Below are 230686 nucleotides of genomic sequence, written 5' to 3'. Positions count from 1 at the left end.
CATGAATAAAAACTCGCTACGGAACAACCCTATTCCCGATGCACCGTTCTCCAATGCGAGCTCGGCCTCATCGGGCAATTCTATATTGGCGTGAAGGGTGATTTTCATGCCATCCAGCGTCTCAGCCTCAACATCTTTCAACAAAAGCAGTTCGGCGCGTTCATCAATAAAATCTTGCTGAAGTCTGCGATATTCTTGAAGTGCAACCTCGGATGGATTGACCAGAACAGTGCCATTAGCTCCGTCGACAATTATTCTGTCGCCATCGCGAACCAATGCGCGTATATGGCCCAACGCCACAACCGCAGGGACTCCCATGCTGCGCGCAACAATTGCCGTATGAGAAGTCGAGCCACCCAAGTCAGTAGCGAAACCGGCAAATCGGGCCCCACGTAGACGAATCATGTCCGCAGGCGAAATATCATGCGCGACAACGATCAATAACTCGTCACTATCAGACTCGTGATCCAATCGAAGTGCAGTTTTCGAACCGGATAACAGCACAAGCACCCGTTCAATTACCTGACGGACATCCGATCCTCTTTCTCGCAGATATTCGTCGTCCATTGCGGCGAATTGTTCACCGAGAAGCTGTCCTTGCGTGGTTAAGGCCCACTCTGCGTTGTAGTGCTTATCCTCGATCAGTGAAAGCGTCTCATCCGATATCAAAGGATCGGAAAGCAGCATTCGGTGCACCGTCAATAATGCTGCGAGTTCGCGCGGAGCATCATCCGGCAGGTTATCAGCCATCTCTTGCATTTCTTGCTGAGTTGCCTGCAACGCCTGAATTAACCTGTTTTTCTCAGACTGAACGGATTCAGGTGCAATGCGGTAGTGGGCAACCTCAAGGGCAGCAGCGCCCATGACAACAACCCGACCGATCGCATAACCGCGAGAAACGCCCTGCCCGTAAAGGCACATCGTCGGCCCAAGCACAGTACTTGCAACCAGCTTATTGACCTTCGCCGAATTTATCATTGAAAAGCGCCTGAATGTCAGTTAAAGCTTGGTCTTCACCATCACCAACTGCATCGACTGTTACCGTCGAACCTAAACCAGCAGCAAGCATCATGACGCCCATAATGCTCTTTGCATTGACACGTTTCGCACCCTTGGCAATATGAATATCGCATTTGAATTGGCCAGCCAATTGAGTCAACTTGGCTGCAGCTCGAGCGTGCAATCCTAACTTATTTGATATGACAATATCTATCTGTGGCATGGTGAGGTCAATTGAGAGGATGTTCAAACATACCTCAGTCTACACGCATAAGAGCACTATTTGCACCAGCTAGCGCGCAAGAAGCCACGTCCTCCAAATTTCCCTGACGATAATTGATGGCGCGCAGCAACATGGACGCGTTCACTCCGCCCAATACGCAACAGCTTACACCCGATTCTTGAGCGATGTGACATGCCCTGACGGCGATATTCGAGGGAGATGCCCCCGGTAAATCAGTCAACACCAAAATGCCATCCCCCCGATCGAGGGCCATCAATTGATCAGCGATTGTTGCAGCGCAATCTGCCGCACACTGATTCGGTTGAACATCGAAAAAATCGACATAAGGGTCATGCCCGAGAACATGTTTAGCACATTCCACCAATGCCGAAGCCAATGGAGTGTGTGCTATCACGGCAATCGAAATCATGATGTTTAGACTTGAGCTATGGCGAACTCGAGTGCCTCGACAAGTCTGTTTGCGACATTAAAACCGGTTTGCTCGGTAATTTCGACAAAACAGGTCGGGCTAGTCACATTGATTTCAGTGACATAATCTCCGATCACATCCAGACCGACAAGTAATAAACCTCTTTCAGCCAGCTTGGGAGCAATAGACCGGGCGATGAACCAGTCACGCTCTGAAAGTGGTTGAGCCACTCCCCTGCCGCCGGCGGCAAGATTGCCACGCGTTTCGCCAGCCAACGGTATACGGGCCAGGCAGTAAGGAACCGGTTCCCCGCCAATGAGCAATATACGCTTATCCCCTTTTGTAATTTCAGGAATATAACGTTGGGCCATGATTGTTTGAGATCCATCCTTAGTGAGAGTTTCAAGGATGGCATTCAAGTTTGGTTCATTGATTCCAAGCCTGAAAATACCTGTCCCACCCATTCCGTCCAGAGGTTTAACAATCACATCCCTATGCAAAGCATGGAAAGCTTTGAGCCTTTCCATATCGCGTGAAACTAGCGTAGGCGCGGTGAATTCCGGAAACTCGGTAATTGCGAGTTTTTCGGGATGATTGCGTATGGCATCTCCACCGTTGAAAACTTTGGCTCCCTGAGCTTGAGCGAACTCGAGCATATGGGTGGTGTAGACATATTCCATATCGAAAGGCGGATCCTTTCGCATCAGAATGGCACCAAAATCCTTAAGCAAAATGTCTTTTGGATTCGATACAACCTTCCACCAATTTTTCTGATGCAAATCCGCACCATGCACTAACTGAATTTCCGTCGCACGAGCAGAAACCTGTCCATCGAGGATGAACAGGTCGCTTTGCAGTGCGACACTGATGCGATGACCGCGAGACTCTAGTGCCTGCATCATCGCAACAGAACTATCCTTGTACGCGTTCAGCGCAGGAAGCGGATCCAGTATGAACAGGACATTCAACATTATGCAGTCGCTTCGGTTTTACCTGGCGCCTTTTTGCGTGGCGACAACACCATCACCATTTGACGACCTTCAAGTTTTGGCATCGCTTCAACAACGGCCATATCGGTCAAATCATCCCGGACACGTTCAAGCACACGCATGCCAAGTTCCTGGTGTGCCATTTCGCGACCACGAAAACGCAAAGTCACTTTCGCTTTGTCGCCCTCTTCAAGAAAACGTTTCAAATTGCGTAACTTGACCTGGTAATCACCTTCGTCGGTTGCCGGACGAAACTTGATTTCCTTGACTTGAATTATTTTTTGCTTTGAACGGGCTTCAGCCAGGCGCTTTTGCTCCTGATACTTGAATTTGCCGTAGTCCATGAGTCTGCAGACCGGCGGTTCGGCGTTGGGCGCGATTTCAACCAGATCCACTTCATTTTCTTCAGCCATTCGAATAGCGTCGAATGTCTTGACGATACCGAGTTGCTCACCTTCTGTACCTAGCAAACGCACTTCGGGAACTCGGATTTCACCGTTAATGCGATGGGCTTTTTCTGTTGCGATGTTGACGACTCCTAGTAAATTAAGCTGCCTGATGAGTAGGCGAGCTGGAATTGCGGCGTAAAGCCACGTCTTCTGACAAAAGTGTAGCGAATTCCCCTATGGGCATCACCCCTAGGTCTAATCCACCACGACCTCTTACTGCTACGGCTCCCGACTGGCGCTCTTTTTCTCCGACCACCAGAATGTAAGGAACCTTCTGCAAGCTGTGTTCACGAATTTTATAAGTGATTTTCTCGGCACGTAAATCTGATTCTACCCTAAAGCCTTGTTTTTTCAGGCTTTGTGTGATTTCTGCCGCATAATCGGCTGCCGGCTCAGAGATACAGCACACAACTGCCTGCACGGGCGCGAGCCATGCAGGCATTGCACCAGAGTGATTTTCTATCAGCATTCCGATAAAACGCTCAAGCGAACCAAGTATGGCTCGATGCAGCATAACCGGCGGTCGTCGTTGATCATTTTGATCAACAAACGCTGCGCCAAGCCGCTCAGGCATGGAAAAATCAACCTGAATCGTACCGCATTGCCAATGGCGACCGATCGCGTCCTTTAGCGTGTACTCGATTTTCGGGCCATAAAATGCGCCTTCACCTGGGGAAACCTCAAACTCACAGCCAGTGCGTTTGAGACTTTCCATCAAGGCGGATTCAGCCTTATCCCAAACCTCGTCGGACCCGATACGCTTTTCCGGACGGGTTGCGACTTTGTACAGAACTTCAGTAAATCCGAAATCAGAATAAACCTTTTGCAGCAATGAAGTGAATGCGGCACATTCATCCTGAAGCTGATCTTCAGTACAAAAAATATGCCCATCATCCTGCGTAAAGCCACGTACGCGCATCATTCCATGCAATGAGCCTGATGGCTCGTTTCGGTGACACTGACCGAATTCGCCGTAACGTAAAGGCAAATCACGGTAAGAATGCAAACCATGATTGAAAATCTGAACATGACCGGGACAGTTCATTGGTTTAAGGCCATAAACACGATTCTCGGACTCTGTCGTGAACATGTTTTCGCGATAGTTATCCCAGTGGCCTGTTTTTTTCCATAGTGAAATGTCTAGTATCTGCGGAGCCTTGACCTCTTTGTAGCCATTGTCCCTATAAACGGATCGCATGTACTGTTCCACCTGCTGCCAAATTGCCCAGCCTTTGGGATGCCAGAAAATCAGGCCCGGACCTTCTTCCTGAAAATGAAACAGATCAAGATCTCGACCAATCTTGCGATGATCGCGTCGCTCAGCTTCTTCGAGCATATGCAGATAAGCATCCTGATCTTCTTTAGTCGCCCAGGCTGTACCATACACTCGCTGAAGCATTTCATTGTTGCTATCGCCGCGCCAGTATGCGCCGGCTACCTTCATCAACTTGAAAACCTTGAGCTTTCCGGTGGAAGGCACATGTGGGCCGCGGCACAAGTCGATAAAGTCCCCTTCACGATACAGGCTAATTGTCTCGTTGCCTGGAATAGCCTCTATCAACTCGGCTTTGTAATCTTCACCGATTCCTTTGAAAAACTTGACCGCGTCATCCCGTAACCATTCTTCCCTCGTGACAACCTCATCTTTTTTTGCCAGTTCGGCCATCTTCTTTTCGATCGCAGTCAAATCCTCGGGCGTGAATGGACGTTTATAGGCGAAGTCATAGTAAAAACCATTTTCTATAACCGGACCAATGGTGACTTGGGCTTCAGGAAAAAGTGATTTGACTGCGTAAGCCAACAAATGGGCGGTCGAATGACGAATCATTTCGAGCCCATCAGCGTCTTTTGAGGTGATAATTGCCAAATTTACATTCGAATGAATTTGAAATGTCGAATCAACGAGTCGGGATTTTCCGTCGATAGTAATTCGACCGCCAAGGGTGGCACGCGCCAAACCGGCACCAATAGACTGGGCAACTTCGGCAACAGTAATGGGACCGGGGTATTCGCGCACGGAGCCATCAGGCAAAGTAATTGCAATCATTCTGAGTATCTTAAGCAAGAGAGTTAACCCTGCATTTTAACATCCGTTAGGACTCATTCAGTCGCTCCACAACAAGGCTCGCCCCGATCCCGATATGGCGTTTTCTCCCACGCAAGTCAAGTTCGGACTTGATAAGAGAGTTACATTGCCCGGACAGTGCATCATTCTGATACTTAAAAAGCTGGGACGTCTTTGATTCACCAGGTGTCACTCGGCCGCGCGCGGGAATCGCATGCGAACACGCATTCCAGGCTTGGCATCCTCAAGAAAAAGATCCCCATCGTGCAATTGAGTAAATGCAGCGACAATAGAAAGCCCTAACCCACTTCCCCTTTGATCTTTGTTTAGTCGATAGAAACGCTGCAAGACTTTATTGCTTTCAACTTTGGGAATCCCGAGTCCATTATCTTCCACAATAAGCGTGACAAAACTTTGGTCTTGAAACGCCTGAATGTGAATCGTCGCGCCATCGCCGGCATATTTGATCGAATTATCGAACAAATTAATCAAAATTCCAGTCAAGAGATCGCGGTCGCCAAGAATTTGAGGCGTCCCTTCGATCGAAGTTTTAAAGCGAATATCGTGATCTTCAGCCGCAGGCGCGTAAAGATCAATCAGGTCTTGAATCACTTCCCTGATCGAGACTGCACTAAATGGCTGGCGACGCGTGCCTGATTCCGCCTCCGCAATCTGCAAAAGCTTTTCAAGAACAACAATTAGATTATCTATACCTTCTATCGTGAACACTGATGCGGCTTCAAGGCTTTCCCTATCCGGATGAGTGCGCAAGACCTCCTCAAGCCTATTCCTGATTAGTCCCAGCGGTGTCCGCATATTGTGGGCAATCGTATTGGAAACATGACGAACACCATCCATCAAATGTTGCATTCTATCCAGCATCCGATTGATGTCTTCACTCAAGCGGTCGAACTCATCTGGTTTATTCGCAACCTTGATACGTCGCTCCAGGTTTCCGGCTTCAATATCGAGGGTTGTTTGTCTGATAGTCCAGATTCTTTTTTCAAGCTGACGCCTGAAAACATAAGTACCTACGATGGCAAGAATCAAGGCTAATATTCCGCCAACCGCAACAGCCTCGACAATCAGGATCCTGACTTCGCCGAGATCCCGCATATCACGTCCGACGACCATCAAAGCGCCATCATCGAATCGATGCAAGCGCATTCGAACATCCGATACCCCGGCTGGCCTGAGCAATTGCCGATTGAAATTTTTATCGACAGGCACAAATACATCCACCCAACCAGGTATGTTGCCTGCCAGTTTGATGCCTTGAGGATTCACAAGCAATAGAATTTCTACATCAGAATCAACCCCATCACTTAGACTTTTTTCGATTCTGCGTGCAACAGAAAGCAAACCATTTTGCTTTGCATCGTTAGAGAAATTCGTTGTGATCTCGGCAATTTTCGTATCGACATTGCGTTCCATCACGACAATCGTTCCGAAGTACAGCGCGCCGGAAATCAACAATACAGACAATACAACCAGACTGCCACAAATCAGGGCAAGTCGAAACGCGACCGAATGCCAAATTCTATTCACGAATACCAAACATGTAACCTGAACCGCGCACGGTGTGCAGCAAAGGCATAGCATGTCCCTTATCGATTTTGTTGCGCAGTCGACTGATTTGAACATCAATCACATTGGTGCCCGGGTCAAAGTGAAAGTCCCACACTGCCTCGAGAAGCATGGTTCGCGTGACCAGTTGTCCCTGGTTTCTGACAAGATACTCCAGCAATCTGAACTCGCGAGGCTGCAAAATGATTGGTTGTTCGGCTCTTTTAGCCTTTCGCGTGCGAAGGTCAAGAACCAGATCCGCCACTTTGAGTGTCCGGGTATTTTCTTCGGGATTGGATCTTCTTATCAAGGCTTCGATTCTTGCCAGCAACTCGACAAGAGCAAAGGGTTTAGTCAAGTAATCATCGCCCCCCTCGCGCAATCCGTGTATCCTCTCGTCAAGGCTGGATAAAGCGCTCAAGACCAGGACTGGACATTTTTCTCCAGATTGACGGATTTCTTTAATAATATCCAGACCTTCTTCATTGTCAGGCAACATGCGGTCGATAATCAGGGCGTCCCAATGATTAGAATTAGCCTGCATCAACCCGGATTTTGCATCCGAAGCATGCACAACTTCATAGCCGGCCTCTTGCAATCCATTTTGCAAGTATCTAGCCATTTCTGTTTCGTCTTCTATCAACAGAATGCGCATGATCGTGAACTAAAATTTAATTAGCATAAAAGAGCAATACCTTTGAAACATTTTAATGATCAAATGCGCGAATGTTACAGTTCATAAAAAGTGCATTTGCAAATGCATTCGTTGCGAATTCATTCATTTCAATCCTGAGCATCCTGGCATGCGGATTGAGTTCGTCAGCCTATGGTGAAGAAGAATTCGAACACTTTACCGCAAAAGTCCAATCGACCTGGATCTGGCAGAAACATCCTGGATTACGTTCACCTTACGCCGACTTTAGCAGCTTGAATCCAAACCAGGAGATAGGCTACTCATTGAGCGCAACTGCATTCCTTGGTGCCAGACCATGGAAAGGCACCGAGTTTTTTATTGATCCAGAAGCTGCGCAAGGCAATCCGTTTTCGGGATTACGCGGGTTTGGCGGAATGTCCAATGGTGAAGCACAAAAGGCCGGGGGATCCGATCCTTCGGGCTACTGGGCGAGAGCCTTCGTACGTCAGACCTTTGGCCTGGGTGGTGAATCAGAGAAACAACAAGCCGGATTCAATCAGTTTGCCGGTCAAATCGATAGCAGACGGCTCGTCATGACTGGTGGCATTTACGCCATAACGGATATTTTCGATCAAAATGCATTCTCACATGATCCTAAAACTCAGTTTTTGAACTGGGCAATGATGGACTACGGCGCCTGGGATATGCCTGCAGACGCTCGCGGTTATACGCGTGGGTTGGCCATTGAGTATTACCACGATGACTGGGCATTCAGGATAGGTAGAAATTTATTGCCCGTCCAGTCCAATGGACTACAGCTTAATGGTGATTTCTCAGGGTCTTATAGCGATAATCTGGAAGTTGAAAAAAGTTACCGTATCGGGGACCAGGCCGGTAAAGTGCGAGCGCTCGCATTCAGGAACCGAGCTAAATTTGGTAACTTCAACGATGCACTCGATCTTTCGAAACTGACAGGGTCGATGCCAGATGTAGCAAATACTCGCAAGGATCAAACAAAATACGGATTTGGCATGAGTCTGGAACACAATTTGACCGAAAGCATAGGCGCGTTTGCCCGGTTAAGCTGGAACAATGGACAGACAGAAGCCTACTCCTTTACCGAAATCAATAATTCAGTCCTTCTTGGTCTATCTGTAAAAGGACAGGCCTGGTCCAGACCGGATGATGTTTTCGGACTGGCCTTTGCGTCGAACGGACTGTCATCGCCAAATATTGAATATTTGAATGCGGGTGGACAGACGTTTTTTTGCGGCGACGGAAAAATCAACTACGGTCGCGAAGGGATTATAGAAACCTACTACAGTTTAAAACTGCATAAAACGCTATGGGCAACTGTAGACTATCAATTCATTGCGAGCCCTTGTTACAACAGGGATCGCGGTCCTGCACATGTATTTTCTTTCCGATTGCATTTTGAAATGTAAAGAATTTCAGATCGAAAATTGATTTCAAAATCTGTGGGAAAGATTCAGCGCGACTCCAAAACCTGTTTGATACTGATCGCTGTATGAATAACTATCATTATTATTCATCGCCTTCAGTCGACCGTTGACCAAGGCGGCAGCATATAAGTCTAAAAGTGTTCCGGAATCGAACCGATAGGATAGTCGTGCAAAAACAGGTATGAAACTGTTCTGACCAATACCGCCCGGCAGGACACCATCATCATTCAAACGAAAACGATAAGTACGGTAAGAGCCTCCACCGGCTAATGTCCATTTTTCTGTCAATGCATAGGCTAGTTCAAGCCCTGCTCCACCAGTTGGTCCAGCTGGCAAAGGGTTGCTTAACTTCCAGCGGTCATTGATTTTCCAGTTAACAACGAGATAAGGGAACACTTTTGTAGTGTCGAATTCTCTGAAGACACCTGCCCCCAGTCCAAGAGTTAAATCAGGTGAAAAACTTTTTGCAGCACTAAAGACAGCGCCATAGATGGCCGAATCGTTCGTACCAACCCCTGCTTCCCCGCTCCAGACAATGCTAGGATTGAACATGAGATGCCAATCAGGAGTGGGTGAATAAGTAAAATTCAATCCAACGCCGGGGGTGTTGATATTCTTCCAAGGCTGATGGCCTTCAAATGCACCCGGTGCACTCCAGGTCCAATTTTGATAGGCATACCGGAAATTAACACCCGCTCTAAATTGTGAGCTGAATTGTTGATTCAAGCTCACCACCGCTGCAGCTTCAGACCAGCCAAAGCTACCGCCTGAATCCAGACTGGTTCGAGATTGATTCAATCCAAATAGAGAAACGGAGGGAGTCAATCCAGAAGAAGGCATCTGGGAGAATGCTGTCGAAAAATGAAGGCTTCCAACTGCAGCTACGATTAATCCTGCTTTAAATAGTCTGGACATGCGCGGTTAGCCAAAAAGATCAAACAATTTATATCGACAATATACGTAAATATCTAGGCAAAGAATATCACTTTTGATTGCATAGTAGACGAGGCGCTGCTGCAATCTCAGGGCAATCCCGGGGCAATTAACGATCTTCCCAATCCTTCCATTCAATTGAGTGGGTTTCTATAAATTTTTTTACAGCGGCACCTACAGTCGGAAAAAAAGCATCATTACCGATTTGATCAAACAGTCCATATTTTTTAATTTTATCTTTGACAGGATCTTTCATTTCAGAGAAATGTAATTTGATTTTGGACTGTTTCAATATCTTAATCAGATCGCCTACGGTATCGGATGCTGTGACATCTACATTTGTAATTGGTTCAGCTGCCACCACCACCCATTTCACAGGTGATTGTGATGCGGCAACTGCCGCAAGCAATTTCTGTTGAAATAATTCAGCATTTGCAAAAAATAATGCAGCATCCCATCGAAACAACAAAAGTCCGGGAATTTGTTTTGCATTCTGATAACGCGTGATGTCATGGTATCCCTTTATGCCATCGACGCGCCCCAGAATCGCGAAATGCGGCCGCCAGCTTTGCCACAAGAAATCAATAATCGCAACGATGATTGCCAGAGTAATTCCCGTAATCACACCGAAGGTCACGACAGCGGCAAAGCAAAACATGGATAGCCAGAACTCGCCTTTTTGAATCCGATAAATTCTTTTTAAATCCGATACCTCGAACAAGCTCCAAGCCGCAATTAAAACAACAGCAGCTAACGCACTATCGGGCAAGTATTTGAGAGAATCGGGCGCCACAATCAAAAAAAGTGAAACAACAAAGGCGCCGATTAATCCAGTGACTTGCGTCTGTGCCCCTGCGACTTGCGCAATCGGAGTGCGAGAGGAGCTACTGCTGACTGCGAAACCTTGAAAAAAACCGGTTGCGATGTTGGCGGCTCCAAGCGCAATCATCTCCTGATTTTGGTCAACATAACCACCATGACGGACGGCATAACTGCGTGACAAAATACTTGTGTCAGCAAGTGATACAAGCGCAATGGCAAACCCGCCCATTAGCACCGGAACGACATCGCTCGCTTCAATCCAGGGTATTGAAAAATGTGGCAACCCCTGCGGAATGGATCCAAGAATCATTACCTGATGCGTAGATGATAAATCGAAGTAACCGACTATTACCGACACAACTAAAACAGCAATCAACAATCCCGGAAGTCTCTTATATGGCTTTGAAAGCAAAATAATGAAAATAGTCAAAAGACCAACAGCCAGCGTCATCCAGTTTGCTTGCAGTCTAATCACACTCGTTACTGTCTTATATAAACTAATAAGCGGCCCTTCCGTTGATGCCGGAAGACCGAATAACTTAGGTAACTGACTGATCATGACGGTGATGGCAATTCCATTCATATAACCATAACGAATCGGTTTGGAAAGCAAGTCCGTAACAAAACCCAGCCGAGTAATTCCAGCAAAAAGACATAACAATCCGGCAACAATTGCCATCATTCCGGCCAAGGTAAGTGCTTTAACAGGATCGCCGTCGGCATTGGACAATACAACTGCGAGAATAATGGCGGTTAAAGATGAATCTGGCCCAAGAACCAAAATACGGCTGGGACCAAGCAGCGCATATACAAGCAAAGGCACTATAGTTGCATATAGACCGTATATTCCGGGCAATCCGGAGGCAACTGCGTATGCAATACCTACGGGAACCAACATTGTTGCCAAGACAAAGCCAGCAAAAATATCACGATGAACCCATGAAGCTTTATATGTCTTGATAAGCGATAAGCCTGGAAACCAACGTTTGTAACCACGTTGTAATGGCTGCATGGATATACCTAAATCTTCAGTGCTTGGAGGCTGCATCATTTTGAAATGTATAAAACATTACAAATAAAGGGTAAGAAGGTTTAGTCTACATCCTGTGTGCGTATCGCAATGTAAAAAAATGGACAAGGACACCACACAAAAAAAATGTGCTGTGAGACCAGATCAGGGAAAGTGGGAAAGAGATGAAGGTATGGTGATGGTAGGCGGTATTGGAATCGAACCAACGACCTCCACGATGTCAACGTGGCGCTCTAACCAGCTGAGCTAACCGCCTAAAGACAAGAATTATATATGAATAGAAGTAAGCGTGTCAAAACCATTGAATTATGCATTCGCTGCACGAACAGCCGATACAAATTCGTTCATTTTCTGAGATGATTTAATGCCCGGGGCATCCTCAACTCCACTACTGACATCGACAGCCCAAGGGGACAATTGCCTAATAGCCTGAACAACATTCGATTGATTCAATCCACCCGACAACACTATAGGTCTGGCAACACGATTGGACGCATTCAGTTCAGACAAAAGCGAATAATCAAATCCCAATCCGCTTCCGCCATATGCAGGTGTGTAACTATCGAAGAGCCAACCTGCCGCATCGAAATACTGTGAACAAAAATGAGTAATCTTCAATGGTGAATCAAGTTCGGGCGCGCCAATTCGAAAAGCCTTCAAGTAAGGGATTCCGAATGAAGAGCAATATTCCCGTGACTCTTCCCCATGAAACTGCAGAAGGGATGGCCGCATGGTCTCAATCACATCCCGAACCTCTGTCTCGCTTGGGTTGACGAATAGTGCGACAGTACTAACAAAAGCCGGCATATTTTGCGTGAGTGTCCGGGCCTGAGTCGGTGAAACATAACGATTGCTGGGTGGATAAAACACAAAACCGATCGCATCGGCGCCAAATTTGGTTGCCGCGGCAATATCCTCAAGGCGGGTTAAACCGCAGATTTTGATGCGGGTGCGAGTAGATTGCATGTCTGAATCATTGTTGGTAAAGGTGATTCCATCTGGAATTGATACCCGGGGTAAGACACTCCCGTCAAGTAAAGTCCATCAGGTGAAAAAGTGGGTGCACCAGAGGTTCGATCACGAACCTCTAGTAGATGATCAATATATGTTACAGGCTCACGGCCTTGTCCAACCTGTAACAGCGCTCCCATGATGTTTCTGACCATGTGGTGTAAAAAAGCATTGGCGCGAAGCGAAACGACAGTGATGTCACCGAATCGAGCAAAGTCAATGCTATGCATTTTTCGAATCGGTGACTTAGCCTGACACTGTGAAGATCTGAAACTGCTGAAATCATGTTCGCCAATAAGCGATAGAGATGCCTTTTGCATGGCATCCAGATCGAGAGATTGGAATACCCATCCTGCCCGACGATCCCATAATGGCTGACGTATGCGACTATTCAGTAAAACGTATGAATATGATCGAGATGTCGCTGAAAATCTCGCATGAAAATCCCTGTCGACGCTATGTGCCCATTGAACTCCAATTGACCTGGGTAAAAGAGCGTTCAATCCACGGACCCACGACTCTGCTGTTCGAGTGATGTCCGTATCAAGGTGAACAACCTGCCCGGTGGCGTGCACTCCCGTATCAGTCCGCCCGGCGCAAACGGTATCAACACGAACTCTGAGAAAATTTTCGATTGCGTCTTCTAACTGGTCTTGTATCGTCAACCTATGGGGTTGCTTTTGCCACCCTTGCCAATCCTTACCATCATAAGAAATGCCAAGTGCTATCCGGGTCATGATTCAGACAATTGAAGGCAAGGAGTGCACCTAGGGCGCTTTAGTCAGCGTTGGAGGTGAATCAAGATTCAAATCGATTCCATCCAGTTTTTGACTGATATCCACCACTGGATCCGATTGAGGGCGACTTGTTGAAGATGCGATGAAATCATCGGAGTCTTCATCGAGTCTTTCGCCTGCACGTCTCATCACCCAAGCAATCACGAGGGCGCCAAAAGCGATTAATCCTGCAAGGGCAAAAACAATGTTTTCAGCAAGCACGTTTGTGAATGCATTCCACTTTCGGGCAATTTTAGATGCAAAGGTCGATTTATTTTCCGCAACCGGTGCCGTGGCCTTTACTGGTTGGGGCTCAGTAGGTGTCTTTTCGGTGATGGGTGATGCATTCTGTGTGCCAGTAGCAGGAGCAGAATTGGCAACAGCATTAGTGCTGGTGGCGGCATTCACTTCTGCGCCGGAGTTTGAAGCTGACTTGGTCACCACATCAGATTTGGAATCGCTAACAGGCTGAGGTTGCTGGGAGGTAGCTGTCTGTGTCGGTGATGGTGTTGTTACAGATTGTTTAACAGAAGAATCAGCGGTTGAGTTTTTCAACTGATCGACGTTTTCCTGCAAAATCTTGATACGGGCATTGATTTCGTTCGCTTCGTTCTTAGCAGCAGTTCGCGCATCTTCTTTTTGATCCGTTGGGCTGTTTGACGTTAAACGCAATTGATCCTGGGCTCCGTTGGCCTCTGCTCCAGAACCGGTTGTGCCAGATTTTGCTGGTTGGCTGGAGTTTCGGGCAAGCGCTGCTGCACGCGCAGCCTGCTTGGCGCGACGAATTTCATTAAATGCGCTGGCTTGTGTCTGAAAAAGCTTACGCGCTTTATTCTTATCGATTGACCTGACGGTATCCGCATCAGGTATCGAAAGAACAGCACCAGCCTTTAACAAATTCATGTTGCCCGAGATGAAAGCGTCCGGATTTGCTTCAAACAATGCCGCTAACATCTGATATACATCTGCCCCCGGCACTGCGTTCTTAAGTGCGATCGAATAAAGGGTCATACCAGGCTTGACAATGTTTTGTCCGGCGCCACCAGTGCGAGCAGAGGAAGATCCGCCTGCAGATGTCTGGGATTTCGCACTCAGATCCTCCGGCATCGTCACCAAATAGCTGGACTGGATCTGAGTGGCTCCAGAAGATGTCGTGATATCAATCAAAACATCAACAGGAGATTGTCTTGGTGGCATGGAAGAAGTGATCAACAATCTACGGGATCCGGCAATGAATCCGGGAACGACATCAACTTTCAGGCTATCCAATGCGGCGGGAGGCGTGAGTCCGGACTTTGTCCATGCATCTTCATTTGCAACCCGAGCTTGAAGTGAACTTGCTTCCTGGGCAGTCAGTTCAAGTAAAGGGATCGTAATTTGCAAAGGGGCGCCGATATCGGACAGCACGCTACCATGGCCGGGCTTGAATGCGAAGGAAGATGAGCTCGTCGCAGAAATCATCATGATCGATGCGATTTTTAGAGTCGTATTTAAAGAAAATTTCGCTATTTCCTTGCGCATGAATTTAGCCTTTTTTTGCTGTTAACTCTCAATGAATCAGAGCTCGCCCAATGCAATTCTCAACATGCGACGAAGTGGCTCAGCTGCCCCCCATAGCAATTGGTCGCCAATGGTGAAAGCACTCATGTATTGAGGGCCCATGGACAGTTTTCTCATTCTCCCGACCGGAATATCCAATGTGCCAGTTACAGAAACTGGAGATAAGGCTTTCAAAGTATCTTCTTTGTTGTTCGGTACGACTTTCGCCCAAGCGGTTCCTTTAGCGATGATGTCGGAAACTTCATCCATCGGAATATCGCGCTTGAGTTTGATTGTAAGAGCCTGGCTATGGCAACGCATCGCTCCGATTCGGACACACAATCCATCAATCGGCGTCGCAACGGTACCGAAAGATTCACCACGGCCTAAAATCTTGTTCGTTTCGGCTTCACCTTTCCATTCTTCACGAGACATTCCATTACCAAGATCTTTATCGATCCAGGGAATAAGGTTACCTGCCAAGGGGATACCGAATTGCTCGGTAGGTAAAGAACCGCTTTGCTGCAAAGATAAAACGCCTCGATCAATATCCAGAATAGCGCTGGCTGGATCATCAAGTCCGTTTTTAACCGCAGCGTTGATTAATCCGAACTGATTGAGTAACTCGCGCATGTGCTGTGCACCACCACCGGAAGCCGCCTGATAGGTCATGCTGGTCATCCATTCGATCAAATCATGATTAAACAGACCAGCCAACCCCATCAACATGCAGCTTACCGTGCAGTTACCACCGATGTAATCCTTAACACCACGCTTAAGCGCAGCATCAATCACCCCACGATTAACCGGATCCAACACAATAATGGCATCATCCTTCATCCTGAGCGTGCTTGCCGCATCAATCCAGATGCCCGACCAGCCGGCCGCACGCAACTTCGGATAGACCTCTGTCGTGTAATCACCACCTTGCGCAGTGACAATGATTGGAAGCTTTTTCAGCGTATCAATGTCAAAAGCGTTTTCCAGCGCAGTGGACCCTGCCCATTCGGGGGCGCGTCCACCAGCGTTACTCGTGGAGAAAAAAACCGGATTAATCAATGGAAAGTCATTCTCGTCACGCATACGCTGCATGAGAACCGAACCGACCATTCCGCGCCACCCGATGAAACCGACAGAGTTTTTCATTTTCAAACCAATACAAATTAATTAAGCCATATTTAAACGACAGCAGGTCGTAAAGACATGGTATTCAGGATTTTAAACCTAAGTTCCTATTAACCAAGCGCTTTAAGAACTGCATCTCCCATCTGGGAAGTACCAACTTTAGTGGTGCCTGCCTCAAAAATATCTGCAGTTCTGAGCCCCTGTTGCAACACCTTTTGCACCGCTTTCTCGATGCGATCAGCATGTGCCGCCTGGTTCAACGAATAACGCAACATCATTGCAGAAGACAAAATCGTGGCCAAGGGATTGGCGATGCCTTTACCTGCAATATCAGGGGCTGAACCATGACTAGGCTCGTACAAGCCCTGCCCCGAAGCGTTAAGCGATGCAGAAGGCAGCATGCCAATCGAACCGGTTAGCATTGCCGCTTCATCAGAAAGAATGTCGCCAAAAAGATTGCCGGTCACAATCACATCAAACTCGCGAGGCGCGCGCACAAGTTGCATCGCTGCATTATCCACATACATATGCGAGAGCTGTACGCCTGGATACTCTTTTGAGACATCAGTAACGATGTCGCGCCAAAGCTGTGACGTCTCAAGAACATTGGCCTTGTCAACGCTGCACAATTTTCCCTGACGCTTCATCGCAGCCTGAAATCCAATATGAGCGATTCGACGAATCTCGGGCTCCGCGTAACGCATCGTATCGAATCCCTCGCGTTGCCCCTTGAATGGGCCATCGGGTGCCTCACGAACGCCACGAGGCGTTCCGAAATAAATATCGCCAGTCAATTCACGCAAAATAAGAATATCCAGACCTGAAACGATTTCAGGTTTGAGAGAGGATGCATTGGCCAATTCAGGATAAAGTATGGCGGGACGCAGGTTTGCAAACAACCCCATCGCCTTGCGCAAACCGAGAATAGCTTGTTCCGGGCGATGCTCTCGCGGAAGTTTGTCGTACTTCCAGTCACCCACCGCACCAAAAAGAACGGCATTGGACTCCTGGGCCAACTTAAGCGTATCGGGGGGTAATGGATGGCCATGCAAATCATATGCAGTACCACCAACCGGCGCGTGATTAATTTCCAACGGCAAGTCGAGCGCTTTTAAAACACGTACTGCTTGCTCGACAATTTCCGGGCCGATTCCGTCACCGGGAAGAACTGCAATCTTTTGCGTCATGATCAAATTATCCGTAGAGCTATTAAATACTTTTACGCCATAAAACATCAGGGCCGGTCACCCGGCCCCGAACGCGCATTAACGTGTGCCGATTGGTTGAACATCCAGCCACGGATGCCGTGCAAGTCTTTCACTTTCAAATGCACGAATTTTGTCGGCATGCAATAGAGTCAAGCCGATTTCATCCAAACCATTCAAGAGACAATACTTGCGATATGGTGTGATATCGAATGCCATCTCACGTCCATCAGGCGCAATCACAACTTGCTTTTCGAGATCGATTGTCAATTGATAGCCGACAAAACCGCGAACCTCGTCAAACAGTCGAGCAATTTGCAGTTCAGACAAAACAATTGGCAAGAAACCGGTCTTGAAACTGTTGTTGAAAAAAATGTCTGCAAACGAAGGGGCAATCACTGCACGAAAACCATACTGAGCAAGTGCCCAGGGAGCATGTTCGCGACTCGAGCCACAACCGAAATTTTTACGTCCCAGCAATATCGAAGCACCTTGATAACGAGGCTGGTTCAATACGAAATCAGGATTCAGAGGACGCTTGGAATTATCCATCCCAGGCTCGCCGTGATCCAGATAACGCAACTCGTCGAATAAATTTGGTCCGAAACCGGTTCGTTTGATTGACTTCAAAAACTGCTTCGGAATAATCAAATCAGTGTCGACGTTTTCGCGATCCAGAGGGGCAACCAAGCCCTTGTGTGTAGTGAATTTATCCATGATCTTTACTTGAAGTTACGCACGTCGACAAAATGACCTGCAATCGCAGCAGCGGCAGCCATTGCGGGACTGACCAGATGGGTGCGTCCGCCCTGACCCTGACGACCCTCGAAGTTTCGATTTGAAGTCGAAGCGCAACGCTCCCCCGGCTCAAGGCGGTCTGCATTCATTGCCAAACACATTGAGCAACCGGGTTCACGCCATTCAAAACCCGCTTCGATAAAAATCTTATCGAGTCCTTCGCGCTCTGCCTGCGCCTTGACTAATCCGGAGCCCGGCACAACCATTGCTTGGCGCACATTGCTAGCAACATGCTTGCCACGGGCTACCACCGCCGCCGCACGTAAATCCTCTATTCTGGAATTAGTGCAAGAGCCAATGAAGACTCGATCAATCTTGATGTCTTGAATCGCCGTGTTTGGTTTAAGGCCCATGTATTCAAGGGCGCGCTCCATGCCGCTTCGGCGGATTTCGTCCTTTTCCTTGTCGGGATCGGGAACGCGACCGGTGACGGGCAGAACCATCTCGGGCGATGTCCCCCAGGTAACTTGAGGAACAATTTGACGCGCGTCGATTTCAACAACTCGATCGAAATGCGCTCCCTCGTCCGAATGGAGTGTCTTCCAATAAGCGACTGCCGAATCCCAAAGGGCCCCAGTTGGAGCAAAAGGACGATTCTTGAAATACTCGATCGTTTTTTCGTCGACGGCAACCATACCTGATCGGGCACCAGCTTCAATCGACATGTTGCACAAGGTCATGCGCCCTTCGACCGTTAATCCACGAATCGTAGAGCCGGCAAATTCGATCGCATGGCCGGTACCACCTGCGGTCCCAATGACACCAATAACATGAAGGATGACGTCTTTTGCTGTACAGCCGGCCGGTAATGCGCCTTCGACCCGTACAAGCATGTTCTTGTTCTTCTTGACCTGTAAAGTCTGCGTGGCCATGCAATGCTCGACCTCGGAGGTGCCAATGCCAAAGGCAAGAGCACCAATCGCTCCATGCGTACTCGTATGCGAATCGCCGCAAACAACAGTCATTCCCGGCAGAGTGGCACCCTGCTCCGGACCTATCACATGTACGATACCTTGACGCACATCATTCATCTTGAATTCAATGACATGATGCTTGTCGCAGTTGGCGTCAAGCGTATCGACCTGCAGTTTAGAGACAGGATCGGTAATACCCTGGGCACGATCAATAGTGGGAACGTTATGATCTGCTACCGCAAGGTTGGCATTCAAACGCCAGAGCGGACGACCTGCCAAATCCAGGCCTTCGAACGCCTGCGGACTCGTGACCTCATGCAAAAGATGGCGATCAATGTAAAGAATCGTGGTGCCATCGGGTTCTTCATGAACCACATGGGCGTCCCAAAGCTTGTCGTATAAAGTTTTTTTCATGACGCTGGAAATGCCTGATTACATGCGAAAAAGGGATAATTTTTGATTATGCCATAGCAAAAGCGTGTCTGAATCCAGCCGGTATCGCCATTCGCCAAGTGATCAGACGTTTACGACATCGGCACACTGGGCACGATGACGCAAAGCGTGGTCCGCAAGCACAATCGCGAGCAAAGCTTCGGCAATTGGGGTGGCACGGATCCCCACACAAGGATCATGACGACCCAGTGTCTGTACCATGACCGGCTGCCCTGAGCGGTCTATGGACTGCCTCTCGATTCGAATACTTGAAGTTGGTTTGATAGCCAAGCTCACTGTAATCGGCTGACCTGTGGAGATCCCCCCCAGAATTCCACCCGCATGGTTACTAAGGAATCCTTCCTTTGTGATTTCATCCCCGTGCTCGGAACCACGCTGGGTGACACTATTAAAACCGGCACCGATTTCAACCCCCTTGACGGCATTCAGGCCCATCATCGCATGCGCGATATCGGCATCAAGCCTGTCATAAATGGGCTCACCCCAACCTGCAGGCAGATTTTCGGCAACCACTTCGATTCTAGCCCCTACGGAATCGCCATCATGCCGCAGCTTATCCATATAAGCTTCTAAATCAGGCACTACGCCCTGGTTGGCAGAATAGAAAGGGTTATTGGGAACATGATCCCAACTTTCGAAAGGCATCGTGATCGGTCCAAGTTGACTCATGTACCCACGAATCAAGGTTCCGAAACGCCCGGCCAACCACTTTTTAGCAATCGCCCCAGCGGCGACCGTAGGGGCGGTCAACCTAGCCGAAGAACGCCCTCCACCCCTGGGATCGCGCTCGCCATATTTCTTGAAGTAAGTAAAGTCGGCATGGCCCGGTCGAAATGTGTCCGCGATGGCACTGTAATCCTTACTGCGCGCATCCGCGTTTCGGATGAGCAGGGCGATGGGGGTACCGGTCGTCTTGCCTTGATACACACCAGACAAGATTTCCACCTGATCGGGCTCCTGTCTTTGCGTGACATGGCGGGAAGTACCGGGACGGCGACGATCCAGATCGAATTGGATATCCGCTTCAGTCAATGGTATTCCAGGCGGACAACCGTCAACCACGCAGCCAATGGCCGGACCATGCGATTCACCAAAATTCGTGACGCAGAACAATTTACCGAGCGAATTACCAGACATATAGTGACAAACAAAAATAATAAAAAAACAGATTCGAATCTTGTCCGAAAATCATGGAAAGCACTACCAACTTCGGTCATTATTGCATCATGACGAACAACTTACCTCAATTTTAGATGCCCAGGCGGGTGGTAAAGCACTATACGCCTCGAAACCCGCCTTTGCCTCAAATGGATTTGCAAGAATAGTTAAAAGGCGCTCGATTTCGGAATTGTCCCCTTCCTGGGCAAATTCAATCGCTTGTTGGGCAAGATGGTTCCTCAACACATATAGCGGATTGCTGGCAAGCATCGATTGGATGCGTTCGTGATTAGTGGGACTTCCCTGCTGCGCGATGCGACGGCGATATCGATCCAACCAGGCAGAGGCATCATCCCGATCGATGAACAGATCGACAAATGGCTGGATAGACGCATTCACCGTCCCGCCAAGATCATGCTCGATTTGTACGGCAGAAGCATCGGTCAACCCTGAAACATGAGCCAACTGTCTAAAGGTCAGAGTGAAGTCGGCACGATTTCGATGCATCAAACTCCACAAGTCATCAATCAGAACATGATCCCCATCCTGCCAGTCGGTCAAACCAAGTTTTGACATCATTTTTTTCTGCATCGAACTCAAAAAGAACGTCTCGAAGGAATCCAAAGCTTGGCGAAGTGCATCCGCATCCGGGACAATCAAATGCAGACTGTTCGCCAGTTGATAAAGATTCCAATGGGCTACGGCAGGTTGAGCGTGCCAGGCATACCGCCCTTGCGAATCAGTATGGTTACAAATATGACCCGCATCGAAAGCGTCCATAAAACCAAACGGGCCATAATCCAGCGTCAAACCCAGAATCGACATATTGTCTGTATTCATTACCCCGTGACAAAACCCGTTTGCTTGCCAATCAGCCATCAGGTTTGCGGTACGTTGAACCACAATTTCTAGCAATCGAACATATTGATACGCATCCGAATCCTTGTGCTTATCAAACGCCTTACATTCAGGATAAAAATGATCGATGACGTAATCCGCTAATAACCGCATTAAATCCGGTCGCTGTTTAGCAGCCCAGTGCTGAAAAGATCCGAAGCGGACGAAGCTGGGGGCCATGCGGGCAACGACTGCCGTAGTCTCCATGGTTTCTCGCATGACACGATCCGCAGAAGCCACGATGGATAATGCTCTTGTGGTCGGCACACCTAACCCGACCATGGCATGACTTGCCAGATACTCCCTAACGGAAGATCGCAACACTGCTCGACCATCGCCCATTCTGGAATATGGGGTTTGACCTGCGCCTTTTAGCTGTAACTCCCAAAGTCCATCAGGTCCCTTCAGGCCTCCGAGCAGATGGGCTCTGCCATCACCAAGTTGACCTGCCCAAACTCCAAATTGATGACCGCTGTAGACAGCAGCCAAAGTATCCCCTCCAGGCAGTGCCACATTTCCACTGACCACATTTAAAAATACCGATTCAGAAAAGGCGGCGGGCGATAAACCTATCAGACGCGCGCTTTCGCTGCTTGCGTGCAACAACCTTGGTTGACTCAACGGCGTGGTTGGAAGTCGCGTATAAAAGTCATCCGGCAACGATGCAAAGGTATTGGACTTGGGAATCTGATCAAAATGAAGGTACATATACACACTGTCGCAATCAATTTCTTTTGCCGGCAGCCAATTTTGCCGCCTTCTTTGAAGGTTGAGCATAAAAAATCGCGCTCAAGAAGAATGTGGTCGATAGTACGATCTCAATCCACGAAAGTTTTACGCTGAGAGAAGACGGGGATGACATGACTCTGACAACGCCTTCCATTAAATAGAGCAAAATCAGCATGGATGCCCACTGAACGGTATAAAGGCTACCGCGCGAGACGCCTTTGAACGCAAATGCCAGTGGAAGCGCCTTGAGAAACCAGAGCGTGCCACCTGGCTTAAGCGGATCCAGCCAGATTTCCCATGCAATACACAATGCGAAGAGAGCAATCAGGCTGAATAAAGCGCTGTAGTGCAAATAAGGATTCAAGACCGGTTGTTTCATAATCGTTCCGTATCGTACGAGCTGGTATTATCGCTTGCACATTAGGTGAATATCATGAATGTCCCCACTCCGAACTCCGACCAGGCGAATACGCATCGATCCGGCCAGACCCGCGGTTTGGGAATCATTCAATACCTATGGCATTGTGCTGTTGAGATCAATCTGCTTCAAATCGCGTCGAACCTGACGTTCAATACCGTTTTGGCGATTGTGCCGCTGCTCGCTGTGGTACTGGCCTTGTTTACAGCTTTCCCACACTTTCAAGAATTCAGGGATGCCCTGCAAGGCTTTATGACTCAAAGCCTCATGCCGGTAGACCTGTCCAATAATGTCATGGCGCATCTGAATGAGTTTGCAGCCCAGGCAACTAAATTAACGACCATCGGAGGCGCATTTCTGGTGGTCACAGTCATGCTGTTGATCATGACGATTGATAGCGCACTGGCAACAATCTGGCATATCCGCAAACATCGCACTTTTGCGAACCGCCTGATCGTCTATTGGTCTCTGATCAGCCTTGGCCCGATTTTGATGGGGGCTAGCTTATGGGCGACAGCCATTATTGCGCGCGAGTCACTCGGCTTGGTGAATCAAATGCCGATTTTGCTGGAAATCACCCTCAAAGTGCTTCCGGCTGTCATTATTGGATTCGGATTATCGACATTATTTGTCATCGTACCTAGTTGCAAAGTCAGGTATACCGATGCATTAGTAGGTGGATTCCTGAGCGCACTCATTCTGGAGTTCATGAAATTTGCGTTCGCCTACTACGTTTCAAGCTTTACTTCCTACGCAGTCATTTACGGAGCGTTCGCCGCCTTGCCTGTTTTTCTGATCTGGGTATATCTTTCATGGCTGGGAGTATTGGTTGGCGCAATCTTAACGGCCTCGATGCCTGCAATCAGGCATAACAGAATCAACACTCAAATCCCCCCGGGATCAAAGTTTTTCAATGCGATATTAATTTTGCAGCTATTGGCCGAATCGCGCGGATCCATGCCCCCCGGCAGATCGGAATCCGAATTGATTGAAGCGACATCGCTCAGACCACAGGATCTAGGCGAAGTTCTCGATGCCCTTTCAAACCTTGGCTGGATAGCATGCACCAACGAGTCAAATGCGTTACGCTGGATACTTGCGTGCGATATCGCCAGTGCAAGATTTGGCATGCTTGTAGACAAAATGGTCCTGAACCGAAAAGCCTTGAATCTTGAAAGTCATCCCGAACTGGAAAAAGCCTTGGGTGTTCTTTTTACGCGTAAAAATGACCCGTTGTTGCAGGATGTGCTATTGCATCATGACAAGGTGAGTGGTCAACCGATACAATCCGCTAAATAGGCAGCACTCCGGAGACACATCATGCTTAAAGTAAGTGAAATCTTGCGCGTCAAAGGCAATACACTTTACACCGCCACACCTGATATGCCCGTTGTGTATGCAATTCAAACCATGAGCCATCACGACATCGGCTCGCTTGTCATCATGGATCACGGCACTCTGGCCGGAATGCTCACGTTTCGTGAAATTCTTCGTCATATGGATAAAAACAAGGGCGAAGTCGGATCCACAACAATTAGAAGCATCATGGATGACGCCCCGGTAAGCGTTTCGCCCAACACTGATGCGGATGAAGTACAGCGCCTCATGCTTGAAAAGCACGCTCGGTATATTCCGGTCATGGATGGCCCGACACTAATGGGTGTGATATCGTTTTATGACATGGCACAGGCTATTGTTGCGGCGCAACAATTTGAAAACTCAATGCTCAAGGCCTATATCCGCGATTGGCCTGATGATCAAGGCTCCGAAGCTAAGCCGGCATAGGATCATTTACCAACCGCTTTCCATGCCTCTCTTATAAGTTCGCCGTTCGCGTGATTTAATGATTTCTGATCGGAGAGCATGCGTCTCCATACACGAGAGTTAGGTCGCCCATTAAAAAGGCCAAGATAGGTGCGCACAACTATTCTTAATGGCACGCCTAAAGAAACCTGATGCGTTGCATATTCAGCCAAAGAATCGATCAATTGACTCTCTGACAAAACAGCTAATTCGGGCCACCAGGCCTCAGAAATATGTTTCAGGATAATCGGATCGTGCCAAGGCGCACGACCCAGCATCACGCCATCATAACGATCAATCTGCTCGTCGCAGTCACGAAGGGTTTTAAGCCCACCGTTCAATACAATAACTGCTTCCGGAAAATCCCTCTTCAGTTGGGCAGCATCACCGTAGCGCAAAGGCGGTACTTCACGATTTTCTTTAGGATTAAGGCCTTTCAGCACAGCATTTCGCGCATGAACAATAAAGACTCTGCAACCCGTTTCATAGAGCTTGCCAACAAAATCGCGAACAAAACCATAGTCCTCCGAATAATCGAGGCCTAAGCGATGTTTAACCGTTACGGGAATCGATACAGCATCTTGCATAGCTTTGACACAATCAGCCACCAGATCGGATTCGGCCATCAAACATGCGCCAAAGGCTCCCTTTTGAACTCGCTCTGAAGGACAACCACAGTTAAGATTGATTTCGTCAAAACCCCACTTTTCTCCGAGTTTTGAGCAATAAGCCAGCGCTTGCGGTTCGCTACCGCCAAGTTGCAGGGCAACCGGATGTTCTTGCGGATTAAAGTCAAGGTGTCGCGCGATATCCCCATGATGCAACGCCCCGGTTGTAATCATTTCGGTGTAAAGCCGTGCATGAGGAGCAAGCAAACGATGAAAGTAACGACAATGTCTATCCGTTACATCGATCATAGGCGCAACGCATAGTTTCCAACCGTCGGAGAATTGTGTTTTGGTAACCGACAAAGAATGAATCCGATCGAGAAAATATATAAGGATTGAATGTGTGAATTGCGTATTTTACCTGCAGGTCTGAAACCATAACGGTGGTACGCCGGAGGGATGGGCTAATGTTCCTTGCTAAAATCAAAATCAACATTAAACAAATAGCTCGAACTAAAACCCTATGGCTGTTTTTACCTCCGTCAGTGAAGACGAAGCACGTGAATTCCTCAAGCTTTATGATGTCGGAGAGTTGCTATCTCTTCGCGGCATTTCCTCAGGCATCGAAAACACCAATTATTTTCTGACGACGACAAAAGCAGAATACGTTCTGACACTTTTCGAAGTGTTAACACAGGCTCAGTTACCCTTTTACATTGAGCTCATGCATCATTTGGCAGACCGGAATATTCCGGTTCCGCATCCCCAAACCAGAAAAGACGGCGCACGACTATCGACTCTAAACGGCAAGCCGGCAGCCATAGTCACTAAACTGCCCGGCAGTTACGAACCCAATCCGGGCATCAGGCATTGCGAATTAGCGGGAACAACCTTGGCTCGGGCACATCTGGCCGGCAATGATTTTCCGATCAAACAGCCCAATTTGCGCGGTTATGCCTGGTGGGAGCAAACAGCACCGATTGTCATGCCGTTTTTGGACATTGAAAAAAGGGATTTATTGCAAAAATCTTTGATCGAACAACGCAACATCGTACAAACGCGCGAGTGGGCATCCTTACCCGCAGGTCCATCCCATTGCGACCTGTTTCGCGACAATGTTTTGTTCGCCGGGTCCCATAACTTGCCTGAAATGGGTGGTTTGATTGATTTCTATTTTGCAGGCTGGGATAAATGGATTTTCGATGTGGCAGTATGCGTCAACGATTGGTGCATTGATCACAAACAAGGCAAATTAATACCGGAACTCGTCCAGGCCTGGGTATCGGCCTACGCACATATCCGGCCATTCACGGATGAAGAAATCAAGCTTTGGCCTGTCGTGCTTCGCGCAGCCGCTCTGCGTTTCTGGCTATCCAGGTTATACGATTTTCATTTACCTCGTCCTGCGCAAACATTAAAGGCGCATGATCCTAGTCACTTTGAACGTGTTTTAAAAGCACGCTACGCAGATCCGATTCCGGCACTGCATAAGGATTACTGATGCAAGCCGTATCGCACCCGATTAGTGCAGGTTTTTACTGGATTCGTGACGGTTGGAAACTATTCCGTGTCCAGCCTATTACTTTTTTATCATGGGGAATGTTTCTTAGTCTTGTCCTCAAAGCAGCAGCGGTCATTCCTCCAATCGGTCCGATTTTATTTGTCGTATTCTTACCGTCAATCAATCTGATGACAATCACGGCCTGCAAACAGGAAGCTTCTGGCAACAGAATGCAGCTTGGAATGTGGCTTGCTCCATTGCGTGTCAAGGGAGTACTCGGCCGAATGATTCGTATGGGTGTGCTTTATTTCACCATCTGTCTCATTGTCGGTGCGGTGTCTCTGCTGCCTTTCATGGATTCCCTATCCCAAGCTGTCGATGCAGCCATGGAATCAAAGGACATTCTGCCGCTGCTTTCCGCTATTCGTGCCCCCCTAATACTTTTCGCAAGTTTATATGCCATTATTGCCAGCCTGTTCTGGTATGCACCCGTATTGTCGGGTTGGTATGACACTTCACTGATTCAATCCCTTTTTTATAGCTGGATAGCGTGCTGGCGCAACAAAGGCGCCTTCGTAATATATGGCTTACTCTGGTTAGGGATTTTTTTTGGAATTGATCTTTTAGCCGGATTAATGATTTCGGCAGGCATAAGTGAATCAATCGCACTGACGCTTCAAATGCCACTAAATATTGTTGGAGTAAGCGTACTTTATTGCAGTTTTTATCCGAATTTTGTTTCGGTATTCTCACAATCCGATCACCCGGCTGCTTGAGAATATTCCTGCATCACTCCCTCTATTGCTTTGATCTGTAGAATTAATTCGATAGCTGAAACGCTGCGCATTTCCAAAACCGAGAACGCCTTTAAGCAAATCGCGACTCGATTCGGTTTCAAGCATGGCAGACTTTTAATGATTCGCATGTTTTTATCCAAAAAATGAACAGCGATCGGATAAGGCATGCCAAATGTATGCACAGAATGGCAGGGCCTGAGCCACAATGCTTGATGGTGGTGTAATGGCTCCGATCCAAGCAAACCACGAAGTCGCGATAACCATGTATCCGCAATCTTGATTTCAAAGTACTCGAAGTCGATGAAATGTGGCTTAGGCGTTTGCATTTAGCTTAATCCAAGCGCTTGGGCAACCACCGGAAACCCAAGAATCAAAAATGTACACGGAAATATGCAAAATGCCAAAGGGAACAACATTTTTACGGGTGCCTGAAAAGCGAGTTTCTCAGCTCTCAATAGCCGCATCGTGCGTAACTGTTTTCCGTATTCGAGCACAGTTCTAGTGAGGCTTAAGCCCATGGACTCCCCTTGAATCAATGCGGCGACAAATTGTCTGACTACGGATATATCGATTCGATCACTCAGTTGTCTAAGTGCATGGGCACGACTAAACCCTGAGCGCACATCGAAAATGTACTTGCTCCATTCTCTTTTAAGTGGACCGTCATCCAGATGATTGAGCGTCAATTGCAAAGAGGACTGCAGGCTCATCCCTGCATTCAATCCCAATGACAACATGTCCATAAAAAACGGCAATGTCCGGAGAATTTCCTCTTGTCGTTTTTTTCCTTTTGAATTCAAAGAGACTCCGGGGATTAAAAATCCGGATATCCCGCTGAAAATTAACCATCCAAGATGGGAGAATGCAAAAATATTCATTTCCAATAAGTTAGTAAGGATGAATGTTGCAGACAATATAAAAATCAGACTTGACATCATCTGAATAAAGAAGAAATGTTGATGCTCCAAACTATTCACACCAGCTTGAGCAAGAGTACGGGATAAGCGTGTCCGGTGTGTCCAAGTCATCAATGGAAGACAAATCATGCCGCCACGTTCGAGTATCGGATTCAATCGCCTTGAATTGGACAACTGCAACAATGAGTCTTCAACCGATAACCCGTCAACTTGGTCGACCTCAGCAAAACGAAATAGTTGACCGACAAGATTAAAAAAAATCAAGAGCAGCACTGCCAGACACAAAGCCAGACATATAAGTGCGATGATCAGCATCAAATCACGGTCTGATTTTCAAGATGCGGCTTAGAAAAAAAATGCCACAAGATTCCAGTAAAAACACAATTAACAAAACAATCCTTCCCGGAATCGTTTCAAACAGCAAACGAGAGGATCCTGGATCTATCTGGCTCAGAACCGCAAGCAACAACATAGGCAAAGCTCCTACTACCCATGCTTGCATCTTTCCTTGCGAGGTCAAAACATCGATCTTCATGCAGATATGTAATCGTTCACGAAGCGTTTCTGATAATTTTTCGAGAAGATCCGCAAGTGAGCCTCCTGATGAACTAGCTACATTCATCAATGTAGTTGTCATTCTCACTCCCTCGAGCGGCATACGATCGTATAAATTATTCAATGCCTTCATCAAGGGAATCCCGACTCTTTGCTCACGCAACACAAGGGCAAACTCTTGTGAAAGCGGAGCCTCAATGTCTTGAATCAGATTGCCAAGCGCTAATCCCAAACTCGCCCCCGATCTTAACGAACTACTCAAAGCAAGTAACGCATCAGGTAACTGTGTTTCAAATTTCGCGATCCTCCTGCGGATCGCCCTTGCAATCAACCATCGCGGAAGAATAAGAATCATCAAACCAACGATTAAAACAAACACGATGTTCGATGTCATGAACCACACCATGACAGATCCGGATATCGAAATACATATCAGTAAGGGCCATAGTTTTGCGATGTCAACAAAGACGAACATGTCACGCAAGTCTTCCTGAGTTTCATCGGTTAAGTACGCGCGGTAACGTCCCAAGGATTGTATGAATAACTGCTGCCCCAGCCAGAAAGCAATCGTCATCGAAATCGCGGCCAAAAAAAGAGCAACATAGATCAACGCTGCACCATCCATTCATTATGGTTTGCTTTCAAAGCAAAGGGCTGCTCAGCGTCGATGAATGAGGGCGTAATTCCACTAAACTTAAACTCATTCAAAACGCGATCGTATTTCATCAAAGAATGCATTTGTATTACTCCGGTATCGATACCGGTCAATTCAACAATTTCACTCACCAAGCGGCGCCCACAGGAAAGTCTTGTTTGCTGAATGACAATTTGTACAGCCGAAGCGATTTGCTCGCGAATCGCAGCAAGCGGAAGTCCAAGATTAGCCATTAAGACCATAGTCTCGAGTCTTGCAATGGCATCTCTAGGGGTATTCGCATGAAGCGTCGTCATCGACCCTTCATGACCGGTATTCATTGCGATCAGCATATCAAGTGCTTCAGCTCCCCTGCACTCCCCGACAACGATTCGATCCGGGCGCATTCGCAATGCATTTTTAACAAGATCACGTATGGAAACTCTACCTTGACCTTCGATATTTTCAGGGCGGGCCTCAAGCGAAAGAACATGTTGATGATTGATTTGTAACTCAGCCGAATCCTCAATCGTGATGATTCGCTGTCCTTCTGGTATCAAACCACCCAATATATTCAGAAGAGTTGTTTTACCGGAACCTGTTCCACCGGCGACAAGCATATTCAATCTGCTCTGAACGCACAGGCCAAGCAGGTCGGCTGACTTTTTATCCAGCGACTGATTTGAAATTAACTGATCGATCGTCAATCGGTGAAGAGGAAATTTTCTGATTGTTAAAAAAGGACCAGTTCGTGAAATGGGTGAAATCACTGCATTGACACGCGATCCGTCTTTGAGCCTTGCATCCACCATGGGTGATGCTTCATCAATTCGTCTGCCCATTCCGAAAACAATTCTATCTATCACACTACGCAAGGCTTCTTCACAACTGAACCCAATTGGATATAAGGATAATTTTCCTTTCGACTCTATGAAAATTTCATCAAACCGATTCACCATAATTTCAGAAATGCTTGAATCCTTAAGAAGGATTTCCAAAACACCAAGACCGATCGCCTCATCGACGATTAACTGAAGTAAGCGATTTTTTTCATCCTCTGGCTCAATTCCCGGATAATTATTCAAGAGCGCGGATACACATGACTCAGCTTCAACGCGAAGCGCATGGTCGGACAGCGAAGAAACATCGCATCTTCTGAGATCAAACGCCTTGATCAACGATAAGCGGATATCTTGCCAAACATGTGCATACTTTCTACTCAACCCCATCGAATCGGAAACAATTGGCTTCTCAGCCATTTCAGCCGTTTGAAGCAAATCAATCGTCTGATGGCTTGTTATCGATGTCTCTGCGCACTTTAATGAAGTCACACCGGGCAATCGCACTTGTATGAGGCACGGACCGATTAAGACCTCATCTGATTGTTTAATAGGACCATGTCGGGAAATACGCCGTCCATTAACCCTAGTTCCGGATAATGATCCCAAATCTTCCAGATATATTCCATCGACAGCCTGTATCAGTTGAGCATGTCGTCGAGCTACCCGCCAATGCGGCACTTTCAACACACAATCATCATTGCGACCGATTAAAATCGGTGCATGATGCTCGAAATTTTCGTGACGTCCGTCTTCGTATTTAAGCGACAATTTGATCAAATTCATTCCTCCCATTGATCAAATGATTCATTCATTGATTTACCAGACAGAGGTCCGGGTAAATCATTCGTTATTCGAACCGCATCCTGGAAAGTATCCTTGAGTATCGCTTTGCCTTGATGCACTTTTGTTGACATGTAGGGATCGTCGGCATCCACAATGACCGGAGTCACAAAAATTGCAAGCTCGGTTTTCCTTGTCTGCTCGCGTTCGACTCCAAATAAACGACCAAGTATCGGAACATCCGACACCCCAGCGATACCATCCCGATCAACCGTGCGTTCCCGGGATAAAAAACCACCTATAACTATCGTCTGACCGGACCTGACGTTGAATTCTGTCGATGCCCGACGAATCTTCAACGCCGGCCCGCCTGGCACCGCTATTGTTGCGTCAACAGAACTCACTTCAATTTCAACTTTTGAGCGTATCGCACCCATACGATCTGCATGAGGGGTAATATTGAGAGACACACCATATTTTTTAAAAACAGTTGTGGATCGTCCATCTTTATCGACTGCAGCGTAAGGAACTTCACCGCCAGCCAAAAATGAAGCAGTCGAACCGTTACGCGCAAGTAATTGAGGTTGTGCCAAAATGACAGCCTCACCGCTTTTTGCCAATGCCGATACCCGCGCAAACAGCACCGCATTCAACCCCAGCGTTCCTGCTACACGTTTTGCAGTCTTGGCAACATCCATACCGGATTCGTCTGCCCGCTTGGCCGTCTCGTATGTGCCAGACTCCCATGCAACTCCAGTCTGCATCCCGCTAGTTGATGATGCATCCCATCGCACCCCAAGCTCTTGCATTCTCGTGGAGGGCAGTTCAATTACCTGCACATCAAGCATGACCATGCGATCCCATCCCTGATGATTCGTAAAATCAACGAGTTCAGGATACAAGTTAGACAAATTAGCAATCTTGTTACGATCCGAATCTGAAAGGTCCTCGCCTTGTATGACAATCCTGTCGCCTGCAACCACTGCCCGTGCATTTGGAATGCTTTTGAGAAGTAGATTCAGCTCGTCATATACACGTTTTAGACCTTCCGGACTGACAGCCACACGATAAGATTGGCGCTTGCCGTTTGCTAGCCAAATTTCAAGAGTGGTTGCGCCTTTCCCCTTTCCAAAAATAAGAACCTCTTTGCCATGAATGACAGTGGCCTGAACAATATTTCCATTGCCAACTGCAATTCGTTTTATGGATGGGGTTTGAATCACTGTCGATGATCCTGCCTCAATCTCAAGACGAATGGATTCCTTGGCATGCGTTTCACCATTCATTATCAACAGATATAACAAAACAAATCTTGCGAAATTCGATTTCAATATCGACTCGCGGAAGTCATGGCTGCCTGAATGGCCGGATCGGTTCCATCCTCTTGGAATTGAACCTGAGCTTCAGGGCGATCTCCATAGATAATCTGAATGTTTTCTTGTTGTACAGGCTCCAAACCGAGAAGTTTTGCAAGGTGTCCGCTAAGATGATTTGATCCGGGCTGAACCGAATCAGGCCTTATAGGCTGGCTCAATACTGCAGTAATCGTGCCTGACTGGCGAGCTGCAACCAACTTAACCGCCTGATCCGCTGTAGTGGCCAAGGTAACCGTCTCATAAAACGGCTGATCTTCCTTGTGCGTAACGATTCCACTAGTGTCCTGTCCAGTTGCGATGACCTCGATTGCGGTTAACAACGGGGAGGTGATGCGCTGGCCCAAATGATCAAATGTGACTAAAAGATCTATTCGATCGGTTGGTTTGAGAAGGCCGGACATAGAATTGATCTGATCCACAGGAATTGTGACTGCGCGCATGCCCGAATCAAGCTTGGCTACAAGATGATCCGAGGCCCTGTGAGCAACCAGATCCGAAAGTACCAGTTGCCCCTCCTGCACATCGTGAATCAACACTTTTCCGATCAAAATATCCACATCAGCCGGATCTACGGAAGAAAAACCACTCAAAGGATCATTGAATTCCCTAACTGCCAGGTTATCTAGCGTGAGAATCGAGCCTTTAGTGAGGTTTTTTGATGCAACGATTCGAGAAATGATCGGCAAACGTGACCTGTTTTCGATTTCATTGGCTTGATCTGTTAAGTAATTATTGATAGTCCAAGCCGAAAACCCGCCAAATATCAGCGCAACCGAAACAAGTATCCAATTTGAATTTAATTTATTTAAACGCATCAATAAGTTCTCATGATCAGTAAATTGGCGTAGATGGAATCCGGTAGTATGAAAATATTCAGCCGCTGCTGATCCAACACGGCTTCAATCGAGCTCCATGCATTCTGATAGGGAGATGTTGCATAGCGTTTTGAAATGACCCAACTACGGGAGTCAAGTTTTTCAGTAATGAATTTTGAAAGTTGCGATGCCGAAAGAATAGTTTGATACGCATGAATTTCAACCGAATTCGAACCAATGGATTGATCCTTGAACTTGAAAGAAACCTTTGAATCCTTCGGGATCAGAGTTGCAATGAAGTTGTCATCCGACGCTTGGAATTGAACGGAGGCAACTTGTTCTGAATTCAATTGAATTTCTGAATATGTTCCTTCGACAAGTTGATCCGATAACGATTTCAGTTCAATCAGATGAGAAATATTGTTTTCGATCCAACCAAATTGCAACACTCCATGCTTGGACGACAGAAGTGCGCCCTGTGGCACATCCATTGCCAAACGCTTAGTCAAATCCTCCAACGTCAAAGAGCTTTGAACCAATTGGATTCTCACGGGTAAACCTTGCCAAGAAACATTTTGAATGTATTGAATGACCTGAAAGTAGTCTGGCATGCTGAAATTTTGATTCACAAATGGCTTCGATCCGAATGACGGAAAAATAACAGCGATAGACAACATCATCGCGATTAATATCTTCATTTTCGAATCCGATTCAATTTCGATTCAGGCACTGAGCCTGACCAGCGGCTAAACCAGTCCGCATCGAGACTCGACCGACTCCATGGTTTATCCACTACAGCGGTCGTCATACCGATAGACTTGGTAATGGGGCGAGAAACAGAATAGGCTTGTTTCCAGATCAAATTTGATCTTGATATTTTCTGATAAACATTTCGATCCGAACTTGCATGCCCAGCGCCTGAATCAATGTATGTGAATCGATTGAACCTGATGGATTGGCCTTGATCGATATTTATGAAGGAGCCACTTTGTTTCACTTTCACTCGATCATGATTCATGCCTAACTCCTTGGAAATGACTTGCAGACGAATCGAAGGTGAGGAAACTTCGGCTGTAGAAGTTTGCAGATTTGATAATCCGCGCAGCTCAACCAACTGTTGAATTCGAGGTTGAGTTTGACGATCGCCCTTTGCGAATACAAATGCCTTATGTGTCGTATTCGCAAGCATTTGAATAGATTTCTCCTGCCAAATTCCCGTAGTGAGTGTGACGGCAATCATCAAAACCATGACCGTCAAAGTCAGCAATCCTTCCGCCACGGATTATTCCTCGTTCGTTAATCGTGCTTGCCAATATGGGTTGAATAAATTGGGTAACTCATCGTATCCATCTGGTCTTGTTTCAGGTCGCGCGTAATATGTTTCGGCAACACTGATCGCTTTTATCTCCTTGATCGGATATTTGGATCTTAAGAATTCGGCGTTTTGTTTGACTTCAATTCCAAACTTGATAGGTTTGGAAAAATCTCCCGTCATCGAGGCAAAATGTCTCGACCCCCTACTCTTCCAGCGAATCGTGTCCATGTACGCCCAGCCTTTTGCCAGGTAATTATTCGAGCCGGAAAAAATATTCCAGTTGGTGATTCCGCTAGAACTCACCCAGCGCCAGAACGGTTGTTGAGAAAAATTTCTGGGATGATGAATGCTTTCATCTGGATACATATCTTCGCGCTTGCCTGCTGTCAGTCGAGCCCAGCCCATCGGATATTCGCGGTGATAACAGCCAATGAGCTTATTGAATCTGATAGCATGGTAAGAAAGTGAATCGTTCGATTCCCAGTCACCATTTGCGTTATATGACACCGATCCGCGGCGTCTTAATTCGTTTTGACGGTGAGGACAACGAATGTTGATCGCCCAGTAGCTTCTGTGAATGAAATCACGCTCACTCAAATAACGATATGGCTCGAACGACTGTTTCAGCATGCTCTGCCAATCATTGTTCTTAGTCGTGAATGCCTTGACCCGTTGACCAAGATCATCTCGCGTGGTCCGAACCAAGATCCCCAGACTGGACAGAGATGTTCCTTTCATCGATGAGCCGTTATCTCCGATGTTGCTCAATAAAATACTTTCGAGGCTACTTTTTCTCATCACTTCAATATGTTTGATTTGATCGAGTCTAGACCTTTCGATGAATTGTCTGACCGTGTCATCATGCCGTTGAAAAGCGGTTTCCAATAGTTTCAATCCGGGCTCGGCTGTTGGCCCACCAACTTGTGACGCCTTATAGGCCATGCCGTATTGAGGTCCAAACAACGCACTGATTAGCAGTGCGGGCGGATTGCGTTGCATGGATCGGTTTGCTTGTGTTGCCCTGAATTTCTCGGCTGATGCCAACACCACCAAATGTTTCATTGCAACCAGATGCGCGATCTGAGCTCTATTCAGGTATGCGTGAAAGTTCAAAGCGCGAGCTTGCACCAATGCTGCGCTGTAAGCAGAGGCATCTGCCGCTCTTTTCAATGAATACTTGTCATGGACAAGTTGGCCGATATTCCAACTTGTCATCAGCGCAATCACACATGCACCAAGCAAGACCAATCCAAGTAAAAGTGCTTGCCCAGTCTGCGCCTGCGGATTAACGGGCAGCCGCATTGCCTGTAAAGGACTTAAGCGATTTATTCGTGGTTTCTTTAGCAGCTCCGTCTGAAGCCTTTTTTGCGTTACGGGCTTGAGCGGTTCCGTCTTCTCCCGCAAGCTCTTTTGCCATAGCTGCAGTCTGTGAACGCAAAACTTGACCGAAGAACTGATACACCGCAATCGCTGCAACCGAGACCAATGCAACGATAATGATGTATTCGGTCATGCCCTGTCCTAATTGTCTGGTGCGTGCCGAAATCTGTCGAAGCGGTGTATTAATGCATGTGCGTGTAAACATCTTGATCCCCTAAAAAGGGAGCAAGTATGAAAGTCACTCAAAGTGCGGGCAATTCGCAATAATCACACTGGGCATGATTGTCACGTGACTACCAGCCATAAAAGCGACTCCAAATCTCAGCTTGACCGTTGGCATCAACAGCGTGATATTCGGGAAATTGAGCGCCAGTGGCACAAGCATGATTAGGCAATATTCGCAACTGCGAACCGACCGGGAACTTTGTGACTACATTGATATCGGAATCCACTGCCGATGAAATAATTCCATGCTCCTGATTGGCTCCCGTGACGCAATAACCCGGAAGCGGAGAGCCATCCGCCAGGCAAACTTGGCCATAGCCGAAATCCTGACTTTGTTTTTGAGTGCCACGATCACGACTCATCGCCATCCAACCTGAATCGGTAATGATCCATCCCTTTTCCTCCTGATGGCCAATCACAGTGGTCAGAACGCTGAGGGCAATTTCATCCATTCTGCAGACGCCTACGTTATGCATCACAAGATCAAAAAATACATAAACACCTGCCCGAACCTCGGTAACCCCCTCTAACGATATGGCGGATAAGGCTGTCGGAGTGGATCCGACACTAACGATGGGACACGCGAATCCCGCTTCACGCAAGCGCGTTGCAGCCATGACACAACCTGATCGCTCCTGCTCAGCCATGGCGGCAAGGGCTTTGGGTGTATTCAGGTCGTAACTGGATCCGGCGTGTGTCAACACCCCGGCAATTCGTGCCCCCGGCAAGGCAAGTGAACGCGCAACTTCCAACAGCAAGTCAGATTCAGGTTTGATACCAGAGCGGTGATCATCCGTGTCGATTTCGATCAGTACATCGAATGTCAAACCATGCTCCAGACCATACTTGGATATTGCCAATGCAGACGCAACGCTATCTGTCAGTATTTTGAGATGACAACCTCGTTTGATTAACTGATGGACTTGAGGAAGTTTTACCGGAACGATTCCGACCGCGTAAACAATGTCCTTTATTCCGGCTTCAAAAAACTGTTCTGCTTCTTTAATCGTCGATACAGTAACGCCCTGCGCGCCCGCTTCGATCTGCATGCGCGTCACTTCGATGCACTTGGATGTTTTCACGTGGGGACGAAATTTTGGACCAAGCTCGTTAATGCGCTTTTGCATCCGATCAATATTTCGCTGCATGCACGGCAAATCTATCAGCGCAGCGGGAGTGATGATGTCCTGTGTGTTCATTTTCAAGGCGAATCAATTAAAGTTGGAATTGGGGCTTAAAATGCGCGTAATTTATGATCTTTTGCATATTTATGCGGACTTTAGAATAACCTGAGCCCTATGTTAAATAAATTTGGTCCGATTTTTGCCAGTGCCGTTTTCAAGTGCGTCGCTTTTCTGCCGTTGACCTTTGTCCAGCACATTGGAAAATTATGCGGTTGGTTAGTCTGGATATTACCCGGAAGTTACAAGCGCATGGCTCAGGCAAACTTGCAACAAGCTTTTCCCGGAAGCGATCGCAACCTTGTTCGCTCAGCGATGCTTAGCGTTGGACAACTATTTCTCGAAATGCCTTACTGGTGGGTCAAGCGTGATTCTGTACTTCTGAACACGAAAGTGCATTGCCATGATTGGAAACCATTCGAAGTTGCGCTCGCGAAAGGAAAAGGCGTCATTCTGCTCTCTCCACACGCCGGCTGCTTTGAGTTACTTGGTCCGATATACAGCAGCAGACATCAATCCACGGTGCTATTTCGCCCACCTCGTATGGCATGGTTGCAGGATTGGATCATTGAAATGCGATCGAGAAAACAACTCAAGATGGCACCTGCAAACGTACAAGGCGTTCGGGCATTGGTAAAAACGCTCTTGCGAGGCCAAACAGTCGGAATTTTGCCGGATCAAGTCCCTGTCAAAGGTGAAGGCGTCTGGGCTCCCTTTTTTGGTCGCCCTGCCTATACGATGACTCTTGTGAATAGATTGCAAAAATTATCGGGTGCGACGATATTCATCATGGGAGCCCGTCGCGAACCAATCGGCAAAGGCTATACCATTCTGTACAAGGAAATGACCGAGCCATTACCCGATGATGAGGTCGAGTCCGCAACCATCATCAATCGAGAAATGGAAGAGATGATCCGTCAAATGCCGGATCAATATCTCTGGGGCTATAACCGCTACAGGCAACCTAAAGATAAGCGACCCGATTGATCTGCTAGTGTTCAGCTGTTGAACGTCTTGCATGCGTGGTCATCACCTCAAGCACCTGACGTCCATTACTGCTGAGCACTTCAGTTCGGATGACTGCAGTCATTCGACCTCTGTGAATGACAGTCGATCTGGCCGAAATGGTTGTGCCTTCGCCAGGGCTGATGTAACTGGCTGTCACGCCCGTCAAGATCCATTGTTCAGACAGCGCTGCATTAGCGGTTGTCATCGCGAGCCCTAACGTAATCCCGCCCTGAACATGACCAACCCGATTGGAAATATGCGGTCCATTGGCTAGTTCGCAATAGGCACTTCTGTCGGCGGCATGCGGGTGAAATCCAAGAAAATGATTGATGAAATCATCACCACGCGAGATGCTTTTATGCAGTGATTGCTCGGTATGTTCGAGAATCCACTTTTCATCCTTTGATAGTGAATCCAAATCGATATCCAGGTCTTGAGGCGCGGCTTGATCGATCCAGGGTATCGGATGTAAAACGACGTTCGGAGGAGCGGGAAGAACCATGAAAGCCCCAGTCCCGTAGGCTAAAAGCTCATCACCCGCCGTGACTGTAGTTTGGCTCAGTCCCTGTTTGCCCAAAGTGTCATGCAAAAATCCATTCGACTGACTTGATGCGGTGATACGACCATTTCGCAAAGCTCCAGTCAACTGTAAGCTTAGCGAGACAGTGGCAAGCCTGGTGGATCGATCAAGTTTAGTCCGAATCCCTGTTGCCAGTCCCATGTCTGCAACCAAGGCAAATGCTGCCAGATTCATTTGACCGTCTTTGTCCCGGCTGTAATCTTGTGGATCAACATGCAAGATGGAGTGAGTAGGCGAGACTTCGGCAAAAATCAATCCGAAAAAGTTACCGCAAAAATGTAGTCCCGGTGTTCGATTCAGTGCGAGTGCGTGACGCACATGCTTCATGATCGGGTGCTGGCTTAAATCAAGCTTTTGCATTTTAGTGATTAGTTGAAGATCAATGATATGGTTTCAGCATAAAGGGCCGGACGTTCCTGCCCCTCAATTTCGATCGTGTTGGCAAAAGTCAGGCGCTTACCCTTTTCAAGATTTTCGAATTTGACGAGGGTTCGCTTCATCCTGACGCGATCCCCAGCTTTAACCGGCGAAGTGAATCTGACTTTGTCGGATCCATAGTTCAATATATTGACATGCTCAAGCACCGGAGAGATCTGTGCTGCAAATGGTGTGATCAAAGACAAGGTGAGAAATCCATGCGCAATGGTCTTGCCATCAGGAAGCTCTTTTGCCGCACGTTCTACATCAACATGAATCCAATGCTCGTCACCCGTTGCCCTTGCAAATTCGTCAATCCGTTTTTGATCGATCAAAAGCCAATCGCTGACGCCAAGTTCCTGACCAACATGTTTTTCCATGTCGGACACCGTATTAATTTGAATCATGCTGCACCCAGATGTTTTTAGCTGTCGTTTTGACTTCTATTCTTGAAATTTCGGTTGTAGAACTAGTTCGAAAGTGACCAATACGGGATTTTGTCCTCTTTCCAGCCTGCCCTCGGATAAACCGCCAGTGTAATCAACCATGCTGACATCAATTAAGGCCTGATGGCCGTAATTCTGTTTTTTAATGACTTGTCCGGATTTAATGAAAACTTCCGTCACAAAAGGATCCACGTTGCGACCGTCTTCAAAAACAGCACCGACTATACTGCCCACACCTCCCTTAATTTCGACATCATTTAGATGCAGTTCGGAACAAATAGATTCAATTGCATGGCAAACATCAATGTTTGGCGCCAATCTAACTGCGAACGCATGGCGACCATCTGTATTGATGGATTGCTTGTTTCGAGGCAAGAAGAGGGAAAAATTCGTTTCCGGGTCAGGTAAAACAGTAAAAACAGCCCCATCCAGCAAAGTCACTTCGGCGTGTACAGGCCGATCGATCCAATTGATATCCGGGATTAAATGACCGCAGCGGCGTTTTCCATCCGGCTCGATCCAGATAGCGTGGCAATGCAGCCATGGCTGGCCATCCCGTAAGCCGAATGTCACAGAAGCGGTTTCTAAGCGGACGGCTCCTTCAACATCATGACGATCACTGAAATAAACCGCGTATTCGGGCCTGGAGGACAGCGCCGGCATGTAGTAGCAAAAGCGGGACAACACTCCGCCTCTAAGCCTCAAAACAGCGCTTTGCGATCCGTGCGACTCTACCAACCCGCTTATCGCATCCAAAAGGCTTTTGCCGGGATGTAACTCAGCGGGAAAAGAATCGGTTCTGCATAAGACAGCTTCCCATTTAGGATCGACCGATGGTCCCGGATGTTGGATACGACGCATACCGATATGAAAAATGAGGGTTATAAAGCCGCCAGAGGGCGGAATATGTCAATTACGCAGAAAAATATAGAATATAAGAAAAATAACTCAGATCATACATTTCACGAGACAGTTCATCTGATTCTCTAATCAAGCAGCCGAGACAAACACTATGGATTTCAATCTCACACCGTACCAAAAAGAGCTTCAAGAGCGTACACGCCGTTTTATTGCGGAAAAGATCATTCCTTACGAGAAAGATCCACGCCTCACGCCTCACGGTCCAACCGAGGAACTTCGCAACGAACTGGTTGCGCTTGCCCGCGACGAGGGACTGCTCACGCCTCATGCTTCCAAGGAGCTGGGTGGGTTAGGTCTCTCGCATGTGGACAAAGCTATTGTCTTTGAGGAGGCAGGCTATTCAACGCTTGGGCCGACCGCGATGAACATCCATGCACCTGACGAGGGAAACATTCATCTGATGGAGGTGGTTGCTACCCCCGAACAGAAGGAGCGCTGGTTGCGTCCTCAGGTACAAGGACAATTTCGCTCATGTTTCGCAATGACTGAACCGGATCCAGGCGCGGGTGCCGATCCATCGATGATGCTGACTACCGCTGTCAAAGAAGGGGACGAATATGTGATTAATGGAACCAAATGGTTCATCACCGGTGCGCAAGGCGCATCCTACGTCATCATCATGGCGAAAATGGAGGATGGATCAGCCACTATGTTTTTGAGCGATATGGATCGCGAAGGCATTCGCATTGTCAGGCAAATGGATGCTATGGACACGTGTTTTACGGGTGGACATGCGGTCATGGAGTTCAAAAATGTCCGCATACCGGCTAAAGATGTGCTGGGGGAAATCGGTCGTGGCTTTAAATATGCTCAAGTCCGGCTCGCCCCAGCTAGACTAACGCATTGTATGCGTTGGCTTGGTCAAGCCCGCCGAGCCCACGACATCGCAATAGACTATGCACGCAAACGCGAAGCCTTCAAGCGTGTTCTGGCAAAGCACGAGGGAGTTGGTTTCATGCTTGCCGATAATGACATGGACCTGCAAACAGCGAGACTGCATATTCTGCATACAGCATGGTTGCTTGATCAGGGGCAAAACGGCAACTTCGAATCAAGCCGGGCCAAAGTAATTTGCTCTGAAGCCGAGTGGCGTGTTGTTGATCGTTGCGTTCAAATTCTGGGCGGACAGGGTGTGACGGGTGAAACAATTGTGATGCGTATTTTCACCGACATGCGTGCTTTCAGAATTTATGACGGTCCAAGCGAAGTGCATCGCTGGAGCATGGCTCGCAAGATTGTCGATGCGGCGGAGAATCGTCAATGAGCGCATCAAATCAGGTCTCGATTGCAAAGCAGCTTTCAGCTTTTAGCCTGAGCGGCAAAATCGCACTGGTAACCGGAGCATCTAGCGGAATCGGTCGGCATATGGCAATCACCCTTGCTAATGCGGGCGCCCAAGTCATCGCTGTGGCTCGTCGCGTAGACAAGCTCCAGGCTTTGGTGGACGAAATCAGGCAACAAGGTGCAATGGCCCACGCAGTTGCGATGGATGTGACTAGTGCCGAGAGCGTCAAAAATTGCTTCGACCAAATCGAATCCTTGACCGGCGCCCCCGATATCATTGTCAGCAACGCAGGAACAACAGTCGGCAAGCCCGCGCTGGATCAAACCGAAGCGGATTGGGATTTTGTCATCGACACGAACCTGAAAGGATGCTGGCTTGTCGATACTGAAGCAGCCCGCAGATTGGTGAAACACAAAAAACCAGGCAGCATCATCAATATTGCATCGATTCTGGGCGAACGTGTTGCTGGTGCTGTTGGTCCCTACTCCGCCTCTAAGGCAGGCGTCATACAGATGACCAAATCGCTTGCGCTTGAATTCGCACGTTATGGGATACGGGTCAATGCCATTTTGCCCGGATATGTCATGACAGATCTGAATAGCGAATTTTTGACTAGCGATGCCGGCAAAAGACTGGAGTCACGCGTACCGTTCAGACGTTTTGGTCAAATGGATGACATGGATGGGCCTTTGCTTCTTTTGGCCTCGGATGCCGGTCATGCTATGACAGGCACAGCCTTGCCTGTCGATTGGGGCCACTTGGTGAGTACTTTATGACGCTGCAACCCGGACATAGCGCAGGATTCGATCCGCGCACCCTGGCGCACTGGATGAAATCGCAGGGATTAATTGGTCAGGATAATATCCGAATCGAACCGTTAACCGGAGGGCAATCCAATCCGACGTTTCTACTTGAGAGTGGAACGAGTCGCATGGTACTTCGTAAAAAGCCACCCGGCCCGCTTTTGCCCTCCGCACATGCGGTCGATAGGGAATATCGCGTCATGAAGGCACTTCAGGATACGGATGTACCCGTCCCCAAGATGATCGTATTCAGTGACGACATCTCCGTCGTTGGCACGCCCTTCTACCTGATGGAGTTTCTGGACGGCCGTGTATTTGTCGATCAATCACTACCCGGCATGACGCGTAATGAGCGAAGTGAGATCTATGGTGAGATGAATCGAGTCATTTCCGCACTGCATCAAATCGATCCCGCCTTGGTCGGACTAAGCGATTTTGGTCGTGCAGGAAATTACTTCGCACGGCAGATCGCCCGTTGGAGCCGTCAGTACCAGGAGTCCAAAACCGAAGATATCGATGCGCTTAATGCGCTGATCGAGTGGCTACCCGAAAATATTCCTGAAGGCGAGCTGACATCGATCGTGCATGGGGATTATCGTCTGGACAATCTGGTGTTTCACCCAACCGAACCTAAGGCAATCGGATTGCTCGACTGGGAACTCTGTACGCTTGGACACCCGCTCGCCGATTTTGCCTATCACTGCATGAGCTGGCATATTCCAGCAAGCTTGTGGAGAGGGATCGGCGGACTGGACCTGGAAGGCCTGGGAATACCGACCGAGTCGTCCTACGTGCAACAGTACTCAGCGGCGACGGGATTTAGTGGTTTGGAGCACTGGGATTTTTATATCGCATATAACCTTTTCAGAATGGCTGCGATTCTCCAGGGAATCGCACGACGAGCAGTGGATGGTACTGCGGCGGCAAGCGATGCCATTGAAACGGGGAGCAAAGCGCGCCCACTGGCAGAAATCGGCTGGAAATATGCCCAACGCTACCAGTCCTCAAAGCGTTGATACTATGTAATCGATAAGAATTTTAGAGTCTCACAGGAGTAAGCTCATGCCACATCGTCCCTCCATTTCTGAATCAGGATTAGGTAACTGGCATGATGCGCCTGCCGTAGTCGGGGCGAGCGTCAATGCGATTGACACCCCTGCTCTCGTGCTCGATCTGGATGCCTTCGAGTCAAACATGGAAGAAGTCCATGCCATCGTTCAAACCGCAGGCATCAATATCAGGCCTCACGCAAAAGCTCATAAATGTCCGGATATATCACTCAGACAAATCCAGGCGGGCGCTATTGGAATCTGCGTACAAAAAGCCAGTGAGGCAGAGCCGTTTATCGAAGTAGGCATCAAAAACATCCTGATCACAAATGAAATCGTCGGTGTTCGTAAAGTCGAGCGTGTGGCCCGACTGGCTGCCCACGCGCACATGGGCTTATGCGTAGACAATATCGTACAAATTCAGCAGATAGGCGCAGCGGCGAGACGACACAGTGTCGCGATCGATGTCTATGTCGAAGTCGATGTTTATCACGGAAGGTGTGGTGTCACTTCACCACAAACAGTTCTTGAATTGGCCAAGGCGATTCAAGAATATCAACCCAATCTTGTGTTTGCCGGTTTACACGCTTACCGCGGATCAGCTCAACACTTGAGAACACCACTAGAGCGCGCCAATGCGATCGGCCAGGCGGTTGCTAGGGTTAAAGAAGTTATTTCCACACTAAAGCAAGCCGGTATCGAAGTCCAAACGGTCACGGGTGGTGGGACGGGCACCTTTGAAATTGAAGCAGAATCCGGTGTATACACCGAGGTTCAGCCAGGATCTTATGTATTGATGGATACGGATTACGCCGCTAACCAAACCGCACCGGATATGCCGGTTTTAATGCCGGCTTTGCAGGTCCTGTGTACTGTCATTAGCATCCATGGTGACCGGGCTGTTTTGGATGGCGGCTTGAAAGCCTTTGCGACTGACCACGGCATGCCGCAAATGGTTCTGCCCGGATGGCTGGTTACGTCTATTTCCGACGAACATACTGTCATAGAGAGACAATCCGATACTCCCCCACTAAAAGTGGGTGACAAAGTCAAACTGATCACTGGCCACTGTGATCCTACGGTTAATCTTCACGACTGGATCATTGCCGTTCGTGGCGATCAGGTCAAGGAAATTTGGCCTGTTTCGGCACGTGGCGCGTTGTTTTAAGATCAATCATGACTAAATCTCTTGGTTCAAAGATCGGTATCGGCGTCTGGCTACCGCTCACCTTGATGATTGCAGTGTGCCTGGTCGGTGCGCAAATCAATTATTTGCTTTTCCATACGATCGCCGAAATGCTGTCCATCGTGATCGCGTTCACGGCCATGATTGTTGCGGCGCAGTCCAGATCGTTCATCCAAAATACATTTGTTGTCTACATCGCTACTGTCATTGGATGGTGTGCCGGATTAGATTTGATTCATACCTTGATCTTCAAGGGGATGAATCTATTGCAATCAAATGATGCCAATCCAGCTACTCAACTCTGGATCGCAGCTAGGTCGCTACAGGCTGTCGCGTTTCTCGTTTCGCCGTGGATGTTGACCAGAAAAGTTCGGCTAGGCGCAATCAACGCTGTAGTGGGCTCCATTAGTGTCGTTCTTGTCCTAATGATTTATTTGGGTCAGTTTCCTGCAATGTACGTTGAAGGCAAAGGGCTTACGCCGCTAAAAATTTATGCCGAATATGTCATTATTTTTATACTGATTCTTACATTGATCGCCTACTGGCGCATGCGCGATTTAATGCCCAAACGGCTATTCATTTATCTTTGCCTGGCCTTGCTGACCGCCATCGGATCCGAATTCGCGTTTACCAAGTATGTCAGTGTTTATGCAACTGCCAATCTGGTTGGTCATTTATTGAAGATTTGCACCTACTGGTTTATCTATCTTGGTCTTGTGGAAACAACCCTTAAAGAACCTTTCACGCTTTTGTCTCGATCAAGTTCGTCCTTTGACTCTGTTCCGGATGCAACCATCATTACCTCAGCCGATGGCTTGATTTTGCAAGCCAATCTGGCAGCAGGCACACTTGTGGGCAAACCTGTCCTTTCAATTATTGATCAGTCATCTCATGCTTTATTTCATGATTCGGAAATCAACATCACCCAATGCCCTGTTTGTCAAAGAATGTCGACAGGTGAAGTTGGTTTCACCGAAATTATTCGGTTTAGCAAAGCCGATCAAATATACGAATACAACGTGGCACCTTTTATTTCGGAAGGTACTCATCTGGCATGCGTTCAAGTTATCCGCAACATAACGGAACGGGAACATGCGATAAAAGAAATCAGTGACCTAACTTATCTATATGAAATGCTGAGCGCAACAAATCGCTCGATTGTGCACAGCAATAGTCAGGAAGAGCTTCTTGCATCGATTTTCGAGGCAATGGTTAAAGGCAATGCATTTCCTTTTTTGTTTATTGCTTTCAAGGATCAGGCCCAAAGCCAACTTAGAATCGTTCATGCGCATGGGTTCTCGATCGACCATCTATCTGACCTGAATAATTCCCTCGCCAATCCGACAAGTCCGGTGTGCAATGCCATAAGAAACTTGAAATTCGGCATAGTCGAACATCTCGATCTTCCGGAAATCAAAGATCACGATGACTGGATCAATTACCTGAAAGATCAGGGCATCATCAGTCGTGCTTTCATGCCATTAAGCAGCGGCTCAGATCTAATGGGCGTAGTTGTTTTATACACAAGAGATAAGAGTATCTTTAATACAACTCAGTTAAAACTGCTTGAGCAAATGACTGCAGATATGTCATTTGCGCTTAACAGTATGCGTTCGCATCAACTCAGAATTGCCGCTGAAACAACTGCTGCAATTTCGGAAAGAAGATTTACCGAGATTTTTGAGAGTACGCCCGCTCCCTTGATGATTGTCGGTCAATCCGACCATCGTGTCATTAAGATCAACAAAGCGATGGAAAAATGGTTGGGATACCCAATCGAAGAAATACAGAATGAGAATGAATGGCTTGATCGCGTATGCACGACGGATGAGGAAAAAAAGTTTTTTACGGAAACCTTTGCGCATACGGTCAACAACTTAAACGAACATCCTCAGGAAAATACTTCGCCTGAACTCAAGCTTAAGGCAAAAGATGGCACGTATCGTATCGCGCAAGCCGCCATTACAGCCATTGAAGAAGAAATCGTCATCTCATGGGCCGACTTTACGGAAATACGCCGAAAAGATCAGGCATTAATCGAAAGCGAAAAGCACTTCCGCAGCATGATTGAGCAATCTGTTGCAGGGATTTATGTCAGAAGGGACGGTAAATTTATCTATTCCAACCCACGCTACGAAGAAATCACCGGCTGGAGTAAAGAGGATTTGAATAATCAAAATGTCTTGAATTTCACGACATCCGATCAAGCCAATATCGATATGATCCATCGAGCTTGGGACTCTCTTGAAAAGGGTCAGACGAGCGTGACCTACACAGTACCGTTCAAACATAAGAGCGGCCGCATCATCGAACTCGAACTGCATGCCAAAACGATTGACTGGGATGGGATGCCAGCGCAAATTGTGATGGCTGATGACATTACAGAGCGCAAATCACAACAAAACAAAATCAATGACTATGTAGCAAAACTTGAAGCATCGATGAAAGGAACACTAAGCGCTGTAGCCAATATGGTCGAAATGCGCGATCCATATACAGCAGGGCACGAGAGACGCGTCGGACTCATTGCCCGTGACATCGCTCTTGAAATGGGGTGGTCCGAAGAGCGGGCAAAATCTCTCGAGTTGATAGGCCTTGTGCATGACATCGGTAAGATCGCCATTCCGGCTGAAATTCTCGTCAAACCCAGTCGCCTTTCCCGACTGGAAATGGAGCTTGTCAAAGGACATGTCGATGCCGGATATGAGATTCTGAAAAATATCCCTTTTCCTTTACCTGTAGCGGATATCATCAGGCAGCACCACGAACGTATCGATGGAAGCGGCTATCCTCAAGGACTAAAAGACAAAGAAATACTTCCGGAAGCCAAGATCCTTGCGGTTGCAGATGTAATTGAATCCATGGCAACCCATCGTCCCTATCGTCCTGCCTTGGGACTCAATGTTGCGCTGGAAGAAATTCAAACTGAATCCGGTAAAAAATATGATCCGGAAGTTGCGCGCGCCGTGACGCACATGATCAAAGATAAGAGTTACAAGCTTCCGGGCTGAGTGTCATCTGTCACAAGTGTCGTGTCGCCCTCTCCTAGCTGTCGTTGCAACATAGCAGTATCTCGCCAGGCGCCAAATTTAAATCCAAAGGCTTTGAAAGTACCGGCAAGTTCAAAACCAAGCTGCTTGTGCAACTTGACTGAAGGTGGGCTGGCATCGCCAACCACCGCAAGCATTTGCCGATATCCTTGACGGGTACAGTGATCAATGACAGCCTGCAATAATGCTCTACCAATCCCTAGGCCATGCTTGCCCTGACGCACATAAACAGAATCCTCGACAGTGAATCTGTAGGCAGGTCTTGGACGATATGGCGTGGCATAGGCATAGCCAACAACTTCGCCATTAAGCTCGGCAACCAAGTAAGGCAGCCTTTTAGCCACCACCGCAGCTCTTCTTTCGCGCATTTCCTCAATGCTCGGAGGAGTGATCTCGAAGGACGCCGTACCGTTCAATACATGATACTGGTAGATGTCCTGTATGGTGGCAATATCCTTTTCGGTACTGTCGCGAACAATAACTGCAGTCTTGGCTTGATTCATTCAAATATATCCAACAACAACTTTAATCATTTTCTATCGACTCGAATCAGTCGAGTTTTACGTTACCATCTTTAATCACTTTTGCCCAATATTTGGTTTCGTCCGCCATCCATTTGCGCAACTCGGCAGGCGATCGCGTGTCAGGTGCGGAACCAAGATCAGCAAACTGTTTTTGCATGTCAGGCTGGCGAATGATTTTATTGATTTCGTTGTGAAGCTTCGCAATGACCGCAGGTGGTGTTGCCGCGGGAGCCATCATGCCCTGGAATGATCCGGTGACATAACCGGGGATTTTTTCAGCAATCGTCAAAGTATCCGGAATCGGTCCGAATCTGTTCGGGCTGGCAACTGCGATCATTTTAAAGTTGCCGCTTTTGACCATCGGGTATGTAGCCAGAAAACTGTTCATAGTCACGTCAATCTGTCCGCCGGCAAGATCGGATATGGCTTGAGCACCACCTTTGTATCCAATGAAGTTAAAAGGTATGCCCTGCTTTTGAGACAGTAGTACCCCGGCAAGATGGGGGGCGGCGCCAAGAGGAGCACCGAAATTCACTGGATTTTTTTGGCTCTTTGCGTAAGCGACAAACTCGTCGTACGTTTTGACGGGCAATTTATTCGCAACAACGAGTATATGAGGTGAATAGGCAATCACCGATACAGGCACCAGATCCTTTTCGGGGTTGTAAGTCAGAGTTGGCATCAAGGTCGGTGCCTGGGTCAATGCACTCAAATCGACTACGAGCAAGGTATAGCCGTCAGGATCTGACTTGGCAACCATTGCAGCACCAATCTGTGCGTTACCACCAGGTTTATTTTCGACCACAACCGGTTGTCCCCAGGATTCGGCTAATTTTTTACCGATGATTCTGGACAAAACATCAGAAGCTCCACCAGCAGCGAATGGAACAATGATCTTGATAGGCTTATTGGGATAACTTGCAGCCGCATCCTGTGCTTGAGCGACACCGGAACCAACTGAGAAAACAGCAATCGACACGAATGCGATTAGCTTTAAAAGGTGTTGCTTAGACTTGTGCATGGCACTTGCGATGCCATCTTTTATTATGAATGCGAATGACATAACCGGAGTCTCCTTTGAGTGACAAGATGTCGATAACGCATCCTGTTCAGTTATTTAACTCGGCTTAGAATACTGTCATTTACGTTGAATGTCTTTGCGCATTGCCGCAATGATGCAATCGTGACCTCGGATAAGGGAACACCCTTAGATCTTGCTGTAACGATATTGCGATCGGCTTGTTCGCCGGGCAATCTGACCGGAGCAGACGGATCAACCGGCTTGTTTGCATGACATGCATCAATTAAAAAATCCATTTGTTCGGTGAAAGCATCCAGGCCTGCAAATGCGTTCGGATCAATCAACTGGAGATAGACACTTGCACCCCATTTAGTCGGAGCGTCCTTGCGGCCAAAGCCGCTTAACCCTTGCGTGAGCGCTTCAACCATGAGCGCCATACCAAAACCTTTATGCCCTGCGTCCACGCCCCCCAAGAGCATTAATGACCCGCGAGGATCGGTTTTTTCAAGCACATTCGGGTCACGCGTAGGCTTGCCCTGAGCATCCAACAGCCACGGATGATCGAATAGCTCACCTGCATTCGCCTTTTCTCGTGTCATGGAGACAGTCGATATCGACGCCGACGTATCGATCAAAACGGGAAACGTACTGGAGGGAAATCCAATGCCGATAGGATTCGGGCTGAATAATCCTTCTGTCCCGCCATAAGGAGCGACATATTTGCCGTGAGGACCCGATGAAAGAAGCATTGCGTAGTACCCGCGATCGGTCGCCTGCTTAAGCAATGCTGCCAGACAACCGATGTGATGGCTGCGTCGAATAGAAAATGTGATCACCCCGTGTTGAGGTAAACGCTCGAAACCTATTTGCATTGCTTTTTCAACCAACCACAAACCTGGCAAGTATCCGCCATCCCAGACTATCGTCGAGCCGGTATCTTTAATGACACTGTAATCACCGGATGCTGGCATATCCTTGCGAACAATTTGATCCAGATAGTTTTTGCACTGTGCCAATCCATGTGTGAAACGTCCCATCATGTCGGTCAAAACAAGCAGTCTTGCCATCGACTCTGCGCGTTCTGCATTTAGACCTGCGGATTGAAATAAAGCTTGAGCAAATTGCGTTAAGGCAGCAGCATCGAAACGCGATAGAGAATTTGAAGCAGTAGAACTCATTTTGCTTTGTCCTGTTTAGTTGCTTTAGTTTTTTGCCAAAGTTAACGTATTTAATCGGTGATGTGAGCAACAGCATAGTTCACGGCAAGCATATGATGATGGCCAGGTTCGATCACAAACGCATTATGAAACGCATTGGCGCTCTCAACGCAGACCATGGACTGCCAATGAGTTGTCCCCAAATCCGTCATTTTTGAAGCTTTAGTCAGCCAAGGATTCCAGATCACCGTGCTATTGCTACCTGATTTGGATATTTTGATTGTGCGCGCAAACTTTAGATCACGTATTGAACAGGACGCAGTCGTATCGATATATACACGATCCAACTCAGAGTCGAATTTGATCGGACCGATTTGAGCTTTTATTTGATGCTGATCGATTTGGTCTATATATTTGCTTCCATCCAATCCCAGGATTTCAATCTCGCCAATATCACTGATTTTGAAATAGGTATGAAGCGCTTCTGTGATTGAAATTGAGTTTTGACCTGAATTACGTGCGCTTAGCTCGATCGATAAAGATGATCCAATCAAATAACGCACGGATAATTCGATATCCCTAAATGGTGTTCGATATGGGAACTGAACTTCATTCTCTAACGATTTGGGCAAAACCATGCATATCTCGGTTTCTCCGGATGACATTGTTTTAATCGAGACAATCTCCCAGGTATTTATTCTTGCAAAACCATGGGCCGGATAATCCGTTATCGATTCATGTGGTCCGAACCAAGGCCAACAAATTGGCGCTCCGCCCCGAATAGGTTTACCTTTTTGATAAAGCGAGAAATCCGGCTCCCAAAGTACAGGGATTGTTTGAGACTTTGGTTGCCAAGCGATAACCTGCCCGCCAAGCAGACTAATCGTTGCCGTCGCAAAGGGATTATCGACTTTGAGGAGAATGATTCCGTGAGCGTTTTGTTCGAATTTAATATGATCGTGATGAACGAAGGATGTTTGTATCTTGTCAGATGTCATCATATAAGCGCTTCTGTAAGAGCCGTCATCCAATTCAGTACGACGAATTTGTTTCTGTTGGCCAGCGACCGTCTGAAATCATATTCTGAACCATTTCCTGAATCAGATCTTGCACACAGGAAACTGCAATCGATGGCGGGGTTACTGATGAATGACACAAATAAACAGGCCTGAAAATCTTAGGCTTGATGTGGCGCAATGTAATCCGATTTTTAGCAACCATATCAGAATCTATCGATCCATATGACAATATGGTCGACCCGACATTGGCTGCCGTCAGTTCCATTAATTGCGGAATGGTATTGACCTCTGCGATTACGTTCAATTTTTCAGCTTCACGATCCAGATACTCATCAATTCTTTTACGCAAACTATGTGTTCTAGTAGGAAGAATAAGATTAAATTTTTTCATTGCTTGAAATGTAATCGAGTTTGAATCGATGACACGACTATCAATTAATAACGCAAGCTGAGTTGGTGAGGTTGCGAATACAAGTTCTTCATCGAGCAGGTGCGAATAACTGATTCCGACACCCTCGTCGATACCAAACGTCAGCCCCAAATCAAGATGGCCTTTGACTATTTGATCAGGTATGTAACCTGTGCTCATTTCAATCATCTGAAAATGTATTAAAGGCCAGCGCTTGACGATTTCGCCGACTAGTGGAACCGTCAAAAATTTTGCCAAGGATTGCGACAGTCCAAGCGCCACTCTACCGCTAGGATTTTTAATCGCTTCGCGTACATCTTCAGTGGCAATATCGACTCGTTTCAGAATATCTATCACATGACTCAAATAGAGCTCACCGGCAGAAGTGAGCCTGACCCCTCTTGAGTTTCGTTCAAATAGACGAACTCCCAAATCATCTTCGATCAACTTGATCTGTGTGCTCAACGCAGGCTGAGCAATATGTTGATTTTCAGCCGCGCGAGAGATCGACCCTGCAGATGCTACAGCAACAAAATTTCTCAACCCACGTAAATCGATGGACATAGAATGAATATTAAATAATTTTTATTATATTAAATAAATATGGCTGTCATATTAATATACTTTTAGACATATATCTAAAATTAATCGATAGTGCTTCGATCGATTCAAATTCGAAAATCGGAGACTATATGAAAACAGTATCTCGTCGTGAATTTTTAATTGGCGCTACAGCATCGTTAATGACTTCACCTGCTTTTGCCCAGTTAATTGGTTCCAAAACAGTCAAAATCGTCGTGCCCTTTTCTGCCGGTGGTCCGACAGACTTCATCGCCCGACAGTTTGCGATTCCATTCGCAAAAGAACTAGGTATGCCGGTCATTATCGAAAATCGACCAGGAGCAAGTGGCAACATCGGCACACAACAAGTTGTGGACTCCGAACCGGACGGCATGACATTAGTACACAGTACAGCGGCTATGCAGGCAGTGAATCCACTGATGTACCCGAACGCAAAGTTTGTACCGTCCAGAGATCTTGTACCTGTTGGTATCACAGGCGCTCTTCCAAATGTACTTGTAGTTCATCCGAAATCCGGAATTAAAACGATTGATGAACTTATCGCGAAGGGTAAACAACCCGGGGCACGACTCACATATGCAACCTTCGGACCAGGTAGCTCACCCCACATTTATAGTGCTTTATTACGTAAAGCCAGCGGCATATCAGCTGAAAGCGTCCCATACAAAGGTAGTGCGCATGCGATCACTGACATGCTGGCTGGTCACATCGACTTCATGTTTGACAGTATGACAACCAGTGTGAATTACATTAAGTCTGGCAGCTTGACTGGCTTGGCCATTACTTCTTCACAGCGATCCGAGTTACTTCCTAATGTACCAACTCTTAAAGAGTCTGGCTTGGGCGGGCTGGACCTGAACTTCTGGTTTGCCTTGCAGGCACCGGTTAAAACATCGCCGGATGTCATTGCAAAATTGAAGAAAGCATGTGATGCCGCAGTACAAGATCCTACATATCTTGATGGCATGAAAGCTCGAGGTGTAGAAAAATTTTATGTTCCATCGAATGAAATCGTGTCCTTCGTAAATAACGACACACAAAAATGGACGCAAGCGGCGCAAGCGATCGGGATCAAACCCGAATAAATGGGATTTCAATTGATGAAGAAAATATTTGATTTAAAAATTCAGGACTGAACGAATGACTCCCCTCAAAGGAATGAAAGTAATCGACCTGAGCAAGGTACTTGCAGGTCCATTATGCGGCCAATATCTTGGAGAGCTCGGTGCTGAGGTCATCAAAATCGAGCCTGTTGGTGTCGGAGACGATACACGAGCATGGATTCCTCAGGATCAAGGACAGTCGGCCATATTTCTAGCTATCAACCACAATAAACGCAGCATAGCTTTGGACTTGAAAACCGAAGCTGGAAAAAAAATTGTGCACGCACTTGTAAAAGATGCCGATATCGTCTTGCAGGGTTTTGGTGGCGGCACTGCGGCAAAACTAGGTGTGGATTACGAAACACTCTTCGGTTTAAATGAAAAACTGATTTATTGTGAGATATCCGGCTATGGTCGCAATGGCCCAATGGGAAATGAACCCGGTTACGACGTGATGCTCCAAGCTTTTAGCGGGATGATCAGCACAATGGGAGAGCCTGGCGGGAATTATGCCCGAGCCAGTTTTTCTCCTGTCGATATCGGTACGGCAATGAATGGCTTGAGCGGTGTGCTTGCCGCCGTTATAGAACGCAGTAGAACCGGCAAAGGTGTCTACGTCGAATTATCCTTGCTAGATACATCGCTTGGATTTATGTCCTATATGGCGCAAAACTATTGGAGAACCGGTAACAATCCAAAGCCTATGGGAACAGCACACCCATCCATGTCGCCATATCAAGCTTTTGAGGCGGCGGATGGTTCATTGATGATCGGAGCAGGAAATGATGCGCAATGGCGTCGATTTTGCTCTATTGCCGATCTGGATGAATATGTTGATCATCCTGATTTTGCGACAAATGCGCTACGTCTCAAAAATCTGGACAAGACTTCTGCACTAGTTCAGTCAAGAATCAAAACAAAAACGATTCAGGAATGGGTTGAAGCGTTACGCTCGATTGGAGTACCCTGCTCACCGATTCAAAAGCTGGGTCAAGCACTGGCTCATCCCCAAGTCGCAGCGCGCGGACTCGTCGTCCAAACTGAACATCCTGTACTCGGTAAACTTCAGAATATTGGCCTGCCTGTCAGATTCCAAAACAAGGACCGGCAAGCACACCGCCCACCTCCTTTGCTCGGTCAACATAGTGTGGAAATTTTGAAGGAAGCCGGCTTCAGTGATGAAGTAATCAACGAATTTTTAGCGCAAGGCGTTATTGCGCAATATGTCTAATCACAAACGAAAATATAAAAAATAATAGAAACCAAAATTTACATGGGATTTTTATGACCGCACTTCAATATGACGTTAGAAATCACGTTGCTGAAATTCTTTTCAACAATCCTCCGGTTAATGCTTTATCTGAGACGATGCTGGATGACTATTTGGCCGCTTTAAAATGCGCATCGGATGATTCATCCGTCCGGGCGGTGATTGTAGGATCGGCCGTACCGGGAAGATTTTGCGCCGGCTTAAATTTATCTGCGATTCATACAGGAGAGTCCGGTAAGGTTCGAGCCTTGCTGGAAAGGTTATACGTCCGAATGACGGACACACAGTTTTATATGGGTAAACCAACAATCGCTGCCATTGACGGTACTGCGCGCGGCGGTGGCATGACTATCGCCATATCTTGCGACATGATTGTTGCGTCTGAAAGTGCCACATTTGGATATCCGGAAATTGATGCCGGAGTTTTACCGTCAATTCATTTTTCGCATTTACCAAGAATCATCGGACGGCACCGTGCCTTCGAAATTCTTTTCACCGGCCGTTCATTCGGAACGAAAGAAGCCGTGGAACTCGGTTTGGTATGTAAAACATCAGCTGATGGCAGTGCTCTGGATGAAGCACGTCGAATAGCTCAGGTGATTTGTGGAAAGTCGGCTGCTGTGGTCAGAACTGGACGTGCAGCTTTCATGCAAGCAAATGACAATGGGTATCGACAAGCGGTTGCAGCAGCCGCGGATAGTTTTTGCAACGTTGCTGCGACAGATGATGCAAAGGAAGGAATCGCTGCATTTGTAGAAAAAAGAAAGCCGGTGTGGAGAGATTTTTGATTAAACAAGCCCGGTTAATCAGCAGAACCGGACTATGTTCAATCTGAAATACTAAGGGTCACTCCCACTCTATTGTAAACAAGACATTTTTATCTTTTATATTCAATGGCTTATTTTCCTGCTAATTGGTAATACCATGAAAAATACCATGCTCAGAAAAGGCTTAACAATATTTTGAAAAATTGCCTACTGAGCGCTGCCGCACAGCTCCATAGGCCGCTTTCCTGGCTTTGCTTCCAGATGTATGCTCTTCTGCTCCTGCAGCTAATGGATCACCGCAAACAGGTTACTCGCCTGGGGATTCCCTTTCGACCCGAGCATCCGTATGAGACTCATGCTCGATTATTATTATTATAGAAGCCCCCATGAATAAATCGCTCATCATTTTCGGCATCGTCAACATAACCTCGGACAGTTTCTCCGATGGAGGCCGGTATCTGGCGCCAGACGCAGCCATTGCGCAGGCGCGTAAGCTGATGGCCGAGGGGGCAGATGTGATCGACCTCGGTCCGGCATCCAGCAATCCCGACGCCGCGCCTGTTTCGTCCGACACAGAAATCGCGCGTATCGCGCCGGTGCTGGACGCGCTCAAGGCAGATGGCATTCCCGTCTCGCTCGACAGTTATCAACCCGCGACGCAAGCCTATGCCTTGTCGCGTGGTGTGGCCTATCTCAATGATATTCGCGGTTTTCCAGACGCTGCGTTCTATCCGCAATTGGCGAAATCATCTGCCAAACTCGTCGTTATGCATTCGGTGCAAGACGGGCAGGCAGATCGGCGCGAGGCACCCGCTGGCGACATCATGGATCACATTGCGGCGTTCTTTGACGCGCGCATCGCGGCGCTGACGGGTGCCGGTATCAAACGCAACCGCCTTGTCCTTGATCCCGGCATGGGGTTTTTTCTGGGGGCTGCTCCCGAAACCTCGCTCTCGGTGCTGGCGCGGTTCGATGAATTGCGGCTGCGCTTCGATTTGCCGGTGCTTCTGTCTGTTTCGCGCAAATCCTTTCTGCGCGCGCTCACAGGCCGTGGTCCGGGGGATGTCGGGGCCGCGACACTCGCTGCAGAGCTTGCCGCCGCCGCAGGTGGAGCTGACTTCATCCGCACACACGAGCCGCGCCCCTTGCGCGACGGGCTGGCGGTATTGGCGGCGCTGAAAGAAACCGCAAGAATTCGTTAACTGCACATTCGGGATATTTCTCTATATTCGCGGTTCAGCAGGCATGTCCCCTTTGAGGGCGACCCGACGACAGGATAATCGACCTTATGGTGCGCAAATATTTCGGCACAGACGGTATTCGTGGCAAAGCCAACGAAGGCGCGATGACGGCGGAAACCGCCTTGCGCGTCGGCATGGCGGCTGGCCGTGTCTTTCGTCGCGGTGACCACCGCCATCGTGTCGTGATCGGCAAGGATACGCGCCTGTCGGGCTATATGCTTGAACCCGCGCTCACAGCCGGTTTCACCTCGATGGGCATGGACGTATTCCTTTTTGGCCCGCTGCCGACAACGTATAGGAAGAATAAACGCCCTTTTCACCCAAGTCCAACAGCTTTGGACCGCAGTTGACTCTTTCGACACCCCTGCGATGCAACCCAATCCGGCTGACGGGGAGCCAGCAACGCTGAAAATTTACCCTCCTCTTTCCCACTAGCGGCTCCTTTTCCGACAACCAGCACGGCGGATCCCTGCCGCGGCGCTGTGAACGCAGCATTTTGATTGGTATCGTTGGCCTTCAGGCTCGTCAGTCAAACAGACCCAGGAGCAGCTCAGCCGGTGGCGCCCGGCTTTCGGGTAACGCCCTGGTCCCGCTGGTTTCGGCTTTGTGCTTCAGGTGATCAAGGATCTGCTTGATCACTATAGGGTCTTCAATGCAGGCGATGACTTTCATGGCGCCGCCGCAGCCGCTGCAGGTCTCGATGTCGATATTGAAAACACGCTTGAGCCGTTGCGCCCATGTCATCGACGCTCGCCGTTGTGCTGGTGTTGCCGGTTCATCAGCCACCCTGACCTTGTTGCCCCTGCCCCGTTTTGCCGGCGTGACCAACGCCCGGTGCCGACTGTTGGGTGCGAACACCCCGTGGAAGCGGGTTAGGTTGACTCTGGGCTTCGGTACCAGGGCGGCCAGCCTTGCAATGAAATCCAATGGTTCGAAAATGACGTGCGTGGTGCCGTCCCGGTACGGCGTCTTGAGCTGGTAGCGCACGTTGCCGCCTCGTGTTAACGACAGCCGCTTCTCGGATACCGCCGGGCGGCTGATGTACCGGCACAGCCGTTCGAGCTTCTTGCGTTCATCGGCCCTGGCCGCCACGCCGGCGTGCAGGCTGGACCCGGCTACCTTGCCAATCCCGTCACCGAACGGATCACCACTGGTCGGCAGAGTTTGCAAAGTGAACACCTTTCGCCCCGCCTGTGAACCGACAGCGATACGGTAAGTGATCGAGTGCCCCAGCAGGGGTGTCATCGGGTCGTCATCCACCGCATCCGAGGCCAGATAGCTGTTTTCGACATCCCGTTCCAGCAGGCCTTGCCGTTCCAGATAGCGACCCACCCGGTGGGCGATGGTGTGCGTCAGCTGGGTGAGCTCTGGGCTGGTCGGCGCCTTGACCCAGCGGAAACGCGCTGAGCCGTGGGATTGCTCGACATACACACCGTCGAGAAACAGCATGTGGAAGTGAACATTCAGATTGAGCGCCGATCCAAAACGCTGGATCAGGGTGACCGCGCCCGTCTTGGCCACTTGGTGGGTATGGCCCGCTTTCTTGACCAGGTGCGTGGCAATGACGCGGTAAACGATGCCCAGCACCCACCCCATGATCTCGGGCCGGCTGGCAAACAGGAAACGCAGCTGAAACGGGAAGCTCAACACCCACTGACGCATGGGTTGTTCAGGCAGTACTTCATCAACCAGCAAGGCGGCACTTTCGGCCATCCGCCGCGCCCCACAGCTCGGGCAGAAACCGCGACGCTTACAGCTGAAAGCGACCAGGTGCTCGGCGTGGCAAGACTCGCAGCGAACCCGTAGAAAGCCATGCTCCAGCCGCCCGCATTGGAGAAATTCTTCAAATTCCCGTTGCACATAGCCCGGCAATTCCTTTCCCTGCTCTGCCATAAGCGCAGCGAATGCCGGGTAATACTCGTCAACGATCTGATAGAGAAGGGTTTGCTCGGGTCGGTGGCTCTGGTAACGACCAGTATCCCGATCCCGGCTGGCCGTCCTGGCCGCCACATGAGGCATGTTCCGCGTCCTTGCAATACTGTGTTTACATACAGTCTATCGCTTAGCGGAAAGTTCTTTTACCCTCAGCCGAAATGCCTGCCGTTGCTAGACATTGCCAGCCAGTGCCCGTCACTCCCACTCGATTGTAAACAAGCACACAAAACCCTTTAGTGACAACAATTTGCAAGAACTATCAGGCTCAGTGCCATGAAAAATACCATGACCAGATCATGAGGTTGAACACGGCTTGCGCCGGCAGCGTTCACGCTCCTGGTCGGCGATCTCGCCCGGCTGCAATGCTAGCTCAGCATCGGTCATGCGCTCCAGCACGTCGCGTAGGCGGATGGTGCAAGGAATGGGCGGCAGCTCGAACTCATAGCCGCCGGCGATCATTTCGGCCGCAATCTCCTCGGTGATGAAAAACGGCTCGTCGTCTTGGTTCGGCTTCTTCATGCCCTTTCCTCCTGGCGCTCATCCTGGCCGACAGCGGCCAGGGCATCGGCTTCCGTCAATGCGTCCTCCACGAACGCGCCGTGCTGCTTCGCTTCGGCCTGGCTGACCTCGGCCCATATCCGTTTCACCTGGGCCGCACTGTACCCGGCCAGCTCGGCGGTCTTGTTGATGCTGTAGCCGGACTTGCGCAGCGCGACAACTTGGGCGCGGCGCTTCGGATCAGCACGGCGGCCCTTGTACCGCCCGGCCTGGCGGGCCAACTCAATGCCTTGGCGCTGGCGTTCGCGCCTGTCCTCGTAGTCGTCGCGGGCCATCTGCAAGGCCAGGCGAAAAAGCATGATCTGCACGGCTTCCAGCACGATCTTGGCGACGCCCTGGGCCTCGGCCGCCAGGTCGGATAGATCGACCACGCCAGGGACGGCCAGGCGTGCGCCTTTGGCCTGTATCGAGGCCACCAGGCGCTCGGCCTCGGGCAAAGGTAGGCGGCTGATGCGGTCGATCTTCTCGGCAATGACCACCTCGCCGGGCTGTAGGTCGCCGATCATGCGCAGCAGCTCAGGCCGGTCGGCGCGTGCGCCGGATGCCTTCTCACGGTAGATGCCGGCGACGTAGTAGCCGGCGGCCTTCGCGGCCGTAGTGATCGCCTCTTGGCGTTCCAAGTCCTGCGCGTCGGTGCTGACGCGCAGATAGACCCGCGCCACCATCGGCGCGGCTACTGGCTTCGTCCTGCGCATACTTGCGGGCTCCTTTGGGCATACTCAAATGCACCCATCTTAAACTGGCAGGCCAATTTATCACATATCGATCTAAATGCGCCTAGCTCATTTTTACAGCTTAAATGAGCTATTGAGCACACTCCATATTTCGACTATTATTGAAACATGGAAACGATAAATGCTGTAGCCGCCCTGGCGGCCATCGCTCAAGAATCGCGCCTCGCGGTGTTCCGGCTTCTCGTCCAGGCCGGCCCCGCCGGCATGGCCGCCGGAAAAATCAGCGAAGCGGCCGGCATCCCGCCGTCTTCGCTATCCTTCCACCTGAAAGAGCTGGCACACGCCGGCATGGTCACGTCGCGGCAAGAAGGCCGATTTGTGATCTACGAGGCGAACTTTTCGACGGCCACTAACCTGGTGGCCTTTCTCACGGAAAACTGCTGCGGCGGCCAGGTGTGCAACCTGTCTTGCACCACGGAAGCCGGGAAGGTGTTGGCATGAGACTTCGCCATCTTTCCGACCCCGATTCTTTGCCCGCTTTGGACAAATCCTTTGCCATCGAGCGCCCGGCGCTCGGGCTGGCACCCGACGCCCCGCCGGTGCGTATCCTGCTGCTGTATGGCTCGCTGCGCGCCCGCTCGTTCTCACGGCTGGCCGTCGAGGAAGCGGCCCGGCTGCTGCAATTCTTTGGCGCAGAAACACGCATCTTCGACCCGTCCGATTTGCCGTTGCCCGATCAAGTGCAAAGCGACGATCACCCGGCCGTCAAGGAGCTGCGCGCCCTGTCCGAGTGGTCAGAGGGACAAGTCTGGTGCAGCCCGGAACGCCACGGTCAGATTACCAGTGTCATGAAGGCGCAGATTGACCATCTGCCGCTTGAAATGGCCGGCATCCGGCCGACCCAAGGCCGCACCCTGGCCGTGATGCAGGTATCCGGCGGCTCGCAGAGCTTCAACGCCGTGAACACCTTGCGTCTGCTCGGCCGCTGGATGCGAATGTTCACCATTCCGAACCAGTCGAGTATCGCCAAAGCGTTCCAAGAGTTCGACGCGGCGGGCCGCATGAAGCCCTCGCCGTACTACGACCGAATAGCCGATGTGATGGAAGAACTGGTGCGCTTCACGGCGCTGGTACGGCCGCACCGTGAAGCACTGACAGACCGCTATTCCGAACGGAAAGCGGCCGGCCACGTCATCGACGAGGCCACCGATCTTTCATCCATCGCCATTGCTCCCCAGCCACTACCAGAAAGCGAAACATCATGACCGAAAGAATCTATAACGTCCTCATCCTCTGCACCGGCAATTCGGCGCGCAGCATCATGGCCGAAGCTCTCATCAACACGATGGGGCAAGGGCGCTTCCGCGCCTACAGCGCCGGCAGTCACCCAACCGGCAAGGTCAATCCCTTCGCCGTCGAAAAGGTGGAGTCGGTGAATTACCCGACCGAGAATCTGCGCAGCAAGAGCTGGGACGAGTACGCCACGCCCGACGCACCGAAGATGGACTTCATCATCACCGTCTGCGACAACGCCGCCGGCGAAATGTGTCCGGTGTGGCCTGGTCAGCCGATCTCGGCGCATTGGGGATTTGAAGACCCGGCCGCCGTCGAAGGCACTGACGCCGAGAAGCGCCGGGCCTTCGAACAAACCTTCCGGCACATGATGAACCGCGTCCGCCTGTTCGTGAATCTGCCTCTCAAAATGCTTGACCAGACGGCCATCAAGCGCGAGCTGGCGAACATCGGCAAGACCGAGCAGGAAGCATGAGCGCCGGCGCACAGGCCATCGCCGCGAAGCCGCGCCAGGCCCCGATGAGCGGCTTCGAGCGTTACCTGACGCTGTGGGTGGCCCTGTGCATCGTCGCCGGTGTTGCGCTCGGCCAGGGCCTTCCTGACGTGTTCCAGGCCATAGGCCGCATGGAAGTGGCCCAGGTCAATTTGCCGGTGGGCCTGCTGATTTGGGTAATGATCGTCCCGATGCTGGTCAAGATCGACTTCGGGGCGCTGCACCAGGTCAAAGAGCATTGGCGCGGCATCGGCGTCACGCTGTTCGTGAATTGGGCCGTCAAGCCATTCTCGATGGCCCTGCTGGGGTGGCTGTTCATCCGACAAGTGTTCGCTCCGTTCCTGCCGGCCGATCAACTGGACAGCTACATCGCGGGCTTGATCTTGCTGGCCGCCGCGCCCTGCACGGCAATGGTGTTCGTGTGGAGCCGCCTTACCAACGGCGACCCGCTTTTCACGCTCTCGCAAGTGGCTCTGAACGACGCCATCATGATCGTGGCCTTCGCGCCCATCGTCGGCCTGCTGCTGGGCATGTCCTCGATCTCGGTGCCTTGGGACACGCTGCTGATTTCGGTCGTGCTCTACATCATCGTGCCGGTGATCCTGGCGCAGCTCTTGCGGCGGCATCTGCTCAAGCAAGGACAGGCCGCCTTTGAACGGGCCATGCAGAAGATCGGGCCGTGGTCGATGGCCGCGCTGCTGCTGACGTTGGTTCTACTGTTCGCCTTCCAGGGCGAGGCCATCATCCGGCAGCCGTTAGTGATCGCCATGCTAGCCGTGCCGATCTTGATTCAAGTGTTCTTCAATTCCGGGTTAGCCTACTGGCTGAACAAGCGGGCGGGGGAAAAGCACTCTGTCGCCTGTCCTTCGGCCCTGATCGGTGCCAGCAACTTCTTCGAGCTGGCCGTGGCGGCCGCCATCAGCTTGTTCGGTCTGCACTCCGGCGCTGCATTGGCAACCGTGGTCGGCGTCCTGGTCGAAGTGCCGGTGATGCTGCTGGTCGTGCGCGTGGTGAATCGCTCGAAGAGCTGGTACGAACGAGGTTGAACATGAGTAGGAAAAAACTGAGGAAATGATTGCAGATTGCCGCGCCGGCCGCTTCCTGGCGCATTCGATCACTGACCTGGAACACCTAGTATCCATGCTTGCTGAGGTCGCCCGATGACAGACCCAAAGAACCTAGAGAACAGGCTGCATGAGAAGGCCGACCCGGCCCGCGCCGTTTCCACTGGTCGGGTGCGCTACACACTGGCCGAACTACTGGCCGACGCGGAAGCATCCGGGGCTTACCCGCTGCCGCCGGAGGAACGCGAATGGATGGATGCGCCGTCTGTGGGTCGGGAATGGCCAAACAGTGAAGATTGAAAAAGGCGGCCAGTTCGAGTGGCCGCCCTTTCGTCATTAGCTGCACGCTTGGCGCAAGGCGTTCATTGCTTCTTGAAAATCAGCCTGTGTCGCCCGGCCCGTTTCAGCTTGGTAGTACACCACCATAAAAGCATTAGCGACGGCTTCGGCCAATGGCCCAAGGCTCCGCGCTTCCGCTTGGTTGATGTACTCCAAAGAAGAAAGAATAGCCGCTGCTTGATGCACTGCTTGCCCTGGTTCGATAATATGTTGTGTTGTCATAATTCACCTCTCCAGTAGGTGTTGATTGAAAGTGCCGGGCTGGTTGTGGCCAGCCCGGTGCGCCTACAGGTACAGCCCCGCCGCCTCCGCGAATGCTGACCGCTCATTCCTGCCGCCATTAACCTCAATACTTATCGGCTTAGTTTCGCTCTCTCTCATAGGGTCTGGCCGTGATACAAAAGCGGCTGTTTCTGTCTCTGCATCGACCTCGGTCGATTGATCACCCAGCGGCGAAATAAATACCTGGCTGACTTCTTCCCTTGGCGCTTCATCCAGGGCCGCCAATGCGGCCATGTATGTTGATGTCGTCATCGTGCTAACTCCTGACTTCGTTACTATCTGGGCCAGAATCGGCGCCCAAGCTATTGCCCTCGAACTGGCCAGATTGGCTTGCTTCTTTCGGCTCCATGCTTTCGCGTATCGAAGCAGCCAGTTTTCCGCCTGTGGTTTCGCTCACTCGCTCCTGGAATCCCTGCTTCACTTGAGAGCCGACACCCTTGGCTAACTCGGAGGCCGTGCCTGTGGCCAGCTTCGCGGCCTTGGCAAAGCCGCCACCGCTTGAGCTACTGCCGCTGTCACCAAAGCCAGCCGCTTGGGCGAATGGGCTACTGCCAGCAGTACCCGCTTCACCACCACCGTTTCCGCCACTGCTGACAACTGACCCCATGCTGGACATGTCACCGCCGGTTTCCATACTCGCTGATGCTTTCTGAAAAGCCGCTTGGAGTGCACTTGCACCTCCGGCTGCACCGGCTGCGGCACCCATAACCGCTTTACCTGCCAGGGCAGCGCCGCCAGTTGCCATACTGGCCGCCGTCACCGCCGCCCCAACTGCCGCACCCGCACCGAAGTTTCCAATTCCACCGGCTGCGCCAATACCACCACCAGACACAAGACCAGAAATCATCGGCGGAACTTTGTTGACCAAGAAAAGCAAGATGACCGATATAACCAACATCACGGCCAGTTCCTGGGATGCCATGTTCTCGCTGATTTGCGTGTAGTAGTGATTGATGAACTCTTTGCCAATCGCAACCAGAAGCACCATTGCCATAAGCTGTGCGGCCAGGCCCAGCACGGTCTTGTAGTAATTGATCGCCATGTCGGAAGTCCAACGACTTCCACCAAAGCCAAGGAAGAACACACCGGCATACAACAGAATCCAGGCTGATGCGAGCAACAGCAACAGGTTGACCGCAATCAACGCCAGGACAAACAAAACAGCCAGGGCCATTAGCTCCATGACCAGAGCAGTTGCCATCTGCCGCCATCCCAGCTCCGAGGTGGCCTGTACTGTGCGGTTGTATAACTCGAAACCAAGATCAAGGATGCTGGAGGGCCCAAGATTGCTATTGGAAAGTCCCCCCGCCTGCGCGCCCAGAGTTTGCAATGACTGAACAATCGTACCGGCGATATTCATGCCCTGGTTCGCATTCGTCAGCAACCACCAGAAAAAGCCGGTGAAGATCGTGAAGCGAACGAACTCCGCGAAGAACTCGCCAATGTCGGCCTTGCGCAAAGCCATCATGCCGAATGTCCAGACCATCGAAATCACAACCAGCGTCCAGAACAAACGCGATGCAGCGGACTCAATAGCTGGCCCCCATGTTGCGGCAGCATCATGAAAACGCTTGAGCACATCATTCATAACACCGCTGCTACTTAGCTCCTGCGCCATTGCAGGTTCAGCCAGCACCATTGTGGCGACCATCATCAAGCCACCTAGAGCAATTTTCTTTCTCATGGCGACCACCTCAATAATCATCTTTAGGGCTGGGCTTGAACTCCCACTGACGCATCTGCTTGGCCTTCTGGAATGCTCTGCATTCCTCGGTAAAGGCCTCTCGGTTCGCTTCGCTGCGCATTTCATTCAGTGCTGCCTGGAACGCATCGGGGGCACACGTCGCCGCATTTGGTTCGGGCATCCTTTCCTGTTCACATCCAGCCAACAACAGCAACGTAGCCGCGGTAGTAAAAAAGATTTTTTTCATCTCACCGCCTCCCTAGTAGTTGTCTGCCGGACTCGGGCGAAACGTCCAGGTACGCATTTGCTCGGCCCTGGCATCACCTCGCGCCTCGGCATCGAGTTCTGCTGCAATCCGGGCTGCCTCCGCGTTGTGTTGGGCGGTCAACATGGTGCGAATCTGCAAGAGCTGATTGGCCTGCTGGCTGGCGAGCTGGTTGGCGTAGCCGATGGCCTGTAGCTGGCCAGTTGCACCCTGGGCCGCGCCTTGCAGCCGCTCCAGGGTACGGGCGTCATCCTTCAAAGCCTTTTGCTGGTCGGCAACGGTCTGGAACAGGGCATCGTTGGCCTTCTTTTGCGACTCTGACGCCAGGCGGCGGTTCTCTTCCATCGCTGCCTTTTCGGCCGGCGTGCATCCGCCGCTGCCGTTGAAGCATGGCGAGCTGCGGTAATAGGCCACGTCCTGAAACTTGGCCAGGTAACGATCCAGGCTGCCTAGCTGGTTCTCGTAATAGGCCAGCGTGTTTTGCGCGGCAATCAGCCGGTTGATCGTAGTCTGCGCCTGATCCCAGATATACGCGGCTGGGGCCATCGTGTTCTGGAGCTGATTTTCGTACTGCTGCAACTGGGTCTGGTACTGCTCAATCTGCTTGAGCGTCTGCGCCACCGACTCGATGGCCGTCATGATGTTCTGGGCCAGGTTGCCGCCGTCGATGACGGGGATACCAGCTTGCACAGGGGCGGTGGTAGTGGTGATAAAGCCGGTTGCGAGTGCAACGGCTAGAGCGGTTTTTTTAGCCGCTAAAATTTTGGACTTCATGGTCGTACTCCGTCGATGAAAAGAAGGCATTGCCTTGACCAAGCGTTGTGCTTGTTCTCGGCAACGTTTCATCGAAGAGCTACGCCACTAGCTGATCGGTATTGCCCTTGGCGCTGAGGCCCGGACTTACAAACGTAAAACTACTCTGTTTTTTTATCGCTTTCGGACAAGCCAACTTCCCGGCCAATCTCTTCAAGCTCTAGCGGCTGTACTGCCGCCGTCAGTATTTCGCGTATTTCCGCGTCGGTGCTCCTATCGTTGAGCGCTGCTCGAACTTTCAACGCACGGTGCACCTCGGCGGGTAAATTCCTGATAAGCACATTTGCCATATCAATACCCTTTTGGTGTACCCGACAACCATGCTATCAAAGATATTAAAAATAGCAAGACCTATACTCTTGCAACCGGCGGTAGCCGATCAGCCCCGCAGGGCAGGATTCCCGTTGAGTGCCCCCGGCGCGAATAAGGGACAGTGAAGATAGATAACCGGCTTGCCGGTTAGCTAACTTCACCCATCCTGCCCGCATTTCACCCACTATTGAAAATCTAGCGCATATCGAACGTAAAGCGTTTTATCGTCAAACAAACACCGATTCTTGGCAACATAACCGTAATCGTCACCAAATCGGCCTGCAATCGACATAGTCGCTTCAAAATCGCTGCTCAATCGGCTTTAAATCGGAACCTAAAATGCCAACAATCGACACAAACCATTCGCCCCGATGGGGCGAGTTGGACGCCAAAAAAGAAGGGCATAACCCGCCCCTCAAGTGTCAATGAACACAAGAAATTTGCCTCCCCTCCCGTCATACCACTAAGGCGACGTATTGATACTTGAGGGGCAACCTTTCCTGATGTTGACACCTTCACGCAGGTTACTGGTTATGGGCGTCCAACACACACGGCTCATTCCTGCTTGGTAATAATAAGAATAATAATCTTCTTATTATTCTTACCGAACGAATGGGCACTGCTTAGCCATTTCACGTTTCGAGCCAAGGTTTCAGTACAGATAACTACAAGTGCACACAGCGGCCCTCCAGCACCGTTAGACGCAGATTCTGCTTCAGCTCATGGAATAAGGGACTCCGGGTTGTTTTCCCCTCTCACAAGGCGTTTCAGCGGCCACTGAAGCCGCCTTCTCTTCTTGGCGTTAAACCATCGGCCTATGGCCGATTGATAAAGCCCGCCAGGGCTTTATTGGCAAGGTCAGAACGCGCCCTCAAGGCGCGAGCTGCACCGCGCATGATGGATTATCTTTAGATAATCTTGGATGGATTTCCCAAACTGCCCGCAAAGCAGCGCACCGTCTGGGTTTTCCAAATTGGGACGGGGAACGTTACGACGGCAGAAGGGGAGCGTTACGACGGTAACAAGGGAACGTTACGACGGTAAACGGGTGCAGTTGCCGTGGGGCCAGGCCTCTTGATCTCCCATTTTCCCTTGGCGTATTCGTTCACTACCCAACCCACGGCGGCAAGTTCGGCCAGTGCCTTCCGGGCAGTCTGACGGCGTTTTTTCATAGCTTCGGCATTGGCTTCATCTGGCCAGACATAGCCGCAAAGCGTGTCCAGTTCCACGCGCCCGGATTTGCCGGGGTCGATCCAGCCGCATAGCCGTTGGTGCATCAGCCGTGCCGGATCAGTCTGTAGCACCCGCACTTCCGCCATGTCGATACGGGCATATGGACGATGCCCCAGGATCGCTTCGGCAATACGCGGATTCAGGGCAACCCATAGCCTGCCGTCCGTCTCGTCAAAAGCATGACTCATCAGGTGGAACGCGGCTTGCCGCCGTCCCTTCGTCACAAGGATGGTGACGTTCGACATGCGCAGCAGGCTGGCTTTGAGCGCCTTGATGTTGTCGCCGCTATCCGTCATGCCCGTTTCTGAGAGCAGTTTGGTCAGGCTCTCACGAACCACCAAGCCGTCTTGCTCAATGGCTTCGAAACGGGGTTCAAGGAATAGCCGTAGCTGTCGCCCCGTCTCACTGGTCGGTTCCGGGGTTAGCAAGATGCCGTTCGGGCCGCCAAGGGCCACGATGCCTTGCAAAAGACGCATATCATCGGCCCCGAGAGGTTCGAATCCGACGAAACGCATGGATTCGTCCTCGCCAAAGGTGTAGGTCACGTCCAGCTTGCAGCGTTTGCGATCGCCACGCTTGAGGCTGCGGAACAGGCCAGGTGCCAAACAGTGCGCGGGATCATGTCGGACGTGGGTCAGGTCATGCTTAGGCTTCTTCACGCTGTCTCCTTTTCACCTTGCACTGCCGCTCCAGTACAGCAGGCTTCAACACGCCGCCGTCGTGCCGTCTAAACCAGAGTTCTTGAAAAGGTGCGCCATAGTTGGCCTTGCTGACGCCAAAGCGGACAAAATACCCACGCTGACAATCATCGACCCCCAGTATCTCGGCCTCGCCTTGCGTCATGCCGGATAGGTACGATTGCCAACGGATGTTATCAACCAGTACGGACGATCCACGACTGGCCTGCTGTTGATCGCCCGACCCCATCATGGCTGCGCTTTTACTCGCGTGGTGCAGAAACACAATGGAGCAGCCTGTATCAGCGGCTATGGCCTCCATGTGCCCAACAACCTGCGCCATCGGCCCGCTAGCGTTCTCCTCCTCAATGTGGAAGCGCCGCAAAGTGTCCAAGATCATCAAGCGACGACCTTCAGCGGCTCGTTTGAGAGCATCGAACCAGCTAGCAGCCATGATGTTTGGGCATTTACCGATCAAGGGTTCAATGAGCAAACCATCAGCCACGGCTTGCCGTTCCGCTGCGCTGAGGTGTGCCCCAAGGGCGTGCAGACGATGGTGAATAGCGGCCGGTGGATCTTCAGCAGGCAGATAGACCACTTGCCCGGTGGGAAACTCGCCTATTTCAAGTAAATCAGGCCCGCCTGCAATCTGTGCAGCCAATTGAAGGGCCAACATGGATTTACCAGCCCCACCAGGCGACACAAGAGCACCAACAGTGCCAGCAACCATATTAGGCAGAACATAATCAATGGGTGGCGGCAATTCCGTGAAAGCCGCCATAAGATCAAGAGCCATATAACTAGCCCTCTATAGGGCCAGGTCGCGCAGCTTGATCACCCGATGATTTACGTGCCTCAATCCACTCTTCGACCTCTGACAAATCCCAGGCGACATTTCTACTGGTTAACGCGATACGGCGTGGAAAATCCCCTCGCTGCTCCAGGTTATAAATTGTTCGTGTCGAAAGCGGGATCATCTCCAGGAGCTTCTTCCTGTTGATGAGGGTCTTTATATTTTGCATGGGTCAATACCTCTCAAATGAATAGTTGCTATTCATCGAGTAGCTGCGCGAAGCAGCTAATCGGTAATTGACCTGCCCGATGCCAATGGCGGCCTTATTTATAAATTCACGGCATCAACTTCAATGCTATCAAAGATAGCAAAAACATCAACCCTTACTGCCTCCCGAAGTCCACTCATCAATCATATCGGCCCAATCCTGCAACATCGCCGCCCGCTGCTCGCGGTACTCAGCCTTGTTGTAGACAGCCCTCACGCCCTTCTGCTCGTGCGCCAGGCACTTCTCGATCCAGTCGGTGTTGTAGCCGGCCTCATGCAACAGCGTGCTGGCTGTGCGCCGCAAATCATGCGGTCCGAACTTGGTAAGTGACTTCCCATCTTTCTGCGCCGCCTTGTAAGTCAGCGTCAGCACCTGGTTAAGTGTGGCAGCGCTCATCGGCGCATCCGAGTCGTACCGTGATGGCAAAACGAAGTCGGAACCACCGGCAAAGGTTTTCATGGCAATGAAAATATCCAGAGCCTGCTGGGACAGAAATACCAGGTGCGGGTTACGGCGTTTCATCCGCTCCTTTGGAATCGTCCACAACGCTTCGCTGAAATTGATCTCGCTCCAGGTCGCATTGGTCAGCTCGCTCTTGCGCACCATCGTCAGCAATAACAGCTTGGCCGCCGCACGGTTTGTTGGGCTTGTGCCCACTCGCTCCATGTACTGGTACATCAGCCCAATTTCTTCTGGCGTCAACGCTCGGTCACGTGGCTCGAATCGAGCGATGCTTGTTGGGCGCACCAGTTCTGCCGGGTTTTCGACCTTCTGCCCACGCTCGATGGCCCAGCGAAATACCTGCAACACGATTTCACGCACATGAACGGCGGTGGCCGGTGCGCCTCGCTCAACAATGGCATCAGCCAGCGCCCGCAAGTCTTCGTGGGTGATCTCCACCAGCTTCTGATTGCTGAATTTCGGCTTCAGCTCACGCTCATAAACCGAGCGGCGCATATCGCGGGTGGAGTCGGCCATCTGGTAGCCACGCAGCCACTTCTCCGCCCAGGCACCGAACGTCTCTGCATCTTTCACCCGCGCCTTGTCTCGGGCTTTCTCCTTGGCCGGCGACTTGCCCGCCGCAACCATCTTCTTGGCGTCACCCAACAGCTCGCGGGCTTCGGCCAGGGTGATGCCACCGACACCATAACGCCCAAAGGTGATGGTCTCCTGCCGACCGTTGATTGAGTAGTTGTAACGGAACGAGATGGAGCCGGCTGGAGTCACTGCCACATAGAGACCTTCCCGGTCATTCACTTTGTAGAGTTTGTCCCTGGGCTTGAGATTGCGCAGCTTGGTATCGGTCAGCATGTACCTTGTCCTTCTTCGTCTCCGATACCATGCTGAAAAAATCTCGAATTTATCGTATTTTTTCTTACGAAACAGTAACTTATAGAATATTAATACCATGAACACACAAAAGAACGCAGCATGGTATCGGCATCAATCATGGCATCGCCAAACCATAATACCAGCTTTAATGCCATGCTCAAACGGTGCTTGGCGCTTCCTCCCGTTGCCAGATCGTGCCAAACACAAACAAAAAAAAGCCCGCAATTACGCGGGCTTAGCGGCATTTCATGCCATCAGGTGCCTGGCTGTGCCAGACGCGGAATCATTCCCACTCAATCGTAGCCGGAGGTTTACTCGACACATCATATACAACGCGATTAATACCGCGGACTTCGTTAATGATTCTCGAAGACACCTTGGCAAGCAATGGGTAAGGTAACGGAGCCCAATCCGCTGTCATGAAGTCAGTGGTCTGAACAGCACGTAATGCGACAACATAATCGTAGGTACGTCCATCACCCATCACGCCAACAGACTTGACAGGCAAGAAGACAGCAAAAGCTTGCGAGGTCAGGTCGTACCAGCTGAGATTGGATGCTTTATCGATATGGTTGTGAAGCTCTTCGATAAAAATCGCATCGGCGCGTCTAAGCAGGTCTGCGTACTCAGTTTTGACTTCGCCAAGGATACGCACACCAAGGCCGGGACCAGGGAATGGATGGCGATACACCATGCCATGCGGCAGACCAAGTGCGACACCGAGTTTACGCACTTCGTCCTTGAAAAGTTCGCGTAAGGGTTCGAGCAGCTTCAAGTTCAAGGTGTCTGGCAGACCGCCCACGTTATGGTGTGATTTGATTGCAACGGCCTTGCCGGTTTTAGCACCCGCAGATTCGATCACATCGGGATAAATCGTACCCTGAGCCAACCATTTGGCTTGCTTAAGTTTGCCCGATTCGGATTGGAATACTTCAACAAACTCTTTACCAATAATTTTACGTTTGGCTTCGGGATCAGTCACACCGGACAACTTGCCCATGAATTGCGAAGACGCATCGACGTGGATGATTTTGACACCCATGTTTTCTGCGAAGGTCTTCATGACTTGCTTGCCTTCATCCAGACGCAGCAAACCATGATCAACAAAAACACAGGTCAGTCGATCACCGATTGCCTTATGGATCAAGGCTGCAGCTACGGATGAATCAACACCTCCCGACAAACCGAGAATAACTTCATCATCGCCAACTTGCTCGCGAATACGCGCAACGGCTTCTTCGACATAATTAGGCATATTCCAGTCGCCAACGCAGCCGCAAATCTCGAGCACAAAGCGATTGAGCAAAGCCTGGCCCTGAACAGTATGCGTGACTTCAGGATGGAACTGCACAGCATAAAAACCGCGTGCCTCATCAGCCATACCTGCGATTGGACAGGAGTCGGTCGATGCCATCACTTTGAAGCCATCCGGCAGGCGCGTGACCTGATCGCCATGACTCATCCAAACTTTAAGCATGCCATGGCCTTCAGGCGTGCTGAAATCCTCAATGCCATTGAGTAATTTGGTATGGCCTCGTGCACGCACTTCGGCGTAACCGAATTCGCGATGATCAGCGTTGCTTACCTCACCGCCCAACTGCTGTGCCATGGCCTGCATGCCGTAGCAAATACCCAGAACCGGAACACCCAAATCAAACACTGCAGGAGGAACTTTCAGCGAATCTTCTTCATAGGCCGAAGCGTGGCTACCGGACAAAATAACGCCTTTGAGTCCCTGAGCCAATTGGCCACGAAGAAATTCGTCGGTCACATCACCTGGATGGAGTTCACAATAGACTCCAGCCTCACGCACGCGACGTGCGATCAATTGAGTAACCTGTGAGCCGTAGTCGAGAATCAGAATTCGCTGGTGCATAAGAGCCAAGCCTGTTTTAAAAAGCGACACCGGCGATCAAGCCGGTGTCAGTCAAATAGTTGAATATGAATCGGTACTTATTCAGCCCGATAGTTTGGTGCTTCCTTGGTGATCTGCACGTCGTGGACATGCGACTCTCGGAAACCGGCAGATGTGATCTGCACGAACTCCGGTTTTGTTCGCATTTCTTCAATTGTGGAGCAACCACAATATCCCATAGATGCACGCACACCGCCAACCAGTTGGTAAATAATCGCAAGCACGCTGCCCTTATATGGGACACGACCTTCGATACCTTCGGGAACCAGCTTGTCTGCATTGTTGGCCGGATCCTGGAAATAACGATCTGCTGAACCTTCGGCCATCGCTCCAAGACTACCCATGCCGCGATATGACTTATAAGAACGGCCCTGATACAGAACAACCTCGCCGGGAGCTTCTTCAGTACCTGCGAACATACCACCCATCATGACGGTCGATGCGCCTGCAGCTATAGCCTTGGCTACGTCACCGGAAAAACGTATACCGCCATCGGCGATCAATGGCACACCGGTGCCTTCCAAAGCGCGGGAAACATCAGAAATGGCCGTGATTTGCGGTACGCCCACACCAGCGACTACGCGTGTCGTGCATATCGAGCCCGGACCAATTCCGACCTTAACCGCGTCGGCACCGGCACTAAGCAACGCACGTGCCGCATCGCCAGTAGCGATATTGCCTCCAATCACTTCAACCTTGGGGTAATTGGTTTTCACCCAGCGGACGCGTTCTATCACACCGGCAGAATGGCCGTGAGCGGTATCGACGACAAGAACGTCCACACCGGCGGCAACGAGTTTTTCGACGCGCTCTTCGGTTCCTTCACCAACACCGACAGCGGCACCCACACGCAGCTGACCTTGTGCGTCTTTGCATGCTGCAGGATGCTCTGTGTTTTTAACAATATCCTTGACTGTAGCCAAACCGCGCAATTCGAAAGCGTCATTCACGATCAGCACGCGCTCAAGGCGATGCTTATGCATCAGAGTTTGAGCCTCGGACAGCGTCGCGCCTTCTTTCATCGTGATCAGACGGTCTTGAGGCGTCATGATGTTGCGGATGTATTCATCAAGACGCTCTTCAAAACGTAAATCGCGATTAGTGACGATACCGACAACTTTACCTCCCTGCACCACCGGCAAGCCGGAAATACCATGTTGTTTTTGCAACGCAATCGCATCGCGCACTTTCATGTCGGGAGTCAAGGTAATCGGATCCGTTACGATCCCGAATTCATGGCGTTTGACCTTGGCGACTTCGCGAGCCTGCTCATCAGCCGTTAGATTCTTGTGAATGATGCCGATGCCGCCTTCCTGAGCCATGGCAATCGCCAAACGGGCTTCAGTCACGGTATCCATTGCGGCGGATACGAGCGGAATATTGAGGGAAATGTTACGGGTCAGGCGAGTTGCCAAAGATGTGTCGCGCGGCAACACTTGGGAAAACGCAGGCACCAGCAAAACATCGTCGAAGGTGAGCGCAGTTTGGATTAAACGCATAAATAGCTCCTGGCGCAAAGCGTGATTATACGATGACCCGAGACGTTCTTAAGTGAATACCCTTGTAATATTGCACCTATTTTCGTATCAATTTTTAAATAATCAGAATTTAAACCACACTAAATAAATATGAGTCAAGAAAACACACTGGCCGCCTGGATAGAAGCGGAAGAAAAACAACTCAAAGCCATGCCCAATGGACGCCTTCCGGGATTTTTAAAAAGGGGGCAGGTCGCCGACAAATCCGGTCTTGAAGTAATGCAGTCCGTCATCCGTGGTGAATTACCAAACGGAAACATGGCAACCACCATGAACTACATGATCATGGAAGTCTCGCCCGGACATGCCGTCGTTCAAGGCAATCCACAGGAAAACGTTTTAAATGTGCAGGGGTTTGTGCATGGGGGCTGGTTTGCCACAATTATGGATGCTGCCGTGGGCAACGCCATTCATTCCATGTTGCCACCTGGCAAGGGGTATAGCACGCTTGATTTAAGTGTGAAAATGATTCGGGCACTTTCACCGAATGTTGGTCGTGTACGCGCGATCGGCAAAGCAGTTCAGGTCGGGCGTCAGATCGCAACGGCCGAGGGTCGGTTAATCGGACCGGATGGCAAACTGCACGCGATCGCCACAACGACGGCGATTATCGTTGATTTGCAGCACTCCTGAGCGCACCTGTTCATCCCCGCCACAATTAGAGGCGGGCATGAACGATTAATGCTCAACTGATCGATCAAACGACAGATATATCCATCAACCAATGGCTACACGGGCGTTCTGGAAGAAACGCATCCATGGGGAATACATGCCGCCCGGATCCGCCTGACCCCAACGTTGCGGTGCCCAGGACATCATGACGTTGCGTGTGACGCGTTCGGGATGAGGCATCAAGACCGTGAATCGACCATCGGCAGTCGTGACTGAGGTCAGTCCATTCGGACTTCCGTTCGGATTGAATGGATAAGCCTCGGTGGCTTGACCACGATTGTCGATATAGCGCAAAGCGCCCAAGACCTTGTCCGCATTACCCTGGCGTGCGAAGTTTGCAAAACCTTCACCATGGGCGACCGCGACTGGCATACGCGCACCGGACATGCCCTTGAAAAATAGCGATGGCGAATCCATCACCTCAACCATCGAAAAACGCGCCTCGTATTTTTCGGAAACGTTACGGGTAAAGCGTGGCCAGTTTTCAGCTCCGGGAATCATGCTAGCTAGAGCGGCCATCATCTGACATCCGTTGCACACGCCCAGACCAAACGTATCCTTGCGATTGAAATAAGCGGCGAACTGATCCGACAACTGCGTATTGAACAAAATGCTGCGCGCCCAACCTTCGCCCGCGCCAAGCGTATCGCCATAACTGAATCCACCGACAGCCACCAAGCCCTGGAACAGGGATAGATCGACATAACCGGATTGCAGATCGGTCATGTGCACATCCCAAGCCTCGAAGCCCGATTTATCGAATGCCCAGGCCATTTCAACCTGGCTGTTACACCCCTGCTCACGCAAAATCGCGACGCGGGGACGAGCGCCTTTGATGATAAACGGTGCAGCCACGTTCAACTGAGGGTCGTAACTAACGTTTGGAGACATCCCCGGGTCAGCTGCGTCGGCCCAGGCCGCAAACTCAGCCTGAGCACAAGCCGGGTTGTCGCGTAAGGATGCGATCCGATAACTCACATCGCTCCAGATTTGACCAAGATCGGCGCGCGGGCGACCCCAGATACGCTTGCCATCCCTAAAAAACTCAACCTCATCGGAACCGTTCAAGGAACCGATTACATGAGAATGCGTAGACAATCCGGCTGCGCGCAATACCTGCATGACTGCATCACGCTCAGATGAAGGCACCTGAATCACAGCCCCAGCCTCCTCGGCAAACAGAGCCTTGAGGGTCATCTCATTGCGCTGGACGGCAACCTGATCTGCACGAATCTTGTAATCGCCCCAGTCGGAAACATTGGCATCAATCGTCAACATGTCTATATTGACTGAGACGCCCGTATGACCGGCGAAGGCCATCTCGCAAATAGTTGCGAACAGGCCGCCGTCCGATCGATCGTGATAAGCCAGGATGACACCCGACTCCGCCAAGGCACGTATGGTGACAAAGAAAGTGCGCAAAGCCTCTGCATCATCAAGATCCGGCGTCTGCTCGCCAAGCTGGTTACACACCTGAGACAAAATCGAAGCACCCATGCGATGCTTGCCCTGCCCCAAATCAATCAGAATCAAACTGGTCGGTCCCACATCGGTACGCAGCTGCGGTGTCAGCGTGTTGCGCACGTCCTTGACAGGCGCAAAAGCGGAAACAATCAGCGATACCGGTGCAATGACCTTACGATTTTCGCCATCCTGGTTCCATGCTGTTTGCATGGATAGGGAGTCCTTGCCGACCGGGATTGACAAACCAACCTGCTGACACAACACACTGACTGCGGAAACGGTGTCGTACAGTGCGGCATCCTGACCGGGCGCACCACAGGCCGCCATCCAGTTGGCAGACAATTTGATGTCTTCGATACGGGCAACATCCGCAGCAGCCAGGTTTGTCAACGCCTCGGCTACCGCCATGCGTCCGGAAGCGGGTGCATCAATGACAGCAACTGGAGTACGCTCACCCATGGCCATGGCTTCGCCACGAACACCATCATGATCGGCCAGAGTCACCGCGCAATCAGCGACCGGGACCTGCCAGGGACCAACCATCTGATCACGACTTGAAAGTCCGCCCACTGTTCGGTCACCAATAGTGATCAAAAACGTTTTATTCGCAACGGTTGGATGTTGCAACACCCGCTCGGCAGCATCATCCAAGGTAATAACAGTCAAATCCAAAGGCTCGGCAACGCCAGGCAAGCGCTTGACATCGCGAGTCATACGGGGCGGTTTACCCAGAATGACATCGATCGGCACATCGACCGGACGCAATGCCTGAGGGGGGCTGACGGGATCGATTCCAGGCAAACCTTCGCCATTCAATACGCGCAACTGTCGCTCTTCTGTTGCAACGCCAATCACTGCGAATGGGCAACGCTCGCGGTCGGCAATTTCTTTGAATCGTTCAAGATCTTGGGGCAAAACAGAAAGAACATAACGCTCTTGCGACTCGTTACTCCAGATCTCGGCCGGTGACATGCCCGACTCTTCCAGATGAACACGCTTAAGTTCAAAAGTAGCGCCTCGTCCGGCATCATTAACCAATTCAGGAAAAGCGTTGGATAAGCCACCTGCACCTACATCGTGAATGGCAATGATCGGATTGTTTTGGCCTTGTTGCCAACAACGATCGATCACCTCTTGAGCACGGCGCTCGATTTCTGGATTGCCGCGCTGAACGGAATCAAAATCCAGCGCCGCCGTATTAGTACCCACAGCCATGCTGGATGCGGCACTGCCACCCATGCCAATACGTAACCCGGGACCACCAAGTTGGATCAGTAACGCACCGGGAGTGATTTCATTCTTTTTGGTCAGACCCGCATCAATGCTGCCCAAACCACCGGCAATCATGATTGGCTTGTGATAGCCCCACCGGACATCCCCAGCAGTCTGTTCATAAGACCGGAAGTAACCCAGCAAATTCGGACGACCAAACTCATTATTGAATGCTGCGGCACCCAGGGGTCCATCGATCATGATCGACAATGGCGACGCGATACGATCCGGCGCGCCATGATGATCGGCTTCCCATGGACGCTTTGCGTCATCCAGCAGCAGATGCGAAACTGTAAAACCAGCCAAACCCGCTTTGGGTTTTGAGCCGCGTCCGGTTGCGCCCTCGTCCCTGATCTCGCCACCCGCACCGGTCGACGCACCTTCGAAAGGTGCAATTGCGGTCGGATGATTATGGGTCTCGACCTTCATGATGGTGTGAACCAACTGATCATGCAAGGCATAAACAGGCGCAACCTCGTTAGTCGGGATTGCCGGATAGAAACGCTTGGCCTGTCCACCTTCCATAATGGCGGAATTATCCGAGTAAGCGACAACCGTGCCCAAGGGCTGGGCGGCGTGTGTTTCGCGGATCATGCCAAACAGGGTCTTGGTGGTGGGCTGACCATCAATCACCCATTGGGCATTGAAAATTTTGTGACGACAATGCTCGCTGTTAGCCTGAGCAAACATCATCAACTCGACATCGGTCGGATTTCGGCCTAACTCAGTGAAAGACGTCGTCAAATAATCGATTTCATCCTCAGAAAGCGCAAGACCAAGCGTAGTATTCGCTTCAAGTAAAGCAGCCTTACCCTTCTCGATGACCGGTACAGTTTGCATGGGTTTACCGGGCAACGAGTCGAAAAGCGCTTGAGGATCGAATCGATTATCCACAACCGTTTCGGTCATCCGATCATGCAGGCAAGACGCAGCCTTGGCCAACATTTCGGAATCGATCGTCTTGGTCTTAAGCCAACTGCGCTCAGGAATCAAAACATAACGAATACCGCGCTCAATACGTCTGACAGTGAAAAAACCGCAATTATGGGCAATATCTGTCGCCTTGCTTGCCCAGGCGGAAATCGTCCCAAGACGGGGGATAACAGTTAATTCAACTGCTCCCGATGCATTTTCAGGAGCAACATACGGATTGCCATAGTCAAGCAACTGCTTTAAACGCAACTCAGTCGCACTGTCGGGAGCCTCATCACACCAGACAAAATGCTCGTATCTGGCCGTAACGGAGGCAATGGGTAAACCCAGCGCCTTCATGCGGGCCAAGAGGCGTTCTTGGCGAAAGATTGACAATACTGACGAGCCGGGGATGTGCAGGATATAAGACACAGTGGTGATCGCGTGGCAGCTGATAGGGGAAAACACGCATTTTAGCCTCCAATGGGGCTAAACAGGGCAGAAGTTCCAGGGATCGTTGCTATGATACGAATGGAAACAATTTTAGGGAGACACCCGATGTCCATTTCAAGACGCAATCTGCTGGCTGGTGCCGGCGCCGGCATGATCGCCATGGCTTCCCCTCTGCGCAGTGCTTGGGCTCAGTCCAAGGCCGAGTTTTCGTACAAATATGCGAATAACCTTCCAGTCACCCATCCGATGAACATCCGGGCTAAAGAAATGGCGGACGCCATTCTGGCCGAAACATCGGGTCGAGTAGAAATCCGCATCTTCCCAAGCAGCCAGCTTGGATCGGATACGGATATGCTCAGCCAGGTTCGTAGCGGTGGTGTCGAATTCTTCACTTTGTCTCCCCTGATTCTGGCAACTCTAGTCAAAGGCGCTTCGATCTCGGGCATCGGTTTTGCCTTCGAAAATTACGACGCGGTCTGGAAGGCCATGGATGGCGACTTGGGCGCGCACGTTCGCAAAGAAATCGCCAAGGTCAACCTGATTGCTATGGATAAGATCTGGGACAACGGTTTCCGCCAGATCACATCGTCCACCAAGCCAATTCAGACGGCTGAGGACTTGAAAGGCTTCAAGATCCGCGTTCCGGTGTCGCCGCTGTGGACATCCATGTTTAAGGCTTTTGACTCTGCGCCCGCATCGATCAACTTCAACGAGGTTTACAGTGCCTTGCAGACCAAGGTCGTGGACGGACAGGAAAATCCCCTGGCTATTATCGATACGGCCAAACTGAATGAAGTTCAGAAATACTGTTCCATCACGAATCACATGTGGGATGGATTCTGGTTCCTGGCCAACCGTCGCGCCTGGGAAAAGCTGCCTGAAAACCTGCGCACGATCGTCGCCAAAAACATCAATGCCGCCGGTTTGAAAGAGCGCGCCGATGTTGCTGCAATGAACGCTGGCTTGCAAAAAGGTCTGACAGATAAGGGCATGATTTTCAATACGACCAAGCCTGATTCCTTCCGTGACCGTCTACGCGCAGGCGGTTTCTATAAAGAATGGAAAGCCAATCTGGGTGACGAAGCATGGGCACTGCTTGAGCGTTATAGCGGCAAGCTGGCTTAAGTTTTTCCAAGTCTATTGCGGTAAACGAACCGTTACTCCGCGAATAAGACAAAGATGGCTTATTGAAAAATCCGGATGTTCGACGATCGATCATCCGGAATTTCTTTTTAGATCCAAAGTAATTCCAAAGGTAAAAAATGAGTACTGACATCGATCAATCCAGCACGGCTGCAGAGGAAACTGCCCCCAGAAGTGCTCTGGTGACCACGCTCATTAAACCGCTCGAAGTCGTGAGTGCCGTACTATTGACGGTCATTGTGGTGATGTTGCTAGTCGGTGTCGTATCGCGGTATGTATTTTCGATCCCGATCGTCTGGATCGATGAGGTGGTTTCGATTTCATTCTTGTGGCTTGCCATGCTTGGCACTGCCATCGCCATGCATCGCAATGAGCACTTGCGACTGACCTTGTTTCTACAAATGATGCCGGAGCGTATCAGGGGCTTTGTTCATGCTGTTGCGCTTGTCTCGATCGCCGCGTTTTTGATCGCGTTGATTCATCCGGCAATTGAATATGCGCAGGAAGAATGGTTTGTGACGTCCCCTGCCCTGAATATTCCGAATTCATTCAGAGTGTCTGCCCTGGCTTTCGGTATCCTCGCTATGCTTGGTGTGTTGATGACCTATGCTGCACAAACTGTATCGCGTGCCAATTTAATCGGGGCGATTGGTCTTGTAGTTGTTCTGGCCGCCCTGTGCTGGACATTTTCAGCTCAATTGACACAAATTGGTCTCTACAACACTTTATTGTTTCTGGTAGTTCTCGTTGCACTCTGTTTGGTGGCCGGAGTACCAATAGCATTTTGCTTCGGACTAGGCGCACTGAGTTACTTGGCCTTTTCAACTACCGTACCTTTGATGGTGATCATCGGCCGTATGGATGAAGGCATGTCAAGCCTGATTCTGGTTTCTGTTCCAATCTTTGTGTTGCTGGGCTGCGTGCTGGATGCGACAGGCATGGGTAAGGCGATTGTCGATTTTCTGGCATCTTTGCTTGGCCACATCAAGGCAGGCATGTCTTATGTGTTGCTGGGTTCGCTCTTCATTGTGTCGGGCATATCGGGATCAAAAGTATCGGATATGGCCACTATCGCTCCGGCGTTGTTTCCCGAAATGAAACGACGCGGACATCAGCCCAAAGAAATGATTGCCCTGCTCGCAACGGGTGCCGCCATGGCTGACACAGTGCCACCGAGCATCGTTCTGATTGTCCTGGGATCGGTGGCTGGAGTATCGATTGCCGGATTATTCCAAAGCGGAGTCGTGATTGCCGGCGTTTTACTGCTAGCGCTTGTGGCGCTTGCCCGCTGGAAGGCTCGTCACGAAAAAATGGAAAACGTTAAACGAGCCGGTTTCGCAATCATCTGGAAGGCGCTACTGATTGCCGGTCCTGCTCTGGTATTACCCTTTTTGATCCGAAGCGCTGTGGGTGGAGGCGTGGCGACAGCGACCGAAGTATCTACAATTGCAGTGCTATACGCCATGATCATCGGACAGGTGCTATACGGTGGAATTGGATGGCGCAAGGTTTACGGCATGCTGGTCGAAACAGCCGCTTTAAGTGGCGCTATTTTGTTGATTTTGGGCACGGCATCCGCCATGGCCTGGGCGATCACGCAAAGTGGGGTTGTCCAGAGTCTGTCGCAATTCTTGACCACGCTGCCTGGTGGTGTTGCCGCATTTATGGCGGTGACGATTCTGGTCTTCTTAATCTTAGGATGCCTGCTTGAAGGCCTCCCGGCTATTTTGATTCTGGCACCAATCATGTTCCCGATCGCTAAAAAGCTCGGCATACACGACATCCATTATTCGATGGTGGTGGTAACTGCCATGAACATCGGACTGATGATGCCGCCTATCGGCGTAGGATTCTATGTCGCATGTCGCATCGGTGATGAATCACCCGACAAGGTGATGGCCGCTATATGGCCTTACATCATCGCGCTCATCATCGGGTTGATCGCAATTGCCGCCGTACCCTGGTTTTCGACTGTCGCGCTTTAATAGGATTTTTAAATCAGCAGGCTAAAGCCTCAATGCCTTTCTTTTCAATAATCTGTAGCAATTTGGCCGCTGATCCACTGGGATGTTTACCTGAGGCAGGTGACTCCCACTTTTGAACAGTTGATGGCCTAACATTCAGAAATCCCGCAAAAACTGTCTGACTCATTTTCGCTTTTTTCAAGCGAATCTGAGCTACGCGTTCTGGCGAATAAACTGGTGGTGGTTCACAGAGAGTCTTAATTCTGCTGAAGTCCTGAGCTGAAAGCACTTCATGCTTACTGAGCAAAAGTGCCATTTCTAACATTTCAGACGAAACACGATCCGTATTCTTAGCAGTCATGACATATTTCCTGTGCGGCCAGACAAAGCTGAGGGTCTGAAAGAATCTTCTTAGCCCATCGAGCAAAAGTTTTCAGCTTAAATACTCTTTTTTTCATACTAAGAATAAATCAAACTATAGCACAAAGTGCTATAGTTTTTAAACTGCGACTAAAAATTAGTTACTTCTTTTTGACCGGCGGCAAATCAGTGCAGTGTCCTTCAGCAGCTTCAGCCGCCAGACCAACTGATTCGCCAAGTGTAGGATGCGGATGAATCGTTTTGCCGATATCGACCGTATCTGCACCCATTTCAATAGCTAAAGCCACTTCGCTGATCAAATCACCGGCATGAGTGCCGACGATACCGCCGCCAAGGATTTTATGAGTCGAGGCATCGAATAGAAGCTTGGTGAAGCCTTCATCTCGACCATTGGCTATCGCACGACCCGAAGCTGCCCAGGGGAACATCCCTTTGGTAATCTGGATTCCCTGTTTTTTCGCTTCGTCCTCAGTCAAGCCTACCCATGCAACTTCAGGATCCGTATAGGCAACTGAAGGAATCACCCGGGCGTCGAAGAAGCTCTTTTGACCAGCCGCGGCCTCTGCAGCGACATGTCCTTCGTGAACGGCCTTATGAGCCAGCATTGGTTGACCGACAATATCTCCGATCGCGAAAATATGAGGCACATTAGTCCGCATCTGTCGATCGACTTCGATAAAGCCGCGCTCGGTAACGGCTATACCGGCCAAATCGGCACCGATCTTTTTACCGTTTGGAGTGCGGCCAACCGCTTGGAGAACCAGATCGTAACGCTGCGCCTCGGCAGGCGCACCCGCACCTTCGAACTTGACGTAAATACCGTCCTTTTTCGCTTCTGCCGAAACGGTTTTAGTGTTCAGCATCAAGTTATCAAAGCGATGCGCGTTTTTCTTTTGCCAAACTTTAACCAAATCACGATCCGCGCCTTGCATCAGTCCATCCTGCATTTCGACCACATCCAGACGCGCCCCCAGGGCTGAATACACTGTACCCATTTCCAGGCCGATAATGCCGCCGCCAACGATCAACATTCTTTTCGGGATACTCTTCAAAAGCAACGCACCGGTCGAATCGACCACGCGGTCATCCTCAGGCATGAATGGCAATTTGACCGACTGACTACCCGCAGCAATGATGGCTTGGGCAAACTCTACAGTTTGCGAACCCGCATCGGATTTGATCGTAATGTGGTTACCCGTCGCGAAGGTGCCAACGCCTTGAATAACGGTGACTTTGCGTGCTTTGGCCATGCCTGCCAAACCACCTGTCAGTTTACCGATGACCCCATCCTTGAACGCACGCAACTTATCGAGATCGATTTTCGGCTTTCCGAATGAAATACCATGATCCGCCAGCGATTGAGCTTCTTCAAGCACAGCAGCCGTATGCAGCAACGCCTTAGATGGAATACATCCTACGTTCAGGCAAACACCTCCCAACGTAGAATACCGCTCGATCAATGCGACATTCATACCCAGATCAGCGGCGCGAAATGCCGCCGAATATCCGCCCGGCCCCGCACCCAGAACAACCAGATCAAATTTGGCATCGACTTTGCCTGAATAAGTGGCCATTGCACGTGCTGGCGCAGCTGCAGGTGCCTGAGGTGCAGAGGCACTTGGGGCGACGGCAGTCGGTGAGGACACTGGCGGTGCGGATGAGGGAGTGCCTGAAGATGCGGCTGTAGTGGTTGCGGCAGATGCGGCAGTTGCGGCAGTCGAGGCAACCGCAGATCCAGCGCTGGCGTCGATCGCTTCGATCTTGGCGATTACAGACCCCTGCTTGATCTTGTCTCCCAGTTTGACCGACAACGCCTTGATCACCCCGGCAGAGGGCGACGGGATTTCCATCGAAGCCTTGTCCGACTCGACAGTAATCAAACTTTGCTCGGCGCGCACAGTATCGCCAACGGCGACCAAAACCTCGATCACTTCAACCGAATCGAAGTCGCCAATATCAGGGACTTGAATATCTACGAGTTTGCTCATGCGTATTCCTTATCCCTTAAAGTGCAATGCGACGAAAATCAGCCAGAAGACTAGCCAGATATACGTTGAAACGGGCTGCGGCTGCACCATCAATGACGCGATGATCATAAGACAAAGACAGTGGCAAAGTCAGTTGCGGAACAAATTGCTTGCCGTCCCAAACCGGTTTCATGAATGAACGCGACACACCCAGGATCGCCAGTTCGGGAGCGTTGATGATTGGAGTGAAGTTTGTTCCGCCAATACCGCCGAGAGACGAAATAGAGAAGCATCCGCCTTGCATCTCGGCCGGAGACAGCTTGCCGTCACGCGCCTTTTTGGCAAGTTCGCCGGTTTCGACGGCCAGTTCGAATATCCCTTTCTTATCAGCGTCTCTGATAACAGGTACCACCAAACCATTAGGCGTATCGGCTGCAAAACCGATGTGATAATACTGCTTGAGAACAAGGTTATCGCCATCCAGTGAGGCATTGAACTCGGGGAATTTTTTCAATGCAGCTACACACGCCTTGATCAGAAAAGCAAGCATCGTGACTTTAATGCCCGACTTTTCATTCTCTTTATTCAAAGTCACGCGCAAAGCTTCCAGATCAGTGATATCCGCTTCGTCATTGTTGGTGACATGAGGAATCATGACCCAATTGCGATGCAAATTAGCACCGGAGATTTTTTTGATTCGCGACAGAGGCTTGGGAGTCACCGGACCAAATTTAGTGAAATCGACCTTGGGCCATGCAAGCAGGTCAAGGCCCCCGCCAACACTCGCGCCCGTTGCCGCAGAAGGCACGCCGCCAGCCAAAGCCTGTTTGACAAAGTTTTGTACATCTTCCTGAACAATGCGATTTTTAGGACCGGTACCGGTGACTAATGTCAGGTCGACACCTAGTTCTCGCGCAAACTTGCGAACCGAAGGAGAAGCATGCGGCATCCCTGCAGTGGATACCGGTACTTCAAGCTTGCCGGCGGTCGGAGTTGCAGCGGATGCTGAGGCCGCATAATTAGCCACCGAAGCCGGAGCAGCGGCCGGAGCTGTTGAAATAGAAGTTGCAGATGAAGGAGCCGATTCTGCTGAAACTACGGGTGTAGAAGATGCAGCAGGCGCAGAAGGTGCGACAGATGCGGGCGCAGCGGCAGAATCAACGGCAGTGCCGGATGATGCGGCATCGACATGAATCACCACACTACCCTGTTTAACCTTATCGCCAAGTTTCACATCGACAGACTTCACTACGCCGCTGTGAGACGAAGGTATTTCCATCGACGCCTTATCCGACTCGACAGTGATCAGACTTTGTTCAGCCTTGACGGTATCGCCAACTTTAACCAGTATCTCGATCACTTCAACTGCGTCAAAGCCGCCAATATCGGGAACGGTAATCGCAATAATGTTGCTCATGTTTTGTCTCTTTCTCAAGCGTACTGAGGATTAGCTTTGTTAGGATCGATACCATACTTTTTGATGGCTTCTGCGACTTTGGTCGCGGGGATTGAGCCTTCATCAGCCAAAGCCCGCAGTGTTGCGAGGACTACAAAGTGGCGATCCACCTCGAAATGCTCACGCAGTTTCGAGCGGAAATCCGAGCGTCCGAAACCATCGGTACCAAGGACTTTAAAATCACGTCCCTTTGGAATGAACTGACGGATCTGATCGGAGAAAATCTTCATGTAATCCGTTGAAGCAATAATCGGACCTTCAGTCTTGGCCAACTGGGCTGTGACATAAGGAACCTTTTGTTTGCCGGTTGGGTGCAACAGATTATGACGTTCACAATCCAGACCTTCGCGACGCAACTCGGTAAAGCTAGTCACACTCCAGATATCGGCGGATACGCCCCAATCCTTTTCAAGCAATTCAGCACCGGCGAGCACCTCGCGCAAAATCGTGCCAGAACCCATCAACTGCGCACGCACTTTGGATTTACCGCCCTTCTTAAGGCGGTACATGCCCTTGATGATGCCCTCCTCATCGCCTTTGTTTAGTCCTGGTTGAGCATAATTTTCATTCATCACCGTGAGGTAATAGAAGACGTTTTCCTGATCCTCGACCATGCGCTTTAAGCCATGCTGAATAATGACGGCAAGTTCATGCGCAAAAGTCGGGTCATAAGAAACACAGTTGGGAATGACTGACGAGAAGATATGACTATGACCATCTTCATGCTGCAAGCCTTCGCCATTCAGGGTCGTACGCCCTGCTGTGCCGCCGAGCAAGAAGCCGCGCGCCTGCATGTCACCCGCTGCCCATGCCAGATCACCCACCCGTTGGAATCCGAACATCGAGTAATAGATGAAGAAAGGAATCATGATGCGGTTATTCGTCGAATACGACGTCGCCGCGGCAATCCATGAGCTAAATGCGCCCGCTTCGTTGATTCCTTCCTGCAGAAGCTGGCCGTCGGCCGCTTCGCGGTAGTACATCACCTGATCCTTATCAACCGGCGTGTATTTCTGACCTTCAGGCGCATAAATGCCGATCTGACGGAACAATCCTTCCATACCGAAAGTGCGCGATTCATCGGCAAGAATCGGTACGACACGCGGTCCTATATCCTTGTCACGAAGGATCTGGTTCAAGAGACGCACAAAAGCCTGCGTGGTTGAGATTTCACGGCCTTCTGCAGTAGGCTCCAAGACAGAATTAAAAACCTCAAGCGCTGGAGCCTTAAGCTTTTCGTCGGCATGCGTGCGACGCTTGGGTAAATAACCGCCCAGTGCTTTACGGCGCTCATGCAGATAAACCATTTCAGGCGAGTCTTCGGCCGGTTTGTAGTAGGGAATATCTTCGAGCTTATCGTCCGGCACAGGGATATTGAAACGATCGCGGAATTCGCGAATGGTGTCGTAATCCAGTTTCTTTTGCTGATGCGAGGGGTTCTTGCCTTGAACGATATGGCCAACGCCATAACCCTTGATCGTCTTGGCCAGAATCACGGTAGGTTGGCCGGTATGTTTGGTTGCGGCCGAGAATGCGGCATAAACCTTATAGGGATCGTGACCACCACGGTTCAAGCGCCAGATATCCTCATCGCTCATGCGGGAGACCATTTCCAGCAATTTGGGATGCTTGCCGAAGAAATGCTCGCGCACAAACTTGCCGTCGTTCGCTTTATAAGCCTGATATTCGCCGTCAACCGACTCTTCCATGATCTTGCGCAAAATGCCTTCTTTGTCACTTGCAAGTAATGGATCCCAATAGCCGCCCCAGATCAACTTGATGACGTTCCAGCCGCTGCCCCGGAAATCGCCTTCAAGCTCCTGAATGATTTTGCCGTTACCGCGCACCGGGCCGTCAAGGCGTTGCAGATTACAGTTGATGACAAAAATCAGATTGTCGAGTTTTTCGCGGGCAGCCAAACTGATGGCACCAAGCGATTCAGGTTCGTCCATCTCACCGTCACCACAGAACACCCAGACTTTACGCTGGCTAGTATCTGCGATCCCGCGCGCATGCAGGTATTTCAAAAATCGCGCCTGATAAATCGCCATCAATGGTCCCAACCCCATCGACACCGTCGGAAACTGCCAGAACTCAGGCATCAGCTTTGGATGCGGGTAGGAAGACAACCCTTTGCCGCCGACTTCCTGACGAAAATGATTCAACTGGTCTTCGGTCAAACGGCCTTCGAGATAAGCACGACCATATACACCAGGCGATGAATGCCCCTGAAAATAAACCAGATCACCCCCACGTTCAGGTGTGTCAGCATGCCAGAAATGATTTTGACCACATCCGATAATCGTTGCCAACGAAGCGAACGATGCGATATGACCGCCAAGATCGCCCCCATCTGGAGGATTATGTTTGTTGGCCTTGACCACCATTGCCATCGCGTTCCAGCGAATATAGCTGCGAATGCGAGCCTCAAGCTCTTGATTGCCCGGATGCACCGGCTCTAGTCCTGCCGGAATGGTGTTGAGATAAGCCGTGTTGGGGGAAAAAGGAATATGCGCACCTGAGCGACGCGCCAGTTCGGTTAATCGCTCCAGAAGATAGTGCGCACGCTCGGGACCTTCGCGATCAAGGACTGCAGCCAGTGCATCCAACCACTCTTGTGTTTCTTGCGAATCTGAATCGTTTGCGGCGCTAAATGCGGCAGCTTGTGGTGCCATAACAATCTCCTGGGTTGCAGACTGATGTTGTCTATGCCTACTTTGTTTTTTGGATAGTTAACGCATTCTAGGGATATATCTTTAATGGGGCAACAAATATTTCACTTTACGAGATTGAATTTCATAATATGAAATTAATAAATTCAACATATCCGTAACACGTCTAAAATGAGCGGTACATATGGACTATCCGAATGTCGCATCCACCTAAGTCTGTCATCGCCACTACATTTCACGACCACGCGCGACTTCGTCGCCGCAGGTGGTATTGGCTCACGCCCGTGCTCGTGCTCGTACTGTATGGCTGCGTCATGGGGGTTTTCTTCTGGTTGCAGCGCCTGCATGATGGCAGTGTCATGTTCGTCACAATCGATCAGGAGACCAGACAGCACAGACTGATAGGCGTTGTGATCGCGCTGTCGATTGTGATCGTGATTGCTTTGCTTATTCTTTGGCGTTACACACGATACCGATCGGAAGCCGAAGCGGCACTTATTGCCGAAACCGGTTTCAGGCGTGCAATGGAAAACTCCATGTCCACGGGAATGCGCGTGCTTGATCTTGAGGGGCGCATTGCTTACGTGAACCCTGCTTTTTGCAGAATGATCGGTTGGAACGAAGCTGATCTGATCGGTCGCATGCCGCCCTTTCCTTACTGGGTACCGGGTCGTCACGAAGCCCAGTACAAATCACTTGAAAATGTGTTGAGCGGCAAAACCCCCAGTAGCGGTCTGGAGATCGAGGCGCAAAGACGTGATGGCTCGCGGTTTAACGCGCGCATGTATGTATCACCCCTGCTGGATCCGAACGGCACGCAAATCGGCTGGATGACCTCCATGACCGACATTACCGAGCCCAAGCGAATCCGAGAAGCATTAACAGCCGCCCACGAACGGTTTATGACTGTGCTTGAAGGTCTGGATGACGCTATTTCGGTTACAGCCGATACCAATGATGGCCTTGAACTTCTCTTCGCAAACCGAACCTATAGAAGATTTTTCGGAGCGTTGACAAACGGTCACGATGAACTACTAGCCGGTCGACGCGGACGGTATACCGATGAATCGGTAGAGATTTTTTCCGCCTCCGTACAGCGCTGGTTTGAAGTCCAGCACCGCATGCTGGCCTGGACTGACGGTCGGCGCGTACGTCTGCAGGTCGCACGCGACATTACTGAGCGCCGCACCCATGAAGAAGCTTCCCGCATCCAGCAAGAAAAAATCCAGATCACCAGTCGCTTAACCACCATGGGCGAGATGGCTTCCTCTCTGGCACATGAGTTGAATCAGCCCCTGACGGCCATCACCAACTACAGCATGGGTGCTGTAGCCATGGTGAAAGCTGGCCATACCGATGTGAATAAACTCTTACCCGCGCTTGAAAAAGCAGCCGCTCAGGCGCAAAGAGCAGGCAAAATCATCAGTCGCATCCGTGATTTCGTTAAGCGCAGTGAACCGAGACGATTACCTATCAGAATCGAAACTGTTATCGAAAACGCAATCAGTCTTGCCGAAATCCACGCCCGAAAACGTCAAATTGAAATCATCTGCACTATTCCCGACGATCTTCCCGATGTTTTGGCCGATCCCATCCTGATCGAACAGGTTTTGCTGAATCTGTTAAAAAACGGTTTGGAAGCAATGGATACGAGTTCGGTCGGCAAGCTTGACCTGCATGTGTCAAAGCATGGCGATCAGATCGAAGTATCAGTAACCGATCATGGTCATGGATTGACGGATCCTGAGCGTTTGTTTGAACCGTTTTTCAGCACCAAATCCGAAGGCCTTGGGATGGGGCTGAATATTTGTCGCACCATTATCGAATCGCATCACGGCCGCCTTTGGGCATCCAATAATCCCGAGGGTGGAACGATTTTCCGCTTTACACTGCCATGCGCAGGTCCGCAACCTGCACAGCAGAATAATCAGTCCGAGGAGTGACCTTTATGAATATGCCCCAGATCGCTAGCACAGTCTATATCGTGGATGACGACGAAGCCGTGCGCGACTCCTTACGCTGGTTACTCGAAGCCAATAGCTATCGGGTGCGCGCCTATGCCAGTGCCGAGAGCTTTCTGGCGGAGTATGACGAGCAACAACCGGGCGTACTGATTGTCGACGTTCGCATGCCAGGCATGAGCGGACTCGAGCTGCAAGAGCAACTAATCAACCGCAAATCGACCATGCCGATCGTATTCATAACTGGCCACGGTGACGTTCCCATGGCTGTCTCAACAATGAAAAAAGGTGCGGTCGACTTTCTCGAAAAGCCATTTAACGAAACTGATCTGCGTGAAATCGTCGGTCGTATGTTCCAACAGGCTAATCAGCGCTTGAGCCAGGCTCAGGCGCAGAAATCTCATGAGGCCATGCTTGCCCGCCTGACTGCTCGTGAGCAACAGGTATTGGAGCGCATTGTTGCCGGCCGCCTGAACAAACAGATCGCGGACGATTTGGGTATCAGCATCAAGACCGTTGAGGCTCACCGCGCTAATATCATGGAAAAACTGCAAGTCACCACTGTTGCCGATTTAATGAAGGTCGCCTTGGCTAAACCCGAGGTGAACGCATGACCGCACGTATCATCGATGGCGTTAAGCTCGCTGCATCCATACGCGAAGATGTCGCCAAACGTGCCGCAAACCTGACTGCTGCGGGTATGCGCCCGGGGCTTGCCGTCATTCTGGTCGGTAGCGACCCGGCGTCCCAAGTCTATGTGCGCAATAAAGTTGCCGCCTGCGAAAAGGCCGGCTTGCATTCGGTGATGGAACAGTATCCGGCTGACATGACTCAGGAAGAACTTCTGAAACGCATTCAAGCCCTGAATGCGGACCCTACGATTCATGGGATTTTGGTCCAGCTTCCTTTGCCCAAACACATCGACTCGCACCTGGTCATAGAAACCATTGCCGCTTCAAAAGATGTCGATGGTTTTCATGTCAGCAACGCAGGTTTGTTGATGACCGGCAAACCACTCTTCAGACCTTGCACTCCTTATGGAGTGATGAAGATGCTCGAAAGCGAAAAGGTTGAAATACGTGGTGCCGTTGCCGTCATTGTCGGCGCAAGCAACATCGTCGGCAAGCCGATGGCCATGCTACTGCAGAGCGCTGGCGCAACCGTAACGATATGCAATTCAAAGACTCGCGATCTGGCATGGCATACCAGCCATGCGGATATCGTGGTCGTGGCCACCGGCAAGCCCCGAATGGTCACAGGAAGCATGATCAAACCGGGTGCAGTGGTGATCGATGTCGGCATCAATCGCACTCCTGAAGGCAAGTTGTGCGGCGATGTCGACTTTGAAAGCGCAAAAGAAGTCGTATCGGCCATCACGCCGGTACCCGGCGGTGTCGGCCCCATGACCATTGCCATGTTGCTTGTTAATACGATCGAAGCGGCCGAGCGCGCGCGAGCGAACACCTGATCGAAATCAAGCCGCACTCATATAGTCGTACCGCAGAGGAATACCATGTCATTGAACGACAATCCGCTTCTCGTCCCGATCGAAGCGCTGATCAATTACGCCGCCGTCAAACCCGAACACATCGCACCCGCCATGACAGAAATGCTTGAGCGGGCAAAAAAGGCTGTTGAGCAAGCCGCCAATCCAGAACTGCCTGCCACGTGGGAAGCAATTGTCAGCCCACTGGACACTGTATCCGAACCTCTTTGGCGCGCCTGGTCCGTTGCTGGGCATTTGAACTCTGTCGTCAACACGCCTGAGTTGCGCGATGCATATAACGCAATGCTTGTGCCCATCAGCGAGTTTTCAACCTGGGTTGGACTGCACCAAGGCTTGTATCAACAATATCAGCGACTTCGGGCCAATCCCGATTTTGATCAATGGACACCAGCACGCAAGCGTGTGATTGAGTTGGCGCTACGCGACTTTAAGCTCAGCGGTGTCGAGCTTGAAGGCGAAGCACGCAAACGCTATGCTGAGTTATCCGAACAGCAATCACAAGTGTCGCAAAAATTCTCCGAAAACGTTCTGGATTCAATCGACAAGTGGTCTCTTGTTCTCGATGACACAAAGCGACTGGAAGGCGTACCTGAGGATGTGATTGCATCCTTAAAGGTCGCAGATGCCGAACAGTGGAAACTGACCCTGAAGATGCCGTGCTATTTGCCGATCATGCAATATGCGCAAGATCGCGAATTGCGCCATACGATGTACCGTGCCTATGCGACAACAGCATCCGAACAAGGCGACCCTGATTTCGACAATTCCGGTTTGATCGAACAATCCTTGTCACTGCGTGCTGAAGAGTCCCAATTACTTGGTTTTGAACACTTCGCGCAATTACGTCTGCAAACCCGCATGGCAGATAGTTCCGAAGAAGTCGTCGGATTTTTGCGTCAACTCGCTCAAAGAGCAAAACCCTTTGCCGAGAAAGACCTGAAAGAATTGCGTGCCTTTGCCGAATCAGAGCTTGGCTTGAAGGATCTGCAACCGTGGGATGTTGCCTATGTTTCTGAAAAACTGCGCGAAGCACGTTATGCGTATTCTGAAGACGAGGTCAAACAATACCTGACTGAACCGCGCGTGATGAAAGGCCTCTTTCATGTCGTACAAACATTGTTTGGCGTGACGCTCGAGGACTGCGAAGTCAAAGGCTGGCATCCTGATGTACGCGCAGCTGCTGTCATCGGCACCTCGGGCGAAAAGCTCGGCTATCTGATGATGGATTTGTATGCGCGCCCCGGAAAACAAGGGGGTGCCTGGGTAGACAGTGAGCGCACCAGAAAGAAGCATGGCGATCAAGTTCAAAGTCCGATCGTATATCTGACGTGCAACTTTGCCAGGCCACAGGGAGATCGCCCCGCGCTATGGACACACGACGACGTCATCACCCTCTTTCATGAAAGTGGTCACGCCCTGCATGCGTTGTTATCCGAAGTGGACGAGGCTGGCGCATCGGCGTTTTCGGCTGTCGAGTGGGACGCCATCGAACTGCCATCGCAGTTTATGGAAAATTTCTGCTGGGAATGGTCGGTCCTTCAAAAGCTGACCGCGCATGTCGAATCCGGAGAGCATCTGCCGCGCGATCTGTTCGACCGCATGACGGCTGCCCGCAACTTCCAGAGCGGCATGCAAACGGTCAGACAAATCGAGTTTGCCTTGTTCGATATCCTGCTTCACAGCCGTGATCAAGGTCTGTCAATCGCTGAAGTATTGACCCAGCTGGATCAGGTGCGCGACGAAGTCGCCGTGATGCGACCTCCTTCATGGCACCGGTTTCCGCACAGCTTTTCGCATCTTTTTGCCGGCGGCTATGGCGCGGGCTATTACAGCTATAAATGGGCAGAGGTCTTGTCGTCAGACGCATTCGAAGCCTTCGAGGAAGCCGCAGAACGATCTGCAGAGTCCGCGCACGAAGCGGCCGAAGCCCTTGGTGCCCTCGATCGCGAAACCGGACTTCGCTTTAGAAAAGAAATCCTGGCCATTGGGGGTGAAAGGCCTGCAGCCGATTCATTCAAGGCATTCAGAGGCCGCGCGCCTCGCATGGACGCGCTACTGCGCCACAGTGGCATGACGGATAAGCAGAAATGAAGCGAATCATGGGCATGAAGAGACGGGGTTTTATCGCCTTGCTTTTGAGCAGTCTTGTTGCACTAACCGGCTGTACCGACCAGAACGTGAAGTGGTCGCTTTACGATGTGTCAGGCCACCTGCCCGATCTAGAGTTTTCTTTACAAGGCGCCGGTAATAAAACCATCACACAAAACGACTTGAGAGGCAAAACCGTTTTGATGTTTTTCGGTTATGCCAGTTGCCCGGATATCTGTCCAACCACCATGGCGCAACTGACTGAAGTGATTCAGAAGCTTGGCAATGAAGCCAAGGATGTCAGGATTGTTTTTGTCAGCGTCGATCCGCATCGCGACACACCCGACATTCTGCAAGCCTACGTTGATGCTTTCAACAAAAATGCAATCGGCCTGACCGGCACTGAAACCCAAATCGCGAACCTGGCACGCAAGTACCGTATCGCGTACCAGATCGAGAAGCCCAAACCCGGCGCCAATGCCGATACCTACGACGTCACTCACAGCCGTGGCGTTTTTATCTTCGATAACAAAGGCAAAGCGAGGTTACTTGCGTCAGATACCGAAGCGGTTGATCTTGTGACCCAGGATGTGCGGCAGTTGGTTGAGATGACGAAAGGTAAGATTTGAATTAGTAACGCCTGAGAATTGCCTACCGAAGGCTATCCCATCTCAGGCGAATACCCGGCATCTTTGATCGCCTTCTCAACCCGTTTCGCATCTGTTTCACCAGTTACGGTCACCTTTTTGGTATCCAGCTCACACAGCACACCTGAATCAGGCGAGACCTCATGAATCGCGTTTGTGATGCTTTTTACGCAGTGATTACATGTCATATCGGGGACTTTGAACGAAATACTCACTTTTAGACTCCTAAAACAGATGTTTCATAAACTGCCTATATACACTCATTGCCAGTGTGTCACTTGTAACGAAGTCGATCAAGTGCAAATATGAGGTAAAACAACAAAACAAGCAGAAAGAATCTGGATGAAGCAAATCATGGCAGCCGCACCCGAAAGCACCTCATTAGACCTGTCAATCGAAGGCATGACATGCGCTTCATGCGTATTACGCGTTGAGAAAGCGTTGGCTGCAGTACCAGGAGTGAGCAAGGCAACGGTGAATTTGGCTACCGAACGGGCACATATCGAAATTGACCCTCACCCCACCTTACAAAGTGACTTATCGGACCTTGCCATCGCTGCGGTCAAAAAGGCAGGCTACGAGGCGACCGAAGTCAAACTCAATGTTGCTCCGAAAGATACGCTGACAGAGTCCAGGCAACAAGAAGCGAAACATCTTAAGCGTGCCTTGATCACTTCTTTGATCTTGACGCTACCGGTATTTGTTCTTGAGATGGGGTCCCACCTCTTTCCGGCGATACATGAATTCGTTCATGTGCATATTGGAATGCAGAATAGCTGGATTCTTCAGTCCATTCTGACCACACTTGTTTTGGTTGGTCCGGGTCGTGACTTTTTTACCAAGGGGTTTGGCGCACTGTTCAAACTATCCCCCGAAATGAACTCGCTTGTCGCCATGGGTGCCGGCAGCGCATGGGTCTATTCGATGCTGGCATGCTATTGGCCACAAGTTTTGCCAGAAGGGACACGGTTTGTCTATTTTGAAGCGGCTGCCGTCATTGTCACCCTGATCCTGCTCGGACGTATGCTTGAAGCGATGGCCAAAGGCCAGACTGGTATGGCAATCCAGCATCTGATCGGACTTCAGCCTCGTCAGGCGCGCGTGATGCGCGAGTCAGGCCCTGTCGATGTCGATATCGAATCTGTTGTACCGGGAGACCTAGTCCTTGTCAGGCCGGGCGAACGCGTACCTGTTGATGGCGTGATCACTGAAGGCGAACCCTATGTGGACGAGTCGATGATCACCGGCGAACCGATTCCGGTGACTAAACACAAACATGACAAAGTAACTGGTGGAACGATCAATACGTCAAGCAGCTTTACCTTTAAAGCAACGCATACAGGTGCGGATACCGTTCTGGCTCGCATTATTCGCATGGTTGAAAACGCGCAAGGCACCAAACTGCCGATTCAAGCCTTGGTCGACCGTGTGACTGCCTGGTTTGTCCCGGCCATCATGGCCTGTTCTTTACTGACGTTTTTAATCTGGTTCTTGTTCGGCCCTTCGCCTAGTTTGAGTTTTGCACTGGTGAATGCGGTTGCAGTCATGATTATTGCTTGCCCTTGCGCAATGGGTCTGGCAACACCCACGTCGATCATGGTGGGAACTGGTCGCGCAGCGCAACTTGGTGTGTTGTTCAGACAAGGCGATGCATTGCAGCGACTGCGCGATGTCCAAGTGATTGCCTTTGACAAGACTGGTACGCTCACGCTGGGTAAGCCCGTGATGACGGACCTGCTGGTCATGGATTCGAATAAGAGTCGTAATGAATTACTCTCTATCGCTGCGGCGATGCAAATGCATTCCGAGCATCCCATCGCTCATGCAATTGTGAGTGCGGCACAAGAAAGCAAGCTACCTCTGCCTGCGGCAAAGGAATTCAACGCCATTAACGGGGCTGGCGTACGGGCAATCGTACAAGGTAGAGTGGTGATTTCAGGGTCAGAAAATTTAATGAAAGAAAACGGTATCGAAGTGGATCACGCTACCGCCCAAATCATTGCCTGGGGACAACAAGGCAAAACACCGATTTTTCTGGCGATGGATGGTCAACTCGTTGCCCTAATCGCAGTGGCTGATCCAATCAAGCCAAGCGCAAAAACAGCGATCAGTTTACTGAAGAGCATGAATGTGCAAACACTCATGATCACGGGAGACAATATATACACAGCTCAGGCTGTAGCCAAAGAGCTCGGCATTGATCAACTGCATGCGCATACCTTGCCCGAGGGCAAGGTCGCCTTGTTACAGCAGCAGAAAAAGGATGGACATGTCATTGCATTTGTAGGAGATGGCATCAATGATGCCCCTGCCCTGGCAACTGCCGATGTGGGCATAGCAATCGGCACCGGCACTGATGTTGCTATCGAATCCGCCTCAGTTGTGCTGATGTCAGATGATCTTCAAGGTGTCGTGAATGCGATAGGTTTGTCGCATGCGACGATGGCCAATATCAAACAGAATCTGTTCTGGGCGTTTGCCTATAACGTCGCGCTGGTGCCGCTAGCAGCGGGAGTGTTGTATCCGGTGTCGGGCACGCTGTTGTCTCCCATGTTCGCAGCAGGAGCTATGGCTTGTTCCAGTGTATTCGTGATCGCGAATGCGTTGAGGTTGAAACGATTTCAACCTCAGGCCTGAGGTTTTAAAACGAGCTAGGCACAATCAAGGCTTCCAGGTATGCGTCATGGTCATCACATCCGGACGATCAACCGGAGTCGCCGGACTGATCGGTGTGCCAATCGCCAGAAAACCGCAAAATCGATAATCAAGCGTGTCAAAACCAAGTGCTGCGGGGACATCCTCGGTATAAGTGCCCAACCCCGTGCTCCAGTAACTTGAAAATCCAAGCATTTGCACCGCATTTTGAATATTCATCACCGCTGCCCCCATTGATAAGGTCTGCTCGATCTCGGGCACTTTGCGGTTGTCGTGCGATATTTGATAAGCCAGTCCGACTAGCAATGGAACTTCGGATAGCCATTTGCGCATGTTTTGCTCTTTTTGAGCAGTCACTTCAATACCTGATTTGCGTGTCGCATCGATAGCCATATCGGTGAATCGGGCAATGTCTTTCTGCTCGACAATCACGAACCGCCAGGCACGCAAAGATGCGTGATCCGGAGCGCACATGGCGGTTTGCAAAATCATTTGCAACTGCTTGGCATCGGGTGCGGGGGCCTGAACCATTTTGTTTGAACGACGCGACAACATTGCTTGTACGCAAACTTGACCTTGGGAACTCGACATGCCAGTTCAATCCTTCATCCTGAGAAGTAAAAAACCCTGCATCACATTCGCGATACAGGGTTTAAGAAAAGTCGGCCCACCGAAGCAGACCAGACTAATCAGAATTACAGCACTTGAATATTGGTCGCTGATGGGCCCTTAGCGCCCTGACCGATTTCGAAGCTGACTTTCTGATTTTCTTCGAGGGTCTTGTAACCGCTCGAACGAATTTCCGAATAGTGAGCGAACAGATCTTTGCCGCCGCCGTCAGGCATAATAAAACCATAACCTTTTTCAGCGTTGAACCACTTAACGACACCAGTTGCCATTTGAACTTCCTTGATAGATAAATAACGGGCAAAACGCCCAACGTGCTAGATGGTCAAGGAAGGGATAGACACCACTGATTACCACTAAGGGCGACAGCCTAGGTACAAAAACCGCGTCGCTTGATTATCTTGCCAGCAAAGTGTATGAGGGAACACTCTCAGAGTCAAACTAAACAGCCTATTTATGCACTGTAAGCTGTTGTTTTTATGCTTTTCTCTGACAAAATCGCCTCAAAGCACCAAAAACAGTGATTTCACACAAAATGACAAAAATATTCAATTAAATTCACTATTCAACTATGTCTAAACTTTCACAATCCACTGCTATACGGAAATTTAACCATGAAAGTGATTGTGATGGGTGCAGGCGTCATCGGCACAACTACAGCGTACTACCTTGCCCGTGCGGGTGCAGATGTGACGGTCATCGATCGTCAGCCATGCGCAGCCAATGAGACTAGTTTTGCCAATGCGGGTCAAGTTTCACCCGGATATTCAACACCATGGGCGGCACCAGGCATTCCGCTTAAAGCAATCAAGTGGATGTTCGAGCGCCACGCCCCCCTAGCAATTAGCTTGGACGGCAGTATGTGGCAGTTGCGCTGGATGGCGGCAATGTTGCGCGAGTGCAATAGCGAACGTTACGAGATCAACAAAGAGCGCATGATGCGCGTATCCGAATACAGTCGCGATTGCTTACGCCAGCTCAGACATGACACCGGCATCCATTACGAGCATCGCACCGGCGGAACACTGCAATTGTTTCGCACGCAAGCACAACTAGACGCAGTTCAGCGAGACATCAAAGTTCTCGAAGAATGTGGCGTACCTTTCGAGTTGCTCAATCGGGATCAGCTCACGCAAGTCGAGCCCGGCCTTGCGCATGCAAGAAACCTTCTCACTGGTGGCTTGCGATTGCCCAACGACGAAACCGGCGACTGCCAGATGTTTACGACTCAGCTTGCAGAAAAAGCAAAAGAGTTAGGCGTTAAATTCATGTTCGATACGCCGATCGAACAGATTATGAGCAATGGCCGGCAGATCGAAGGAATTCGCGTCAATGGTCAAGTTCTTAAGGCCGACAAATATGTCGCAGCCATGGGTAGCTACACCCGTGATCTGGTTGCGCCTCTTCAAATCGATCTGCCTGTTTACCCTGTCAAAGGATATTCATTGACGATTCCTCTCGTCGACGAATCGTTTGCCCCACAATCCACAGTTCTTGATGAAACTTATAAAATCGCAGTGACACGATTTGATCAAAGAATCCGTGTGGGCGGGATGGCTGAGCTTTGCGGATTCAACTTGAACCTGAATCCCCGTCGTCGCGAAACACTCGAAAAGGTCGTGACCGAACTATTTCCGGGTGGCGATCTGAGTAAAGCCAGCTTCTGGACCGGCTTACGTCCAATGACACCTGATAGCACCCCTGTTGTAGGGGCAACGCATCTGTCTAATCTGTTCATCAATGCAGGGCACGGTACGTTGGGCTGGACGATGGCTTGCGGCTCAGGCAAACTGATCGCTGACCAGCTGACCGGTCGCAAGACCGAAATCAGCACCGATGGATTATCTGTTGTACGTTATAAGAAAACGGCACCTTCCTTCGGTAAACAAACCGCTACTTCACACGCATGACAAGACCATCCCGTGCACTGATCGATCTATCGGCACTACGCCACAATTACAAATTAGCCAGATCAATGCATGGGGGTCGTGCGCTGGCCGTATTGAAGGCCAACGCCTATGGCCATGGTGCGGTAGCTTGCGCCAAAGCGCTTACCGATGATGCTGATGGATTTGCGGTCGCGTTTGTGGCTGAAGCCATTGAGCTCAGGACACAGGGCATATCCAATCCGATCCTGGTTCTTGAGGGGTGCTTTGATCAACAGGATCTGGATGCGGCAATAGCCCACGATTTGTGGATTGTTGTCCATCAGGACTCTCAACTGACTGCAATCGAAAACACTCAAACCAGGCCCGGCGCTCTGAACGTCTGGCTCAAAGTGGATTCGGGTATGCATCGAGCCGGCTTCGAACCCGACTTGGTCAAAGCTGTCTATGCCCGCCTCAAGGCTTGCCCCGGAGTCGGGCAAATCACCTTCATGAGTCATTTTGCCTGCGCCGACGAGCCGGACAACAAAATGACTCAAAACCAGATCGAGGTTTTTGATATTGCCACAGCTGGTTTACCGGGAGATCGCAGCCTGGCGAACTCGGGCGGAATTCTTGCATGGCCCAAGGCGCATCGAGACTGGGCTCGCCCGGGGATTTTGCTTTACGGTGCGGACCCCATGCCCAACAGAAACCACGGACTCAAAGCGGTCATGACATTGCAGAGTCAAGTTTTTGCCATAAGAACGCTCATGCCCGGACAATCCTTGGGGTATGCGGCAACGTTTACTGCAGAAAAATCGACTCGCGTAGGGCTGGTAGCCATCGGCTATGCAGATGGCTATCCTCGAACAGCGCCGACCGGCACCCCTATTGCCGTGGATGGACAACTCACCCGCACAATCGGGCGCATTTCAATGGATATGTTGACTATCGACCTGACAGATCTGCCTCAAGCAGGAATCGGTAGTTCGGTCGAATGCTGGGGGCCGCTCGTCGATATTAATGACGTGGCACAAAAGGCAGGGACTATTTCTTACGAACCGCTGTGCAACTTGAAACGGGTTCCAAAGATTTATATCTGATCAATGCGAACCGTACCTAGCATGACAGGTTTCACCAGAATTTTGTAAGTATCCAAGTCGAACTCGTGTTGCTCGAATTGGGTGCGCTGATTCGTCTTCGAACACCATGTGCTCAAGTACCGCCAATTCTGCACTCGGTGTTTTTGAATCCAGTCGCCTTGTTGCTCAATCAGATCCACTGCGCCGCGATAAGGCCAGGCATGAACACGCAACGCATCCAGGGCATTCAACAACCTGAGATCATGTTCGCTTCTATCCACCTGTCCCACGCATGCACCTAAACAAGTCTTGATTTGCAGGCCAAAGCATCCGCGCTTACCGATTTTTTCCAGTCCGATCAGTCCAAGGCACAACCGGTGGATTCCGGCTAATTCGCGAAGTTTTTTTTGAGCGGCATGCACTGAGCCGAAAAGCCCGTAAAGATTTTCAGCTTCACCTGGACAGACGTCATGACCGGAGACAATTTCAGGGGTGACTGAAAAATCGGAGTGTTTTGATAGTCGGATTGAACAAAGATTGCGTAAACGACGCAATCGTATATTGAACAAAGGACTTTGCTGCTTGATCAATCGTGCTTCAAGTAGCAAGGCTCCGATTTCACCAGCCGTTTCGATAAATTCAACTTTACGGGACTGCGCAATCATTCGCACTTCATCCCTGGCTCGCAGATGCGAATGCACTCGGGTACGAATATCGATGCTTTTGCCTATATAAAGCGGCAGTGTCCCTTCGCCTTTAAAAATATATACACCCGGACTTCTGGGCAACGCGGCCAATGACGCCTGATCGATTCGATGCGAATCAGACTGCATTAAATTGGCATTGTCACTGTGGAGACTTTTCAAGACGACTTACATCCAAACCCATGGCTGTCAAGCGTTTCAGCAAAGCTGAATACTTCGCTTCATCTACAACAGGTGTACGCGACAAGACCCACAAGTATTTTTTCGAGGGCTCGCTGACTGCAGCCAATTGATAATTTTCATCCAGATCGATAACCCAGTAGTCACCCCAGACGAACGGCAGAAAAGAGAGCCAGATCGGTGCGAACCTGACTTCGAGCTTTGCTGAATGACTATCTCCGATTTGTTTAGCCTGACCAATCGCCTGATTCATCTCACCATCGGCGAGCTGACACTGATTCAAAACGCGCAATGACCCATCTGTGTTTAATTCGTATTCAGCCGATGTTTTTGCAACACATTTTTTTTGAAAACTATTCGGAAACTTGGAAATCTCATACCAACGCCCAAGATATTTTTGAACATCGAGGCTTGGTATCGATGTTAGTGGAGCGTCTGACTGAGCATAAACATTTTGCCCAAACAATCCGAACAGGATAATGAAAAAAACTTTGATTGAATTCAATTACCACCTCTACAACGTTAAAACAATTTCTACTGTCGACCGTGTCGACTTCTCCAAGCGGCAACTTGATCAGATACATCCGATGCTTTACGCATCAATTCCACCCCTTCGGGAAGCAAACGTCTATTCGCGTATGCACCCGCACCTCCGACCCAAATATCTACAGCATCATTTATATGAGTTCGCAATTGCTGAAGACTATCCAGTACTTCTTTTCTTGATGCGTACGGGCTGTAACTGATGGCAAGAACATCGATATTCAATCGCTCTACAGCTTGGATGATGTCGCTTATGGGTGTAGATGTGCCTAAAACAAAACGCTCGCAGGCAGCAAGGGCAAAATGGCACTCGACCATAAGCAAACCAAGACTATGCAACTCGTTAGGTGTGGTTGTCAGCAGAACACGAGGTCTGCATCCCCTTGTTTGGACCACGGCATCAATTGAAGCAATCGCTTCACGTAATACGGATTGCAAAGTCTCAGTGAATAAATGCTCCTGGTAAACCGATATATCCCCACTCATCCATGCCTGTCCAACCAAGCGGCAAAGTGGAGCAGCCAGATTTTCTACAACATAGCCCAAACCATGCATCAAAATATTTTGCTGCAAAGCCTGCTTGATTTGATGTGTTTCGTCTCTTTTCAGCCATCCGACCCATACATCCTCGTTATCTTTCGAAAACGAATCAGGTTCGATGACGGAATTGGTTTTGGGTCTTGTTTGGACTTTACGTTTAATTTGTGGATGTGGATCACGAGCATTCTGCACACTGAGCAGATCTTGCAAGGCTTCTAGCGGAAGGGAAACCACTTTTCCCGGTCTATGGTCCGCATCAAGCAAACGCCTGATCATTCTCAACCGGTTCAATTGGTCATCCGGATATGCTCGTTCGCCAAGCGCATCCCTCAGAGGAGCGGGAAAGCCGTATCGACGCTCCCAAACCCGCAACGTGTCCTTACCGAGACCCGTTTCGCGTTCGACGTCGGAAATCGACCAGGTCAACCCGGACGAATTAGTGGCAACAGGATGGTCGAACGCTTTTTTACTCATTAGCCGGCGTATTGGATAAGCCTAGAAAAATTAGAAAAATAACCTTTGCAGCTTGGACAAATTTAACATAGAATCGTTTTGTCTAGGACAAAAAAGAGATTTTAATGAAAGTCGCAATTGTTGGATCAGGCATTTCCGGACTAGCTGCGGCGCACAAATTGCGGCACCAAGCGCATGTCACCTTGTTTGAAGGCGGCAACTATTTCGGCGGCCACACGCATACTGTCGACATCACGCTTCCCTCATCAAGTGGTAACCAAACCTGGGGTGTCGACACAGGATTTCTGGTTTTCAACGAGCGTACTTACCCGAACTTGATCTCTTTGTTTGCAGAGCTGGATGTGAAAACAGCGCATTCGGACATGTCTTTTTCGGTGCAGGTACCGGGATCTAAAGGTGGTAAATCACTCGAGTGGAGTGGAAATAACCTCAGGACGGTATTCGCACAGAAACGTAATTTGTTCAATACGAAGTTTCTTGGGATGCTCAAGGATCTTCTTCGTTTTAACCGTCTGTGCACCCAACTGGCAAAACATGGAAAAGAGTCGGAACTAGCCGAACCTCTGCTGGATTTTTTGAATCGACATCATTTCAGTCAGGCTTTTCGCAACTGGTATTTCTTACCGATGCTGGGGTGCATCTGGAGCTGTCCAACTGATCAGATGTTGAAGTTTCCGGTCGCCACCATGATACGTTTTTGCCACAATCATGGCCTGCTGCAAGTCAATGATCGACCTCAATGGCATACCGTTGTGGGTGGAGCAAGGAATTACGTCGAAAAAATCATTGCTGACATTCCAGATGCCAGATTAAATACTCCAGTCATGCGCATAGACAGGGATGCTGCGGGCGTCGTGATCCATACGAATCACGGCAGCGAACGATTCGATTTCGTGGTGATTGCCACGCACTCCGATCAATCATTAGCCATGCTCAGTCAGCCAACGCCACTTGAACATGAAGTTTTGAGTGCCATTCGTTATCAGGATAATCTTGCCGTATTGCATACGGATGCATCTGTTCTTCCGCAACGGGAAAGTGCATGGGCTGCCTGGAACTATGAACGTGCTGCTGATGAGCAGCAAGAATCAACAAGAGTGTGCCTGCACTATTTACTAAATAAATTGCAGCCCTTGCCTTTCGATCAACCCGTTGTCGAATCACTGAATCCGATCAGGCCGATCGACCCGGCGAAAATTCTGGCTCAATTCGAATATAGCCATCCAGTCTTCGACTTGACTGCCATTGAGGCACAACAACGCATACCTGAGTTACAAGGCAATCAGCGCACATGGTTCTGCGGTGCATGGACGGGATATGGATTTCATGAAGACGGCCTGAAGTCAGGCTTGGCGGTCGCGATAGACGTTCTCGAGAGGACTTCATCTTTACGTAAGGCTGCAGCATGAACATCGCTCAAATCGGATTCGGTCAGGTTAGGCATACGCGGTTGCGTCCCAAACGCAACAGTTTCGTATATGGCACCTTCTTTCTGATGCTTCCGATGCGTCAATTAAAAAATACCGATGCGATGGGTGGACTGGCGATCAACAAACGGGCAGGCATCAGTTTTTTTGATTCTGATCATGGGGATGGACGTGGTCCAGAAGCCGGCGGCGCTCTTGGCTGGCTCGAAGAGGTGCTTTGCAATGAAGGCATCAATGACGCGGATGGTGAAATCTGGCTTCATACTTATCCACGCATGCTAGGCTACACCTTTAAGCCCGTAAGCTTCTGGTACTGCCACCGAAATGACGGTTCGCTTCGCGCAATACTGGTGGAAGTCAACAACACCTTTGGTGAAAGACACTGCTACTTACTCGAATCGCCCAGGTATGGAGCAGAGCTTCGGGCGCGCAAGTGTTTTCATGTATCGCCCTTTTGCCGTGTCGAAGGTCAATACAGCTTCAGATTCATGCGAACTGTCCAGCAACTCAAAGAGCGTACCGTGGTAAGAATTGATCTTGAAGATGAAAACGGACCACTTCTCAACACCAGCGTAAGTGGCGTACTTGAACCCATCGATAAAAAAGCACTTCGTAAAGCTCTTTTGCACTACCCTGCCATGACACTCATGGTGATGGCACGGATTCATTGGCAAGCACTCAAGTTATGGCTCAAGCGCGTTGGTTTTTACAGCAAGCCTTCAGCTCCCGACCAAATCGTTACCCGTTAGATCTGGAAATTAGCGCATGAATACGTTAACTGCATCGAATCAGACTTCCTTATCGCTACCCGAAATGGCGACCCCTTCGGCTAGATATGTTTTCAAGCTTTTACAAAAGCTCAAGCATGGTTCGTTAACAATCAGATTGCCCGATGGCAGTGCGCACACCGTAGGTGACGGTAATGGACCGCATGTCAGTATGCAAATGCATAACTGGAATCCTTTTTCCGCAGCGCTTAAATCAGGCGACATCGGATTTGCCGAAAGCTATTTGAATGGTGATTGGACTACTTCGCAGTTGCCGGCTTTGATGGGACTCTTTATCGCGAACCGAAACGCGCTTGATCAAGTGATTCACGGCAATTGGGCCGGACGCTTGCTTTATCGTATACGCCATTTGCTTAATCGCAACACCAAAAGCAACAGCCGCAAGAATATCCACGCACACTACGACCTGGGCAATGCGTTCTACTCATCCTGGTTGGACGGTACGATGAATTATTCATCAGCCATTTTTAATGGCGATCTGGAACAAGACTTCGAGCAAGCGCAACATGCCAAAGTTCGCAGAGCGTTAAATATGGTTAACGCCCGCGAAGGAAATCGTGTGCTGGAAATCGGTTGCGGTTGGGGTGCATTAGCAGAAAAAGCCACCAAAGAATTCAATTCACATATCACCGGCGTGACATTATCAACCGAGCAACTATCCTGGGCAAAGGAACGGCTTGCTGGACAAGGACTCGCCGACAAAGCCGACTTGCGTCTGCAAGACTACCGAGATATTAATGATGGACCTTACGATGCAATCTGCTCAATCGAAATGATTGAAGCAGTCGGACAGGAGTATTGGCCGACCTATTTCGAAACCATCTCCCGCCTGCTTAAACCGTCCGGACGTGCTTGTATTCAGAGCATCGTCATTCGCGATGATTTGTTCGATCGCTATATTCGATCGACCGACTTTATCCAGCAATACATTTTCCCGGGCGGTTGTCTGCCCTCACCGTCCTCATTCAAGCGCGAAGCCGGCAAGGCAGGCTTGAAAATCATCGACGAGTATTGCTTCGGACGCGATTATGCAGAGACTTGCCGCAGATGGCGAAATGACTTTCTTGCCAAGCGTGACAACGTATTAAGCCTAGGATTTGACGAAAGATTCATTCGCATATGGGATTTCTATTTGGCTTATTGTGAGGCTGGTTTCGAAGCGGGAGATATCGATGTCGTTCAATACACACTGGAGCGGTAAATCCATTGCCTTGATTATTTGGACACTAGCCATCTTACTAGGATGGAATGGAACAACATACTCTAATCCGGTTCAACCCCAACAGGAAACATTCGAACAGACTAAATCTCTTGGTGGTGGCAGCCATCCCCAACTTCCGGAAAGCAGGCTTCAGGGAAAGGCGACCATGCGCTACTGGGGAATGGAAATCTATCATGCCCGACTATGGACGCTGCCGTCGTTTAGTGTCGGCATAGCGGGTGATCAACCTGTGGTCCTGGAGCTGGAATATTTACGGTCTTTGAATGGAAACGCTATAGCGGAGCGGTCTTTAAAAGAAATGCTTCGTGCTGCGGCAGTATCCGATTCACAAGCCAAAAAATGGCTAGAAGAAATGAAAGCCATCTTCCCGGATGTGAAGTCAGGCGATCGGCTAACAGGCCAACACATACCGGGTCAAGGGGCTGTATTTTGGTATAACGGTCGACAAATCGGACAAATCGATGATGCCGATTTTGCCCGCCTATTCTTCGGCATTTGGCTTTCGCCCAATACATCCGAGCCGGAGATGCGTATGGCGCTTCTGGGCCGCGGCATGATCGACTGATTATGATGAAGCCAGACTGGAGAGTCGACAAAACAATCAACACCCGAACCTGCCTGCGATACGGTTTGTTGGGTTTACCGCTTGCTTTTGTCGCCATGCCTCTTTACGTGCACTTACCACACGTTTATGCCGGCAAAGAAGGCATGTCCCTGGTCACTCTGGGTTTGGTTCTTTTGCTTGCTCGTCTACTTGACGCCTTTTCCGACCCATGGCTGGGACGTTTTTCAGATCGTCTTTTTGCTCACTCTTCTCGATATGTTCTGTTCTACGGAGCGGGCGCGGCTCTGGCTTTAATTGTCGGGATGACGTTGCTTTTTTTTCCTCCCTGGCCGCGTCGCGATTCCCCAATCGCGCTGCTTGCCGTTTTGATATTCACGTCATTAGCTTTCAGTTTGCTCGCCATATCCCATCAATCATGGGGTGCAAGACTCGGTGGTGATGAAGGTCAACGCGCACGTATTGTTGCGTGGCGCGAAGGCGCCGGACTGATTGGTGTTGTTCTCGCATCTGTATTGCCTGCCTGGCTGGGATGGGATCAATGGATCGGTGTATTTGCCCTCATGCTATTAGTCGGCTGGATGGCCTGGATGCGAAGCGAGTCTCCCCCAGTTTCTCAATATGCGGCTGATGTTCATTGGAAACAAGACCTGATCCGCCCCTGGTTAAACAAGCCATTCATTAATTTAATGATCGTTTTCATGCTGAACGGCATGGCAAGTGCAATTCCGGCAACGCTTGTCCTGTTTTTCATCGAGGATCGTTTAAACGCTGCTGAACTCAAACCACTTTTTCTGGCGACCTATTTCGTCTGCGCTGCCGCATCCATGCCTTTGTGGATGCGGGCGGTGATCAGATGGGGACTTGCCCGAACCTGGTTCATCGGCATGCTGCTTGCCATCACTGTGTTTGCCTGGGCAGGCATGCTCTCAAGCGGTGATGTGACGGCCTTCTGGGTAGTATGCGTGCTGTCCGGTTTAGCCTTGGGGACAGATCTTGCCTTGCCTGGTGCCATGCTTGCCGGAATCATCAACGCACGCGGAGACAGCGGACAGCGCGAGGGTGCATATTTTGGCTGGTGGAATCTTGCCAGCAAACTCAACTTAGCGCTGGCAGCAGGTCTTTCGCTTCCATTTCTGGCCTGGCTCGGTTATCAGCCCGGAACGACATCCGCTCCAGGAATAAATGCCCTTAGCTTGACTTACTCATTATTACCCTGTTCGCTCAAATTGTTTGCGGCGGCAGGGCTTTATGCTGGATTTATTCGTAACTCATCGCGCCAGTCAATCAAATCAACCCGGGAGAATATCCATTGAAGATCGTCAAAGCATCGCGTCGCGCTTTACACGCTCTTGCTGCGGCCATCGTTGCGCTGACCGGCTGTTCCAGTCAGGACATTCAGCGCTATGCAGATGAAAAGCCGCAGCTTGATTTAGCCACCTATTTCAACGGAAAAATCATCGCACATGGCATATTTCAAGATCGCAGCGGTCAAGTGATTAAACGATTCACTGTCGACATGGAGGGGCGTTGGGATGGCAATCATGGTGTACTGGATGAACATTTCTCATATTCCGACGGCAAGAAAGAGAGACGGATCTGGCGACTGACTAAACACGAGAATGGTCGTTACACGGGCACAGCTGACGACGTTGCGGGCACTGCGGATGGTCTAGCCATCGGCAATGCATTTCAATGGGCCTATACCCTCAAACTGCCAGTAGATGATAAGGTTTACGAGGTTCAATTTGATGACTGGATGTATCTGGTTGACGAACAAGTCATGCTGAACCGGGCAACCATGAGCAAGTTCGGTATCAGGCTTGGAGAAGTCACATTATCGTTTCGCAAGCTTGCGCCATGAGCATGAACCCGCCACTGCGCGATTGGCGAAATAAGCGTGTATGGTTGATTGGCGCATCAACCGGAATAGGTCGTGCCTTGGCGGAACAATTACACGCGCAAGGAGCCCAAGTGATCGTTTCGGCCCGCAATCGCGATGCACTGGAAGAGTTTGTGCGCCACCATTCCGACAGCCTGGCCTTGCAACTGGATATCACCGACGGCGAGGCCATTCGTTCAGCTACGGATCTGGCAACCAAGGATGGAGCGATCGACCTTGTGTGCTATTGCGCAGGCCACTACAAACCGATGAGAGCCGACAACATCGATTTAGCTGAACTATTGAAACATCATGAAATCAACACGATTGGTGCGTTGAAGGTTTTGGATGCCGTCATTCCGAATATGCTTACCCGCAAACAGGGGCATATCAGTCTGATTAGTAGCGTGGCCGGCTTTCGAGGCCTGCCGCAAAGCCTGGCTTATGGCCCGACCAAAGCGGCGCTCATCAATCTGGCTGAAACCCTCTACCTAGACCTTCATCATCAGGGATTAGGCGTGAGTTTAATCAACCCTGGATTTGTTCGAACCCCCTTAACCGCGCAAAATGATTTCCATATGCCGGCATTGATTTCTCCTGAAGACGCGGCGAAAGCCATTCTGAAGGGCTGGTCTCATGGTGATTTTGAAATTCACTTTCCGAAACGTTTTACGCGCTTCATGAAATTGCTCAGACTACTGCCCTACCCGATATATTTTGCGGCGGTTCGCCGCATCACCGGCCTTTAAAGAAATGAACCTCACACATCAAGCTATAGAGCACGCGGTTCAAAATCTGATAGAATTTTTTGAGCTCTTGGATCCTGACAATCTTAAAAACTTGGCGAATATATATAGTCAGGAAGCTAAATTCAAAGACCCATTTAACGATGTTCTGGGCGTGAAGGGAATCGAAAGTATCTTTACGCACATGTTCGAAACACTTGATTCACCACGTTTTATCGTGACCGAGCGAATCGTTCAGGATCGGCAATGTTTTCTGGTTTGGGAATTTCGATTCCGGTTTAAACGCTTTGACACAGAATCCATGCAAACAATACATGGTGGATCTCATCTGAAATTCAACGCGGACGGAAAAGTTACGCTACACAGGGACTACTGGGATGCGGCAGAAGAGCTTTACGAAAAACTTCCGATGGTTCGCGTGCTGATGCGATGGCTAAAACGCCGCGCCAGTAGTTAAGGCACTGATATTTACATAATGAAAATGCGTCCCACGCTGCGACTAATCCTGGGCGATCAACTGAATCCTTTGCACAGCTGGTTTGATCAATCAAACGACCAGGTTATATACGTATTGATGGAAGTGCGCAGCGAGACTGACTATGTACTGCATCATGCACAAAAAGTACTAGGCATCTTTGCCGCCATGCGTGCTTTTTCCGACAGGCTTAAATCGACCGGACATCGCGTGCGGTACATCAGAATTGATCATCCAAGCAATCGCCATCAAATCACATCCAACCTGGATGCACTCATCGATCATTATGATGCCAAGTCTGTCGAATATCAGGAGCCGGATGAGTGGCGACTGGATAAAAATATAAAAGACTGGGCTTCAAATTGCCGCGTGCCGGTTAAGATGGTTGACAGCGAGCATTACTTCACTCAGCGCGACGATGCCTTAAAACTCTTTGGTATCAAAAAATCATGGCTCATGGAGACCTTTTATCGTCATCAGCGTCGTACACACCATGTTTTGATGGCGCCAGATTCAAAGCCCGAGGGCGGACAATGGAACTTTGATGTCGAAAATCGCAAATCGTGGCCTGGTACCCCTGCTGGTCCAATAGATTTCCGTCCCAATCATGATCACAGTGCACTATGGCAAACGATCGTTGAAGCAGGCATCAAAACAATGGGCAACCCTCAGGCCGATAACTTTCGCTGGCCAGTTGATCGAGACGAGGCGCTGAAACAGCTTGAATATTTCATCGATCACGTTTTACCTTACTTTGGCGATTATCAAGACGCGATTTCAAGACATCACTGGCATTTGTTTCACTCGCTGCTATCGTTTGCGCTGAATACGAAAATGCTCAATCCAAGCGAGGTTGTGCTTCGTGCCGAACAAGCTTGGCGCGATGGTCTTGCTCCCATCCATGCGTGTGAAGGTTTTATCAGACAAATTCTCGGCTGGAGAGAGTATGTCAGGGGTATCTACTGGGCACGCATGCCCGAATACACTAAAGCCAATGAACTGGAACACCATCAAGCGCTTCCGACCTGGTTCTGGACAGGTAAAACGGATATGGCTTGCCTGGCTGAAGCGATTGGCCAATCTCTTGAGCATGCTTACGCCCATCACATTCAGCGTCTGATGGTGATCGGTAATTTCTCGTTGTTGGCGGGATTGGATCCTACCGAGTTGCACCATTGGTACCTGGGAATTTATATAGACGCTTTTGAATGGGTTGAGGCGCCCAACACCATTGGCATGAGTCAATGGGCCGATGGTGGTCGACTTGCAACCAAACCCTACGTCAGCAGTGCAGCATATATTCAACGCATGAGCGATCATTGCAAAGGCTGCCTATTTATCCCCAAGACCAGGACTGAAGAAAACTCCTGTCCATTCAACGCCTTATATTGGAATTTTTTTGATCGGCATCGGACCCGGTTTGAGAATAACCATCGACTTAAAATGGTCTACCACCAGCTTGACCGCATGCCTGAAGAAACACTCGCCGAAATAAATAGCAAAGCTAATCGAACGTTAGAAAAGATTCTATGAGGCGGATCGTGATTTAATTTGTTCTATTCATATGTCATTTCCGGAATTTAATGCATGAAACTCGCCACCTGGAACGTGAACTCACTTAAAGTGCGATTGCCGCAGGTGCTGTCCTGGCTGGAAACCAATCCTGTCGATGCGCTTTGCCTGCAGGAATTGAAACTCGACCACGACAAGTTCCCCTTACAGGCATTTGCAGATATTGGATATCACGCAGGCTGGGCTGGACAAAAAACATATAACGGCGTTGCGGTCATCTCCAGGCAACCTGGCGCGGACATCACCAGAAACATTCCCGGTTTTGAAGATCCGCAACAGCGGGTACTGGCAACAACCCTCCCCTTTGGATCCGAATCGATTCGGGTGATCAGTGCTTATTGCCCGAACGGACAATCTGTTGGTAGCGACAAGTACCAGTACAAACTATCCTGGTATGAGGCGTTCAGAAGCTGGCTTCAATCCGAAATGCAGCGATATCCCAACATTGCAGTTCTGGGGGATTACAACGTGGCGCCTGCCGATGAAGATGTCCACAATCCCGAAAAATGGGTGGGTGAAGTACTCGTCTCCGAGCCCGAACGCGCCGCACTCCAAAGTCTGCTCGACCTAGGACTCAAGGATGCGTTTAGATTATTCGAACAGCCGCCAAAATCATTCAGCTGGTGGGATTACCGCATGAATAGTTTCAAACGAAATGCGGGTGTCAGAATCGATCATGTATTGCTTTCCGCACCGCTTGTGAATGCATGCACGCAATGCATCATTGATAAGAGCCCGCGTGGAAACGAACAACCGTCCGATCATACCCCTGTCGTAGCCACGCTAAGGACATAATCATGGCAAACAACTCGTCCAAAACCTCCACGCACTCAGCTGTCGCTTTACCAATCGATCACCTCGTGATCAATATCGGCAGAAAGATGGAGCAAGCCCATCGGGTATTCAAACATCTTGGATTCACTCTGACCCCGCTTGGCAGGCATACGATGGGATCGATCAACCATCTGATAATGTTGGACAAGGATTACATTGAACTGATCGGATTGCCTGACGACGGCACGGAAACACGAGGGGAATTATTATTGAGCCAGATCGGCACCGATGGACTGGTATTCCAGTCAAGTGATGCGGATCAAACCTATCAGGATCTTATCGGTCGTAAACAGGACGTCAAACCTGTGCAAGCTTTTTCAAGACCTGTTGAGCTGGATGGAAAAGTTTCCGATGCCAAGTTCAAGACCGTCAGGTATACGCCGGGATTTTTTCCGGCAGGTCGTGTCTACTTTTGCCAGCATTTAACGCCAGAATTAGTCTGGAGAAGCGAATGGCAGTCGCACCCGAATGGAGCCCAAAGCATTGCAGCGCTTTTGATCGTGAGCAAAACGCCTAAACGCGATGCCGAACAGTACGCAGCAGTCTGCGGCGGCAAGGCCGTACGCGGCAAACATGGTGAATATCGCATACAAGGACATGCATATGAACTCGTGATTGTTTCGCAACAAGCCTACGAAGAATGCTTTGGACCATTGGTATGCGATGCCTGTGGACGAGCTAGCTATTTTGGTGCGATCGCAATCAGAACGAACAAGCTGGATGCCTTGCGCAACATCCTCGAACATGCAAACCCCGACAGCGAGATTCGTTGGCGCGACCTGGGAAACCGAATCGCGCTTCATGTGCCCGGGTTCAACAGTTTGCTGGAATTTATAGATACTGACAATTCAATATAAAAATCTGTAACTCATATCGGAGACAAAAATCATGTTGAGAATCTGGGGTCGAATTACCTCCATTAACGTACGAAAAGCTGTTTGGACTGCACAAGAGCTTGGCCTTGCTTTCGAACGTATCGATGCAGGTGGCGCGTTTGGCATAGTTAAAACACCTGAATACATGGCACTAAACCCAAATTCGGTCATTCCGACATTAGTCGATGGCGACTTTGTGTTGTGGGAATCCAATGTCATTGTGCGTTACTTGTGCGCGAAGCACTCTATGGGTAATTTATACCCATCCGACTTGCAAGAGCGCTTTGATGCAGAACGCTGGATGGACTGGCAACAAACAACCTTCAGTCCGGCCGGACGCGATGCCTTCTGGCAATCCATTCGTGTGGCTGAAGCAGAACGGGATCACAAAAAAATCGAAAATTCGGTCGCGGCTACTGAGCCATTGCTTGACCGTCTTGAAGCGCATCTATCCAAACACCCGTTCATGGCTTGTGGACGTCTTACCATGGCTGACATCCCGCTAGCTTGCGAAATTCACCGCTGGTTTGGATTGAATATCTCGACTAAAAAATGGCCGCATATTGAAGCCTGGTATGCCAAAATCTTTGCCCGCCCAGCCTCGACAGGTGTATTTACCTTGCCTTTGGCCTAAGCCTTATTTAATAACCGCGGCTTATCCCGCGACATATCTTTCGTATTCAAATCTCTTAATCTCTCAGGCTTAACAGCGAATAAATGCTATTAAGCGCATTTTGGTACATTTATACGTAACCATCACTACCGGAGCACTCTGAATGTCAGGCCAATCATCTTCAAAACACGTTGCAGTCATCACCGGCGGAGCCCGCGGGATTGGTCTGGCCGTTGCCAAATGGTTTTTGGCGCACGATCATCGCGTCGCCCTGCTGGATATCGATGCCGAAACTTTGAAGAAAACGGATCAGGCATTCAACGACCCGGCAAACGTCCTGACGGTTCATTGCGATGTTTCAAAAGAGGACCAGGTCAATGCGGCCATCACTAAGATCGAACAAACATTTGGTCGGATCGATGCGCTGGTCAATAACGCCGGTGTTGCCGTATTCAAGCCGATTGGCGAAACTACTTTTGCCGAGTTTCGTCACGTTTTGGGCACAAATCTGGACGGTGCATTCCTGTGCTCGCAAGCTTGCGTGCCAGTCATGAAAAAGCATGGCGGCGGGGCCATCGTCAATATCGCATCGATTTCTGGATTGCGCGCGAGCACCCTTCGTGTCGCATACGGCACCAGTAAAGCTGCCCTGCTCCACCTGACCAAGCAACAGGCTGTCGAGCTGGGTACGGTCGGCATCCGAGCCAATTGCGTTGCTCCCGGCCCGGTCGACACCGAAATGGCAAAACTGGTGCACAGCGTTGCAATTCGCTCCGACTATTACGACACTATTCCGATGAACCGCTATGCCGAACCTGAAGAGATCGCCAATGCGGTCGGCTTTCTGTGCAGCCCCGCAGCATCGTTCGTGAATGGTCAGTTCATTTCCGTCGATGGCGGATTCGATGCATCAGGTGTTGGCATCCCCACTTTGCGTAAATCACAAGGACTCTAATCATGGCGCAACCTTATATCGTCGGCTGGGGCCATACTCCTTTCGGCAAGCTCGACAATATGGATCTCGAGCAAATGATCCGTGACGCAGCACTGCCTGCGATCGAAAATGCCGGTCTTGTTCCAAGCGATATCGATGGCATTTTCGTTGGTCATTTCAACGCCGGTTTTGTGCCTCAGGACTTTAGCGCCGCGCTGGTCAGTCTTGCGATCCCGGAATTGCGTCACGTCCCGGCGGTCAGGCTTGAAAACGCTTGCGCAACAGGTTCGGCAGCCATTTGGGCCGCATTGGATGCACTGGGATGCGGTCGCATCAAGCGCGCGCTTGTCATCGGCATGGAAAAGATGAACACACTGCCGAACCAGCAAATCGGCGACATTTTGCTGAAAGCTTCATATTTCAAAGAAGAAGGCAGCACGCCCGGCGGCTTTGCCGGTGTATTTGGCATGATTGCCGAAGAATACTTCAAGCGTTTTGGTGATCAGTCCGATGCTCTGGCGGCCATATCGGCCAAAAACCATTCGAACGGCATGCATAACCCCTACGCGCACATGCGCCGCGATTTCGGTTTTGATTTTTGTAGAAATCCATCCGAAAAAAATCCGTTTGTCGCCGGCCCCCTTAAGCGCTCTGATTGTTCTCTTGTATCGGATGGTGCTGCAGCGCTGGTCTTGTCGAATGAACCCTTGCCTGGAGCGAAAGTGCCCGCCGTGCGCTGGCGTTCGCGTACCCATGTGAATGAATATCTGCCGCTTTCACGCCGCGACCCGACCCGATTTGAAGGAGCTGCACTGGCTTGGCAGAAAGGTTTGCACGACGCGGGCAATACGCTCGATGATCTAAACTTTGTCGAAACGCACGATTGCTTCACAATCGCTGAAATGCTCGAATACGAAGCCATGGGTCTCGCCCCGCAAGGGCAAGGTGGTCGCGTGATTCTCGAGGGCGTTACGCGCAAGGACGGCAAATTGCCGGTCAATCCGTCCGGTGGCCTGAAATCCCGCGGACATCCAATTGGGGCAACCGGTGTATCGCAACACGTCATGGCAGCCATGCAGCTGACCGGTCTGGCAGGCGACATGCAAATACCAGGCGCGCGCGCAGGCGCGGTGTTCAACATGGGCGGCGCGTCTGTCGCCAATTATCTGAGCATTCTGGAATCAGTATGAACGCCTATACGGTTCACTCGGCCCAGGTCATGAACCTGGGCCGACTCCTAACGCATACCGCAAAACTGTATCCGGATCGTCCGGCACTCATCACCGATGATGCAACCTGGACTTGGGCACAAGTCAACGCTCGCGTCAATGCGATGGTGCAGGCGTTGCGAAAGCTTGGCGTGCGCAAGGGCGACAAACTGTTGACCCAGTCACGTAACAATATCCAGATGTTCGAAACATGCTGGGTTGCATTCAAGCTGGGATGCGTATGGGTGCCAACCAATTTCAGGCTGACTCCCCCCGAGGTTGCCTATCTGGGCGCATCCAGCGGTGCGTCCGTCATGATTGTCGAAAGTATCTTTCATGAGCATACCGATGCAGTCAAAGCTGAATCTGACGCGATCAAGCATGTGATTTCGATCGGTCAACCACGCGCCGGCGAGCACGACTACGAAAAGCTTGTGGCGGAGAATCTTCAAGCAGAAGACTTTGAGGAAACGGTTGCCTATAGCGACCCACTGTGGTTTTTCTATACTTCGGGTACCACTGGCAAGCCCAAGGCCGGTATTTTGACGCATGGTCAGATGACTTTCGTGGTCAACAACCATCTTGCCGACCTGATTCCGGGCACAACCGAGAAAGACTGCTCGATCGCGGTTGCCCCTTTGTCGCACGGTGCTGGCATCCATGCCTTACTTAACGTAGCCAGAGGTGCAGCGACCATTTTGATGCCGAGCGAAAAATTCGATCCTGCCGTGTTCTGGCAATTGGTCGAACAATATCGCGTGACCAATTTGTTTACTGTTCCGACCATCATCAAAATGTTGGTTGAACATCCTGCAGTCGATGAGTTCGATCATAGTTCGTTGCGTTATGTCATTTATGCCGGTGCGCCCATGTACCGCGCCGACCAGAAGCGTGCCTTGCAGAAACTGGGCAAAGTGCTTGTGCAATATTTTGGCCTGGGTGAAGTCACAGGCAACATCACGGTATTACCGCCGGATATGCATTCGGAAGACGACAATGATCCAAATGCCAATATCGGCTCATGCGGTCGCCCTCGTCTTGGCATGGAAGTCGCGATCCTGAACGACAAGCTTGAACAAGTCCCGGCTGGCGAGATTGGTGAAATATGTTGCCGCGGCCCTGCCGTATTCGCTGGATATCATGGCAATCCGGAAGCGACTGCCAAGGCACTCAAAGGCGGTTGGTTTCATACGGGCGATTTGGGCAAACTCGACTCGCGTGGGCTACTCTATATCACCGGTCGCGAATCAGATATGTATATTTCGGGTGGATCAAATGTCTACCCTCGCGAAGTCGAAGAAGTGCTTCTGACTCATCCCGAGGTTGCCGAGGTCGCGATTGTCGGTATGCCTGATGAAAAATGGGGCGAAATCGGTGTCGCGGTCATTGTCAAACGCAATGCCGACTCTGATCTGAGCGAAGCCCAACTGCTCGCTCATCTCGATGGCCGGTGCGCAAAGTACCGCTGGCCTAGAAAAATCCTTTTCTGGGATGTAATGCCAAAGTCGGGCTACGGAAAAATCGTCAAGAAAGACATTAAGGCCTTACTGGTCGAAAAAGGTCATTTCAAAGCCTAACCTTCTCAGCGCTTAACCGGAACGGGCGACCATGCCGGTCGCTTGTCCAGTCCGGAATCGATCACCACCATATATCTTCCCGGATACGCCGTAGGTGTCCTATCCTTGCGCAGCACCCACAGGCGCTGGCCAAGTGCTACAGCGTTTTCGTAATCCTCATCAAGCAAACCATAACGATCAATAAAATCATTCAGTGACGCCGGGATACGCACGCACCCTTTGGATCGGCGCATGCCCAGATAGGGTTCAGCCAGTTGGGGATCGGTTGCATGCATTTGCAGACGCATCACGCTCATCCCCAGATCGCCCCAGGTTTTAGGTGCATCAACCCAACCAAAATCGTAGATGCGCATTCCTTTGACTCCGTAGCCTCTGAATCCCTGACTATTCTTTGTACCTTCGGCCCGAAAGTCTGGTTCGCTCAAAGAGTGGTCGAACACTCCCAAGGGCGTCTCGAAATGTTCGAATTGTCCGGGCAAGCCGGTTGAAACTGGAGTGGCGCCCAACAATTGCCAACCAAGTTCTTTTGATCCGAAAAAGATCATTGCGACTTGCGCGAAGCGATTGCGATCCACAACAACGACATATTGGGGAAGGTAGAGATTTGCCCGGGCGTCGGACAGAGCATCATTGAGTTGTTTTGTGTAACCCAGCACATTTTGAGCGGGAATGTCCAAACGCGGATGAACTTGCTTTTCGAACTCGGCTGATAAAGGCGCTGTTAAAGGTGCTGTTCGAGAGATTGGATTTTGGGCATGCGAGGGTTGGAATCCCAAAATGACGCAAGCGATCAGAGTAGCAAAAGCGAATCCGAGCACCGACACAACGTCGTGTTGCCTATACCGACCAAAGGCAAACACGACGTTCATTTTCAACGATGATCGTGCGAATGGATTTGCATGGCCTCAAGAAAACGCGAAACCATGTTGTAGGCAGCAACCGTAGCGGTCAACTCGACCAACAGGCGTTCACTGAGCTGCGCCTTGACTGCGGCGAAAACCTCTGCGGGCACTTGAATGTTTTTGGTCATCGCGTCGGTATAAGCCAGAATGGCGCGTTGAGTCGCATCGAATTTGGTCGATGATTCCCATTGATTCAGATCGTCCAATTGAGCTTGTGTGACACCCTCTTTCAGCGCGATTGGCGCATGCTGTTCGGCTTCATAGGGCGCGCCATTGATCACCGCAACGCGCATAATGACCAGCTCACGCAAAGCTGCGGGCAACGTACTGAGCTGACGTATCGAGGTCAGGTAGTTCAACCAACCGCTTGCTACAGGTGGACTGTGCAGCAGCATCTGATAAAGATGCAAAACACTGCCCCGCTCGGCAATGATGCGATCAACGATGGGTTTGGCCTCAGGATTAGCCAGATCTGCGTATGGAATGCGTGCCACTTTAGTTGCTCCCTATATTTTTATGTGGATGGTTGTTGCGATTGCTGAGCTTTAGCTTTCGCTTTCTCTTTAGCCTTGGCTGCGCGTGCCTCGAACCAGCCTTCGATTTCGACAAAGAAGACAGGTACCAAAGCAACAGCCAGGCAGGTTGATGCGATCATGCCGCTAAACACCGTGACACCAATCGAGACACGGGCTGCCGCACCCGCCCCAGAAGAGGTCAGCAAGGGAACGACACCTAGAATAAAGGCAATTGAAGTCATCACGATAGGACGGAATCGTTCATGGGAAGCCTTCAAGGCAGCTTCAACCAAGGTAAAACCTTCTTTCTTGGCTTCCAGTGCAACTTCAACGATCAGAATGGCGTTTTTCGAAGCAAGCGCAATCATCAGCACCAGTCCGATTTGAACATAAATATTGTTATCCAAACCAGTCATGAATAATGCGATGACCGTCCCGACCAGAGCAAGCGGAACCGCCAAAATCACAGGCAAAGGCGCCACCCATGACTCGTACTGGGCTGCCAGTACCAGATAAACCAACAGAATGGACAGCAAAAACACCAGGACAACCGTGTTGCCGACCAACTTTTCCTGATAGGACATTCCTGTCCATTCAAAAGAAAAGCCATCAGGCAGCACTTCGCGCGCGACCTCGCTGATCGCTTTCATCGAATCACCTGAGCTAAAGCCGGGATTGGGCATCCCCATCACCGCCGCAGTCGGATACAAGTTGTATTGCGAGGCAATCGCGGGACCGGTCGTGTCGGATAACTCGATGAAAGACCCGAGCGGCACCATGTTGCCAGATTTATTTTTCACATACAGTCGCGCGATCTGATCGGCAGTTACGCGATGACGCCCTTCTGCTTGAATATAAACCTGATAGGTTTGACCATACTTGAAAAACTGGTTGACATAGGTCGACCCAAAGGATGACTGCAGTACATCGTAAGCATCACCCAAGGACACTCCCAGGGTCTCTGCCCTTGAAGGATTGAAATCGAGCTTAATCTGAGGAACCTTATCTCTAAACGGTGTAAAGGCAGCCCTGATTTCAGGTCGCTGATTCAAGGCAGCCAGGAAACGATCGGTCACTTCGCTCAACTTAGCGAAATCGTTACTGCCATCAATCAATTCAAGCTGGAGTTGGAATCCACCCGCAATACCAACACCCGGAATGGCAGGGGGTAACAAGACCTGGGCCTGTACTTCCTGGATATTTTTAAGCTCCGTTGTGATGTTCGAATAGATTGACTTCAGATTCTGATTTTTATCTTTCGCTCGATCTTCCCAAGGTTTCAGGATCACGTACATGACACCTGAATTTGACTGGGAGCTATTGTTATTCAGTGCGCTCACCCCGCCAATGGACACGATTTGATCGACACCGGGAATTTTCTTGATTGTCTCGGCAACTGATTGCATTCCGCTCTGTGTGCGCTGAATCGAGGCCGCATCCGGTAGCCTGGATGAAACGATCAGATAACCTTGGTCTTCGTTCGGAATAAAACCGGTCGGAACATAAATCAATCCGCCGATCGCTCCTAAAATCATGACTGCACCACACAACGATGCCATGCGACGATGATTCATCAAATGGTGCATGATATCGGCATACCAATTCGACAACTTATCAAAATAGAAATCGAACTTGGTGAAAAGCCAGTTCTTTTTGGCATGCAGGACTTTAGGCGTGATGAACTGGGCTGCTTGCGTTGGTTTCAAAGTGACCGCGTTGATACCGCTGATTAAAGCCGTAGCCGCAATCACCAGCGCGAACTGGCGATACATTTGACCGGTAATTCCCGCAATGAAAGATGCCGGTAAAAACACAGCCATCAGTACAAGCGTGATACCGATGATGGGCCCGAGCAATTCATTCATCGCATTGATTGCACCCTGTCTGGGTGTTTCTCCGTGCTCGACCTTTTTAGCTACGCCTTCAACCACAACGATCGCATCGTCAACCACGATACCGATACACAGAACAATCGCAAACAATGTCAGCAAATTGATCGAAAAACCCATCGCGGCCATACAGGCAAAAGCGCCGATAATGGTCACGGGCACAGTAGTTGCCGGTACGAGGGTCGCGCGCCAGTCCTGAAGAAAGATCATGATGACCAGCAAAACGAGAATGCCGGCTTCGAACAGCGTGTGATAAACCTCATTAATCGATGCCGTGACAAACATCGTTGTGTCGAAAGGAATCGACCAGGTGATTTCCTTTGGGAATGTTTTAGCTATTTTCTGCATTTCGGCGCGAACAGCATTGGCCGTATCGATCGCGTTGGCGGAAGGCAATTGATAGATTGCAATGCCGCCGGCAGGTTTGCCATCTAGCTTGAAAAACTGGCTGTAATTCTGGCTACCCATTTCGATGCGGGCAACGTCCTTCAATCGAGTCAATTCGCCTTCCGTGCCGGACTTCAAAACAATCCGCCCGAACTCTTCCGGTGTATCCAATGCGCTGTTGACATTAATCGTCAGCTGAAAATCCTGGCCATCCGGAACTGGGGGTGCACCAATTTGTCCCGCGGCCAACATGATGTTCTGACGATTGATGGCATTGGCTACATCGATTGGGGACAGATTACGCATTTTGAGCTGTGCGGGATCCAGCCAGACGCGCATACTGTAGTTACCGACGCCAAACACGTTTGCTGCGGCCACCCCCGGAATACGAGCTAATCGGTTCTGTAAATTAAGGTTCGCGAAGTTGCTTAAAAACAGTGCGTCATGCGCGGGGTTATCTGAAGTCAATGTCACGAACTGCAAAATCGACGTTGACTGGACCTTGGTTGTGACGCCTTGCTTTTGAACGGCGCTTGGCAACATCGGCAAAGCAATGGCAACACGGTTCTGCACGTTTACTTGCGCGATGTCGGGATTTGTTCCGACTTGAAAGGTCACTGTCAGCGTATAGCGACCATCATTGGTCGAATCCGACTGCATATACAGCATGTTTTCGACACCATTGACCTGATCCTCGATATTACTGGCGATCAACTGCTGGACAAGGCTCGCGCTTGCTCCGGGCCATGATGTGGTCACCTGAACCGTGGGTGGAGTCATGGGCGGATATTGCGCGATCGGCAATCCGAAAATGGACACGCCACCGATCAGCATCAAAATCAACGCGATCACATTGCCGAGAACCGGGCGTTCGATAAAAAATTTTGAAAGCATGGTGTTCTTTGCCTTTTCTTAAGCTCAGTTCTTCGGCAAAGGATCGATGTTGGTCGTCGTAGGGTTTACGACCTGACCGGAACGAACGTTAATGAAACCGTTAACAATCACCAGGTCAGTCTCTTTCAAACCCTGGGTAATTTCCGTCAGATTGGCGAACTTCTGCCCTGTCGATACGTTGTGTCGGTTGACCTTTTTGTCAGCGTCCACCACATAAACGTAAAAGCCCTGCTGATCGGTTTGCAAACTACTGGTCGGAATCAGGATACCTTGGCGTGCATCACCGTATTCAATTTTGACCTTTGCGTACAGACCGGGCAAAAGCTGGTAATTGTCATTAGGCAATTCAGCCCGCAATTGCAAACTGCCGGTATCGGTGCTCAACAAGTTGGCCGAAAAATCAAGCATCCCTGCATGCGGAAATCCTTTTTCGTCCTGTAATGCGACACGGACGGGCACCTTGCTATCCTGTTTTTTTCTAGTTTCGCTATTGACGTATTGTTTCTGGAATTTCAGAAGGTCGCGTTCATTAATCGAAAAATAGACATAAATCGGATTGATTTTCTGAATTGTCGCGAGCTTCACGCCGCTTGGGCTGGATCCTAGATAATTACCGACATCAATCAAGTGACGTCCCATCAAACCATCGAAGGGTGCGCGCACCTCGGTGTAGCCGTAATTAATTTTGGCAAGCTTGAGATTGGCCTCAGCCTGCAAGAATGACGATGTAGCCTTATCCACAGAGGCTTGCGAAGTCGCATTATCTTTAAGCAAGGACTTCTGGCGTGCAATTTCTATCTTGGCTTCGTTATAGATGGCTTGAGTAAGATTGACCTGCTGCAGGTACTGGTCCTGTTCGATGACGAACAAAAGCTGATCCTTTTTGACGTAGGTACCATCTTTAAATTCGATCTTGTCGAGATACCCCGGCACGCGCGCCTCAAGATTGACTGAGAGCAAAGCTGCGACATTGCCATCGAAAAGTTCGTAATTTCTGACCTCTTGCACCAAGGGTTTAGCAACAGTCACTGCCGGTGGCGGGGATGCGGGTGGGGCCTTCTTTTCGCAACCGGCCAAAGCAATGGCTGCAACAACCATACAGCCCGTCATGAAGCTGCGGATGAGCGGTTGGGTGAATGTCGTGCTCATTGATTCGTCTCACTTGACTTGACCAAACGCGGGTCGTTTGTATTGATTAACACTTTGCCCCAATCGGTGCGGTTTTCCATTTCTTTCACCATGCCTTGAGGCAGTTGGGGCGCCTGAAGGTCGCCGGACCAACCGCCACCAAGTGCCTTGTAGGCAGCGACATAGCCTAGCAAATTGTTCGTATTGGTCTGGACAAAACTATTCTGCACAAGCAGCAATTGTTGCTGCGCCAGAATCACTGAGTTGTAATCAGTCTGTCCCGCCTTGTATCGCTCAAGCGACAGGCTCGCGGCACTTTGCGCCGCAACCACGGCACGTCGCAAATCTGCGCTCGAACTACGAGTGGTCGATATGGTCACCAAAGCGTCTTCGACCTCTTTTTGAGCCTGAAGAACCTGATTCTGATATGTCAGGATGCTTTGCTGAAACGCTGCATCCTGAACTCTGATCTGATCGACAATCGCACCTCTGTAGAAAAGCGGAAACATAAAACCACCAGCGATCGAGGTCGACTTATTGTCCCAGCTGAATAAGCTAGTCTGACTGGTATTGTTATAGGTCAGTGCCTGAAACCCAAAATATCCACTCAGGGAAAAACTGGGATAAAGATTTGCCACATTCACGCCAATCAGTGCGGATTGAGCGGCAGCGGCAAACTCGGCTTGCAACACATCCGGTCTGCGCCGCAGCAAGTCTTTGGGAATACCTACATCCAGTTCAGGCGGAGGAGTGAGCGAGCCCTTAAGTCCACCATAAGTCGTGGCGTAATAGTCGGGCACTTCACCCAGCAGAATGCTCATCGCATACTGAGATTTTTTCAATCCGGCCAGCAAAATCGGAATATCCGCCTTAGTTTGTTCGTATTGGGATTGGGCTTGACTCAGATCAAGCTGTGATGTCGCGCCATTTTTAAATCGTGATCCGGCGATACGCAGACTTTCAGCTTGCAACGCCAAGTTCGTCTTTGCAACATCAAGCAGGGACTCATAGTTGCGAATATTTATATACGTATTCGCAACCTCGGATGCCAGTGAAACATCAGCAGCGTAATACGTTGCAACGGTCGAGGCGTATGTAGCAAGCGTACTCTCTATACCCCTGCGGTATTTGCCCCAAAAATCAATTTCCCAGTTAGCCTGCGCGAGCAATGCCTGGGCGTTACTAGTCGTGGATTCTGATCCGAATATGGGCAAGGCACTGGGTTGTTGCGTGCGGCTAGCTGACCCACCCAGGTTGACGGTGGGAAGTAAAGTAGCATCGGCCACACCTAATTGCGAGCGAGCCTGATAAATTCTGAGCGCAGCTCTTTGCAGCGTGAGGTTCTCACCCGCCGCTTGCGCCAGCAATTTATTCAGAGTGGGATCCTTGAAACCCGACCACCAAGTCACCGGATTAAGCAATCGGTCCGATGATGACTGAATAGCTTCGGTGAATTCCGATTTCTCCGGTTGTTTATATTGATCCTGCACTTTTGCGGACGGACGTGAAAAATCGGGTCCTACCATGCATGCTGTCAGGGTCAATGGAAGCAATGCGGAACAAAGCCGCTTGAAATTAAGTTTCATAGATCGGAGGAATCAGCGCTTGGGCGACGCCCATTCTAAAGCAAATGCAACCAAAAACATTAAGAAATTATTAATTACTGGTAAGTAATAACGATCAATCAAGCTTGATTCCGATCTCCTCGACGACTTCGCCCCATTTCTTGTAGTCTTGCCTGACATCTTCGTAAAATTCCTTAGGAGACGCCCACGTCAATTCAAGTCCCATTTTTGCCATGCGTGCCAGTAAAGCAGGGTCTTTCAGTGCATCTCTCACATCATTTGAAATTTTGTCGACGATAGTCGATGGGGTTCCGGCCGGAGCAAACATCCCGAACCAACCAATATCCGCCATGCCGGTGTAACCGAGTTCTTTGAATGTAGGAATATCCGGAAAAATTGGAGCCCGCGTGGGGCCGGTGACGGCAAGACCGCGCATTTTTCCGGCCTGTATGTTTGCGGCCGCCCCGACGCCCGACATGATCACGACAGGTATTTGCCCTCCCAGCAGGTCGTTGACAGAAGGTGCTTCACCTTTATAGGCAACATGCTCCATCTCCAGGCCGGTTTGCTTGTTGAAGATATAGCCATAAAAATGCGCAGAAGTCCCGTTGCCATAGGTGCCGTAACTGAACTTGCCGGGATTGGCTTTAGCCAAAGCAACCAAATCGGCGGGGGTTTTTGCCTTGACATCCGGATGCACCACCATGATCAACGGCGTACGCGCCACCATGGCAATAGGAGTAAAAGCGACCGTTGGATCAAAGGGTTTCTGGATACGAAGATGCGGTGCCTGAACCAGCGTGGTAATAGTCAGCAACAGATGATACCCGTCCGGATTGGCTCGAGCGACAGCCTCGGAACCGATCAGCGATCCACCCCCCGGCTTATTTTCTACAACAACCGGCCTGCCCCACTTTTCCGATAATTTTTGCCCTAGCCCTCGTGCGAGCATATCAGTCGCGCCACCAGCCGGATACGGAACGGTGATGGTGACGGCCCTGTTCGGATAAGCATTGTTTGTCTGAGCCGATACCGATACAGTCAACAAACCCCACAAGGATAGAAAACCAGCAGCCAGCTTTGCAAAAACACTACTAGTGTTGAGACGCATAGAATTGCCTCCGGTGAGGTTTGCCTACTAGAACATTAATCGACCTGTGCTCCTGACATTTTGACAATGTCTGCCCACTTTTTAATGTCTGCACGATGAATCCGCGCGAACGCCTCAGGGCTTGAGTCCGCCGCAGGCGTAATGCCCTGAGTATCGGTCAGCCACTGCTTAAAGGATGGTTCGCTAATGATTTTGACGACCGCATCACTCATCTTTTTTGCAATATCCGCAGGCACCCCGGCTGGGGCAAACAATCCGTACCAGGTACTGCTTTCAAAGCCCGGTAGGTTGCAACCTGCGGCAACGGTTGGCACGCCAGGCAAGGCGACGATTGGCTGGGGTGTCGTCACGGCAATCGCTGTGGCTTGACCGCCCTTGACCGCATTGATCGCGGCAGCACTCTGATTAAAGAAAAAATCCACGTCACCGGCAAGCAGTGCAGCCATCGCGGGACCCTGCCCTCTGTACGGCACATGGACGACGTTTATTTTTGCGGCATTGGCAAATTGGACGCCGGCCAAATGACCCGACGCGCCATTGCCCGTCGACGCGTAATTCATGGTGCCAGGCTTGGCGCGAGCCATTTTAAGCAAATCGGCACAGTTTTTTATATCCGGATGCTTTTTTGAATTGATCAGCAAGACATTCGGAACGTCACCTAGCAATGCGATGCGAGTGAAGTCCTTCTCGACATCAAAGTTGAGTTTTTTGTACAGAGCAACATTAATGGCATGTGTGCCTGCCGTACCAAAAAGGTAGTTGTATCCATCCGGGGCCGAGCGTGCAACCGCATCGGACGCAATGTTGCCACCTGCCCCGGTTTTGCTGTCGACTACCACCGGGACATTGAACATAGCGGTCAACCCTTCTCCGAGCTTTCGAGCGTAAATATCAGTTCCGGCCCCATTCGGAAACCCTCCCGTGATATTGATTGCCCTGCTAGGCCATTTCTGATCCTGAGCCATTGCGGACTGACAAATTCCGGCAATTAAGATTCCGACAAAAGCAACCCTTTTAATTGAAGCACGCATATTTCACCCCCTGGTGTTTAAACTGCGGTTTTCGCGAATTGTTGACCTTCTGATCCTGCTTGCTCAAAAATTGGCGGATGCGTCACGATGCTTTTTAGTTCGGGACGCTCCGATTTCAGTTTGCTTAAATCAGGCTTGGGTCTGGCATAACGCTTATCCTGCGCAAATGCCTGTTCGACCGCATGCGCCATCTGCATCAAGCGTCCATCCTTTCGCAAAGGCGCAATCATTTGCAGCCCAAAGGGCATGCCCTGCTCATCAACACCGCATGGCAACGACACGGCCGGATTGGTTGCCAGAGTCATCATATAAGTCAGACTGAGCCATTCATAATAATTCTGCATTTTTTTACCATCCACCTGATCCGCATAAAGCGTGGTCCAGGCAAAGGGCGTAACAGGCGTCACGGGCGACAGAATCAAATCTACGTCCTTGAAGGCATCCTGAATCTGGCGATTCAGTCGCGTTTGCACCAAATGAGCCCAGGCACGGTCTGCCAGACTGATTGATGCGGCCATTTCAACGTTGGCTCGTACATTAGGGCCGAGCTTTTCCGGTGAATTTCGATATGTATCGGCAAAGGCCGCAACAAAGCTTTCGGCCCTCAGGATATCGAAGCAGCGATGACCATCTGCAAAATTCAAGTCTAGTGAATGGATCGATGCAACATGGGGCGACAACGCTTTGACCCGATCGCGAAACACCCGGCGAATACTCTGATCAACCGCGCACGCTCCGAAATCCTCGGTAAAACCGACTCGCAAGCCCGACAAGTCCAATTGCTCAAGCGGCCAGAATTCGGCAGGATCCACGTTCACACTTAATGGGTCGTGCGGATGAATACCAAGACTGCTACCCATCAATAAGGCGGTGTCAGCTACCGTTCGTCCCATAGGTCCAAGCACTGAAATCGCCGACCAACCCAACGGACGCGCGTTATTAGGTACCACACCGGGAGATGGTCTGAATCCCACCACTCCACACATCGCGGCCGGTATGCGCAACGATCCTCCCGTGTCAGAGCCGGTGCATATCGGCAACATATCAGTCGCCAGGGCTGCAGCCGACCCTCCCGAGGAACCACCTGCATTCTGATCGGGATTAAACGGATTACCCGTCGCCCCCCATACCGGATTGCGCGTATTGGCTCCCGCCCCCATGTCAGGCACATTGGTTTTTGCCGCCACAATCGCGCCGGCACTCTTTAGCCTGGCAACCAGTGTGTCGTCAGCAGCGGGTACATTGCCGCGAAACTGGACATTACCGAAAGTTGTCAATAGTCCTTCGGTGTTTTGAAGGTCTTTGACTCCGAGTGGCAAGCCGTGCAAGGGACCAAGTGTATCTCCCCGCATCACTGACTGTTCGGCCCGACTCGCTAATTGGCGGGCACGATCGAAATCCGTTGCGGAAATCGCATTGATTGCGGGATTAAGTGCTTCTATTCGTGAAATACAAGCATCCAGCAACTCAACCGGGGACAACTGTTTGGCGCCGATTTGACGTCTAAGTTCTACAGCTGATAGCTCTAGCAGGGACATGGATAATTACTCCGCAGGAATGTTTGCTTTCTGAACGTATGTCTTGAGCAGAGGTAATTCTCGAGCGACACGGGTATCGTAATTCGAACCTGGCTCGAATTTCACATCCAGTCCGGCCTTTTGCAATTCGGCACGTGTGGCAGGATCATTCACAGCAGATTCAAGAGCGGATGAAAGCTTTTTTTGTACCTCTGGCGGCAATCCACGCGGCGCCACAATGGCAACCCAGGGAACCATTTCGAAATCAGGGTATCCCGATTCTGCAATAGTTGGCACATTAGGCATTTGCGGGGATCTGGTCTTGGAACCGATCGCGATGGGCTTGACCTTGCCGTTTGCGATCATGGGCATCGCCGCCACGTTCGTATCGAAGGTCAAAGGGATCTGCCCTCCGATCAGATCGGTCATCGCAGGGGCACTTCCCTTGTATGGCACGTGAATGATATCGACGCCCGCCATGACCTTGAACATTTCACCGGCAAGATGAGACGTAGTTCCGTTTCCGAATGATCCATAGGAAAGCTTTCCCGGCTCTTTTTTGGCCAGAGCAACGAGCTCGCGCACGTTATTGGCGGCAAGCTTGGGATTGGCGATCAGCACTAACGGGGATGTTCCGACCTCGCCGATGCCCTCAAAGTTTTTCTGTGAGTCGTATTGCAAATTGGGCTTGAGCGCTGGATTGACTGTAAATGTGGTGTTGGATGAAATTAAAAGCGTATAGCCATCCGCCGGTGCTTTGGCGACAGCGGTTGCGCCGATCGCGGTACCGGCACCGGGCTTGTTGTCGATCAGCACGGTTTGACCAAGCTGTCGCGATAGTGGTTCTTGCAGTTTGCGCGCAACCGTATCTGTGGCTCCACCTGCCGGATATGGAACTACCAGCGTAATCGGTTTATCGGGATAGGCCGCAAACGCATGCGATGACAGAATAAACCCAATCAATGTGGACGATGCGTACTTTAAGAAAGGATTTTCAAATAAAGGCAGAAACGACATGATGAATCCTTAAACAATGAAATCGGTTAACTCTCTTTCGTCAATCTATGAGGCGAAAGCATTTCGGCGGTCAAGCCCCATTTTGCGATATGGGTTGGGATTGGCAAGCCTCTGACTAAATGCGCGCACGCTTCGCCCATGGCTGGCGAAGTTTGTATCCCATATCCACCCTGGGCTGCCACCCAGAAAAACCCTTGTGCCCGGGAATCGAAGCCTCCAAGCAAACCCGCATCAGCCACAAATGATCTCAAGCCTGCCCAGGTGTGCGAGGGCCGCTTGACCGATAAGGTCGTGACTTCTTCAATGCGGCTAATCGCAAGCGCAATGTCCAACTCTTCAGGCTGTACATCCTGGGGGATGACAGGATCCTGGTTAGCCGGGGATCCGAGTATGGCGCCCGCATCGGGCTTGAAATACCAATCTTCGGTGGCGCCATACGTCATCGGCCATTGACTGAAATCACAATCAGTATCGGGCTTGAACATGAAGGCCGACCGACGGCAGGGCGTCAATCCAACAGGTTGCGCACCGGCCAAGGCGCCGATCTGCTCTGCCCAGGCTCCGGCGGCATTGATCACGACAGGCGATTGCCATACGCCTGCGGAAGTTTTCACGATCCAGTCCCTGCCTGAGCGTGAAAGTCCTAACACCTCTGCGTTGCAATGAATTTGGGCTTGATGCTTGCGCGCACCTCGCAAAAAACCCTGATGAATCGCATTCACGTCCATGTCCATTGCATCGGGCTCGAGCAACCCGCCGGCAATCTTTTCAGGACGTAAAACGGGCACAAGTTCGCAAACTTGCTCGGCAGTCAATCGCAATGCACCTGTATCCATTTGCGACAGAACCGACCAATGAGATTCCAGTGCTGGCATCTGATCCGGGCCAGCCACCATCATCGCACCCCGAGGAGTCAACAATGGATGTTCAGCAAATCCTGACGGCGGGCGCATAAAAAAAGCCCGGCTCGCCAGGGTAAGCGCCCTGACCTGCTCGTTGCCATAACTGGCCATGTACAAAGCAGCCGACCGTCCGGTTGAGTGATAACCAGGTTGGGATTCTCGCTCAAGCACCACAACTTTGCCATGTGGTGCCAACCAATAGGCAACAGAAGCTCCCGCGATGCCGGCTCCTATCACCAGAAAATCAGCGAAATGATCGGCAGCGTAATAAACACTGGAGTCTGCCGTCATTACTTTTGACCGGCAATGCGACGACAGTGGTTCAGCGAAGCCTCGATCAGGTTGTCGCTTGCTTCAGGGGTTCTGAAGGCCGAGTGGGCCGACAGTGTGACATTTTCGATTTTGGTCAAAGGATGATTTGCCGGTAATGGCTCGATATCGAACACATCCAATCCTGCATGGCCAATCTGCTTGGTTTTCAACGCATCAATCATGGCCTGTTCGTTGATAACCGCGCCGCGCGCCGTGTTGATCAGAATGACGCCGGGACGCATTTTGGCAATGCGCTCGGCCGAAATGAATCCCCTGGTTTCGTCATTGAGCAAAAGATGCAGCGAAATGACATGGCTACGGGCAAGCAGCTCATCAAGCTCGACGAACTTGACACCCTGGTGAGATTTTGGTGACCGGTTCCAGGCCAGAACTTCCATGCCGCAACCGGAAGCCAGACGCGCCATTTCGGCGGCGATGCCGCCAAAACCGATCAGGCCGATCGTTTTTCCGGTCAACTGCACGCCATCGGTTCTGAGCCAATTGCCCGCGCGCATGCCACGGTCCATCGCGGCAAAGCCTTTGGCTGACGCCCACATCAGTGCGAAAGCGCATTCGGCTACTGCCGTATCGCCGTATCCTTTAATGATGTGGACTTCGATGTCAAGCTCGGCGAGCTCTTCGGGATTCATGTAAGAGCGGGCGCCGGTTCCCAAAAACACGACATGCTTGAGTCCGGGACACTGGCGAGCGATATCAGTAGGCACATTGGTATGATCCACGATCAGGATATCGGCATCTCCCATCACGGCGGGAATCTGGTCTGGCGTGATATCTGCCTGACGATTGACCTTCAAAGGGATATCGGTTGCGCGATGCAGACGCTCGGCGACGTCAGCCAAAGTTGGGTTAGCATCGATAAAGACAGCTTTCATGTTGAGAAATTCCTGATTAGTTCACACACCACATTGATTGAATAGATAACAGTTTTGTCAGATGATAGCGGATAAGAATACCCCAGAGCACGTTGTTGTTATCGGAGCAGGCATCGTTGGTGCGGCGAGTGCTTTTAACCTTGTCCAAGCCGGTCATCGCGTGACGATAATCGAGCCGGGCGATCCTGGCGACACCCATGCGACTAGCTACGGCAATGCCGGATGGTTGTCCTCGCACTCGGTGCTGCCACCTGCGTCGCCGGGCGTGTGGAAACAGGTTCCGAAATGGCTGGCCGATCCGCTCGGCCCGCTTGCGATACGTTGGAAATACCTGCCCAAGGCCACGCCGTGGCTGATCCGGTATCTGGCTGCAGCCTGGACTTATCCACAGATAGAAAGAACGGCTCGCTCGCTCAGATCACTGCTCAAGGATGCTGCGCAATTGCACCAGCAGATGGCGCATACCGCCGGCCTGGATGATCTGATTGTTCGACGTGGTTTATTGCACGCTTATCTTTCTCGCCAGTCCTTTGAGCAGGACGCCCGGGCCTGGCAAATCAGACGAAAGGAAGGTGTGCAATGGCAAGAGCTGAATGAGTCTGAATTGAGAAATCTGGAGCCGGATCTGGATCCTCGCTATACATTTGGCGTGCTCGTACCCGAAACCGGCAACTGTACCAATCCGGGGGCCTATACGGCCGGACTGGTGCGCTATGCACAACAACAAGGCGCTACATTGATCAAAGGCCAGGCAACGGGATTTCGCATCGAACATGGCAGGCTCAAGGCCATTCTGACGGATCAAGGCGAGATTTCATGCACAAAATCTGTGATTTCAGTCGGATCACGTGCAAAAAGGCTGGCAGAGATGGCCGGGGATCGGATTTCTCTCGAAACGGAAAGAGGCTATCACGCTGTGCTGCGTCAACCCGAGGCCGGCCCGCGCATTCCAACCATGTTCGCCGACTGCAAAGTGATTACCTCTCCAATGCAACAAGGTCTCAGAATTGCCGGCCAAGTCGAAATCGCCGAAAACGACGACACACCCAACTGGAGGCGAGCTGAAATCCTCAGAGATCTCCTGCTGACGCTTTACCCCGGTCTTGCACGCGATCTTTCTGCCGACCGAATCGATCTGTGGATGGGAAGACGCCCCAGCACCCCCGATGGCCTGCCCTGTATCGGTCTGGCATCCGGTTCTAACGACATTATTCACGCCTATGGGCATGGTCACGTCGGACTGGTAGGGTCGGCACGCACCGGACGTCTGGTGGCGCAACTGGCTAGTGGTCAACCTACGGATATCCCGCTGGGGCCATTTAGCCCTCAGAGATTTCGTTAACCTTCAGAAATTCGTTTAAATAAGAACGATTCCTGATACGGAAAATCTGCATATTAACAACGACACCATGAAACATGATGGTCATCGCGTTCGATTAAGATATCTTGTTTAAGCAGCACCGGAAAAAAGGAATCCATTTTGAACGCCGACGACTTACGCGACGACAGTGAAGATACCGAATTCACGCCTGCGGAACGCGCCGCCGCGGCAAAAAAAAGTACGATGGTCAGTGTGGTCGTTAACGTCTTTATGTCGACCATCCAGATCATCGTCGGCTTTATCGCCCAGTCGCAAGCGCTGATTGCCGATGGCATCCATTCCTTGTCCGATCTGGTGTCGGACTTTGTTGTTTTGTTTGCCAACTACCACAGTCAGAAAGATGCCGATGAGGATCATCCATACGGTCACCACAGGTTCGAGACAGCCGCATCTCTGGTTGTTGGCGGCTTGCTCATCGCGGTGGCGCTGGGCATGTTCTGGTCCGCCTTCGAAAAGCTGAAAGATCCTGATTCGATTCCGGATGTCCACTCGTCCGCATTGATCGTAGCCGCCTGCGCGTTGATCCTGAAAGAACTGCTATTTCGTTACATGCTTAAAGTCGCCAAAGAGGTTAAATCAAGCATGCTGGTAGCTAATGCCTGGCATGCCCGGTCTGATGCGGCCTCTTCGCTAGTAGTCTCAGTGGGTATTATCGGCAACCTGTTGGGATACCCGATTCTGGATCCGATAGCCGCCTTGATCGTGGGCTTGATGATCGGCAAGATGGGGTGGGAATTCGGCTCTGACGCGTTTCACGACTTGATGGATCGATCAGCCAACGAGCAGGAAGTTAAATCCATTACCGATACGCTATTGTCAACACCCGGGGTTTTAGGCGTGCACGATGTCAAAACCCGCAAAATGGGCGACATGATATTGGTCGATGCCCACCTCGAAGTCGATGCGACCCTGACTGTCGAACAAGGACATGATATTGGTGTGGCTGCACGCCATGCAGTCATGCAACGTCATCGCGTACTGAACTTGCTCACCCATGTCGATCCGGTGCACTTGCAAAAGTCATAAAAAACCATATCGCCCATATCGCAATTACCAAGGACAAAAATCATGTCTACACGTCCACGCATTTACATGCAAGAAGTCGCCACGCGCGATGGCTTTCAGAATGAAGCGCAATTCATTGCAACTGAAGATAAAGTCCGCGTCATCGACGCTCTGAGCGAATGCGGGTTCGCTAAAATCGAAGTCACCTCGTTCACCTCGCCTAAAGCGATTCCCGCCTTGCGCGATGCCGAGGATGTCATGCATCAGATCAAGCGTGTGCCCGGCGTGGAATACACGGTGCTGGTTCCCAACGTGCGCGGTGCAGAGCGCGCGCTGTCTTGCGGGATCGATGAAGCCAATCTGGTCATGTCGGCAAGCGAAACCCACAATCGCGCCAACTTGCGCATGACCCGCGAACAATCATTCGCACAACTTGAACAAGTTATCAAAGCCATTTCAGGCAGTCCGGTCGCAATCAATATTTCGTTATCGACTGTCTTCGGCTGTCCGATGGAAGGCGACATCAGTGAAGACAATGTGATTCAATGGCTGGATCGTTTTGCATCCCTTGGAGTATCGCGTGTCACGCTATGCGACACCACCGGCATGGCGTATCCGTCTCAGGTCAGATCAATGGCAATGCGCGTCAAGGCACTATTCCCGCACATTACATTCACGTTGCATTTTCATAACACACGATCCATGGCGCTCGCTAATACCCTTGTGGCGATTAGCTCCGGCATCGACCGGTTCGATGCCTCGCTTGGCGGCATCGGTGGCTGTCCGTATGCACCCGGTGCCAGCGGCAACGCCTGTACTGAGGACATGGTGCATATGCTCGAACTTGAAGGCTACGACACCGGCATCGACATGAAAAAACTGCTTGCCGTGGCGGCGCAACTACCCGGCTTGATCGGACACGATGTGCCTAGCCAGTTACTCAAGGCGGGAGGTCGTAATACGATCCACCCCGCTCCCGATTATGTGAAAGATATCGGTAAGTAAGCTTAAACGGCTTACTCGGCTGCTAGAGTGACTGAACGATGGCAGCCTCAAACATTCCAGCACGGTAATCCCGCAATGTTTGCTGAATCTGCTCATCGGTGTTCATGACGAATGGACCGTATTGGGCAATGGGTTCGCCAAGCGGTTGCCCGCTGATGATCAGCATGCGCGCGTCCTGTGAAGCTTCAACCAATAACGCATCAGAGCCGTTGTTTTGCAAAATCGCCATATTGCGATCAGGCACTGCAACATCTCCAATATTGACCGATCCTCGATAGGTATACGTGAACGCATTGTGACTGGCCGGTATGGGTTGAACAAACCTAGTTCCGGCCGGCAGATGCACATCCAGATAGAGCGGCTCGGTATCAGGTCGTTGCACAGCCCCTTTGACGCCATGGCTTTCACCTGCAATGACTCTCACCGTGACGCCATCACTATTGGTGTATTGCGGAATCGTATCCGATGCAATGTCCCGATAGCTCGGTTTGCACATCTTGTTGCGTCCGGGAAGATTCAACCAGAGCTGAAACCCTTCCATCAACCCATGCTCTTGCTCAGGCAATTCAGAGTGAATCAAACCACTGCCTGCAGTCATCCATTGGACGCTACCGGGAGTCAACAATCCTTGATTGCCGGCGCTATCGTGATGACGCATGCGACCGGCCAGCATATAAGTGACCGTTTCGAATCCGCGGTGCGGATGATCCGGAAAACCACCTATGTAGTCTTCGGGCTTTTCGTTTCTGAACGCATCAAGCATCAAAAAAGGATCCAGGCGCCTTTGGAGATGCTGGGTCAACACGCGCGTCAGACGAACACCGGCACCATCTGATGTCTGCACACCTTGCACGAGACGTTCCACTTGCCTGAAACTGGCACGATCCTGAGTGTTTGTGTTCGTCATGACGCTTACCCCTTAAACATTAAATAGCTGCTATTTGCGCATCCGCATCAGCAAATGCCTTGGTGACCGAATCTGGCCCCATCGCCAACCCTTCAGCGTAGATGAATGTGACATCCGTCATTCCCAAAAAGCCCAAAATCATTTTCAGATAAGGGACTTGCGAATCGGCAGGCGTATCGCGGTACAGACCACCACGCGCAAGGGCAACATACACTTTCTTATTCTTCAGTAAACCTTCGGGACCTTTATCAGTGTAGCGAAAGGTCACGCCAGCACGCGCGATCGCATCAAGCCAGGCTTTGAGCTGCACCGAAATCGCAAAGTTATACATCGGCACACCCAGAACAATCGTGTCGACAGACTGAACCTGGGCAATCAAAGCGTCATCCAGAGCAACGCGCGCGGCTTGCTCGGCTGTACGTTGATCAGCCGGCGTGAACAAGGCGCCCAATGCGGTCTCATCCAGGACAGGATGGGGGTTGGCTGCCAAGTCTCTAACGACAACCGACGATCCGGGATGCTTTGCCAACAGTCGCGCTGTAACGGCATTGGCAACCTGAGTTGAGTTCGACTGGGCGGTACGGGCGCTGGTATTAATTTGCAGAATGTTCATGTTGATGTCCTCTGGTTAAGAATTTATTCAGGACAGCTTTACTGTCTCGATAACCAACATTCTATTGATTCATTTATAAAGACAGAATCCATTAAAATGGATATCATTGTTTCATTAATGGAATAATTAATACGACTTGCCAGATATGAAACTCGATGCCAACGATCTCATTCTCTTCGCTCACCTGATTGAATCGGGCAGTTTTGCCAAAACAGCTGATCGTGTGGGTTTACCCAAGTCAACCCTTTCGCGTCGCATGACACAACTGGAAACGACTTTGGGTGAAAAGCTTGTCGTGCGCACAACTCGTCGACTAGAAATCACCGAATTCGGTGAACGCATTCTTGAGCATGCCCGAAGACTGCTTGAAGAAACCGAAGCGACCGCAGACCTGGCTCAACATGAACAAGGTCAACCCAGAGGGCTGTTGCGTGTATCCATGCCGCCCGACTTTATCGATCTGGACTTGACGCAGGTTCTGATCCGTTTTGCCAGTCAATACCCCGAAGTTCGGCTGGAGCTCGACTTATCACCCAGACGGGTCGATCTGGTTGCCGAAAGATTTGACCTGGCTTTGCGTGTCGCTTCCAAGCTTCCGGACGATGCCTTGCTAATTGCCCGAAAGCTGGCGGATATGACCACGCACCTCTATGCCAGCCCAGCATATCTAAAACGACACGGTACCCCCATCGTGCCGACGGATCTGGATGATCATATATGTTTGAGAATGATCAGTAGTGGTGGCGAACCAGTACCATGGCGGCTTTCCTCACCAAAGCAAGCCACTTGGGAAGGCATGCCGACAGGCCCTTTATCATCCAATTCACCGGGCTTGCAAAGAGAACTGGCCAAGCACGGCCTAGGTGTCGTGGGTCTCGCCGACCACTTTGCCACCAAACTGGTCGAACAAGGGATATTGGTTAGGGTGTTGCCCGACTGGTCATTGCCCCGAGTCACTATTTGGTGCATGACGCCTGGCAAACGCTTGCTACCTCAGCGCACGCTAGCCTTCATCGAATTGCTCAAGGACGCGCTGGGCAATTAGCCTTCAGGCTCGACTAGGGAGCCAAACGCTCGCACACCCACTTGTCACCAACTAGCCGGTAAACAATCCGGTCGTGCAGGCGAGACGATCTGCCCTGCCAGAATTCCCAATAATCGGGTACAAGCCTGTAGCCGCCCCAATGAGGAGGGCGGGGTGGATTCAGACCGAATTTCAAGCCATATTCTGTCGCCTTAGCGATAATCGAGCCCCTGCCCTGAATCACCTCGCTTTGAGGCGATGCCCAGGCACCAATACGACTGGCTAGAGGACGCGTGACGTAGTATTCGTCGGACTCTTGGGCCGATACTTTTTCCACACGCCCCTCGATTCGAACCACGCGCTCCATTTCGACCCAATGAAACTGCAAAGCGGCAAATGGGGTCGATTCGAGCGCCCTAGCCTTGCGGCTCTGGTAATTGGTAAACCAGACCAGTCCGCGCGCATCGCACCCCTTAATCAGCACGATGCGGCTCGATGGCCTACCGGTTGGATCCACAGTAGCCAGCGTCATGGCATTGGGCTCGGGAATCTTGTGCTTAAAAGCCTCGTCAAGCCAGAGTTGAAACTGCTTGAGCGGCTCGCTTGCCACCTGATCTTCTTCGAGAGAACCTTTTTCGTAATTTTTACGCAGATCGGATAATGGTGTGGTGCTGGTCATGTTTTAGAACCTATATTTCAAAATCAATATCGTTATCAGTGAGCCAACTTCAGTGTGGCAACTCCAGCAATAATCAGAAGGATGCCCAGATAGCGTCCCATGCTAGCCGGATCACCATAAAAAAGCACACCGATCAGAAACGTGCCGGCCGCTCCAATCCCCGTCCAGATCGCGTATGAAGTGCCTAGCGGTATGTCCCTTTGGGCAAGCCAAAGCAAAAAGCCGCTGAGCAAGATACTGAATACTGCGAAGATCACGCCCGTCACCCTGCTTTCTTCGTGCTGGGCCATCTTCAGACCCAGCGGCCAACCAACTTCGCATAATCCGGCCAATAAAAGATACACCCAAGCCATCTTGAATTTCCAGTGAAAGTTTATTTTTCGAATTTGGTATGAATCAGATTTTCGAAGGAAAACACCTCATCCCACTTGTCCTGCGTCAATAATTTGCGCTCTTTGACAACGATATCATGCAAGGATTTGCCGGTTTCGTACCCTTCACGTGCGATCTCGGCGCATTGTTTATAGCCCAGCGTCGGTTTAAGCACAGTAATGATGCCCAATGAATTAAGCACCATATCGCGGGTGTGATTCGCATTGGCAGTGATGCCATCAATACAATTCACGCGCAAACTGTTGATCGCGTTTTCCATCGTCGAGATGGACGTGAACAACGCATAGGTGATGACAGGCTCCATGACGTTAAGCTGGAGTTGACCGGCCGATGCAGCTAATGTGACAGTCAGGTCCAGGCCAATCACCAAAAACCCTGTCTGGTTCACGACCTCGGGGATGACGGGGTTCACTTTGCCGGGCATGATGGACGATCCGGGCTGCATCTGGGGTAGATTGATTTCATTGAATCCACAGCGCGGTCCGGAAGACAGCAAACGCAAATCATTACAAATCTTGGTGAGTTTGGACGATGTGCGCTTCAGGACACCCGATAACAAAACATATGCACCTGTATCGGAGGTCGCTTCAATCAAATCCCCGGCAAGAATGAATTTTTCACCGGTCAACTCAGACAGGTATTTTGTGGCCAACTCGGGGTAGCCCGGCGCGGCAGTGACGCGAGTACCGATCGCAGTGGCACCTAGGTTGATCTCGTGCAAAAACTGACGCACCTCGGATATGCGTTCAATTTCTTCGCCAATCGTCGTGCCCCATCCGTGAAACTCCTGCCCCAAAGACATGGGCACGGCATCCTGAAGGTGGGTTCTGGCCATTTTTAGCACCTGATCGAACTCAAGCGCCTTGGCATAAAAGGATTGTTTTAGCGCGGCCAGCGCATTCATATAATTGGTCAGCCGCAAAATCAACGCAAGTCTAAACGCAGTCGGATAGACATCGTTGGTCGATTGACCGAAATTCACATGATCATTAGGGTTAATGTACTGATAATCGCCCTTTTGATGGCCAAGCTTTTCAAGCGCAATGTTGGCGATGACTTCATTGGCGTTCATATTGGTCGAGGTGCCGGCCCCGCCCTGAATGAAGTCGGTGACGAACTGATCACGATATCTGCCGTCGATCAGTTGATCGCAAGCGTAAATGATGGCATCGGCAATGGTGCGATCCAACACACCCAGATCGCGATTGGCCATTGCAGCAGCTTTTTTGACATATCCGAATGCAATCACGAAAAATGGTTCGGATGACATCGGTGTGCCGGTGATATGAAAGTTGTCTTTACCGCGTTGCGTCTGAACACCGTAATACGCATTATCCGGGATGTGCTTTTCACCGAGAAAATCTTTTTCGATACGTGACATGTCATGACCTCAAGCAAGGAAAGTTTAACGTCGAGCTTAGCTCAATCATGCCAGAAAAAGATTACGGCACATGCTATTTCTGCACGTGCCGTAATAATTTTTACAAAAAATCAGGGCTTGAACTTAACCAGTGGTTGCCCAGTCATTTCCAACTGAGGTCGCATGTCCTTGTAACCTTGAATAATCTTGTTCTTGTAAGCCTGTCCGGACATCCAGACCGGATCAATGCCCATTTTTTTTAACCCATCAGTCAACTCAGGATCTTTCATGGCATCAGCCAAGGCAGCTTCCAGACGTTTGCGTACGTCCTGAGGAGTACCTTTGGGCAAGGCCAATCCCATCCATGAGTTGATCGACACATCAAAACCGGCTTCTTTCATAGTTGGAACATCCGGCTTATCGGACCAACGCTCAGGACTGACAGAGGCCAGCAGGCGAACGCGACCCGAATCGATTTGAGGAATTATTTCAGAAGGAGTCTGAACGGTCGCTGCCACATGATCGCTTGCAACGGCAGAGACACTTTCAGTGCCAGACTTATACAGTACCTGTTCAAACTTTGCACCGCTCAGTTTGGCTAATTCGAAGAAAGCGATATTGTTCGGCGCACCGGGCACACCGAAGAAAAAAGGTTTTGGTGATTTCTTGGCCGCATCGACAAATTCGGCAACCGTCTTATAAGGGGAATTCGCATTGACAACAAGGCCGTAACGGTAACGTCCAAAAGCGCCGACATAATCGAAATCCTCTATCGAGTAAGGTACTTCGATCAAATGCGGCACCATCGCAATCGAGGCATACGTCACAACGCCCACCGTATAACCATCAGGCTTGGATCGTGCCACAAAGGCAGGTCCCAACGTTGCCTGAGCTCCAGGCTTATTGGCGACGATAACTGGTTTTTTCAATTGCTTTTCGAGCGCCTTCGCAAGCAAGCGCGTACCGACGTCAGTCACTCCACCGGCACCATAATTAACGACCAGTTGAATCTCCTGATCAGGATACGCAGCCTGGGCAAAAGCACATGCTGTCGTAATCGTTAGACCTGCGACTAATGCTGATAGATGTTTCATATGTCTCTCTCTTGGATTTTTTTAATGAATACCTACATGCGAATGCCACCTTAATATCATCCCATAAATGCGCCACCATTCACATCTATGATCGCCCCTGTCACAAAACCCGCATCCTGCGACACAAGGTAGGAAATTGCACCGGCAACATCATCAGGCAAACCGAGACGATTGACGGGAATTCTGGATAAATAAGCTGAATTGGCCTGATCGCCCGCAACAGCCGCCATGGGGGTCATAATTCTTCCCGGTGCGATGCAATTTACGGTGATCCCATCCGCTCCGACTTCTCCGGCAAGTGCTCTGGCCAAAGCAAGCAACCCAGCCTTTGAAGCTGCGTAATGTGCCCCTGCGATTGTCGAAGCAGTTCTGGCAGCTTGGGAAGAAATGTTAACGATCCTTCCCCATTTCCGGGATTTCATGGGTTCAATGACAGCCTGAGAACAAAGAAAAGCGCCAGTCAAATTGACATCGATCACATCCCGCCATTCAGATTCATCCATGCTTTGGATACTGGCGCGCAATCCATTGTGCTTGGGTGAAATGCCTGCGTTGTTAATCAAAATATCAATCCGACCGAATTTGTCCAGGGCCGCCTGAACCATTGCCTGAACATCGGATTTTTTTCGCACATCACCGCAGCAGGCAAGAACATCGTTTCCGCTCGGATCGAGTCGCATCGCGGCCTGAGTGGTTTCGGTCTGATCCAGATCAAACAGCACGACTTGCGCGCCTTCATTGAATAAGCGTTGTGCAACCGAAAAACCAATACCGCGACGCGCTCCGGTAACGATAGCCGTTCTCCCCTCGCAGGAGTGTTTCAGAGTTTGTGTAGATGTTGTCACATTCAATCCGTCATTTCATAAGCTAATGAATCAATGCATTTGGAAAATCAGTCGATGACTAATTCGGGCGCAATATGACTTTGGATACCTCGCGTGTGAGACATTTCTCAAACCCCATCACAGCATCCTTTAATCCAAGTTCTATCGAAACCATCGGTTTGAATACATCAGGATCACGCGAAAGACGATCAGCAATGATCTCCCATGATCTTCTGCGCGAAGAATGTGCGCCTCGAATCTGCTGACTATTTCGAACAAGACTAGTCAAATCAAAACTCGCAGGGATCGAATGAATGCCCGCGCATACCAGCACGCCGCCACGCTTGAGCACATCCAGCCCTGTCTGCACGCTAGAGGCATGGCCGGTTGCTTCAATCACGATATCGACTAATCGTCCATTATTGATGTCTTTGATTTGCGCGGTTAAGTCAATATTCGCCGATAGATCAATCGAATGCGTTGCACCCATCGCATGAGCAATCGCCAACCGAGATGCGTCATTCATACCAACGACAATAATGCGAGAGGCACCCCGCCATTTCGCGGCGCAGATGATGGACTGTCCAATCGTGCCCGGACCCAAGACAACAACGGTGTCTCCGGCTTTGACGTCTGCGACATTTGCAGCGTGATCACCTACGGCTAAGGGTTCGATTAAGGCGGCGAGAACGGGATTTGTTGATGGAGCAAGCTTTAGGCAACTCATTGAAGGTGCGATCACAAATCGCGCAAATGCACCGTTCTTAGTTAACCCGATTGTTTGACGGTGCAGGCAAAAATGAGGTGCGCCTCCAACACAATCGCTGCAACGCATACAACTTGCAGATGGCATGGCAGTGACAAGATCGCCCTCTTCAAAACCCGATACACTGGATCCGATTTTTACGATACGACCGGAAAACTCATGCCCAAGTGTGACGGGTAACTTTGATTGCATGAACTCATAGCCCTTGGTCCATTCGTAAACATGCACATCGGATCCGCAAATTCCGGCTGCTTCGACTTCAATAAGCACCTGATCCGATTCAGGAGACTTGGGTTCCTGAATATGATCAAGCGTAACCCCTGGTGACGCGCTTGTTTTTCTGACGGCAAGCATTAGTTTGCCTCGTACCAAGTCACAGGAGGAAATGCATTCGGATCAGTGATAACGTCGATCACAGTCATACACTCCGATTTGACAGCATCGTCCAGAGCCGCGCCCAATTTGGTGGCATCCTCGACTCGGATGCCATTGGCACCGACAGCACGGGCAATCGCGGCATGATCGACAGGAACAAATTCGCACGCATCCGTAAAGTTTCCGAACTTGATGTTTTCGGCGTGCTTTTGATAACCCAGAATGCCATTATTCAAAACGATCAGAACCAGTTTGATTTTCATTCTGACTGCAGTTTCAAGCTCAGCCCAAGCATGCGCGAAACCACCGTCACCGACAACACAGAATACAGTGCTGTCTGATTTCGCAGTCTTTGCTCCCATTGCCATCGGAAGCCCCCACCCAAGTCCTGCCAGACCGCGTGGGGTCAAAAATCGGGCGCCAACTTTTTTTGAAACCATGTAATTGGCGATCCAGATCGATGAGTAGCTCGCATCAGCAACTACCACTGAATCATCGGTCAGTCTTCGATCGATTTCTCGCATGACTCTCTCGGGTCGAACTGGAGACTGATCGCTACCGACCAAGTCGGCGACCTCTGCCTCATGCGACGCCTTTGCTTGCGCAATCGTTTTTTCGATCGACGCCCTGGCCTGCTGTCGACGGACAAGATTGATTTTCTCTAATTCGTCAGTCAGTTTCTTGAGCGTCAACAGGGCATCACCGACAAGACGCAAGGCATCATAATTGCGACCGATTTCCTGAGGATCAATATCGATGTGAATATATCGAGCGCCGGATGGATACAACTGCCACGAGTCCGTGCCATTCTGATTTGTGCGATTACCGACCAAAATCACGACATCGGCCTCGGTAATGAGCGAACGCATGAATCTGGTTGATCCATTGTGACCCATAAAATACGAAGCCACCCCCATAGACAAGGGATGTTGCTCATTCGTTGCACCTTTACCCATTACTGTGGTCGCAATCGGCAAGTGTGCGATTTCCTGCAATCGAGCCAGTTCGGATGCCGCACCCGATGAATGAACACCGCCTCCGGCAATCACGACGGGACGCTCGGCGTTTGCAATCATTTCCGCTGCCTGATGCAATATCTCGGAATCAGGTGCTTGACGATCCAGAGGGTACGTCCCTAAAGACGAAGTGCGTGGCGTTAGCTTGACTGGAGGTGATGGTTCAAGCAATAGATCAGCAGGCAGCATCAGAACCGCCGGACCGGGGCGACCTGAAGTGGCGGCAGTAAAAGCCATATCAACATAATCGTCAATCCGACTAGCATGGATTACACGCCTGACCCATTTGGTGACTGGACGAAACATTGATTCATGATCAAGCTCCTGAAATGCGTTTCGGTCAGTCTGATCACGGCTCACATCCTGCACTAGAGCAACAATGGGTATCGATGCTTTTAAAGCTTCGGCTAAAGGAGCCACGAGTAATGCAGCCGCCGGTCCGTTTTGCGCCGTCACTACTCCGACTTTGCCACTCATGCGCGCATAACCGTCGGCCATGTAGCCACCAGTATTTTCTTGACGATACGCAATCTGCCTGATCCCAAACTCTTTACCAGCCAAATGAACCATCGATGGAAGGCTTTGCCCGAAAACAACGCTGACTCCATGACGCTTCAAACTCGCGGCAATACGATGGGCAACCGTATTTTCAAAAAGAAGGCCACGAGGGTTAATTGCACGGTCCGTTGCTGGCGATCGCATTTTTAGAAGTCTCCCAATATTAGTTATTGATATTTAAGATCTTTTTTACCTTCAATATTACACAAAAGATAAATCGGGTGGAAAACATATCTTTCCTCCAGCAAAATGAATCTTTCACGCGTTAAATGAGTAGTCCATTTTTCATTCAAACATTACCAAATCGTAACCTTCATATCAGCATAAAAGACATGATGGCTCTGTAGAATCCGCAGTGGATTAAAACCTGACTTTTCAGGTGAACTCGACTGTGCCTAAAGATGTCCTATGCAACTGCTTAAAAATTTGAACGGCAAACAGAAAGCACTGGTTTTGCTCGTTCTTGCGCTGATACTAATTGCCATTTGGCTATTCATCGGAGACGGCAAGAAAAACAACCCGGCCAAGTCAGCGCAAAATGCTCCTGTCCCAGAAGTGATCACTGCGGGCTCACTTCGCTATGAGACTGGTGCGCCTCAACTTGCATTGATCAAGTCACAGGACATTCCGCTTTCGTCCATTCCGATGGCAGATGAACTGAGTGCCCGTATATCCTATGACGACGATGTCACAGCCCGTCTCACCCCCAGTTTTTCAGGCCGCATACTCGAAATCAAGGCCGCCCCGGGCGATATCGTTAAAACTGGGCAAGTTCTGGCAGTCATCGACTCGCCGGACTTCGGTTTGGCGCAAGCAGATGTGACTAAAGCCCGTGCTGATGAAAAGCGCAAACAACTTGCACTTAAAAGGGCCAAGGATCTTGTACCGGGGGAAGCCATCTCGAACCGGGATTATGAATCGATTCAGGCAGATTATGCCCAGGCCCAAGCCGAAACAGCTAGAGCCGAACAGCGTCTTAAAAACCTGAACCCGCATGACCTGAAGATCATCGGTCAGAAAGTCATCATGGCGAGCCCCATGAATGGCGTCGTCACCGAACGCAATGCCTCGGCAGCACAAGAAGTAAGTCCCGGGATGACCTCGCCGCTGTTCGTGGTGACAGACCCCAAGCGACTCTGGCTTTATATTGACCTGCCTGAAACTTATCTGGGTCAAATCAAAATTGGTAGTGACGTCTCCGTGACGAGCGATGCCTACCCTGAACAAATTTTTAAAGCCAAAGTGACGCAACTGGGTCAGGTAATCAACCCGAATACGCGTCGCGCCACTGTGCTTGCGCGCATCGACAATCAGGAAGGTAAATTGCTGCCCGAAATGTTCGTGCGTGCGGCCGTTCTGCAAAACAGTGGACAAGGCGTACGCGTACCCAACGAGTCACTGATTATTCGCGGCATTTACACCTATGTCTTTGTCGAAAACAAGCCGGGCGAATTCAGTCTGAGGCAAGTCAAGCTGCTCAAACGCGGCATCGACTTCAGCTATGTGGGCGAAGGACTTAAGGGCGATGAGCGGGTTGTCACCAAAGGTGCCCTGCTTCTCGATGCAGAACTGATTTCACGCGCCGGCGAAAAATAATGATTGACCGTCTCATTGTTTTTGCGATGACACAACGCGTGTTTGTGCTCGTCCTGGTGGCCGCGCTGATCGGTTTTGGGGGCTATGCGTTATCGAATCTACCTATCGAAGCGTTTCCCGATGTGCAAGACGTTCAAGTCAGGGTGATTTCCCAGCTCTCAGGCCAGGCTCCCGAAGACATGGAACGGACAGTGACCTTACCGATTGAGCGTGAGGTGGCTGGCATTCCGAATCTGACAAACATCCGATCTGTCACCATGACCGGTCTGTCGATTGTCACGCTGACTTTTGCCGAGGGAACAGATAATTACTTCGCCAGACAGCAAACAATGGAGAAGCTGTCGACAGTCTCTCTGCCAACAGGCGTGCAACCTCAACTCGCCCCTTTGTCGACAGCAGTGGGTGAAGTCTATCGCTACTCTATTGTCGCTCCCGGATACAACGATACCGAAATCAGGACTATTCAGGACTGGGTTGTCCGCCCCGCCTTGAGAATGACTCCCGGCGTTGCCGATATTGTCAGTTTTGGCGGAGCCATCAAAGAGTTCCATATCAATGTGGATCCTTTGGCCTTGCGCAAATACCAGATCACCCTGAGTCAACTGAGCCAGGCGATAGGCAACGGCAACAGCACCGCAGGTGGCGGAATGGTTCGCCTTGGCGACGCCTCACTGGTTGTGCGCTCATCAGGTCTGTTCAACAGTCTGGACGACATTCGCAAGGTCGTCATCGCGGCCCGTCAAGGCCAGTCGATTACTGTTGGCGATGTCGCCAAAGTCACCGAATCCGAACGCCCGCGTTACGGCATCGTCGCAGTGGACAATCAGGACAGCGTGATTGAAGGTGTTGTCTCGATGACAAAAGGCGGCAATCCATCAAAAATAAACGCAGCGCTCAAAGAGCGTATTGAACAATTGCAGCACAAACTGCCTGAGGGCGTAAAAATCACCCCGATTTACGATAGAACCGAACTGGTTTCGCATACTGTTTCAACAGTGATTCACAATCTGATCGTCGGTGCCTTGCTCGTTTTTGCTGTGCTGGTGTTGTTTCTGTCCAGCTGGATTGCTGCCATGGTGGTGGCCGCGGTCATTCCGCTCGCCCTGCTTTTCGCTTTTATCCTGATGAATTCACTTGGTGTCTCAGCCAACCTGATTTCATTGGGGGCGGTCGATTTCGGCATCATCATCGACAGTGCGGTGGTCATCGTCGAAGCGCTCATGGTTCGCCTCATGCATACAGGTTCGAGTGAGGCGTCACCCAGAGCCGCAGCCAGTCAGCGCATGCATGCCTTGCACAGAACCCTTTCAGATATGTCTCGCCCTGTGCTGTTTTCCAAGGCAATCATCATTCTGGCATTCGTACCGATCTTTACCTTTCAGCGGGTAGAAGGAAAGATTTTTACACCGGTTGCACTGACTCTGACATTCGCCCTGATCGGCGCTGTACTGCTCACATTCACACTGCTACCCACCCTGCTTGCCTATGTCGTGCAATGGAAACCCTTGGTTGAAAAACACAAGCCCTGGCTCGACAGTCTGCAGGATCGCTATCGTCAGATTGTGATCTACGTGATGGCCAATGCGAAGAAGGCGATACTTTATTCAAGCATCCCGGTCGTCGTGACTTTCGCCTTGGCCACGCGCATGGGTAGCGAATTTATGCCCAAGCTGGATGAAGGCAATATTTGGCTCAGCATCACCTTGCCCACATCATCATCGCTTGAAAATACTAAAGAGGTAGAACGTCTGGTCAGAGCCAAACTTCTCGAATATCCGGAAGTGTCGCGGTTTATATCCCAGGTTGGACGCCCGGATGATGGATCCGACCCCAAGGGTCCCAACAATCTTGAAAACCTGATCGATCTGAAACCAAGAGATCAATGGCGTTTCGATAACAAAGAGCAACTTGTCAGCAGCATGTCAAAGGCGCTGTCTGTCATTCCCGGAATCTCGACCAATTTTTCTCAGGTGATACAGGACAACGTCGAAGAATCCTTATCGGGATTCAGGGGCGAAATCGTCGCCAAGATTACCGGCAATAAGCTTGAAATCCTTGAAGAAAAAGCAGCTCAAGTCGTATCGGTCATTCAGGGCATTCGCGGCGCAACAGACGTCGAAGCATCAAAAATCGGAGGCCAATCGGAAATCGTCGTGATCCCTGATCGTGCAAAACTGGCCCGTTATGGCATCTCGATCGCGGATGTCAGTGCTCTGGTGACCCAGGCCATGTCAGGTGCATCGGTCACTGGCTTTTACGATGCAGACAAACGTTTTGATGTCGTTGTGCGCATGGATCCCCAACATCGCAATAGCATTGATGCGATTGCGAACCTTCAACTTGATCTACCCGGTACACAGGTCGGTAACGGCACAGGCACCATTTCTCTTGGTGAAGTTGCAAATATCGAAGTTCGCGAGGGCGCATCACGGATTCTTCGGGAAGCTGGTTCACGCATCGTCATCGTCAAAGTCAATCTGATCGGTCGGGATCAAGGCAGCTTTGTTGCCGAAGCTCAGAAAAAAGTCGCTGAGCAAGTCAAGCTACCTCCCGGCTACCAACTAAGCTGGGGGGGCCAGTTCGAGAATTCGCAACGAGCCGCCAAGAGATTGATGGTGATTATTCCTTTGACGGTTTTATTGATCTTCTCGCTACTGTTCTGGGCCTTCCGTTCGATCAGGCTTGCTAGCCTGGTGATCGGCATGCTTCCCTTCACCCTGATTGGCGGACTTGCCGCACTGGCATTAGGCGGACTGAACCTTTCGGTATCCGCTGCTGTCGGCTTTATTGCTGTTGCGGGAATTTCAGTTCAAAACAGCGTCATCATGGCTGAGGAAGTCCTGCTCAGGCTACGCGATGGCGAAACATCGGCCAATGCGATTTTGGAGGGGGCGGTCTCGCGACTGCGTCCGATTTTGATGACGGCCCTGATGGCAGGACTTGGATTGCTTCCTGCTGCGCTGTCCCAGGGTATTGGAAGTGAGACGAATCGCCCTTTTGCTTGCGTGATTGTGGGCGGCATTCTCACCGGAACAATTTTCATGCTTTTAATTTTGCCAGCCGCTCTGAAATTGTTCGGCAATTTCTCCGAGGAGGCTGACAGTCATGATCAATAAATTTGCCAGCTCGCCCAAACTCACAACTGTACTGGTGTGTATGACGTTAGCGGGTTGTGCCGTAGGTCCGGACTATGCCCGCCCTAAACTTGCCGAGTCCAGCGGTTACGCCGTTGGCTCGGTCACAGCTCAGTCAGAGTCCGGCCAATCATCTAAAACGTCCAGTATCACAGCTCAAAAATTTGCCATTGAAGCCGATATCCGCAACGATTGGTGGACACTTTTCCAATCCCCAAAGCTCAATACGCTAATCGAAGATGCGTTCAAGGCAAATCCGACAATTGAGGTTGCACAGCGCGCATTAAATGCGGCGCAGCAAAATGTGGCGGCTCAGCAAGGCTTTTTCTATCCGACAATTGGCGCCGGCTATACCCCGTCTCGTACCAAGCTTCCCGGCAACCTGAGCTCGAATGCGCCTGGAATTCAGGGAGATGGATCCGTAATCAGCGGCTATCAAGGAACACCTGCAAGCGAAGGCGGCACCCCTCCCTACAACGGCGCGACGATTTATAACTTTCAAACTGCTCAGTTAACGGTGGGTTTTGTGCCGGATGTATTCGGTGCGAACCGGCGGGCGGTCGAGTCGACGCAGGCGCTTGCCAATGCTCAAAAATATCAACTGCAAGCAGCTTATGTGACGCTGGCCACCAATATTGTGGCCGCAGCGATTCAGGACGCCATGCTCAGACAGCAGATCGCGATCACAAAAGATATGATCGACGCCAATCAAGCTGCAGTCGTACTGGTGCAGCGCCAGAAAAACGCCGGCTTCGCCTCGCAACTTGAGCTATCCATGCAACAAAGTGCACTTGGACAAGTTCGTCAACAGTTACCGCCGTTGCAAAAACAATTCGAACAGAATCGCGACCTGCTGCGCGTTCTGGCCGGACTGACGCAAGACAAGCCAATACCTGGTTTCGCTTTGGATGAGCTGAAGCTTCCGCGAGAGCTTCCCCTCACCTTGCCTGCCCGATTGGTCGAACAAAGACCTGACGTCAAAGTCGCTGAGGAACAGCTTCGCGCCGCAAACGCCCAGATTGGTGTGGCGCGTGCGGCTCGTCTGCCTCAGATTCTCATCAATGGATCACTGGGAGGCACTGCCGCGAACTTCAACCAGATGTTCTGGAGCAGTAGCGGAATGTTCTTCGATTTGGTTCTTGGTATCGCACAACCGATTTTCGATGGTGGCACCCTCAAGGCACGAGAATTCGCCGCGAGCGAGACAATGAAACAAGCGGCGGCACAATATCGATCCACCGTGCTGACAGCATTCCAGAACGTGGCTGACACGCTTCACGCAATCGAAGCCGATACACGTGCGGTTGAAGTGGCAGACGACCTGACAGTGTCGTCAAAACGCGCTTACGACCTAACTCAACGGCAGCATGCGAATGGTTATCTCGATCGTTTAGCATTGATTAATGCCCAACAAACATATCAGCAAGCACTACTAAACTCAACACAGGCTCAGGCGAATCGCCTGGGGGATTCTGCCGCGCTCTTTCAGGCACTAGGTGGCGGATGGTGGAATGGTCCGGAAGCAAAGGTACCTGATACCAATCCCTTGCCATTCGACCTGAATGTTGCCCAGAACCAGGACTAAAGACAAAAGGACCTGATTTCACTGAAGACGCGCGTGGCATCTTCAGGCTGAAGACAAGTAAAATAACCGGTTGTCTTAATTAAACCGGTTTTCTTATCATTAATACGCCATTAGTCACTCTATTCGAAACCCCGCCGGATTTACCGGCTGATCAGGGGACGTTTGCCGATCTTGTAGAACAGGCACAAAATCTGGCACACAAACTGGCCGCGATGCGCACGCTGGTTGACACGCATCGTGTCGCCTACTGGGGTGTGCTGCGTCCATTACAAAATCGTAAATCCGGCCTGAAGCGCGCCATTACAATGATGCTGGACAAACGCTTATCCGAAGGAGGATTAAGCGCCAAACAACAGCGTATGGTTCAACGAATTATCTGCAGAACAGCAAAAGAGTTCGCCATGCAAGGTGACGCCGATATGCGGGCATTGCACGATAAATATAGCGAGGAAACGCTCACCGAAATCGAAAAGGCTCAGGCTGCCGAGGCACAGGCTTATTTTGAACGGATGATGGGCGAATCGCTAGACGAAGAAGACGAGTTCGACAATATCGATGACGTACTTCACGCAAGCATCGAACGCATGCGAAAACAGGCTGAAGCCAAGGCAAAGGCTAAAGAAAGAAGACAAAAACGCAAAAACAAAAAATCGGATCAAAACGCGCCCGAATTCGATCAAGGCGATATCGATATTCAGGCAAGCTTGAGGACACTATATCGGCAACTCGCCAGCGTTTTGCATCCTGACCGCGAAAGTGATCCGGAAACTAAAAAACGCAAAACTGATCTGATGAGCCAAGCCAACACTGCCTATGGTCGAGGGGATTTATTTTCTCTGCTGCAGTTGCAAATCAAGGCCGACATGACGCAGAACCAGATTGCAGCGACACTTGCCCGAAATAATATCTATGCCCTGACCGGTTTGATCGAGCAAAGAATCTCAGCACTCCAACAAGAAATCAGGGATCTGGAATTTGAAACCGTTGCGGAATTTGTCTTGCCGTCTGCCGTATCAATTACCGAATCGGCCCTCAAATCGCATCTGACCAAAAAACAGCGAGATTTACAGAGCGACATCATCGGACTAAAAGAAGACATGACGGAAATAGAAAGCAATGCAGGACTCAAGCGCTGGTTAAAGCACCAAGACGAAGACATTTAATATGATTGGAGGATTTCTGAACGACAATGCCGTCATTGTCTGGAATCGCGTTTCCAGAAACGGAAACCGCTCGCGGCAAAAAAACCACCTGCAATCAGGATGGCGACCAAGTATAGTTGTCGGAATCCATTCATAAAAGCCTGCTTTGGACTGAGCCCATCCTGTAGGCCCAGCATCTGGCCATGGTCAAGCACCCATAACCACAACAAAGCTCCGGTAATGATGCCCAGAGTACGCGTCAACACCGTCAAACTGCCGGCAACGCCGCGCGAGGTGATCGGCAGCTCGGCCACGACCCAATCCGTATAGGCGACTTGAAACAATCCAAGTCCAATGCCCTGCATCATGATGCTGATAAGCATGACAGGCAAAGAGACCTGTGCAGTCCAGAACGCGACAAATACTAGGCCCAGGATGCTCAGCCAGGCGGACATAAATGCAGTCTGATGAACACCCAGTCTTTTGATAACCAAGCCTGCAAAAAAAGAACCGATCAAAGTCCCGCTTGCCCAAATGGCCAAAACACCTCCGGTTTCAGTCGGACTCCACAAGGCAACGCGCGTTAGATAATAAGGAAGAATAAGTGGAACACTAAAGCTGCACAATTGAATGATGACATTGGCCAGATTGATCCAGCCAAAATTCTGACCATTTTTGAACACATCAAAGAGAATCACCAAAGTCGATCTGGATACTTCGACGGATGAACGAGCGAACCTTGGCTGCCTGAAATGTGCATGAATCAAAGGCAAGGAAAATAAAGCCACTAAAGCGATAGGAATACGAAACCAGAAAACGCCGGCCCATCCCATCCATTCAATGCAGTAACCTCCGATCACCGGTGCCATCACTCCCGACAATGCCGTCAAGCCACCATAAACCGACAAGGCACGGGTGCGTTGATCCGCTGGAAACATCGCGATAATTAATGCAGGGGAACACGACAACAGTAATGCCATCGCCACACCTTGCAAAATCCGAGCAACCACAAGCCAGGGATAAGTCGGGGATAAGGCACAGAGAACGGTTGATACTGCCGCCAGAATCAACCCCCAGCGAAATACCTTCAAATGACCGACCCGATCTCCAATCGCACCAAACCAGATCACAAGGCTGCCATACGTTACGACGTAACACAGAGCAATCCAGCGAATATCCTGAGTCGCAATACCAAAAGCATCGGTAATTGCGGGAAAAGCAATATTGACGGAAAAATCCAAAGGCGCAAGCGAAGCGCCAAGTCCAATTATCAGCAGGCCAAATAAGTTCAAGGTATTAAGTCGCCGGAAAGTATTTCAGTTTCGCGGACTAATAAAGGAGCGATCAGGTTATTGATCTTACTTGATTCCGGGAAGACTACGGATGACACACAGGTATTTCGGGTGCGCGCAACGCCCTGTAAATGGGCCATTTTCAAAAATTTGGCTTTTAATTCCGCGTTGTCCGAAAAGACACAATCCGTCAGTTCCAATGCCCCCAAATCAATTGCCAAACCTCCGCCAAGTATTTTCGAGGCGGATTCCTTCAATGACCACATCATGGTCAGGGCAGCGATGTACGCGACTTCAGACTGATTGAGGGCACTTTGCCTTTCATCACGAGTGAGTTGAGACTCGATCGCATCCAGATTGCGCTCCGAGATCGCTTCGCAATCGACCGCTGCAGGCCAGGCTGCAGGAGCGACCAACGCGAGCGCACCCGAATCGGAATGGCTAATCGACAACGTCACCGGAGGATGAGACCGCTCGAGAAATTGGGCAATGGGCTGGCCAAACACCCCTGGCAATATGGCCCACTGGACAGCATTACCCCCGAAGGCTGAAATCAATGCGCTTTTTGCCGCCCAGCGTCCACGCAGATAGCTTTCTCTTCTGCGATCAGACGTCATACCGTCCAGCATGCGCTGCTCTGCTGGATTGAGATAGGTTGGTGATTGAGTGCTTAACCACTGATAGGGTTCGGAAGAAGCAGCCAGAGTCATTTCGCCAGTGTAGGACTGACGCGAATATTCGACCCTGTAATTGAAAAGCGCCATTTCAGCTAATGAGCTAGTGTAAAAATCGATGGTTTTGAAATTTTATCGATTATAGCCAACGGTCTGGATCAGCACGGCAAGCCTACAGCCAGATCTTCCGGTGATCATCACACAAGATAAATTCAATTACTGATCTATCCTGCTTTTCTGAAAGTCAGATTGATTCGTTGACTTCCCCATGCGGGATCATGCCCCTGCCCAAGCGACATGACACCATGAAACCTCAATCTAGCCGGACCGCCCCAGACCAGCACATCACCATGGTGCAAAAGCAATTTGCTTACCGGGTCGGATCGCCTCAGTCCTCCAAACATGAAAACAGCAGGCAAACCAAGAGATACCGAGACGATTGGAGCTGAGAAATCCAGTTCGTTCTTATCTTGATGCAACGACATTTTGTTGCCAGGCATATAGCGGTTAATCAGGCATGCATCCGGTTTGTAATGATCGAATCCCGCTTTTGCCGCGGCGCAACTGGCTAATTGTAAAAATGAATCCGGCATTTTTGGCCAAGGGAGATCCGATATCGGATCACGGCGGACATAGCGATAACCATATTCATCGCTATGCCACCCCAAATCACCGCAACTGGTCGTCGTGACAGACATTTTGAGTCCACCGGGTGTGGTCAACTGACGATAAGGTGATTGTTGATCAATTTTGTTGATTTCCCTTTTCAGGGCTTCGGACTGTTGCAAGGCAAACCCATGCAACAGTACAACTCCCGAATCCAGTATCTCGACTCCCGGCTGCGCATGATTTGCGTCCGAAAAAAGATCGCTCATCAGCTTTGTGTGATGTCCAGCTTGGCCACGCCGAGCGCAAGGGTTTTAAGGCCAACTTCGCGAAACTGAATCTGGGCTTGCGCTTCTAAGCCGCTGCCTGATAAGCCAATGATGGTTCCCTCGCCAAAGCGCGCGTGTTTTACACCCTGGCCCACTCGAAACTGTTGAGATCCTACTGTGACCCCTGAAGTAACTGATCGAGCTGGAAGCGGCGTCATTCGACCGGTAGAGGGTCGACCAAACGCATCCGCACCCGAATGCAATGCTCCCTTCCACCTTGGTTCTGTTTCGCTGAATCCCTGCTTGGGAGTAATCCACTTCAAGTGCTCATCCGGGACCTCGGACAAAAAGCGCGAACGCATTGCATAGCGTGTCTGGCCATGCAACATGCGGCTTTGCGCAAGACTGAAATACAACCGCTCGCGCGCACGCGTGATCGCGACATACATCAACCGACGCTCTTCTTCGAGACCTGATGGATCGCTTGCGCTATTTTCATGAGGAAACAGTCCTTCTTCCATTCCTGTGATGAATACTGCGTCGAACTCAAGTCCTTTTGCTGCGTGCACGGTCATCAACTGAACAGCATCCTGTCCGGCTTGGGCCTGGTTATCTCCCGCCTCAAGAGCAGCATGAGATAGAAAGGCCATCAAAGGCGATAGCCCATCAAATCCCTCTTGCATCGGATCTATCGCGATCTGGTCCGCGTCGTCCATCGTTTCAATATCGAGAGGATCACCGACTGTCTGACGAACTCTGTTCACAATGACGCCCGCAGGCAGGCCACTCATATCAGCTTCAATTGCAAAAGCGGCTGCAGCATTGACCAGTTCGTTCAGGTTTTCAACCCTGTCCGCACCTTCCCTGTCCTGGTTGTAATGCTCGATTAAACCGCTGTGTGCAATCACATGATCGACAAGTTCAGGCAAAGGCAAGGACCGGGTTTCATGTCCCATCTGCACAATTTTCATGACGAACTGCGCAAGATTGGAGCCGCCCTTGCCGGGAACGCGCGCAACAGCCTGTGCAAGGCTTGTATTGAATGACTGAGCCTGATCGCTCAGGATTTCCAAGGTTCGCGCACCGATTCCTCTCGGAGGAAAATTCACAACCCGCATGAATGAGGTGTCATCATCGATGTTTGCCATTAGCCGCAAATAGGCCAAAGCATGTTTGATTTCCTGTCGCTCAAAAAAGCGCAAGCCACCGTAAACCTTGTAAGGAACACCCGAGCTATTTAGGGCATGCTCGATGACACGTGATTGTGCGTTACTTCGATAAAGGACGGCAATCTGACTGCGATTGTGACCATCCGAAATCAAACCTCGAACCTCATCAACCAGCCATCTAGCTTCAAGGCTGTCGCTGGGCTGTTCAACCACGCGAATCTGTTCGCCCGCACCTTGTTCGGTCCAGAGGTTCTTACCCAAGCGACTGCTATTGTGAGTGATCAGCGCATTGGCTGCATCCAGGATATGTCCATAAGACCGGTAATTCTGTTCGAGACGAATGACAGTCCCTCGAGCGTAATCTCTTTCGAAATCAGCCATATTTCCGACGTTGGCGCCACGAAATGCGTAAATGGACTGATCGTCGTCACCCACGGCAAATAGGCTCGCACCGCCACCAGCCAACAATGTCAGCCACTTGTACTGCAGTGTGTTCGTATCCTGAAACTCATCAATCAAAATGTGCTTGAATCGGCGCTGATAGTGCGATCGAACCGGCTCATTACGCGATAGCAACTCGTAAGAGCGAAGCAACAATTCCGGAAAGTCGACCACCCCTTCCCGGGCGCACTGTGCTTCATAAAGTTCGTAGATTTCGATCATCCGGCGACGAAAACTATCGTAGGCTTCAACAGCGGATGGTCTCAGGCCCTCTTCTTTCGCACCATTGATGAAACGCTGTACATCGCGTGCAGGATACTTGTCGTCATCGATACCGTTTGCTTTAAGCAAACGCTTGATTGCAGATAACTGATCCGCGGTATCCAGTATTTGAAATGCCTGGGGCAATGATGCATCTCGATGATGCGCACGCAGCATCCGATTGCACAAACCATGAAATGTACCAATCCACATCCCACGAATATCGATTGGCAGAATGCCCGAGACACGGGCAAGCATTTCCCGCGCGGCTTTATTAGTAAAAGTAACTGCCAAGATCCCAAGCGGGCTGACTTGTCCGGTCTGGATTAACCATGCCATCCGGGTTGTCAGCACCCGGGTCTTCCCGCTGCCGGCACCTGCAAGCACTAATGCGTGCTGAGGTGCCAGAGTAACAGCTTCACGCTGCGGTGTATTGAGCTTGTCGATCATGCCGCATAGCGGCGTAAACGCTGAGCGAACTCCTCGAGACTGGCTATACCGCTTTGTTGCGCACGCTGACACCAGCTTTGCAGTTCGTGAAGCAACTGTTCGCTTGATGCAGTTGAACTATCCCAGAGCTTAACGAGATCATGACGCATTTGCACCAGTGTCGAGAGTGACTGGTTTTGAGCAATTGCCTGTTCGATTCGGGCGCGCTCTGCGGGAGCGAGGTTTTCTTCACCACGACCGAGCCAATGCGTCGCCGCAGCCAACGCTTCTGCCTTATCGGTTTTGTTGGCAACCTTTAATCGATCAAGTTCGGCCTTGCAGGCGTTTTTCATGATGCCCGTGTAACGAGCCAGAATTTCATAGCGATGGGCGATGACACCTTGCAATGTTCTGTGATCAATGCCTTTTTTACCTGTTGCCTCAAGTCGCACGCGAGGCGCAACTTTTTTGATTTTGGCCAAACCAACTGCCCTAAGACCGAGGATGTATAACCAGCCAATATCCAACTCGTACCATTTGCTCGAAAACTTGGCAGAGGTGCCATAGGCATGATGATTATTGTGGAGCTCTTCTCCACCAATCAGGATGCCGATCGGAAACACGTTTGTGCTGGTGTCAGGGGATGCAAAGTTACGATAGCCCCAATAATGACCAATTCCGTTCACCACGCCTGCGGCCCAGAAAGGAATCCATGCCATCTGAACTGCCCAGATCGTCAAACCAATCGCACCAAACAACGCCAAATCGATAATCAGCATCAGCAAAATGCCGCGCGCGCTGTAACGGGTATAGATGTTGCGCTCGATCCAGTCATCAGGAGTGCCATGACCGAACTTTGAAAGGGTTTCAGCGTTTTTTGATTCATGACGGTAAAGTTCGGCACCGCTGAACATGACTTTACCAATACCGTAGATCATCGGAGAGTGCGGATCGCCTTCACGCTCACAACGGGCGTGATGCTTGCGATGAATGGACACCCACTCTTTGGTCACCATCCCGGTTGTCATCCAGAGCCAGAATCTGAAGAAATGCATCACTACAGGGTGAAGATCCAACCCGCGGTGCGCCTGACTGCGATGCAGAAAGATTGTCACTGCCGCGATCGTGATGTGAGTCATCACGAGGGTAAATACAACAACCTGCCACCAAGAGGCCTGAAGTAAACCGCCGGCGGCAAAGGAGATGATTTCATTCATATGTTCAGAAAACCCGCAATATCATTAACAGTGCAGGATTTTAACCCACAGGACGGATTTGGAACAGTTAAAAAGAACGTCACTTTGAGCAATATCAACAAAATGAATGTAATTTAACTGCAAATTAACAGAATTTAAGCACTTTGAATTTCAGTTACATCGGATTTCTTAGGTTCGATGGCAGTTTGGCGTCTTTCGAAAACCGCGGCAAAAAAGCCATCTGTGCCATGAACGTCCGGTCTAAGCTTCAAATAAGGGCCATCAATCCTGAGTTCGGTGCGTGCAGCGAGCAATGCTGCCGAATCGATCAGCTCAAAATCGGGGTGGGCCGACAAAAAGCGATCAACCTGCTGTTCGTTTTCCTCTTCAAGAATGCTGCAAGTCGCATAAACCAGACGTCCGCCTGGCATCACGCAGCGAGAGGCGCTTGCAAGAATGCGGGCCTGAAGCTCGACAAGCTCAGCCAGACTTTGCTCGGACTGACGCCATTTGAGGTCCGGATTACGCCGCAACGTTCCGATTCCGCTGCACGGGGCATCAACCAGAACACGATGAGCCTTTCCCGCCAGTCTGCGAACACGCGTATCGTTTTCATGATCGATGGCCACGGGCACCACATTGGAAAGCCCGCTTCGGGCGAAACGGGGTTTTGCCTTGGCCAACCGGGTCGCCGACACGTCGAATGCATACAAACGACCTGTTGATCGCATTAATGCCCCCAACAGTAACGTCTTACCTCCCGCTCCGGCACAAAAATCAATCACCATTTCCCCGCGCTTAGGTCCGACTAACAGCGCCAGAAGCTGACTGCCCTCGTCCTGCACTTCAATCAATCCGTGTTCGAATTGATGCCATTTATTCATGGCAGGTCGCCCTTTAAGGCGGATACCCCAGGGCGAATAAGGCGTAGCGACCGGTGCGTGGCGCACGGCGTTACCCTTTTTCAGATCAGCCAGCATTTCATCCCGATCCGCCTTGAGAGGATTGACCCGAATATCAAGGGAAGCTGCCTGATTCAACGACTCTGCCAAAGATTGCGAATCCTCCATATGCTTGATTCGGTCATACAACCAATCCGGCAAACTGGTCCTGACCTGAACAGGCAATGAAAGCAAATCAATCTGTCCAATCCTGTCTAGCCAGGCGATTTCGCCTTCATCGAGCACCGCACGAACCTTTTCAGGCTCCATCGTAGCGATTGCGCCTTGAATGGCCAATCTGCGCACCGCATTGCCCACACCGCTTTCGCCAAACTGACGATAACGGCGCAAGTTTCTTAACACATCGTATACAGCCTCAGCGACCTCCGCCCGATCTCGTATGCCCAGGCTCTTATGTTCCCTGAACCAGTGAGACACGACCGAATCGGCAGCGAAGCGCCAGGTCAACACCTCGTCCAAAACCTTGCGAATCTGATCCAGACGAATCGCCATGGCCGGTTGACGGGGCTTTGGCACATAGGTGGATTGAACGGGGCGATCGGCACGCGCTAAATCCGAGCCGGGCGGATTAATTGCTTCGCGGCTAGGCGATCGAGATGAAGATCGCTGTCCGTGCGGTTGGGCGTTTAGCAGCCTTTGCGTCGCGGATCCGGGTTTACGCTGGGCCGAAGCATTTTTTTGGGGATGCCCTTTGCGCCCGGATGAACTTGAATCCTTCAATTTGACTGCTCCGTATAAAACATTCTCGATTCGACCGCGTCGACCGCGACACGCTGATCAGAAAGCAAATGAACACGCCCCTGGGACAACCAGACGGCAACCTGTGTATAGACCGTATGCTCGACTCCAAGCACACGCGCAGCGAGAGATTCGGGTGAATCACCCGCATACACAGGCACCACACCCTGAGCAATGATGGGGCCATGGTCAAGCACAGGTGTCACAAAATGCACAGTGCAGCCGTGAGCTTGCACCCCGGTGGCCAGCGCTTGGGCATGGGTATGCAAACCAGGAAAAGCTGGCAAAAGAGAAGGATGGATATTGATCAGTTTTCCTGAAAACTTCTCGACAAAGCCTGGAGTGAGTACACGCATGAAACCAGCCAGCAAAACATAATCCGGAGAATAGCGTCCGATCGATTCGGCCAACTTGGCGTCGAAAGCCTCCCGACTGGCAAAGTCTTTATGGGAAATTGCTGCTGTTTGAATGCCTTGAGCCTGCGCCCATGCGAGTCCGGCCGCATCGGGGCGATTTGAAATCACGGCGGCAACATCGGCAAGACATACTCCCGACTGGCACGCGCGAACAATCGACTGCATGTTCGATCCCTTGCCGGAAATCAAAATCACGAAGCGGGGACGAATAAAATTGGTGTCTGGCATGGTTATCCACAAACAAATCAGCCTGAAATTGTAAACTGTTGCCCGTGAATACATCCTTAAGAATTTATCGACGGCCTGCGCCGCCCTCTGCCCGCGTATCGACCGCCCTGTCAATCGGAAATTTTGACGGAGTGCATCGCGGTCATACCGCTATGCTCGACCAAGTGTGCCAGGCGGCCAAACGACTCAGCCTCCTGCCAACCGTTCTCACCTTTTCGCCCCATCCTCGCGAATATTTCTCTGCGCTGCATCATCGCCCGGAGCTGTCTGTTCCAACCATTTCAGGCCTAAGGGACAAACTCACCGCGCTGGCCAATGCCGGTATCGAGCAGGTGATTCTTGCCCGATTCGATCGCCACATGGCCGAAATGCCTGCAGCAGACTTTATCAAGCGATTCCTGGTTGAGGAATTAAGCGTCAGATGGCTGCTGGTCGGTGAAGACTTCCGTTTTGGTCGACAACGCACGGGTGATGTCTCGATGCTAAAAGAGATAGGGCGCGAGCTAGGTATGGAGGTATGTACCATGGCGGACGTCACCGATGCGCATGGACACAGGATTTCGAGCTCGGAGGTTCGATCCGCTCTGGCTGCAGGTGACCTGAAACATGCGGCCCACCTGCTCGGCCGCAACTTCGGCATCTCAGGCCACGTTATTCACGGCAAAAAGCTCGGTCGCACCTTGAACATGCCCACCATGAACTTGCGTGTCACACCCAAGTGCGCGGCGCGGTCTGGAATTTATGTGGCAAAAGTGTACGGTCTGGCCCCTGGTCCTCTTCCCGGGGTAGCCAGCCTGGGGGTGAGGCCAAGCGTCGAAGACAACGGACGTATTCTGCTCGAAACCCACGTTTTCGATACCTCAGTTGAAGCTTACGGTAAACTCATACGCGTCGAGCTCCTGCAGCATTTGCGGGACGAAGAAAAGTTTCCTGATCTCCCAACCTTGACCGCCGCCATGCATGCCGATGCGCAGCATGCGCGAGCCTACTTTGCGCTCCATGGACTATAAAAACACTCTTAACTTGCCCGATACAACGTTTCCAATGCGTGGCGATCTGCCCAAGCGCGAGCCAGGCTGGGTAGCACAATGGAAAGAAAAACGCGTTTATCAGGCGATACGCCAGGCAAGCGCCGGACGCCCCCCTTTCCTGCTCCATGATGGCCCGCCGTATGCCAACGGTGATATTCACATTGGTCACGCAGTCAACAAAATCCTGAAAGACATCATCATCAAAAGCCGCAACATGGCCGGCTACGATGCAGCGTATGTACCCGGATGGGATTGTCACGGCATGCCGATCGAAATTCAGATCGAAAAGAAATTCGGCAAGCATCTTCCTGTGGCCGAGGTCCAGGCCAAGGCACGTGCCTATGCGCTTGAGCAGATCGAAAGGCAGAAAAAAGATTTCGAACGTCTGGGTGTATTGGGCGACTGGGATCGGCCTTATCTGACCATGAATCACAGCAACGAAGCGAATGAAATTCGCGTGCTGGGAAAAATCCTCGAAAAAGGCTATGTATTCAGGGGGCTAAAGCCCGTGAACTGGTGTTTCGACTGTGGTTCGGCTCTGGCCGAGGCCGAAGTCGAATACGCTGATCGTCAGGATCCTGCTGTTCACATTGCGTTTCCATTCGCCAACCGCGAAGCGATTGCAAAAGCATTTGAGATTCCTTCCGCCGAGGCCGGGGCAATTGTCATCTGGACCACCACTCCCTGGACAATTCCTTCCAATCAAGCCTTGAATATTCACCCCGAATGTGAATATGCCCTTGTCCGTGTTTCACCGGCACCGGCAACGGGTGAATTGCTGCTGATCGCGGCTGATCGAGTCAAGGACTGCCTCGAAGAATGGGGCATGCAAGGCGAGATCATTGCAAAATGTCTGGGCCAGGCACTCAATCTAGTAGAGTTTGAGCATCCACTGGCAAACTTCGACGCGGGCTACAAGCGCAAGTCCCCGATTTATCTGGGCGACTATGTCACGCTCGATACCGGCACAGGTGTGGTTCACTCCGCGCCGGCCTATGGCGTTGAAGACTTCTTGTCATGCAAAGCACATGGGATGAAGGATGCGGACATTCTGAATCCAGTCATGGGTGATGGCAAATACGCAGCAAGTTTGCCCGGCTTTGGTGGAATGACCATCTGGGAAGCCAATCCAAAGATTGTCGAGGCATTGAAACAAGCTGGCACACTCATCAAGCATGAGTCGCACAAGCACAGCTACATGCACTGCTGGCGTCACAAAACCCCGGTTATTTATCGTGCAACATCGCAATGGTTCGCGGGCATGGACGTCGAACCCAAGGATGGCAAACCTACTTTACGCCAATCCGCACTGGCTGCAATTGATGCGACTGCTTTTTATCCCGCATGGGGGCGTGCCCGCCTGCATGCCATGATCGCAAATCGTCCAGACTGGACATTGTCGCGCCAACGCCAGTGGGGTGTCCCAATGGCGTTCTTTGTTCACAAGGAAACCGGAGCACTTCATCCGGACACCCCTGCCTTGCTCGAACAAATCGCAAAGCGGGTCGAAAAGGACGGAATCGAGGCCTGGCAGGCCATTGAGCCCTCAGACCTGCTCAGCGCCGAAGATGCGAAGCATTATGAAAAAAATCGCGACACGCTTGATGTCTGGTTCGACTCCGGCAGTACCCATGCAACAGTCCTTGGTGGCGAAAACGACACCTTTGCCGGATCACATGGCGAACTAACCTGGCCTGCCGACATGTACCTTGAAGGATCCGATCAACACCGCGGTTGGTTCCATTCGTCACTGCTGACAGGTTGCATGCTGGCCGGGCGAGCCCCTTACAAAAGTCTGTTGACTCATGGTTTCGTCGTCGATGGACAAGGCCGCAAAATGAGCAAGTCCGTCGGCAACGTGATTGCTCCGCAAAAAGTGTCGGACAGTCTGGGTGCCGAAATCCTGCGCCTATGGGTTGCATCCACGGATTACTCAGGTGAATTATCCATCTCCGATGAAATTCTCAAGCGAGTTGTCGAAGGATACCGGCGTATCCGCAATACACTGCGCTTTTTACTGGCCAACTTGGCCGATTTCGATGCTTCAAAAGATGTGATCCATCCGGCGGATATGCTTGAAATCGACCGCTACGCTGTCTGGATGACCGCACAAATGCAGGCTGAAGTACTGCGTTCATACGAACAATACGACTTCCATCCTGCCATGTCCCGATTGCAGACATTCTGCTCTGAAGATCTGGGTGCCTTTTACCTGGATGTGCTGAAAGATCGTCTGTACACATCTGCACCGCGCAGCCAGGCTCGTCGTTCGGCTCAAAGCGCGTTGTTGCACATTACGCAGACATTGCTCAAACTCATGGCGCCAGTACTTTCGTTTACTGCCGAGGAAGCCTGGAGCATTCTGCTTAATTCGACGCTGGCGTCTACTGATCTCAAAAACAGGATCACAATATTTACTGAGTGCTACCATGCATTGCCCGAGATGCCCGATGCCGATAAACTCGACGTCCGCTGGTCTCGCTTGCGCGAGATCCGCGCCCAAGTGATGCGTAAGCTCGAAGAACTCAGAACTGCCGGATCCATCGGCTCTTCGCTGCAAGGCGAGGTCGAGCTGACAGCAAGCGGTGACGAGTTGGCGCTCCTGCAAAGTGTTGCTGATCAATTGCCATTTATCTTCATTGTTTCGCGCGTCAGTGTAGAGGCCGGCAACGGCGAACTGAATATTTCAATCGCGCCTTCGGGCCACCAGAAGTGTGAGCGGTGTTGGCATTATCGTGACGATATCGGTCAGGATGCCGCACATCCGCACATTTGCGCCCGCTGCGTATCCAGCCTGAATGAAGCGGCAAAACAGTAACCAAGCGCATACAGAACGGTCAGCCCCGATGAGGCTGGCCGGCTGGCTGTCGATTTCCATCCTTGTCCTGATCGCCGATCAAGTGACCAAGCTCTGGTTTGACAGTCATCTGTTTCCGGGACAACGAATCAATGTGTTGCCATTTTTTGACTTCACTCTGATGTTCAACCCGGGAGCCGCATTTAGTTTTCTTGCCGATCAACCCGGATGGCAAAGATGGTTTTTTTCCGGACTCGGCATTTGCGCATCGATTTTCATCCTGTGGCTAATGGGACGACCCCACAACAGCAGACGCTTCATGTTGGCGCTCAGTCTAATTCTGGGGGGCGCGATTGGTAACGTGATAGATCGCATTCTTTATGGACAGGTCATCGATTTTCTGTTGTTCTATTGGCAAACTTGGTATTACCCTGCTTTCAATCTTGCGGACTCCGCCATCACTGGCGGAGCGATCCTGCTGATTGTCGATGAACTACTAAGCCTCAGAGGTCAACGTGCTAGATCTTAAAGACAAACGGATTGTGCTTGGCATGAGCGGCGGAATCGCCTGCTATAAATCCGCCGAACTCGTACGCCGGCTGATCGAACGTGGCGCGACGGTCGATGTTGTCATGACTGATGCTGCGACGCACTTCATCACTGCCGTGACCATGCAAGCCCTGTCCGGTCGTCCGGTTTTTCTTGACCAATGGGATCCACGCATGCCGAACAATATGGCACACATTGATTTGTCGCGTGGTGCGGATGCCATTCTGATTGCACCTGCCTCTGCGGACTTTTTGGCAAAACTCGCCCAGGGCCGTGCGGATGACCTGCTCTCCACGCTCTGCCTTGCCAGAGCATGTCCATTGCTGGTTGCTCCAGCAATGAACCGCGAAATGTGGGCGGCCGCTCCGACCCAACGCAATATCGACCAACTCATCGCCGATGGCGTTGATGTACTTGGTCCCGGATCCGGTTCCCAGGCATGCGGGGAAATCGGTGATGGCCGCATGCTGGAAGCTTCGGAACTTGTTGTCGAACTGATTGCTTTTTTTCAGCAAAAATCGCTTCTCGGCAAATCCGTTTTGATTACGGCTGGACCAACCTGCGAACCCATCGATCCGATACGCGTCATCACAAACCGATCATCCGGAAAAACAGGCTATGCGCTTGCGCGTGCTGCCTGGGAAGCCGGCGCGCAGGTCACACTCGTATCCGGGCCAACCGCATTGCCCGCGCCCTATGGCGTCAATCGTATTTGCGTAGAAACCGCACAGCAAATGCACGATGCGGTCATGGATCAAATTCAAGATCAGGATATCTTTATTTCTGTGGCTGCCGTTGCAGACTGGCGTGTTGCGAATATCGCGACAGATAAGTTGAAAAAAGATGGCAACAACCCGCCCAGCCTTTCTTTTGTAGCCAATCCCGACATTTTGGCCACGGTCGCCGCGATACCAAACGGACCTTGGTGCGTAGGCTTTGCCGCTGAAACCGAAAGGCTTTCCGAATATGCGAATCAAAAACGACTACGCAAAGGCATACCGATGCTGATCGGCAATCTTGCCCAAAATGTCATGGACGCAGATCACACGACAGTCTCGATCTTCGATGACCAGGGCGAACACGTGCTTGCCACCAGCACCAAACAAGACGTAGCCAGGCAATTGATCCGTGCCATCGCCGAGCGTCTGCCCTCCTCGATGCAAAAGCCTTGACCGACGCCGGACGATGGAAGCCCTGATCGCACAGGCAGCGGATTTTATACGGGACAACAGTCAATGGGCTGGCTTGCTGATCGGTTTACTGACCTTTGGCGAATCCATGTTCATTATCGGAGTATTAATCCCTGCCACGGCCTTACTTTTGATGGCAGGCGGATTGATCGGAGCCGGTACGCTTCCCATGTTTACGACCCTGCTATGGGGATACGCAGGAGCGATCATTGGCGATGCTTTGTCTTATCAAATCGGTAAATGGATGGGGCCAAGTGTATTGCGATGTCGTCCGCTTAAAAATCAAAGACGAAACATCGCGAAAGCACGACTGTTTTTTTATCGCTATGGCTTCCTAGCCGTTCTTGTAGGACGTTTTCTAGGTCCGCTGCGCAGCACGGTGCCAACGGTAGCGGGAGTGATGGGGATGCCGGCATTTCGATTCCAGGCCGCAAATATCCTTTCCGCAATCTTTTGGGTTCCTGGTTTACTTGCGCCAGGATATCTGGCGGTGCAAACGGCACAATATTCAAATCTCACACAAGCTCAGACTCTTTACTCGGTCATCGGGCTGACAGTCATGTTCGGATTGTGCATATCGATCGTCGTCGCTCGACGACGTCCCAAAAACAAAAGGAAATAATCAATGAAAGCTGTTGATCTCAAAATTCTGGACGAACGGATGCGCGAAAACCTTCCTGCTTATGGCACGCCCGGATCGGCCGGACTGGATTTGCGCGCATGTATGGATGCACCATTGACGATTGAACCGGGTGCAACGCATTTAATTCCGACAGGCTTGGCGATTCATATCGCCGATCCAAGCTATGCTGCGGTCATATTGCCCAGATCAGGCCTGGGACACAAGCACGGCATAGTATTGGGCAATCTTGTCGGATTGATAGATTCCGACTACCAAGGGCCATTGATGGTCTCGGCCTGGAATCGTAGCAGCAAGGCCTATACGCTCGAGCCGATGGAGCGGCTTGCGCAACTGGTTGTTTTACCGATTGCGCAAGTGCAATTCAAAATCGTAGATGATTTTGAAAGTTCCGAACGTGGCTCAGGCGGTTTCGGAAGCACCGGATCTACTTAGACGGTGCGTAGGAAAACTTGCCATCCTTAATTGTGGCCATCACGCGAGCTCGCTCATCAAACCCCTGATGATCTTGCTCACTGATATTCAGAACGCCGTTAGGGACAATCAAACCACGCGTTTTTTCAATTTCATCTCTGAGTGCTGCACGAAACCCCGGGGTGCCGGGAGTTTGTCCAGACTTCAATGCGCGAGCAACAGCCGAATCCAACAGCATCCATGCGCCCATCGCGTCACCGGCGAACTGAGTCATCGTGTTGGGACCGTACTTGGCTTCATACTGATCGGTGAAAGCAAGTGCGACTTTTTTTGCCTCATGGCTATCGGGTAATTCGCGCGCAACAACTCCCGGACCGGTCGGAAACAGCGTCCCTTCCACGTCCTTGCCGCCAACTTTTAAAAACTCAAGCGTACCGATTCCGTGAGTTTGATAAATCAATCCCTTATAACCACGCTGAGCAAGTGTTTTCTGAGGCAATGCGGCAGGCGTGCCTGAACCCGCAATCAAAATCGCATCCGGTTTAGCCGAGATCAATTTCAGAACCTGCCCCGCCACTGACTGATCGCTGCGTTGAAAAGACTCAGTGGCGACGATTTTAGGATTGCCCGCTGCAGCGGCGACAAATTCTTTTGACCAGCCTTCGCCATAGGAGTCGGCAAATCCGATAAAGCCGACAGTTTTAATATTGCGCCGACGCATGTCCTCGACAATCGCGCCTGCCATCAATGCATCATTCTGAGGCAGCTTAAACGCCCAGCGTCTTTTGGCATCATTGGCAGGCTGCACGATTGCAGCTGAAGCTGCCAGCGCGATCATTGGTGTTCCTGTCTCTTGTAAAACATCTAGTCCGGCCAAAGCTGCTGGCGTAATATTGGGACCGACAATCGCATCAACTTTATTTTCTGAAGTTAATTTACGAAAATTTTTAACCGCCTGACTAACATCGGTTGCATCGTCCAGAACGATGTAACGTGCTGGCTGACCTCCCAAGGTTTTAGGCCACAAGGCAAAAGCATTTGAGGATTGTGCACCAATCGCAGCAGCCGGACCTGTCTGGGAAATATCGACCCCGATCGTGATCTCGGCATGGGAAACCGAAACACAAACACTTAATCCGATTGCGGAGAGCATTCGTTGTAAAACTGACATGTTCTGATCCTTCAAATAAATAAAATCAAATCACTGCGATAACGGTGATTTTTCAACGCTCACTACAAGTCGCCTGGCCCGGTGCAGTGCGGCTCACTAAAGATTGCGCAATCAAATCGGAAAGCAACTGAGTATTCTTTTGTTGACCTGTCACCAAGGCAGATACGCCGATCGGAACGGGTTGCTGAAACTTCGCAAAACAAGTCAATAATTTTTCGGACTCTGCGAAGCGAATCCGCCACAAAGCGTGAATCGTCACATATTGGCCGGGGACCAAATCAAAACGTTGAATATCGACACGAATGAAGCTTACTTTCGGATCCTGTCTTCCGCTAGAAAGATTTTGTAGCGGCGGCATACCCAGACGGGATGTCAATTCGACAGAAAGTGCGGACTGAATGTGTGAGGACAAGGGGGCGGACCACCGATCTTCAGCCAGAATCAATACCCGGCCATCGGACTGCTGCACAACCAGGGAGGACTGATCCGCCTCCGCCGGAACCGTGACATCACCCAAGGCATAAGGGCCAACCTTGGCCGCCCCCGGAATCATCGACGCAGTAGAACTTGCGGGACTGAGCGTGTAATTGAAAGGCGCGGGAGAGCCGCATCCGGTCAAGATGCCGAGCACCATGAGGGATAGAATTTTTTTCATTTCGCGGATGATCCGAGTGTGTCACGGGAATAAGGCTGATTTTTAGGTCCGAGCAGAATCGATTCGGGTTGCGTTTGCAGGGAATCGGTTAGTGTCCTGAATGAACGAAGGGTACGTTTCAGATCTTCAAGCACAATATCGGCGTTAGCAGGCAATGGACTGCCGGGCCCAATCATGGCATTCAGGTTCTTCAAACCCGACTCGAGCTGATTCAGCGTTGAAGCCAGCTTTGGAGTGATATCGGAATTGAGATCGGCAGTCAGCTTGTTAACCTGAATAAGCGTTTGTTTAAGTTCAGTGCCAATCTGATCGAAAGGAATCTTATCGAGTTTAGCGAGAATGCTCGAAACTTGTTGCTGAAGCTTGTCCAGATCATCCGATGGCATCGTTGCCATGACAAACGGTAACTGAGTGCGATTGGATCGCGGTATTTTTGGCGCTGACGGGAAATCCGCCAACACAATGTAAAGTTGGCCGGTCAACAGGTTGGAGCTGCGCAATTGCGCACGCAAACCCCTACTGACCATATCATCCAGATTGCGTGCTATTTGTTCAGGAGTGCTGTTTTTTGCACTTGACCTGTACACATCTCCAAGTTGTTCAGGGTAAAGCGTTGCTTCAACATGCGTGTAAAACTGTCGCTTCTGGATGTCGAATTCAAGTCGAACAGAGTCGATCAAACCGATATCCACGCCATGAAAATCAACCGAGGCACCAGCTTTCAACCCTCGCGCGCTTTGATAAAAACGCATCACAATTGGCACCGCAATACCATGTGGCACCATCGCGGCCGCTTTCTGCGAACTGTAGAGCTTGAAACGAGCCTCGGCATCAACCGGTTCACGGTTTTCTCCAAACGATGCAAACGACAAGCCACCGGCAATCAACGAAACAATTGACTGAGTATTGATTTGCATCCCGTCGGCTCCGAACGAGACATCCACGCCACTTTCGTTCCAAAATCTTGTGCCCGCATTGACGTACTTATCGTAAGGCGCATCGATGAACACTTGAAGATCAACGTATTTACCATCTTTGTTCAGACTGAAATCCGTCACCATGCCAACCTGAACACGTCTGAAATATACAGGCGAACCCGGGCCAAGAGATCCTAAATCACTGGACCGAATCGAAAAGGCAGTACCGGGTCGGTCACTTGTGATTGGAGGAGGATTTTCCATCCCGATGAAATCGGTTTTTTTGGCTTTATGTCCCGTTGAATCGCTCGTGTCGATTTCGATATAAGAACCAGAAAACAGAGTCGACAAACCCGAGACACCTCCGAGTCCGATTCTCGGCTTCACAACCCAGAACCTGCTGCTATCGTTGGCTAAGCCAGCCGCGTCTTTTGTCAACTCAGCTTCGACAACGACATTATCCCGATTTTCACTCAATCGAATACCTTTGACTGTACCGATCACAACGTCCCGATAACGAATCTGGGTTTTTCCGACTTCAAGGCCGGAAGCGGATTTGAAAACAATTGTGATTTTGGGGCCCTGTTTCGAAATCGAATTCCAGACAATCGATATCCCGATAAGCGCGGCCACAACGGGAATCAACCAAACCCAGGCAAGATTGCGTTTAGGCTTGCGCGATACGCGCGGCATAGGCAAAGCGCCATTCGAATTGGTTGGCTCTGTCATGCAGACGGCTCCTGATTGAAAATCATGTATGCGTATGATCGGAATGTGAACGAAGCAAATGCCTGCGATGACCGGCTAAACGCCACGATAAGCGCGGATCGAAGCCCATCGCTGCAAACATCGTCAAGACGACGACTGCTCCGAAACATGCTGCCCCTATACCTGGCTCAATGCTGAACACCGAACCGAAGTGCGCGAGCGCGGTCATGAGTATAACGACAAAAATATCCAGCATGGACCACTGCCCGATAAACTCGACCGCCTCGTAGAGATGCGTTCGTTTTTTCAACATTGAGGACGATCTGGTATGCGTCATATAGACTAGCCAAGATAGAGCAATCAATTTAAAAGTCGGTACGATGACGCTTGCGATAAACACGACTAGCGCGATGTCCCATGAACCCAACTGCCACAGTTCGATCACGCCCTCCATAATTGTGTGTGCGACCGGGCTACCTAGCGTGGTGACTTTCATGATAGGCAAAAGATTCGCCGGAAAATAAAGCAATACCGCAGCGGCAATCAATGCCCAGGTCCGGTTAATCAAAAGAGGCGAAGGCGCCTTCAGGACTGGCATGTCACGCACCGGCAGGCCAAGGTCATGTGCCATGAATCTGATTTTGCGAGAGTTCAATCGTGAGATGGCTGTCAGCAATACAACGCAAAATGCTGTCGAAAACAAGCCCATGCCGGGAGTCACCGATGCAAGCCCCACGAGCTTGACGATCGAAACCAGCACGCCAACCAAAAATACAGGCACCATGCACCAGGGGGTCAGGCGATCGATCCAGCGCAAGCATGATTCGAAAAACAATGGTTTTCTATCAAAGCTCAATGCCCCGAACACCCAGATCAACAGCATCAAGTGGCAAACGGGCAGCATGAAACCGACCAGAAAAGACATCACGGCCACTTCCTGATAGCCGGCCTCCCAAGTCATCTTGATCGTATCGAAAAATGACGCTGACTGGGTTATACCCTGAACGTTAAGCGTCATGATTGGAAAAGCGTTTGCAATTAAAAGAAAAATTGCGGCACCAATCATAATAGCCAGCCAGGCAGACGGCGTGAAGGCCCCGTAGGCTTCGAGAACAGTATCGCACCGGGGACATCTGGCAATCTCACCCGGTTCGAGAATGGCGCGCTGATAAAGCGCGCCACAATGCCAGCACGTGATTTTTTGGTTAGAGCGGGACATCAGTGCACAAGCTCTGCTTCCTGATCGGATCCGGAACTTTTTGTCGTAGGCGTCAATGCTCGTTCAGAAATGCTCAATACAACCTTGTCGTTGGCATCCAGATCAACAATCACGGATCCACCATCGCTTAATTTACCGAACAGCAACTCGTCCGCAAGCGCGCGACGGATGGTGTCCTGAATTAATCGTTGCATTGGGCGCGCGCCCATCAGTGGATCGAAGCCGTTCTTGCCGAGGTAGTTGCGCAACGCATCCGTAAAAGTCGCCTCGACACGCTTCTCATGGAGTTGCTCCTCGAGCTGCATCAGGAATTTATCGACGACACGCAAAATCACATCCCGATTCAATGGCGCAAATGGCACGATGGCGTCGAGTCGGTTACGGAACTCGGGGGAAAACATGCGCTTGATGTCGGCCATTTCGTCACCACTGGCCCGAGCATTCGAAAATCCAATCGCAGGCTTGCCAAGCGCTTCCGCCCCGGCGTTGGTAGTCATCACCAGGATCACATTTCTGAAATCGGCCTTGCGACCATTGTTATCGGTCAACGTACCGTGATCCATCACTTGCAAGAGAATGTTGAATACATCGGGATGTGCTTTTTCGATTTCGTCGAGCAACAAAACGCAATGTGGTTGCTTGTTAATCGCCTCGGTCAGCAAACCACCCTGATCAAAACCTACATAGCCCGGAGGGGCTCCGATCAGACGCGATACCGTATGACGCTCCATGTATTCGGACATGTCGAAACGCAAGAGTTCAATACCCATCGTGAAGGCAAGCTGCCTAGCCACTTCGGTCTTGCCTACGCCGGTCGGACCGGAAAACAAAAAAGCCCCGATTGGTTTTTCGGGACGCCCCAGACCGGAGCGTGCCATCTTAATTGCACTGCTGAGAACTTCGATCGCCTGATCCTGACCATACACAACAGTCTTGAGATCACGCTCAAGCGTGGCAAGCTTGCTTCGATCATCGCTAGATACGGTTTGAGGCGGAATGCGCGCGACTTTCGAAACAATCGCTTCAATATCAGCCTTGCCGATGACCTTCTTCTGCTTGGATTTAGGCAGCAATCGTTGCGCGGCGCCAGCCTCGTCAATCACATCAATCGCTTTATCCGGCAAATGGCGGTCATTGATGTGGCGAGCCGACAATTCGGCCGCGGCAATCAATGCGGATGATGAGTACTTGACGCCATGATGCGCTTCGAATCGTCCTTTCAATCCACGCAAAATCTGGATAGTCTGCTCGACACTCGGCTCGGGTACATCCACCTTCTGGAAGCGACGAGACAATGCCGAATCCTTTTCGAATACCCCCCTGAACTCGGTATAGGTCGTCGCGCCAATACAGCGCAATTGTCCGGAAGACAATGCCGGCTTGAGCAAATTGGATGCATCCAATGTACCGCCGGAAGCGGATCCCGCGCCAATTAGCGTATGAATCTCGTCTATAAACAAAATCGATTCAGGGTGCGATTTCAAATGCTTTAGCACCGCTTTTAAACGTTGCTCGAAATCACCGCGATATTTCGTGCCTGCCAGCAACGCGCCCATATCCAAAGAATAAACATGTGCGTCCTTCAAAACTTCCGGCACTTCGTGATGCGTAATGCGGTAGGCTAAACCCTCTGCGATTGCGGTTTTACCCACGCCGGCCTCACCAACGAGCAGAGGATTATTTTTGCGGCGACGGCATAGCGTCTGTATCACCCTTTCGATTTCCTGATCTCGACCGATCAATGGATCTATTCGTCCGGCTAACGATTCTGCATTCAAATCCTGCGCATACAAATCAAGTGGGGACTGTTTGGCTTCGGGATTTTCTTCGCCCTGGACTTGTGACTCCTTGGCTGCATCGTTAGGCTCAGTCGACGACTGCTTGCTGATCCCATGTGAAAGAAAATTGACGACATCCAGACGCGTGATGCCTTGCTGCTGCATGTAATACGCAGCATGCGATTCCTTTTCGCCGAATATCGCAACAAGCACATTCGCACCTGTGACAGGCTTATTTTTCGCGCCGCCCGCCGATACGTGCATGATCGCGCGCTGGATCACGCGCTGAAATCCCAGCGTTGGTTGCGTATCGACTTCTGATCCTGCGGGAATGACAGGCGTGTTGTCCGTTATGAATTGGCGCAAATGCTTTCTGAGTGCTTCCATGTCGGCCGAACAGGCCTGTAGCACCTCGACCGCTGCAGCGTTATCCAGCAAAGCGAGCAACAAGTGTTCGACAGTGATGAACTCATGACGAGCCGAACGAGCCTCGACAAACGCCATATGCAGGCTAACCTCAAGCTCTTGTGAAATCACACGTCCTCCATCTTCAAAGCATGCTTGCCGCACGCGACAAGTCATCAATTAGTTCCATTCTATGCTTTTCGCATAAAAACTCAGCAATTCAATCCGATTCGGGCTCCATGACGCACTGAAGCGGGTGCTGCCGCGCCCTTGCATGCTGCGACACTTGAGCGATTCGACTCGCGGCGATATCATGCGGGTAAACCCCACAAACCCCTTTACCTTCGTGGTGAACTTGCAACATGATGCGCATTGCATCTTCTTCACCCTTGGCAAAGAACTTCTGCAACACGTGCACAACGTAATCCATCGGGGTGTAGTCGTCATTAAGCAGCAGCACTCTGTACATAGGGGGAGGCGCAGTACGAACAGCCTCTTTTTCAACAACCAGATCCGGCGGCAAATTCACTTTCGTTGGCATGATTCAGTGACGAAATTTAGTTTCAAAAAGACAATAAATTGACCAAACTTGATACATATTGGGGTAAATAACGTATATAACAAGGTATCATTTTTATCAAAAAATGATTGATTTGCTTGACGTCTTTATCAAATCTGCCCAATATCACAGCACACTCAATGGTTATTGAGTGGAATTCGCAGGAAGGTTGGCAGATTGAAACTTCAATCAATCACTTTCTAACAGTTTATACAACGCTTAAAGAGGCAGTCGGAATGTCAGACTCGACTACAGGAAATGGCCCAAAGGTCACTGGTACCGTGAAATGGTTCAACGATGCAAAAGGCTTCGGCTTTGTCACACCCGATGACGGCGGCGAAGATCTGTTTGCGCACTTTTCCGCGATTCAGATGAATGGCTTTAAAACGCTAAAAGAAGGACAAAAGGTCGCGTTTGAAGTCACGCAAGGTCCGAAAGGAAAACAAGCAACCAATATCACTGCGGCTTAAACTGTCGGGGTCAATTAGCCTCGGACAGTATTATGAGACGTATATTTGCTTTGCTATGGCAGCGCAGCCTTTTGGTTGCGCTGTTCATCTTTATGCTTTCCGGATTACTTTCCGGCAAACAGGCTTTTTCACAACCTCTGCCAATCAAAACCTTAACGTCGGGCATGCATCTCATACAGGCTGAAGTTGCAGCCACAGATGCGTCCAGAACGCGAGGCTTGATGTTCCGAAAAGAACTCGCACCCAACCACGGAATGTTGTTCGTATTCGAACAACCCAACATTCAGTGCTTTTGGATGCGCAACACTCTGTTGCCCCTATCCATCGCATTCATCAATGACGATGGCGTCATCACCAACATTGCCGACATGCAACCGATGACCGAGAATTCACATTGCTCAACTGCGCCGGTGCGCTACACACTTGAAATGGAACAAGGCTGGTTTGCCAAGCGTGGGATAAAAGCCGGCTCGAAAATCACAGGCATCCGTTAGCGCAAGTGGATCGATCCATAAAATGGATCGATCTGAGGTACATCAATCAAGCTTAAGCATCAATCCCGAGCAAATACAACAACTCAAATTCGCTCGACAATCATTGCGATGCCTTGGCCAACGCCTATGCACATTGTGCAAAGCGCATAACGTCCACCGGTTACATGCAATTGATGCACGGCAGTCATCACCAGACGCGCACCGCTTGCACCCAAAGGATGCCCCAAAGCAATCGCTCCACCGTTCGGGTTGACGCGGGGATCATTGTCCTTCAGACCAAGAAGGCGCAGCACTGCCAAGCCCTGGGCCGCAAAAGCCTCATTCAGTTCGATCACATCCATTTGATCGAGTTTCAAACCGGCAAGCGTCAGGACTTTTTGTGTTGCAGGCGCAGGTCCAATACCCATAATGCGGGGTTCGACCCCCGCCGTTGCCATCGCAACAACTCGAGCGCGTGGCGTCAGGCCATGGCGGGCAGCTGCAGCCTCGTTGGCAATCAACATGGCTACCGCGCCATCATTCACACCAGATGCATTGCCTGCCGTGACAGATCCACCTTCACGAACAACCCCTTTGAGTTTGGCCAAAGCCTCGAGACTAGTCTGTCTAGGATGCTCATCTCGATTGACGATAAGAGCATCGCCTTTTTTCTGAGCAATTGAAACCGGAACGATCTCACTGTCGAAATAACCCGACTTTTGAGCGGCCGCGGTCTTTTCCTGACTATTCATCGCGAACAGATCCTGATCTTCGCGAGACACCTTGAACTGATCCGCAACGTTTTCGGCTGTCTCCGGCATCGAATCAACACCATACTTCGCTTTCATCAACCGATTGACAAAACGCCATCCGATCGTCGTGTCATAAATCGATGCGCTACGAGAAAAGGCGGAATCGGCCTTACCCATGACGAATGGAGCGCGAGTCATGCTTTCCACGCCGCCGGCAAGCATGAAAGATGCATCGCCAGCGCGAATGGCACGTGCTGCGGTACCGATCGCATCCATGCCCGAGCCACACAAGCGGTTGATCGTCCCGCCGGGTACCTCGATCGGCAGGCCTGCCAAGAGCGTAGCCATGTGTGCAACGTTTCTGTTGTCTTCACCGGCCTGATTGGCGCATCCCAGCAACGCATCCTGAAGCTCGTCCCATTTGACGTTCGGGTTACGTTCAACTAGCGCGCGTATCGGAATCGCCGCCAGATCGTCGGCGCGAACGGAGGACAATGCGCCACCGTAGCGTCCAAAAGGGGTTCGGATGGCATCGCAAATCAGGGCTTGAGCACTCATGGAGAATTCCTGAAAGTTGTAAAAGAATGTACTAATGTTAGCCCAAGCGCTGACATCACCCAAATGAAGTTGGAACTACAAGGCAAAAATTAAAGGCCAATAAAAAAACCGGCAGCAATGCCGGTTTTTTAAGAGAACAGAATCTAATTAGCCGAGATTCTTTGCAGCAAATGACCAGTTCACAAGTGTCCAGAAACTTTCGAGATATTTCGGACGCGCATTGCGGTAATCGATGTAATACGCATGCTCCCATACGTCGCAAGTCAACAGCGGCACATCCGTTGTTGTCAGCGGCGTGGCAGCATTGCTGGTATTGACGATATCGAGCGTACCGTCGGCTTTCTTAACCAACCAGGTCCAGCCCGAACCGAAGTTGCCGGCTGCGGATTTATTGAAGGCCTCTTTGAAAGCCGCCACGCTGCCCCACTTGGCATTGATTGCATCGGCAAGCTTGCCGGTTGGCTCGCCACCGGCGTTAGGGGCCATGCTGTTCCAGTAGAACGTGTGGTTCCAGACTTGAGCAGCGTTATTGAAAATTCCGCCGGAAGACTTTTTAACGATGTCTTCAAGCGATGCCGATTCGAATTCGGTGCCTGGAATTAAATTGTTCAGGTTCGTGACATAGGTCTGATGATGCTTGCCATAATGAAACTCAAGCGTTTCTTTGGAGATCGTCGGTGCCAGTGCATCGAGTGCGTAAGGCAGGGGTGGAAGCGTATGTGCCATTGCTGCAAAGTCCTCTTGAATTAGGTGATGAAACGAACAACTTATTGCATTGTATCGGACAAAACACTCGCATCAAGCTCGCCTTCACCAAGCTTGATGTGAATAAGTTGACCTGCTTGAACTTGACCAGAGTGTTTCACGATATCGCCTGCCTGATTACGCACGATTGCATAGCCTCGCGCCAGCGTATTTTCGGGACTCAAGGCGCGCAACTGGGCCTCGGCAAGCTCGAATCGCGCGACAAGACGCGACTTCTGATTGGCCTGAGCCAGAATCATGGCCGTCGCATTTCGTTCCAGTCTAGCCTTTGAAGCATCCAGACTTGGTAATAGCCTGCCCAGACTCGCGAAACTCCTATCGAAGCGCGTCGATCTCAGGGAAGACTGGCGTTGCCATGCATGAATCAATCTGTACCCAAGCCCCGTCAGACGTTCGAACTGGTGGGCCAATCTCTGAGCAGGCGACACGATCGCTCCCGCGGCAAGATCGACTCTCTGGGAAAGCCGCTCAATCTGCCTGTTAAAGTGATTCTGCATCATGCCAAAACAACGCGACACCTGTTCAAGCAAGGCCTGACGGGTCGCACAGACCAGTTCGGCCGCAGCAGTTGGCGTCGGCGCCCTCAAATCAGCTACAAAATCAGCAATAGTGAAGTCCGTCTCATGACCGACACCTGATACGACGGGAATCAAACTGGAGGCGATATCTCGCGCAAGCGACTCATCGTTAAAGCTCCACAAGTCTTCCAAACTCCCCCCGCCGCGAACCAGCAAAATGGTATCAACCTCTTGGCGGTCATTGGCTAACGCCAGTGCCTTTCTGAGTTGAAGTGGTGCTTCAGATCCCTGAACCATCGCCGGGTAAATCACAATGGGCACATGCGGAGCCCGGCGAGCCATGGCAGTCAGAACATCCCTCAATGCCGCGGCCCCCAGGGACGTCACGACACCGATTGCGCGAGGATGCTGTGGGATGTCCCTTTTGTTCGATGCATCGAACAAACCCTCTGCGGCCAATTTGTTTTTAAGCTGCACAAAGGCTTCATAAAGAGACCCCAGTCCCGCTCGGCGCATACTTTCAACTTGTAGCTGATATTCACCCCGCGCCTCGTAGAGCGTAACTTTGCCTCGTAATTCGACCGACTCACCCGATCTAGGGACAAAACCAATCGCGGCAGCTCGACTTCTAAACATAACGGCGCGCACGGATGCCGCATCATCTTTAAGAGTGAAGTACCAATGACCCGAAGCTGCCTGGGTGAAATTGGAAATTTCACCACGCACCCAAGTGGAAACGAAACTTTTCTCTAGTAAACGGCTGACAGCTTGGTTTAACTGGGAAACAGTCAGAATATCCCTTGTTGCTAGAGAATCTGTGACTTGACTTTCAATTGTCATAAGGGTTTCAAGCCGAAATATGTCCACAGGCTACCAGAATGACAACTAAGTGGCTGGATCATATGGGAAATTTTACAAACGTGTGAAAATGAGACAAAAATATTTTATAACTTATTGATTTAAATGAATTAATTTAAATATGACCATTTGATGATTACAAATTGAGCAACGTCCTTAGAGTGAGTATTTTCCTACGTTTTGAAAGATGCGCACAGAATTATCCACAACTTCTGTGGATAGATCGACATCCTTAAGGCTAACTTGCCAGACTGGCCTGCACCACCGTACGATGCATGCAAAATCCTCATTAATCAGCATCCGCCCTGATCATCCGTCTGCCAACTTAACTTCTTTTAACAACGAGGTCTCATTTGCAATCCATTGTTCACGATGCCGGCTGGCCAATCTGGCTGTTAATTGCCCTTTCCATGGCTGGGTTGACCATCATCATCGAACGGTTTCTCAGTTTGCGCACCTCGCAAATCACCCCCGCAGGACTTACGCAACAAGTTATCCAGATGGTCCATTCTGGTCTGGATAGCCCAAGCAATCTGCAAAAACTCGAAAAAAACTCCCCCTTGGGACGTATCCTGGCACAGTTGCTGCGCAACAAACATTTATCAAAATCAGAGCTCAGATTAACGGTGGAAGACACTGGACGAGATGTTGCCCATCAGCTCAACCGCTATCTGCCCGCGCTGTCGACCATCGCCAGCGTTGCTCCCCTTCTTGGATTATTCGGCACAGTCATCGGAATGATCGAGATTTTCGCCGCATACCGCGTAGATGGCTCCGATCCAACGCAATTGGCTAGAGGGATATCCGTCGCCCTTTACAACACTGGTTTTGGCATATTGATCGCGGTACCTGCCATGATGGCGCATCGCTTTTTCAAAACGCGCGTCAATAGTCTGTTGATTCGCATGGAGCAATCGGCTCGCCATGTCCTGAATGCCCTTGAGAGCTGACTTATGCGTTTCCGAGCCTCCCCGACTGACGACACTCCCGACATCAATCTGATCCCCCTGATTGATGTTTTACTTGTGATGCTGATCTTTTTAGCTGCGACAACAACATTCATGCGTCAAAACGCAATCAAAGTCGTACTGCCCCGTGCCGAAAGCGAAGCATTGACCCAAAATGTCGTCGAAATCGCAATTGCTGAAGATGGCCGCTATGCAATCGCTGGCCAAACGGTCAGTGGAACCGATCCCTATGCTTTGACAAAGGTGCTCCAATCCTTGGTGCAAGGCAAGGAAGATCCAGGCGTAATCATTTCGGCTGATGCAATGGCGACTCATCAGTCCGTCATCCATGCCATGCAAGCCGCTAAACAAGCCGGCATATCCAGAATTCAATTCGCAACCCAGGCTGGAAATTGATGCTGGCCAACGCGCGTACGCGACTCACCATCTGGCTGGATAGACAATGGCAGCATCGAGGCTGGTTCAGCCTATCCATGACACCCTTTTCACTGATCGTCCTTGTGATCCTGGCAATACGGCGGCATATTTACCGACTTTTTCCATCCCGTATTTATCGCGCCCCTGTTCCGGTCATTGTGATTGGTAACATCTATGTTGGTGGCACCGGCAAAACTCCGGCAGTCATGGCTGTGGTGCAAGCGCTTCAAAACCTGAATCGTTGTCCCGGCGTTATTAGCCGTGGATACGGCATCCGGATAGGAAAAACCCCGAAGATAGGCAATGGCCAGCTTGATCCCGCCCAATTCGGCGACGAGCCCGCCATGATTGCTAAAGAAACAGGTGTCCCAGTCAGTGTGCATCCCTCCAGGCAATTGGCGATACAAACACTTTTAAATCGATATCCACAGGTCGATGTCATCGTTTCCGATGACGGACTTCAACACATCGCACTCGCAAGGGATATCGAAATTATCGTTCAAGATGCTCGAGGCTTGGCAAACGGTTGGGTTATGCCCGCCGGGCCACTACGCGAATCAGCCAGTCGAATCGACAAGGTCGATACCATCATCACCCAGGCTGATCATCCGGTTGAATCAAAAGAAAATTGGGGCATCAAGCAAATCACCATGCAACTTGAACTGCGCAGGTTCAGGCATTTGCAGACCGGCAACACGCTATCTCCCGCAGATTTCATATCGCATGTGAAAAATCTGTCCCTGGGTGCCGCTGCGGGAATCGGTTCTCCCGAAAAATTTTTCGCAAGCTTGAAAAAGTCCGGCCTGCATCTGACAGAAACGTTACCCTTGCCCGATCATCATGTGCTGACCCCGACAACCTTTAATCGCCTGTCCACCCGGGTGGTGGTGATCACCTCCAAGGACGCGATCAAATGCGAAAATATTGCGGATGATCGGCTGTGGGTTGCGGAAGTTGAACCCAAACTCTCCGATAAGGCATTTGGAGACTGGCTGCATCAAAAACTCGAAAATTTCACGCATCACAATCGGTGAGTGTTTAAAATATCGTTATGGAAACACGCTTACTTGAAATTCTGGTGTGCCCCCTTTGCAAAGGCCGGCTAAACATCAACTCTGCGCATACTGAACTGGTTTGCCGTGCGGATCGGCTCGCGTTTCCGGTGCGAGACGGCATACCCGTCATGCTGGAATCGGAAGCGCGCGCACTAACCGAATCCGAAGCATCGACCTGACATGTCACGCTTTACCGTGATCATTCCCGCCCGCGAGGCTTCCACCCGCTTGCCGGGAAAGATGCTTGCGGATCTTGCTGGTAAACCAATGGTTGTTCGTGTTGCCGAACAAGCTCTTGCGTCATCTGCCGACCGGGTTGTTATCGCGACAGACCATCCCGATATCGCCAAAGCGGCATCCGCTCATGGCATTCAAGTCGTTTTGACCAGAGTGGATCACCCCAGCGGTACGGATCGACTAGCAGAAGCATGCGGCATTTTGGGCCTTCAAGACGATGAAATCATCGTGAATGTCCAGGGTGATGAACCACTGATGGATCCGGCACTAATCAACGAGGTCGCTCAGACCCTGGCCTCGGACAGCCTAGCATCAATCGCTACCTGCGCGGCTCCCATCGCGGATGCGGATCATTTATTCAATCCGAACGTTGTCAAGGCTGTTGCGCGTCGAGATGGGCGTGCGATGTACTTCTCCCGTGCGCCGATTCCCTGGGCTCGCGACGCACTGGCGGATGGCAAAAAGGTCTTGGCCCCCGGACTGGTCGCACTGCACCACATCGGTATGTACGCCTATCGTGCCGGTTTTTTACGAATCTTTCCGACCCTTGCTGCGGGCACGCTTGAACAAATCGAATCGCTCGAACAACTTCGCGCCCTTGAGCATGGCTATCACATCGCTCTCAAGACTGTTGCCGGTCATCCTGGCGCAGGAGTCGACACCCCTGAGGATTTGTTGCGAGTTCGCTCCATTTTCGAAAAGAAAGAGCCAAAACCCTGCCAATAAAGGTAAGCTTGTAAGACTCGCGTCAAGCATGAATTGGTGCGATGCGGCATAATGTTTGGCATCAAATAATCAATTATTCAAAATTCAGGAGTTCTCATGCGCCTCATTCTGCTTGGACCACCTGGTGCCGGCAAAGGCACGCAGGCAACGTTCATCACGCAACAGTTCGGTATCCCGCAGATTTCGACCGGGGATATGTTGCGTGCGGCCGTCAAAGCAGGCACACCGCTTGGCATCGAAGCAAAGAAAATCATGGATGCGGGCGGACTGGTTTCCGATGACCTCATCATCGGTCTGGTGCAGGATCGATTGAAACAGCCGGATTGCGCCAAGGGTTATTTATTCGATGGATTTCCCCGTACTATTCCGCAAGCCGATGCACTCAAGCACGCAAACGTCGGACTGGATTTCGTTGTCGAAATAGCCGTACCCGAGCAAGACATCATCGAGCGCATGAGCGGACGACGTATCCATCCGGCAAGCGGCCGCTCCTATCACGTCAGGTTCAATCCACCGAAAGTGGCCGAGCATGATGACGTTACAGGCGAGCCACTTGTACAGCGTGACGACGACAAGGAAGAGACCGTCCGTCACCGTCTGTCGGTATACCGTAACCAAACGCGCCCTCTGGTTGACTATTATTCGACCTGGGCTGCCCAGCAATCGGATGCACCCCGCTACCGCAAGGTTGAAGGCGTCGGTTCTGTCGAAGAAATCAAAAACAAGATTTTTCAGGCCTTGAAATAAATTAATTGGATTTCTACAAAAAATGGACATCAAAGACAAAGTATTCATCGTGACCGGTGGTGCCTCCGGACTGGGAGCCGGCACTGCCCGCATGCTCACCGCACACGGCGCGCGCGTCGTACTGGCCGACCTTCAGGACGAAGCTGGTGCAGCCATCGCTGCCGAGCTTGGACAGCGCTACGTCCATTGCAACGTTACCCTAGAAGAAGACGCTAAAGCCGTTGTGGCGGCCGCACTCGAAATGGGAAAGCTTTTCGGATTGGTCAACTGCGCGGGTATTGCTCCCGCAGCCAAAACTGTCGGCAAGAACGGGGCACATGCCCTTGATCTTTTTGCAAAAGTGGTCGGTATCAATCTGGTGGGCACCTTCAACATGATCCGTGTGGCTTCTGAAGCCATGAGCAAAAATGATCCCGAACCGACCGGTGAGCGTGGCGTATTGATTAACACCGCATCAGTCGCTGCATATGACGGCCAAATCGGTCAAGCAGCGTACTCGGCATCGAAAGCCGGCGTGGTCGGCATGACTTTGCCGATCGCCCGCGATCTGGCTCCTCTGGGCATTCGTTGCTGCACCATTGCTCCCGGCATCTTCGGGACACCCATGGTTTTTGGCATGCCACAGCAAGTCCAGGACTCGTTGGCCGCCAGCATCCCCTTCCCCTCCAGACTCGGTCGTCCGGATGATTACGCCAAATTGGTTCATCAGATCGTGACCAACGAGATGCTTAACGGTGAAACGATCCGTCTGGATGGCGCGATCCGCATGCCACCCAAATGAGTTTGATACGCGCCGCAGCGACCGTCAGCAGTTTCACCCTGCTTTCGCGCATCACTGGCCTGGCGCGTGACATTGTGATCGCCCGCGCCTTTGGTGCGGGCTCTTTAACTGATGCGTTCTGGGTTGCATTTCGCATTCCGAACCTGCTGCGCAGACTGTTTGCCGAGGGTGCGTTTGCTCAGGCATTCGTGCCCATTCTGGGTGAAGTTAAAACTCGCAACGAGCAGGACACTGTCCAATTAGTGCTGGATCGAGTCGCCCTTTCCTTATTTTTTGCGCTTCTCATCGTGACCGTGGTGGGAATCATTGGCGCTCCATGGGTTGTGCTCACCATGGCAAGCGGACTATCCGAGCCTGCCAGACAAAACGATTTCATTTCAGCAGTCTGGATGACACGAATGATGTTTCCTTACATCATCTGTATGTCCTTGATCGCCTTCGCATCAGGAGTGCTTAATACCTGGAAAAAGTTCGCCATCCCGGCATTCACGCCCGTTTTGCTCAATCTATCCATGATTGCCGCAAGCATGCTTCTCACCCCCTACCTGGCTCAACCGATTTACGCTTTAGCCATCGGGGTCATGTTTGGCGGCATCGCCCAGCTGGCTGTGCAATGGTTCGCGCTTGCACGGATGGGACTTCGCCCACGCATGTCTTTACGCATCCGTGAGGCGCTCACAGACCCCATTGTTCGGCGAATCATGCGCCAGATGCTACCTGCGACACTCGGGGTATCCGTTGCGCAAATATCACTGCTGATCAATACCAACATCGCGACATGGCTTGCCCCCGGAAGCGTGACTTGGCTCTCGTTTGCCGATCGTCTGATGGAGTTTCCGACAGCATTGCTTGGTGTCGCTCTCGGTACGGTTTTGCTGCCCAGCCTGTCACGAGCCAATGCATCAGAATCGACAACTGCATACAGCGCCTTGCTGGATTGGGGATTAAGACTAGTCCTGCTGCTTGGTATGCCTGCGGCGCTTTGCATGGTTTTGATGGCCGATGGCATGGTCGCAACCTTATTTAACTACGGCGCATTTGTCGCAAAAGATGTCGAGCAGACCCGACTGGCCGTCATGGCTTACTCGGCAGGCCTGGTCGGATTGCTGATGGTTAAAATTCTGGCTCCCGGCTTCTATGGGCGCCAAGACATTCGCACCCCGGTCAAAATCGCGATTGTCGTTCTGATTCTGACGCAATTGCTCAATCTGGTGCTCGTACCCTGGTTAGCCCATGCCGGACTAGCTCTTGCAATCGGATTGGGTGGAGGCATAAATGCAACACTCCTCTTGCTGGGCTTATTACGTAAAAACATTTACCGTCCTGCGCCCGGATGGGGGAAATTTCTACTCAGGCAGCTGTTCGGCCTGGCCTTGATGTCCATCCCACTTCTCGCAGCGAATCACTACCTGGACTGGATAGCGCTTCAATCTACCCCTTTTCACAGGGTGATGATGCTTGGATTGGTTTTAAGTGGCTCGATGCTGCTCTACATATCGACCTTATTCGCTCTGGGGGTGCGTGTAAGCGACTTCAAGCGCAATTCCGGGTCAAATAAAGTTGGCAAAACAGAGGGTTAGTGCTAGAATGCTAGGCTTTCCTGCACATTTAGTGCTTTCGCTTTGTTAAAAGCGATGTAAAGCTTCATCAAACTATTCATTTTTAAAGAAATATTTAAACATGGCCAATACCGTCCAAGCCCGCAAACGTGCACGTCAATCGGTTGCCCGCAACAAGCACAACTCAAGCCTGCGCTCGATGCTCCGCACGGCGATCAAGCGTGTGCGCTCCGCCATCGAAGCAGGCGACAAAGCGGTTGCCGCTGATGTGTTCCAGAAAGCAACCAGCGTGATCGATCGCGTTGCCGACAAGAAAATCATCCACAAAAACAAGGCAGCCCGTCACAAGAGCCGACTGTCTGCCGCCATCAAATCGTTAGCTTAATGTGCCGTAGCGGCAGATAGTCTGCCGCATTTGCCTGTTAAGAATCGCACTGTCTGGCTAGTCGCCAAGACATGAGCGTCTTGATGAGATTACGCAGTAAATTGAAGCAAACTGAACTCTTCACATTCAGTTTGTTATAAAGTTGCTACTAGACTGGCAGCTTGCATACGCAGCCCTATTGGGCTGCTTTGTTTTTTAAAAAACATAAATAGAGACAACATGACCAAAAAGCGCATTCTTCAAATCGGATCTCTTTCCGGTTCTCCAACGGCCAATGCCGAACTCGCCGAACGCTATGAAGTACTCGAACTCTGGAAAGCACCGGACCAAGCGGCTTTTTTACGCGAGCACGCGCAGGATATTGAGGTCATTGCCACATCGGCAGTGATGGGTTGTAAAGCAGATGTGATCAATGCCCTGCCCAACTTGAAAGCAATCTGTAGTTGGGGCGTCGGCTATGACACGATCAATGTCGAAGCTGCTCATGCGCGCAATATCCTCGTCAGCAATACCCCGGATGTACTGAACGACTGTGTGGCCGATATCGCTTGGGGACTGTTGTTGGCTTGTGCGCGCAACATTGCCTGGGGAGATCGCTTTGTTCGCGCCAATGATTGGGAAAACAAAGTAGGCATGTTGCCGCTGGGTACCAGGGTTAGCGGCAAAAAACTCGGTATCGTCGGCCTGGGTCGCATTGGCGAGGCCATCGCGCGCCGGGGACTAGGCTTCGACATGCAGGTTGCTTATCACAACAGAAATGCTCGCAAAGATGTTGCTTATGAATATAAAGCGTCCTTGATCGATCTCGCACAATGGAGCGACTTTCTGGTCATTGCAACCGTTGGCGGCGCAAGCACCAAACACTTGATCAACGAGCAGGTGTTAAGAGCACTCGGCCCTAAAGGGATGGTCATCAATATCGCCCGCGGTTCGGTCATAGATGAACAGGCCATGGTTCGGCTTTTGGCTGAAGGTGCGCTGGGAGGCGCAGGGCTGGATGTGTTCGAGCATGAGCCCAAAGTACCCGACGAACTCAAGAAGATGAATAACGTCGCATTGATGCCTCATGTCGCCAGCGCCACCCATGAGACGCGACGCGCCATGCTGGACAGCCTGTTAGAGAATCTTGAATCGTTTTTTACAACAGGTAAAGTGATTACGCCGGTGGCCTAGCGTGATTTGATTGACATCAGACCGGTTGAGGGCCGAAACTGGTCTTGAGTTTGTTGTCGCTGGCAAAATCGTGAACGAATTTCCAGGCAAGAGGCTCAAGATTACGCAACCTTTCGTCCACGACTACGCATCTGACGCCATCGATCACTTTGGGGATGGCGTAAGGTGAATAACTGATGTGACTAGCGGGAACACCTGTCGGCCGGTACGGTGCAAGCACCCCGGCCAAGCGTTCGGCCCAATCGCTAGGTCGAAATGTACTACCTGATTCTGTTACGCCGTATAGGACGAAATAGCTGACTTCTGATGTCATGCAAAACCCGTGTCACCTGGAACAAGTATTACAAACACTAAATTCGCAATCTTGTTACCTAGATTGTATATGATTGATGTTTTACAACTCCGGCAAGCATCCCGCATGCCGGTAATTTTTAAATCGGAGCTCCGGTAATGTCTTCTGCCATTTCGAATACCTACTCTCGTCTACCCGTTGCCTTTACGCATGGCAAGGGGGTTTGGTTGTGGGATGCCGAAGGCCGACGTTATCTTGACGGGCTTGCAGGTATTGGCGTGTCGTGCCTGGGCCATGGCCATCCGAAACTGGTCGCCGCCATCAGCGAACAAGCTGCCCGCGTGATTCACACATCCAATATTTACGAAGTACCTCAACAAGAGGCCCTTGCGGAGCGCATTTGCGCGATTTCCGGCATGACGGAGATCCTGTTCGGAAATAGTGGCGCCGAAGCAAACGAAGCCGCCATCAAGCTGGCACGTTATTATGGCCACAAAAAGGGCAACGAGATGCCGCACATCATCACGATGGAGTCATCCTGGCACGGCCGCACGCTGGGCACCCTGGCGGCAACCGACAGCGAAAAGGCCCGCAAAGGCTTTGGCCCGCTGCCCGAGGGTTTCATCAAAGTCGCGTACAACAATTTACAAGCCATTAAGGATGCAGGCGACAAAGAGTCGCGTGTGGTCGCTGTTTTGCTCGAAGTGCTTCAGGGCGAAGGCGGCATTCGCCCTAGTGATATCGCCTATCTGAAAGCATTACGCGCATTGTGTGACGAGCGTGGTTGGCTTCTGATGATCGATGAAGTCCAGTCCGGCATTGGTCGAACAGGCAAATGGCTTGCACACCAATGGGCAGATATTCTGCCCGATGTAGTCGTCTTCGCAAAAGGCCTTGGTGGCGGCGTGCCAATCGGTGCAATTGGTGCCCGCGGACCTGCAGCCAACGTTCTTGGACCGGGATCCCATGGCACGACCTTCGGGGGTGGACCTCTGGTCTGTGCCGCCGGATTAGCTGTATTTAGAGCAATGGAAGAAGAGAAACTGCTCGAAAACGCGGCAACAGTTGGCGCGCACCTCAAGTCCTCGCTAGAAAAAGAGCTGAAAGGCACGCCTGGCGTGGTCGAAGTGCGCGGTCAGGGCCTGATGCTCGGTATCGAACTTGAAAAGCCCTGTGGCGAACTCGTCATGCAAGCCCTGGATGCCGGTTTGCTGATCAACGTGACTCGCGATCGCGTCGTTCGACTCTTGCCTCCGCTTATTCTTAGCAAAGAAGAGGCGGATCAAATCGTTTCGATTCTCGTTCCATTGATCAAGGCGTTTAACGCCAAATAACCATGAATAAAGCCGCAACCAAAACCGGCAAGCTCAGACACTTTCTGCAGCTTGCCGATCTCTCGCAATCCGAGATTCAGTATGTACTGAATCGTGCCAGCCTGATCAAAGATAAATTCAAGCGCTACGAGCCGCACCATCCCTTGCACGACCGAACCCTTGCCATGGTGTTCGAAAAAGCCAGTACGCGCACACGCGTGTCATTCGAAGCCGGCATGTACCAGATGGGTGGATCCGTGATTCATCTGACCACAACGGATTCGCAACTCGGTCGCTCGGAACCGATCGAGGATACCGCACGCGTCGTTTCGCGCATGGTTGATCTGGTCATGATCCGGACATTCGAACAAACCCGCATCGAACGATTCGCAGAGCATTCGCGCGTCCCCGTGATCAACGGCCTGACCAACGAATATCACCCCTGCCAGATCCTGGCCGACATCTTCACATTCACCGAGCATCGTAACGATATCGAGGGCAAGATCGTCACCTGGGTAGGCGATGCCAACAATATGGCCTACACATGGATTCAGGCGGCTGAACTCCTCGGGTTCACGCTGCACGTTTCGGCGCCACCGGGTTATCGACTGGACCCTGTCCGAATCGCTTCGGTCAAGGCCGGTGTGGTCAAAGAGTTTTCGGATCCGAATGAGGCATGTATTGGCGCGCATCTGGTGACGACAGATGTATGGACTAGCATGGGCTACGAAAGCGAAAACGAAGAACGTCGCAAAGCGTTCGCAGACTGGTGCGTCGACAGCGAGATGATGTCGCGTGCAGCCAAAGATGCACTGTTCATGCACTGCCTGCCGGCCCATCGTGGTGAAGAGGTCACAGCTGAAGTGATCGATGGTCCACAAAGCGTTGTTTGGGATGAAGCCGAAAATCGACTCCACGTCCAGAAAGCCTTGATGGAATTTCTGCTACTGGGGCGTTTGGACTAAATCCACGAGTTAAAATTAATCTTTTCGAATTCTAATTTCAGAGCTTCTCATGAGCGATATCAAGAAAGTCGTACTGGCCTACTCCGGTGGCCTGGATACCTCCGTCATTCTCAAATGGCTGCAGGACACCTACAAATGCGAAGTCGTCACTTTTACGGCCGACATCGGCCAAGGTGAAGAGCTCGAACCCGCTCGCGCCAAGGCGATCAAATTCGGCATTAAACCCGAACAGATTTTTATCGATGATCTACGCGAAGAGTTCGTCCGCGATTTTGTCTTCCCCATGTTTCGCTGCAACACAGTCTATGAAGGCGAATATCTGCTCGGCACATCTATCGCGCGCCCTCTGATTGCCAAGCGCCAGATCGAAATCGCCCGTCAAGTTGGCGCCGATGCGGTCTCGCATGGTGCCACTGGCAAAGGTAACGATCAGGTTCGCTTCGAGCTAGGCTACTACGCACTCGAGCCAGGCATCAAAGTGATTGCCCCCTGGCGTGAATGGGATCTGACGTCCCGTCAAAAGCTACTAGCCTACGCCGAAGCGGCCGGCATCGCCATCGACATGAAGCACAAGCAAGGTGGCGCCCCCTACTCCATGGATGCAAACCTTTTGCATATCAGTTTCGAAGGTCGTCATCTTGAAGACCCGAAAGCCGAGGCTGAGGAATCCATGTGGCGTTGGACCGTATCGCCTGAGGCCGCACCGGATCAGCCAGAATACCTGGATGTCGAATTCGAACGTGGTGACGTGGTTGGTCTGAACGGAGTCAAACTCTCGCCAGCTCAAGTTCTGACTAAGCTCAACGAACTCGGCGGCAAGCACGGAATCGGCCGTTTGGACTTGGTTGAAAACCGCTACGTCGGAATGAAGTCGCGCGGCTGTTACGAAACGCCCGGAGGCACGATTCTGCTCAAGGCTCACCGTGCGATTGAATCGATTACTCTCGATCGTGAAGTGGCGCACTTGAAAGACGATCTGATGCCCCGTTATGCTTCCTTGATTTATAACGGTTACTGGTGGTCTCCCGAGCGTCGTGCATTACAGGCGTTGATCGACACGACCCAACAGGATGTCAACGGCTGGGTTCGCCTCAAGCTTTACAAAGGCGGCGTCTACACTGTGTCACGCGACTCCAAGGACACCTTGTTCGATCAGACCATCGCAACTTTCGACGAAGATGGTGGTGCCTACAATCAGGCTGATGCTGCCGGTTTCATCAAGCTCAATGCGCTTCGCATGCGTATCGAGGCCAGAGCCGGTCGTCGTTAATTATTAAATTGATACCGATCTTGCTAGCGCTGCTCTCGCGAGTAGCTGCTAGCGGGTCAACCTGAGGGTCAACGTAACTGGCTGATCCGATCCATCCGATTCAGTTGTGTCCCGATTCGCGGTCCCGGAAACACCACCGTCATGCGCGTACCGGAGATCTGCGGCACGCTTAACAGATTCCACCATGCACCGTGCGCGCGAGCGATTTCCCGCACAATAGCCAACCCCAAACCAGACCCCCCAGCGGTTGCCTGACTGGATCGATAAAAAGCTTCGAACACTCGACCTTGCTCTTGTGGACTCACGCCACAACCGTTATCTTCAACCGAAAGCGCGGGAGGCGTTGATGTAATCTGAATCTTGATCAGACTTGCATGATGCGCATAAAGCAAAGCATTATCTATCAAGTTACCCAGCATCTGATCTAACAGAATTGGATCACCATCAATCCAAACCGCATCGTCCGGAGCATCCAGTTCAAGATCGATTTTAAGGTCGCGGGCACGAGTCAACCATTCCGCCGCGCTCATGCGAACCCATTCGCATAAATCAAGGCGTACAAAATTATCTTGCGGGCGCGCGTCCGGATCCACACGGGCAAGCAAGAGCAATTGCTGACCGAGTCGAATCATTCTGTCACTGACAGTTTTAATGCGTTCGGCACGAATTCGCACATCGGCCGGCAAATCTTTGGCGAGCATCAACTCGGATTCAAGTTTCAGTCCCGCCAGCGGAGTGCGCAACTGGTGAGCAGCGTGACCGACGAATCTGCGCTGCGCAGCAAACGTATCATTCATGCGAGCTAGCAACGCATTGGTATGCCTGACCAGCAAATCAAGCTCAAGCGGCAAGCCTTGAATCTGCACAGGAGCAAGGTCATCGGCGGATCGCAACGATATCTCCTCGGCAAGCTCTGTCACGGCTTTCATTCCTGATCGCACCCCCTGCACCACGACCCAGGCAAATAGGCAAATAAAAATCATTTGTCCGAGCGCCATCAACCAGAAAATGTCTTCCAGCTGCCAATCGGACATCTCGATTTTGTGCGTGATGCCCCAGGTTACAACCAGATCAAGAACAACAAGCAAAATAATGGGCGGCAGCAGCCTCAAAACCAGATGCCTGGCTAGCGATCCTGCGGGCAAAATGGAAAACCGTGTTTTTACCGATTTCGCTTTAATCGCTTGAAGTGACTGAACAGGCATAAGGATGCAATCAGGAGTGACTCGTTTCGAGTTCGAGCAGATATCCAAATCCGCGAACCGTCTGAATGACCGCGCCGCGTCCTTCAAGTCTTTTACGCAGTCGATAGATATAAACTTCTACCGCATTTTCACTAAAGTTCGCGTCCAGTGCCGACAGGCCCTGAACGATCTGCTGTTTAGTCACCACCTTCCCTGCACGTTGCATCAGCATTTCAAGAACGGACAACTCACGAACGGACAGTGTGACTCGCTCGCCACCGATACGTAATTCGCGGTGCGTTGTATCAAAGGATATCGTACCGAACTCGACAATCGAACGGGATAAACCGACGTGGCGCCTGGCCAAGGCGCGAACACGGGCTGCAAATTCAGCCAGCTCGAAAGGTTTGGTCAAATAGTCGTCCGCCCCGGCATCCAAACCATGTACGCGATCCTGCAAACCATCCCTGGCTGTCAGAATCAATACCGGAACAGACATCTCCTGATCCCGCAGCGACCGCAAAACGCTCAGTCCATCCACATCAGGCAGATTCAAATCCAGCACCACAAGATCATAAGGATGATTTAACAGCGCATTCAAACCACGCACACCCTCAGCGATCCAATCAGTCACATAACCTTGATCAGTCAGAAACTCTTGCAGTGCACGACCCAGGGTCGCATCATCTTCGATAACTAGGACTCTCATGCGTTCATTCTACCTCTTGCCCGCAGATCAGGTTCACTTCAACGGTTCAACACAAAATCAATGGGAATATCTGCCAGTCGATCCATAGGAGTCCCGTTCTCGACATGAGGTTTGAAACGGGTTTTTGCAACAGCATCAAGCGCAGATTTGTCCAGCGTATCGTATCCGGACGACTTGAGCACACTGAGCGACCGTATTTGACCGGAAGAATCAACCAGCACGCGCACAACCACCCGTCCTTCCTGTTGGCGACTCTTTGCACGTGCCGGGTAGACAGGGCTTGGCGCAGAGCCCAGATAGTCGATGTGGGAAACATGCCGGGGCCCTGTCGAAGGCGAGCCTAAACCGCTTGAGTGCCCAACTGATCCGGACTCGCCGGAAATGGTGATTTCAACGTTTGTTGGTGAACTTGATCCGATCGTGTCTGAAGTGGGCTGAGTGGTCAATGCCGGTGCAATTGATGCGGGTTTGTGCTTGTACTCGGCAGACGGTCTGGATGATGGCTCTGACTGCTTGATCCGATTGGAAATTTCCGAGGGATTTTCCTTGGCTGAAGATAGGTCCTTTGGAGTAGGTTCAGCCGGTGTTTGCGTCGTGTGACTCTTTGATTGAGGTGTCTCGCCGGAATCGACCGAGTCGCTCGACTGGGCTTGTTCGGATCCATCCTCATCTGACTCTCCTTTTTCCAAAGTAACGAAAATGGGGGATTCAGCCACTTCCGAATTTTGTCCAAAACGTGCCGACAGGACCCAGGCACCTACTGCTACGTGGACAAGCAAAACAATCAGGAAAATCAGAATAGGCAATCGCCTAAGTCTCGATGCGATACCGGACGGCCGGGAATCCATAATCTGACTTTGAGATCTGATGGAGTGTGATGGAAAGTATGGAGAGGAAACTGGTGGGTGGTACAGGGCTCGAACCTGTGACATCCTGCGTGTAAGGCAGACGCTCTACCAACTGAGCTAACCACCCGAATTTGAAGTGAAGGACTGAGGGATCAGCCACATCCTAACAATAAATCGGTATCAAAAAAAACAATGCGGTTCGCATTATAGCGAACCGCACAGTTTTGGCAAACGACCTGATTAGTTCAGGGCGTCTTTCAGTGCTTTGCCTGGACGGAACTTAGGCACTTTTGCTTTTTTGATTTTGATCGCTTCGTTTGTGCGTGGGTTACGGCCCATGCGAGCAGCACGAGTGGTCACAGCGAAAGTACCGAAACCGACCAAGGTCACAGTGCCGCCCTTTTTGAGGGTTGCTTTGACGGCAGCGATCATCGCATCAAGCGAACGGCCAGCTGCAGCCTTCGAAATATCAGCCTTGGAAGCAATGTGATCGATCAATTCGGTTTTATTCATTTCAGGATTACCCCATTGGTGGTTAAAAACTCGATGTCATGGACATCAAAAAACAAAAACTTGACGAGACTTCAATTTCAACAAAAGCTAAGCACAACAAAATAATTGCAGTACTTAACTGTAAACATTAAGCCTTTAGTTAAGAAGGCTGTCAAGTAAAAAACCTCGTACAAGCCGCATATTAATTGGATATAGGAAATTTGTCTCGCTTTTTTTTGAAAGCGCCTTTTAGTTAAATCAAAATCTAGACAAATCCCTACTAGTCAAAAAAAAAGTTATGCGATAAAAGCCAAAGCCCTGAATAATTCAGTCTCACACGGATCGGCACGCATCTAGAGCTTGAGCAAAATCACCGATCAAGTCAGCCTCGTCTTCGATCCCGACAGAAACTCGCACCAACCCATCAGCGATGCCCATTTGCGCACGCAAAGCGGGACCCATTTCATAATAAATTGTTTGGGCGGCCGGTAACGCCAGCGTACGCGTGTCACCAACGTGCGTTGCCAGTATTACGACTTCAAGCTTGTTCATGAATTCGAATGTGTCCACACCGTCTGCAAGCTCTACGCCCAATAGCATGCTGTATCGACCGTTGAACAATTGAGCTGCACGTTCATGTTGGGGGTGTGAGCTCAGGCCGGGATACGACACTCGCGCAACGCAAGGATGATTGGACAGGAAATTTGCCAATGCCATCGCGTTGCTGCAGATTTTATCCAGACGCAACGCCAGAGTTTCGGCACCTACCGATATCCGGTGTGCGGCATCCGCGGACAAGGTCGCACCCATGTCCCGAAGCCCCTTCTTTTTGATCTGCGTCATGCCCCAGCCTGCTGTGGCGCCTTTTTTGTATACATCAAGGATATTGGGATAAGTTGTCCAGTCGAACAATCCGGTATCGGTCAACGATCCGCCTAAAGCATGGGCATGTCCGCCAATATGTTTGGAAAGTGAATTCATCACGATCGATGCGCCCACTGTGCGTGGTTGAAATAGCCATGGAGACGTCAACGTATTGTCAACCACGTACACCAGGTTATTGGCCCGACAAAAAGCGCCGATTCCTTCCAGGTCAGCGATCTGTGTGCCCGGGTTGGCAATGGTTTCTGTGAAAACCATCCGCGTATTCGGGCGTAGCGCAGCCGCAACAGCCTTCACATCCGTTGGATCAACCAGCGTGACTTCGATTCCGAGAAGTTGCAATGTTCCGAACAAGCTATTGGTATTGCCGAAAATATATTGACTTGAAATCAAATGATCACCGGCACGCAACAGTGTAGTGAACAATGCAGACAACGCAGCCATGCCTGTTGCAAAGCTCAAGCTGGATACGCCCCCTTCCATCTTGGTGATTTTGCGCTCCAGCGCGTCCGTCGTCGGCGTTCCCTGACGTGCGTATGTGTAACCTGCCTTGCCCTGAAATACTGCGGCCAACTCACGCGCATCCGGATATGAATACTGCGACGAGGTATGAATGGGCTTATGGACAGCGCCATGCTCAACGCCATCCCGACGATCGGAGTGAAGGATATTGGTAGTAAATCCGTGCTTGGCCATAACAGTCACACTTGAATTAGAAAAGAAAAAGAGTTTAACCCTGGCGTTGGCGAACGGTTTCGTAAAGACATACGGCTGTTGCCACACTTACGTTTAGACTTTCAACACTACCTAACATGGGTATATGAACCAGTTCGTCGCAAGTTTCACGCGTCAAGCGACGCATCCCCTCGCCCTCGGCTCCCATCACCCAAGCTGTGGAGCGAAGGGTATCGGTCTGATGAATGCTTTCTTTTGCCTGGTCATCGGTACCGATCAGCCAGATGTCGCGCTCTTTCAGCTCACGCATCGTACGGGCCAGATTCGTCACCATCAAATATGGGATGGACTCGGCCGCACCGCAAGCTACGCGCCTGACAGTTGTACTGAGACCGGCCGAGCGATCACGAGGCGCAATCACGGCATGCACCCCGGCCGCATCGGCCGTACGCAGACACGCCCCCAGGTTGTGAGGATCAGTCACGCCGTCCAAGACGAGCAACAAGGCAGGACCATCAATGCCATCCAGCACCTCGTCCAGGTCATCGGCCAAACGTCGCGCCTCGACAATCGCAACCACTCCTTGATGGCGAGCGCCGCCCGCCAGCCCTTCCAGTCGATCTGCTCCGACGGGATGTACATTGCAACCCGCCTCAGTGGCCTGCTCGATAAACGACACCATCCGCTTGTCCCGGCGTTGCGCCTCGACATAAATATCCTTAATCGAACCGGGAGCCTGGCGCAAGCGCGCGATGACCGAATGAAACCCTGCCAGGGTTTGTGTGGCTGCCATACTAAATACCCTTTATCAACGACCCTTACGGGCGGATTTTTTCACACTTGCGGACTTCGAGGAGCGAGTCCTTTTTTTAGAAGAGCTGGAGACCTCTTTTTTTGAAGCTTTTTTAGCCTGTGCCCGACGCTCACGGGCACTCGTTCCCTTGAACTCAGCCGGTTTGGCAGGCGCAGCCTTCTTAATCCTGCGCTTGCCCGGCTCTTCAATCCTGTTTGCCGCTTTTCGCAAAGCGACGAACCCAGTGCCGGCAACCAATCTGAATTCAATTCTTCGCGCTTCAAGGTCCACGCGTGCGACCTGCACCTGTACCGCATCGGTCAAGCGGTAGCGCATGCCGGTGCGTTCGCCGCGTAATTCGTGCAAGGCTTCGTTGAACTGGAAATACTCGGTTCCCAGTTCAGAAACGTGAACCATTCCTTCAACATGCAATGTATCAAGCGTGACAAATATGCCGAAGCTAGCCACGCCCGTGACACGTCCACTAAATACCTCACCAACCCGCTCTTTTACGAACCAGCACTTCAGCCACGCCTCGACATCGCGCGAGGCATCATCCGCACGCCGCTCGGTGGCAGACAGAAGCAGTCCGATTTTTTCCCAGACGTCGTGCTCATGCTCGCGAGCGGAAGTTCCGGGGGGCGAGACAAAACCATGCAAAGCCGGTTGGTAGCGATCGCCTTTCAAAAGCGCTTTGATCACGCGATGAACAAGTAAATCAGGATAGCGGCGGATTGGTGAAGTGAAGTGGGTATATGCGTCGTAGGACAAACCGAAATGCCCCGCATTATCGGGACCGTAAATTGCCTGTTGCATGGATCTCAGGCACATTGTCTGCAGCAAAGCATAATCCGGTCGAGCGCGCGCACGATCAAGCAAAGCAGCATAGTCCTTGGCGGTGGGCTCATCACCTCCGTCAAGATGCAGACCCAGAGTGCGAAGAAACTCACGCAAAGACTTGAGCTTTTCGGGCGTAGGTCCTTCGTGGACACGAAACAGGCCAACATGCTTGCTTCGCTGAATGAAATCCGCAGCGCATGTGTTGGCAGCCAACATGCATTCTTCGATCACCCGATGCGCATCGTTGCGCACAACACCGACAATCTTTTCGATTCGGCCGAGTTCATTGCAAACGATTTTCGTTTCCACTGTATCGAAATCAATTGCGCCACGATCTTTGCGCGACTGCACTAATACCTGAAACAACGCATGCAGATCCTGGATATGCGGCAACACATGGGACAGGCTTCGCGCCACAGGGCCTTGCGGTTGCTGAAGCGACTCCCAGACTTGGTTATATGTCGTACGCGCATGCGAATGGATCACTGCGTTGTAAAACTGATAAGCGGCCACCGTACCGGCTTTGGCACCAGTCAGCGGAATGACCATGTCGCAGACTAGCACCAACCGATCCACATCCGGCTTGAGCGAGCACAAACCATTTGAGAGCTTTTCGGGAAGCATCGGAATGACGCGACGTGGAAAGTACACACTGGTACCGCGTTCGCATGCGTCGCTGTCCAAAGCGTCTTCAGGTTGAACGTAATGACTGACATCTGCAATCGCTACAAGCAAACGCCAACCCGGGCGCTTACGACCGTTACCCAGATCGACTTGTTCGCAATAAACAGCATCATCAAAATCGCGCGCGTCTTCGCCATCGATTGTGATGAAAGGCACATCGCGCAAATCTACGCGGTCTTTAAGATCGGATTTGCGGACAACATCAGGCAGTTTGTCGGTCTGGCGCAATGCCGCATCCGAAAAATCGACCGGAACATCGAATTTGCGCACGGCAATTTCGATCTCCATGCCTGGATCATCGATCTCGCCAAGTATCTCAGCCACGCGACCCAGCGGTTGGGAATGACGCGTAGGTTGCTCAATAATGTCGATCGACACCACCTGGCCATGTTGGGCTCCCCCCGTTTCCCCGGGGGGAATCAAAACGTCATGCTTGATGCGCTGATCCTCCGGTACAACGATAGCCAGCCCGCGTTCGTTCAAGAACCGACCGACAAGACGATTGGTTCGACGCTCAAGCACCTCAACGATCGTGCCATCAGGCTTGCCCCGATATTCACCGGACGGTTTAACCAGGACACGGTCGCCATGCAAAACCTTGAGCATTTCGCGGGGCGACAGAAAGATGTCCTGACCACCATCGTCGCGCAACAAAAAACCGAAGCCATCACGATGTCCCTGGACGCGACCCGCAACAAAATCAAGTTTATTTGCGAGCAACAATACGCCTTTACGATTAGGCAATAGTTGTCCATCACGTTCCATTGCGGCGAGACGGCGCTCGAAACCCTTCAACGTTTCTTCACGTTGCAACCCCATTCTGACGGCCAGATCCTCCGGGGATAAGGGCGTGGCTGCGCTTCTGAGTGATTCCAAAATCTGCTCGCGCGAGGGGACATCCGGATCGAAGTCCGCAGGCAAGTCTGGACTCGCTACTGAAGAGCGCGTATTTTTACTGTTTGAGGTGGGGCGATTTGCCAAAGTAGCGTTCTCATCTTATAATGCACGTCTTATTTGATTTGCCCAGGTGGCGGAATTGGTAGACGCGCACGGTTCAGGTCCGTGTGCCGCAAGGTGTGGAGGTTCGAGTCCTCTTCTGGGCACCAAAGAAGTGTAAAGCATTTAACGTGCTTAATCCTTCGACAGACAGCAAAACCTCAAAATTCTTTTTAGATTTTGAGGTTTTTTGTTTTACGCTCCCTTTTTGTTTTCACCATCAGGCCTTGCAACTATATCTGGACGCAATTACAGGGATCGCCTCATCATCAGATGCGGAATGTTAGCGTCAAGATATTCTTCACCTTCCTCCACAAAACCATACTGCCGATAGAACCCCAGCGCATGGGTTTGCGCACTCAGCGCGACTTCATTGAACCCGATCAATCGGGCATGATCCATGAGTGCCTGAAGGATCTCGCCACCGACACCTTTGCCTCGATGCTCTATGAGTACAGACATCCGCCCGATATGGCCATCAGGCAGCAACCTGCCTGTTCCGATCGCTACGCCCTGAGCGGCATATGCGACAGCATGCACGCATAACGAATCCGCAACATCAATCTCTTCTTCCAAAGGTACACGTTGTTCAACCACGAAGACCTGCATGCGTATCGGTGCTGCATCGTCTTTCAAATCATCCCATGATCCCAACCGGATGTTATGCCTTGTCTTTTCGGTCATTCGGAAATCCCCTTCATGCGGCAGAGTACACTTTCATATCTTTTTCCATATTTCACGATTTGAACATGATCGCTCCGGTCATTGATGCAGTATTTCCGATATTCGCCTTGATTCTGACCGGCTGGCTGTGCGCAAGGTTCAAATTACTTTCCGCACTCAGCATGGAAGGGCTGAACAAGTTCGTCATCTATCTGGCACTGCCTTCCCAATTGTTTTACGCCATGGCACACGCACGATTGACAGACCTGGCTCAACCCGGATTCTTCCTGTCGTTCGGCATCAGTATTTTCACGACTGCAGGAGTTCAGGCCTATTTGTCTCGGCACTCCCCGCAACACCCCGTCGATAGAATGATCGATTGCATGACCAGTGGATACTCAAACTGCGGTTTCATGGGGATTCCGCTTTGTCTGATGATTTTCGGATCGGCCAGTCTAGGGCCATCGATTATCGCCACATTATTTACAGTTTCTCTTTTATTTGCAGTAACGATTGCTTTTATCGAACTGCAACGCAATCGCGATGGCAACGTCTTAAAGACATTGCTGAAAATTCTTGCCGCCATGCTAAGGAATCCGCTACTCATTGCTCCCCTCCTTGGCGTTGCAATTTCGGCTAGCCCCTGGAGCCTGCCCGTCTCGGTCGACAGATACTTTAATTTGCTTGGAGAGGCGGCAACCCCTTGCGCTCTCATCTCGATCGGCCTGTTTCTGGCGCAAAGCTCCAAATCGGTTGCCGGAGATGGGGTATACCGCATCGTTGCGCTAAAACTTATTCTGCAACCTTTGATCGCCGCATTTTGCGTACTGTTTATCTTCGACATGCCATCCATGTGGGCCTTGATTGCCATACTGATGGCAGCGCTTCCGGTCGGTACAGGCCCCTTCATGATGGCTAACCTCTACGCTAGGGATGCCTCATCAAGTGCCCGCGCCATTTTGCTATCCACCGTTTTATCCGTCATGACGATTTCGGCATTGACTGCCTGGGTTACAAGTCGAATAGAGTAAAACGGACGACGCAAAGGGTGCAATGCACCCCCTAACATTGTCAAGACGATAAGGTCATATCGATCACGACATTGCCCATATAACGTCCCTGCTCTACGCTTTCATGTGCGGCGACGATTTGATCAAGACTGAACCTCGCGGCAATGGCGTGCTTTAAGCGGCCGGAGGCAAGAAGCGCATTAAGCTCTTTTACTGCGTAAGCCCGCTCTGAGGCCGTCAGATCATAAATCAGAAAAAAATGCATGTTCAAAGAAGTCGTCAGCATCAATCGAAACGGCACTTGAGGCTCGTCATGCGAATTGGATCCGAAGCAAGAAAGCGTTCCATGCGGTGCGAGTGCACCCTTTCGGATCAAATCAATTGTTGTGGAAAAATCCATGTCGATAATGCCATCCACGCCCCGACCACCTGTGAGTGCCTTGACCCGCTCTGCCACATTTTCGGTTTTGTAGTTGATTGTGTCAGTCGCGCCCGCTGCACGTGCATGGGCGGCTTTTGCTTCGGAACCTACCGTGCCGATCACGCGTGCCCCTTTCAAAACAGCCATCTGAACAGCGTAGTGACTGACAGATGAGGCGGCACCGATCACAAGTATCGTTTTGCCAGAAATGTCACCTAAGCGACGAACAGCTTCAAATGCCGTCAGGCCCGGAATGCCCATGCAAGCCGCCGCGTCGTAATCGCAGTTGGCGGGCAAGTCGACTGCAAGATCAGACGGGATGGCAATATATTGCGCACACGTGCCAAAGGGACGCTGCCACTGCCCATTCCAAACCCAGACTCGCTGTCCGATTCGCTCATGGGGGACGCCCTCTCCGACAGCGTCAATGACACCACCTGCATCGCTATGGGGAATGATCCGGTCAGCATTAAGAGGACGCGTGCGACGTGATTTGAAATCAGAGGGATTCACTCCGGACACCATGATTTTGACCCGAACCTCGCCGGGGCCGGGCTGCGGCGTATGAACATCATCGACAATCAATACATCTCTGGCTTCACCGTTTTTTTCGTACCAGGCTGCTTTCATATCTTCTCCCCCAAGCTGTTTTATTCCATGACTACTTATGAAAACAAATGTTAAATCCCGGCAACCTCAAGCGCAAGAAAAAGACCTGATCTGTTAATTTATGTAATATGAGTAAAAGAATACGGATGACGTCCTAAAAACATGAGCACAACCACGCCCAACGAACCTACCACTCCGGACTTGACTATCGATGGTCGCATCGCCACGATCCGGTTGCGCAATCCGGCTTATGCCAACAGGCTCAGTCCTGCCGATCTGGATGTCATCAAAGAACATATCCACACAGTGAATCAGCAAGAACAGATACTAGTGCTGAGATTCATCGCTGATGGCAAATATTTTTGCAGTGGATACGATATATCTTCCATGGCCGCCGATTCCGCCCCATCTGCAACCTACTTTGGCGACACCGTTGACCTGATCGAACGAGCCAGACCAGTCACAATCGTTGCCATCAATGGTGGCGTATACGGTGGCGGGACCGACTTATGTTTAGCCTGTGATTTTCGACTGGGCGTTCACACCGCTAACATGTTTATGCCGGCTGCCAAGCTAGGCCTTCACTTTTATCCGGGTGGGATGGTCCGTTACATCACTCGTCTGGGATTAAATCACGCTAAAAAACTCTTCTTGACTGCTCAGAAAATCGAAGCGGAAGAAATGCTAAAGATGGGTTTCATCGACGAAATGCTCGAACCCGAACATCTTTACGTTCGTCTTGACGAGCTCAGCGCGCAAATCGCCGGCATGGCACCTATCGCCCTACTCGGAATTAAAAAACATTTGAACTTGATCGCAAGGGGCGTAGTTGAAGAGCAAGCCATACGGGATGCCGTTGTCGCATCAGAAAAATCGAGCGATATGAAAGAAGGCGCCTTGGCATGGAAAGAAAAGCGGGCCGCCCGATTCACGGGGAAGTAATGACATGACAAATCCTTCCGACACCCGCCCTGTTCTTGTCATGCTATCAGGCCATATGTGCAGTGAAGCACTATGGCAAAATCAAGTCGATCACTTTTCAGATCGGTATCGCTGTATGCCGATGGTTTTCAGGCAAGGTGATTCGATTGCGGACTTTGCACAGCAAGTCCTGCAACATGCGCCTGAAGAGTTCTACTTGATGGGATTATCGATGGGCGGATACGTTGCGTTCGAAGTGATGCGACGGGCACCCGAACGCGTGATTCGTTTGGCCCTGCTCGATACGTCCGCCGAGTCCGAAAACCCTGAGCGCACAATCCAAAGAAAAATCGACTTGCAAACAGCAAACGAAAAAGGACTGGCCGCCCTGGCCGATCAGTTGCCGGCACGCTGGATGCATCCCGACATGGTGGCAAAACCCACGCTATTCGAAAAAGTGCGCGAAATGGTGCTCAATGTCGGATTGAAAGCTTTTGGACAGCAACAACGGGCGATCATCGAACGAGCGAACTCATTTTCGAGCCTAAAGAACATTCAATGCCCAACGCTTGTCCTTTGCGGTAGGCAAGACACTTCCACACCCGTCTCGATGCATGAAGACATTGTCAAACAAGTCCCGCAAGCTAAATTAGTCATCATCGAGCATTGCGGACACTTGTCAACGATGGAGCAACCTGCTGAGGTGAACCGTGCCCTGGACGCCTGGCTGAAATAACCCGGCGCGTCACCAAGGCATATATGCTCAATCCACGGAAATCTTTCTTGCCTGAATCAAATCTTTCCAGCGCTTGTTCTCACGCTCGACAAACGCAGTGAACTCTTCGGGCGTGTTTGCAACAATCGTCACCCCGAGATTATTGAGTTTCTTTACAGTATCGGGATCACGCATTGCTTGAATCGCAGCGTCGCTGATTTTCTTTTTCACCGGCTCAGGCAATCCTTTCGGAGCAACCAAGCCTTGCCATCCGTACACTTCCATTCCCGGCACGCCAGCCTCCGCAAACGTAGGCACATCCGGTAAAGCAGGCGATCTTTTATTATCGGTTATCGCAATCGCATGCAATCGGCCGGCCAAGATATGCGGCAACACCGCATTAATATTGGTCATAAAAAAATCTACCTGTCCACCAAGCGTATCTTGCATGGCTGGTGCACCGCCTTTATAGGGAACATGCAACCCTTGCGTTTTACTCTGTTGCCAGAGCAGTTCGGCAGACAGGTGATCAGACGCCCCTACCCCGGAACTGGCGAACGTCAGTTTGCCCGGTTGCTTCTTCATGGCAGCCAATACTTGTGCAACAGTACGCTCCGGTCTGGCGGGTCCGGTCACAAGAACATTGGGGGCCTGAAACGGTAGACTGATATAGTCAAAATCCTTCAAGGCATCGTAATTGATTTGCTTGAGTAAATGCGGGGCAACGACAAAAGTACCGATCGAGGAAACGAACAAAGTATAGCCATCAGGGGCAGCCCGCTTGACTTGAGCGGCGGCAATCGATCCGGTCGCGCCGGGTTTATTTTCGATTACGATCGTCTGGCCAAGCTGCTTTTGCATTGAAGGCGCGAGACTTCGCGCGGCCAAATCCGTCGGACCTCCGGCCGGAAATCCCACAATCATGCTGATTGACTTATCAGGCCATTGTGATGTTTGCGCATGCGCGATGAACCCCATAGACCCACACAATGTCAAACCTAAAAATGCAATGCGTTTGATTCCGAGTTTCATCTGTTGCTCCGTTAAATAAATCAAGTGATTAAAGATGCAGCAAAATTTACGGCAATACACTTTTCGTCAAAACAGCGAATGATTTACTTCAAAGCTTGAGCACTTCCCTATTTACGACATGAGCAGGAACTCTGCCATCCAGAATAGCCGACATATCGTCCGTCATTGACTGGAATATCCGCTTCATTGCGCCCTGGGTCGTCGCCATCGAATGAGGAGATACCAGAATATTCTTGTGCCTGAAAATCGGATGTTTAAGATTTGGAGGCTCCTGGTTGAAAACATCCAGGGCCGCTCCGGCCAAATGACCATTCGACAAAAACTCGTCAACTAGATCGAGGCTGTCTATGACTCCGCCCCGAGCCAGATTAATCAAATAGGATCCTTTTTGAAGCCTGGACAATTTATCGCGATTTATGAAACCCATTGTTTCGGCATTTTCCGGAAGATGCAGCGTCAGAAAATTCGAACGATCCAGCAGCTCGTCCATTTCAACCATCGTGACATTCAATCTTTGTGCTGTTTCAAGATCCTTGACGGGATCATGAGCGAGCACAGTCATATTGAAAGGAGCCAATAATTCGGCGACCAGTTTTCCGATTCGGCCGAAACCGACAATCCCGACGGTATGCCCATCGAGATCATTGCCCTGAATGCCGTAACGGGCATTCCAGTTTCCACCTTTGAGTTGCTCATCCCAGTACGGGATCATTTTGCATAAAGCCAGCATGAAGGCAACTGCGGCTTCCGCAACAGCCCGCGCGCCTACGCCAGGGGTGTGCACAACAGGAATACCACGAGCAGTTGCAGCCGGAATGTCGATCGTGTCATAGCCGACGCCTGTTCGACCGATCACTTTTAATTTCGGTGCAGCGGCAATCACCGCCGCGGTGACAGGCGCCTGACCTCTGACAACAAGCGCAACCGCATCTCGAATTTCTCGACAAAGCGTTTGCTCTGACATATCGGTTGCCACGCGACATTCACCATAACGGCTCAAAATACTTTCGGCATATGCGTTCATCGGCTGCGAAGCCAATACGATTGGACGAGTCATATGATTACCCGCTTAAGATTGGAGAGATGCATCAATCAAATGACGGGCGATACTGACCGGGTCGGGCAAACGAGGTAAATCATCTTTCGAAAACCACCCTGCCGCCTCAATCTCGTTCGGATCCGGATTGATTTCTCCACCCGCATAATCGGCAAAAAATGCCAACATCAGCGAATTCGGGAACGGCCAGGGCTGACTCTTGAAATATCTCAGATTGGTGATTTCGACACCAACCTCCTCCCGCACTTCTCGAACTGCGCACTGTTCGAGCGTTTCGCCGGGCTCAACAAATCCTGCAAGCGCACTGAACACACCCGGTTTGAAGTGCGGACTTCTTGCCAACAACAACTCATTTCCACGTTCGATCAATACCATCACCGCAGGCGAAATTCTTGGATAAGCAATCAATTTGCACGATGGGCACTCCATTGCGAACTCGTCGGATTTCATGTTGCTTTTGGTCCCGCAACGACCGCAGAACTGATGGTTTTTGTACCAGTCCATGTATTGGGTTCCTCGACCAGCAAGAAAAAAGGCCTCTTCACCAGCTGCACCGAAAAGACTTCTAACCGGCATCAACTCGCCGCCAATCGATTCGGGCAACGCATGAAAATCGGCTGCATAACAATTACGGCCATTCCATTGACCGATCAATAACGGGTTTTCCGGATGACCAAAATCTGCGGCAGAGCCGAACGGAAATACATTTTCGCCAGCCTCAAATCTAACTAACACTTGATTTTCGAAACGAATCAGCCAGTAACTTGCTTCACTCATGATGTTTCATGTCCCATTTTTTTTGTTTATTCAATTTCAGCATCCTACTCCATGGCGATAAATATACATCGCCCTAAAACCGAACAGCATCAATTATTATCAGTGAAGAACCATTTTAGAGAACAAAAAATGAAACTTCAAAATATGTCAGCAGTGATTACGGGCGGTGCGTCGGGACTCGGTCTGGCTTGCGCGCGTCAACTACTTGCCCGAGGTGTGTCCGTGGTTATCGCGGATCATTCAGCAGAACGAGGCGAAGCCGTCATCGGATCATTGGGCGAGCATGCCCGATTTGTCAAAGCAGACGTATGCGATACCGAGCAGATGGAGCATGTTTTCAACGTAGCTGAATCGCTTGGTACGTTGCGCGCACTGATCAACTGCGCCGGCTATGGGGGTGCGGTTCGTCTGGTCGAAAAAGACGGATCACCGGGGTCTCTCGAAAAGTTTGAAGATATCGTACGGGTCAATGTCATCGGCACCTTCAATAGCCTGAGGCTTGCAGCCGTGCGCATGGCTAAAAACGAACCCATTGACGGCGAACGTGGCGCATGCGTACTAACAGCATCGGTTGCCGCATTCGATGGTCAAATTGGTCAGGTGCCCTATGCATCTGCAAAAGCTGGAATCGTGGGCATGACCCTGGTTGCCGCTCGGGATCTTGCGCATCGTCAAATTCGCGTCTGCACGATTGCACCGGGAATTTTTGATACCCCCCTACTCGCCAGGCTGCCTGAAAATGTCAAAGCATCTCTGGGGGCATCCGTACCGCACCCGGCACGACTTGGCCATCCGGATGAATTCGCCATGATGGCGCTTCACATTCTTGAAAATCCGATGTTAAACGGCGAAACGATTCGTCTTGATGGTGCAATCCGGATGACGCCTCGTTAAAAAATCACAAACACCCGACTCGGTCAAAACCTTGTCGGGCGGTTCGCATCAAACGATGTGGACTTCAAATTCGCCTAATCCTTCGATCTTGCCAATCAGCTTGTCGCCTTTGACAACAGCGCCAACGCCTTCAGGCGTACCTGTAAAGATCAAGTCTCCGGGAGCGAGTTCAAACAAGCCGGAGAGATATGAAATGCTTTCTGGAATGTTCCAGATCATCTGGGACAAATCGCTAATCTGGCGCTGTGTACCGTTCACATCAAGCGAAATGGAACCCTTGGATAACACTCCGGTTGCCTGAATCGGATGGACTGGGCCAATAGGCGCAGAATGATCGAATGCCTTACCTGTCTCCCAGGGACGACCTTGCTTTTTGCTTTCATTTTGCAAATCGCGACGCGTCATGTCCAGACCTAATGCATATCCGTAAATATGATCGTTTGCATTTTCGACCGTAATATCGCGTCCTCCCTTACCTATTGCAACAACCAACTCCATCTCGTAGTGAAGATTGGATGTTTTGCTCGGGTAAGGCATATTTGCAGTCTGACCGGAGGCAACCGGAATCAGTGCATCGGCCGGCTTGCAAAAGAAAAAAGGATCTTCACGACCAGTGAAGCCCATTTCTTTTGCATGTTCGGCATAATTGCGGCCAACGCAATATACGCGACGGACAGGGAAAAGTTTGGATGTACCGACGACGGGCAAGCCGACTACGGCTGGCGGGGTGACAACATAGTCAGCCATGATGAATTCCTAAATGAGTCTGGGTTAAATAAATCAAATATGACCTCAAGCCCGAACAAACAGAAATAAGTTCAAACTTGTTGATCTTTCGCCGATCTTAGACCAGAAGTAGGCAATTCAGAAGATGTTTTTACCGATTCTGTTGATGACGCATCGCCAATGCCGGGAATGGGTGCGCTATCAAAATATTCTTCCAGCTCATGCGATGCTGCTGCAACGTAGGGTTTTGCAACAGTCGCATTGGTTTGACCAGAGGCCGGTGATTCGCTTCGTTCAGTCACCTGTTCGGCCGGAAAACCTGTTTCGGCAAAATAGGCTAATCCTTCAGCGTGCAAAACACCGGGATCCGATGCCGTATCAGCAGCAGGTAAATAGGCATCCTCAGCCAAAACAGGAATCGCCGTTCCGACTGCCGTTGCCAATCGCCATTGCGCGGCTGCATCAACCTGACGACCGAGTTTGTCATACAGGCTACCCAGCAAGGCATGCACACGCGCATCTGTTCTGCGGTCCACACTACGCTTGAGGTAATGCTCGGCTTGCCCCCAAATCTGCCCGGCCAAACAAAGATTACCAAGCGTCGTCAATAAATCGGGATTTTCAGGATGTCGAGTAAGCCAGCCCTCGGCTTTTTCAAGTCGACGGGCAACCTGACTAGATTCACATCGTGAATAGGCTGCCAACAAACGCGGATCCAATCGAGCCGAAATCGCCAATTCAAGGGTACGGGATGCGTCCTCCGCCTGTCCACCTGCATCGAATGCTGCGGCCCCGGCCAAAGCCACCTCGGGAAGAATACGCTCTTCGGATTTGAGATCCTTCCAGATTTCGCGCCATTGACCAGAATGCAATGTGTCGCGCAACCTCGCCGCTGCTGCATGCTCGATCATCTGCTTGGCTTCGGTGTCATTTAAAGCACCACGACGACTGAGCGTGCGCGCCAGAACAAATACCTGATCATGATGATTCAGTTGACGATAAGCTCGAAGCAACAAACGTAAAGTATGGACATGCCTTGCACCCGATTGCTGAAGCGGCAACAGCACATCTAGTGCTTGTTGGGCTAAACCCTGATCGAGATACAAGTCTGCCGCCGCCGTAGCAACAGCATCTTTGAGATGACCATCGTCATCTTCAGTGGCTTTTTCACGAGCTTGGGTCAACAATCCGTCACGACGCTCAAATTCGCCTAATGCGTGCGCCGCCCGAGCTGCGGACAAAGCTGCTAGCACCTGGCGGTTGACACTACCGGTTCGCCCCAGTAGCTTGGTCAAATCCTTTTCAGCGTGAGCATAACGACCTTCAAGCAATTCGGTCCAGCCCTGTTCAAGCAAATCGTGATCACGGCGAGACTGCCGTTTTTCGTGCCAGCTACGCAAGCGCATTGGAATGGAAGTAAACCACGCCATCGTTCGCAACAAAATGTAAAGTGCAAGGAATGATCCGACCAGCACAAGCACGGCAAATGCAAGAGAGACCTGAATTCTCCAGGTATTCACAAGTATCAGTACATTTCCGGTGTTTTCCCGAAGAGTCACTGCGAGCACGACAGCAATCGTCGCAAGGAATAAGGTCCAGAACCAGGTACGCATACTCAATTTCCGCTTTTGCTGCCGACTTCGGAGACTCTGACCGCCTCGAGCGCAGCAATGCTATCGACAATATCGGGGACAGCGACTGAAATCGAAGCCGCGGCAAGTTCGCGTACAACACCCAAAGCAGCAATGGTATCGACAGCCTTGGGATCAAAACGCGTATTCAGCGACGACTCGATGGCAGCCAGTTCACTACGCCAGATTGCAGGCTGATGCATCAATAGCGCCATTTGGGCTGTCAGCACACGAGAACGAAGATTGGCCCGCATTTGCGCCCCTTGCTCGGGAGACATCAACAAAGCACTCGCATCGTTGACACGCTGAATACTAATCACACCGCTAAGCTCACGCCCTAATGAGGTCATGAGTTTCTTTGATGATTGCAGCACCCAGTCACTTGACCTAATCCATGCTGATTCCCACCAGGAAAGGGATTGATCATTCGCGCCGGCGGATTGAATAACCGGTGCAGTCTGAGTGCCGGACGATGCAGCTTGCTCATTTGCCGTCGCGTTACGCGCAACAGCATTCAAATCCTGAACACTGTTTGCTTTTAAATCGGGAACAAGCAGAGGCGCACGAGTAATCAGCGAATTTAACGAGTCCAGACGTGCCGATATAGCTGCCACATCGATCACAGGCGCTGCACGTAGACGATCCAGATCAGTACTGATGGCACGCTGAACAGCACTGAACTTTGGCCGATCTGCACGCACTAAAGTCGACAACGCCGCCTCCAAAGCCATGATTGCATTGTTGACGCTACCTGACAGACGCAACTGCTGACTGGCTAAGCTAAGCAGGCGTTCAAGATCGCTGGCAAGCATCGAGTCTTCCATGCCTTTATTGAATGACTCCCAGGCCTGCTCAAGCAAAGAATACTGGTTTTGGGTTTCTCTCAAAGAGCTTTCAAGCAGGGCAATCCGAACCGCATGTGCATCGGCCAACGTAATCGCCTGCCTGGCCTGCGCTCTTGCTTCACTAACCTGATTATTGAAAAGTTGAATTTGGGTCGCCACTTCACGCCCGACATTGTCATAACGCTTTTGCAAGTGCCATGCACCCGTTGCCAGCAAGATGACCAGCAATAGCAAAACAATCGCAATCGTCGCCATCCAAGATGGACCCGTTGGACGCCGACGGGCTTTGGCAGCGCTCGCTAGTGCATTAACGGTGGCGGACTCTTGGCTTGATGTGTTGGTTTCTGTCATGATCGGATTGTAGTCGCTGACCCGAATAAAAGGTTCAATGAAACGCTAAATCAGTCGATACGGTGATTATCGCGAAAATGTTCAAAATTCGACAGGATTTCTTCTTGCAGTGGACGTGAAATAAGAATTTTTGGCATTGACAGGGATTTTTCGGTACGAGAACAGGTAGTCAACTTGTTCAGTCCTTGAATCAAAACCGTCTCTTGACGAGGGTGCGTCAGAATAAAACAGCATTTTTTTGCCCATTGCACCAAATCATGCTCTCTGAATTGAGCCAGACTCGATTTGATCGCATGAGCACTTGTTAGTAGCCAAACGGGGTATTTCGCCGATTGCGCCCATGTCTTAAACATATCGATATTTTTCGGTGACCATGTTGCAGGGTTGCGACAATAAGCAACGTAAAAATCAACTTTCACCCCTTTTTCTGTCAATCGTGACGCAAGCCAGTCTCGTCCATCCTGGCCTCTGACGATCAGAACACGTCGAATCGAATCGATGTGGGCAATAAGCTTGTTCCATAATGATTCCGAATCTTGATCAGCGCTTTTATCAGGCTGAAACAATGACAGATCTTGGCCAAACGCTTCACGAATGGCTTGTCCACTAGCCTGACCGACACAGCCTATATGCGTATCTTTGGGCCAAACGTACTTGGGATGCATTTGTGACAAGTGCTGATGATATGCCTGCACCGCCGGAACACTGACAAAAATCACCAGATCATATGAATCAGGGGTGGCTAGGGATTGCACGTCATGCAAAATTACAGGCTGAATCTCCAGGGCAGGACATTCGGTGACTTGCCAACCACGCTGCAAAAGCGCACCGCCCAGATCTGCATTACGACCTTGAGGCCGAGTCAAAACCGCCATGCTGAATTCTGTCGATACGCTCATGCCATCAATCGACTTTCAGGCGCCGGATGAAATCTGGGACAAAATCCGCCCTGCCCCCTGCGCGATCAGATCATCGGCTACAGATTGGCCAATCTTGTTTGCATCAGCAACCAGTCCGGAACCTTGTGCACGGTAAATAGTCTGCCCATCTGGCTGAGCCACCAGTGCACGAACGGTCAGCTGCTGGTGCTCGATAACGGCATGCGCCGCAAGCGGTACCTGGCATGAACCGCCCAAAGCACGCGAAACCGCTCGTTCTGCAAGCGCACAGGCGGTTGTTTTATGACAGGATAGCGGAGTCAGCAATTCAAGCAAGTCCGATCTTTTTTGTAAAATTTCGATTCCAAGCGCTCCTTGCCCGGCGGCGGGTAAGGAGTCATCTACGGAGATGTAAGAACGAATCCTATCGGCCAGACCAAGGCGTTCAAGCCCGGCCACTGCAAGAATGATGGCGGCGTATTGCCCTTGGTCCAATTTTGAAAGACGAGTATCCAGATTTCCCCGAAGCGGCTCGATTTTTAGATGAGGAAACCTTGCACGCAACTGCGCCTCGCGTCTCAGACTTGACGTTCCAACAACAGATCCGGGCAGCAGCGCATCGAGTGACGCAAAGTGATTGGAGACAAACGCATCCCGACAATCAGCCCTTTCGAGAATTGTCGACAGTTCGAAAGGCGCTTGCATATCAACAGGCACGTCTTTCAGGGAGTGCACTGCCAGATCTGCACGCCCATCAAGCAATGCGTTTTCCAGCTCTTTAACAAAAAGTCCTTTGCCACCGACTTTTGACAGGCTGCGATCAAGAATCTCGTCACCGCGCGTACTAAGCTTGAGCAGATCAACGACCATTCCGGGATAAAGCGCCTGCAGTCTGGACTGAACATGTTCTGCCTGCCAGAGCGCCAAGCGACTCGCGCGAGTCGCAATCACGAGTTTACGAATCTGCGTCACAACATAACCTATCGAAGATAATTCAGTATTACAGTCAACACTATTCCGATGACTGCCAAAATAGCCAGTCCTTGCAAAATTGTGTAGCCACGTTGTTTTTGGGGGGATGTTGTCATGATGAGCTTCCTTCTAGAAGAGTGACAGATTACACCGCATCAAGAAAAACGCCGGTCGCTTTTGGTGACCGGCGTTTGACCTAACGCAACCCGAATCAAATAACGGACTTGAGCAGCTTGCCCATTTCGGAAGGATTCTTGGTTGTACGGATACCGCAAGCTTCCATGATTTCTAGCTTGGCGTCAGCCGTATCTGCGCCACCCGAGATCAAGGCACCTGCATGTCCCATGCGCTTACCGGCAGGAGCGGTGACCCCAGCGATAAAACCAACCATAGGTTTTTTCATGTTGTCTTTAGCCCAAAGTGCAGCGTTCACTTCATCGGGCCCACCAATTTCACCGATCATGATCACTGCATCCGTGTCGGGGTCATCATTGAACATTTTGAGAACGTCGATGTGCTTCAGACCGTTGATCGGATCGCCACCGATACCGACAGCGCTCGACTGACCCAGACCAAGCTCGGTCACTTGAGCAACTGCCTCGTAGGTCAACGTACCCGATCGGCTGACGATGCCGATACGACCTTTGCGGTGAATGTGCCCCGGCATGATGCCGATCTTGATTTCGTCCGGGGTAATCAGGCCCGGGCAATTTGGTCCAAGCAACAGGGTCTTGCTGTTCAAAGCGGCCATACGGGCTTTGACTTCCAGCATGTCACGAACCGGAATGCCTTCAGTAATACAAATCACCAAATCAAGCTCGGCTTCGATGCCTTCAAGGATGGCCGCTGCTGCACCTGCGGGAGGCACGTAGATCACGGAAACATTTGCACCAGTTTCTTTCTTGGCATCTTTAACGGACGCAAAAATAGGAATGCCTTCGAAATTTTCCCCGGCTTTCTTAGGATGTACACCAGCGACAAAAGCATTTTTGCCATTGGCGTAATCGCGTGAAGTGCGTGTGTGGTACTGACCTGTTTTACCGGTAATACCTTGTGTAATGACTTTAGTATCTTTATTGATCAGAATGGACATGTTTGAATCCCTGGCAGAATTATTTGACGGCCGCAACAACGCGGGTGGCGGCTTCAGCCATCGTGTCGGCGCTAATGATGGGCAAACCGGACTCGGCCAGCATTTTCTTGCCTAGATCCTCATTGGTGCCTTTCATGCGCACAACAAGGGGCACATTCAAGTTCACTGCCTTACAGGCGGTGATCACACCGGTTGCGATCACATCGCAGCGCATGATTCCACCGAAAATATTGACCAAGATCGCCTTGACGCTCTTGTTGGCCAGCATGATTTTGAACGCTTCGGTCACACGCTCCGCCGTTGCGCTACCGCCAACGTCCAGGAAGTTAGCCGGTTCGCCACCAAACAGTTTGATGGTATCCATCTTTGCCATAGCCAAACCTGCACCGTTGACCAGACAGCCGATGTTGCCGTCGAGCTGGATATAGGCAAGCTCATGCTTGCTGGCTTCGACTTCTGCCGGATCCTCTTCGTCCAGATCGCGATAGGCCACGATTTCGGGATGACGAAACAACGCGTTGGGGTCAAAGTTGAATTTGGCGTCTAAGGCAATAATGTCGCCGCTGCCAGTCAAAATCAATGGATTGATTTCGGCGAGCGATGCATCGGTGTCCCAGTATGCTTTGTAAAGCTTTTGAAATTCGGCTGCGGCTTTCGATACCGAAGCCTCAGGCACGCCAATGCCACGCGCCAGCGTGGCAGCCTCTTCATCGGTCAGCCCCTTGTCGGGATGAACAAAAACCTTGAGGATTTTTTCGGGGTGATGTTCGGCGACCTCTTCAATATCCATGCCACCTTCGCTTGATGCCATGACGCATACACGCTGAGTACCGCGATCAGTCACGATGCCGACATAATATTCTTTCTTAATGTCGGCACCCTCTTCAATCAGCAGGCGACGAACTTTTTGACCTTCGGGGCCGGTCTGATGCGTGATCAGTTGCATTCCCAGAATCTCGGAGGAAATTTTACGTACCTCGTCGATTGAACGGGCAAGCTTGACGCCACCGCCCTTACCACGACCACCCGCATGAATTTGGGCCTTGACTACCCATACAGGACCGCCGAGTTTTTCAGCTGCGGCAACGGCTTCATCAACGCTAAACGCTGGAATGCCACGTGGAACGACAACTCCGAATTGTCTGAGCAGTTCCTTACCTTGATACTCGTGGATTTTCATGGGGCTCCTGTTATTTCAGAAAAGTACTTTAAAAAGGGACAGATGAGATTGCGCCAAGGCTAACCTGCGGGGCTTTCAACATCCTTACTGGGCGCAACATACCATTGCGGATAATGTTCTTTGGTGACTTCGCCATCCAGACGCCAAGCATGGCATCCATCAAGTTGAAATGGCCTTCTGTCAGCATTCGAACCGCTTTTGCGTTTGCTTGTCATGCTTTGAACCGCAGCCGTTGGCAACACAGCGGCCAATTCAGTCATATGTGTACACCCGGAGGTGCGACCAAAACGTTCTTTCAACTGCTGCCGGAAAAATTTGAGCAGATTCATCCCGATCAGATCGCGATATTCGTCTGCTATCGATGTGCAATTCGGACCAAAAGGCGCAGCGTCATACGCAACGACAGCATCATGGATCGTATAGGACGTATCGATCGTTACTCGAATGTGCATATGATGAAAAGGCTCAAGAGCCTTACGCACCGAACCATCTCTCTTGGTGAAGTCGTAGGACTTCGAGTCGATCAACTCGGCTTCGATATCCCACAAACCATCCTCACGCTCAAAGGAATGAACCTGAATTGAGCGGTTATGCATCGGTTTGCGTGGGCTTTTAGGCGCAGGAAGCGGCATACATACTCGGGGATAATTTTGACACGGTGCAGCAAAGAAAAGAGTATAGCGCAGGCAACACTATGGCGGTGAAAAGCCCTACAAGTCCTCATCTTCACCAGAACTTTTTAGCACCTGGCGGATGATTTCATGCGAGAAACCGCGGGCAGCCAGAAAGCGGGCTTGCTTCGCGTATTCTGACCCGTTCAATGCCAATCCTTTTCCAGCAAATTTTTTGCTCCAAACCTCTTGAGCGCGTTCAAGCTCAGTTTCTTTTAGTTGCTCTCGCGCTAAGGTAATCTGGTCATCGTTGAGTCCCTGCTGCCTGAGAGTATGAATAATTCTGATAGAACCATGGGCAGGTGCCTTGCTGTGGATAATGCCCTGGACATAACGCTCATCGGACTGCCACCCCTCTTTGGCAAGCACATCAAGCAGCTCATCAACCTGTTCGGGTGAATCGGCGTACGCAGCGAGCTTGCGCGCAAGCTCGGCGCGTGTATGTTCTCTACGAGACAAATAGGAAACGGCCCGAGCCTTGAGGGAAAGCCCGGACCGTTTTTTGCTATCGGCATGATCACCTGCTTGCGACTCGAAGCCCTCGTCATCGGAAAACTGATCACCAGTCGAGCGGGAAACCATTTATTTAAGATACTGATTTCAGATTACAGTTCATCTGCATCGTCTTCGAGATCGATGTCGGACACTGCCGGCGACTTGGCAGATTTGGACGACTTACCGGTTGTCGATGCAGGTGTCGAGGCAACCGAACCGGCCGAAGAAACTCCGCCAACACGCAAAGCAATGCCAAGCTTTTCACGCACTTTGTTTTCGATCTCAATCGCCATGGCCGGACGCTCGCGAAGATATTCGCGCACATTGTCCTTACCCTGACCAATGCGCTCACCGTTATAACTAAACCAGGAGCCAGCCTTTTCAACGATACCGGCTGTAACGCCTAGATCGATGATTTCACCTTCACGAGAAATACCGCTGCCATACATGATGTCGAATTCGGCCTGTTTGAAAGGTGGTGCAACTTTGTTTTTGACTACCTTGACACGCGTTTCATTACCGACGATTTCTTCACCCTTTTTAAGAGCACCGATTCGACGGATATCAAGACGCACCGAAGAATAGAACTTAAGCGCATTGCCACCAGTCGTGGTTTCGGGATTGCCGAACATGACGCCGATCTTCATCCTGATCTGATTAATGAAAATCACCATACAGTTGGTGCGCTTGATGCTGGCGGTAAGTTTGCGCAGCGCCTGGCTCATCAATCGAGCCTGAAGACCAGGAAGCGAATCACCCATCTCACCTTCGATTTCAGCCTTGGGAACCAGAGCAGCCACCGAATCGATGACGATAAGATCGATCGATCCTGAGCGAACCAGCGCATCCGTAATTTCTAAAGCCTGTTCACCAGTATCCGGTTGGGAAATCAATAAATCGGTCAAATTCACACCCAGTTTTTGGGCATACTGCACATCAAGAGCGTGCTCGGCATCGACAAAAGCGCAGGTACCACCTACTTTTTGCATTTCGGCAATCACTTGAAGCGTTAGTGTCGTTTTGCCGGATGATTCGGGACCGTAGACTTCGATCACGCGACCGCGAGGCAAACCACCCACACCAAGTGCAATATCCAACCCCAGGGATCCGGTCGAAACGACCTGAATATCGTGCTCGACTTCATTGTCCCCATAGCGCATGATGGACCCCTTGCCGAACTGCTTTTCGATCTGTGAAAGCGCCGCAGCGAGTGCTTTACCTTTTTCGGATGAGCCGGCCTTGAGGGTTTTATCGTCCATGAGGAATCCTTGAAATTGATGCTTTAAATCCGAATGAGGGATTTGACGGTTTAGTATGGGCTGAAATTATTACATCACAATTTACTGTACAAATAAACAGTATGTCAATAATAACCTGTTCCTAGGGTTTATCCTGAAATCGAAGGCTGCTACCACGCAATCAGTGCGCACTATGTAAAAATGCCAGCATTACATCTAAGAGAGTGATGGCTATCATGCGGATTCTGATTGCCGAAGATGACAGTATTCTGGCTGACGGACTGACCCGGTCACTTCGCAACAACGGGTACGCAGTCGATGCGGTATCGGATGGCATCGCGGCAGACTCTGCACTAACTGCCCAGGAGTTCGATCTGCTGATTCTGGATCTGGGTTTGCCGCGTTTGTCCGGCCTCGAAGTGCTGGGCAAACTACGTGCACGCAACTCACGCCTGCCCGTCCTGATTCTGACCGCGGCCGACAGCATCGAACAAAGAGTCAAGGGCCTGGACCTTGGGGCAGATGACTACATGGCCAAGCCTTTTTCGCTTTCCGAGCTGGAAGCGCGTGTCCGTGCGCTCGCCAGACGTGGGGTCGGCGGAGGCGCCGCATTGTTGCGACATGGCCGACTCGTCTTCGATCAGACCGGGCGTGTTGCCATGGTTGATAATCAGACACTCGAACTATCGGCACGCGAAATCAGCCTACTAGAAATCCTGTTGACCCGAAGCGGTCGGATGGTGAGTAAAAACCAGATCGTCGACCATCTATGCGAATGGGGAGAAGAAGTCAGCTCCAACGCGATAGAGGTCTATGTTCACCGACTGCGTAAAAAACTTGAACCGAGTGGCGTCAAAATAGCCACTGTCAGGGGACTGGGTTATTGCCTCGAACGGGATACAAGCAGTGGCCAAACCGCGAGTCACTAAATCTCCCCAGCTCAATCAGGAAGCGATTGAAGTCATCCGCGGCGGAGCCGAAGGCCCGAGCATGGCCCCGCACAGACGATCGCTGCTTGGCGAAATTCTCGACTGGATGCTAGCCCCCTTGTTCCTGCTGTGGCCAATGAGTGTGGCCATCACCTATGTCGTTGCGCAAAATCTCGCGAATGTTCCCTACGACAGCGGCCTGGAAAATGCCCTGCAGGTGCTTGGCCAACAAGTTGTCGTCGACAACGGCATGATTTCACTGAGAATGTCCGCCCCGGCACGCATGGCATTGCGCACTCGGGAAAACGATGGTGTTTACTGGAAGGCAATTGGCCCTCAAGGTGAAAACCTGGGCGGAGACTCCGATCTGCCGACACCGGAATACACACCCGCCAACACGATTAACACCGTCTATTTCAAAAACGAAACGATGCGCGATTTCGAAATACGAATCGCCTATATGTGGATGGATTTTGCGATTCGCGATTCAGGGCCGGTGCTACTCGTCGCGGCAGAAAGCACCGAAAAGCGTACCCAACTTGCCAACGACATCATCAAGGGGGTGATCATGCCCCAATTTTTCGTGCTTCCGATCGCCGTTATCCTGATATGGTTCGGAATGTCTCGGGGAGTCGCACCAATCAATGCACTACAAAGCCGATTGAGGGCCAGACGTCCGGATGACTTGTCTCCTATTGACGAAAAGGCCGCCCCAGTGGAGATCGGTCCTTTAATTACCGCAATGAACGACTTGCTTCACCGCCTCTCATCCAATGTTCTGGCTCAAAAACGTTTTGTGGCCGATGCGGCGCATCAACTGAAGACCCCCCTGGCGGGATTGCGTACTCAGGCAGAACTCGCCATGCGGGCGGCCCCAACCGGAGACACCCAGGAAAGCCTTAGGCAAATCATGACGGGAACGATTCGAGCCACCCGTCTGGTGAACCAGCTTTTATTAATGGCCAACGCCGAAAACCCCGCTAGCGTTGGAATGACCAACCTCGATCTCGTCGCTCTTGCGCGGGAACGAACGCTTGCCTGGGTGGACCAGGCGATCAACACCAACATCGACCTTGGGTTCGAGGGGGAAGATGAACCCGTGATTGTCCGGGGACAAAGCCTGTTGCTGGCTGAAGCCATCAATAACCTGATCGACAATGCTTTGCGATATACCCCTTCACCTGGGCAGGTCACCGTCATCGTCAAGCGCGAAAATGATGATGTATTACTGGCGGTCGAAGATTCGGGTCCGGGCATTGCACCGGAAGAACGCGAACGCGTGTTCGACCGCTTTTATCGGGTACTTGGAACAAGCGTAGACGGAAGTGGACTGGGTCTTGCGATTGTTCAGGAAATCGCCCATCGCCATCATGCAACCATTCAAATTCTGGACGCACAAACTAAAGTCGGCTCAAGTCGAGGAACACGAATTGAATTGCGCTTTTTGAAAAGTCGACGCTCAGAAAAACCTCAAATTTGATATTTTTGTTACCAATTTAAGTTTCATGTAAGCAATTCGTCAGATGAGCGTCAGCCTGTAAGCCTATTGTTTGGATCACGGTCATGTCCAATATAGGACATATTTATTTTGAATAAAAACTGCCGGTTCATACAGGAGACAAATCCATGAGCACAGCCACAGCGGGGAAGGTGCATCCAGCCCCACGTCCAATGTCAAAAGAAGAGCGTAAAGTCATTTTCGCCTCTTCACTTGGTACGGTTTTCGAATGGTATGACTTTTACCTATATGGTTCGCTCGCAGCCATTATTGCGTCGCACTTTTTTTCCGCGGTCAACCCGACTGCCGCCTTCATTTTCGCATTGATGGCATTTGCCGCCGGTTTCGCCGTCCGTCCCTTCGGTGCACTGGTGTTTGGTCGACTGGGCGATTTGGTAGGACGCAAGTACACATTCCTGATCACCATTCTGCTCATGGGCGCATCGACATTCCTGGTCGGTATTTTGCCCAGCTATGACTCAATCGGCATCACAGCCCCGATCATCCTGATCGTGCTTCGCTTGGCTCAGGGCCTTGCGCTCGGAGGCGAATACGGCGGCGCAGCGACGTACGTGGCTGAACACGCGCCGCACGGCAAACGCGGAGCCTACACAAGCTGGATTCAGACAACAGCAACACTTGGCCTGTTCCTGTCACTGTTGGTGATTCTGGGCGTGCGCACCGCAGTGGGCGAGGATGCATTCAAAGCCTGGGGCTGGCGCATTCCTTTCCTCGTGTCTGTCGTGCTGCTTGGCGTGTCGGTCTGGATTCGTTTGCAATTGAATGAATCACCCGCTTTCAAGCGCATGAAAGAGGAAGGTAAATCTTCCAAGGCACCGATCAAGGAGTCTTTCGGTCAATGGAGCAACCTGAAAATCGTTCTCCTGGCCTTGTTCGGCCTGACTGCCGGCCAAGCCGTGGTCTGGTACACGGGACAATTCTATGCATTGTTCTTCCTGACGCAAACGCTTAAGGTGGACAACAACCTAGCCAATATTCTGATCGCTGTGTCGCTCTTGATTGGCACGCCTTTCTTCGTGATTTTCGGCACCCTGTCCGACAAGATTGGGCGCAAGACAATCATCATGGGCGGTTGCCTGATCGCTGCACTGACCTACTTCCCGGTCTTCAAGGCCATTACCCATTACGCCAACCCTGCACTCGAAAAAGCTCAGGCATCGGCACCGGTAACTGTCATCGCTGACCCAGCCAAATGTTCGTTCCAATTCAATCCGGTTGGCACATCGGCATTTACCAGCTCATGCGATATCGTCAAGTCTTTCATGGCTCGCAACGCAGTGAACTACAAAAACGAAGCCGCTCCTGCGGGTTCAATTGCAAAGGTCAAAATCGGCGACAAAGAGTTCACTTCGTTTGAAGGTGCCGGCCTGAGCGCTGCCGACTTCAAAGCCAAGTCGGACGCTATCGGCAAGGAAATGACAGCCGCGATCCGCGCGGCCGGTTATCCCGCCTCAGCCGACAGCACCAAAATCAATAAACCGATGGTTGTCGCACTGCTGACCTTCCTGGTGATTCTGGTGTGTATGGTTTATGGTCCGATCGCCGCCATGCTGGTCGAGTTGTTCCCGACCAAAATCCGTTACACCTCGATGAGCTTGCCTTATCACATCGGTAACGGCTGGTTCGGAGGCTTCCTGCCAACAGTATCCTTTGCGATCGTTGCTGCGACCGGAAACATTTATGACGGCCTCTGGTACCCAATCATCATTGCCGTGATGACGCTGGTAATCGGTACGCTGTTCATCAAGGATACGCGTCACGTGGATATCCACGACTAACGCACGATCCCCCGCCGGATGGGACTGCTGCGCCCAACCGGCTTTTCGCCTCCCCGGTTTTCGGGGAGGTTTTTTTTTGCACGTCAAGGGCATCAGCATCAGCTAGAATCGTTTTCTTTTGAGTTGGGCGCGTTATGTGGTTTAAAAATCTTAAGTTGTATCGTTTGGCTTCCTCCTGGAATCTAACTGCCGAAAAACTTGATGAACTTCTATCCAAGGAAGCATTTGTCTCAGCGGGAGCCGCCGCGCCCCAATCGGTTGGCTGGGTTCCCGTTCGTGAGGAAGATGCACGTTTCGCATACAGCGTAGGACGTCAAATCCTTTGCTCATACCGCACAGAAAAAAAGTTACTGCCTGCCTCTGTCATCAATCAATTCGTCAAAGTCCGCGCCCTGGAACTCGAAGAGCAACAAGGCTTCAAGCCTGGGCGCAAACAGATGCGTGACCTCAAGGAAGAAGTGACCAATACCCTTCTGCCCCGCGCATTTAGTCTGCAAAAAGACACGCGGATCTGGATCGACCCAGTCAACCACTGGGTAGCCATGGATACGGCATCGACAGCCAAAGCCGAAGAACTACTTTCCGCTCTGGGCAAAGCGATCTATCCGTTTCCCGTCGAACCGATACAAGTCAATTTAAGCCCCTCGGCCGCCATGACATCCTGGATCGCAAGCGAACAACCTCCTGCAAACTTTACGATCGATCAGGATGCCGAGTTACGTGCCGGCGGTGATCAGGCGGCTGTTGTTCGTTACGTTAAACATACCCTAGAGCTTGAGGACATTCAAAAGCACATCAATTCAGGTAAACAGTGCACCCGCCTCGCATTGACCTGGAATGACAAGATATCTTTCGTCTTGACTGAAAACCTGGATATCAAACGTATCGCGGCACAAGACATCCTGGATCAGCCGGATCACCAGATGGCGGCAAATGAAGCTGAAAAATTCGATTCGGATTTCACGCTGATGTGTGCGGAATTCAATTTATTAGCAAGCGGCCTGCTCGATGCGCTGGATGAAAAACGTATCGCCCAGGCGGCTTGACCCCAAAAGGTTTCTCGATGGACTTTCTGATTCAGGGTCGCGTAACGCAAACAATTGAAGGTGGAGTGATCGTGGAGGTCACGGCAGATGATCTCCACGTTCTAGCCTATGTTGTCATCGCCGCACCGGATATTTCAATTGCCGAAAAATTGATTCCGGTTGAAGTGTTCGAAAGCGGAGTTCAAATCCATGTCGCCGCAGTGGATCAGTCGGCCGAAGTGCCGGAACAAGTCATCGAGATTCTTGAAAACATGCAGTCCGATGACGTTGTCGTCTTTTTGTGCGATGGCGCAATCAGCTACGGCGAGACGCTGGCTGTATTAGGCATTAAGCACTAGTAACAGGAATTAAGCACTAACTTCTTTGCGATTGACTTTAGACATCTACATTCAGACGCAAATGCAATGGCCGTTGGACTCAACACCGATTCATGCAAATTATGCGGATCGCCTAACTTTGTGGGTCAACAACAAAGCTACCAAGCCCACCGCCATAACCCATAAAGAAACGTGGACAGCGTTTTTGCTGACAGCATATGTCACGCTTGAATAAGCCAGATAGCCACAGGTTAGGCAAAACAGGACGGGAGTGATCGGATAAAGCGGTACTTTGAATGGTCGCTCAACGGCGGGATCTTTCACGCGCATCACAAACAACGATATACCGACCAAAAACAGAAAACTCCAGAATACCGGGGCGGTGAATTCGACCATGACCTCGAAACCATCGGTTTGCCAGATTCCAAGGCCGACAAGTGCCAGACTGAGTATTGACTGTACCCAGTAAGCCGCCACAGGCGATCCGCGATACGCCTGCCACCCGCTCATGAACCGCAAAGCGGGCCAGTCGCGACCAAGTGCGAAATTGGTACGGGCTCCTACAATCATGGTCGCATTGATACTGGTCAATGCCGAAATGGCAACAAACACACCTAATGCCCGCTCCCCCCAAGGTCCGAAGGCGCGCCCCATTAGATCGGCCGCCACAGCCTTGCTATCGGCCAACCCCGTCAACCCCATACCAGCCAAAATCGCGATATTGACCAGAACATAAATGACGGTCAGGATTAAGATGCTCAGCACAATGACCGGCACGATCGCCCGTTTTCCGCCACGGACTTCGGCGGAAATGTAGGCAGCCTCGTTCCAGCCACCATAGGTCAGCAACACGAATACCATTGCCAGGCCAAACATGCCTAGGCTAGGAGAAGTCGAAAACGCAGCCGGTGATGCCGGCGCATCACCAGCCAGCACAAAGCCGGCAATCGCCACGCAAACAAGTCCCGTGACTTCGATGATCGTCAGAAAAGTCTGCACCCAGGATGCAGCGTGAATACCGATCAGATTGATCAATGTGAGCGCAACAACAATACCGACAGCCCAGATCGCGGTGGAATACGTACCAAGGGAGACCACCTTGGACATGTAATCCCCGAACACAAAGGCCAACAAGGCAATCGAACCGGTATTGATCACAGTTGCCTTGGCCCAGGCATACAGAAACGAAACAGGCTTACCGAAAGCACGCGCCAGAAAATGATAGTCGCCACCAGCATGCGGATAAGTCGTTGCCAACTCCGCATAACATAAGGCGCCGGCCAACGAAATCACGCCACCCAGCACCCAGGCGACAATCATCCAGCCAACGTCACCCGTGACACCAGCCACCATTGATGGTGTTTTGAAAATTCCGGCGCCTACGACAATACCGACGATAATGGCAATCGCTGCGACAGGACTAAGGCGTTGGGCTGGGTTAGCGGCGGTCATTTCTGGCTGATTCATTTAGACACAGCTTTGCCAAACTCTTGACCCGCCCAGCCCTCGATATGGCGAATGATATTGGCGTAATCACGTGGCCCATCGCCTTGGCTGATCGCAAATGCCAGAAACTGTCTGGCTGCAGGACTAACCGTCATCGGGACACCAAGTTTTTCGGCTTCTTCCATGCAAAGCTTGATGTCTTTATGCAGTAAATCAGTCGTGAAGCGAGTCGGAAACTCACGATTGACAATGCACTGTGGAATTTTTTCCTGCGTAGCAAAATTCCGGCCACTCGACACATTGATCACATCAAGCATTGTTTGCGGATCAAGGCCGGCCTTGGCGCCATAAACAAGCGTTTCGCAACTGGCGACAATGCTCACAGCGCACAATGTGTTGTTGACGATTTTCATCGTCTGCCCCAGGCTGGGGGTCGCTCCGAGATAGAAAATATTTTTTCCCAATACCTGCAAAATCGGCTCGGCAGCCTTGAAGGCGGAATCCAGGCCGGAGGCCATGAGTGTCAGCGTCCCCTTTTCAGCACCAATCGTGCCGCCGCTAACCGGACTGCCCACCCATTCAATACCGCGCTCGGCTGCACGCTTGGCAACTGCGTCAGTCACCGAGGGACCTGTTGTCGACAGATCGACAATAGTACGCACAGCTTTACCGTGCATAACGCCATCGTCGGCACAGACAACCGACTCGACAATGCTGGGCATCGGCAGGCATAACAAAACCAGTTCAACCTGATCGGCAAGATCACATGAACTGGAGGCAATTTGCGCGCCCTTTTCGCGAAGACGTTCCAGCGCGGTTGCGCTATTGTCGAACACCACCAGTTCATGACCCGCGGCCAACAGACGCGAACCGAAGTGGTAACCCATATTACCTAACCCGATCAAACCGACTTTCATTTTTGATAGATCCCCTGCTTATTTGTTTTGTGATTGTGATGTGCTTGTTAATGATTTATTCAGGCTTGAATCCACTAGCTTGTGCAGCCTTGCGAAAGCGTTCGATTTCATTCAATTGAAACTGGCGCATCTGTTCCGGATTCAAGGGCATCAATTCGCCACCCGTTTTTTCGACAAAAGTCTTGGAATCCGGCTCAGCCAAGGCCTTTTGCATCGCATCGGACAAAACCTTCACGATTGAATCGGGCGTATTCGCTGCCACCCAGAACGATGTCCAACTGTAATGCACCGCATCGGGATATCCACTTTCTTTCAGCGTTGGCACGTTGGGCAGTTCGGGATGACGCTGGTCGCCAGTCACGGCAATCGCATGCGACTTACCGGATGCGGCCGAAGCAACGGAACCGGTCGAATCAACCACGGCCAGATCAACTTGTCCTCCGATCACGTCAGTCATCGTCTGGGATAAGCCTTTGTAATTCACAGTTTGAAAAGGTGTGCCTGCCTTGGAGGTGAATTGCGCTGCAGCAAGCTCATAACCGGGGGAATAGAAACCTGCATTCAGGGGCGGCTGCTTGCGTCCCCGCTCTTCAAGATCTTTCACCGTTTTCAAAGGAGATTGCGGCGATGTCATGAAGACTGCCATGGATCTTGTCGTTCCTGCAATCGGACGCAAATCCTTGACGGGATCGTAGTTCATGTTTTTGATTGCAACCACGTTGACAGCCATAGGCGAATTACTGCCCATGAAAATCGTATATCCATCTGCGGGTTCAGCCTTAAGTGCCTGAACAGCTAACGACCCACCGGCACCGGGCTTGTTTTCGACAATCACCGGTTGTTTAAGGATTTCGGAAATTTTTTTACCGAAATATCGGGCGTATACATCTGCACCGCTACCTGCCGTGAAAGGAACAAGGATGCGTATTGTTTTGTTTGGAAATGATGCAGTCTGAGCCTGCGCCTGGAAAGAAAATCCTGCGCCAAGTACGCCAGTAACTAAAGTAAAGGCCAAGCCTGTTTGCAACCAATTACGTCTGGATTTCATTCAATTGTCTCCGGTTTCCATTATGGATTTAATTTTGGCTGGGATGATTTTAGCTATATCCGCAAGCAGTCTGCTTTTAACCCGCTATCGAGCCACCTCTTCAGGAGATAGCGTACACCCCGAAGGTTATCTGAGTATGGCAAATCAAGCCGATCCGTGAAAAAATGAAAAGGTATCTCTGCCCTTTAGATGCATATAACTGCGAGACTGGAGTCCAAAAATGTTGCTGAATTGCCCACATTGCCAAAAAGCTAATCGAGTTCCCGATGAACGACTCGCAGAGCAACCGGTATGCGGTTCATGCGGACAAAATCTTCTGAATGGCGTGCATGAACTTGATGCTTCAGGACTGGCATCATTGCAGGCACAAAGTGCCCTGCCCTTGATCATCGATTTCTGGGCGCCTTGGTGTGGACCTTGCCGTTCGTTTGCACCCACATTCAAAGCAGCTGCACAAAAGCATGGCGGAAAAATCATTTTCGCAAAAATCGATACCGAAGCTCAGCAAGCACTGGGGGCGCGATTCAATATTCGATCGATCCCCACTCTGGCGGTTTTTTCAGGCGCAACAGAGCTTGGAAGGGTTTCTGGAGCCTTGCCACCCGCACAACTAGAAGAGCTGATCGGCCAAGTCTTGCAGCACATTGATGGCTCGCACAAGTCTTAATAACCAAAAGATATATAGATAGAAATAATTTTTGTTTGTTGGTTTTAAAGAACCCGATCAAAATGAGATCCCTGTTTCGTAGATCTTAAATGTAGGGTTCACATGAAGAAGATTATTCTGGCCGCTGTTAGTGCCATCGCCGTCCTGACCACACCGCTTAGCCACGCCCAAACCTCTCTTCTGAACGTGTCTTATGACGTTGCGCGTGAGTTCTATAAGGACTACAACGCGGCCTTTATCGAACACTACAAAAAATCGACCGGTAAAGATATCAAGATCGATCAGTCTCATGGTGGCTCAAGCGCCCAGGCGCGAGCCGTAAACGATGGATTGGCTGCTGACGTCGTCACCATGAACACAACGACGGACGTGGACTTTTTAGCCGGCACCGGGGTCGTTTCGAAAGACTGGCGTAAAGAGTTTGCCAATAACGCCTCGCCGACGACATCGACCATGCTGTTCCTGGTGCGACGCGGCAATCCAAAAAAAATCAACGACTGGAAAGATCTAACCCAGCCTGGAATCAAAGTCGTTGTGGTCAACCCCAAGACTGGCGGTAACGGGCGCATGGCGTATCTCGCAGCATGGGGCCAGGTACGCAAACAAGGTGGCACGGATGCTCAGGCCCAGGAATTCGTCACTTCGCTGTACAAAAACGTACCGATTCTGGCTAAAGGCGGTCGCGATGCCACATCGATTTTCCTGCAACGCAATATTGGCGACGTTTTGATCACATTCGAATCCGAAGTGGTGTCGGTGAACCGTGAATTCGGTGAAGGCAAGGTCGACGTGATCCACCCCTCTTCCAGCATCGTGGCCGAAAACCCGGTTGCCCTCGTCAATCGTACGGTTGACAAGAAAGGTACGCGCGAACAAGCAAAAGCGTATTTGGAGTTTTTATATTCGGATCAGGGACAAGAGATTGCCGCCAAGCATGCCATTCGTCCAAGATCGCCTGCTGTACTGGCCAAATACAAAGATATTTTCAAGCCGATCCAATTCTTTACGGTCGAAGAATATTTCGGCAGTCTTGCCGAGGCACAAAAGGTTCACTTCAACGATGGTGGATTGTTCGACAAGATTTACACTGTCGGAAAATAAATGAATATCACCGCAACCGCATTGCCGGTAGCCGGGCAGTCCAATCAGCATCGCCTTAAACCCAAGCGCGTCTTGCCGGGCTTCGGCCTAACGCTTGGTTTGTCCATGCTTTATCTTAGCCTGATCGTGCTGATTCCTTTGTCGGCACTGTTTTTCAAAACTTTTACCCTGAGTTTCCAGGAGTTCTGGACAGCTGTCAGCGCGCCACGCGTGGTGGCTTCATACAGACTGACTTTTGGTGCTGCGTTTTTAGCTGCCTCATTTAATCTGGTTTGTGGCCTGATACTTGCATGGGTTCTGGTCAGATACGAGTTTCCGGGCAAAAAAATCGTCGATGCCATGATTGATCTTCCCTTTGCCTTGCCCACGGCTGTAGCCGGCATCTCACTTACAGCGCTGTTGGCTGGCAATGGTTGGATCGGTCAGTACCTTGAATCCTGGGGAATCCAGGTGGCATTCACACCGGCTGGTGTGGTGGTGGCTCTGGTTTTTATCGGCATTCCGTTTGTCGTGCGCACGGTCCAGCCTGTGCTTGAAGACGCAGAAAAAGAACTGGAAGAAGCCGCCACATGTTTAGGTGCCACACCTTGGCAAACATTTTCCAAAATCATTCTGCCAACGATCACGCCTGCTTTGCTGACCGGCTTCGCGATGGCTTTCGCTCGAGCGATCGGCGAATATGGTTCGGTGATTTTCATTGCGGGCAATATGCCAATGGTTTCGGAGATCACATCCCTGATCATCATTGGCAAGCTTGAACAATACGACTTCGCGGGGGCCACCGCAGTTGCCGTGGTGATGTTGATCGGCTCGTTCATTCTGCTGATGATCATCAACGCGCTGCAGGCCTGGCAACGTCAACGGGTAGGCATGAAATCATGAGCAAGCAAAGAATCACCCCGCGTGACATTCAAGCCAGTCAGGAATCGAAATGGGTGAGGCGATTGCTGATCGGCTTCGCACTGACCTTCGTATTTCTGTTTCTGGTTCTGCCAATAGCAGCCGTCCTGACCGAAGCACTTCGCAAAGGCTGGGATACTTACTTCACTAGCCTGGCAGATCCCGATGCATGGTCTGCCATCAGGCTGACATTGGTCATCACGGCCATTGTCGTACCGATGAATTTGTTTTTTGGCGTTGCCGCTGCCTGGGCCATCGCAAAACATGATTTCAAAGGCAAAGCCTTTCTCATCACACTGATCGATCTGCCGTTTTCAGTATCGCCGGTTGTTGCCGGACTGGTCTACGTGCTTGTGTTCGGCGCAAACGGTTGGTTTGGCGGTTGGCTACTCGCGCACGATATCAAAATCATTTTTGCCGTCCCCGGCATGGTGCTGGCAACGATCTTCGTCACCCTGCCATTTATCGCCCGCGAACTCATCCCACTAATGCAGGCACAAGGAACGGACGAAGAACAAGCTGCGGTCGTATTGGGTGCTACAGGCTGGCAAATATTTAGCCGCGTGACTTTACCCAATATCAAATGGGGATTGATCTATGGCGTGATTCTGT

216 protein-coding genes, 3 tRNA genes and 1 pseudogene (2 of these 220 only partly in view) are annotated in these 230686 nt (G+C 50.9%); 90 read left to right on the top strand and 130 right to left on the bottom strand.

The window, feature by feature from the left end; all coding sequences use genetic code 11:
* The 8 genes from ptsP to G3I67_RS01360 form a co-directional block, all read right to left on the bottom strand.
* A protein-coding gene (gene ptsP, locus G3I67_RS01395; RefSeq protein ID WP_163651427.1) for a phosphoenolpyruvate--protein phosphotransferase crosses the window boundary here: on the bottom strand, positions 1–921 show its 5' portion. Its footprint begins 792 nt before the window's first position; 921 of the gene's 1713 nt are visible here — the first part of the coding sequence; the start codon lies at positions 919–921; the stop codon falls past the left edge of the window.
* Between the two features lie 31 nt (positions 922–952).
* Positions 953–1222: an HPr family phosphocarrier protein gene (locus tag G3I67_RS01390; protein ID WP_163651169.1), complete on the bottom strand. Its 270-nt coding sequence runs from the start codon at positions 1220–1222 to the stop codon at positions 953–955.
* Between the two features lie 34 nt (positions 1223–1256).
* Positions 1257–1652, bottom strand: a complete 396-nt coding sequence (locus G3I67_RS01385; protein WP_163651168.1) for a PTS sugar transporter subunit IIA — start codon at positions 1650–1652, stop codon at positions 1257–1259.
* A gap of 5 nt (positions 1653–1657) precedes the next feature.
* Positions 1658–2620, bottom strand: coding sequence for a glutathione synthase (gshB, locus tag G3I67_RS01380; protein ID WP_163651426.1), 963 nt, complete (start codon positions 2618–2620; stop codon positions 1658–1660).
* A 2-nt stretch (positions 2621–2622) separates the two neighbouring features.
* Positions 2623–3201 carry a translation initiation factor IF-3 gene (gene infC, locus G3I67_RS01375; protein ID WP_311197033.1) on the bottom strand — a complete coding sequence of 193 codons (579 nt, stop codon included), beginning with the start codon at positions 3199–3201 and terminating at the stop codon, positions 2623–2625.
* Positions 3188–5137, bottom strand: a complete 1950-nt coding sequence (gene thrS, locus G3I67_RS01370; RefSeq protein ID WP_163651167.1) for a threonine--tRNA ligase — start codon at positions 5135–5137, stop codon at positions 3188–3190. The genes infC and thrS overlap by 14 nt, the downstream gene beginning before the upstream one ends.
* Before the next feature lie 207 nt (positions 5138–5344).
* Complete coding sequence (locus G3I67_RS01365) at positions 5345–6703, bottom strand: sensor histidine kinase (RefSeq protein WP_163651166.1); 1359 nt, start codon at positions 6701–6703, stop codon at positions 5345–5347.
* The gene (locus tag G3I67_RS01360) at positions 6696–7379 is read right to left on the bottom strand and encodes a response regulator transcription factor (protein ID WP_375539293.1); all 684 of its coding nucleotides are present in this window, start codon (positions 7377–7379) and stop codon (positions 6696–6698) included. Before G3I67_RS01360 ends, G3I67_RS01365 begins: the two co-directional genes overlap by 8 nt.
* A gap of 152 nt (positions 7380–7531) precedes the next feature.
* On the opposite strand from G3I67_RS01360, the gene G3I67_RS01355 reads away from it, so the two are divergent.
* The gene (locus G3I67_RS01355; RefSeq protein ID WP_163651164.1) at positions 7532–8800 is read left to right on the top strand and encodes a carbohydrate porin; all 1269 of its coding nucleotides are present in this window, start codon (positions 7532–7534) and stop codon (positions 8798–8800) included.
* A 24-nt stretch (positions 8801–8824) separates the two neighbouring features.
* On the opposite strand, the gene G3I67_RS01350 is transcribed toward G3I67_RS01355, so the two are convergent.
* The 13 genes from G3I67_RS01350 to G3I67_RS01290 all read right to left on the bottom strand — a co-directional run bounded on the left by G3I67_RS01350 (position 8825) and on the right by G3I67_RS01290 (position 22587).
* Positions 8825–9733 (bottom strand): DUF6268 family outer membrane beta-barrel protein, encoded by a 909-nt coding sequence (locus G3I67_RS01350; protein ID WP_163651163.1) that lies wholly within the window; start codon positions 9731–9733, stop codon positions 8825–8827.
* 127 nt (positions 9734–9860) lie between these two features.
* Complete coding sequence (locus G3I67_RS01345) at positions 9861–11585, bottom strand: SulP family inorganic anion transporter (RefSeq protein WP_235931599.1); 1725 nt, start codon at positions 11583–11585, stop codon at positions 9861–9863.
* Positions 11586–11782: 197 nt separating this feature from the next.
* Positions 11783–11859: transfer RNA gene (locus G3I67_RS01340), tRNA-Val, on the bottom strand.
* Positions 11860–11909: 50 nt separating this feature from the next.
* Entirely contained in the window at positions 11910–12569 is a 660-nt protein-coding gene (locus tag G3I67_RS01335) for a phosphoribosylanthranilate isomerase (protein ID WP_163651161.1), read from the bottom strand.
* Positions 12530–13351, bottom strand: coding sequence for a tRNA pseudouridine(38-40) synthase TruA (gene truA, locus G3I67_RS01330; protein ID WP_163651160.1), 822 nt, complete (start codon positions 13349–13351; stop codon positions 12530–12532). Before truA ends, G3I67_RS01335 begins: the two co-directional genes overlap by 40 nt.
* A 30-nt stretch (positions 13352–13381) precedes the next feature.
* Positions 13382–14911 carry a FimV/HubP family polar landmark protein gene (locus G3I67_RS01325; protein ID WP_163651159.1) on the bottom strand — a complete coding sequence of 510 codons (1530 nt, stop codon included), beginning with the start codon at positions 14909–14911 and terminating at the stop codon, positions 13382–13384.
* 36 nt (positions 14912–14947) lie between these two features.
* On the bottom strand, positions 14948–16075 hold the full coding sequence (asd, locus tag G3I67_RS01320; protein WP_163651158.1) for an aspartate-semialdehyde dehydrogenase: 1128 nt from the start codon (positions 16073–16075) through the stop codon (positions 14948–14950).
* Between the two features lie 89 nt (positions 16076–16164).
* Positions 16165–17241, bottom strand: coding sequence for a 3-isopropylmalate dehydrogenase (gene leuB, locus G3I67_RS01315; RefSeq protein WP_163651157.1), 1077 nt, complete (start codon positions 17239–17241; stop codon positions 16165–16167).
* Between the two features lie 78 nt (positions 17242–17319).
* The gene (gene leuD / locus G3I67_RS01310) at positions 17320–17976 is read right to left on the bottom strand and encodes a 3-isopropylmalate dehydratase small subunit (RefSeq protein WP_163651156.1); all 657 of its coding nucleotides are present in this window, start codon (positions 17974–17976) and stop codon (positions 17320–17322) included.
* Positions 17977–17981: 5 nt separating this feature from the next.
* Entirely contained in the window at positions 17982–19385 is a 1404-nt protein-coding gene (gene leuC / locus G3I67_RS01305) for a 3-isopropylmalate dehydratase large subunit (RefSeq protein ID WP_163651155.1), read from the bottom strand.
* Between the two features lie 102 nt (positions 19386–19487).
* Positions 19488–20561: a chorismate synthase gene (gene aroC, locus G3I67_RS01300; protein WP_163651154.1), complete on the bottom strand. Its 1074-nt coding sequence runs from the start codon at positions 20559–20561 to the stop codon at positions 19488–19490.
* 87 nt (positions 20562–20648) lie between these two features.
* Complete coding sequence (locus G3I67_RS01295; protein ID WP_163651153.1) at positions 20649–22187, bottom strand: protein adenylyltransferase SelO; 1539 nt, start codon at positions 22185–22187, stop codon at positions 20649–20651.
* A 16-nt stretch (positions 22188–22203) separates the two neighbouring features.
* The gene (locus G3I67_RS01290; protein WP_163651152.1) at positions 22204–22587 is read right to left on the bottom strand and encodes a DUF2069 domain-containing protein; all 384 of its coding nucleotides are present in this window, start codon (positions 22585–22587) and stop codon (positions 22204–22206) included.
* Positions 22588–22641: 54 nt separating this feature from the next.
* Here G3I67_RS01290 and G3I67_RS01285 point away from each other — a divergent pair, with 54 nt between their 5' ends.
* The gene (locus G3I67_RS01285; RefSeq protein WP_163651151.1) at positions 22642–23925 is read left to right on the top strand and encodes a YihY family inner membrane protein; all 1284 of its coding nucleotides are present in this window, start codon (positions 22642–22644) and stop codon (positions 23923–23925) included.
* 21 nt (positions 23926–23946) lie between these two features.
* Positions 23947–24411: a CBS domain-containing protein gene (locus G3I67_RS01280; RefSeq protein WP_163651150.1), complete on the top strand. Its 465-nt coding sequence runs from the start codon at positions 23947–23949 to the stop codon at positions 24409–24411.
* Between the two features lie 2 nt (positions 24412–24413).
* On the opposite strand, the gene dusA is transcribed toward G3I67_RS01280, so the two are convergent.
* A complete protein-coding gene (gene dusA / locus G3I67_RS01275; protein WP_163651424.1) occupies positions 24414–25346 on the bottom strand; it encodes a tRNA dihydrouridine(20/20a) synthase DusA in 933 nt (310 codons plus the stop codon).
* A 214-nt stretch (positions 25347–25560) separates the two neighbouring features.
* Here dusA and G3I67_RS01270 point away from each other — a divergent pair, with 214 nt between their 5' ends.
* Together G3I67_RS01270 and G3I67_RS01265 are read left to right on the top strand one after the other, a co-directional pair.
* Positions 25561–26538, top strand: a complete 978-nt coding sequence (locus G3I67_RS01270) for a homoserine kinase (protein WP_163651149.1) — start codon at positions 25561–25563, stop codon at positions 26536–26538.
* The gene (locus tag G3I67_RS01265; protein WP_163651148.1) at positions 26538–27314 is read left to right on the top strand and encodes a BPSS1780 family membrane protein; all 777 of its coding nucleotides are present in this window, start codon (positions 26538–26540) and stop codon (positions 27312–27314) included. Before G3I67_RS01270 ends, G3I67_RS01265 begins: the two co-directional genes overlap by 1 nt.
* On the opposite strand, the gene G3I67_RS01260 is transcribed toward G3I67_RS01265, so the two are convergent.
* The 11 genes from G3I67_RS01260 to G3I67_RS01210 form a co-directional block, all read right to left on the bottom strand.
* Positions 27299–27661 carry a DUF192 domain-containing protein gene (locus G3I67_RS01260; RefSeq protein ID WP_163651147.1) on the bottom strand — a complete coding sequence of 121 codons (363 nt, stop codon included), beginning with the start codon at positions 27659–27661 and terminating at the stop codon, positions 27299–27301. The two genes, G3I67_RS01265 and G3I67_RS01260, sit on opposite strands and share 16 nt — an antisense overlap.
* Entirely contained in the window at positions 27662–28567 is a 906-nt protein-coding gene (locus G3I67_RS01255) for a type II secretion system F family protein (RefSeq protein WP_163651146.1), read from the bottom strand.
* Positions 28568–28571: 4 nt separating this feature from the next.
* Complete coding sequence (locus tag G3I67_RS01250) at positions 28572–29432, bottom strand: type II secretion system F family protein (RefSeq protein WP_163651145.1); 861 nt, start codon at positions 29430–29432, stop codon at positions 28572–28574.
* Positions 29414–31066, bottom strand: coding sequence for a TadA family conjugal transfer-associated ATPase (locus G3I67_RS01245; RefSeq protein WP_163651144.1), 1653 nt, complete (start codon positions 31064–31066; stop codon positions 29414–29416). The genes G3I67_RS01250 and G3I67_RS01245 overlap by 19 nt, the downstream gene beginning before the upstream one ends.
* The gene (locus G3I67_RS01240; RefSeq protein WP_163651143.1) at positions 31063–32349 is read right to left on the bottom strand and encodes a type II and III secretion system protein family protein; all 1287 of its coding nucleotides are present in this window, start codon (positions 32347–32349) and stop codon (positions 31063–31065) included. Before G3I67_RS01240 ends, G3I67_RS01245 begins: the two co-directional genes overlap by 4 nt.
* A 41-nt stretch (positions 32350–32390) precedes the next feature.
* Entirely contained in the window at positions 32391–33254 is an 864-nt protein-coding gene (cpaB, locus tag G3I67_RS01235) for a Flp pilus assembly protein CpaB (RefSeq protein WP_163651142.1), read from the bottom strand.
* Entirely contained in the window at positions 33254–33952 is a 699-nt protein-coding gene (locus G3I67_RS01230) for a hypothetical protein (RefSeq protein WP_163651141.1), read from the bottom strand. The genes cpaB and G3I67_RS01230 overlap by 1 nt, the downstream gene beginning before the upstream one ends.
* Positions 33949–34533 carry a hypothetical protein gene (locus tag G3I67_RS01225; RefSeq protein WP_163651140.1) on the bottom strand — a complete coding sequence of 195 codons (585 nt, stop codon included), beginning with the start codon at positions 34531–34533 and terminating at the stop codon, positions 33949–33951. The genes G3I67_RS01230 and G3I67_RS01225 overlap by 4 nt, the downstream gene beginning before the upstream one ends.
* Positions 34534–34536: 3 nt before the next feature.
* Positions 34537–35871 (bottom strand): hypothetical protein, encoded by a 1335-nt coding sequence (locus G3I67_RS01220; RefSeq protein ID WP_163651139.1) that lies wholly within the window; start codon positions 35869–35871, stop codon positions 34537–34539.
* Positions 35855–36115 carry a Flp family type IVb pilin gene (locus G3I67_RS01215; protein WP_311197032.1) on the bottom strand — a complete coding sequence of 87 codons (261 nt, stop codon included), beginning with the start codon at positions 36113–36115 and terminating at the stop codon, positions 35855–35857. The genes G3I67_RS01220 and G3I67_RS01215 overlap by 17 nt, the downstream gene beginning before the upstream one ends.
* 127 nt (positions 36116–36242) lie before the next feature.
* Positions 36243–37373, bottom strand: coding sequence for a DSD1 family PLP-dependent enzyme (locus G3I67_RS01210; protein ID WP_163651423.1), 1131 nt, complete (start codon positions 37371–37373; stop codon positions 36243–36245).
* A 99-nt stretch (positions 37374–37472) separates the two neighbouring features.
* Between G3I67_RS01210 and G3I67_RS01205 the strand changes: the two genes are divergently transcribed.
* A complete protein-coding gene (locus G3I67_RS01205; protein WP_163651137.1) occupies positions 37473–38342 on the top strand; it encodes a lysophospholipid acyltransferase family protein in 870 nt (289 codons plus the stop codon).
* Between the two features lie 4 nt (positions 38343–38346).
* On the opposite strand, the gene G3I67_RS01200 is transcribed toward G3I67_RS01205, so the two are convergent.
* The 3 genes from G3I67_RS01200 to G3I67_RS01190 are packed head-to-tail and all read right to left on the bottom strand — an operon-like array spanning position 38347 to position 40667.
* A complete protein-coding gene (locus tag G3I67_RS01200; RefSeq protein WP_163651136.1) occupies positions 38347–39303 on the bottom strand; it encodes a PaaI family thioesterase in 957 nt (318 codons plus the stop codon).
* Between the two features lie 8 nt (positions 39304–39311).
* A complete protein-coding gene (locus G3I67_RS01195; RefSeq protein WP_235931597.1) occupies positions 39312–39767 on the bottom strand; it encodes a MaoC family dehydratase in 456 nt (151 codons plus the stop codon).
* A gap of 36 nt (positions 39768–39803) precedes the next feature.
* Positions 39804–40667 carry a PCC domain-containing protein gene (locus tag G3I67_RS01190; RefSeq protein ID WP_163651135.1) on the bottom strand — a complete coding sequence of 288 codons (864 nt, stop codon included), beginning with the start codon at positions 40665–40667 and terminating at the stop codon, positions 39804–39806.
* 151 nt (positions 40668–40818) lie between these two features.
* Between G3I67_RS01190 and G3I67_RS01185 the strand changes: the two genes are divergently transcribed.
* The 5 genes from G3I67_RS01185 to G3I67_RS01165 are packed head-to-tail and all read left to right on the top strand — an operon-like array spanning position 40819 to position 48061.
* Positions 40819–41991 carry an acyl-CoA dehydrogenase family protein gene (locus G3I67_RS01185; RefSeq protein WP_163651134.1) on the top strand — a complete coding sequence of 391 codons (1173 nt, stop codon included), beginning with the start codon at positions 40819–40821 and terminating at the stop codon, positions 41989–41991.
* Positions 41988–42788, top strand: a complete 801-nt coding sequence (locus tag G3I67_RS01180; RefSeq protein ID WP_163651133.1) for an SDR family NAD(P)-dependent oxidoreductase — start codon at positions 41988–41990, stop codon at positions 42786–42788. The genes G3I67_RS01185 and G3I67_RS01180 overlap by 4 nt, the downstream gene beginning before the upstream one ends.
* Entirely contained in the window at positions 42785–43831 is a 1047-nt protein-coding gene (locus G3I67_RS01175; protein WP_163651132.1) for a phosphotransferase, read from the top strand. Before G3I67_RS01180 ends, G3I67_RS01175 begins: the two co-directional genes overlap by 4 nt.
* Positions 43832–43877: 46 nt before the next feature.
* Positions 43878–45032 carry a DSD1 family PLP-dependent enzyme gene (locus G3I67_RS01170; protein WP_163651131.1) on the top strand — a complete coding sequence of 385 codons (1155 nt, stop codon included), beginning with the start codon at positions 43878–43880 and terminating at the stop codon, positions 45030–45032.
* Between the two features lie 8 nt (positions 45033–45040).
* The gene (locus G3I67_RS01165) at positions 45041–48061 is read left to right on the top strand and encodes an MASE3 domain-containing protein (RefSeq protein WP_163651130.1); all 3021 of its coding nucleotides are present in this window, start codon (positions 45041–45043) and stop codon (positions 48059–48061) included.
* Here G3I67_RS01165 and G3I67_RS01160 read toward each other — a convergent pair.
* Genes G3I67_RS01160 through G3I67_RS01140 form a run of 5 tightly spaced genes read right to left on the bottom strand, consistent with a single transcriptional unit; the run spans position 48043 to position 52794 of the window.
* Complete coding sequence (locus tag G3I67_RS01160) at positions 48043–48603, bottom strand: GNAT family N-acetyltransferase (protein ID WP_163651129.1); 561 nt, start codon at positions 48601–48603, stop codon at positions 48043–48045. The genes G3I67_RS01165 and G3I67_RS01160 overlap by 19 nt on opposite strands.
* Before the next feature lie 46 nt (positions 48604–48649).
* Positions 48650–49687 carry a Bug family tripartite tricarboxylate transporter substrate binding protein gene (locus tag G3I67_RS01155; RefSeq protein ID WP_235931595.1) on the bottom strand — a complete coding sequence of 346 codons (1038 nt, stop codon included), beginning with the start codon at positions 49685–49687 and terminating at the stop codon, positions 48650–48652.
* 50 nt (positions 49688–49737) lie between these two features.
* Positions 49738–50823, bottom strand: a complete 1086-nt coding sequence (locus tag G3I67_RS01150; protein ID WP_163651128.1) for an Ldh family oxidoreductase — start codon at positions 50821–50823, stop codon at positions 49738–49740.
* Between the two features lie 50 nt (positions 50824–50873).
* Entirely contained in the window at positions 50874–51803 is a 930-nt protein-coding gene (locus G3I67_RS01145; protein ID WP_163651127.1) for a D-hexose-6-phosphate mutarotase, read from the bottom strand.
* A 31-nt stretch (positions 51804–51834) separates the two neighbouring features.
* Complete coding sequence (locus G3I67_RS01140) at positions 51835–52794, bottom strand: LysR family transcriptional regulator (protein WP_163651126.1); 960 nt, start codon at positions 52792–52794, stop codon at positions 51835–51837.
* Between the two features lie 128 nt (positions 52795–52922).
* On the opposite strand from G3I67_RS01140, the gene G3I67_RS01135 reads away from it, so the two are divergent.
* The 5 genes and pseudogenes from G3I67_RS01135 to glmM form a co-directional block, all read left to right on the top strand.
* Positions 52923–53897: a Bug family tripartite tricarboxylate transporter substrate binding protein gene (locus G3I67_RS01135; RefSeq protein WP_163651125.1), complete on the top strand. Its 975-nt coding sequence runs from the start codon at positions 52923–52925 to the stop codon at positions 53895–53897.
* A 55-nt stretch (positions 53898–53952) separates the two neighbouring features.
* The gene (locus G3I67_RS01130; RefSeq protein WP_163651124.1) at positions 53953–55146 is read left to right on the top strand and encodes a CaiB/BaiF CoA transferase family protein; all 1194 of its coding nucleotides are present in this window, start codon (positions 53953–53955) and stop codon (positions 55144–55146) included.
* 53 nt (positions 55147–55199) lie between these two features.
* Complete coding sequence (locus G3I67_RS01125) at positions 55200–55973, top strand: enoyl-CoA hydratase/isomerase family protein (protein ID WP_163651123.1); 774 nt, start codon at positions 55200–55202, stop codon at positions 55971–55973.
* A 365-nt stretch (positions 55974–56338) separates the two neighbouring features.
* The gene (sul2, locus tag G3I67_RS01115; protein WP_001043260.1) at positions 56339–57154 is read left to right on the top strand and encodes a sulfonamide-resistant dihydropteroate synthase Sul2; all 816 of its coding nucleotides are present in this window, start codon (positions 56339–56341) and stop codon (positions 57152–57154) included.
* 86 nt (positions 57155–57240) lie between these two features.
* Positions 57241–57483, top strand: a pseudogene (gene glmM / locus G3I67_RS01110) (phosphoglucosamine mutase); the annotation flags it as partial.
* 235 nt (positions 57484–57718) lie between these two features.
* On the opposite strand, the gene G3I67_RS01100 reads toward glmM, so the two are convergent.
* The 3 genes from G3I67_RS01100 to G3I67_RS01090 all read right to left on the bottom strand — a co-directional run bounded on the left by G3I67_RS01100 (position 57719) and on the right by G3I67_RS01090 (position 60381).
* Positions 57719–59212, bottom strand: coding sequence for an IS91-like element ISCR2 family transposase (locus G3I67_RS01100; RefSeq protein WP_001120888.1), 1494 nt, complete (start codon positions 59210–59212; stop codon positions 57719–57721).
* Between the two features lie 210 nt (positions 59213–59422).
* Positions 59423–59647 carry a hypothetical protein gene (locus tag G3I67_RS01095; protein WP_000743213.1) on the bottom strand — a complete coding sequence of 75 codons (225 nt, stop codon included), beginning with the start codon at positions 59645–59647 and terminating at the stop codon, positions 59423–59425.
* Positions 59644–60381, bottom strand: coding sequence for a recombinase family protein (locus G3I67_RS01090; RefSeq protein WP_001366550.1), 738 nt, complete (start codon positions 60379–60381; stop codon positions 59644–59646). Before G3I67_RS01090 ends, G3I67_RS01095 begins: the two co-directional genes overlap by 4 nt.
* A gap of 147 nt (positions 60382–60528) precedes the next feature.
* Here G3I67_RS01090 and G3I67_RS01085 point away from each other — a divergent pair, with 147 nt between their 5' ends.
* The 5 genes from G3I67_RS01085 (at position 60529) to G3I67_RS01065 (ending at position 63510) form a co-directional block, all read left to right on the top strand.
* A complete protein-coding gene (locus G3I67_RS01085) occupies positions 60529–60861 on the top strand; it encodes an ArsR/SmtB family transcription factor (protein ID WP_000447876.1) in 333 nt (110 codons plus the stop codon).
* Positions 60858–61625, top strand: a complete 768-nt coding sequence (gene arsH, locus G3I67_RS01080) for an arsenical resistance protein ArsH (protein ID WP_001239389.1) — start codon at positions 60858–60860, stop codon at positions 61623–61625. The genes G3I67_RS01085 and arsH overlap by 4 nt, the downstream gene beginning before the upstream one ends.
* Positions 61622–62128, top strand: coding sequence for an arsenate reductase ArsC (locus G3I67_RS01075; protein WP_000140066.1), 507 nt, complete (start codon positions 61622–61624; stop codon positions 62126–62128). The genes arsH and G3I67_RS01075 overlap by 4 nt, the downstream gene beginning before the upstream one ends.
* Positions 62125–63192, top strand: a complete 1068-nt coding sequence (gene arsB / locus G3I67_RS01070) for an ACR3 family arsenite efflux transporter (RefSeq protein ID WP_001272375.1) — start codon at positions 62125–62127, stop codon at positions 63190–63192. Before G3I67_RS01075 ends, arsB begins: the two co-directional genes overlap by 4 nt.
* A gap of 114 nt (positions 63193–63306) precedes the next feature.
* On the top strand, positions 63307–63510 hold the full coding sequence (locus G3I67_RS01065) for a hypothetical protein (protein WP_000131871.1): 204 nt from the start codon (positions 63307–63309) through the stop codon (positions 63508–63510).
* Positions 63511–63546: 36 nt separating this feature from the next.
* Here G3I67_RS01065 and G3I67_RS01060 read toward each other — a convergent pair whose 3' ends face one another.
* The 12 genes from G3I67_RS01060 to guaB all read right to left on the bottom strand — a co-directional run bounded on the left by G3I67_RS01060 (position 63547) and on the right by guaB (position 74622).
* Positions 63547–63771, bottom strand: coding sequence for a type I toxin-antitoxin system ptaRNA1 family toxin (locus G3I67_RS01060; RefSeq protein WP_000211355.1), 225 nt, complete (start codon positions 63769–63771; stop codon positions 63547–63549).
* Positions 63772–63834: 63 nt separating this feature from the next.
* A complete protein-coding gene (locus G3I67_RS01055; protein WP_000213809.1) occupies positions 63835–64083 on the bottom strand; it encodes a hypothetical protein in 249 nt (82 codons plus the stop codon).
* Positions 64084–64087: 4 nt separating this feature from the next.
* Positions 64088–65515, bottom strand: coding sequence for a P-type conjugative transfer protein TrbL (gene trbL, locus G3I67_RS01050; RefSeq protein ID WP_001405816.1), 1428 nt, complete (start codon positions 65513–65515; stop codon positions 64088–64090).
* A gap of 10 nt (positions 65516–65525) precedes the next feature.
* Positions 65526–65762, bottom strand: a complete 237-nt coding sequence (gene trbK / locus G3I67_RS01045) for an entry exclusion lipoprotein TrbK (protein ID WP_000718002.1) — start codon at positions 65760–65762, stop codon at positions 65526–65528.
* Between the two features lie 12 nt (positions 65763–65774).
* Positions 65775–66554 (bottom strand): P-type conjugative transfer protein TrbJ, encoded by a 780-nt coding sequence (trbJ, locus tag G3I67_RS01040; RefSeq protein WP_000836966.1) that lies wholly within the window; start codon positions 66552–66554, stop codon positions 65775–65777.
* A 140-nt stretch (positions 66555–66694) separates the two neighbouring features.
* On the bottom strand, positions 66695–66883 hold the full coding sequence (locus G3I67_RS01035) for a FitA-like ribbon-helix-helix domain-containing protein (protein ID WP_000024442.1): 189 nt from the start codon (positions 66881–66883) through the stop codon (positions 66695–66697).
* A 1032-nt stretch (positions 66884–67915) separates the two neighbouring features.
* Positions 67916–68797, bottom strand: coding sequence for a replication protein C, IncQ-type (gene repC, locus G3I67_RS01030; RefSeq protein ID WP_000743064.1), 882 nt, complete (start codon positions 68795–68797; stop codon positions 67916–67918).
* Entirely contained in the window at positions 68784–69611 is an 828-nt protein-coding gene (locus G3I67_RS01025; RefSeq protein WP_001162384.1) for a helicase RepA family protein, read from the bottom strand. The genes repC and G3I67_RS01025 overlap by 14 nt, the downstream gene beginning before the upstream one ends.
* 4 nt (positions 69612–69615) lie before the next feature.
* Positions 69616–69837, bottom strand: a complete 222-nt coding sequence (locus G3I67_RS01020; RefSeq protein WP_001179606.1) for a helix-turn-helix transcriptional regulator — start codon at positions 69835–69837, stop codon at positions 69616–69618.
* 147 nt (positions 69838–69984) lie between these two features.
* Positions 69985–71187 (bottom strand): tyrosine-type recombinase/integrase, encoded by a 1203-nt coding sequence (locus G3I67_RS01015; protein WP_000954590.1) that lies wholly within the window; start codon positions 71185–71187, stop codon positions 69985–69987.
* A gap of 304 nt (positions 71188–71491) precedes the next feature.
* The gene (guaA, locus tag G3I67_RS01010; protein WP_163651122.1) at positions 71492–73084 is read right to left on the bottom strand and encodes a glutamine-hydrolyzing GMP synthase; all 1593 of its coding nucleotides are present in this window, start codon (positions 73082–73084) and stop codon (positions 71492–71494) included.
* 77 nt (positions 73085–73161) lie between these two features.
* A complete protein-coding gene (guaB, locus tag G3I67_RS01005) occupies positions 73162–74622 on the bottom strand; it encodes an IMP dehydrogenase (protein WP_163651121.1) in 1461 nt (486 codons plus the stop codon).
* Between the two features lie 129 nt (positions 74623–74751).
* On the opposite strand from guaB, the gene G3I67_RS01000 reads away from it, so the two are divergent.
* Positions 74752–75294 carry a PaaI family thioesterase gene (locus G3I67_RS01000; RefSeq protein WP_163651120.1) on the top strand — a complete coding sequence of 181 codons (543 nt, stop codon included), beginning with the start codon at positions 74752–74754 and terminating at the stop codon, positions 75292–75294.
* An 84-nt stretch (positions 75295–75378) separates the two neighbouring features.
* Here G3I67_RS01000 and purL read toward each other — a convergent pair whose 3' ends face one another.
* Complete coding sequence (gene purL / locus G3I67_RS00995; protein WP_163651420.1) at positions 75379–79413, bottom strand: phosphoribosylformylglycinamidine synthase; 4035 nt, start codon at positions 79411–79413, stop codon at positions 75379–75381.
* Between the two features lie 126 nt (positions 79414–79539).
* Between purL and G3I67_RS00990 the strand changes: the two genes are divergently transcribed.
* The gene (locus G3I67_RS00990; protein WP_163651119.1) at positions 79540–80559 is read left to right on the top strand and encodes a TRAP transporter substrate-binding protein; all 1020 of its coding nucleotides are present in this window, start codon (positions 79540–79542) and stop codon (positions 80557–80559) included.
* A 137-nt stretch (positions 80560–80696) separates the two neighbouring features.
* Entirely contained in the window at positions 80697–82562 is a 1866-nt protein-coding gene (locus G3I67_RS00985) for a TRAP transporter large permease (RefSeq protein WP_163651118.1), read from the top strand.
* A 13-nt stretch (positions 82563–82575) separates the two neighbouring features.
* On the opposite strand, the gene G3I67_RS00980 is transcribed toward G3I67_RS00985, so the two are convergent.
* The 4 genes from G3I67_RS00980 to aceE form a co-directional block, all read right to left on the bottom strand.
* Positions 82576–82902: a helix-turn-helix domain-containing protein gene (locus G3I67_RS00980; protein WP_235931593.1), complete on the bottom strand. Its 327-nt coding sequence runs from the start codon at positions 82900–82902 to the stop codon at positions 82576–82578.
* A 160-nt stretch (positions 82903–83062) separates the two neighbouring features.
* The gene (gene lpdA, locus G3I67_RS00975) at positions 83063–84910 is read right to left on the bottom strand and encodes a dihydrolipoyl dehydrogenase (RefSeq protein ID WP_163651117.1); all 1848 of its coding nucleotides are present in this window, start codon (positions 84908–84910) and stop codon (positions 83063–83065) included.
* A gap of 16 nt (positions 84911–84926) precedes the next feature.
* Positions 84927–86306 carry a dihydrolipoyllysine-residue acetyltransferase gene (gene aceF / locus G3I67_RS00970; protein WP_163651116.1) on the bottom strand — a complete coding sequence of 460 codons (1380 nt, stop codon included), beginning with the start codon at positions 86304–86306 and terminating at the stop codon, positions 84927–84929.
* Positions 86307–86320: 14 nt separating this feature from the next.
* Positions 86321–89020, bottom strand: a complete 2700-nt coding sequence (gene aceE, locus G3I67_RS00965; protein ID WP_163651115.1) for a pyruvate dehydrogenase (acetyl-transferring), homodimeric type — start codon at positions 89018–89020, stop codon at positions 86321–86323.
* Between the two features lie 194 nt (positions 89021–89214).
* Here aceE and G3I67_RS00960 point away from each other — a divergent pair, with 194 nt between their 5' ends.
* The 5 genes from G3I67_RS00960 to G3I67_RS00940 are packed head-to-tail and all read left to right on the top strand — an operon-like array spanning position 89215 to position 95202.
* Positions 89215–90960: a PAS domain-containing sensor histidine kinase gene (locus G3I67_RS00960; protein ID WP_163651114.1), complete on the top strand. Its 1746-nt coding sequence runs from the start codon at positions 89215–89217 to the stop codon at positions 90958–90960.
* A gap of 5 nt (positions 90961–90965) precedes the next feature.
* Positions 90966–91592, top strand: coding sequence for a response regulator transcription factor (locus tag G3I67_RS00955; RefSeq protein WP_163651113.1), 627 nt, complete (start codon positions 90966–90968; stop codon positions 91590–91592).
* Entirely contained in the window at positions 91589–92446 is an 858-nt protein-coding gene (gene folD / locus G3I67_RS00950; protein WP_163651112.1) for a bifunctional methylenetetrahydrofolate dehydrogenase/methenyltetrahydrofolate cyclohydrolase FolD, read from the top strand. The genes G3I67_RS00955 and folD overlap by 4 nt, the downstream gene beginning before the upstream one ends.
* A gap of 45 nt (positions 92447–92491) precedes the next feature.
* Positions 92492–94576, top strand: a complete 2085-nt coding sequence (locus G3I67_RS00945) for a M3 family metallopeptidase (protein ID WP_203583503.1) — start codon at positions 92492–92494, stop codon at positions 94574–94576.
* Complete coding sequence (locus G3I67_RS00940; RefSeq protein ID WP_163651111.1) at positions 94573–95202, top strand: SCO family protein; 630 nt, start codon at positions 94573–94575, stop codon at positions 95200–95202. The genes G3I67_RS00945 and G3I67_RS00940 overlap by 4 nt, the downstream gene beginning before the upstream one ends.
* 32 nt (positions 95203–95234) lie before the next feature.
* On the opposite strand, the gene G3I67_RS00935 is transcribed toward G3I67_RS00940, so the two are convergent.
* Positions 95235–95435, bottom strand: a complete 201-nt coding sequence (locus tag G3I67_RS00935; protein ID WP_311197028.1) for a heavy-metal-associated domain-containing protein — start codon at positions 95433–95435, stop codon at positions 95235–95237.
* A 127-nt stretch (positions 95436–95562) separates the two neighbouring features.
* Between G3I67_RS00935 and G3I67_RS00930 the strand changes: the two genes are divergently transcribed.
* Positions 95563–97857, top strand: a complete 2295-nt coding sequence (locus G3I67_RS00930; protein WP_311197027.1) for a heavy metal translocating P-type ATPase — start codon at positions 95563–95565, stop codon at positions 97855–97857.
* Between the two features lie 24 nt (positions 97858–97881).
* Here the strand turns inward: G3I67_RS00930 and G3I67_RS00925 are convergent, their stop codons facing one another.
* Complete coding sequence (locus tag G3I67_RS00925; RefSeq protein WP_163651110.1) at positions 97882–98466, bottom strand: nitroreductase family protein; 585 nt, start codon at positions 98464–98466, stop codon at positions 97882–97884.
* 104 nt (positions 98467–98570) lie between these two features.
* On the bottom strand, positions 98571–98774 hold the full coding sequence (locus tag G3I67_RS00920; RefSeq protein WP_028816786.1) for a cold-shock protein: 204 nt from the start codon (positions 98772–98774) through the stop codon (positions 98571–98573).
* Positions 98775–99116: 342 nt separating this feature from the next.
* Between G3I67_RS00920 and G3I67_RS00915 the strand changes: the two genes are divergently transcribed.
* Together G3I67_RS00915 and alr are read left to right on the top strand one after the other, a co-directional pair.
* Positions 99117–100412, top strand: a complete 1296-nt coding sequence (locus tag G3I67_RS00915; RefSeq protein ID WP_163651109.1) for a D-amino acid dehydrogenase — start codon at positions 99117–99119, stop codon at positions 100410–100412.
* Positions 100409–101473 carry an alanine racemase gene (gene alr, locus G3I67_RS00910; RefSeq protein WP_163651108.1) on the top strand — a complete coding sequence of 355 codons (1065 nt, stop codon included), beginning with the start codon at positions 100409–100411 and terminating at the stop codon, positions 101471–101473. Before G3I67_RS00915 ends, alr begins: the two co-directional genes overlap by 4 nt.
* On the opposite strand, the gene G3I67_RS00905 is transcribed toward alr, so the two are convergent.
* From G3I67_RS00905 to G3I67_RS00895, 3 genes are read right to left on the bottom strand one after another with little or no spacing between them, the layout of a single operon-like run.
* Entirely contained in the window at positions 101464–102285 is an 822-nt protein-coding gene (locus G3I67_RS00905) for an endonuclease (protein WP_163651107.1), read from the bottom strand. The two genes, alr and G3I67_RS00905, sit on opposite strands and share 10 nt — an antisense overlap.
* Positions 102286–102298: 13 nt before the next feature.
* A complete protein-coding gene (locus G3I67_RS00900; protein WP_203583502.1) occupies positions 102299–102841 on the bottom strand; it encodes a lipocalin family protein in 543 nt (180 codons plus the stop codon).
* Between the two features lie 29 nt (positions 102842–102870).
* The gene (locus G3I67_RS00895; RefSeq protein ID WP_163651106.1) at positions 102871–103893 is read right to left on the bottom strand and encodes a MerR family transcriptional regulator; all 1023 of its coding nucleotides are present in this window, start codon (positions 103891–103893) and stop codon (positions 102871–102873) included.
* Between the two features lie 104 nt (positions 103894–103997).
* Between G3I67_RS00895 and G3I67_RS00890 the strand changes: the two genes are divergently transcribed.
* The 15 genes from G3I67_RS00890 to G3I67_RS00820 all read left to right on the top strand — a co-directional run bounded on the left by G3I67_RS00890 (position 103998) and on the right by G3I67_RS00820 (position 118608).
* A complete protein-coding gene (locus tag G3I67_RS00890; protein ID WP_163651105.1) occupies positions 103998–105302 on the top strand; it encodes an NAD(P)/FAD-dependent oxidoreductase in 1305 nt (434 codons plus the stop codon).
* Complete coding sequence (locus G3I67_RS00885; protein WP_163651104.1) at positions 105299–106069, top strand: DUF1365 domain-containing protein; 771 nt, start codon at positions 105299–105301, stop codon at positions 106067–106069. The genes G3I67_RS00890 and G3I67_RS00885 overlap by 4 nt, the downstream gene beginning before the upstream one ends.
* A 16-nt stretch (positions 106070–106085) precedes the next feature.
* Positions 106086–107309, top strand: a complete 1224-nt coding sequence (locus G3I67_RS00880) for an SAM-dependent methyltransferase (RefSeq protein WP_163651103.1) — start codon at positions 106086–106088, stop codon at positions 107307–107309.
* On the top strand, positions 107281–107895 hold the full coding sequence (locus G3I67_RS00875) for a chalcone isomerase family protein (protein WP_235931591.1): 615 nt from the start codon (positions 107281–107283) through the stop codon (positions 107893–107895). Before G3I67_RS00880 ends, G3I67_RS00875 begins: the two co-directional genes overlap by 29 nt.
* Positions 107896–107897: 2 nt before the next feature.
* Complete coding sequence (locus tag G3I67_RS00870; protein WP_235931589.1) at positions 107898–109208, top strand: MFS transporter; 1311 nt, start codon at positions 107898–107900, stop codon at positions 109206–109208.
* On the top strand, positions 109205–109756 hold the full coding sequence (locus G3I67_RS00865; protein WP_203583501.1) for a DUF3833 domain-containing protein: 552 nt from the start codon (positions 109205–109207) through the stop codon (positions 109754–109756). Before G3I67_RS00870 ends, G3I67_RS00865 begins: the two co-directional genes overlap by 4 nt.
* The gene (locus tag G3I67_RS00860; protein WP_163651102.1) at positions 109753–110523 is read left to right on the top strand and encodes an SDR family NAD(P)-dependent oxidoreductase; all 771 of its coding nucleotides are present in this window, start codon (positions 109753–109755) and stop codon (positions 110521–110523) included. The genes G3I67_RS00865 and G3I67_RS00860 overlap by 4 nt, the downstream gene beginning before the upstream one ends.
* Positions 110524–110527: 4 nt before the next feature.
* Positions 110528–110977 carry a nuclear transport factor 2 family protein gene (locus G3I67_RS00855; protein WP_163651101.1) on the top strand — a complete coding sequence of 150 codons (450 nt, stop codon included), beginning with the start codon at positions 110528–110530 and terminating at the stop codon, positions 110975–110977.
* Positions 110978–110995: 18 nt separating this feature from the next.
* Positions 110996–112528, top strand: a complete 1533-nt coding sequence (locus tag G3I67_RS00850) for a cryptochrome/photolyase family protein (protein WP_163651100.1) — start codon at positions 110996–110998, stop codon at positions 112526–112528.
* Positions 112529–112582: 54 nt separating this feature from the next.
* Positions 112583–113362, top strand: coding sequence for an exodeoxyribonuclease III (gene xth / locus G3I67_RS00845; protein WP_163651099.1), 780 nt, complete (start codon positions 112583–112585; stop codon positions 113360–113362).
* Positions 113363–113364: 2 nt separating this feature from the next.
* Positions 113365–114258, top strand: coding sequence for a VOC family protein (locus tag G3I67_RS00840; RefSeq protein WP_163651098.1), 894 nt, complete (start codon positions 113365–113367; stop codon positions 114256–114258).
* A gap of 31 nt (positions 114259–114289) precedes the next feature.
* Positions 114290–114910 (top strand): glutathione S-transferase family protein, encoded by a 621-nt coding sequence (locus tag G3I67_RS00835; RefSeq protein ID WP_163651097.1) that lies wholly within the window; start codon positions 114290–114292, stop codon positions 114908–114910.
* 142 nt (positions 114911–115052) lie between these two features.
* The gene (locus G3I67_RS00830) at positions 115053–115844 is read left to right on the top strand and encodes an SDR family NAD(P)-dependent oxidoreductase (protein WP_163651096.1); all 792 of its coding nucleotides are present in this window, start codon (positions 115053–115055) and stop codon (positions 115842–115844) included.
* A gap of 2 nt (positions 115845–115846) precedes the next feature.
* The gene (locus tag G3I67_RS00825; protein ID WP_163651095.1) at positions 115847–117013 is read left to right on the top strand and encodes an acetyl-CoA acetyltransferase; all 1167 of its coding nucleotides are present in this window, start codon (positions 115847–115849) and stop codon (positions 117011–117013) included.
* Positions 117010–118608 (top strand): acyl-CoA synthetase, encoded by a 1599-nt coding sequence (locus G3I67_RS00820; RefSeq protein WP_163651094.1) that lies wholly within the window; start codon positions 117010–117012, stop codon positions 118606–118608. Before G3I67_RS00825 ends, G3I67_RS00820 begins: the two co-directional genes overlap by 4 nt.
* Positions 118609–118613: 5 nt before the next feature.
* Here the strand turns inward: G3I67_RS00820 and G3I67_RS00815 are convergent, their stop codons facing one another.
* The 11 genes from G3I67_RS00815 to G3I67_RS00765 all read right to left on the bottom strand — a co-directional run bounded on the left by G3I67_RS00815 (position 118614) and on the right by G3I67_RS00765 (position 132671).
* On the bottom strand, positions 118614–119477 hold the full coding sequence (locus G3I67_RS00815) for a L,D-transpeptidase (RefSeq protein ID WP_163651093.1): 864 nt from the start codon (positions 119475–119477) through the stop codon (positions 118614–118616).
* Between the two features lie 2 nt (positions 119478–119479).
* Positions 119480–120004, bottom strand: coding sequence for a carboxymuconolactone decarboxylase family protein (locus G3I67_RS00810; RefSeq protein WP_163651092.1), 525 nt, complete (start codon positions 120002–120004; stop codon positions 119480–119482).
* Positions 120005–120024: 20 nt separating this feature from the next.
* Entirely contained in the window at positions 120025–123195 is a 3171-nt protein-coding gene (locus G3I67_RS00805; RefSeq protein ID WP_163651091.1) for an efflux RND transporter permease subunit, read from the bottom strand.
* 24 nt (positions 123196–123219) lie between these two features.
* On the bottom strand, positions 123220–124344 hold the full coding sequence (locus tag G3I67_RS00800) for an efflux RND transporter periplasmic adaptor subunit (RefSeq protein WP_163651090.1): 1125 nt from the start codon (positions 124342–124344) through the stop codon (positions 123220–123222).
* The gene (locus G3I67_RS00795) at positions 124341–125909 is read right to left on the bottom strand and encodes an efflux transporter outer membrane subunit (RefSeq protein ID WP_163651089.1); all 1569 of its coding nucleotides are present in this window, start codon (positions 125907–125909) and stop codon (positions 124341–124343) included. The genes G3I67_RS00800 and G3I67_RS00795 overlap by 4 nt, the downstream gene beginning before the upstream one ends.
* A gap of 94 nt (positions 125910–126003) precedes the next feature.
* Entirely contained in the window at positions 126004–126999 is a 996-nt protein-coding gene (locus G3I67_RS00790) for a Bug family tripartite tricarboxylate transporter substrate binding protein (protein ID WP_163651088.1), read from the bottom strand.
* Positions 127000–127034: 35 nt separating this feature from the next.
* Positions 127035–128030, bottom strand: coding sequence for a Bug family tripartite tricarboxylate transporter substrate binding protein (locus G3I67_RS00785; protein ID WP_163651087.1), 996 nt, complete (start codon positions 128028–128030; stop codon positions 127035–127037).
* 17 nt (positions 128031–128047) lie between these two features.
* A complete protein-coding gene (locus tag G3I67_RS00780) occupies positions 128048–129568 on the bottom strand; it encodes an amidase (protein ID WP_163651086.1) in 1521 nt (506 codons plus the stop codon).
* 6 nt (positions 129569–129574) lie between these two features.
* On the bottom strand, positions 129575–130564 hold the full coding sequence (locus G3I67_RS00775; RefSeq protein ID WP_163651085.1) for a Bug family tripartite tricarboxylate transporter substrate binding protein: 990 nt from the start codon (positions 130562–130564) through the stop codon (positions 129575–129577).
* 26 nt (positions 130565–130590) lie between these two features.
* Complete coding sequence (locus tag G3I67_RS00770) at positions 130591–131757, bottom strand: NAD(P)/FAD-dependent oxidoreductase (RefSeq protein ID WP_163651084.1); 1167 nt, start codon at positions 131755–131757, stop codon at positions 130591–130593.
* Positions 131757–132671 (bottom strand): NAD(P)-dependent oxidoreductase, encoded by a 915-nt coding sequence (locus tag G3I67_RS00765; RefSeq protein ID WP_163651083.1) that lies wholly within the window; start codon positions 132669–132671, stop codon positions 131757–131759. Before G3I67_RS00765 ends, G3I67_RS00770 begins: the two co-directional genes overlap by 1 nt.
* A 61-nt stretch (positions 132672–132732) precedes the next feature.
* On the opposite strand from G3I67_RS00765, the gene G3I67_RS00760 reads away from it, so the two are divergent.
* From G3I67_RS00760 to G3I67_RS00750, 3 genes are all read left to right on the top strand, one after another.
* On the top strand, positions 132733–134013 hold the full coding sequence (locus G3I67_RS00760) for an NAD(P)/FAD-dependent oxidoreductase (RefSeq protein ID WP_163651082.1): 1281 nt from the start codon (positions 132733–132735) through the stop codon (positions 134011–134013).
* A 138-nt stretch (positions 134014–134151) separates the two neighbouring features.
* Positions 134152–135078, top strand: coding sequence for a cation diffusion facilitator family transporter (locus G3I67_RS00755; RefSeq protein ID WP_163651081.1), 927 nt, complete (start codon positions 134152–134154; stop codon positions 135076–135078).
* A gap of 42 nt (positions 135079–135120) precedes the next feature.
* The gene (locus tag G3I67_RS00750; protein ID WP_163651080.1) at positions 135121–136062 is read left to right on the top strand and encodes a hydroxymethylglutaryl-CoA lyase; all 942 of its coding nucleotides are present in this window, start codon (positions 135121–135123) and stop codon (positions 136060–136062) included.
* A gap of 22 nt (positions 136063–136084) precedes the next feature.
* Here G3I67_RS00750 and G3I67_RS00745 read toward each other — a convergent pair whose 3' ends face one another.
* Positions 136085–136969, bottom strand: coding sequence for a pirin family protein (locus G3I67_RS00745; RefSeq protein WP_163651079.1), 885 nt, complete (start codon positions 136967–136969; stop codon positions 136085–136087).
* Between the two features lie 19 nt (positions 136970–136988).
* Entirely contained in the window at positions 136989–137582 is a 594-nt protein-coding gene (locus G3I67_RS00740) for an FMN-dependent NADH-azoreductase (RefSeq protein WP_163651078.1), read from the bottom strand.
* A gap of 145 nt (positions 137583–137727) precedes the next feature.
* Between G3I67_RS00740 and G3I67_RS00735 the strand changes: the two genes are divergently transcribed.
* A complete protein-coding gene (locus G3I67_RS00735; RefSeq protein ID WP_163651077.1) occupies positions 137728–138627 on the top strand; it encodes a LysR family transcriptional regulator in 900 nt (299 codons plus the stop codon).
* 13 nt (positions 138628–138640) lie between these two features.
* On the opposite strand, the gene pdxH is transcribed toward G3I67_RS00735, so the two are convergent.
* From pdxH to G3I67_RS00700, 7 genes are all read right to left on the bottom strand, one after another.
* Positions 138641–139285: a pyridoxamine 5'-phosphate oxidase gene (gene pdxH / locus G3I67_RS00730; RefSeq protein ID WP_163651076.1), complete on the bottom strand. Its 645-nt coding sequence runs from the start codon at positions 139283–139285 to the stop codon at positions 138641–138643.
* 35 nt (positions 139286–139320) lie between these two features.
* Positions 139321–139638, bottom strand: coding sequence for a DMT family transporter (locus G3I67_RS00725; RefSeq protein ID WP_163651075.1), 318 nt, complete (start codon positions 139636–139638; stop codon positions 139321–139323).
* A gap of 20 nt (positions 139639–139658) precedes the next feature.
* Complete coding sequence (locus G3I67_RS00720; protein WP_163651074.1) at positions 139659–141059, bottom strand: aspartate ammonia-lyase; 1401 nt, start codon at positions 141057–141059, stop codon at positions 139659–139661.
* A gap of 110 nt (positions 141060–141169) precedes the next feature.
* Entirely contained in the window at positions 141170–142132 is a 963-nt protein-coding gene (locus G3I67_RS00715; RefSeq protein ID WP_163651073.1) for a Bug family tripartite tricarboxylate transporter substrate binding protein, read from the bottom strand.
* 56 nt (positions 142133–142188) lie between these two features.
* Positions 142189–142977: an SDR family oxidoreductase gene (locus tag G3I67_RS00710; RefSeq protein ID WP_203583500.1), complete on the bottom strand. Its 789-nt coding sequence runs from the start codon at positions 142975–142977 to the stop codon at positions 142189–142191.
* Positions 142978–143035: 58 nt separating this feature from the next.
* Positions 143036–144076: a zinc-dependent alcohol dehydrogenase gene (locus tag G3I67_RS00705; RefSeq protein WP_163651072.1), complete on the bottom strand. Its 1041-nt coding sequence runs from the start codon at positions 144074–144076 to the stop codon at positions 143036–143038.
* Positions 144076–145815, bottom strand: coding sequence for an acetolactate synthase catalytic subunit (locus tag G3I67_RS00700; protein WP_163651071.1), 1740 nt, complete (start codon positions 145813–145815; stop codon positions 144076–144078). The genes G3I67_RS00705 and G3I67_RS00700 overlap by 1 nt, the downstream gene beginning before the upstream one ends.
* A gap of 264 nt (positions 145816–146079) precedes the next feature.
* On the opposite strand from G3I67_RS00700, the gene G3I67_RS00695 reads away from it, so the two are divergent.
* The 4 genes from G3I67_RS00695 (at position 146080) to G3I67_RS00680 (ending at position 153149) form a co-directional block, all read left to right on the top strand.
* The gene (locus tag G3I67_RS00695) at positions 146080–147267 is read left to right on the top strand and encodes an efflux RND transporter periplasmic adaptor subunit (RefSeq protein WP_163651070.1); all 1188 of its coding nucleotides are present in this window, start codon (positions 146080–146082) and stop codon (positions 147265–147267) included.
* A complete protein-coding gene (locus G3I67_RS00690; RefSeq protein WP_163651069.1) occupies positions 147267–150383 on the top strand; it encodes an efflux RND transporter permease subunit in 3117 nt (1038 codons plus the stop codon). The genes G3I67_RS00695 and G3I67_RS00690 overlap by 1 nt, the downstream gene beginning before the upstream one ends.
* Positions 150373–151986, top strand: a complete 1614-nt coding sequence (locus G3I67_RS00685) for an efflux transporter outer membrane subunit (RefSeq protein ID WP_203583499.1) — start codon at positions 150373–150375, stop codon at positions 151984–151986. The genes G3I67_RS00690 and G3I67_RS00685 overlap by 11 nt, the downstream gene beginning before the upstream one ends.
* Positions 151987–152198: 212 nt before the next feature.
* The gene (locus G3I67_RS00680) at positions 152199–153149 is read left to right on the top strand and encodes a hypothetical protein (protein WP_163651068.1); all 951 of its coding nucleotides are present in this window, start codon (positions 152199–152201) and stop codon (positions 153147–153149) included.
* Positions 153150–153181: 32 nt separating this feature from the next.
* On the opposite strand, the gene G3I67_RS00675 is transcribed toward G3I67_RS00680, so the two are convergent.
* The 7 genes from G3I67_RS00675 to purN form a co-directional block, all read right to left on the bottom strand.
* Positions 153182–154420, bottom strand: a complete 1239-nt coding sequence (locus tag G3I67_RS00675) for an MFS transporter (RefSeq protein ID WP_163651067.1) — start codon at positions 154418–154420, stop codon at positions 153182–153184.
* Entirely contained in the window at positions 154417–155184 is a 768-nt protein-coding gene (locus G3I67_RS00670; RefSeq protein ID WP_163651066.1) for a 4'-phosphopantetheinyl transferase family protein, read from the bottom strand. The genes G3I67_RS00675 and G3I67_RS00670 overlap by 4 nt, the downstream gene beginning before the upstream one ends.
* A gap of 134 nt (positions 155185–155318) precedes the next feature.
* The gene (alkB, locus tag G3I67_RS00665; protein WP_163651065.1) at positions 155319–155969 is read right to left on the bottom strand and encodes a DNA oxidative demethylase AlkB; all 651 of its coding nucleotides are present in this window, start codon (positions 155967–155969) and stop codon (positions 155319–155321) included.
* Positions 155969–158290 carry a UvrD-helicase domain-containing protein gene (locus tag G3I67_RS00660; RefSeq protein WP_163651064.1) on the bottom strand — a complete coding sequence of 774 codons (2322 nt, stop codon included), beginning with the start codon at positions 158288–158290 and terminating at the stop codon, positions 155969–155971. The genes alkB and G3I67_RS00660 overlap by 1 nt, the downstream gene beginning before the upstream one ends.
* On the bottom strand, positions 158287–159486 hold the full coding sequence (locus G3I67_RS00655) for a DesA family fatty acid desaturase (RefSeq protein ID WP_163651063.1): 1200 nt from the start codon (positions 159484–159486) through the stop codon (positions 158287–158289). Before G3I67_RS00655 ends, G3I67_RS00660 begins: the two co-directional genes overlap by 4 nt.
* A gap of 134 nt (positions 159487–159620) precedes the next feature.
* Positions 159621–160919 (bottom strand): RsmB/NOP family class I SAM-dependent RNA methyltransferase, encoded by a 1299-nt coding sequence (locus G3I67_RS00650; protein ID WP_163651409.1) that lies wholly within the window; start codon positions 160917–160919, stop codon positions 159621–159623.
* 224 nt (positions 160920–161143) lie between these two features.
* Positions 161144–161809: a phosphoribosylglycinamide formyltransferase gene (gene purN / locus G3I67_RS00645; RefSeq protein WP_163651062.1), complete on the bottom strand. Its 666-nt coding sequence runs from the start codon at positions 161807–161809 to the stop codon at positions 161144–161146.
* Positions 161810–161853: 44 nt separating this feature from the next.
* Here purN and G3I67_RS00640 point away from each other — a divergent pair, with 44 nt between their 5' ends.
* Genes G3I67_RS00640 through dut form a run of 6 tightly spaced genes read left to right on the top strand, consistent with a single transcriptional unit; the run spans position 161854 to position 168451 of the window.
* A complete protein-coding gene (locus G3I67_RS00640; RefSeq protein WP_163651061.1) occupies positions 161854–162819 on the top strand; it encodes a bifunctional riboflavin kinase/FAD synthetase in 966 nt (321 codons plus the stop codon).
* Positions 162809–165658: an isoleucine--tRNA ligase gene (gene ileS, locus G3I67_RS00635; RefSeq protein WP_163651408.1), complete on the top strand. Its 2850-nt coding sequence runs from the start codon at positions 162809–162811 to the stop codon at positions 165656–165658. The genes G3I67_RS00640 and ileS overlap by 11 nt, the downstream gene beginning before the upstream one ends.
* Positions 165639–166166, top strand: a complete 528-nt coding sequence (lspA, locus tag G3I67_RS00630) for a signal peptidase II (protein WP_163651060.1) — start codon at positions 165639–165641, stop codon at positions 166164–166166. Before ileS ends, lspA begins: the two co-directional genes overlap by 20 nt.
* On the top strand, positions 166153–167358 hold the full coding sequence (gene coaBC / locus G3I67_RS00625; protein ID WP_163651059.1) for a bifunctional phosphopantothenoylcysteine decarboxylase/phosphopantothenate--cysteine ligase CoaBC: 1206 nt from the start codon (positions 166153–166155) through the stop codon (positions 167356–167358). The genes lspA and coaBC overlap by 14 nt, the downstream gene beginning before the upstream one ends.
* 13 nt (positions 167359–167371) lie before the next feature.
* Positions 167372–167998, top strand: coding sequence for a DedA family protein (locus tag G3I67_RS00620; protein WP_163651058.1), 627 nt, complete (start codon positions 167372–167374; stop codon positions 167996–167998).
* A gap of 3 nt (positions 167999–168001) precedes the next feature.
* On the top strand, positions 168002–168451 hold the full coding sequence (dut, locus tag G3I67_RS00615) for a dUTP diphosphatase (RefSeq protein ID WP_163651057.1): 450 nt from the start codon (positions 168002–168004) through the stop codon (positions 168449–168451).
* Here the strand turns inward: dut and G3I67_RS00610 are convergent.
* The 6 genes from G3I67_RS00610 to clpS all read right to left on the bottom strand — a co-directional run bounded on the left by G3I67_RS00610 (position 168444) and on the right by clpS (position 175824).
* The gene (locus G3I67_RS00610) at positions 168444–169601 is read right to left on the bottom strand and encodes an ABC transporter substrate-binding protein (protein WP_163651056.1); all 1158 of its coding nucleotides are present in this window, start codon (positions 169599–169601) and stop codon (positions 168444–168446) included. The genes dut and G3I67_RS00610 overlap by 8 nt on opposite strands.
* A 52-nt stretch (positions 169602–169653) precedes the next feature.
* Positions 169654–170256 carry a PqiC family protein gene (locus tag G3I67_RS00605; RefSeq protein ID WP_163651055.1) on the bottom strand — a complete coding sequence of 201 codons (603 nt, stop codon included), beginning with the start codon at positions 170254–170256 and terminating at the stop codon, positions 169654–169656.
* Entirely contained in the window at positions 170253–171902 is a 1650-nt protein-coding gene (locus G3I67_RS00600) for a PqiB family protein (protein WP_163651054.1), read from the bottom strand. Before G3I67_RS00600 ends, G3I67_RS00605 begins: the two co-directional genes overlap by 4 nt.
* A 22-nt stretch (positions 171903–171924) precedes the next feature.
* Positions 171925–173100, bottom strand: coding sequence for a paraquat-inducible protein A (locus tag G3I67_RS00595; protein ID WP_163651053.1), 1176 nt, complete (start codon positions 173098–173100; stop codon positions 171925–171927).
* Positions 173100–175415 carry an ATP-dependent Clp protease ATP-binding subunit ClpA gene (gene clpA, locus G3I67_RS00590; protein ID WP_163651407.1) on the bottom strand — a complete coding sequence of 772 codons (2316 nt, stop codon included), beginning with the start codon at positions 175413–175415 and terminating at the stop codon, positions 173100–173102. Before clpA ends, G3I67_RS00595 begins: the two co-directional genes overlap by 1 nt.
* Before the next feature lie 88 nt (positions 175416–175503).
* The gene (gene clpS, locus G3I67_RS00585) at positions 175504–175824 is read right to left on the bottom strand and encodes an ATP-dependent Clp protease adapter ClpS (RefSeq protein WP_163651052.1); all 321 of its coding nucleotides are present in this window, start codon (positions 175822–175824) and stop codon (positions 175504–175506) included.
* Between the two features lie 254 nt (positions 175825–176078).
* Here clpS and G3I67_RS00580 point away from each other — a divergent pair, with 254 nt between their 5' ends.
* On the top strand, positions 176079–176312 hold the full coding sequence (locus G3I67_RS00580; protein ID WP_163651051.1) for a cold-shock protein: 234 nt from the start codon (positions 176079–176081) through the stop codon (positions 176310–176312).
* Positions 176313–176404: 92 nt separating this feature from the next.
* Entirely contained in the window at positions 176405–176806 is a 402-nt protein-coding gene (locus tag G3I67_RS00575; RefSeq protein ID WP_235931624.1) for a DUF192 domain-containing protein, read from the top strand.
* 83 nt (positions 176807–176889) lie between these two features.
* On the opposite strand, the gene pcaF is transcribed toward G3I67_RS00575, so the two are convergent.
* The 3 genes from pcaF to xseA all read right to left on the bottom strand — a co-directional run bounded on the left by pcaF (position 176890) and on the right by xseA (position 180218).
* Complete coding sequence (pcaF, locus tag G3I67_RS00570) at positions 176890–178095, bottom strand: 3-oxoadipyl-CoA thiolase (protein ID WP_163651049.1); 1206 nt, start codon at positions 178093–178095, stop codon at positions 176890–176892.
* A gap of 147 nt (positions 178096–178242) precedes the next feature.
* On the bottom strand, positions 178243–178821 hold the full coding sequence (gene sodB / locus G3I67_RS00565) for a superoxide dismutase [Fe] (protein WP_163651048.1): 579 nt from the start codon (positions 178819–178821) through the stop codon (positions 178243–178245).
* Between the two features lie 41 nt (positions 178822–178862).
* A complete protein-coding gene (gene xseA / locus G3I67_RS00560) occupies positions 178863–180218 on the bottom strand; it encodes an exodeoxyribonuclease VII large subunit (protein WP_163651047.1) in 1356 nt (451 codons plus the stop codon).
* Positions 180219–180589: 371 nt separating this feature from the next.
* On the opposite strand from xseA, the gene G3I67_RS00555 reads away from it, so the two are divergent.
* The 10 genes from G3I67_RS00555 to G3I67_RS00510 all read left to right on the top strand — a co-directional run bounded on the left by G3I67_RS00555 (position 180590) and on the right by G3I67_RS00510 (position 188284).
* The gene (locus G3I67_RS00555) at positions 180590–181186 is read left to right on the top strand and encodes a MotA/TolQ/ExbB proton channel family protein (protein ID WP_163651046.1); all 597 of its coding nucleotides are present in this window, start codon (positions 180590–180592) and stop codon (positions 181184–181186) included.
* Between the two features lie 3 nt (positions 181187–181189).
* Positions 181190–181600 (top strand): ExbD/TolR family protein, encoded by a 411-nt coding sequence (locus tag G3I67_RS00550; protein WP_163651045.1) that lies wholly within the window; start codon positions 181190–181192, stop codon positions 181598–181600.
* Entirely contained in the window at positions 181600–182655 is a 1056-nt protein-coding gene (lpxK, locus tag G3I67_RS00545; protein WP_163651044.1) for a tetraacyldisaccharide 4'-kinase, read from the top strand. Before G3I67_RS00550 ends, lpxK begins: the two co-directional genes overlap by 1 nt.
* Before the next feature lie 17 nt (positions 182656–182672).
* Positions 182673–182855: a Trm112 family protein gene (locus G3I67_RS00540; protein ID WP_163651043.1), complete on the top strand. Its 183-nt coding sequence runs from the start codon at positions 182673–182675 to the stop codon at positions 182853–182855.
* Position 182856: 1 nt separating this feature from the next.
* Positions 182857–183639, top strand: a complete 783-nt coding sequence (kdsB, locus tag G3I67_RS00535; RefSeq protein WP_163651042.1) for a 3-deoxy-manno-octulosonate cytidylyltransferase — start codon at positions 182857–182859, stop codon at positions 183637–183639.
* 96 nt (positions 183640–183735) lie between these two features.
* Complete coding sequence (adk, locus tag G3I67_RS00530) at positions 183736–184386, top strand: adenylate kinase (RefSeq protein WP_163651041.1); 651 nt, start codon at positions 183736–183738, stop codon at positions 184384–184386.
* A gap of 22 nt (positions 184387–184408) precedes the next feature.
* Positions 184409–185167 carry a 3-hydroxyacyl-CoA dehydrogenase gene (locus G3I67_RS00525; protein ID WP_163651040.1) on the top strand — a complete coding sequence of 253 codons (759 nt, stop codon included), beginning with the start codon at positions 184409–184411 and terminating at the stop codon, positions 185165–185167.
* On the top strand, positions 185164–186747 hold the full coding sequence (gene murJ / locus G3I67_RS00520) for a murein biosynthesis integral membrane protein MurJ (RefSeq protein ID WP_163651039.1): 1584 nt from the start codon (positions 185164–185166) through the stop codon (positions 186745–186747). Before G3I67_RS00525 ends, murJ begins: the two co-directional genes overlap by 4 nt.
* 100 nt (positions 186748–186847) lie before the next feature.
* Positions 186848–187111 (top strand): 30S ribosomal protein S20, encoded by a 264-nt coding sequence (gene rpsT, locus G3I67_RS00515; RefSeq protein ID WP_163651038.1) that lies wholly within the window; start codon positions 186848–186850, stop codon positions 187109–187111.
* A 219-nt stretch (positions 187112–187330) separates the two neighbouring features.
* Positions 187331–188284 carry a 2-hydroxyacid dehydrogenase gene (locus tag G3I67_RS00510; protein WP_163651037.1) on the top strand — a complete coding sequence of 318 codons (954 nt, stop codon included), beginning with the start codon at positions 187331–187333 and terminating at the stop codon, positions 188282–188284.
* 16 nt (positions 188285–188300) lie between these two features.
* On the opposite strand, the gene G3I67_RS00505 is transcribed toward G3I67_RS00510, so the two are convergent.
* Complete coding sequence (locus G3I67_RS00505; RefSeq protein ID WP_163651036.1) at positions 188301–188597, bottom strand: DUF3579 domain-containing protein; 297 nt, start codon at positions 188595–188597, stop codon at positions 188301–188303.
* Between the two features lie 137 nt (positions 188598–188734).
* On the opposite strand from G3I67_RS00505, the gene G3I67_RS00500 reads away from it, so the two are divergent.
* The 3 genes from G3I67_RS00500 to G3I67_RS00490 are packed head-to-tail and all read left to right on the top strand — an operon-like array spanning position 188735 to position 192124.
* Positions 188735–189910, top strand: a complete 1176-nt coding sequence (locus G3I67_RS00500) for an aspartate aminotransferase family protein (RefSeq protein ID WP_163651035.1) — start codon at positions 188735–188737, stop codon at positions 189908–189910.
* Positions 189911–189912: 2 nt separating this feature from the next.
* Positions 189913–190854 (top strand): ornithine carbamoyltransferase, encoded by a 942-nt coding sequence (argF, locus tag G3I67_RS00495; RefSeq protein WP_163651034.1) that lies wholly within the window; start codon positions 189913–189915, stop codon positions 190852–190854.
* A gap of 49 nt (positions 190855–190903) precedes the next feature.
* Positions 190904–192124, top strand: a complete 1221-nt coding sequence (locus tag G3I67_RS00490) for an argininosuccinate synthase (protein WP_163651033.1) — start codon at positions 190904–190906, stop codon at positions 192122–192124.
* Between the two features lie 68 nt (positions 192125–192192).
* Here the strand turns inward: G3I67_RS00490 and G3I67_RS00485 are convergent, their stop codons facing one another.
* The 8 genes from G3I67_RS00485 to rnr all read right to left on the bottom strand — a co-directional run bounded on the left by G3I67_RS00485 (position 192193) and on the right by rnr (position 200212).
* Positions 192193–193329, bottom strand: coding sequence for a sensor histidine kinase (locus G3I67_RS00485; RefSeq protein ID WP_163651032.1), 1137 nt, complete (start codon positions 193327–193329; stop codon positions 192193–192195).
* Positions 193330–193339: 10 nt separating this feature from the next.
* A complete protein-coding gene (locus tag G3I67_RS00480) occupies positions 193340–194017 on the bottom strand; it encodes a response regulator (RefSeq protein ID WP_163651031.1) in 678 nt (225 codons plus the stop codon).
* 38 nt (positions 194018–194055) lie between these two features.
* Positions 194056–194865 (bottom strand): energy transducer TonB, encoded by an 810-nt coding sequence (locus G3I67_RS00475; protein ID WP_163651030.1) that lies wholly within the window; start codon positions 194863–194865, stop codon positions 194056–194058.
* A 51-nt stretch (positions 194866–194916) separates the two neighbouring features.
* Positions 194917–194992: transfer RNA gene (locus G3I67_RS00470), tRNA-Val, on the bottom strand.
* A gap of 113 nt (positions 194993–195105) precedes the next feature.
* Positions 195106–195378 carry an HU family DNA-binding protein gene (locus tag G3I67_RS00465; RefSeq protein WP_163651029.1) on the bottom strand — a complete coding sequence of 91 codons (273 nt, stop codon included), beginning with the start codon at positions 195376–195378 and terminating at the stop codon, positions 195106–195108.
* Positions 195379–195690: 312 nt separating this feature from the next.
* Positions 195691–196935, bottom strand: a complete 1245-nt coding sequence (locus G3I67_RS00460) for a cystathionine gamma-synthase family protein (RefSeq protein ID WP_163651028.1) — start codon at positions 196933–196935, stop codon at positions 195691–195693.
* Between the two features lie 34 nt (positions 196936–196969).
* Positions 196970–197707, bottom strand: a complete 738-nt coding sequence (rlmB, locus tag G3I67_RS00455) for a 23S rRNA (guanosine(2251)-2'-O)-methyltransferase RlmB (protein WP_163651027.1) — start codon at positions 197705–197707, stop codon at positions 196970–196972.
* Positions 197708–197722: 15 nt separating this feature from the next.
* On the bottom strand, positions 197723–200212 hold the full coding sequence (gene rnr, locus G3I67_RS00450) for a ribonuclease R (protein WP_163651026.1): 2490 nt from the start codon (positions 200210–200212) through the stop codon (positions 197723–197725).
* 40 nt (positions 200213–200252) lie between these two features.
* Between rnr and G3I67_RS00445 the strand changes: the two genes are divergently transcribed.
* A tRNA-Leu gene (locus G3I67_RS00445) sits at positions 200253–200337 on the top strand.
* A 139-nt stretch (positions 200338–200476) separates the two neighbouring features.
* On the opposite strand, the gene G3I67_RS00440 is transcribed toward G3I67_RS00445, so the two are convergent.
* Positions 200477–200911: a GNAT family N-acetyltransferase gene (locus G3I67_RS00440; RefSeq protein ID WP_163651024.1), complete on the bottom strand. Its 435-nt coding sequence runs from the start codon at positions 200909–200911 to the stop codon at positions 200477–200479.
* A gap of 65 nt (positions 200912–200976) precedes the next feature.
* Between G3I67_RS00440 and G3I67_RS00435 the strand changes: the two genes are divergently transcribed.
* On the top strand, positions 200977–201921 hold the full coding sequence (locus G3I67_RS00435) for an AEC family transporter (RefSeq protein ID WP_203583496.1): 945 nt from the start codon (positions 200977–200979) through the stop codon (positions 201919–201921).
* Between the two features lie 40 nt (positions 201922–201961).
* Here G3I67_RS00435 and G3I67_RS00430 read toward each other — a convergent pair whose 3' ends face one another.
* A complete protein-coding gene (locus tag G3I67_RS00430; protein WP_163651022.1) occupies positions 201962–202951 on the bottom strand; it encodes an NADPH:quinone reductase in 990 nt (329 codons plus the stop codon).
* 141 nt (positions 202952–203092) lie between these two features.
* On the opposite strand from G3I67_RS00430, the gene G3I67_RS00425 reads away from it, so the two are divergent.
* On the top strand, positions 203093–203872 hold the full coding sequence (locus tag G3I67_RS00425; protein ID WP_163651020.1) for an enoyl-CoA hydratase/isomerase family protein: 780 nt from the start codon (positions 203093–203095) through the stop codon (positions 203870–203872).
* Between the two features lie 4 nt (positions 203873–203876).
* Positions 203877–204587, top strand: a complete 711-nt coding sequence (locus G3I67_RS00420; RefSeq protein ID WP_163651018.1) for an alpha/beta fold hydrolase — start codon at positions 203877–203879, stop codon at positions 204585–204587.
* 27 nt (positions 204588–204614) lie between these two features.
* On the opposite strand, the gene G3I67_RS00415 is transcribed toward G3I67_RS00420, so the two are convergent.
* The 3 genes from G3I67_RS00415 to nudC all read right to left on the bottom strand — a co-directional run bounded on the left by G3I67_RS00415 (position 204615) and on the right by nudC (position 207432).
* A complete protein-coding gene (locus tag G3I67_RS00415) occupies positions 204615–205544 on the bottom strand; it encodes a Bug family tripartite tricarboxylate transporter substrate binding protein (RefSeq protein ID WP_163651405.1) in 930 nt (309 codons plus the stop codon).
* A gap of 142 nt (positions 205545–205686) precedes the next feature.
* Positions 205687–206655, bottom strand: a complete 969-nt coding sequence (locus G3I67_RS00410) for a hydroxyacid dehydrogenase (protein ID WP_163651016.1) — start codon at positions 206653–206655, stop codon at positions 205687–205689.
* A 12-nt stretch (positions 206656–206667) separates the two neighbouring features.
* Positions 206668–207432 (bottom strand): NAD(+) diphosphatase, encoded by a 765-nt coding sequence (gene nudC / locus G3I67_RS00405; RefSeq protein ID WP_163651014.1) that lies wholly within the window; start codon positions 207430–207432, stop codon positions 206668–206670.
* A gap of 129 nt (positions 207433–207561) precedes the next feature.
* Here nudC and G3I67_RS00400 point away from each other — a divergent pair, with 129 nt between their 5' ends.
* A complete protein-coding gene (locus tag G3I67_RS00400; RefSeq protein ID WP_163651012.1) occupies positions 207562–208326 on the top strand; it encodes an SDR family NAD(P)-dependent oxidoreductase in 765 nt (254 codons plus the stop codon).
* A gap of 48 nt (positions 208327–208374) precedes the next feature.
* Here G3I67_RS00400 and G3I67_RS00395 read toward each other — a convergent pair whose 3' ends face one another.
* The 10 genes from G3I67_RS00395 to recA form a co-directional block, all read right to left on the bottom strand.
* Positions 208375–209073 (bottom strand): fumarylacetoacetate hydrolase family protein, encoded by a 699-nt coding sequence (locus G3I67_RS00395; RefSeq protein WP_163651010.1) that lies wholly within the window; start codon positions 209071–209073, stop codon positions 208375–208377.
* 71 nt (positions 209074–209144) lie between these two features.
* Positions 209145–210665 carry a heme biosynthesis HemY N-terminal domain-containing protein gene (locus tag G3I67_RS00390; RefSeq protein WP_163651008.1) on the bottom strand — a complete coding sequence of 507 codons (1521 nt, stop codon included), beginning with the start codon at positions 210663–210665 and terminating at the stop codon, positions 209145–209147.
* A 2-nt stretch (positions 210666–210667) separates the two neighbouring features.
* Positions 210668–211879, bottom strand: coding sequence for a uroporphyrinogen-III C-methyltransferase (locus tag G3I67_RS00385; protein WP_163651007.1), 1212 nt, complete (start codon positions 211877–211879; stop codon positions 210668–210670).
* Positions 211880–211929: 50 nt separating this feature from the next.
* Positions 211930–212778, bottom strand: a complete 849-nt coding sequence (locus G3I67_RS00380) for a uroporphyrinogen-III synthase (RefSeq protein ID WP_163651006.1) — start codon at positions 212776–212778, stop codon at positions 211930–211932.
* Positions 212779–212793: 15 nt separating this feature from the next.
* On the bottom strand, positions 212794–213729 hold the full coding sequence (hemC, locus tag G3I67_RS00375; RefSeq protein ID WP_163651005.1) for a hydroxymethylbilane synthase: 936 nt from the start codon (positions 213727–213729) through the stop codon (positions 212794–212796).
* A 211-nt stretch (positions 213730–213940) separates the two neighbouring features.
* Positions 213941–214822 carry a succinate--CoA ligase subunit alpha gene (gene sucD / locus G3I67_RS00370; protein WP_163651004.1) on the bottom strand — a complete coding sequence of 294 codons (882 nt, stop codon included), beginning with the start codon at positions 214820–214822 and terminating at the stop codon, positions 213941–213943.
* A 19-nt stretch (positions 214823–214841) separates the two neighbouring features.
* On the bottom strand, positions 214842–216002 hold the full coding sequence (sucC, locus tag G3I67_RS00365) for an ADP-forming succinate--CoA ligase subunit beta (protein ID WP_163651003.1): 1161 nt from the start codon (positions 216000–216002) through the stop codon (positions 214842–214844).
* Between the two features lie 59 nt (positions 216003–216061).
* A complete protein-coding gene (locus G3I67_RS00360; RefSeq protein WP_163651002.1) occupies positions 216062–216634 on the bottom strand; it encodes a DUF2889 domain-containing protein in 573 nt (190 codons plus the stop codon).
* Between the two features lie 78 nt (positions 216635–216712).
* Positions 216713–217255, bottom strand: coding sequence for a recombination regulator RecX (gene recX / locus G3I67_RS00355; protein WP_163651001.1), 543 nt, complete (start codon positions 217253–217255; stop codon positions 216713–216715).
* A 23-nt stretch (positions 217256–217278) separates the two neighbouring features.
* Positions 217279–218427, bottom strand: coding sequence for a recombinase RecA (gene recA / locus G3I67_RS00350; RefSeq protein ID WP_235931583.1), 1149 nt, complete (start codon positions 218425–218427; stop codon positions 217279–217281).
* A gap of 215 nt (positions 218428–218642) precedes the next feature.
* Between recA and G3I67_RS00345 the strand changes: the two genes are divergently transcribed.
* The 5 genes from G3I67_RS00345 (at position 218643) to G3I67_RS00325 (ending at position 224016) form a co-directional block, all read left to right on the top strand.
* Positions 218643–219335: a response regulator transcription factor gene (locus G3I67_RS00345; RefSeq protein ID WP_163651404.1), complete on the top strand. Its 693-nt coding sequence runs from the start codon at positions 218643–218645 to the stop codon at positions 219333–219335.
* 106 nt (positions 219336–219441) lie between these two features.
* Positions 219442–220815, top strand: coding sequence for a sensor histidine kinase (locus G3I67_RS00340; RefSeq protein WP_235931622.1), 1374 nt, complete (start codon positions 219442–219444; stop codon positions 220813–220815).
* 146 nt (positions 220816–220961) lie between these two features.
* Positions 220962–222632, top strand: a complete 1671-nt coding sequence (locus G3I67_RS00335) for an MFS transporter (RefSeq protein ID WP_235931581.1) — start codon at positions 220962–220964, stop codon at positions 222630–222632.
* Between the two features lie 134 nt (positions 222633–222766).
* Positions 222767–223678, top strand: coding sequence for a recombination-associated protein RdgC (locus tag G3I67_RS00330; protein WP_163651000.1), 912 nt, complete (start codon positions 222767–222769; stop codon positions 223676–223678).
* A 17-nt stretch (positions 223679–223695) separates the two neighbouring features.
* Positions 223696–224016 carry a hypothetical protein gene (locus G3I67_RS00325; protein WP_163650998.1) on the top strand — a complete coding sequence of 107 codons (321 nt, stop codon included), beginning with the start codon at positions 223696–223698 and terminating at the stop codon, positions 224014–224016.
* A 99-nt stretch (positions 224017–224115) separates the two neighbouring features.
* Here G3I67_RS00325 and G3I67_RS00320 read toward each other — a convergent pair whose 3' ends face one another.
* The 3 genes from G3I67_RS00320 to G3I67_RS00310 are packed head-to-tail and all read right to left on the bottom strand — an operon-like array spanning position 224116 to position 227406.
* Positions 224116–225462, bottom strand: coding sequence for an APC family permease (locus G3I67_RS00320; protein ID WP_163650996.1), 1347 nt, complete (start codon positions 225460–225462; stop codon positions 224116–224118).
* Complete coding sequence (locus G3I67_RS00315; protein ID WP_163650994.1) at positions 225459–226358, bottom strand: NAD(P)-dependent oxidoreductase; 900 nt, start codon at positions 226356–226358, stop codon at positions 225459–225461. Before G3I67_RS00315 ends, G3I67_RS00320 begins: the two co-directional genes overlap by 4 nt.
* A gap of 55 nt (positions 226359–226413) precedes the next feature.
* Positions 226414–227406 carry a Bug family tripartite tricarboxylate transporter substrate binding protein gene (locus G3I67_RS00310; protein WP_163650992.1) on the bottom strand — a complete coding sequence of 331 codons (993 nt, stop codon included), beginning with the start codon at positions 227404–227406 and terminating at the stop codon, positions 226414–226416.
* A 220-nt stretch (positions 227407–227626) separates the two neighbouring features.
* Here G3I67_RS00310 and trxC point away from each other — a divergent pair, with 220 nt between their 5' ends.
* The 4 genes from trxC to cysW all read left to right on the top strand — a co-directional run.
* Entirely contained in the window at positions 227627–228073 is a 447-nt protein-coding gene (gene trxC / locus G3I67_RS00305; protein ID WP_163650990.1) for a thioredoxin TrxC, read from the top strand.
* 102 nt (positions 228074–228175) lie between these two features.
* Complete coding sequence (locus G3I67_RS00300) at positions 228176–229174, top strand: sulfate ABC transporter substrate-binding protein (RefSeq protein ID WP_163650988.1); 999 nt, start codon at positions 228176–228178, stop codon at positions 229172–229174.
* Positions 229175–230056, top strand: coding sequence for a sulfate ABC transporter permease subunit CysT (gene cysT / locus G3I67_RS00295; protein WP_163650986.1), 882 nt, complete (start codon positions 229175–229177; stop codon positions 230054–230056). It abuts the gene before it with no gap.
* Positions 230053–230686: the 5' portion of a sulfate ABC transporter permease subunit CysW gene (cysW, locus tag G3I67_RS00290; RefSeq protein WP_163650984.1), read on the top strand. Its footprint extends 239 nt past the window's final position; only the first 634 of its 873 coding nucleotides appear in the window; the start codon lies at positions 230053–230055; its stop codon lies beyond the right edge, outside the window. The genes cysT and cysW overlap by 4 nt, the downstream gene beginning before the upstream one ends.

The organism is Sheuella amnicola, from assembly GCF_010499255.1.
Lineage (GTDB): Bacteria > Pseudomonadota > Gammaproteobacteria > Burkholderiales > Burkholderiaceae_B > Zwartia > Zwartia amnicola.
The sequence above is the reverse complement of the archived record's forward strand: the minus strand, read 5'-3'. Positions and strand labels throughout refer to the sequence as shown.

Bases quoted from the DNA above. Each gene is read 5' to 3' on its own strand.
- G3I67_RS01230 (WP_163651141.1), bottom strand. From the start codon at position 33,952: ATGAAGATATTAATCGCGATGATGTTGTCTATCGCTGTTATTTTTCCG.
- trbK (WP_000718002.1), bottom strand. From the start codon at position 65,762: ATGAAAAAAATCTTTTTTACTACCGCGGCTACGTTGCTGTTGTTGGCT.
- G3I67_RS01260 (WP_163651147.1), bottom strand. From the start codon at position 27,661: ATGCAAACGCCTAAGCCACATTTCATCGACTTCGAGTACTTTGAAATC.
- leuD (WP_163651156.1), bottom strand. From the start codon at position 17,976: ATGGATAAATTCACTACACACAAGGGCTTGGTTGCCCCTCTGGATCGC.
- G3I67_RS01160 (WP_163651129.1), bottom strand. From the start codon at position 48,603: ATGAATCAAGCCAAGACTGCAGTTATTGTTCGCGACAGTACCGAAAAG.
- G3I67_RS00540 (WP_163651043.1), top strand. From the start codon at position 182,673: ATGGAAACACGCTTACTTGAAATTCTGGTGTGCCCCCTTTGCAAAGGC.
- G3I67_RS01170 (WP_163651131.1), top strand. From the start codon at position 43,878: ATGCCACATCGTCCCTCCATTTCTGAATCAGGATTAGGTAACTGGCAT.
- G3I67_RS00610 (WP_163651056.1), bottom strand. From the start codon at position 169,601: ATGTCAGTTTTACAACGAATGCTCTCCGCAATCGGATTAAGTGTTTGT.
- G3I67_RS01280 (WP_163651150.1), top strand. From the start codon at position 23,947: ATGCTTAAAGTAAGTGAAATCTTGCGCGTCAAAGGCAATACACTTTAC.
- G3I67_RS00475 (WP_163651030.1), bottom strand. From the start codon at position 194,865: ATGGATTCCCGGCCGTCCGGTATCGCATCGAGACTTAGGCGATTGCCT.
- G3I67_RS00395 (WP_163651010.1), bottom strand. From the start codon at position 209,073: ATGGCTGACTATGTTGTCACCCCGCCAGCCGTAGTCGGCTTGCCCGTC.
- G3I67_RS00800 (WP_163651090.1), bottom strand. From the start codon at position 124,344: ATGAGCACGACATTCACCCAACCGCTCATCCGCAGCTTCATGACGGGC.
- G3I67_RS01055 (WP_000213809.1), bottom strand. From the start codon at position 64,083: ATGACGACATCAACATACATGGCCGCATTGGCGGCCCTGGATGAAGCG.
- xseA (WP_163651047.1), bottom strand. From the start codon at position 180,218: ATGACAATTGAAAGTCAAGTCACAGATTCTCTAGCAACAAGGGATATT.
- G3I67_RS00680 (WP_163651068.1), top strand. From the start codon at position 152,199: ATGCGCACGCTGGTTGACACGCATCGTGTCGCCTACTGGGGTGTGCTG.
- G3I67_RS00830 (WP_163651096.1), top strand. From the start codon at position 115,053: ATGTCAGGCCAATCATCTTCAAAACACGTTGCAGTCATCACCGGCGGA.
- trxC (WP_163650990.1), top strand. From the start codon at position 227,627: ATGTTGCTGAATTGCCCACATTGCCAAAAAGCTAATCGAGTTCCCGAT.
- G3I67_RS01060 (WP_000211355.1), bottom strand. From the start codon at position 63,771: ATGACAACACAACATATTATCGAACCAGGGCAAGCAGTGCATCAAGCA.
- rlmB (WP_163651027.1), bottom strand. From the start codon at position 197,707: ATGGCAGCCACACAAACCCTGGCAGGGTTTCATTCGGTCATCGCGCGC.
- G3I67_RS00500 (WP_163651035.1), top strand. From the start codon at position 188,735: ATGTCTTCTGCCATTTCGAATACCTACTCTCGTCTACCCGTTGCCTTT.
- G3I67_RS00780 (WP_163651086.1), bottom strand. From the start codon at position 129,568: ATGTCCCTGCTAGAGCTATCAGCTGTAGAACTTAGACGTCAAATCGGC.
- G3I67_RS00885 (WP_163651104.1), top strand. From the start codon at position 105,299: ATGAACATCGCTCAAATCGGATTCGGTCAGGTTAGGCATACGCGGTTG.
- G3I67_RS00890 (WP_163651105.1), top strand. From the start codon at position 103,998: ATGAAAGTCGCAATTGTTGGATCAGGCATTTCCGGACTAGCTGCGGCG.
- G3I67_RS00310 (WP_163650992.1), bottom strand. From the start codon at position 227,406: ATGAAATCCAGACGTAATTGGTTGCAAACAGGCTTGGCCTTTACTTTA.
- G3I67_RS00335 (WP_235931581.1), top strand. From the start codon at position 220,962: ATGAGCACAGCCACAGCGGGGAAGGTGCATCCAGCCCCACGTCCAATG.
- thrS (WP_163651167.1), bottom strand. From the start codon at position 5,137: ATGATTGCAATTACTTTGCCTGATGGCTCCGTGCGCGAATACCCCGGT.
- G3I67_RS00795 (WP_163651089.1), bottom strand. From the start codon at position 125,909: ATGAAACTTAATTTCAAGCGGCTTTGTTCCGCATTGCTTCCATTGACC.
- G3I67_RS01390 (WP_163651169.1), bottom strand. From the start codon at position 1,222: ATGCCACAGATAGATATTGTCATATCAAATAAGTTAGGATTGCACGCT.
- G3I67_RS01175 (WP_163651132.1), top strand. From the start codon at position 42,785: ATGACGCTGCAACCCGGACATAGCGCAGGATTCGATCCGCGCACCCTG.
- alkB (WP_163651065.1), bottom strand. From the start codon at position 155,969: ATGAGCGATCTTTTTTCGGACGCAAATCATGCGCAGCCGGGAGTCGAG.
- G3I67_RS01240 (WP_163651143.1), bottom strand. From the start codon at position 32,349: ATGAATGGTGAAACGCATGCCAAGGAATCCATTCGTCTTGAGATTGAG.
- G3I67_RS01180 (WP_163651133.1), top strand. From the start codon at position 41,988: ATGAGCGCATCAAATCAGGTCTCGATTGCAAAGCAGCTTTCAGCTTTT.
- G3I67_RS01150 (WP_163651128.1), bottom strand. From the start codon at position 50,823: ATGAGTTCTACTGCTTCAAATTCTCTATCGCGTTTCGATGCTGCTGCC.
- G3I67_RS00895 (WP_163651106.1), bottom strand. From the start codon at position 103,893: ATGAGTAAAAAAGCGTTCGACCATCCTGTTGCCACTAATTCGTCCGGG.
- dut (WP_163651057.1), top strand. From the start codon at position 168,002: ATGAAAGCTGTTGATCTCAAAATTCTGGACGAACGGATGCGCGAAAAC.
- G3I67_RS00595 (WP_163651053.1), bottom strand. From the start codon at position 173,100: ATGTCCCGCTCTAACCAAAAAATCACGTGCTGGCATTGTGGCGCGCTT.
- G3I67_RS01200 (WP_163651136.1), bottom strand. From the start codon at position 39,303: ATGCAAAAGCTTGATTTAAGCCAGCACCCGATCATGAAGCATGTGCGT.
- G3I67_RS00955 (WP_163651113.1), top strand. From the start codon at position 90,966: ATGAATATGCCCCAGATCGCTAGCACAGTCTATATCGTGGATGACGAC.
- G3I67_RS00880 (WP_163651103.1), top strand. From the start codon at position 106,086: ATGAATACGTTAACTGCATCGAATCAGACTTCCTTATCGCTACCCGAA.
- G3I67_RS00410 (WP_163651016.1), bottom strand. From the start codon at position 206,655: ATGACTCGTCCAATCGTATTGGCTTCGCAGCCGATGAACGCATATGCC.
- G3I67_RS00600 (WP_163651054.1), bottom strand. From the start codon at position 171,902: ATGACAGAGCCAACCAATTCGAATGGCGCTTTGCCTATGCCGCGCGTA.
- G3I67_RS01245 (WP_163651144.1), bottom strand. From the start codon at position 31,066: ATGAATTTGATCAAATTGTCGCTTAAATACGAAGACGGACGTCACGAA.
- ileS (WP_163651408.1), top strand. From the start codon at position 162,809: ATGGACTATAAAAACACTCTTAACTTGCCCGATACAACGTTTCCAATG.
- asd (WP_163651158.1), bottom strand. From the start codon at position 16,075: ATGAAAAACTCTGTCGGTTTCATCGGGTGGCGCGGAATGGTCGGTTCG.
- G3I67_RS00860 (WP_163651102.1), top strand. From the start codon at position 109,753: ATGAGCATGAACCCGCCACTGCGCGATTGGCGAAATAAGCGTGTATGG.
- G3I67_RS00720 (WP_163651074.1), bottom strand. From the start codon at position 141,059: ATGTCACGTATCGAAAAAGATTTTCTCGGTGAAAAGCACATCCCGGAT.
- argF (WP_163651034.1), top strand. From the start codon at position 189,913: ATGAATAAAGCCGCAACCAAAACCGGCAAGCTCAGACACTTTCTGCAG.
- G3I67_RS00925 (WP_163651110.1), bottom strand. From the start codon at position 98,466: ATGTCGAGTTCCCAAGGTCAAGTTTGCGTACAAGCAATGTTGTCGCGT.
- G3I67_RS00490 (WP_163651033.1), top strand. From the start codon at position 190,904: ATGAGCGATATCAAGAAAGTCGTACTGGCCTACTCCGGTGGCCTGGAT.
- G3I67_RS00745 (WP_163651079.1), bottom strand. From the start codon at position 136,969: ATGACGAACACAAACACTCAGGATCGTGCCAGTTTCAGGCAAGTGGAA.
- G3I67_RS00905 (WP_163651107.1), bottom strand. From the start codon at position 102,285: ATGCAGTCTGATTCGCATCGAATCGATCAGGCGTCATTGGCCGCGTTG.
- G3I67_RS01290 (WP_163651152.1), bottom strand. From the start codon at position 22,587: ATGAAACAACCGGTCTTGAATCCTTATTTGCACTACAGCGCTTTATTC.
- G3I67_RS00820 (WP_163651094.1), top strand. From the start codon at position 117,010: ATGAACGCCTATACGGTTCACTCGGCCCAGGTCATGAACCTGGGCCGA.
- recA (WP_235931583.1), bottom strand. From the start codon at position 218,427: ATGGACGATAAAACCCTCAAGGCCGGCTCATCCGAAAAAGGTAAAGCA.
- G3I67_RS00660 (WP_163651064.1), bottom strand. From the start codon at position 158,290: ATGATCGACAAGCTCAATACACCGCAGCGTGAAGCTGTTACTCTGGCA.
- G3I67_RS00920 (WP_028816786.1), bottom strand. From the start codon at position 98,774: ATGGCAACTGGTGTCGTTAAGTGGTTCAACGCTGAAAAAGGTTATGGT.
- G3I67_RS00740 (WP_163651078.1), bottom strand. From the start codon at position 137,582: ATGAACATTCTGCAAATTAATACCAGCGCCCGTACCGCCCAGTCGAAC.
- G3I67_RS00505 (WP_163651036.1), bottom strand. From the start codon at position 188,597: ATGACATCAGAAGTCAGCTATTTCGTCCTATACGGCGTAACAGAATCA.
- cysT (WP_163650986.1), top strand. From the start codon at position 229,175: ATGAATATCACCGCAACCGCATTGCCGGTAGCCGGGCAGTCCAATCAG.
- G3I67_RS00550 (WP_163651045.1), top strand. From the start codon at position 181,190: ATGCGTTTCCGAGCCTCCCCGACTGACGACACTCCCGACATCAATCTG.
- sucC (WP_163651003.1), bottom strand. From the start codon at position 216,002: ATGAAAATCCACGAGTATCAAGGTAAGGAACTGCTCAGACAATTCGGA.
- murJ (WP_163651039.1), top strand. From the start codon at position 185,164: ATGAGTTTGATACGCGCCGCAGCGACCGTCAGCAGTTTCACCCTGCTT.
- G3I67_RS01100 (WP_001120888.1), bottom strand. From the start codon at position 59,212: ATGCCTCATGTGGCGGCCAGGACGGCCAGCCGGGATCGGGATACTGGT.
- G3I67_RS00480 (WP_163651031.1), bottom strand. From the start codon at position 194,017: ATGAGAGTCCTAGTTATCGAAGATGATGCGACCCTGGGTCGTGCACTG.
- G3I67_RS01335 (WP_163651161.1), bottom strand. From the start codon at position 12,569: ATGCAATCTACTCGCACCCGCATCAAAATCTGCGGTTTAACCCGCCTT.
- G3I67_RS00380 (WP_163651006.1), bottom strand. From the start codon at position 212,778: ATGAGCGTATCGACAGAATTCAGCATGGCGGTTTTGACTCGGCCTCAA.
- rpsT (WP_163651038.1), top strand. From the start codon at position 186,848: ATGGCCAATACCGTCCAAGCCCGCAAACGTGCACGTCAATCGGTTGCC.
- sucD (WP_163651004.1), bottom strand. From the start codon at position 214,822: ATGTCCATTCTGATCAATAAAGATACTAAAGTCATTACACAAGGTATT.
- G3I67_RS01075 (WP_000140066.1), top strand. From the start codon at position 61,622: ATGACCGAAAGAATCTATAACGTCCTCATCCTCTGCACCGGCAATTCG.
- G3I67_RS00510 (WP_163651037.1), top strand. From the start codon at position 187,331: ATGACCAAAAAGCGCATTCTTCAAATCGGATCTCTTTCCGGTTCTCCA.
- G3I67_RS00875 (WP_235931591.1), top strand. From the start codon at position 107,281: ATGTCGTTCAATACACACTGGAGCGGTAAATCCATTGCCTTGATTATT.
- G3I67_RS00915 (WP_163651109.1), top strand. From the start codon at position 99,117: ATGAAAGTGATTGTGATGGGTGCAGGCGTCATCGGCACAACTACAGCG.
- G3I67_RS01025 (WP_001162384.1), bottom strand. From the start codon at position 69,611: ATGGCTCTTGATCTTATGGCGGCTTTCACGGAATTGCCGCCACCCATT.
- G3I67_RS00990 (WP_163651119.1), top strand. From the start codon at position 79,540: ATGTCCATTTCAAGACGCAATCTGCTGGCTGGTGCCGGCGCCGGCATG.
- G3I67_RS01165 (WP_163651130.1), top strand. From the start codon at position 45,041: ATGACTAAATCTCTTGGTTCAAAGATCGGTATCGGCGTCTGGCTACCG.
- G3I67_RS01255 (WP_163651146.1), bottom strand. From the start codon at position 28,567: ATGCTGATCATCGCACTTATATGTCTGGCTTTGTGTCTGGCAGTGCTG.
- truA (WP_163651160.1), bottom strand. From the start codon at position 13,351: ATGACCCGGATAGCACTTGGCATTTCTTATGATGGTAAGGATTGGCAA.
- G3I67_RS00825 (WP_163651095.1), top strand. From the start codon at position 115,847: ATGGCGCAACCTTATATCGTCGGCTGGGGCCATACTCCTTTCGGCAAG.
- G3I67_RS00420 (WP_163651018.1), top strand. From the start codon at position 203,877: ATGACAAATCCTTCCGACACCCGCCCTGTTCTTGTCATGCTATCAGGC.
- recX (WP_163651001.1), bottom strand. From the start codon at position 217,255: ATGGTTTCCCGCTCGACTGGTGATCAGTTTTCCGATGACGAGGGCTTC.
- G3I67_RS00390 (WP_163651008.1), bottom strand. From the start codon at position 210,665: ATGCGTACCTGGTTCTGGACCTTATTCCTTGCGACGATTGCTGTCGTG.
- lspA (WP_163651060.1), top strand. From the start codon at position 165,639: ATGAAGCGGCAAAACAGTAACCAAGCGCATACAGAACGGTCAGCCCCG.
- G3I67_RS00775 (WP_163651085.1), bottom strand. From the start codon at position 130,564: ATGTCGTTTCTGCCTTTATTTGAAAATCCTTTCTTAAAGTACGCATCG.
- G3I67_RS00330 (WP_163651000.1), top strand. From the start codon at position 222,767: ATGTGGTTTAAAAATCTTAAGTTGTATCGTTTGGCTTCCTCCTGGAAT.
- G3I67_RS01065 (WP_000131871.1), top strand. From the start codon at position 63,307: ATGACAGACCCAAAGAACCTAGAGAACAGGCTGCATGAGAAGGCCGAC.
- leuC (WP_163651155.1), bottom strand. From the start codon at position 19,385: ATGAAAAAAACTTTATACGACAAGCTTTGGGACGCCCATGTGGTTCAT.
- guaA (WP_163651122.1), bottom strand. From the start codon at position 73,084: ATGCACCAGCGAATTCTGATTCTCGACTACGGCTCACAGGTTACTCAA.
- aroC (WP_163651154.1), bottom strand. From the start codon at position 20,561: ATGTCTGGTAATTCGCTCGGTAAATTGTTCTGCGTCACGAATTTTGGT.
- G3I67_RS00790 (WP_163651088.1), bottom strand. From the start codon at position 126,999: ATGCGTCTCAACACTAGTAGTGTTTTTGCAAAGCTGGCTGCTGGTTTT.
- G3I67_RS01220 (WP_163651139.1), bottom strand. From the start codon at position 35,871: ATGCGGCTGCCCGTTAATCCGCAGGCGCAGACTGGGCAAGCACTTTTA.
- G3I67_RS01015 (WP_000954590.1), bottom strand. From the start codon at position 71,187: ATGCTGACCGATACCAAGCTGCGCAATCTCAAGCCCAGGGACAAACTC.
- G3I67_RS00945 (WP_203583503.1), top strand. From the start codon at position 92,492: ATGTCATTGAACGACAATCCGCTTCTCGTCCCGATCGAAGCGCTGATC.
- G3I67_RS00760 (WP_163651082.1), top strand. From the start codon at position 132,733: ATGATAGCGGATAAGAATACCCCAGAGCACGTTGTTGTTATCGGAGCA.
- G3I67_RS00700 (WP_163651071.1), bottom strand. From the start codon at position 145,815: ATGCGATCGCCAGCAACGGACCGTGCAATTAACCCTCGTGGCCTTCTT.
- G3I67_RS00425 (WP_163651020.1), top strand. From the start codon at position 203,093: ATGAGCACAACCACGCCCAACGAACCTACCACTCCGGACTTGACTATC.
- folD (WP_163651112.1), top strand. From the start codon at position 91,589: ATGACCGCACGTATCATCGATGGCGTTAAGCTCGCTGCATCCATACGC.
- G3I67_RS00690 (WP_163651069.1), top strand. From the start codon at position 147,267: ATGATTGACCGTCTCATTGTTTTTGCGATGACACAACGCGTGTTTGTG.
- G3I67_RS00485 (WP_163651032.1), bottom strand. From the start codon at position 193,329: ATGCCTGTTCAGTCACTTCAAGCGATTAAAGCGAAATCGGTAAAAACA.
- G3I67_RS01125 (WP_163651123.1), top strand. From the start codon at position 55,200: ATGACCGCACTTCAATATGACGTTAGAAATCACGTTGCTGAAATTCTT.
- G3I67_RS01035 (WP_000024442.1), bottom strand. From the start codon at position 66,883: ATGGCAAATGTGCTTATCAGGAATTTACCCGCCGAGGTGCACCGTGCG.
- pdxH (WP_163651076.1), bottom strand. From the start codon at position 139,285: ATGACCAGCACCACACCATTATCCGATCTGCGTAAAAATTACGAAAAA.
- nudC (WP_163651014.1), bottom strand. From the start codon at position 207,432: ATGAGTGAAGCAAGTTACTGGCTGATTCGTTTCGAAAATCAAGTGTTA.
- G3I67_RS00415 (WP_163651405.1), bottom strand. From the start codon at position 205,544: ATGGGGTTCATCGCGCATGCGCAAACATCACAATGGCCTGATAAGTCA.
- G3I67_RS01295 (WP_163651153.1), bottom strand. From the start codon at position 22,187: ATGTACCTTCATTTTGATCAGATTCCCAAGTCCAATACCTTTGCATCG.
- dusA (WP_163651424.1), bottom strand. From the start codon at position 25,346: ATGATCGATGTAACGGATAGACATTGTCGTTACTTTCATCGTTTGCTT.
- adk (WP_163651041.1), top strand. From the start codon at position 183,736: ATGCGCCTCATTCTGCTTGGACCACCTGGTGCCGGCAAAGGCACGCAG.
- G3I67_RS00695 (WP_163651070.1), top strand. From the start codon at position 146,080: ATGCAACTGCTTAAAAATTTGAACGGCAAACAGAAAGCACTGGTTTTG.
- G3I67_RS01190 (WP_163651135.1), bottom strand. From the start codon at position 40,667: ATGCGTCGTATCCAACATCCGGGACCATCGGTCGATCCTAAATGGGAA.
- G3I67_RS00805 (WP_163651091.1), bottom strand. From the start codon at position 123,195: ATGCTTTCAAAATTTTTTATCGAACGCCCGGTTCTCGGCAATGTGATC.
- G3I67_RS00835 (WP_163651097.1), top strand. From the start codon at position 114,290: ATGTTGAGAATCTGGGGTCGAATTACCTCCATTAACGTACGAAAAGCT.
- purN (WP_163651062.1), bottom strand. From the start codon at position 161,809: ATGCCAGACACCAATTTTATTCGTCCCCGCTTCGTGATTTTGATTTCC.
- G3I67_RS00850 (WP_163651100.1), top strand. From the start codon at position 110,996: ATGAAAATGCGTCCCACGCTGCGACTAATCCTGGGCGATCAACTGAAT.
- G3I67_RS00670 (WP_163651066.1), bottom strand. From the start codon at position 155,184: ATGGCGCTTTTCAATTACAGGGTCGAATATTCGCGTCAGTCCTACACT.
- G3I67_RS00440 (WP_163651024.1), bottom strand. From the start codon at position 200,911: ATGACCGAAAAGACAAGGCATAACATCCGGTTGGGATCATGGGATGAT.
- aceE (WP_163651115.1), bottom strand. From the start codon at position 89,020: ATGGCACCACAAGCTGCCGCATTTAGCGCCGCAAACGATTCAGATTCG.
- G3I67_RS01385 (WP_163651168.1), bottom strand. From the start codon at position 1,652: ATGATTTCGATTGCCGTGATAGCACACACTCCATTGGCTTCGGCATTG.
- G3I67_RS00655 (WP_163651063.1), bottom strand. From the start codon at position 159,486: ATGAATGAAATCATCTCCTTTGCCGCCGGCGGTTTACTTCAGGCCTCT.
- G3I67_RS01000 (WP_163651120.1), top strand. From the start codon at position 74,752: ATGAGTCAAGAAAACACACTGGCCGCCTGGATAGAAGCGGAAGAAAAA.
- G3I67_RS00815 (WP_163651093.1), bottom strand. From the start codon at position 119,477: ATGAACGTCGTGTTTGCCTTTGGTCGGTATAGGCAACACGACGTTGTG.
- G3I67_RS01265 (WP_163651148.1), top strand. From the start codon at position 26,538: ATGCAAGCCGTATCGCACCCGATTAGTGCAGGTTTTTACTGGATTCGT.
- G3I67_RS01325 (WP_163651159.1), bottom strand. From the start codon at position 14,911: ATGCGCAAGGAAATAGCGAAATTTTCTTTAAATACGACTCTAAAAATC.
- G3I67_RS00400 (WP_163651012.1), top strand. From the start codon at position 207,562: ATGAAACTTCAAAATATGTCAGCAGTGATTACGGGCGGTGCGTCGGGA.
- G3I67_RS01285 (WP_163651151.1), top strand. From the start codon at position 22,642: ATGAATGTCCCCACTCCGAACTCCGACCAGGCGAATACGCATCGATCC.
- G3I67_RS00465 (WP_163651029.1), bottom strand. From the start codon at position 195,378: ATGAATAAAACCGAATTGATCGATCACATTGCTTCCAAGGCTGATATT.
- lpdA (WP_163651117.1), bottom strand. From the start codon at position 84,910: ATGAGCAAACTCGTAGATATTCAAGTCCCTGATATTGGCGACTTCGAT.
- G3I67_RS00605 (WP_163651055.1), bottom strand. From the start codon at position 170,256: ATGAAAAAAATTCTATCCCTCATGGTGCTCGGCATCTTGACCGGATGC.
- G3I67_RS00870 (WP_235931589.1), top strand. From the start codon at position 107,898: ATGATGAAGCCAGACTGGAGAGTCGACAAAACAATCAACACCCGAACC.
- G3I67_RS00855 (WP_163651101.1), top strand. From the start codon at position 110,528: ATGAACCTCACACATCAAGCTATAGAGCACGCGGTTCAAAATCTGATA.
- G3I67_RS00315 (WP_163650994.1), bottom strand. From the start codon at position 226,358: ATGAAAGTCGGTTTGATCGGGTTAGGTAATATGGGTTACCACTTCGGT.
- G3I67_RS01130 (WP_163651124.1), top strand. From the start codon at position 53,953: ATGACTCCCCTCAAAGGAATGAAAGTAATCGACCTGAGCAAGGTACTT.
- G3I67_RS00770 (WP_163651084.1), bottom strand. From the start codon at position 131,757: ATGACGGCAGACTCCAGTGTTTATTACGCTGCCGATCATTTCGCTGAT.
- G3I67_RS00460 (WP_163651028.1), bottom strand. From the start codon at position 196,935: ATGGCCAAGCACGGATTTACTACCAATATCCTTCACTCCGATCGTCGG.
- G3I67_RS01205 (WP_163651137.1), top strand. From the start codon at position 37,473: ATGTTAAATAAATTTGGTCCGATTTTTGCCAGTGCCGTTTTCAAGTGC.
- aceF (WP_163651116.1), bottom strand. From the start codon at position 86,306: ATGAGCAACATTATTGCGATTACCGTTCCCGATATTGGCGGCTTTGAC.
- G3I67_RS00930 (WP_311197027.1), top strand. From the start codon at position 95,563: ATGAAGCAAATCATGGCAGCCGCACCCGAAAGCACCTCATTAGACCTG.
- G3I67_RS01210 (WP_163651423.1), bottom strand. From the start codon at position 37,373: ATGAACACACAGGACATCATCACTCCCGCTGCGCTGATAGATTTGCCG.
- G3I67_RS01155 (WP_235931595.1), bottom strand. From the start codon at position 49,687: ATGTCATTCGCATTCATAATAAAAGATGGCATCGCAAGTGCCATGCAC.
- G3I67_RS00650 (WP_163651409.1), bottom strand. From the start codon at position 160,919: ATGGCGATTCGTCTGGATCAGATTCGCAAGGTTTTGGACGAGGTGTTG.
- G3I67_RS00345 (WP_163651404.1), top strand. From the start codon at position 218,643: ATGCGGATTCTGATTGCCGAAGATGACAGTATTCTGGCTGACGGACTG.
- arsB (WP_001272375.1), top strand. From the start codon at position 62,125: ATGAGCGCCGGCGCACAGGCCATCGCCGCGAAGCCGCGCCAGGCCCCG.
- G3I67_RS00300 (WP_163650988.1), top strand. From the start codon at position 228,176: ATGAAGAAGATTATTCTGGCCGCTGTTAGTGCCATCGCCGTCCTGACC.
- trbJ (WP_000836966.1), bottom strand. From the start codon at position 66,554: ATGAAGTCCAAAATTTTAGCGGCTAAAAAAACCGCTCTAGCCGTTGCA.
- G3I67_RS01145 (WP_163651127.1), bottom strand. From the start codon at position 51,803: ATGATGACATCTGACAAGATACAAACATCCTTCGTTCATCACGATCAT.
- cpaB (WP_163651142.1), bottom strand. From the start codon at position 33,254: ATGCGTTTAAATAAATTAAATTCAAATTGGATACTTGTTTCGGTTGCG.
- G3I67_RS01085 (WP_000447876.1), top strand. From the start codon at position 60,529: ATGGAAACGATAAATGCTGTAGCCGCCCTGGCGGCCATCGCTCAAGAA.
- sul2 (WP_001043260.1), top strand. From the start codon at position 56,339: ATGAATAAATCGCTCATCATTTTCGGCATCGTCAACATAACCTCGGAC.
- G3I67_RS00960 (WP_163651114.1), top strand. From the start codon at position 89,215: ATGTCGCATCCACCTAAGTCTGTCATCGCCACTACATTTCACGACCAC.
- G3I67_RS00430 (WP_163651022.1), bottom strand. From the start codon at position 202,951: ATGAAAGCAGCCTGGTACGAAAAAAACGGTGAAGCCAGAGATGTATTG.
- G3I67_RS00985 (WP_163651118.1), top strand. From the start codon at position 80,697: ATGAGTACTGACATCGATCAATCCAGCACGGCTGCAGAGGAAACTGCC.
- G3I67_RS00735 (WP_163651077.1), top strand. From the start codon at position 137,728: ATGAAACTCGATGCCAACGATCTCATTCTCTTCGCTCACCTGATTGAA.
- alr (WP_163651108.1), top strand. From the start codon at position 100,409: ATGACAAGACCATCCCGTGCACTGATCGATCTATCGGCACTACGCCAC.
- guaB (WP_163651121.1), bottom strand. From the start codon at position 74,622: ATGCGTTTAATCCAAACTGCGCTCACCTTCGACGATGTTTTGCTGGTG.
- G3I67_RS00715 (WP_163651073.1), bottom strand. From the start codon at position 142,132: ATGAAACATCTATCAGCATTAGTCGCAGGTCTAACGATTACGACAGCA.
- G3I67_RS01095 (WP_000743213.1), bottom strand. From the start codon at position 59,647: ATGAAGAAGCCGAACCAAGACGACGAGCCGTTTTTCATCACCGAGGAG.
- G3I67_RS00575 (WP_235931624.1), top strand. From the start codon at position 176,405: ATGCTTTCCGGATTACTTTCCGGCAAACAGGCTTTTTCACAACCTCTG.
- G3I67_RS00725 (WP_163651075.1), bottom strand. From the start codon at position 139,638: ATGGCTTGGGTGTATCTTTTATTGGCCGGATTATGCGAAGTTGGTTGG.
- G3I67_RS00765 (WP_163651083.1), bottom strand. From the start codon at position 132,671: ATGAAAGCTGTCTTTATCGATGCTAACCCAACTTTGGCTGACGTCGCC.
- G3I67_RS00340 (WP_235931622.1), top strand. From the start codon at position 219,442: ATGCTAGCCCCCTTGTTCCTGCTGTGGCCAATGAGTGTGGCCATCACC.
- G3I67_RS01350 (WP_163651163.1), bottom strand. From the start codon at position 9,733: ATGTCCAGACTATTTAAAGCAGGATTAATCGTAGCTGCAGTTGGAAGC.
- G3I67_RS00750 (WP_163651080.1), top strand. From the start codon at position 135,121: ATGTCTACACGTCCACGCATTTACATGCAAGAAGTCGCCACGCGCGAT.
- G3I67_RS01020 (WP_001179606.1), bottom strand. From the start codon at position 69,837: ATGCAAAATATAAAGACCCTCATCAACAGGAAGAAGCTCCTGGAGATG.
- G3I67_RS01140 (WP_163651126.1), bottom strand. From the start codon at position 52,794: ATGTCCATCGATTTACGTGGGTTGAGAAATTTTGTTGCTGTAGCATCT.
- sodB (WP_163651048.1), bottom strand. From the start codon at position 178,821: ATGGCACATACGCTTCCACCCCTGCCTTACGCACTCGATGCACTGGCA.
- G3I67_RS00435 (WP_203583496.1), top strand. From the start codon at position 200,977: ATGATCGCTCCGGTCATTGATGCAGTATTTCCGATATTCGCCTTGATT.
- G3I67_RS00705 (WP_163651072.1), bottom strand. From the start codon at position 144,076: ATGCTTGCCGTCAGAAAAACAAGCGCGTCACCAGGGGTTACGCTTGAT.
- arsH (WP_001239389.1), top strand. From the start codon at position 60,858: ATGAGACTTCGCCATCTTTCCGACCCCGATTCTTTGCCCGCTTTGGAC.
- G3I67_RS01250 (WP_163651145.1), bottom strand. From the start codon at position 29,432: ATGGATGGTGCAGCGTTGATCTATGTTGCTCTTTTTTTGGCCGCGATT.
- G3I67_RS01185 (WP_163651134.1), top strand. From the start codon at position 40,819: ATGGATTTCAATCTCACACCGTACCAAAAAGAGCTTCAAGAGCGTACA.
- kdsB (WP_163651042.1), top strand. From the start codon at position 182,857: ATGTCACGCTTTACCGTGATCATTCCCGCCCGCGAGGCTTCCACCCGC.
- G3I67_RS00320 (WP_163650996.1), bottom strand. From the start codon at position 225,462: ATGAATCAGCCAGAAATGACCGCCGCTAACCCAGCCCAACGCCTTAGT.
- G3I67_RS00840 (WP_163651098.1), top strand. From the start codon at position 113,365: ATGGCAAACAACTCGTCCAAAACCTCCACGCACTCAGCTGTCGCTTTA.
- clpS (WP_163651052.1), bottom strand. From the start codon at position 175,824: ATGCCAACGAAAGTGAATTTGCCGCCGGATCTGGTTGTTGAAAAAGAG.
- G3I67_RS00785 (WP_163651087.1), bottom strand. From the start codon at position 128,030: ATGCGTGCTTCAATTAAAAGGGTTGCTTTTGTCGGAATCTTAATTGCC.
- G3I67_RS00685 (WP_203583499.1), top strand. From the start codon at position 150,373: ATGATCAATAAATTTGCCAGCTCGCCCAAACTCACAACTGTACTGGTG.
- pcaF (WP_163651049.1), bottom strand. From the start codon at position 178,095: ATGAGTGCTCAAGCCCTGATTTGCGATGCCATCCGAACCCCTTTTGGA.
- G3I67_RS01195 (WP_235931597.1), bottom strand. From the start codon at position 39,767: ATGATTCAAATTAATACGGTGTCCGACATGGAAAAACATGTTGGTCAG.
- xth (WP_163651099.1), top strand. From the start codon at position 112,583: ATGAAACTCGCCACCTGGAACGTGAACTCACTTAAAGTGCGATTGCCG.
- G3I67_RS01345 (WP_235931599.1), bottom strand. From the start codon at position 11,585: ATGCAGCCATTACAACGTGGTTACAAACGTTGGTTTCCAGGCTTATCG.
- G3I67_RS01090 (WP_001366550.1), bottom strand. From the start codon at position 60,381: ATGCGCAGGACGAAGCCAGTAGCCGCGCCGATGGTGGCGCGGGTCTAT.
- G3I67_RS00360 (WP_163651002.1), bottom strand. From the start codon at position 216,634: ATGCCGCTTCCTGCGCCTAAAAGCCCACGCAAACCGATGCATAACCGC.
- lpxK (WP_163651044.1), top strand. From the start codon at position 181,600: ATGCTGGCCAACGCGCGTACGCGACTCACCATCTGGCTGGATAGACAA.
- G3I67_RS00325 (WP_163650998.1), top strand. From the start codon at position 223,696: ATGGACTTTCTGATTCAGGGTCGCGTAACGCAAACAATTGAAGGTGGA.
- G3I67_RS00620 (WP_163651058.1), top strand. From the start codon at position 167,372: ATGGAAGCCCTGATCGCACAGGCAGCGGATTTTATACGGGACAACAGT.
- G3I67_RS00980 (WP_235931593.1), bottom strand. From the start codon at position 82,902: ATGACTGCTAAGAATACGGATCGTGTTTCGTCTGAAATGTTAGAAATG.
- G3I67_RS00580 (WP_163651051.1), top strand. From the start codon at position 176,079: ATGTCAGACTCGACTACAGGAAATGGCCCAAAGGTCACTGGTACCGTG.
- G3I67_RS01135 (WP_163651125.1), top strand. From the start codon at position 52,923: ATGAAAACAGTATCTCGTCGTGAATTTTTAATTGGCGCTACAGCATCG.
- leuB (WP_163651157.1), bottom strand. From the start codon at position 17,241: ATGACGCAAAAGATTGCAGTTCTTCCCGGTGACGGAATCGGCCCGGAA.
- G3I67_RS00525 (WP_163651040.1), top strand. From the start codon at position 184,409: ATGGACATCAAAGACAAAGTATTCATCGTGACCGGTGGTGCCTCCGGA.
- G3I67_RS00385 (WP_163651007.1), bottom strand. From the start codon at position 211,879: ATGACAGAAACCAACACATCAAGCCAAGAGTCCGCCACCGTTAATGCA.
- trbL (WP_001405816.1), bottom strand. From the start codon at position 65,515: ATGAGAAAGAAAATTGCTCTAGGTGGCTTGATGATGGTCGCCACAATG.
- G3I67_RS01270 (WP_163651149.1), top strand. From the start codon at position 25,561: ATGGCTGTTTTTACCTCCGTCAGTGAAGACGAAGCACGTGAATTCCTC.
- G3I67_RS00940 (WP_163651111.1), top strand. From the start codon at position 94,573: ATGAAGCGAATCATGGGCATGAAGAGACGGGGTTTTATCGCCTTGCTT.